The organism is Moorella mulderi DSM 14980 (genome assembly GCF_001594015.1).
GTDB lineage: Bacteria > Bacillota > DSM-521 > Neomoorellales > Neomoorellaceae > Neomoorella > Neomoorella mulderi.
Genome location: NZ_LTBC01000003.1, coordinates 1 through 229,092, shown reverse-complemented (window position 1 = coordinate 229,092; position 229,092 = coordinate 1). Strand labels below are relative to the sequence as shown.

Annotated in this window: 235 protein-coding genes, 1 tRNA gene, 5 pseudogenes and 3 riboswitches; of the genes and pseudogenes, 211 read left to right on the top strand and 30 right to left on the bottom strand. The window is 56.8% G+C overall.

The window, feature by feature from the left end; all coding sequences use genetic code 11:
* The first annotated feature begins 323 nt into the window (after window positions 1-323).
* Complete coding sequence (locus MOMUL_RS06325) at window positions 324-1,541, top strand: flagellin N-terminal helical domain-containing protein (RefSeq protein WP_062282992.1); 1,218 nt, start codon at window positions 324-326, stop codon at window positions 1,539-1,541.
* A gap of 472 nt (window positions 1,542-2,013) precedes the next feature.
* On the opposite strand, the gene MOMUL_RS06320 is transcribed toward MOMUL_RS06325, so the two are convergent.
* Window positions 2,014-2,901 carry a hypothetical protein gene (locus MOMUL_RS06320; RefSeq protein WP_062282990.1) on the bottom strand — a complete coding sequence of 296 codons (888 nt, stop codon included), beginning with the start codon at window positions 2,899-2,901 and terminating at the stop codon, window positions 2,014-2,016.
* Between the two features lie 379 nt (window positions 2,902-3,280).
* On the opposite strand from MOMUL_RS06320, the gene MOMUL_RS06315 reads away from it, so the two are divergent.
* From MOMUL_RS06315 to MOMUL_RS06300, 4 genes and pseudogenes are all read left to right on the top strand, one after another.
* Window positions 3,281-5,815 (top strand): tetratricopeptide repeat-containing glycosyltransferase family 2 protein, encoded by a 2,535-nt coding sequence (locus MOMUL_RS06315; RefSeq protein ID WP_062282987.1) that lies wholly within the window; start codon window positions 3,281-3,283, stop codon window positions 5,813-5,815.
* A 4-nt stretch (window positions 5,816-5,819) separates the two neighbouring features.
* Window positions 5,820-6,110, top strand: a pseudogene (locus MOMUL_RS06310) (sugar phosphate nucleotidyltransferase); the annotation flags it as partial.
* Complete coding sequence (locus MOMUL_RS17825; protein WP_084785504.1) at window positions 6,049-6,450, top strand: GDP-mannose 4,6-dehydratase; 402 nt, start codon at window positions 6,049-6,051, stop codon at window positions 6,448-6,450. The pseudogene MOMUL_RS06310 and the gene MOMUL_RS17825, both read left to right, overlap by 62 nt.
* A 189-nt stretch (window positions 6,451-6,639) precedes the next feature.
* Complete coding sequence (locus MOMUL_RS06300; RefSeq protein WP_062282979.1) at window positions 6,640-11,796, top strand: glycosyltransferase; 5,157 nt, start codon at window positions 6,640-6,642, stop codon at window positions 11,794-11,796.
* A 167-nt stretch (window positions 11,797-11,963) separates the two neighbouring features.
* Here the strand turns inward: MOMUL_RS06300 and MOMUL_RS15685 are convergent.
* A pseudogene (locus MOMUL_RS15685) lies at window positions 11,964-12,452 on the bottom strand (ISNCY family transposase); the annotation flags it as partial.
* A 111-nt stretch (window positions 12,453-12,563) separates the two neighbouring features.
* Here MOMUL_RS15685 and MOMUL_RS16150 point away from each other — a divergent pair.
* The 3 genes from MOMUL_RS16150 to MOMUL_RS06275 all read left to right on the top strand — a co-directional run bounded on the left by MOMUL_RS16150 (window position 12,564) and on the right by MOMUL_RS06275 (window position 14,575).
* The gene (locus MOMUL_RS16150; RefSeq protein WP_062282972.1) at window positions 12,564-13,829 is read left to right on the top strand and encodes a ComEC/Rec2 family competence protein; all 1,266 of its coding nucleotides are present in this window, start codon (window positions 12,564-12,566) and stop codon (window positions 13,827-13,829) included.
* A gap of 114 nt (window positions 13,830-13,943) precedes the next feature.
* Window positions 13,944-14,168 (top strand): type II toxin-antitoxin system HicA family toxin, encoded by a 225-nt coding sequence (locus tag MOMUL_RS06280; RefSeq protein WP_062282970.1) that lies wholly within the window; start codon window positions 13,944-13,946, stop codon window positions 14,166-14,168.
* A 50-nt stretch (window positions 14,169-14,218) separates the two neighbouring features.
* Window positions 14,219-14,575 carry a type II toxin-antitoxin system HicB family antitoxin gene (locus tag MOMUL_RS06275; RefSeq protein ID WP_062283374.1) on the top strand — a complete coding sequence of 119 codons (357 nt, stop codon included), beginning with the start codon at window positions 14,219-14,221 and terminating at the stop codon, window positions 14,573-14,575.
* On the opposite strand, the gene MOMUL_RS06270 is transcribed toward MOMUL_RS06275, so the two are convergent.
* The 3 genes from MOMUL_RS06270 to MOMUL_RS15680 are packed head-to-tail and all read right to left on the bottom strand — an operon-like array spanning window position 14,557 to window position 15,307.
* Entirely contained in the window at window positions 14,557-14,790 is a 234-nt protein-coding gene (locus MOMUL_RS06270) for a hypothetical protein (protein WP_062282967.1), read from the bottom strand. The genes MOMUL_RS06275 and MOMUL_RS06270 overlap by 19 nt on opposite strands.
* Before the next feature lie 9 nt (window positions 14,791-14,799).
* Window positions 14,800-15,027, bottom strand: a complete 228-nt coding sequence (locus tag MOMUL_RS06265; RefSeq protein ID WP_201786474.1) for a hypothetical protein — start codon at window positions 15,025-15,027, stop codon at window positions 14,800-14,802.
* Window positions 15,008-15,307, bottom strand: a complete 300-nt coding sequence (locus MOMUL_RS15680) for a hypothetical protein (protein WP_084785503.1) — start codon at window positions 15,305-15,307, stop codon at window positions 15,008-15,010. Before MOMUL_RS15680 ends, MOMUL_RS06265 begins: the two co-directional genes overlap by 20 nt.
* Window positions 15,308-15,703: 396 nt before the next feature.
* On the opposite strand from MOMUL_RS15680, the gene MOMUL_RS06255 reads away from it, so the two are divergent.
* From MOMUL_RS06255 to MOMUL_RS06235, 5 genes are all read left to right on the top strand, one after another.
* Window positions 15,704-17,296: a flagellar hook-associated protein 2 gene (locus MOMUL_RS06255; RefSeq protein WP_201786473.1), complete on the top strand. Its 1,593-nt coding sequence runs from the start codon at window positions 15,704-15,706 to the stop codon at window positions 17,294-17,296.
* Window positions 17,297-17,414: 118 nt separating this feature from the next.
* Window positions 17,415-17,942 (top strand): flagellar export chaperone FlgN, encoded by a 528-nt coding sequence (gene flgN, locus MOMUL_RS06250; RefSeq protein WP_062282956.1) that lies wholly within the window; start codon window positions 17,415-17,417, stop codon window positions 17,940-17,942.
* A 143-nt stretch (window positions 17,943-18,085) separates the two neighbouring features.
* The gene (locus tag MOMUL_RS06245) at window positions 18,086-18,445 is read left to right on the top strand and encodes a flagellar protein FlaG (RefSeq protein WP_062282955.1); all 360 of its coding nucleotides are present in this window, start codon (window positions 18,086-18,088) and stop codon (window positions 18,443-18,445) included.
* A gap of 6 nt (window positions 18,446-18,451) precedes the next feature.
* Entirely contained in the window at window positions 18,452-18,877 is a 426-nt protein-coding gene (gene fliS / locus MOMUL_RS06240) for a flagellar export chaperone FliS (protein ID WP_236713012.1), read from the top strand.
* A 35-nt stretch (window positions 18,878-18,912) separates the two neighbouring features.
* Window positions 18,913-19,116 (top strand): AbrB/MazE/SpoVT family DNA-binding domain-containing protein, encoded by a 204-nt coding sequence (locus MOMUL_RS06235; protein WP_062282950.1) that lies wholly within the window; start codon window positions 18,913-18,915, stop codon window positions 19,114-19,116.
* Window positions 19,117-19,156: 40 nt separating this feature from the next.
* On the opposite strand, the gene MOMUL_RS06230 is transcribed toward MOMUL_RS06235, so the two are convergent.
* Entirely contained in the window at window positions 19,157-19,726 is a 570-nt protein-coding gene (locus tag MOMUL_RS06230) for a Uma2 family endonuclease (protein ID WP_062282948.1), read from the bottom strand.
* 285 nt (window positions 19,727-20,011) lie between these two features.
* Window positions 20,012-20,110: riboswitch (cyclic di-GMP riboswitch) on the top strand.
* Between the two features lie 160 nt (window positions 20,111-20,270).
* Here MOMUL_RS06230 and flgB point away from each other — a divergent pair.
* From flgB to flgG, 31 genes are all read left to right on the top strand, one after another.
* A complete protein-coding gene (gene flgB / locus MOMUL_RS06225; RefSeq protein ID WP_062282946.1) occupies window positions 20,271-20,669 on the top strand; it encodes a flagellar basal body rod protein FlgB in 399 nt (132 codons plus the stop codon).
* Between the two features lie 2 nt (window positions 20,670-20,671).
* Complete coding sequence (flgC, locus tag MOMUL_RS06220) at window positions 20,672-21,097, top strand: flagellar basal body rod protein FlgC (protein WP_062282944.1); 426 nt, start codon at window positions 20,672-20,674, stop codon at window positions 21,095-21,097.
* 63 nt (window positions 21,098-21,160) lie between these two features.
* The gene (gene fliE, locus MOMUL_RS06215) at window positions 21,161-21,472 is read left to right on the top strand and encodes a flagellar hook-basal body complex protein FliE (protein ID WP_062282942.1); all 312 of its coding nucleotides are present in this window, start codon (window positions 21,161-21,163) and stop codon (window positions 21,470-21,472) included.
* 171 nt (window positions 21,473-21,643) lie between these two features.
* Window positions 21,644-23,254, top strand: coding sequence for a flagellar basal-body MS-ring/collar protein FliF (fliF, locus tag MOMUL_RS06210; RefSeq protein WP_169802174.1), 1,611 nt, complete (start codon window positions 21,644-21,646; stop codon window positions 23,252-23,254).
* An 11-nt stretch (window positions 23,255-23,265) separates the two neighbouring features.
* Window positions 23,266-24,276, top strand: a complete 1,011-nt coding sequence (gene fliG / locus MOMUL_RS06205) for a flagellar motor switch protein FliG (protein WP_054937827.1) — start codon at window positions 23,266-23,268, stop codon at window positions 24,274-24,276.
* Complete coding sequence (locus MOMUL_RS06200) at window positions 24,266-25,147, top strand: FliH/SctL family protein (RefSeq protein WP_153018273.1); 882 nt, start codon at window positions 24,266-24,268, stop codon at window positions 25,145-25,147. The genes fliG and MOMUL_RS06200 overlap by 11 nt, the downstream gene beginning before the upstream one ends.
* Complete coding sequence (gene fliI / locus MOMUL_RS06195) at window positions 25,144-26,454, top strand: flagellar protein export ATPase FliI (protein ID WP_062282935.1); 1,311 nt, start codon at window positions 25,144-25,146, stop codon at window positions 26,452-26,454. The genes MOMUL_RS06200 and fliI overlap by 4 nt, the downstream gene beginning before the upstream one ends.
* A gap of 23 nt (window positions 26,455-26,477) precedes the next feature.
* On the top strand, window positions 26,478-26,912 hold the full coding sequence (gene fliJ, locus MOMUL_RS06190) for a flagellar export protein FliJ (protein WP_062282931.1): 435 nt from the start codon (window positions 26,478-26,480) through the stop codon (window positions 26,910-26,912).
* Between the two features lie 39 nt (window positions 26,913-26,951).
* Window positions 26,952-28,439 (top strand): flagellar hook-length control protein FliK, encoded by a 1,488-nt coding sequence (locus MOMUL_RS06185; RefSeq protein WP_062282928.1) that lies wholly within the window; start codon window positions 26,952-26,954, stop codon window positions 28,437-28,439.
* 62 nt (window positions 28,440-28,501) lie between these two features.
* Window positions 28,502-28,939 carry a flagellar hook capping FlgD N-terminal domain-containing protein gene (locus MOMUL_RS06180; RefSeq protein WP_062282925.1) on the top strand — a complete coding sequence of 146 codons (438 nt, stop codon included), beginning with the start codon at window positions 28,502-28,504 and terminating at the stop codon, window positions 28,937-28,939.
* A gap of 81 nt (window positions 28,940-29,020) precedes the next feature.
* Window positions 29,021-29,389, top strand: coding sequence for a TIGR02530 family flagellar biosynthesis protein (locus MOMUL_RS06175; protein ID WP_236713011.1), 369 nt, complete (start codon window positions 29,021-29,023; stop codon window positions 29,387-29,389).
* 72 nt (window positions 29,390-29,461) lie between these two features.
* The gene (locus MOMUL_RS06170) at window positions 29,462-30,325 is read left to right on the top strand and encodes a flagellar hook-basal body complex protein (protein ID WP_062282919.1); all 864 of its coding nucleotides are present in this window, start codon (window positions 29,462-29,464) and stop codon (window positions 30,323-30,325) included.
* A gap of 400 nt (window positions 30,326-30,725) precedes the next feature.
* Window positions 30,726-30,935: a flagellar FlbD family protein gene (locus MOMUL_RS06160; RefSeq protein WP_054937834.1), complete on the top strand. Its 210-nt coding sequence runs from the start codon at window positions 30,726-30,728 to the stop codon at window positions 30,933-30,935.
* Window positions 30,936-30,938: 3 nt separating this feature from the next.
* Window positions 30,939-31,754 carry a motility protein A gene (locus MOMUL_RS06155; protein ID WP_064774346.1) on the top strand — a complete coding sequence of 272 codons (816 nt, stop codon included), beginning with the start codon at window positions 30,939-30,941 and terminating at the stop codon, window positions 31,752-31,754.
* 111 nt (window positions 31,755-31,865) lie between these two features.
* Window positions 31,866-32,591 carry an OmpA family protein gene (locus tag MOMUL_RS06150; protein WP_084785502.1) on the top strand — a complete coding sequence of 242 codons (726 nt, stop codon included), beginning with the start codon at window positions 31,866-31,868 and terminating at the stop codon, window positions 32,589-32,591.
* 17 nt (window positions 32,592-32,608) lie between these two features.
* Window positions 32,609-33,112, top strand: coding sequence for a flagellar basal body-associated FliL family protein (locus MOMUL_RS06145; protein WP_084785501.1), 504 nt, complete (start codon window positions 32,609-32,611; stop codon window positions 33,110-33,112).
* A gap of 12 nt (window positions 33,113-33,124) precedes the next feature.
* Window positions 33,125-33,499: a flagellar motor switch protein FliN gene (fliN, locus tag MOMUL_RS06140; protein ID WP_062282910.1), complete on the top strand. Its 375-nt coding sequence runs from the start codon at window positions 33,125-33,127 to the stop codon at window positions 33,497-33,499.
* Window positions 33,500-33,501: 2 nt separating this feature from the next.
* Entirely contained in the window at window positions 33,502-33,912 is a 411-nt protein-coding gene (locus tag MOMUL_RS06135) for a flagellar biosynthetic protein FliO (protein WP_062282907.1), read from the top strand.
* Window positions 33,902-34,564, top strand: a complete 663-nt coding sequence (gene fliP, locus MOMUL_RS06130) for a flagellar type III secretion system pore protein FliP (protein WP_062282904.1) — start codon at window positions 33,902-33,904, stop codon at window positions 34,562-34,564. The genes MOMUL_RS06135 and fliP overlap by 11 nt, the downstream gene beginning before the upstream one ends.
* 61 nt (window positions 34,565-34,625) lie before the next feature.
* Window positions 34,626-34,895, top strand: a complete 270-nt coding sequence (gene fliQ / locus MOMUL_RS06125) for a flagellar biosynthesis protein FliQ (protein ID WP_062282901.1) — start codon at window positions 34,626-34,628, stop codon at window positions 34,893-34,895.
* Window position 34,896: 1 nt separating this feature from the next.
* Window positions 34,897-35,664: a flagellar biosynthetic protein FliR gene (gene fliR / locus MOMUL_RS06120; protein WP_062282898.1), complete on the top strand. Its 768-nt coding sequence runs from the start codon at window positions 34,897-34,899 to the stop codon at window positions 35,662-35,664.
* Window positions 35,664-36,740 carry a flagellar biosynthesis protein FlhB gene (gene flhB, locus MOMUL_RS06115; RefSeq protein ID WP_062282895.1) on the top strand — a complete coding sequence of 359 codons (1,077 nt, stop codon included), beginning with the start codon at window positions 35,664-35,666 and terminating at the stop codon, window positions 36,738-36,740. Before fliR ends, flhB begins: the two co-directional genes overlap by 1 nt.
* A gap of 295 nt (window positions 36,741-37,035) precedes the next feature.
* Window positions 37,036-39,108, top strand: coding sequence for a flagellar biosynthesis protein FlhA (gene flhA / locus MOMUL_RS06110; RefSeq protein ID WP_062282892.1), 2,073 nt, complete (start codon window positions 37,036-37,038; stop codon window positions 39,106-39,108).
* The gene (flhF, locus tag MOMUL_RS06105) at window positions 39,105-40,274 is read left to right on the top strand and encodes a flagellar biosynthesis GTPase FlhF (RefSeq protein ID WP_062282889.1); all 1,170 of its coding nucleotides are present in this window, start codon (window positions 39,105-39,107) and stop codon (window positions 40,272-40,274) included. Before flhA ends, flhF begins: the two co-directional genes overlap by 4 nt.
* 4 nt (window positions 40,275-40,278) lie before the next feature.
* Window positions 40,279-41,091 (top strand): MinD/ParA family protein, encoded by an 813-nt coding sequence (locus tag MOMUL_RS06100; protein ID WP_169802172.1) that lies wholly within the window; start codon window positions 40,279-40,281, stop codon window positions 41,089-41,091.
* A gap of 35 nt (window positions 41,092-41,126) precedes the next feature.
* Window positions 41,127-41,765 carry a flagellar brake protein gene (locus MOMUL_RS06095; RefSeq protein ID WP_169802171.1) on the top strand — a complete coding sequence of 213 codons (639 nt, stop codon included), beginning with the start codon at window positions 41,127-41,129 and terminating at the stop codon, window positions 41,763-41,765.
* Between the two features lie 5 nt (window positions 41,766-41,770).
* Entirely contained in the window at window positions 41,771-42,529 is a 759-nt protein-coding gene (locus MOMUL_RS06090; protein WP_062282879.1) for a sigma-70 family RNA polymerase sigma factor, read from the top strand.
* A 9-nt stretch (window positions 42,530-42,538) separates the two neighbouring features.
* Window positions 42,539-43,072 (top strand): hypothetical protein, encoded by a 534-nt coding sequence (locus MOMUL_RS06085; RefSeq protein ID WP_062282876.1) that lies wholly within the window; start codon window positions 42,539-42,541, stop codon window positions 43,070-43,072.
* A gap of 44 nt (window positions 43,073-43,116) precedes the next feature.
* Window positions 43,117-43,524 carry an MltG/YceG/YrrL family protein gene (locus MOMUL_RS06080; protein WP_062282873.1) on the top strand — a complete coding sequence of 136 codons (408 nt, stop codon included), beginning with the start codon at window positions 43,117-43,119 and terminating at the stop codon, window positions 43,522-43,524.
* Window positions 43,525-43,540: 16 nt separating this feature from the next.
* Entirely contained in the window at window positions 43,541-44,311 is a 771-nt protein-coding gene (locus MOMUL_RS06075) for a flagellar hook-basal body protein (RefSeq protein ID WP_062282871.1), read from the top strand.
* A 14-nt stretch (window positions 44,312-44,325) separates the two neighbouring features.
* Complete coding sequence (flgG, locus tag MOMUL_RS06070; protein ID WP_062282869.1) at window positions 44,326-45,108, top strand: flagellar basal-body rod protein FlgG; 783 nt, start codon at window positions 44,326-44,328, stop codon at window positions 45,106-45,108.
* Window positions 45,109-45,172: 64 nt separating this feature from the next.
* Here flgG and MOMUL_RS06065 read toward each other — a convergent pair whose 3' ends face one another.
* Window positions 45,173-45,736 carry a zinc ribbon domain-containing protein gene (locus MOMUL_RS06065; RefSeq protein WP_062282866.1) on the bottom strand — a complete coding sequence of 188 codons (564 nt, stop codon included), beginning with the start codon at window positions 45,734-45,736 and terminating at the stop codon, window positions 45,173-45,175.
* A gap of 101 nt (window positions 45,737-45,837) precedes the next feature.
* On the opposite strand from MOMUL_RS06065, the gene MOMUL_RS06060 reads away from it, so the two are divergent.
* The 6 genes from MOMUL_RS06060 to fliY all read left to right on the top strand — a co-directional run bounded on the left by MOMUL_RS06060 (window position 45,838) and on the right by fliY (window position 50,389).
* Entirely contained in the window at window positions 45,838-46,341 is a 504-nt protein-coding gene (locus MOMUL_RS06060; RefSeq protein ID WP_054938410.1) for a chemotaxis protein CheD, read from the top strand.
* A gap of 12 nt (window positions 46,342-46,353) precedes the next feature.
* Window positions 46,354-47,127, top strand: a complete 774-nt coding sequence (locus tag MOMUL_RS06055; RefSeq protein WP_062282863.1) for a CheR family methyltransferase — start codon at window positions 46,354-46,356, stop codon at window positions 47,125-47,127.
* A 52-nt stretch (window positions 47,128-47,179) separates the two neighbouring features.
* Window positions 47,180-47,800 carry a chemotaxis protein CheC gene (locus MOMUL_RS06050; protein WP_062282860.1) on the top strand — a complete coding sequence of 207 codons (621 nt, stop codon included), beginning with the start codon at window positions 47,180-47,182 and terminating at the stop codon, window positions 47,798-47,800.
* A gap of 105 nt (window positions 47,801-47,905) precedes the next feature.
* Complete coding sequence (locus MOMUL_RS06045) at window positions 47,906-48,268, top strand: response regulator (protein WP_062282857.1); 363 nt, start codon at window positions 47,906-47,908, stop codon at window positions 48,266-48,268.
* 12 nt (window positions 48,269-48,280) lie between these two features.
* The gene (fliM, locus tag MOMUL_RS06040; RefSeq protein WP_062282854.1) at window positions 48,281-49,252 is read left to right on the top strand and encodes a flagellar motor switch protein FliM; all 972 of its coding nucleotides are present in this window, start codon (window positions 48,281-48,283) and stop codon (window positions 49,250-49,252) included.
* Entirely contained in the window at window positions 49,253-50,389 is a 1,137-nt protein-coding gene (gene fliY, locus MOMUL_RS06035) for a flagellar motor switch phosphatase FliY (RefSeq protein ID WP_062282851.1), read from the top strand.
* Window positions 50,390-50,439: 50 nt separating this feature from the next.
* Here the strand turns inward: fliY and MOMUL_RS06030 are convergent, their stop codons facing one another.
* On the bottom strand, window positions 50,440-50,619 hold the full coding sequence (locus MOMUL_RS06030; protein WP_054938404.1) for a small, acid-soluble spore protein, alpha/beta type: 180 nt from the start codon (window positions 50,617-50,619) through the stop codon (window positions 50,440-50,442).
* A 155-nt stretch (window positions 50,620-50,774) separates the two neighbouring features.
* A complete protein-coding gene (locus tag MOMUL_RS06025) occupies window positions 50,775-51,269 on the bottom strand; it encodes a hypothetical protein (RefSeq protein WP_062282848.1) in 495 nt (164 codons plus the stop codon).
* Between the two features lie 125 nt (window positions 51,270-51,394).
* Between MOMUL_RS06025 and MOMUL_RS06020 the strand changes: the two genes are divergently transcribed.
* Window positions 51,395-52,531 carry a geranylgeranyl reductase family protein gene (locus MOMUL_RS06020; RefSeq protein WP_062282845.1) on the top strand — a complete coding sequence of 379 codons (1,137 nt, stop codon included), beginning with the start codon at window positions 51,395-51,397 and terminating at the stop codon, window positions 52,529-52,531.
* Between the two features lie 17 nt (window positions 52,532-52,548).
* On the opposite strand, the gene MOMUL_RS06015 is transcribed toward MOMUL_RS06020, so the two are convergent.
* Window positions 52,549-53,466, bottom strand: a complete 918-nt coding sequence (locus tag MOMUL_RS06015) for a Na/Pi cotransporter family protein (RefSeq protein ID WP_062282842.1) — start codon at window positions 53,464-53,466, stop codon at window positions 52,549-52,551.
* A gap of 156 nt (window positions 53,467-53,622) precedes the next feature.
* Between MOMUL_RS06015 and MOMUL_RS06010 the strand changes: the two genes are divergently transcribed.
* The 20 genes and pseudogenes from MOMUL_RS06010 (at window position 53,623) to MOMUL_RS05915 (ending at window position 72,154) form a co-directional block, all read left to right on the top strand.
* Window positions 53,623-54,195, top strand: a complete 573-nt coding sequence (locus MOMUL_RS06010; RefSeq protein ID WP_062282839.1) for a 4Fe-4S dicluster domain-containing protein — start codon at window positions 53,623-53,625, stop codon at window positions 54,193-54,195.
* Window positions 54,192-55,091, top strand: coding sequence for a CoB--CoM heterodisulfide reductase iron-sulfur subunit B family protein (locus MOMUL_RS06005; protein WP_062282837.1), 900 nt, complete (start codon window positions 54,192-54,194; stop codon window positions 55,089-55,091). The genes MOMUL_RS06010 and MOMUL_RS06005 overlap by 4 nt, the downstream gene beginning before the upstream one ends.
* Window positions 55,088-57,070 carry a CoB--CoM heterodisulfide reductase iron-sulfur subunit A family protein gene (locus MOMUL_RS06000; RefSeq protein WP_084785499.1) on the top strand — a complete coding sequence of 661 codons (1,983 nt, stop codon included), beginning with the start codon at window positions 55,088-55,090 and terminating at the stop codon, window positions 57,068-57,070. Before MOMUL_RS06005 ends, MOMUL_RS06000 begins: the two co-directional genes overlap by 4 nt.
* A complete protein-coding gene (locus MOMUL_RS05995) occupies window positions 57,061-57,498 on the top strand; it encodes a hydrogenase iron-sulfur subunit (protein ID WP_153018272.1) in 438 nt (145 codons plus the stop codon). Before MOMUL_RS06000 ends, MOMUL_RS05995 begins: the two co-directional genes overlap by 10 nt.
* A complete protein-coding gene (locus tag MOMUL_RS05990; RefSeq protein ID WP_062282834.1) occupies window positions 57,495-58,403 on the top strand; it encodes a ferredoxin family protein in 909 nt (302 codons plus the stop codon). Before MOMUL_RS05995 ends, MOMUL_RS05990 begins: the two co-directional genes overlap by 4 nt.
* Before the next feature lie 15 nt (window positions 58,404-58,418).
* On the top strand, window positions 58,419-59,420 hold the full coding sequence (locus MOMUL_RS05985) for a 4Fe-4S dicluster domain-containing protein (RefSeq protein WP_062282832.1): 1,002 nt from the start codon (window positions 58,419-58,421) through the stop codon (window positions 59,418-59,420).
* Window positions 59,420-60,250 (top strand): FAD/NAD(P)-binding protein, encoded by an 831-nt coding sequence (locus MOMUL_RS05980; RefSeq protein WP_062282829.1) that lies wholly within the window; start codon window positions 59,420-59,422, stop codon window positions 60,248-60,250. The genes MOMUL_RS05985 and MOMUL_RS05980 overlap by 1 nt, the downstream gene beginning before the upstream one ends.
* 12 nt (window positions 60,251-60,262) lie before the next feature.
* A complete protein-coding gene (locus MOMUL_RS05975; RefSeq protein WP_062282827.1) occupies window positions 60,263-61,018 on the top strand; it encodes a histidinol-phosphatase HisJ family protein in 756 nt (251 codons plus the stop codon).
* 234 nt (window positions 61,019-61,252) lie between these two features.
* Window positions 61,253-62,260 carry a sodium:calcium antiporter gene (locus tag MOMUL_RS05970; protein ID WP_062282825.1) on the top strand — a complete coding sequence of 336 codons (1,008 nt, stop codon included), beginning with the start codon at window positions 61,253-61,255 and terminating at the stop codon, window positions 62,258-62,260.
* A gap of 93 nt (window positions 62,261-62,353) precedes the next feature.
* Window positions 62,354-63,661 carry an FAD-dependent oxidoreductase gene (locus tag MOMUL_RS05965; RefSeq protein ID WP_062282822.1) on the top strand — a complete coding sequence of 436 codons (1,308 nt, stop codon included), beginning with the start codon at window positions 62,354-62,356 and terminating at the stop codon, window positions 63,659-63,661.
* A gap of 72 nt (window positions 63,662-63,733) precedes the next feature.
* A pseudogene (locus MOMUL_RS17265) lies at window positions 63,734-64,366 on the top strand (LysE family transporter).
* Window positions 64,367-64,388: 22 nt separating this feature from the next.
* The gene (locus tag MOMUL_RS05950) at window positions 64,389-64,751 is read left to right on the top strand and encodes a YlbF/YmcA family competence regulator (RefSeq protein WP_062282812.1); all 363 of its coding nucleotides are present in this window, start codon (window positions 64,389-64,391) and stop codon (window positions 64,749-64,751) included.
* 74 nt (window positions 64,752-64,825) lie between these two features.
* Window positions 64,826-65,221: a Fur family transcriptional regulator gene (locus MOMUL_RS05945; RefSeq protein WP_084785530.1), complete on the top strand. Its 396-nt coding sequence runs from the start codon at window positions 64,826-64,828 to the stop codon at window positions 65,219-65,221.
* Window positions 65,222-65,311: 90 nt separating this feature from the next.
* On the top strand, window positions 65,312-67,390 hold the full coding sequence (locus MOMUL_RS05940) for a flagellar assembly protein A (RefSeq protein ID WP_062282810.1): 2,079 nt from the start codon (window positions 65,312-65,314) through the stop codon (window positions 67,388-67,390).
* A 21-nt stretch (window positions 67,391-67,411) separates the two neighbouring features.
* On the top strand, window positions 67,412-68,092 hold the full coding sequence (locus MOMUL_RS05935; RefSeq protein ID WP_062282807.1) for a Crp/Fnr family transcriptional regulator: 681 nt from the start codon (window positions 67,412-67,414) through the stop codon (window positions 68,090-68,092).
* 128 nt (window positions 68,093-68,220) lie between these two features.
* Complete coding sequence (locus tag MOMUL_RS17515; RefSeq protein ID WP_269085190.1) at window positions 68,221-68,349, top strand: hypothetical protein; 129 nt, start codon at window positions 68,221-68,223, stop codon at window positions 68,347-68,349.
* 195 nt (window positions 68,350-68,544) lie between these two features.
* The gene (locus MOMUL_RS05930) at window positions 68,545-69,228 is read left to right on the top strand and encodes a response regulator transcription factor (RefSeq protein WP_062282804.1); all 684 of its coding nucleotides are present in this window, start codon (window positions 68,545-68,547) and stop codon (window positions 69,226-69,228) included.
* Window positions 69,225-71,042: a sensor histidine kinase gene (locus tag MOMUL_RS05925; protein WP_062282801.1), complete on the top strand. Its 1,818-nt coding sequence runs from the start codon at window positions 69,225-69,227 to the stop codon at window positions 71,040-71,042. Before MOMUL_RS05930 ends, MOMUL_RS05925 begins: the two co-directional genes overlap by 4 nt.
* Entirely contained in the window at window positions 71,023-71,280 is a 258-nt protein-coding gene (locus tag MOMUL_RS05920; RefSeq protein ID WP_236713010.1) for an FmdB family zinc ribbon protein, read from the top strand. The genes MOMUL_RS05925 and MOMUL_RS05920 overlap by 20 nt, the downstream gene beginning before the upstream one ends.
* A gap of 121 nt (window positions 71,281-71,401) precedes the next feature.
* Complete coding sequence (locus MOMUL_RS05915) at window positions 71,402-72,154, top strand: tetratricopeptide repeat protein (RefSeq protein ID WP_169802170.1); 753 nt, start codon at window positions 71,402-71,404, stop codon at window positions 72,152-72,154.
* Window positions 72,155-72,266: 112 nt separating this feature from the next.
* Here MOMUL_RS05915 and MOMUL_RS05910 read toward each other — a convergent pair whose 3' ends face one another.
* Window positions 72,267-73,598, bottom strand: a complete 1,332-nt coding sequence (locus tag MOMUL_RS05910) for a B12-binding domain-containing radical SAM protein (RefSeq protein ID WP_062282793.1) — start codon at window positions 73,596-73,598, stop codon at window positions 72,267-72,269.
* A gap of 118 nt (window positions 73,599-73,716) precedes the next feature.
* Between MOMUL_RS05910 and MOMUL_RS05905 the strand changes: the two genes are divergently transcribed.
* The 38 genes from MOMUL_RS05905 to MOMUL_RS05720 all read left to right on the top strand — a co-directional run bounded on the left by MOMUL_RS05905 (window position 73,717) and on the right by MOMUL_RS05720 (window position 112,546).
* Window positions 73,717-74,673 (top strand): ROK family protein, encoded by a 957-nt coding sequence (locus MOMUL_RS05905; protein ID WP_062282789.1) that lies wholly within the window; start codon window positions 73,717-73,719, stop codon window positions 74,671-74,673.
* 566 nt (window positions 74,674-75,239) lie between these two features.
* Complete coding sequence (locus MOMUL_RS05900) at window positions 75,240-76,640, top strand: tripartite tricarboxylate transporter permease (RefSeq protein WP_201786472.1); 1,401 nt, start codon at window positions 75,240-75,242, stop codon at window positions 76,638-76,640.
* Window positions 76,641-76,796: 156 nt separating this feature from the next.
* Entirely contained in the window at window positions 76,797-78,056 is a 1,260-nt protein-coding gene (gene larAH5 / locus MOMUL_RS05895) for a nickel-dependent malate racemase, LarAH5 family (protein ID WP_062282787.1), read from the top strand.
* A 75-nt stretch (window positions 78,057-78,131) separates the two neighbouring features.
* Entirely contained in the window at window positions 78,132-78,332 is a 201-nt protein-coding gene (thiS, locus tag MOMUL_RS05890) for a sulfur carrier protein ThiS (RefSeq protein ID WP_062282785.1), read from the top strand.
* Between the two features lie 65 nt (window positions 78,333-78,397).
* Window positions 78,398-79,462, top strand: coding sequence for a uroporphyrinogen decarboxylase/cobalamine-independent methonine synthase family protein (locus MOMUL_RS05885; RefSeq protein WP_062282782.1), 1,065 nt, complete (start codon window positions 78,398-78,400; stop codon window positions 79,460-79,462).
* Window positions 79,463-79,664: 202 nt separating this feature from the next.
* The gene (gene mraZ / locus MOMUL_RS05880) at window positions 79,665-80,096 is read left to right on the top strand and encodes a division/cell wall cluster transcriptional repressor MraZ (protein WP_054938371.1); all 432 of its coding nucleotides are present in this window, start codon (window positions 79,665-79,667) and stop codon (window positions 80,094-80,096) included.
* An 11-nt stretch (window positions 80,097-80,107) separates the two neighbouring features.
* On the top strand, window positions 80,108-81,064 hold the full coding sequence (gene rsmH / locus MOMUL_RS05875) for a 16S rRNA (cytosine(1402)-N(4))-methyltransferase RsmH (protein ID WP_062282780.1): 957 nt from the start codon (window positions 80,108-80,110) through the stop codon (window positions 81,062-81,064).
* Between the two features lie 3 nt (window positions 81,065-81,067).
* The gene (gene ftsL, locus MOMUL_RS05870) at window positions 81,068-81,589 is read left to right on the top strand and encodes a cell division protein FtsL (protein WP_062282778.1); all 522 of its coding nucleotides are present in this window, start codon (window positions 81,068-81,070) and stop codon (window positions 81,587-81,589) included.
* 84 nt (window positions 81,590-81,673) lie between these two features.
* Window positions 81,674-83,797: a stage V sporulation protein D gene (locus tag MOMUL_RS05865; protein ID WP_062283363.1), complete on the top strand. Its 2,124-nt coding sequence runs from the start codon at window positions 81,674-81,676 to the stop codon at window positions 83,795-83,797.
* A 202-nt stretch (window positions 83,798-83,999) separates the two neighbouring features.
* On the top strand, window positions 84,000-85,499 hold the full coding sequence (locus MOMUL_RS05860) for a UDP-N-acetylmuramoyl-L-alanyl-D-glutamate--2,6-diaminopimelate ligase (protein WP_084785496.1): 1,500 nt from the start codon (window positions 84,000-84,002) through the stop codon (window positions 85,497-85,499).
* Window positions 85,493-86,890: a UDP-N-acetylmuramoyl-tripeptide--D-alanyl-D-alanine ligase gene (locus MOMUL_RS05855; protein WP_201786471.1), complete on the top strand. Its 1,398-nt coding sequence runs from the start codon at window positions 85,493-85,495 to the stop codon at window positions 86,888-86,890. The genes MOMUL_RS05860 and MOMUL_RS05855 overlap by 7 nt, the downstream gene beginning before the upstream one ends.
* Window positions 86,883-87,839 (top strand): phospho-N-acetylmuramoyl-pentapeptide-transferase, encoded by a 957-nt coding sequence (gene mraY, locus MOMUL_RS05850; protein ID WP_062282772.1) that lies wholly within the window; start codon window positions 86,883-86,885, stop codon window positions 87,837-87,839. Before MOMUL_RS05855 ends, mraY begins: the two co-directional genes overlap by 8 nt.
* Before the next feature lie 25 nt (window positions 87,840-87,864).
* On the top strand, window positions 87,865-89,271 hold the full coding sequence (murD, locus tag MOMUL_RS05845; RefSeq protein ID WP_062282769.1) for a UDP-N-acetylmuramoyl-L-alanine--D-glutamate ligase: 1,407 nt from the start codon (window positions 87,865-87,867) through the stop codon (window positions 89,269-89,271).
* A complete protein-coding gene (gene ftsW / locus MOMUL_RS05840; RefSeq protein WP_062282766.1) occupies window positions 89,246-90,334 on the top strand; it encodes a putative lipid II flippase FtsW in 1,089 nt (362 codons plus the stop codon). The genes murD and ftsW overlap by 26 nt, the downstream gene beginning before the upstream one ends.
* A gap of 42 nt (window positions 90,335-90,376) precedes the next feature.
* On the top strand, window positions 90,377-91,498 hold the full coding sequence (gene murG / locus MOMUL_RS05835; protein WP_062282763.1) for an undecaprenyldiphospho-muramoylpentapeptide beta-N-acetylglucosaminyltransferase: 1,122 nt from the start codon (window positions 90,377-90,379) through the stop codon (window positions 91,496-91,498).
* Between the two features lie 168 nt (window positions 91,499-91,666).
* On the top strand, window positions 91,667-93,085 hold the full coding sequence (gene murC / locus MOMUL_RS05830; RefSeq protein ID WP_062282760.1) for a UDP-N-acetylmuramate--L-alanine ligase: 1,419 nt from the start codon (window positions 91,667-91,669) through the stop codon (window positions 93,083-93,085).
* Window positions 93,076-93,984, top strand: coding sequence for a UDP-N-acetylmuramate dehydrogenase (murB, locus tag MOMUL_RS05825; RefSeq protein ID WP_062282757.1), 909 nt, complete (start codon window positions 93,076-93,078; stop codon window positions 93,982-93,984). Before murC ends, murB begins: the two co-directional genes overlap by 10 nt.
* 58 nt (window positions 93,985-94,042) lie before the next feature.
* A complete protein-coding gene (gene murA / locus MOMUL_RS05820) occupies window positions 94,043-95,299 on the top strand; it encodes a UDP-N-acetylglucosamine 1-carboxyvinyltransferase (protein ID WP_062282754.1) in 1,257 nt (418 codons plus the stop codon).
* 74 nt (window positions 95,300-95,373) lie between these two features.
* Window positions 95,374-96,144 (top strand): cell division protein FtsQ/DivIB, encoded by a 771-nt coding sequence (locus MOMUL_RS05815; protein ID WP_062282751.1) that lies wholly within the window; start codon window positions 95,374-95,376, stop codon window positions 96,142-96,144.
* 8 nt (window positions 96,145-96,152) lie between these two features.
* Window positions 96,153-96,482 (top strand): small basic family protein, encoded by a 330-nt coding sequence (locus tag MOMUL_RS05810; protein WP_062283357.1) that lies wholly within the window; start codon window positions 96,153-96,155, stop codon window positions 96,480-96,482.
* A gap of 88 nt (window positions 96,483-96,570) precedes the next feature.
* Window positions 96,571-97,803 carry a cell division protein FtsA gene (gene ftsA, locus MOMUL_RS05805; protein ID WP_062282749.1) on the top strand — a complete coding sequence of 411 codons (1,233 nt, stop codon included), beginning with the start codon at window positions 96,571-96,573 and terminating at the stop codon, window positions 97,801-97,803.
* Between the two features lie 21 nt (window positions 97,804-97,824).
* A complete protein-coding gene (ftsZ, locus tag MOMUL_RS05800) occupies window positions 97,825-98,886 on the top strand; it encodes a cell division protein FtsZ (RefSeq protein ID WP_062282746.1) in 1,062 nt (353 codons plus the stop codon).
* A 300-nt stretch (window positions 98,887-99,186) separates the two neighbouring features.
* Window positions 99,187-100,101 carry a sigma-E processing peptidase SpoIIGA gene (gene spoIIGA / locus MOMUL_RS05795; protein WP_062282745.1) on the top strand — a complete coding sequence of 305 codons (915 nt, stop codon included), beginning with the start codon at window positions 99,187-99,189 and terminating at the stop codon, window positions 100,099-100,101.
* A 12-nt stretch (window positions 100,102-100,113) separates the two neighbouring features.
* A complete protein-coding gene (gene sigE, locus MOMUL_RS05790; RefSeq protein WP_054938355.1) occupies window positions 100,114-100,842 on the top strand; it encodes an RNA polymerase sporulation sigma factor SigE in 729 nt (242 codons plus the stop codon).
* Window positions 100,843-101,244: 402 nt separating this feature from the next.
* A complete protein-coding gene (gene sigG / locus MOMUL_RS05785) occupies window positions 101,245-102,015 on the top strand; it encodes an RNA polymerase sporulation sigma factor SigG (RefSeq protein ID WP_201786479.1) in 771 nt (256 codons plus the stop codon).
* 35 nt (window positions 102,016-102,050) lie between these two features.
* Window positions 102,051-102,668 carry a stage II sporulation protein R gene (gene spoIIR / locus MOMUL_RS05780; protein WP_062282740.1) on the top strand — a complete coding sequence of 206 codons (618 nt, stop codon included), beginning with the start codon at window positions 102,051-102,053 and terminating at the stop codon, window positions 102,666-102,668.
* 104 nt (window positions 102,669-102,772) lie between these two features.
* Window positions 102,773-103,042: a PRC-barrel domain-containing protein gene (locus MOMUL_RS05775; RefSeq protein WP_062282737.1), complete on the top strand. Its 270-nt coding sequence runs from the start codon at window positions 102,773-102,775 to the stop codon at window positions 103,040-103,042.
* Window positions 103,043-103,087: 45 nt separating this feature from the next.
* The gene (pgeF, locus tag MOMUL_RS05770; RefSeq protein WP_062282734.1) at window positions 103,088-103,909 is read left to right on the top strand and encodes a peptidoglycan editing factor PgeF; all 822 of its coding nucleotides are present in this window, start codon (window positions 103,088-103,090) and stop codon (window positions 103,907-103,909) included.
* Window positions 103,910-103,914: 5 nt separating this feature from the next.
* Entirely contained in the window at window positions 103,915-104,886 is a 972-nt protein-coding gene (locus MOMUL_RS05765; RefSeq protein ID WP_062282730.1) for a biotin/lipoyl attachment domain-containing protein, read from the top strand.
* A 91-nt stretch (window positions 104,887-104,977) separates the two neighbouring features.
* On the top strand, window positions 104,978-105,664 hold the full coding sequence (locus tag MOMUL_RS05760) for a YggS family pyridoxal phosphate-dependent enzyme (protein WP_062282727.1): 687 nt from the start codon (window positions 104,978-104,980) through the stop codon (window positions 105,662-105,664).
* Between the two features lie 27 nt (window positions 105,665-105,691).
* Entirely contained in the window at window positions 105,692-106,135 is a 444-nt protein-coding gene (locus MOMUL_RS05755) for a cell division protein SepF (protein ID WP_062282724.1), read from the top strand.
* 17 nt (window positions 106,136-106,152) lie between these two features.
* Complete coding sequence (gene proC, locus MOMUL_RS05750) at window positions 106,153-106,953, top strand: pyrroline-5-carboxylate reductase (protein ID WP_062282721.1); 801 nt, start codon at window positions 106,153-106,155, stop codon at window positions 106,951-106,953.
* 5 nt (window positions 106,954-106,958) lie between these two features.
* Window positions 106,959-107,225, top strand: a complete 267-nt coding sequence (locus MOMUL_RS05745) for a YggT family protein (protein ID WP_054938346.1) — start codon at window positions 106,959-106,961, stop codon at window positions 107,223-107,225.
* Between the two features lie 12 nt (window positions 107,226-107,237).
* Window positions 107,238-107,765, top strand: coding sequence for a DivIVA domain-containing protein (locus MOMUL_RS05740; RefSeq protein WP_064774344.1), 528 nt, complete (start codon window positions 107,238-107,240; stop codon window positions 107,763-107,765).
* 156 nt (window positions 107,766-107,921) lie between these two features.
* A complete protein-coding gene (gene ileS, locus MOMUL_RS05735; protein WP_062282719.1) occupies window positions 107,922-110,702 on the top strand; it encodes an isoleucine--tRNA ligase in 2,781 nt (926 codons plus the stop codon).
* 108 nt (window positions 110,703-110,810) lie between these two features.
* Entirely contained in the window at window positions 110,811-111,413 is a 603-nt protein-coding gene (pduL, locus tag MOMUL_RS05730) for a phosphate propanoyltransferase (RefSeq protein ID WP_062282716.1), read from the top strand.
* Window positions 111,414-111,480: 67 nt separating this feature from the next.
* Window positions 111,481-111,774, top strand: a complete 294-nt coding sequence (locus tag MOMUL_RS05725; RefSeq protein WP_062283354.1) for a DUF5665 domain-containing protein — start codon at window positions 111,481-111,483, stop codon at window positions 111,772-111,774.
* A gap of 16 nt (window positions 111,775-111,790) precedes the next feature.
* Window positions 111,791-112,546: a TraR/DksA C4-type zinc finger protein gene (locus tag MOMUL_RS05720; RefSeq protein ID WP_062282713.1), complete on the top strand. Its 756-nt coding sequence runs from the start codon at window positions 111,791-111,793 to the stop codon at window positions 112,544-112,546.
* On the opposite strand, the gene MOMUL_RS05715 is transcribed toward MOMUL_RS05720, so the two are convergent.
* The gene (locus tag MOMUL_RS05715; protein ID WP_062282710.1) at window positions 112,537-112,740 is read right to left on the bottom strand and encodes a DUF1540 domain-containing protein; all 204 of its coding nucleotides are present in this window, start codon (window positions 112,738-112,740) and stop codon (window positions 112,537-112,539) included. The two genes, MOMUL_RS05720 and MOMUL_RS05715, sit on opposite strands and share 10 nt — an antisense overlap.
* A gap of 176 nt (window positions 112,741-112,916) precedes the next feature.
* Between MOMUL_RS05715 and thiD the strand changes: the two genes are divergently transcribed.
* From thiD to MOMUL_RS05620, 19 genes are all read left to right on the top strand, one after another.
* Window positions 112,917-113,711, top strand: a complete 795-nt coding sequence (gene thiD / locus MOMUL_RS05710; RefSeq protein WP_062282708.1) for a bifunctional hydroxymethylpyrimidine kinase/phosphomethylpyrimidine kinase — start codon at window positions 112,917-112,919, stop codon at window positions 113,709-113,711.
* Between the two features lie 2 nt (window positions 113,712-113,713).
* Window positions 113,714-114,166 carry a signal peptidase II gene (lspA, locus tag MOMUL_RS05705; RefSeq protein ID WP_062282705.1) on the top strand — a complete coding sequence of 151 codons (453 nt, stop codon included), beginning with the start codon at window positions 113,714-113,716 and terminating at the stop codon, window positions 114,164-114,166.
* Window positions 114,163-115,098 (top strand): RluA family pseudouridine synthase, encoded by a 936-nt coding sequence (locus MOMUL_RS05700; protein ID WP_236713006.1) that lies wholly within the window; start codon window positions 114,163-114,165, stop codon window positions 115,096-115,098. Before lspA ends, MOMUL_RS05700 begins: the two co-directional genes overlap by 4 nt.
* 5 nt (window positions 115,099-115,103) lie before the next feature.
* Window positions 115,104-115,343, top strand: a complete 240-nt coding sequence (locus tag MOMUL_RS05695) for a putative signal transducing protein (protein ID WP_062282702.1) — start codon at window positions 115,104-115,106, stop codon at window positions 115,341-115,343.
* Complete coding sequence (locus tag MOMUL_RS05690) at window positions 115,333-116,178, top strand: TRM11 family SAM-dependent methyltransferase (RefSeq protein WP_062282699.1); 846 nt, start codon at window positions 115,333-115,335, stop codon at window positions 116,176-116,178. The genes MOMUL_RS05695 and MOMUL_RS05690 overlap by 11 nt, the downstream gene beginning before the upstream one ends.
* 7 nt (window positions 116,179-116,185) lie before the next feature.
* Window positions 116,186-117,127, top strand: a complete 942-nt coding sequence (locus MOMUL_RS05685) for an AEC family transporter (RefSeq protein WP_084785494.1) — start codon at window positions 116,186-116,188, stop codon at window positions 117,125-117,127.
* Window positions 117,128-117,221: 94 nt separating this feature from the next.
* Entirely contained in the window at window positions 117,222-118,718 is a 1,497-nt protein-coding gene (locus tag MOMUL_RS05680; RefSeq protein WP_062282693.1) for a hypothetical protein, read from the top strand.
* Between the two features lie 95 nt (window positions 118,719-118,813).
* Window positions 118,814-119,734 (top strand): ABC transporter ATP-binding protein, encoded by a 921-nt coding sequence (locus tag MOMUL_RS05675; protein WP_062282690.1) that lies wholly within the window; start codon window positions 118,814-118,816, stop codon window positions 119,732-119,734.
* Window position 119,735: 1 nt separating this feature from the next.
* Window positions 119,736-120,497 (top strand): ABC transporter permease, encoded by a 762-nt coding sequence (locus tag MOMUL_RS05670; protein WP_062282688.1) that lies wholly within the window; start codon window positions 119,736-119,738, stop codon window positions 120,495-120,497.
* A gap of 45 nt (window positions 120,498-120,542) precedes the next feature.
* Complete coding sequence (gene tatA / locus MOMUL_RS05665; protein ID WP_062282686.1) at window positions 120,543-120,734, top strand: twin-arginine translocase TatA/TatE family subunit; 192 nt, start codon at window positions 120,543-120,545, stop codon at window positions 120,732-120,734.
* Window positions 120,735-120,781: 47 nt separating this feature from the next.
* On the top strand, window positions 120,782-121,819 hold the full coding sequence (locus MOMUL_RS05660) for a DUF1786 domain-containing protein (RefSeq protein WP_062282683.1): 1,038 nt from the start codon (window positions 120,782-120,784) through the stop codon (window positions 121,817-121,819).
* A 167-nt stretch (window positions 121,820-121,986) separates the two neighbouring features.
* Window positions 121,987-122,553, top strand: coding sequence for a bifunctional pyr operon transcriptional regulator/uracil phosphoribosyltransferase PyrR (gene pyrR / locus MOMUL_RS05655; protein WP_062282680.1), 567 nt, complete (start codon window positions 121,987-121,989; stop codon window positions 122,551-122,553).
* Between the two features lie 104 nt (window positions 122,554-122,657).
* Window positions 122,658-123,581, top strand: coding sequence for an aspartate carbamoyltransferase catalytic subunit (locus MOMUL_RS05650; protein ID WP_062282678.1), 924 nt, complete (start codon window positions 122,658-122,660; stop codon window positions 123,579-123,581).
* Window positions 123,581-124,876, top strand: coding sequence for a dihydroorotase (locus tag MOMUL_RS05645; RefSeq protein ID WP_062282675.1), 1,296 nt, complete (start codon window positions 123,581-123,583; stop codon window positions 124,874-124,876). Before MOMUL_RS05650 ends, MOMUL_RS05645 begins: the two co-directional genes overlap by 1 nt.
* 106 nt (window positions 124,877-124,982) lie before the next feature.
* Window positions 124,983-126,071, top strand: coding sequence for a glutamine-hydrolyzing carbamoyl-phosphate synthase small subunit (gene carA, locus MOMUL_RS05640; RefSeq protein WP_062282672.1), 1,089 nt, complete (start codon window positions 124,983-124,985; stop codon window positions 126,069-126,071).
* Between the two features lies 1 nt (window position 126,072).
* Entirely contained in the window at window positions 126,073-129,288 is a 3,216-nt protein-coding gene (gene carB / locus MOMUL_RS05635; RefSeq protein WP_062282669.1) for a carbamoyl-phosphate synthase large subunit, read from the top strand.
* A gap of 137 nt (window positions 129,289-129,425) precedes the next feature.
* Window positions 129,426-130,148, top strand: a complete 723-nt coding sequence (pyrF, locus tag MOMUL_RS05630; protein WP_236713004.1) for an orotidine-5'-phosphate decarboxylase — start codon at window positions 129,426-129,428, stop codon at window positions 130,146-130,148.
* 183 nt (window positions 130,149-130,331) lie between these two features.
* The gene (locus tag MOMUL_RS05625; RefSeq protein WP_062282664.1) at window positions 130,332-130,562 is read left to right on the top strand and encodes a hypothetical protein; all 231 of its coding nucleotides are present in this window, start codon (window positions 130,332-130,334) and stop codon (window positions 130,560-130,562) included.
* Window positions 130,549-131,115 (top strand): hypothetical protein, encoded by a 567-nt coding sequence (locus tag MOMUL_RS05620; RefSeq protein WP_062282661.1) that lies wholly within the window; start codon window positions 130,549-130,551, stop codon window positions 131,113-131,115. The genes MOMUL_RS05625 and MOMUL_RS05620 overlap by 14 nt, the downstream gene beginning before the upstream one ends.
* A 41-nt stretch (window positions 131,116-131,156) precedes the next feature.
* On the opposite strand, the gene MOMUL_RS05615 is transcribed toward MOMUL_RS05620, so the two are convergent.
* A complete protein-coding gene (locus tag MOMUL_RS05615; protein WP_062282658.1) occupies window positions 131,157-132,920 on the bottom strand; it encodes an Rqc2 family fibronectin-binding protein in 1,764 nt (587 codons plus the stop codon).
* A gap of 233 nt (window positions 132,921-133,153) precedes the next feature.
* Here MOMUL_RS05615 and MOMUL_RS05610 point away from each other — a divergent pair, with 233 nt between their 5' ends.
* The 9 genes from MOMUL_RS05610 (at window position 133,154) to MOMUL_RS05570 (ending at window position 142,496) form a co-directional block, all read left to right on the top strand.
* On the top strand, window positions 133,154-135,952 hold the full coding sequence (locus tag MOMUL_RS05610) for a cation-translocating P-type ATPase (protein WP_062282655.1): 2,799 nt from the start codon (window positions 133,154-133,156) through the stop codon (window positions 135,950-135,952).
* 76 nt (window positions 135,953-136,028) lie between these two features.
* Window positions 136,029-136,874 carry a diaminopimelate epimerase gene (gene dapF, locus MOMUL_RS05605; RefSeq protein WP_062282653.1) on the top strand — a complete coding sequence of 282 codons (846 nt, stop codon included), beginning with the start codon at window positions 136,029-136,031 and terminating at the stop codon, window positions 136,872-136,874.
* A gap of 94 nt (window positions 136,875-136,968) precedes the next feature.
* A complete protein-coding gene (locus tag MOMUL_RS05600; RefSeq protein ID WP_062282650.1) occupies window positions 136,969-138,141 on the top strand; it encodes an LL-diaminopimelate aminotransferase in 1,173 nt (390 codons plus the stop codon).
* A gap of 55 nt (window positions 138,142-138,196) precedes the next feature.
* Window positions 138,197-139,075 carry a YicC/YloC family endoribonuclease gene (locus MOMUL_RS05595; protein WP_062282647.1) on the top strand — a complete coding sequence of 293 codons (879 nt, stop codon included), beginning with the start codon at window positions 138,197-138,199 and terminating at the stop codon, window positions 139,073-139,075.
* Window positions 139,076-139,091: 16 nt separating this feature from the next.
* Window positions 139,092-139,367: an extracellular matrix/biofilm regulator RemA gene (gene remA, locus MOMUL_RS05590; RefSeq protein ID WP_054938316.1), complete on the top strand. Its 276-nt coding sequence runs from the start codon at window positions 139,092-139,094 to the stop codon at window positions 139,365-139,367.
* Between the two features lie 151 nt (window positions 139,368-139,518).
* Entirely contained in the window at window positions 139,519-139,722 is a 204-nt protein-coding gene (rpoZ, locus tag MOMUL_RS05585) for a DNA-directed RNA polymerase subunit omega (protein ID WP_062282644.1), read from the top strand.
* Window positions 139,701-140,951, top strand: a complete 1,251-nt coding sequence (coaBC, locus tag MOMUL_RS05580; RefSeq protein WP_236713003.1) for a bifunctional phosphopantothenoylcysteine decarboxylase/phosphopantothenate--cysteine ligase CoaBC — start codon at window positions 139,701-139,703, stop codon at window positions 140,949-140,951. The genes rpoZ and coaBC overlap by 22 nt, the downstream gene beginning before the upstream one ends.
* A gap of 4 nt (window positions 140,952-140,955) precedes the next feature.
* The gene (metK, locus tag MOMUL_RS05575) at window positions 140,956-142,143 is read left to right on the top strand and encodes a methionine adenosyltransferase (RefSeq protein ID WP_062282639.1); all 1,188 of its coding nucleotides are present in this window, start codon (window positions 140,956-140,958) and stop codon (window positions 142,141-142,143) included.
* A 278-nt stretch (window positions 142,144-142,421) separates the two neighbouring features.
* Window positions 142,422-142,496 (top strand) — tRNA-Thr (locus tag MOMUL_RS05570).
* 8 nt (window positions 142,497-142,504) lie between these two features.
* Here MOMUL_RS05570 and MOMUL_RS17510 read toward each other — a convergent pair.
* Both MOMUL_RS17510 and MOMUL_RS05565 read right to left on the bottom strand, forming a co-directional pair.
* Window positions 142,505-142,627, bottom strand: a complete 123-nt coding sequence (locus tag MOMUL_RS17510) for a hypothetical protein (RefSeq protein WP_269085189.1) — start codon at window positions 142,625-142,627, stop codon at window positions 142,505-142,507.
* A 125-nt stretch (window positions 142,628-142,752) separates the two neighbouring features.
* Window positions 142,753-143,109, bottom strand: coding sequence for a hypothetical protein (locus tag MOMUL_RS05565; RefSeq protein WP_054938311.1), 357 nt, complete (start codon window positions 143,107-143,109; stop codon window positions 142,753-142,755).
* A 309-nt stretch (window positions 143,110-143,418) separates the two neighbouring features.
* Between MOMUL_RS05565 and MOMUL_RS05560 the strand changes: the two genes are divergently transcribed.
* The 26 genes from MOMUL_RS05560 (at window position 143,419) to yfcE (ending at window position 168,305) form a co-directional block, all read left to right on the top strand.
* On the top strand, window positions 143,419-143,676 hold the full coding sequence (locus MOMUL_RS05560) for an AbrB/MazE/SpoVT family DNA-binding domain-containing protein (RefSeq protein WP_062282637.1): 258 nt from the start codon (window positions 143,419-143,421) through the stop codon (window positions 143,674-143,676).
* Entirely contained in the window at window positions 143,657-144,094 is a 438-nt protein-coding gene (locus MOMUL_RS05555; RefSeq protein ID WP_062282634.1) for a type II toxin-antitoxin system VapC family toxin, read from the top strand. The genes MOMUL_RS05560 and MOMUL_RS05555 overlap by 20 nt, the downstream gene beginning before the upstream one ends.
* Before the next feature lie 143 nt (window positions 144,095-144,237).
* Window positions 144,238-145,614, top strand: coding sequence for an FAD-binding oxidoreductase (locus MOMUL_RS05550; RefSeq protein ID WP_062282632.1), 1,377 nt, complete (start codon window positions 144,238-144,240; stop codon window positions 145,612-145,614).
* Window positions 145,615-145,881: 267 nt separating this feature from the next.
* Window positions 145,882-148,317, top strand: a complete 2,436-nt coding sequence (gene priA / locus MOMUL_RS05545; protein WP_062282629.1) for a replication restart helicase PriA — start codon at window positions 145,882-145,884, stop codon at window positions 148,315-148,317.
* 19 nt (window positions 148,318-148,336) lie between these two features.
* Window positions 148,337-148,795, top strand: coding sequence for a peptide deformylase (gene def, locus MOMUL_RS05540; protein ID WP_062282627.1), 459 nt, complete (start codon window positions 148,337-148,339; stop codon window positions 148,793-148,795).
* A gap of 49 nt (window positions 148,796-148,844) precedes the next feature.
* A complete protein-coding gene (fmt, locus tag MOMUL_RS05535) occupies window positions 148,845-149,780 on the top strand; it encodes a methionyl-tRNA formyltransferase (RefSeq protein WP_062282624.1) in 936 nt (311 codons plus the stop codon).
* The gene (locus tag MOMUL_RS05530; RefSeq protein WP_062282621.1) at window positions 149,771-150,577 is read left to right on the top strand and encodes a DUF116 domain-containing protein; all 807 of its coding nucleotides are present in this window, start codon (window positions 149,771-149,773) and stop codon (window positions 150,575-150,577) included. The genes fmt and MOMUL_RS05530 overlap by 10 nt, the downstream gene beginning before the upstream one ends.
* A gap of 205 nt (window positions 150,578-150,782) precedes the next feature.
* Complete coding sequence (rsmB, locus tag MOMUL_RS05525; RefSeq protein WP_153018269.1) at window positions 150,783-152,162, top strand: 16S rRNA (cytosine(967)-C(5))-methyltransferase RsmB; 1,380 nt, start codon at window positions 150,783-150,785, stop codon at window positions 152,160-152,162.
* A gap of 54 nt (window positions 152,163-152,216) precedes the next feature.
* Window positions 152,217-152,726 carry a hypothetical protein gene (locus tag MOMUL_RS05520; RefSeq protein ID WP_062282619.1) on the top strand — a complete coding sequence of 170 codons (510 nt, stop codon included), beginning with the start codon at window positions 152,217-152,219 and terminating at the stop codon, window positions 152,724-152,726.
* Window positions 152,716-153,579, top strand: coding sequence for a sensor histidine kinase (locus MOMUL_RS05515; protein WP_062282616.1), 864 nt, complete (start codon window positions 152,716-152,718; stop codon window positions 153,577-153,579). Before MOMUL_RS05520 ends, MOMUL_RS05515 begins: the two co-directional genes overlap by 11 nt.
* 80 nt (window positions 153,580-153,659) lie before the next feature.
* Window positions 153,660-154,322: an accessory gene regulator ArgB-like protein gene (locus MOMUL_RS05510; RefSeq protein ID WP_062282613.1), complete on the top strand. Its 663-nt coding sequence runs from the start codon at window positions 153,660-153,662 to the stop codon at window positions 154,320-154,322.
* Window positions 154,323-154,328: 6 nt separating this feature from the next.
* A complete protein-coding gene (locus MOMUL_RS15670; protein ID WP_084785491.1) occupies window positions 154,329-154,463 on the top strand; it encodes a cyclic lactone autoinducer peptide in 135 nt (44 codons plus the stop codon).
* Window positions 154,464-154,588: 125 nt separating this feature from the next.
* Entirely contained in the window at window positions 154,589-155,656 is a 1,068-nt protein-coding gene (rlmN, locus tag MOMUL_RS05505) for a dual-specificity RNA methyltransferase RlmN (protein ID WP_062282611.1), read from the top strand.
* Window positions 155,656-156,405 (top strand): FHA domain-containing protein, encoded by a 750-nt coding sequence (locus MOMUL_RS05500; RefSeq protein ID WP_062282608.1) that lies wholly within the window; start codon window positions 155,656-155,658, stop codon window positions 156,403-156,405. Before rlmN ends, MOMUL_RS05500 begins: the two co-directional genes overlap by 1 nt.
* 19 nt (window positions 156,406-156,424) lie before the next feature.
* Window positions 156,425-156,907 carry an FHA domain-containing protein gene (locus MOMUL_RS05495; RefSeq protein ID WP_062282606.1) on the top strand — a complete coding sequence of 161 codons (483 nt, stop codon included), beginning with the start codon at window positions 156,425-156,427 and terminating at the stop codon, window positions 156,905-156,907.
* Window positions 156,861-157,571, top strand: coding sequence for a Stp1/IreP family PP2C-type Ser/Thr phosphatase (locus tag MOMUL_RS05490; protein WP_064774342.1), 711 nt, complete (start codon window positions 156,861-156,863; stop codon window positions 157,569-157,571). The genes MOMUL_RS05495 and MOMUL_RS05490 overlap by 47 nt, the downstream gene beginning before the upstream one ends.
* On the top strand, window positions 157,564-158,820 hold the full coding sequence (locus MOMUL_RS05485) for an FtsW/RodA/SpoVE family cell cycle protein (RefSeq protein WP_062282601.1): 1,257 nt from the start codon (window positions 157,564-157,566) through the stop codon (window positions 158,818-158,820). The genes MOMUL_RS05490 and MOMUL_RS05485 overlap by 8 nt, the downstream gene beginning before the upstream one ends.
* Window positions 158,817-160,202, top strand: a complete 1,386-nt coding sequence (locus tag MOMUL_RS05480) for a peptidoglycan D,D-transpeptidase FtsI family protein (RefSeq protein WP_062282600.1) — start codon at window positions 158,817-158,819, stop codon at window positions 160,200-160,202. Before MOMUL_RS05485 ends, MOMUL_RS05480 begins: the two co-directional genes overlap by 4 nt.
* Before the next feature lie 4 nt (window positions 160,203-160,206).
* Entirely contained in the window at window positions 160,207-162,054 is a 1,848-nt protein-coding gene (gene pknB / locus MOMUL_RS05475) for a Stk1 family PASTA domain-containing Ser/Thr kinase (protein WP_062282597.1), read from the top strand.
* Between the two features lie 10 nt (window positions 162,055-162,064).
* A complete protein-coding gene (gene rsgA / locus MOMUL_RS05470) occupies window positions 162,065-162,931 on the top strand; it encodes a ribosome small subunit-dependent GTPase A (RefSeq protein WP_062282596.1) in 867 nt (288 codons plus the stop codon).
* Window positions 162,932-162,933: 2 nt separating this feature from the next.
* Entirely contained in the window at window positions 162,934-163,602 is a 669-nt protein-coding gene (rpe, locus tag MOMUL_RS05465; protein ID WP_062282593.1) for a ribulose-phosphate 3-epimerase, read from the top strand.
* A 30-nt stretch (window positions 163,603-163,632) separates the two neighbouring features.
* Window positions 163,633-163,750, top strand: a riboswitch (FMN riboswitch).
* A 78-nt stretch (window positions 163,751-163,828) separates the two neighbouring features.
* Entirely contained in the window at window positions 163,829-164,962 is a 1,134-nt protein-coding gene (gene ribD / locus MOMUL_RS05460) for a bifunctional diaminohydroxyphosphoribosylaminopyrimidine deaminase/5-amino-6-(5-phosphoribosylamino)uracil reductase RibD (protein ID WP_062282588.1), read from the top strand.
* Entirely contained in the window at window positions 164,943-165,593 is a 651-nt protein-coding gene (locus tag MOMUL_RS05455; RefSeq protein ID WP_062282585.1) for a riboflavin synthase, read from the top strand. Before ribD ends, MOMUL_RS05455 begins: the two co-directional genes overlap by 20 nt.
* A gap of 25 nt (window positions 165,594-165,618) precedes the next feature.
* Complete coding sequence (locus MOMUL_RS05450; RefSeq protein WP_062282583.1) at window positions 165,619-166,833, top strand: bifunctional 3,4-dihydroxy-2-butanone-4-phosphate synthase/GTP cyclohydrolase II; 1,215 nt, start codon at window positions 165,619-165,621, stop codon at window positions 166,831-166,833.
* Between the two features lie 430 nt (window positions 166,834-167,263).
* On the top strand, window positions 167,264-167,740 hold the full coding sequence (gene ribH / locus MOMUL_RS05445) for a 6,7-dimethyl-8-ribityllumazine synthase (RefSeq protein ID WP_062282580.1): 477 nt from the start codon (window positions 167,264-167,266) through the stop codon (window positions 167,738-167,740).
* Between the two features lies 1 nt (window position 167,741).
* On the top strand, window positions 167,742-168,305 hold the full coding sequence (yfcE, locus tag MOMUL_RS05440; protein ID WP_062282577.1) for a phosphodiesterase: 564 nt from the start codon (window positions 167,742-167,744) through the stop codon (window positions 168,303-168,305).
* A gap of 48 nt (window positions 168,306-168,353) precedes the next feature.
* Here the strand turns inward: yfcE and rpmB are convergent, their stop codons facing one another.
* Window positions 168,354-168,542, bottom strand: a complete 189-nt coding sequence (gene rpmB / locus MOMUL_RS05435; RefSeq protein WP_062282574.1) for a 50S ribosomal protein L28 — start codon at window positions 168,540-168,542, stop codon at window positions 168,354-168,356.
* Window positions 168,543-168,679: 137 nt separating this feature from the next.
* Between rpmB and MOMUL_RS05430 the strand changes: the two genes are divergently transcribed.
* The 4 genes from MOMUL_RS05430 to MOMUL_RS15370 all read left to right on the top strand — a co-directional run bounded on the left by MOMUL_RS05430 (window position 168,680) and on the right by MOMUL_RS15370 (window position 171,945).
* Entirely contained in the window at window positions 168,680-168,916 is a 237-nt protein-coding gene (locus MOMUL_RS05430) for a DUF1858 domain-containing protein (RefSeq protein ID WP_062282571.1), read from the top strand.
* Window positions 168,917-168,922: 6 nt separating this feature from the next.
* Complete coding sequence (gene recG, locus MOMUL_RS05425) at window positions 168,923-170,965, top strand: ATP-dependent DNA helicase RecG (RefSeq protein ID WP_062282568.1); 2,043 nt, start codon at window positions 168,923-168,925, stop codon at window positions 170,963-170,965.
* Between the two features lie 84 nt (window positions 170,966-171,049).
* Window positions 171,050-171,445 (top strand): hypothetical protein, encoded by a 396-nt coding sequence (locus MOMUL_RS05420; RefSeq protein ID WP_062283347.1) that lies wholly within the window; start codon window positions 171,050-171,052, stop codon window positions 171,443-171,445.
* A 131-nt stretch (window positions 171,446-171,576) separates the two neighbouring features.
* Window positions 171,577-171,945 (top strand): alpha/beta-type small acid-soluble spore protein, encoded by a 369-nt coding sequence (locus MOMUL_RS15370; RefSeq protein ID WP_064774341.1) that lies wholly within the window; start codon window positions 171,577-171,579, stop codon window positions 171,943-171,945.
* Window positions 171,946-171,984: 39 nt separating this feature from the next.
* Here MOMUL_RS15370 and gpr read toward each other — a convergent pair whose 3' ends face one another.
* Complete coding sequence (gene gpr / locus MOMUL_RS05410; RefSeq protein ID WP_153018268.1) at window positions 171,985-172,962, bottom strand: GPR endopeptidase; 978 nt, start codon at window positions 172,960-172,962, stop codon at window positions 171,985-171,987.
* Window positions 172,963-173,084: 122 nt separating this feature from the next.
* On the opposite strand from gpr, the gene MOMUL_RS15665 reads away from it, so the two are divergent.
* The 5 genes from MOMUL_RS15665 to MOMUL_RS05395 all read left to right on the top strand — a co-directional run bounded on the left by MOMUL_RS15665 (window position 173,085) and on the right by MOMUL_RS05395 (window position 175,294).
* On the top strand, window positions 173,085-173,252 hold the full coding sequence (locus MOMUL_RS15665) for a DUF2197 domain-containing protein (protein WP_084785488.1): 168 nt from the start codon (window positions 173,085-173,087) through the stop codon (window positions 173,250-173,252).
* A gap of 61 nt (window positions 173,253-173,313) precedes the next feature.
* On the top strand, window positions 173,314-173,595 hold the full coding sequence (locus MOMUL_RS17505) for a CC/Se motif family (seleno)protein (RefSeq protein ID WP_269085188.1): 282 nt from the start codon (window positions 173,314-173,316) through the stop codon (window positions 173,593-173,595).
* Window positions 173,596-173,614: 19 nt separating this feature from the next.
* The gene (trxA, locus tag MOMUL_RS05405; protein ID WP_054938281.1) at window positions 173,615-173,941 is read left to right on the top strand and encodes a thioredoxin; all 327 of its coding nucleotides are present in this window, start codon (window positions 173,615-173,617) and stop codon (window positions 173,939-173,941) included.
* Between the two features lie 11 nt (window positions 173,942-173,952).
* On the top strand, window positions 173,953-174,141 hold the full coding sequence (locus tag MOMUL_RS05400; RefSeq protein WP_062282564.1) for a ferredoxin family protein: 189 nt from the start codon (window positions 173,953-173,955) through the stop codon (window positions 174,139-174,141).
* Between the two features lie 118 nt (window positions 174,142-174,259).
* Complete coding sequence (locus tag MOMUL_RS05395; RefSeq protein ID WP_062282561.1) at window positions 174,260-175,294, top strand: molybdopterin-binding protein; 1,035 nt, start codon at window positions 174,260-174,262, stop codon at window positions 175,292-175,294.
* Window positions 175,295-175,300: 6 nt separating this feature from the next.
* Here MOMUL_RS05395 and MOMUL_RS05390 read toward each other — a convergent pair whose 3' ends face one another.
* The 3 genes from MOMUL_RS05390 to iorA are packed head-to-tail and all read right to left on the bottom strand — an operon-like array spanning window position 175,301 to window position 178,923.
* The gene (locus tag MOMUL_RS05390) at window positions 175,301-176,560 is read right to left on the bottom strand and encodes a phenylacetate--CoA ligase (protein ID WP_062282558.1); all 1,260 of its coding nucleotides are present in this window, start codon (window positions 176,558-176,560) and stop codon (window positions 175,301-175,303) included.
* Window positions 176,561-176,562: 2 nt separating this feature from the next.
* Window positions 176,563-177,141: an indolepyruvate oxidoreductase subunit beta gene (locus MOMUL_RS05385; RefSeq protein WP_062282554.1), complete on the bottom strand. Its 579-nt coding sequence runs from the start codon at window positions 177,139-177,141 to the stop codon at window positions 176,563-176,565.
* A complete protein-coding gene (iorA, locus tag MOMUL_RS05380) occupies window positions 177,142-178,923 on the bottom strand; it encodes an indolepyruvate ferredoxin oxidoreductase subunit alpha (RefSeq protein WP_084785487.1) in 1,782 nt (593 codons plus the stop codon). It lies immediately after the preceding gene.
* A gap of 500 nt (window positions 178,924-179,423) precedes the next feature.
* Here iorA and rsmD point away from each other — a divergent pair, with 500 nt between their 5' ends.
* Both rsmD and MOMUL_RS05370 read left to right on the top strand, forming a co-directional pair.
* Window positions 179,424-180,002: a 16S rRNA (guanine(966)-N(2))-methyltransferase RsmD gene (gene rsmD / locus MOMUL_RS05375; protein ID WP_062283344.1), complete on the top strand. Its 579-nt coding sequence runs from the start codon at window positions 179,424-179,426 to the stop codon at window positions 180,000-180,002.
* Window positions 179,980-180,495, top strand: coding sequence for an SPFH domain-containing protein (locus tag MOMUL_RS05370; RefSeq protein WP_054937419.1), 516 nt, complete (start codon window positions 179,980-179,982; stop codon window positions 180,493-180,495). Before rsmD ends, MOMUL_RS05370 begins: the two co-directional genes overlap by 23 nt.
* Here MOMUL_RS05370 and ylbJ read toward each other — a convergent pair.
* Window positions 180,480-181,712, bottom strand: coding sequence for a sporulation integral membrane protein YlbJ (gene ylbJ, locus MOMUL_RS05365; RefSeq protein WP_169802169.1), 1,233 nt, complete (start codon window positions 181,710-181,712; stop codon window positions 180,480-180,482). The genes MOMUL_RS05370 and ylbJ overlap by 16 nt on opposite strands.
* Before the next feature lie 169 nt (window positions 181,713-181,881).
* On the opposite strand from ylbJ, the gene MOMUL_RS05360 reads away from it, so the two are divergent.
* The 14 genes from MOMUL_RS05360 (at window position 181,882) to smc (ending at window position 195,549) form a co-directional block, all read left to right on the top strand.
* Window positions 181,882-183,078 carry an acetate/propionate family kinase gene (locus MOMUL_RS05360; protein ID WP_062282549.1) on the top strand — a complete coding sequence of 399 codons (1,197 nt, stop codon included), beginning with the start codon at window positions 181,882-181,884 and terminating at the stop codon, window positions 183,076-183,078.
* A gap of 33 nt (window positions 183,079-183,111) precedes the next feature.
* Window positions 183,112-183,657: a YceD family protein gene (locus tag MOMUL_RS05355; protein ID WP_169802168.1), complete on the top strand. Its 546-nt coding sequence runs from the start codon at window positions 183,112-183,114 to the stop codon at window positions 183,655-183,657.
* A gap of 1 nt (window position 183,658) precedes the next feature.
* Window positions 183,659-183,844, top strand: a complete 186-nt coding sequence (rpmF, locus tag MOMUL_RS05350; RefSeq protein ID WP_054937416.1) for a 50S ribosomal protein L32 — start codon at window positions 183,659-183,661, stop codon at window positions 183,842-183,844.
* Between the two features lie 124 nt (window positions 183,845-183,968).
* On the top strand, window positions 183,969-184,559 hold the full coding sequence (fapR, locus tag MOMUL_RS05345; RefSeq protein WP_062282543.1) for a transcription factor FapR: 591 nt from the start codon (window positions 183,969-183,971) through the stop codon (window positions 184,557-184,559).
* Window positions 184,550-185,569: a phosphate acyltransferase PlsX gene (plsX, locus tag MOMUL_RS05340; RefSeq protein WP_062282541.1), complete on the top strand. Its 1,020-nt coding sequence runs from the start codon at window positions 184,550-184,552 to the stop codon at window positions 185,567-185,569. Before fapR ends, plsX begins: the two co-directional genes overlap by 10 nt.
* Complete coding sequence (locus tag MOMUL_RS05335; protein ID WP_062282538.1) at window positions 185,554-186,570, top strand: beta-ketoacyl-ACP synthase III; 1,017 nt, start codon at window positions 185,554-185,556, stop codon at window positions 186,568-186,570. The genes plsX and MOMUL_RS05335 overlap by 16 nt, the downstream gene beginning before the upstream one ends.
* Window positions 186,571-186,575: 5 nt before the next feature.
* On the top strand, window positions 186,576-187,517 hold the full coding sequence (gene fabK / locus MOMUL_RS05330) for an enoyl-[acyl-carrier-protein] reductase FabK (protein ID WP_062282536.1): 942 nt from the start codon (window positions 186,576-186,578) through the stop codon (window positions 187,515-187,517).
* Between the two features lie 23 nt (window positions 187,518-187,540).
* Complete coding sequence (fabD, locus tag MOMUL_RS05325; RefSeq protein WP_062282533.1) at window positions 187,541-188,479, top strand: ACP S-malonyltransferase; 939 nt, start codon at window positions 187,541-187,543, stop codon at window positions 188,477-188,479.
* 1 nt (window position 188,480) lies between these two features.
* Window positions 188,481-189,230 carry a 3-oxoacyl-[acyl-carrier-protein] reductase gene (gene fabG, locus MOMUL_RS05320; RefSeq protein WP_062282530.1) on the top strand — a complete coding sequence of 250 codons (750 nt, stop codon included), beginning with the start codon at window positions 188,481-188,483 and terminating at the stop codon, window positions 189,228-189,230.
* 31 nt (window positions 189,231-189,261) lie between these two features.
* Window positions 189,262-189,495, top strand: a complete 234-nt coding sequence (gene acpP, locus MOMUL_RS05315) for an acyl carrier protein (RefSeq protein WP_062282528.1) — start codon at window positions 189,262-189,264, stop codon at window positions 189,493-189,495.
* A 58-nt stretch (window positions 189,496-189,553) separates the two neighbouring features.
* Complete coding sequence (gene fabF / locus MOMUL_RS05310; RefSeq protein ID WP_062282525.1) at window positions 189,554-190,789, top strand: beta-ketoacyl-ACP synthase II; 1,236 nt, start codon at window positions 189,554-189,556, stop codon at window positions 190,787-190,789.
* Between the two features lie 70 nt (window positions 190,790-190,859).
* Complete coding sequence (rnc, locus tag MOMUL_RS05305; protein ID WP_062282521.1) at window positions 190,860-191,561, top strand: ribonuclease III; 702 nt, start codon at window positions 190,860-190,862, stop codon at window positions 191,559-191,561.
* A 106-nt stretch (window positions 191,562-191,667) separates the two neighbouring features.
* Window positions 191,668-191,928 (top strand): stage V sporulation protein S, encoded by a 261-nt coding sequence (locus tag MOMUL_RS05300; protein WP_054937431.1) that lies wholly within the window; start codon window positions 191,668-191,670, stop codon window positions 191,926-191,928.
* A 57-nt stretch (window positions 191,929-191,985) separates the two neighbouring features.
* Window positions 191,986-195,549: a chromosome segregation protein SMC gene (smc, locus tag MOMUL_RS05295; protein WP_062282518.1), complete on the top strand. Its 3,564-nt coding sequence runs from the start codon at window positions 191,986-191,988 to the stop codon at window positions 195,547-195,549.
* A 48-nt stretch (window positions 195,550-195,597) separates the two neighbouring features.
* Here the strand turns inward: smc and MOMUL_RS16545 are convergent, their stop codons facing one another.
* Window positions 195,598-195,765 (bottom strand): hypothetical protein, encoded by a 168-nt coding sequence (locus tag MOMUL_RS16545; RefSeq protein ID WP_161484966.1) that lies wholly within the window; start codon window positions 195,763-195,765, stop codon window positions 195,598-195,600.
* A 142-nt stretch (window positions 195,766-195,907) separates the two neighbouring features.
* On the opposite strand from MOMUL_RS16545, the gene MOMUL_RS15365 reads away from it, so the two are divergent.
* From MOMUL_RS15365 to MOMUL_RS15660, 12 genes are all read left to right on the top strand, one after another.
* Window positions 195,908-196,453 carry an RNA polymerase sigma factor gene (locus tag MOMUL_RS15365; protein WP_084785485.1) on the top strand — a complete coding sequence of 182 codons (546 nt, stop codon included), beginning with the start codon at window positions 195,908-195,910 and terminating at the stop codon, window positions 196,451-196,453.
* Between the two features lie 3 nt (window positions 196,454-196,456).
* Window positions 196,457-196,936 carry a hypothetical protein gene (locus tag MOMUL_RS05285; RefSeq protein WP_153018266.1) on the top strand — a complete coding sequence of 160 codons (480 nt, stop codon included), beginning with the start codon at window positions 196,457-196,459 and terminating at the stop codon, window positions 196,934-196,936.
* The gene (locus tag MOMUL_RS05280; RefSeq protein ID WP_062282508.1) at window positions 196,937-197,758 is read left to right on the top strand and encodes a hypothetical protein; all 822 of its coding nucleotides are present in this window, start codon (window positions 196,937-196,939) and stop codon (window positions 197,756-197,758) included.
* Window positions 197,734-198,732, top strand: coding sequence for a hypothetical protein (locus MOMUL_RS05275; protein ID WP_062282506.1), 999 nt, complete (start codon window positions 197,734-197,736; stop codon window positions 198,730-198,732). The genes MOMUL_RS05280 and MOMUL_RS05275 overlap by 25 nt, the downstream gene beginning before the upstream one ends.
* Window positions 198,733-198,812: 80 nt before the next feature.
* Window positions 198,813-199,349, top strand: coding sequence for an RNA polymerase sigma factor SigX (locus MOMUL_RS05270; protein WP_062282503.1), 537 nt, complete (start codon window positions 198,813-198,815; stop codon window positions 199,347-199,349).
* On the top strand, window positions 199,312-200,433 hold the full coding sequence (locus MOMUL_RS05265) for an anti-sigma factor family protein (RefSeq protein WP_062282501.1): 1,122 nt from the start codon (window positions 199,312-199,314) through the stop codon (window positions 200,431-200,433). The genes MOMUL_RS05270 and MOMUL_RS05265 overlap by 38 nt, the downstream gene beginning before the upstream one ends.
* The gene (locus MOMUL_RS05260; RefSeq protein ID WP_062282498.1) at window positions 200,433-201,350 is read left to right on the top strand and encodes an ABC transporter ATP-binding protein; all 918 of its coding nucleotides are present in this window, start codon (window positions 200,433-200,435) and stop codon (window positions 201,348-201,350) included. The genes MOMUL_RS05265 and MOMUL_RS05260 overlap by 1 nt, the downstream gene beginning before the upstream one ends.
* The gene (locus MOMUL_RS05255) at window positions 201,341-202,216 is read left to right on the top strand and encodes an ABC transporter permease (RefSeq protein WP_062282495.1); all 876 of its coding nucleotides are present in this window, start codon (window positions 201,341-201,343) and stop codon (window positions 202,214-202,216) included. The genes MOMUL_RS05260 and MOMUL_RS05255 overlap by 10 nt, the downstream gene beginning before the upstream one ends.
* 128 nt (window positions 202,217-202,344) lie before the next feature.
* Complete coding sequence (gene ftsY, locus MOMUL_RS05250) at window positions 202,345-203,280, top strand: signal recognition particle-docking protein FtsY (protein WP_062282492.1); 936 nt, start codon at window positions 202,345-202,347, stop codon at window positions 203,278-203,280.
* 5 nt (window positions 203,281-203,285) lie between these two features.
* A complete protein-coding gene (locus MOMUL_RS05245) occupies window positions 203,286-204,608 on the top strand; it encodes an amidohydrolase (protein WP_062282489.1) in 1,323 nt (440 codons plus the stop codon).
* A riboswitch (cyclic di-AMP (ydaO/yuaA leader) is annotated at window positions 204,579-204,713 on the bottom strand. It overlaps the preceding gene by 30 nt.
* A gap of 138 nt (window positions 204,714-204,851) precedes the next feature.
* Window positions 204,852-205,790: an aldo/keto reductase gene (locus MOMUL_RS05235; RefSeq protein WP_062282483.1), complete on the top strand. Its 939-nt coding sequence runs from the start codon at window positions 204,852-204,854 to the stop codon at window positions 205,788-205,790.
* Window positions 205,791-205,937: 147 nt separating this feature from the next.
* Window positions 205,938-206,087, top strand: coding sequence for a GntR family transcriptional regulator (locus MOMUL_RS15660; protein ID WP_084785483.1), 150 nt, complete (start codon window positions 205,938-205,940; stop codon window positions 206,085-206,087).
* Here the strand turns inward: MOMUL_RS15660 and MOMUL_RS16540 are convergent.
* From MOMUL_RS16540 to MOMUL_RS05225, 4 genes and pseudogenes are all read right to left on the bottom strand, one after another.
* The gene (locus tag MOMUL_RS16540; RefSeq protein ID WP_161484965.1) at window positions 206,065-206,229 is read right to left on the bottom strand and encodes a hypothetical protein; all 165 of its coding nucleotides are present in this window, start codon (window positions 206,227-206,229) and stop codon (window positions 206,065-206,067) included. The two genes, MOMUL_RS15660 and MOMUL_RS16540, sit on opposite strands and share 23 nt — an antisense overlap.
* Window position 206,230: 1 nt before the next feature.
* Window positions 206,231-206,572, bottom strand: coding sequence for a nucleotidyltransferase domain-containing protein (locus MOMUL_RS15360; protein ID WP_011392910.1), 342 nt, complete (start codon window positions 206,570-206,572; stop codon window positions 206,231-206,233).
* Complete coding sequence (locus MOMUL_RS15655) at window positions 206,536-206,931, bottom strand: HEPN domain-containing protein (protein ID WP_062282480.1); 396 nt, start codon at window positions 206,929-206,931, stop codon at window positions 206,536-206,538. The genes MOMUL_RS15360 and MOMUL_RS15655 overlap by 37 nt, the downstream gene beginning before the upstream one ends.
* A gap of 127 nt (window positions 206,932-207,058) precedes the next feature.
* Window positions 207,059-207,551, bottom strand: a pseudogene (locus tag MOMUL_RS05225) (manganese catalase family protein).
* A gap of 333 nt (window positions 207,552-207,884) precedes the next feature.
* Here MOMUL_RS05225 and MOMUL_RS05220 point away from each other — a divergent pair.
* The 5 genes from MOMUL_RS05220 to MOMUL_RS05205 all read left to right on the top strand — a co-directional run bounded on the left by MOMUL_RS05220 (window position 207,885) and on the right by MOMUL_RS05205 (window position 214,320).
* Window positions 207,885-209,282 carry a HEPN domain-containing protein gene (locus MOMUL_RS05220; RefSeq protein ID WP_062282477.1) on the top strand — a complete coding sequence of 466 codons (1,398 nt, stop codon included), beginning with the start codon at window positions 207,885-207,887 and terminating at the stop codon, window positions 209,280-209,282.
* Window positions 209,283-209,525: 243 nt separating this feature from the next.
* Window positions 209,526-209,768: a hypothetical protein gene (locus MOMUL_RS16145; protein WP_153018265.1), complete on the top strand. Its 243-nt coding sequence runs from the start codon at window positions 209,526-209,528 to the stop codon at window positions 209,766-209,768.
* Window positions 209,769-209,786: 18 nt separating this feature from the next.
* A complete protein-coding gene (locus MOMUL_RS16895) occupies window positions 209,787-211,196 on the top strand; it encodes an SIR2 family protein (RefSeq protein ID WP_062282476.1) in 1,410 nt (469 codons plus the stop codon).
* Window positions 211,166-213,358 (top strand): DUF4020 domain-containing protein, encoded by a 2,193-nt coding sequence (locus tag MOMUL_RS16890; protein ID WP_169802167.1) that lies wholly within the window; start codon window positions 211,166-211,168, stop codon window positions 213,356-213,358. The genes MOMUL_RS16895 and MOMUL_RS16890 overlap by 31 nt, the downstream gene beginning before the upstream one ends.
* 344 nt (window positions 213,359-213,702) lie before the next feature.
* The gene (locus MOMUL_RS05205; protein WP_062282471.1) at window positions 213,703-214,320 is read left to right on the top strand and encodes a hypothetical protein; all 618 of its coding nucleotides are present in this window, start codon (window positions 213,703-213,705) and stop codon (window positions 214,318-214,320) included.
* Between the two features lie 749 nt (window positions 214,321-215,069).
* Here the strand turns inward: MOMUL_RS05205 and MOMUL_RS05195 are convergent.
* Window positions 215,070-215,393: a hypothetical protein gene (locus MOMUL_RS05195; RefSeq protein ID WP_062282466.1), complete on the bottom strand. Its 324-nt coding sequence runs from the start codon at window positions 215,391-215,393 to the stop codon at window positions 215,070-215,072.
* A 703-nt stretch (window positions 215,394-216,096) separates the two neighbouring features.
* Between MOMUL_RS05195 and MOMUL_RS05190 the strand changes: the two genes are divergently transcribed.
* From MOMUL_RS05190 to MOMUL_RS05170, 5 genes are all read left to right on the top strand, one after another.
* A complete protein-coding gene (locus MOMUL_RS05190; RefSeq protein ID WP_161484964.1) occupies window positions 216,097-218,385 on the top strand; it encodes a DUF499 domain-containing protein in 2,289 nt (762 codons plus the stop codon).
* A gap of 385 nt (window positions 218,386-218,770) precedes the next feature.
* Window positions 218,771-219,319, top strand: a complete 549-nt coding sequence (locus MOMUL_RS16535; RefSeq protein ID WP_161484963.1) for a PglZ domain-containing protein — start codon at window positions 218,771-218,773, stop codon at window positions 219,317-219,319.
* An 18-nt stretch (window positions 219,320-219,337) separates the two neighbouring features.
* Window positions 219,338-222,925 (top strand): SAM-dependent methyltransferase, encoded by a 3,588-nt coding sequence (locus tag MOMUL_RS05180; protein ID WP_062282459.1) that lies wholly within the window; start codon window positions 219,338-219,340, stop codon window positions 222,923-222,925.
* Window positions 222,926-223,086: 161 nt separating this feature from the next.
* Entirely contained in the window at window positions 223,087-223,422 is a 336-nt protein-coding gene (locus MOMUL_RS05175) for a hypothetical protein (RefSeq protein ID WP_062282456.1), read from the top strand.
* Window positions 223,403-226,198, top strand: coding sequence for a DEAD/DEAH box helicase (locus MOMUL_RS05170; RefSeq protein WP_062282454.1), 2,796 nt, complete (start codon window positions 223,403-223,405; stop codon window positions 226,196-226,198). The genes MOMUL_RS05175 and MOMUL_RS05170 overlap by 20 nt, the downstream gene beginning before the upstream one ends.
* 221 nt (window positions 226,199-226,419) lie before the next feature.
* Here the strand turns inward: MOMUL_RS05170 and MOMUL_RS05165 are convergent.
* Window positions 226,420-226,926: pseudogene (locus MOMUL_RS05165) on the bottom strand (transposase); the annotation flags it as partial.
* A 239-nt stretch (window positions 226,927-227,165) separates the two neighbouring features.
* Here MOMUL_RS05165 and MOMUL_RS05160 point away from each other — a divergent pair.
* On the top strand, window positions 227,166-227,720 hold the full coding sequence (locus MOMUL_RS05160; RefSeq protein ID WP_236713000.1) for a group II intron maturase-specific domain-containing protein: 555 nt from the start codon (window positions 227,166-227,168) through the stop codon (window positions 227,718-227,720).
* A gap of 207 nt (window positions 227,721-227,927) precedes the next feature.
* Here MOMUL_RS05160 and MOMUL_RS15650 read toward each other — a convergent pair whose 3' ends face one another.
* Together MOMUL_RS15650 and tnpC are read right to left on the bottom strand one after the other, a co-directional pair.
* The gene (locus MOMUL_RS15650) at window positions 227,928-228,095 is read right to left on the bottom strand and encodes a transposase family protein (protein ID WP_269085185.1); all 168 of its coding nucleotides are present in this window, start codon (window positions 228,093-228,095) and stop codon (window positions 227,928-227,930) included.
* Window positions 228,096-228,414: 319 nt separating this feature from the next.
* The coding region (gene tnpC / locus MOMUL_RS05155; RefSeq protein ID WP_153018261.1) for an IS66 family transposase at window positions 228,415-229,092 on the bottom strand (678 nt) is incomplete at its 5' end.

Sequence of the window (229,092 nt, the reverse complement as noted above, 5' to 3'; positions counted from 1 at the left end):
CAGATACATTTAAGTTATAGCATGGTAGTTTTAACGAGTATAGCGAGCCTTAAAACAAAACAAATATAGGACTTTAATCCCGGGACCGTGGTCCCGGGTATTTTTTACGCGGAACTAAATATTTTTCCCTCAGTGACGATATAAAAAGATGAGGGAGCAGTAATTTCCACCTGAAAACCATACAGGAGGTGAGGTAAAAGGGTAGAAGAAAGGCATAAGGTTTCTCCGTTTACCGTCTCCAGTTTATAGGCTAGTTGTTATTGCTGACCTACAAATTTTAAGGCAGGGATGCCGAATACCACATTCAAGGAGGAAGCGTGTAGATGATTATCAACCACAACATCGCGGCGCTCAATACTTATCGCCAGTTGTCGAACGTCAACTTTGCCGCCAGCAAGTCCCTGGAGAAACTCTCCTCGGGCCTCAGGATCAACCGCGCCGGCGACGACGCAGCGGGTCTGGCCATCAGCGAGAAGATGCGGGGGCAGATCCGGGGGTTGGATCAGGCCCAGCGAAACGCCCAGGACGGTATTTCGTTAATCCAGACGGCTGAAGGTGCCTTGAACGAAGTCCACAGCATCCTGCAGCGGATGCGTGAACTAGCAGTCCAGGCGGCCAACGACACCAATACCAGTGTGGACCGCGGTGAGATTCAAAAAGAAATCAATGCTTTGACGTCGGAAATTAACCGGATCGGCAACACCACCGAGTTCAACACTCAAAAGCTGCTGAACGGTGAGAAGATGGGATATGCCGCTACAGGCGCCAGCAATTTTACTGGTGCCACGGCCACCGTTACGATAAGCGCCGGCCAAGGAAATGGAGCGCTGGCGAATGGTATTACAATTTCGTTTACAGAAAGCTCCACGGCGACTGTGGCGACCGCTAGCTGGAGCGGTGCAACATTAGCTATCACACTTGCTTCGACTGACCAATATAGTGCTGCTTCCCTCCAGGCCCTTATCCAGAGTGCGACAACCAATGCCCCGGCGGGGTTGGATATGTCGCTGTTTACAGTTACCGGCGGCACTGTTGATGCTTCAGCTACTACAGTTACAGTCAGTGGCAACATCACCCTGACCGGCGGTATTACAGGAGCAGGGGCGCAGCTTCAGATAGGCGCCAACGAGAGCCAGAGCATGACCGTAGAGATCGGCGACATGCGGTCCGTAGCCCTAGGAATTTCAACTACTATTGCTGCAACAACTGCTGGATTTACTGCTTCGACCACGGTCACCAACGGTACCGATAACATAACAGTGGAATATGCCCTAGATGTGTCCAATGCAACGAATGCCTCTGCTGCTATCACCAAAATTGAGGCAGCGATTGAAAAAGTCTCCAGCGAGCGCTCCAAACTCGGCGCCTTCCAGAACCGTTTGGAACACACCATCAATAACCTGGGTACCTCATCGGAAAATCTCCAGGCCGCCGAGTCCCGCATCAGGGATGTCGACATGGCCAAGGAAATGATGAACTTCACCAGAAACAACATTATCGCCCAAGCGGCAACAGCAATGCTTGAAGGATTGGCCGCGTAGCCAGTCCCACAGGCGTCCCGGAAAGCGATTTCCGGGAGTATTACCGGGTGAATTGCTGGAAAAGCCTTAGAGCCCCCCGCCCGACAACGTGGCCCGAAAGGGCGGGCGTGAACGGTGGAAAAGCCGGGGGGATTGGCCAATCAGCAGCCGAGCCCCTGTACCGAAAGGTTGGGGAAGGTTCAACGACTAGGACGTACCACCTAAACCCTTTGGGGCATGGTGATGAGGTCCGTAGGGTATAAAGCCCGAAGCGCCCGGCCCTCTGGTTAAGCAGAGGTGAAGATATAGTCTTTTCGGTTTCCGAAAGGAACCGGCCTGGAAGAGCACAGGCAAACCAGATGCCGCAGCAGGTACTGCAGCTTCTAAGATAGTAAGAAAGAACCGGGAGGGAAGAACCCTTCCGGTTCTTTAATTTACCATTCCCCTTTTCCGGAAACAAATATAGTTGGCCTGATATGCTGGCTTTTGATACTTATGCCAGGGCCGGCCATTTAACGATGATGTGGTCCCCTAATTCCCGGTAGAGCTGGGCTTCCTTTGCGGCAAGAAGATGCATCAAAGAAACTTTAACTTTCATTGAAGCTATTTCCAGCCCGAAAGGCTTGATCATTTCGATCATATGATAAACATCAGGTATCTTTCCAGTATCGAGGCACCATCCCTTGCCGTAGGGTACCTTTTTGAGATTGAAACGCAACTTAAATGTTTCTTCAATATGCCGGGCCAATAATAGATTTTCTTCCCTGGTAAAGCTCATCGTATAAAGGGTGATTCTTGGTATTAAATAAATTTTATTGCCGTTTCTACTATAATTAATTACCAGGGTACCATCATCAAAAAATAGGCAGGCCAGGGCCAGGGGGGAAGTGAAAAGTTTGAGGTTATGTGTAGTGATAATTTTTTGCCCATCCTTAAAAAAAGCCGTGTATAGCTGGGAGAAAACCGGGTGTGATGGCCCCCGGAGATGGTTATCGCGCGTAATTCTAAATCCTAACCGCTGGAGTTTCTTTTGTTTCCATTCCCTGTAGTCTCTCTGGGCCTCTCCAAAATGCTCCCGGTAATAGGCATTACGGCTCCTGGGGGCATAACTCAAGGTACCATCACCTAAAATACTTCCTACCAGGATCGCCTTTTCTTCTTCGGTGAGGCGAATGGCGGGTATAGCGGCAAGGTATTTTTCCTCTTTGGCCCGAAGTAGATCCTGGTGTTGCCTTTGCCAGTATTCCGGCGATTTACGTATTTTATGCTGCGAAGCAATCTTTTTTAAGGTTGATATTGATATGCCCAGTTCAACTGCTAGATATTTATTATCTGAATCCGGATAACGCTCCTTGATTATATTCAGTAATTCTGACTTCATATCCTGTCTCCTGACTTTATAGTATCAAGAACATATATTCGCTATACTTTTTGTATTTCCTGCAGTTATAATTTCGGTTTACAATTTTTATCTTTTCTTGGCTGGAATTTATCGGCCGGGTTTGGTATTCCCTCTAACGGGGCCGGGAGGACATGGTTGGTGGCTGGGAACTGTAAATATTTTTTGACAGAGAATTATGATTTCCCCACAACGAGCTTAAGTATCCTACTGTACTGCCGATATCACAAAATAAGATAATCTGAGCGTGCGTCCCGGACCTGCCCGGCGGCAGTGCCAGGGAGGAGAGGTCGATGTCTCTTTCCTAAACATCTGAGTGTACCCCCTTTTTTTATCGGCAAAAACCAAAGGAGATGGCGCTATGACAGATACCCGGGCGTTCCTGCTCATCCTCGACGGGGAAGAAAAGAAAGTTCTAAAAAAGTTGGACGGCGCGGGCTTTGAGGATGTCCAGCTCTACTTCCCCCTGCTGCCTCAGCCAGGGGGGACGAAGCGGACCGCCTGGTGGGCGGCAGCCGCCAGGTTATTTAACTCCCTGGGCGCGGGAACGGGCAACCGGGTCTTTTACTGGGGGCCTTCCCGTTTTTTATCCAACTTTTTGCATCACCTGGACGCCGGCAGGGGGGAGGCCTTTGTCTGGTCCCACTGGGAAAGGGTACCGATAGATGGCGTATCCCGTTTCTACGGCGCCCTGGGGGCCTACCTCCCGGAAGAAGCTGCTTCCGTAACTTTACCTACCCACCTGGGCAACCGGTTCTTTGCCAACCTACTGGAAGAAGAACTGGCTAAAGCAGGGAACACTTTGACCCATCGGGGCCGGCCCTGGCCCTCCCCGGAGGAAGAACTGGCGACTGCCAAGGGCAGCGCCCGGCTGACCCTGGCCCTCATCGCGAAGGACGAGGAGGAATTCCTGGCCGGCTGCCTGGAGCAGGCCCTTCCTTACGTGGATGATATCGTGGTCGTAGATACGGGTTCCCATGACCGGACGGTAGAGATCGCCAGGGCCTACGGCGCCAGGGTGATCGAGTATGAGTGGAGCAACGATTTTGCTGCCGCCAGGAACGTCTACCTTGAGGAGATTACCGACGGCTGGATAGTCACCCTGGACGCCGACGAGTACCTCACGCCCGAGGCGGGGATAGCCCTGCGCCGCCTGGCGGAAAAGGGCGAACCCAAGGTTTACTACCTCCGCACTTATAATTACCACAACGAAATCGTGCCCCACTTTTCCGATCAGGCCAATATAAGGATGATCTGGCGGGCTGAAGACCTGCGTTACACCGGTAAAATCCACGAGCAACTCCAGACCAGCCTGCCGCGGGAGCTCTTTGGCGGTCCCATTGTCCTGCACTATGGCTATCTCCCGTCTGTCAGCATGCGTAAAGGCAAGCTGGTACGCAACGCCGGCATCCTGGACGAAACCACCAAGGAAGGGACTGCCTTCGACTGGTACAATAAAGGCTTAAACCTGATGGCTATGAACAAACCGGCCGAGGCCCTGGAAGCTCTGGAGAAATATCTGGCTATGGAAGCGCCGGAATCGGCGCAGTACCGGCCCTCGGTCTACTGGCACGCGGCCCGGGCGGCCCTGGCATGCGGCAGGCGGGAGGTGGCCCTGGAGTATGCCGAAAAGGCATGCCAGGTGCCCATGCCGGAGTGCTATTTTACAAAAGGCCAGATCCTTGAGGCCCTGGGTCGCACTGACGAAGCCATTGCAGCCTACAGGGAGGCCGCCTCTTTGCCCGATCCGCCGGCAAGCATCTTCCAGCTTTTCAACCAGAGCGATTCTACCATCAAGCTGTGGCGGGCGGGCATTGCCGCAGCAGCCCTGCTGGAAAAGGAAAAACGATATACCGAGGCCGAACAGGAATACCGGAAGGTCCTGCAGGGCGATATGGCCAATCTCCCCGCTCTCGTCGGCTTGGCCCGGGTCAAGCGTCTGCAGGGCCGTTGCCGCGAAGGATTGAAATGGTCCAGGCGGGCGGTAGAGATCAGCCCCCAGGCGCCTGAGGCCCATGTTGAATATATTGAAGGCTTGCTGCAAGAGGGAGAGCTCGCCGCAGCATGGGATCATCTTAATGCGAGCGAACTCCCGGAAGGCCTCAGGTACGATTTGTACCTGGGCTTCGGCGATGTAGCCGTGGATAGGGAGAACTTCTCCCTGGCACTGGGAGCTGCGGAAGAAGCCCTGAAAGCAAACTCCAGCAGTGTACCCGCCCTGGTGCTAAAAGCCCGCTCACTCAAAGAGCTGGGGCGCCTGGAAGAAGCCGCGGAGATACTGGAAAACGCGCCTGTCCACCCGGAAATAGAAAATGAGCGCGGCTGCCTGGCCCTGGCCCGGGGCGCCCTGGATGAGGCAGAAGGTTATTTCCGGCAGGTACTGGCCCAGGATCCTGACCATGCCGCGGCCGCCACCAACCTAGCGCAGGTCCTCGTCTTGAAAGGAAAAGTCGAGGAAGCGCTGGCTGTCGTTTACCCCCTGGCCACCTTGAATCGTAAGCAGCCCTCAATCCGGGCCATGCTCCTGGCGGCGCGCTGTTTGAATTCCCTGCAGAGATACCTCGAGGCCCTGAATTTGCTTTCCTTTATAGAAACCGGGGGCATGAAATCTAAAGAGCTTGTCGAGTGGCACCTGGTTCGTGGTAACGCCTACTTCGGCCTGGAAGACTGGAACATGGCCGCGGACTGTTACTTCGAAGCTTATAGCCTTAATCCCAACGACCCGGAACTTCTCTACCGCATTGGCCTTTTGATGGTTAAGCTTGAACGCTGGGAAGACGCCGAAAATGCTTTTGCCGGGGTGTTGAGGTTTGAACCGGGTAATAAAGATGCTTGTACTTTGTTGGAAATAGCGAGAAATATGAGGGCTCTGGGTGTAAGGTGGAAAGAGTTGTAAAACGATGAAAGGCCTTATCCTCTCGGGCGGCAAGGACACCCGCCTGCGCCCCCTTACATACACCACCACCAAGCAGCTCATTCCCGTGGCCAACCGGCCTATTTTATTTTTCGTCATCGAGCAGGTCGTCCAGGCCGGGATAAGGGACATCGGCATCATCATCTCCCCAGTGACAGGGGAGAGCGTGCGCCAGGCGGTGGGCGACGGCAGCCGCTTCGGTGCGCAGGTAACATATATACTCCAGGAAAAGCCGCTGGGGCTGGCCCACGCGGTACTTATGGCCCGCGATTTTCTTCCACGGCTTTCACCGCCGAAGGGCCGGAGACGGCTTTAATCGTCAATTTCCCCACCGAGCTCTACAACTACCAGCAGCCGCACGAGTACCGCCGGCCTTACAACGACCCGGACCCATCCCCGTCTACGGCGACGGCCAGAACGTCCAGGACTGGGTCCACGTCGAGGACCACAGCTGCACCCTGGATCTGGTCTTGCAAAAAGGGCAGGCGGGAGAGGTTTATAACGTCGACGCCACTAACGAACACACCAACATGGACATCGTGAAAACTATTCTCCGGCTCATGAATAAACCCGAAACCCTCATTACCTTCGTTAAAAACCGGCCGGGGCACGATTGAAGGTATGCTATTAACTTTACTAAAATTAACTAAAACATAGGCTGGGAGAGTTCTTTAATTTTTACAGAAGGACTGGCGCGGCTAATCCAGTGGTATAGGGAGAATTATTCCCTGTTGGAGAGGATAAAAAGCGGCGAATAATGTTATTATGATTAATTCACATACAAAGCGGGGAGGAAAACTGAACCCATGGACAGCCGCTGGACTATAAAACATAGTGAAAAACTAAATGCTTATCAAGTTTATAGCGAAAAACTCAAGGGAGGAGCCTTTTTAAGCGTTTTCAATGCCTTCTCAATAGGGGATAAAGTTATCTTAAACCTTTTATTTGAAGATGATAATTACGTTTACCCCGTCTTATTTGCCGAGCTGAACCCCTTTGAAGGCAGGCTAACAGTACCGTCTAATGCCCTTGCTCTTATTACCGAAGATGTGGCGGATACCCTCCGGATACAATTATTACATAATGAAAGGAAACTCGGCCAGCATAGTACGCTTTTTTTTACTAAAGAAAATTCCTTTCTTGCCCGGCTTTTGCAGGGAATACGTAACCCACAGCGTACCCCTTACCTGGGATTAACCGATATCCGTACCCAAAAGAAATCTTATTTGCTTTATAAACAGATTGCTGAATCCTTAAAAACAAAGGCGCTAAACATTCTGGACCTCGGTTGCGGCAGTGGGTACGGCAGTGCTTTGCTCGCCAGGGCAGGTTTCAAGGTTACCGCCATCGATATGGACAATCTGCCCATTACCTATGCCAAACGTCTTTATACCGGCAACACGATTACCTTTGCCTGCCAACCTTTAGAGGAATTATTGCAGGTGGGGAAAAAGTTCGACGCCGTGGTAGCCTGCGAGGTTCTTGAACATAACGACGACTACGAGTCCTTTTTAAAAAAAATGGTTACTGTAACGCGTGCCGGGGGCCAGATTGCTATATCCGTTCCTTCCTGGTTTTACCATGGCATTGATCTCAATTCGGATCACCGGACTAACTGGACATTTTCTAGAGCCAACAAGGATTTAAAGAGATTTTTTAGGATTCATAGCAAGTATGTCATCAAGTGTGTTGAGGATCCGCAAAAATACTCTATCTGCCCGGTTTATTCAGAGCTACAGGGCGGTGAAAATTTCCTTTTTATCGGCGAAAACGGTCCTGCCCCGACAGGGTTTAATTCCCGCCCGTCTTCTGTGCTACTGGTATGCCATAACATCCCCCCCTATGAATATACGGGCACGCCCCTCGTCACCCGGAGGTACGCCCGTGAACTCCAGCGCCTGGGCTATCGTGTAGCGGTGCTGGTTCCTAATTTGCCGGTGGCTGATTCCAAAGGCAGGGTTGTTTTGGAGGAAAGTGATGGTGTACCCATTTATAGAGTACCCCCGGTGGATTTTATACGAACCTCTCTGGAAGCCCTTTCTAGTACCGACCGCCTTAAATTACAGCCCTTTGAGCAGATTTTTAACCACTTTTGCCCGGATATAGTCCATATAATCGACTATGTCTTCATGCCACCGCAAATCTTGCAACTGGCGGCGGATTACGGCACGGCGGTTATCCGGCATATCTGCAATACAGAAGAGATTTGTTTGCAGGGTTCCCCTGTAATCTCCCGTACCCGTAAGATATGCGCGGGCCCTGATAACCCGCGCGCCTGCGCGCGATGTATCCTCTCCCCCACCATAGCCGATAACGACATATTCACCGCCCGCCAGGTGAGCCAGCTGGCTGGCCAGATTAGCGGCTGGCAAGAGTATATGCACTATCTTTATAGCAAGATAGTGGATGCTGCAATTTTTACCAGCGTTTCTTTCGGCGATTATTTTTTAAAATACTTACCGGTGCCGGAAAAAAAGATATATCATGTCCCCCATGGCTTTCTTCCGTCTGCTTTTCCCAAAAGGAGACCAAGGGACAAGGAACGGGTGACATTTGGCTTTCTAGGGGAAATTGCTTTCCGTAAAGGAATCGATTTATTGATAAAGGCCTTTCAAGGCCTCCCGGAAAATAAAGTGGAACTCCTGGTTTATGGAAAAATTCGCGATCGGGTATTATTTAACGAACTGAAAGATGTGCCTTGCGCCAGGTATATGGGGGAATATACACCGGAAGATGTGGATAGTATTCTTCAGAATATCGATGTGGGTATTGTTCCCTCCCACTTTGAGACTTATTCCATGGTTTTAAGAGAATTCCTTTCCTACGGCATCCCTGTAATAGCTACCCGCTTTTTTGGTTCCGAAATAATACAGGATGGGGAAAACGGATTGCTTGTTGAAATCGGTAACGCAGAAGAGTTAAGGCAGAAGGTACTGGCTATCATTAACTATAAGGATCTTCTTGTTAAACTTCAAGCCGGGGCCTATGCTACGAAGATCCCCAGTATATATGAAGAAATCGATACTATCCATCATATCTATCAAGAGACTTATGAACGCAAATTTGGAGTAAGGGGAGGAGTGACCGGGGCATCCAGGAATAATGTCGAGCAGCTTGCCTCAATCATCATCCCCGTCTTCAATAATTGGGAGTATACCCGCCGCTGCCTGCTATCCCTGGAAGCCGCCGGTTACCGTGATAAGGCGGAAGTTATAGTGGTGGATAATGCTTCCTCTGATGAGACCCCGGCGGAGATCAAAACTCAATTCCCCTGGGTTAAGAGTATACGCCATGAGCAAAACCTGGGTTTCGCTAAAGCTTGTAACCGCGGCGCGGAAGCAGCGAGGGGCAAATATCTTGTTTTCCTGAACAATGATACTGAGGTAAAGAAAGGCTGGTTGGAGGCCCTAATCAACGCCCTGGAAAAGGAAACGAGCGCGGGTATTGTCGGCTCGAAACTGCTCTACCCTGACGGCCGCCTGCAGCACGCCGGTGTAGAGATTACCTATCCGGGGAGTTCATTCCCCATCTATGCGAGGCACCTTCGTTACGGCCAGCCCGACGTCCCGGATACCCGGCAGGAGGTGGACGCCGTTACCGGAGCCTCGATGCTAATTCGCCGGGACGTATTTTATGGGCTTTGTGGCTTTGAAGAAGCCTATCAAAACGGCTATGAAGATGTCGACCTTTGCCTTAAAGCCAGAGCCAGGGGGTACCGGATCATTTATGAGCCCACCAGCCAGGCAGTGCATTACGAAAGCAAGACCTCGGGCCGCTTTAACAACGAGCTAAAAAATTTCAATCTCTTCCACCGCCGGTGGCTGCCTTATGTGCTGCAGCACTACCGCAAAACTTCTCTCCCCAAGGAGTCCCGGCCCACGGAACGCCCGCCGGTCAGTATTATTATCGTTACCTATAACTCGCTGGCCGCTATAGCGAGTTGTCTGGAATCGGTTCTGGCCACAACGAGTGGTAGGGATGAAATCATTGTCGTTGACAACAACTCCCGGGACGAAACCCCTTACTATGTGGAGTGCCTGCAAAAAATTCTGCCGGAAGGCAGGATCAGGTTCCATTGTGAAACTGTCAATACCGGTTACGCCGGGGCTGCCGCCAGGGGGGCAGTGATAGCCAGTCGGGATTATCTTGTTTTTCTGAACCCGGATACTGTCGTTTATCCCGGCTGGCTGGAGGGCCTGCTGGGGCCCTTGACGGGGGACGATAGCCTAATTGCTGCCAGCGGCCCGGTATCCAATTATGCTGCCGGCCTGCAGAATGTGGTACATTACATTGGTCGCGAAGACCTGCAACAGAGAACTGCGGCTGACTTGGCTCAGGCCCTTGCTGAACAGCAGCGTGGGAAAATAGTCCCGACGAACCTGCTCATTGGCTTTTGCCTGGCGGTAAAAAGGCGGATTTACGAAGAGGTCGGGGGGATCGATACCAGTCTGTTCCTGGGCAACGATGACCTGGACTTCAGCTGGCGGCTGGCTCGGGCTGGATACCGTCAGATAGTCGTACCTTCGGTTTTTGTTTATCATTTGGGGCAAAAGAGCTTCCGGACGGAACCTGCCCCCAGGACTGCTTACCTGGTACAACAGAGCGCCAACCAGCTCTATGAGAAACTCTACGCCAGCTATGCCGGCAGCCCGCCGGACGGTAAATCCCTGTGGAATATCGAGTGGTTTACGCCCCAGAGGGAAAAGTTAAGTATCATCATGCCGGTTTATAAAGCGTCGGCAATTACCGCTAAGGCTCTGGCAGCTATCGGGAAGTGGACCGCCAGGCCCTTTGAGATAATAGTCGTCGACAACGGCAACGACCCTGCCCTGCGGGGGTTGATAAAAGAGTTACCGGAGGATTTACGGCGGCGGATTTTGTTGTTGACTAACGAAGAAAATGTCGGTTACCCAAATGCCTGCAACCAGGGCCTGGCGGCGGCGAGTGGCGAGTATCTGGTGGTCATGAATAACGACGTGCTGGTCACTCCGTACTGGGCTTCACGGCTGATGGCGGCCTTCAGTGTGGATAAGACCATCGGGATCGTCGGGCCTTATACCAATTTCGCCGCGGGGATCCAGGGGGTCCAGGGCTGCAATTATAGCGAGGATTCCCTGGAAACCTGGGCGCATAAATGGCACCAAAAGAATGCCGGCAACCTGAAGCTGATCAACCGCTTGATCGGCTTTCTCTGGATGATTAAAAGGAAGGTTGTCGATGATGTCGGCGGCCTGGACCCCTTATACGGTATAGGGAATTTCGAAGATGACGACTACTGCCTCAGGGCACAACTGGCGGGATATAAGCTGGTCCTGGCGGAAGATGTCTTTGTGCATCACTATGGCAGCCAGTCCTTCCGCCAACATTCTCGCGCCTATGCCGACATCTTGCAAACTAACGCCATGCTCTTTGCGGTTAAATGGGGAATACAGATGCATGGCAATAGCTATTCCCCGGTAGATGTGGTCAGCCGCGGTCCGAAGGGCTTTGATCCGGGTGATCTCTATATTCCCCTGCGATTTTCAGATATCTTTTCACCGCAGGTAGCTCCGCTGGATGTAGGTGCGGGCGGCCGTACAGGTATCCTTTGTATTCCCGACCCATCTGACAGGGAATGCCGCTGGCTGGAAGTGGTAAGGCAGTATGCCCACAATTATCACCCGGATGCTGAGTTCGCTCTGATCATCCGTGTCGAGCCTTCCAGGGTGGAGTGGCTGAACCAGGTGGTGTCGGCAATCCAGCAGATGGCCCTGAAGGAGAAAATCGACCTGGAACGGGAGGACATTGTCATCGAGGCGCGCCAGATTCCTTCCAGCCAGCGTGGCAGTGTTTATCGGGCGGCTCGCTACTTCATCCCCTTGCCCGGTGTGCGGCGGGAGGCGCTCTTGCGCGAAGCCCGGGCGTGCGGCCTAGAAGTGATTGACCCGGAGCAGGTGGGTAATGTTGTATTATCTTACCGGTAACCCACATCAAGCTTTCCGTTGTGGTGGCACATGTACAACGTGGACCCCAGGTTGCAGCCCGCGCCATGCGAGCGGATGTGATGGAATGATCCTGATAAAGCGCTGGCTTGAGTGCTACATTAAGCAATAACCAGCGCCTATCGGCAGGAAATCCTGCCAGCCACGTCGAAGGCTTTGCAAGCTTTACTGATTTTACCTTTCCGGGGTAAGCTGACTTGCTTTACCCCAAGTTGATGGCAACTATTTTTGTTCCCTGAACCGCCAAAGGCCCTGAAGTATTTTGCCGAACCTCTATCGGCAGCGAGGGCACGGGGTGGATGGTTGAAAGTCTCAGTATGGTCCTCCACTGAGCCAAGGAGCAAGGTATCATCCGCTGGGTTCCCCCTAACACCTCATAGCCGGTGATTATCATGTGTTCTGCTTCCTGGAGCAGCACCTTATAGCCAAACTCTACCGGGGCATGGGCCTTACTCTTTTTAATGGGCCGGGCTTCAGTATCAAAGATACTCACCACCCGGTCGGGAAGATGCAAACCTCTTGGACGGTTGCCGTTGGGGTTACAATCTTTTCCGTGCAGCTGATAGTTTCTTCTAACGTCTGAACCAGGGATGGATTTTCCTTTTAACTTGATCTCCTTGTTGATGGAGGGTGTCCTTGAGATAATAGAGGTTCTGACAGCCTCCCAGCGTTCTTTGTCTTTTAGTATGGTGAGTGAAATTACATCCTCTGTAGCTTACAGTTAAGAGGAGAGGGGGGTATCGCAAGCTATGTCAAATTTTCAGGCGATTTACCAGTTTCATTTTCATAATGTCGGCCAAGGGCTGTTCTATACAGGGCAGATCGAGGACTTTTTATTTGTGTATGATTGCGGTAGCAGGTCCCTAACCTCGGTGGTTAGGGCCATTGACCGCTGGTTTAGCATGTATTCGAGCTCAAAATCAACGATAGATGTCCTGGTAATTTCTCATCTTGATAATGATCATGTGTCCGGTCTTGATTATTTGCTTGGACGAATGTCAGCAAAACTTGTCATTATGCCTTACGTTTCTCACTTTGAAAGGATGCTGCTGGCTCTAAGGGCCACTAGAGTACCAGATTGGTATGTTTCGTTTATTAAAGACCCGGTAGATTATCTTTTGGGTACACAAAAAATAGCCCGAATTATTCTTGTTTTACCCGCAGGAGAAGAATACGAACGGGAGGGCTTGGCGGGGCCTTTTCGAGAAAATGATTTTGCGAATGAGCACTGGGAATTTAGAGATGAGCTATGGCGAGTGCTGGAACCAATGCTGGAAGAGGAAAAAGAGGAAACGAGACAAAGGTGGAGAACTCACCTCAGCGGCGGAAAACTCAGGTTTAGAACGCATCACGGGAGGGTTGTCCCAGTAGCAGAGTGGGAATTTCGTTTCTTCGTGCAAAAGGTGGAAGATTCATGTCTGCAAAAATTCAGGGATTGCCTACATAACTTATGTAATGCCTCTGAACTGCAAGAAATTTTACGTTGTAAAAGCAAAAGAAATCGAGTGAGAAAGTGTTACAAATACATAATTGGAACTAACAATAGGCTAAATGCAACTTCTCTAGTTTTGTATCATGGGCCCCTTAATAGAGCCAGATCGATTACCGTGGAATGCAGCAATAATATTGTTTTTTCTTATTATCCATTGCGTTATTGCAACGCACCGGAGCATTGTCCTGGTTGCTTGGCAACTTTATTATCAACGCTGGGTGCTGGGCAACTCCTTATGGGTGATCTTGATTTGACGAAGAATTATAATGACTTTAGTAACCATATGAGATCTGAGCTTCAGTCAACGGCCCTATGTCTCCTTCCACACCATGGCTCCGAAAATTCCTGGGAGCCTACCTTGATGAACGATGCGAGCAAATGTCACTTATGGGTGGCTTCAGCCGGCATCAATAATAAGCGGAATCGTCATCCAAGTCCATTGGTTATCCATGATATTCTGAAAAACGGTAACGCTTTCTTTTGGGTAAACGAGCTGACGGGTCTATCCTTGGTTTATTGTTGACCACTAGCGTTGCATTTACACAAAATGGTTACACTCCTGGATGCTTAATCTTATGTCCTTTGTCTTGAATAATAGTATCGAATATGATACTTTATAAGCAAGGAGGAGGTGCTAATGGCAGGAGTAGAAAAAATTATCCAGAAGATGCAAACGCAGCCTAACGGGATTCGTTTTAATGAAGCGGCTCAAGTGCTGGAAAGTTTCGGCTATATATTAGTGAGAAAGAAAGGCTCCCACCGTCATTTCCGAAATAGCCAGGGCGATGTCATTACAATCAAAGAGGAAAATCCGTTAAAGGCTGCTTACATTAGGGATATCCTTGAAAGGATCGGGAAATAAAAAGCCGGGTTCTATCCCTGGAAAAACAAATGAACTCCTGCCTTGAAACCATGACCGAAAGTAGAGACGTCAGCTACTATATGAATTTACCTTACACTTATTTAATTCAGCCGGTAACAGATGAAAGTGGCAACTACTTTTTCGGGCGAGTACTGGAATTCGATGGTTGCCAGAGCCATGGCAGCACTTTTGAGGAAGCATATCAAAATTTACGTGAGGCTATGGAAGGATGGTTGGAAGTAAAGCTGGAACATGGAGATCCCATTCCAGAACCTACCGGCAGCGAGAATTACAGTGGCAAATTTGTGCTACGGATTCCTAAAAGTCTTCATAGAAAACTGGCCATAGAAGCGCAAAAGGAAGGAGTTTCCTTAAACCAGTATGCCCTTTACAAGTTGAGCAGGTAATTAAAGACCGGAGGAGCCGCTGTATAAATCTTCCTCATAACCTGCTGTCCCTTTAAATGTCTTTGATAATTTTTTATTGAGCCAATAAAATCTTCCATTAGGTCTTCATTATTGGGGTCTTCTTCAATAAGCTCCGCCTCAAGAAAACGTAGTAGCCTGGCCTTATCATCACAGTCCAGTTGTTTTATTTCTTTAATGATTTGTTCCACGGCCATAAATCTTTATCACCTTTCCTTTACATCATATCCAAGCGACTGTAAAAAGTTTCTACAATCCTCCCAGCTCAAGCCAAAAGCGATGGTGTCACTTAAACCTAACCGTGCTACTATATCTCTTAGTAATGGCAAATCGCCTTCCTCAAATTCCCCTTCCATCATCACTTTTTCAGCCCAGTCTACCAATTCAGCAAGGGTAAGGCGGTGACCAAGGTAGCTAATTAGCTTGTTGGCCACATCCTGTTTGGTTATCACTTTCTTCCACCTCGCTAACCTTCTCATGACCTTGATCTACAGGGTATTTTCGATGCACTTCAACCAATTGCCTCCGGTTATCATAAATCTCCTGGTAGAAGTAAATAGTATTTTCGTTACTATCTACTTCCTTTACATACCTGGCACTCCAACCCCTGCGGCCAGGAACGTCATACCAATATCTTCTTCCCCCATTTGGCAACTCATCCCAATTACCAAACTTCTTTTCGTTCTGTCTTCTTTTTACCTGTATAGTATCCATGATTTATTTCTCGGCCTCTTTATCCCCGACTATAGCATAAGCATAAATAGTTCATTTTTAACCTCTTACCCAAAAGACTTTAACCGCGTTCAATATTACGTTCTTACCACTATTTTACCCCAGGCCTGCCAATTTATCAATATTGCATGGTAATATAGCACAAGCTTGAACGCTGGGAAGATGCGGGGAATGTCTTTGCCGGGGTCCTGCGGTTAGAGCCGGAAAACAAAAACGCCCGGATGTTTCTCGAGATGGTACAAAAGGCCAAGTGCCTGGTGCGGGGCTGAAGTTAAGCCTCAAGGTTTTTTCTTTTAACAACCACCTTACTAAACTTTCGCACCTAATAGACGAATTATATTTACTAAGAGTTAAGGACGAAAGGGCGATGATGGCCTGGTGATAACTACCAATACCTTAAACACCCTCAGGATCAGCGGGCTGGCTTCCGGTATAGATACGGAATCCATTATTAAGAGCCTGATGGCGGTCGAGAGGATACCGGTCGATAAATTAAAGCAGCAAAAGCAGATTCTCCAGTGGCAGCAGGAAGACTACCGGACGATTAACAACAGCCTGCGCACCTTCCGGGATAAAGTCTTTAATATGAAGCTGCAGGCGACCTATTTAGCTAAAAAGGCGACCAGCAGCAACGAGGGCGCAGTGGGAGTCACCGCTACTTCCGCTGCCGTCGAGGGCTTTTATACTATAGACATTCAGAATTTGGCTAAGGGTATCACCGTCATGAGCGCTAATAGGTTAAATGAGGAAACAGCATCAGACGGAACGACTAAAAAGCTTGCAGAGCAGTTTGGTCTTAGCGGGACCATTACTTTTACCCTGGAGGGTTCAGTTAAAAACGCGGACGGGAGTTATAAGCAGCAAACGTTTAGCTTTGCTACAGGCGAAAAGACAATCTATGATGTGGTAAAAGAAATCAACGCCGCTAACCTGGGGATTCAGGCTTCCTACGACAGTGTCAACAATCGTTTTATGCTTATAAGCCCTGGTACCGGGGAAACCCAGCATCTTAAGGTAGTAAAGGATGATAATAGTTTTCTAAGCGGTACAAACAGTACATTACAGCTTCAAATAACATCGGGCGTTATAGGTACATCTGAAATAACTTCACCTCAATCCCTTGTAGTAGGTACTGACTATACCGGTGTGAACGCCCAATTTACCCTTAACGGCGTTACATTTTCCGAGCCCACCAATACTTTCACCATCGCCGGCGTCACTTACGAGCTGCGGCAGGCGAACGTTACCGCCAATGTAACCGTCAGCTCCGATACTGATGCTATCATTAACTCCATCAAAGATTTTATAAATGCCTACAATGATGTTATAGGAAAAATTAACGCTAAGCTGGCCGAAACCCGCCACCGGGATTATCCTCCTTTGACCGACGACCAGAGGAAGGCCCTATCAGATGACGAGATCAAAAAATGGGAGGAGCTGGCCCGGAGCGGCCTGCTGCAAAACGACCCGCTCCTGGACGGGATAGTAAACACCATGCGCCAAACTATGGCCACCATAGTGCCGGGATTGACGGGTAGTCAGTATAATGATCTTTCGGATCTGGGGATAACCACCGGCCTTTATGAAGAAAAGGGCAAGCTCTATATCGATGAGGCTAAGCTCAGGGATGCCATCCAGAAGGACCCCACCGGCGTGATGAACCTCTTTACCAAAAGCGCCGATAAATACAGCGAAAAGGGCATCGCCATGAGGCTGTATGACGATGTCAATAACGCTATCTCGCAAATTTCCAAGAAGGCCGGCAGTGACAGTACCTTTACACTGGCCGATAACAGCTACATTGGCCAGCGCCTGCGGGAAATCGATGAGAGTATCAATGATATGGAAGACCGCCTCAAGCAGGTGGAGGACCGCTACTATCGCCAGTTCACGGCCATGGAACAGGCCATCAATCAGATGAATGCCCAGAGTGCCTGGCTGGCACAGCAGTTCAGCATGGGCAGCCGGTAGTAAAAAGCGGGCGCTCAACCACCAGCAAACAATATTGAAGGAAAAGGGAAAAGTCGGGAATAGCGGCACGGTCTGGTCCTGCCCTGAGGTATAAAACGGTCAACAGGAGACGGGGAAATTGGCAAACGAGCTTGTAGCCCTGCTGCGGGAAAAAAAGCGGCTCTGGCAAGAAATTTATAACCTGACCCTGGCCCAGGGAGAGCTTCTGACCCCGGACAGGGCCGGGGAGCTTTTACAGGTGCTTGAACGCCGGGAAGAATGTATTGCCGCCCTTAAGGTCCTGGAGGATAAGATAAGTGACCGGGAAGCGGAGCTGCCGGTCGCGGGCCGGGCCATGAAGACGGGGCACATTGCCGGCAAGGTACAGGAGAACAGGCAGGGGCGGGATGAATCAGCTATTCCGGTAGTGCCTGCAGGCGATGGAAGTGCCGGCGGTGAGGAACCGGAGACGGTGGATCTGCTCCTTGGGAAGATAACTGCCCTGATGGAAAAAGTAAAAGAGGCAGACGAAGAAAACCGCCGCAGGATAAGGGAGAATTTTACCCGGTTTAAAAAGGAGCTAGAAGATTTCCGTAAGGTTAAAAAAGCTGTGCTCGTCTACCACCGGGGTGGCGGCAGCGGTTTTTTTATCGATAAAAACTTGTAAGTGACCCAAGATTTTCCGGTTACAAAGTTTGAGCGAACAGCAGGTAAAGTTGAAACCGCTGCTGCCGATATTAGTTTATAGCAGCAGGCGCGGGCAAGCGGCGTTTTTAAAAGTATAACGTATAAGGGAAAGGAGGCGGCCTGATGCGTGTCGAAGGGGTTGACCCGCTGGTCTTAAACCAGGTGCAGAACCAGACGGCCGGTTTTCAGGTCCAGGAGAGCAAAGGAATTAAGATTAATACTGAAAGAAAGCAGCAGCAAGAAGAAAGGCAGCAGCCGGGAGAAAAGCAGCTGGAAAAGTCGGTCGAGCAGCTCAACAAGGCCGCCGAAGCTTTTAATATCGAACTGCGGTTCAAAGTCGACCGGGAGAACAATGAGTTATACGTTTATGTCGTAGATATCAACGAAGGAAAAATTATCCGCCGTATCCCACCGGAGAATGTTATGGAAGTTGCTTCCCGCATGCAGCAGATGGTGGGACTGATCCTGGATACCTTGATATAAGAGCAGGTGTTACCCGTGGCCGTGAATAACCCTTACCAGGCCTACCGGCAGCAGCAGGTCTTTACCCTTTCCCAGGAAAAACTGGTCCTGATGCTGTACGACGGCGCCCTGCGCTTCTGCCGGCTGGGAGTAAGCTGCCTGGAGAAAAAAGATTACGCGGGGGTAAATAATAACCTTCTCCGCGCCCAGGATATCATCAAGGAATTGATGATTACCCTGAACCATGATGCGGGAGAAATTGCCTCCAATCTCCATCGTCTTTATGATTTTATGCTTTGGCATCTTATCCAGGCAAATCTGAAAAAAGACGCTAAGATGATTAATGATGTGATTGATATTCTCCAGCATTTGCGCGATGCCTGGGAAGAGGCGGCCAGGATATACCGCACCCATGATTACCGGACGAGGACCGGCATGGACCGGCAGGGCTGATATTTGCAAAAAGGCAGGGGCGGGGGAAAAAACTCATGAGCAAGCAGGTTGAGATAACCAAACTATCAAGCCGGGGGCAGGTAGTTATCCCGAAAGAAATCCGGCAGGAGCTGGGTTGGGAAACGGGTGATCATGTAGCCGTAGAAGTACAGGGAGATATGGTCATCCTGCGGCGCCTGCAGCTGGAAAGCTGCCGGGAAGAAAGGCCCCGGCAGGCCAGGATGAGTTTAATCAAGTAGATGAAGAAACGGGTGCGGGGATGGCGGGAAAAGCCCGGGGCTAATCTCCCGGTATTATATCCTGGACTGGAATGTTTAGTCCCGGGAAAGCCAGCAGCGAAATATGGTCGCCGCGCCCGTATTCTTTAACCTCTCTATACCCGGACGGCGAAGGCAGGCGATAGGCAGTCACCTGCTGCGCCTGGAGGTTAACCAGCCATACTTCATTTACCCCGCCCTTCGCATACAGGTTTACCTTTACTTCGCGGTCATAGGCCACCGAAGTGTCAGCCACTTCAACTAACAATAGCACGTCCTCCGGCCGGGGGTGGAAAGAAGCATAATAATCATCGCGGGCCTTAAGCAACATCAAGTCAGGCTGGGGTTCCGAGTTTTGATCCAAGCGTAAAGGGTTCTGGGTGTCTACCAGGGCATTATCGCCTATTTTGGTGCTAAAGATGCGATTCATCCGTCTCACACATGCGGCGTGCCTGGTCCCTATTGGCACCATCTCTATAATCTCCCCATCAATCAGCTCTACCCGGTCATTTTCTCCTAGAATGCCTGCCCGGGCCATCTGGTAATATTCGTCAACAGTAAAACGCCGGCGGGCAACCTCGACTGCCGCCATTCTTTAGAACCCCCTTTCTTCTGTCCTTCCCTTAATGTTATATATTACAGCCCTATATCCTTTCCACGATGATTGTCGTATCTATACCGATTCCAGGCTGATTGTGATGGCTATATTATACCACAGTTGGAAGCGAAATCTTTAGAGGAAAGAAAAATAGGAGGCTGTTCTTGAAGGGGTGGAACGGTTCTTTTTTTTTTGGTTAAATTTCTCTCAACCTGCAGGAATTTGGCAAATCGTGTTGAATAAATATCGAAAGTGTCCAAGGTAAAATTTTCTTACTCCGGGCGTCAAGGGCAAGCTCTCCGAAAGGGGATGCGCGCAAAGCTATGGGTCTAAGGTCCGGGCAGAGTGGGACCGGACTATGATTGCCAGGCTGCCGTTTCCGGTTCTTTAAGCTGCCCGGTAAACGGGTTTTTCTTTTAGGACCAAAGTCCCAGACAAATTTAGGACTTAAGTCTGATACCCAAATTCCCATAGAAATGCTAAAGTGGTAAGTGCTGGAGAAAAATATCGTTTTTCCGGGAAAAAGGGGGAAAGATGGATGTTTATGACGCCGGCCATCTATATCCTGGAAAAGGCCCTGGACACGGCGACTTTGCGGCAGCGGGTCATCGCCCACAATATTGCCAATGTCAATACCCCCGGCTTCAAGCGCTACGAAGTTTCCTTTGAAGAGAAACTCAGCCAGGCCCTGGGATTAGAGCCGGGTCTGCCCCTGTACCGTACTAACCCTTATCACCTCCCGGCAGGAGGCTCAGATCTTACCCCGGAGGTTAACCAGGATAACAGTACCAGCATGCGCCAGGACGGCAATAACGTGGATATCGACCGGGAGATGGTCGATCTGGCCCAGAACAGCTTGAACTTTAATTTTGCCACGCAGCAGCTAAACGGCCGGCTGGCCATGCTGCGCTATGTGATCAACGAAGGGAGGCGTTAGGGGTGGAATTATTACCGGCCCTGGCCATCAGCGCTTCCGGTCTTACAGCCGAGCGCCTGCGCCTGGATCTCATTGCCAACAACCTGGCTAATATAAATACCACCAGGACGCCCCGGGGTGGCCCGTACCGGCGGCAGGTACCCGTTTTTGCGGAGAAGCTGCGGGAAGCCCTGGGACAATCACCGGGTCAGGCCCCTGGCAGGGGCGTGGAGGTGGCGGCCATTGTGGAGGATAATACGCCGCCCCGCCTGGTATATGACCCTTCTCACCCTGATGCTGACCCTAACGGCTATGTGGCTTTACCAAATATTAATATCGTTACCGAAATGGTAGATATGATAACCGCCACCAGGGCCTATGAGGCCAACGTCACCGTATTGAATGCGGCCAAGGCCATGACCCTGAAGGCCCTGGAGATCGGGCGTTAGGAGCAGGGTGCTTGGCTGCCGCTAAAGTGAGAGGCGGAGATTTAGGTAAAGGAAGTGATTCCCATGCTTCTTACACCAGTTTCCCTGTTAATGCCGGCTCCCCTCCAGGAGAGCCAGCAACCCCCGGCCGTGCCCGGGGGTACAGAAGCCGTAACCAGGTCTTTTGGTGAAGTCCTGCGGGAAAAACTGGGGGAAATCAACACCCTGCAGCAGCAGGCCGATGCCCTTACCCAGGAGTACCTGGCCGGTAAAATCGAGGACGTCCACCAGGTCATGCTGGCCCTGGAGCAGGCCAACCTTTCCCTCCAGCTGGCCGTGCAGGTGCGCAATAAGGCCGTGGAGGCTTACCAGGAAATCTCCCGCATGCAGGTTTAGCAGCAAGCCGGTTGTAGGCCATATTCATATGCCGCAGTTGAGCTGGACTAACAGCGGTACAGTACTTCCTGGTAAATCACTCGTTTTTGGGTGGCGCGGCGGGGTGTCCCTGGCTGAGAAAAGCTTTCTGGCAAGGGAGGCATTTTGTCCTGGCATTGATATTAATTATGGTTGTCAAGTAAATTTACCTTCAGGGAGCCCAAGATGAAGGTTAAAGATATACTGGAGAGGATAAAAAATTTCTGGCAGGGTTTAACCCCCGGGCGGCGTTCGGCCCTTATGGCTATAAGTATAGCCGCCCTGCTGGGGGGCGCCTTTCTGGTGCAGTGGCTGCTGAAGCCCCAGTATGCACCCCTGTTTACCAACCTGCAGCAGCGGGATGCGGCAGCGGTGGTGGAAAAGTTAAAGGAAATGAAGGTGCCCTACCAGCTGGCAGGTGAAGGGACGACCATCCTGGTTCCTAAAGACCAGCTTTACCAGCTGCGCCTGGACCTGGCCAGCGCCGGGGTTTTAAACAGCGGTCAAGGGTTTGAACTCTTTGACCAGAACAAGCTGGGCATGACCGATTTTGAGCGCAACCTGGATTACCAGCGCGCCCTGCAGGGAGAGCTGCAGCGCACGATTGTGGCCATGAATGAAGTGGAAGACGCCCGCGTGCACCTGGTCATCCCCCAGCCCAGTGTCTTTTTACAGGAACAGCAGCCGCCCTCGGCGGCGGTAATGCTGAAACTAAAACCCCTGGCGCGGCTGAAGCCGGAACAGGTCAAGGGCATCATGGAGCTGGTGGCTGCCAGTGTAGCGGGTCTCAAGCTCGAGAATATCCGCGTCATTGATATGTACGGCAACGTCTTGAGCGATGGCCTGGCCGGCAGCGATACGGCGCCTTTAACCCAGAAGCAGCAAACCCAGATGGAATTAAAAAGGCAGTATGAAAGGGACCTGGAACAGCGGTTACAGGCTATGTTGACCCAGATCCTGGGTCCGGGGAAAGCCGTGGCCATGGTCACTGCCGACCTGAACTTCGACCAGCAGGAAATTAAGCAGACGGTCTGGGGCAAGGAAGGCGCCTTGAGGAGCGAGCAAATTAAAACTGAGCAGGGCACTACCGGTGGCACCGGTGGGCCGGCCGGGACGCCGCCCAACACCCAGCCTCCGGTATACCAGGCGATTAACCCTGCCCCGGGGAATTATAATAAATCCGATACTGTTCATAACTATGAGCTGGACCAGACCCAGACCCATACCATCGTGGCTCCCGGCCAGGTAAGACGGCTTTCTACGGCGGTGGCTGTCAACGGTCCGGTGAGCCCGGCTATGGACAACCAGATCCAGCAGATTGTCAGTGCCGCCGTGGGTTACAACCCGGCCCGGGGCGACCAGATTACCGTTACCAGTATGGCCTTTGACAATTCCCTGCAGCAGCAGATGGCGGCTGAAATGGAGGCCCGGCAGCAGCGCCAGCAGTTGCTCCAGCAGTATCTTCTGTGGGGAGCGGCAGGGCTGGGGGCCTTGCTCTTAATGGGGGTGTTAATCATACTCCTGTTACGCCGCCGGCGGCAGAAAGCTTTACAAGCGCGGCTGCCCGGCGAGGCTTTACTGGCCGGTACGCAGGCTGGTGTCCCGGTAGAACCCCTGGCAGTTCAGCCGGTAGAACCGGTGGATGTGGAAAAAGAGCGCCAGGAAGCCGAACGCAAGGCCAAACTGGAGCGTTTAAGGGAAATCATCCGCCAGCGGCCGGAGGATGCGGCTTTGTTAATCAAGGCCTGGCTGGCTGAAGATTAGGGGTGGCTTGATTGGCAAAGCAGAAGGCCCTTACCGGCCTGGAAAAGGCAGCGATTTTTTTGATTACCGTCGGGCCGGAGTTATCATCTTTAATTTTAAAACAAATGGCCCAGGAAGATATCGAGCGCATTACTTACCAGATTGCCAACACTACCTCCATCGACCCGGCAATAATGCAGCAGATCGTCGATGAGTTCCTGCAGCTAAGCGATGCCCAGATGTTCATCCTCCAGGGAGGCATGAAGTATGCCCGGGAGGTGCTGGAGAAAACCCTGGGGCCGGCCCGGGCAGCGGAGATTGTTAAAAAGCTCCTGGCCAGCTCTAAAATCCGTCCCTTCAATATGATCCGCAAGGCCGACCCCAAGCAGCTGGTGAACTTTATTTATAACGAGCATCCCCAGACTATAGCCCTGATCCTGGCTTACCTGGAACCGGAGCAGGCAGCGGTAGTCCTGGGGGCCCTGCCGGACCAGTTACAGGCCGACGTGGCCAAAAGGATTGCCCTCATGGAGCGTACTTCCCCGGAGACACTGCGGGAGCTGGAGAGTATCCTGGAACAGCGTTTGTCTTCCCTTGTAGGCCAGGACTTTGCCGTTGCCGGTGGGTTAAAGAGCCTGGTGGATATCTTGAACCGGGCCGACCGCAGCACCGAGCGGACCATCCTGGAATCCCTGGAACAGGATGACCCTGAACTGGCCGACGAGATCCGTAAGCGCATGTTTGTCTTTGAAGATATCCTGACCCTGGATGATAACTCCATCCGCCGCGTCCTCAGGGAAGTCGACCTCAAAGACCTGGCCCTGGCCCTCAAGGCGGCCAGCGAGGAGGTGGCCAACCGCATTTACCGCAACCTCTCCAAGCGGGCCGGCGAGATGCTCAAAGAGGATATCGAGTATATGGGCCCGGCGCGCCTCCGGGATGTGGAAGAAGCCCAGCAGCGCATTGTCCAGATTATCCGCCGCCTGGACGAAGCTGGCGAGATTATCATCGCCCGGGGAGGCGAAGACGCCATTGTTGTCTAGGATACTAAAAAAAGCTGGAGCAGGTTGGGGCGAAAGGGTGATCCCCCTGCGCCCCGTGCAGGTGGCAGCGGCTATAGAGTATACCGGAGAGGAGGCCGGCAAGCCGGAAGCCCGGGACGAAATGGAAGCTAATGCCGCGCAGGAAGTGTCTGCCGCCCGGGAAGAGGCGGCCGCCATCCTGGAGCAGGCCCGCCGGGAGGCGGCGGCCATTAAGGAGGCAGCCATGGAGGAGCGGCAGGAAGTCCTAGAGGAGGCCCGGGCCGCCGGCGAGGCCCGGGGCTACCAGGAAGGACTGGCCCGGGCCGAGGAGGAAGCCGAGCGTATTCGCCGGGAGGCTGAAGCCGCCCGGGAAGAAGCCCGGCAGGTCCTGGCAGAGGCGCAGAAGGCTTATCAGGAGACGATTAGCGCCGCTGAAGGTGAAATTATCGAACTGGCCCTGGCCATTGCCAGCAAAATAATAGGCCAGGAAATAGAACTGCGGCCGGACCTGGTGTTAGAAATCGCCCGCCAGGCCATCCGCCAGGTGGCCGAGGGGCAGAATTACATAATTTACGCCTCCCCGGAGGCAGCCGAGACTATCCGCCAGCGCCGCGCCGAACTCCTGGCAGAAGCAGCACCGGGAGCGCGGCTCCAGGTGATTGCCGACCCGGGCTTTAAGGCCGGTGGCTGCCGGGTAGAGACGGAAAATGGCTTTGTCGACGCCAGCGTCGACAGCCAGCTGGAAGAACTGAAAAAGATCTTCAGGGTAGACGCCCGTGCTGCACATACAGCGCCGGACTTTCTATCTGGAACTGGCGCAGCCAGTTCCCACAGTTTTCCGACCTCCGACTTCCAGCCGCCAACTTCTGTTTTGGCAGGTGGCCGGCCGTGAGCCTGGCCCCCGACCTCACTACCTACCGGCAACGCCTGGCAACAGCCAGCCTGTGGCGCCGGGGGGGCAAAGTTACCCGGGTGACCGGCTTGACCATTGAAGCCCGGGGCCTCAAGGCTGCCGTGGGCGAACTCTGTTATATTTATAACAACGGCACGGCGCCCATTGTGGCCGAGGTAGTTGGCTTCCGGGAGGAAGTGACCCTCCTCATGCCCCTGGGGGAACTGGAGGGCATTGGACCCGGCTGCCGGGTGATGGCGGCCGGCCATGGGCACCTCATCCCGGTGGGCCGCGGTCTCATGGGCCGGGTGCTGGACGGCCTGGGCCGACCGCTGGATGGCAGGCCCCTTGTGGGTAGCGATCTCCAGCCGGTCAACAACCCCCCTCCCCATCCCCTGGCGCGGCGGCGGATTAAAGAAATCCTGGCCACCGGGATCAAGGCCATCGACGCCCTTCTCACCTGCGGCTGCGGCCAGCGGGTGGGCATCTTTGCCGGCAGCGGGGTGGGCAAGAGCACCCTCCTGGGGATGATTGCCCGCCACAGCACAGCCGATATCAATGTCATTGCCCTTATTGGCGAGCGGGGCCGGGAGGTGAGGGACTTTATCGAAGGCGACCTGGGGCCGGAAGGTCTGTCCCGTTCGGTGGTAGTGGTCGCTACTTCCGACCAGCCGGCCCTGGTACGCATTAAGGGAGCCTTTACAGCAACGGCTATTGCCGAGTATTTCCGCGATCAGGGGCAAAACGTCCTCTTGATGATGGACTCCCTCACCCGCTTTGCCATTGCCCAGCGGGAGGTAGGCCTGGCCATTGGCGAGCCGCCGGCTACCAGGGGCTATACCCCTTCGGTGTTTGCTTCCTTGCCCCGGCTGGTGGAAAGGGCCGGCAACGGGGCGAAGGGTTCTATTACCGGCCTGTACACGGTACTGGTCGAGGGCGATGATATGAACGAGCCGGTGGCCGATACCGTGCGCGGTCTCCTGGACGGCCATATTGTCCTGTCCCGGAAACTGGCGGCCCGCAATCATTACCCGGCCATTGACGTCCTGCAGAGCATCAGCCGCCTTATGCCGGAGATTACCTCACGGGAGCAACAGGCAAAGGCCGGATACTTACGCGACCTCATGGCTGCCTACCAGGAGGCAGCCGATTTAATCGAGATTGGCGCCTACCAGCAGGGGTCTAACCCCCAGGTAGACGCGGCCTTGAAATATTATGACGCCATCCAGGCTTTCCTGCGCCAGGGCATGGATGAATACTGCGATTTTGACGATACCCTGGCAGCCTTGACGGCCATTTTCAGTTAAGAAATTTTCGGAGGCGTTGCCCGGTGGGTGGTTTCCGCTTTTCCCTGGAAAAGGTACATTCCTACAAGGCATCCCTGGAGGAACAGCTTAAACTGCAGCTGGCCGCAGCCCGCCGCCACCAGGAAGAAGAAGAGATCCGCCTGCACCATTACCGGCAGCTCCGGGCCAGCTGTCCGGCCATTCAGGGGGCGTTAGCGGCAGACGATTTGCTCCGGGAAGCAACCTGGCTCGAGGCCCTGGACAGCCGCATTGCCGGCCAGCAGGAAAAGGTGGCCCGGGCCCGGCTGGTAGTCAGGGAAAAATGCGACCAGGTGCAGGTGGCCATGCAGGAGCGGAAAGTCCTGGACCGCCTGCGCGACCGCCAGCTGGCCATCTACCAGTACAACCTGGCCCGGCAGGAACAAAAGGAAATAGATGAGGCAGCAGGTAGTCGTTTCTATCGCCGCTCAGGTGAATAACCTTAGCAATGATACACTTCGGCGAAAGGGGGTGAAAAAATGACCGTACAGGCTGTAACAAGGACTGCCGGCTGGGAAGCCCCGGTCCGGGAACGGGATTGGGGTTCAGGAGAAAGAAGCGATTTTACCCTTTACCTGGCCGGCCTGCTGCAGCGGCCTGGCTTAACCCAATTTGCCGGCAGGCAGGAACTGTCCGGGAAAGGTGAGGGCCGGCGAGAAACGGCAGCCCGGGAAAAGGTAGATACTGTAAGGCCTGACGGCGCTGGCCGGGAAGCGGCCGCTACCGGGCCGGATGACCGGGCGGGCCAGCAGGTACGCGGAGCAGGCCGGGAGGCTGCCGGTGTAGACCGGACACCGCCCGGGGTGAACTCCCAGGAACAAGGGGAAAACCAGGCTGCTGCCGTTAAGCAGGATAAAGCCCCGGAGGGACAGCAAGGGACTAAAGACCCGGCTGGCAAACCTGGCGAAGCTGCTGGGAAAGAGGCTGTTTCCGCCACCAGGGCAAATAAATTTCACCGGGCCAACATCCCAGCGGATACCGGAGCAGCGGCAGAGGCTGCTAATCGATTAGGCCAGAAAACAGCCGGCCTTGATGCTGTCACAGGCAGGTTACCTGCAACAACTGTCACGGTGACCCGTGGTAAAGAAGTGGTTACTGCGGTTGCCGGGGAAGGACAGGCGGTCTTAACTACCGCGACTATCCCTGGGGCAGCGGGGAATGAGGTTAGCCTTACTCCGGAAGGTGTACTCTTAGAAAAGGGAGCCGGCCTGCCGGCCTATGGCCTTAGCCCGGGGACCACGTCTGGCTTAAGGGCCGCTGGCAGCAAGGGTAGTTTCCGGCAAGGGGTACCCGAAGTACAGGGCCAGGCTAAAAACGGCGGCAAGCTATTTTCCCAGGAAGCCGGGGACCAGGCCGGAGCTCCAGGGAATATCCTTAACCCGGCTAATCCCGGCCCGGACAGGAACCATACCGGAGGCCAAAGGGGATCCAGGACTGCCGGTGGGCCGGGGATAACCGGCAACGGCAGCATGGCGGCCGGACAGGTAAGCTTTAGTGCCCTCTTCCCGGGGATAGGCCAGCAGGCCGGCGGGGCGGCATTACCTGTAAGCAACACGCCTGAGGTTATGGCCGCCGTCCTGGCCGCAGCCAGGATGAGCCGGTCCGGCAGCCAGCAGGAACTGGAAATCCAGCTCCAGCCGGAAAGCCTGGGGAATATGAAGCTCAGGGCGTCCCTGGAAGGAAGCCGGCTGGTCCTGCACCTGCTGGTAGAAAACAGCGAAGCCGCCCGGGCCCTCCAGGCGGCAGTGCCGGAAATGCGCCAGGCCGTAGCCCAGCAGGGTTTACGCCTGGACCAGGTCCAGGTCCAGGTGGGCGGTGAAGGACCCGGCAGCGGTTCTCAGGCCGGGGATCGCGGCGAACAGAGCCGGGGATCACCGGGCTGGCACCGGGGAACGCCGGGCTGGGCAGGACACGAGGAAAAGGAAACAGTTCCTGCCTCCTGGTACCGCCTGGATTTTCTGGCATAGTAAATGCCAGGCGAACGCGAGAAAACGAGAGTACGTAGTATCTACAAAGGAGGGATTAGCCGGTGAACGCCAGCAGTGTGACAGCTACCGGGTCGGGGACAACCGCCACCGTAACCCCAAAGAGCCTGGGTAAGGATGATTTCCTGAAGCTCCTGGCAGCTCAGCTGCGCAGCCAGGATCCCTTGAACCCCATGAGCAACACTGAGTTTATCGCCCAGATGGCCCAGTTCAGTGCCCTGGAGCAGATGAATAATCTTAACGAGAGCTTCAACCTGGTCCGGCAAGAACTGCAGGAGACCATGATGCTTCAGGCGGTAAGCCTGATTGGCAAAGAAGTGACGGCCGTGGTTGACGACCAGACCTTAATGGGAACGGTGAGTAAAGTTAGCTGGACAGCAGAGGGGGTCATGCTCCTGGTCGGTGGGCAGCAGGTGCCTTTGCAGGCCATTGCGGAAGTAGCTATGCCGGCAACTCCAGCCCAGACGGAGCCTGCCAGTTAAGTACCTGCCCCTGGCCGGTCAAAAGGGTTCTACTGGAGTTTGTTAATAATTGGAACTGGCATAAAGGGTAGGTGATTGCTTTTGAACCGCATCGAGTGGCAGGCCTTGACACCGCCGGTTGCCCCGGCAGCTAAACCGCCGGCAGCCGGGGTGAAGCCAGGTCAGGATTTCCAGGCAATCTTTAATGAAAAACTGGCGGGCCTGAAGTTTTCCCGCCACGCCAGCGAGCGCCTGGAAAGCCGGAAGATAAATCTCTCACCGGAGCAAATGGTCCGCCTGGAGCAGGGTGTGAACAAGGCCGCCGGTAAAGGTGCCCGGGAGTCTCTGGTCCTACTGGACGACCTGGCCCTGGTGGTCAGCATTAAGAACCGCACGGTCATCACGGCGGCCAGCAGGCAGGAACTGCGGGAGAACGTTTTTACCAATATTGACAGCGCCGTTTTACTGTAGGGCCGGACCCCGGCGGGGAGGCCCGGGGCTGCCGACTGACAGAGGCGGCCCGTAAAAAAGGGGGAATTTACCATGATGCGTTCGCTTTTTTCCGGTGTTTCCGGACTACGTACCCACCAGCTGCGCATGGATGTCATCGCCGACAACATCGCCAACGTCAATACCGTGGGCTTCAAGCGGAGCACGGTGACTTTTAAGGACGTCTTCTACCAGACCTTGCGCGGCGGTTCCGCCGGCGGTACAGGAACTGGCGGAACCAATCCCCAACAAATAGGCTTAGGCGTTACTCTTAATAGTATTGATGTCGTCCACACCCAGGGCGCTGCTGCTTCAACAGGGAATGGGACGGACTTGATGATCCAGGGAGATGGTTTTTTTAGGGTTAGTGCTAACCCAGAAGACTCAAATACCCCAGTATATTATACCCGCGCAGGAGCTTTTCACTTCGATAATAATGGCGACCTGGTGACCGCCGATGGTTTATATGTAATTGGTTACGATGCTAACGTAGATACAACTACCGGAAAGGTAACTCCTGGGACAAATGAAAAGAAAATAAACGTCCCAGCTACCTCTCAAAGTTATAGTATTGATAAAACGGGTGTAGTACGGTATGTCGATAGTAATGGTGCTACCCAAGTAGCTGGGGTAATTACTATTTCCAAATTTAACAACCCGGCAGGCCTGGAAAAATTAGGCCAGAACCTTTACATGAAAACTAGTAGTGCTGGGACGGAAAATACGGGGACGCCGGAAGATAGTAGTAAGGGTTTGGCCAACACCTCCATCATCCCCTCGGCCCTGGAGATGTCCAACGTTGACCTGGCCCAGGAGTTTACCGACATGATCATCACCGAGCGCGGCTTCCAGGCCAACGCCCGGACCATTACCGTTTCCGACCAGATGCTCCAGGAACTGGTGAACCTGAAGCGCTAGTCTTTTCGCCTTAGAGACAGTAGTGACTGTAAAGCGTTATTTTCGAAGGAGCCACTCATGGCGGGGAGCTGCAACCATCGAGAGCATGAAAATTCCGGGCTGGCATTTGTCTGAAGCGAGCGACTTGGTCTGAGCGGCTAAGCGGCCCTGGCGAAGCCGAGGAGCGAGGGCGGGGCCGAGGACAGGAGGTCCGAGGCCGGCCTCTGAGGCAAGGATGCCGAATAGGCCGGGAACCCCGCCCGAGCCCGAGGCTGACCCAGCACTCAACTCGCAACGGTTTTGTTGCGAAGAGACACCTATTACAAACGAGTTGAGTGCTGGGCGCTCCGCGAGGACCACGGAGCGAGCCAGACAAAGCCAACCGGTGATAAGTTCTTTTCGAAGGAGGGCGGCAAGGCATATGATCAAGGTCACCACCCTGGACAGGCGGGAGATAATCCTCAATGCCGAACTCATCGAGCGCCTCGAGAGTGTTCCCGAAACAGTCATTACCCTTACCAGCGGTAAAAAGGTTTTAGTAACCCAGACGGTAGATGAAATTATAGCCCGGGTAATTGCCTACCGGCGCCAGATCCTCCAGCAGGCAAGTTCCCAGGATGAGGTGAAATAAAGGTTGCGGCGCATTGACTACATGACGGTGGCCGGAATTATCGCCGGCATTGGCCTTATGGGTGGGGCCCTGGTCATGGGTGGTAACCCCAAACTCTTCTTGAATATCCCTTCTCTGATGGTGACGCTAGGGGGGTCCTTTGCCGCTGTCCTGATTAATTTCAGCTTCCAGGACGTTAAAAACGTCTTTGGTACGGTAAAACAGGCCTTTACCACCGATCTTATGGACCCCGAAGAACTCATCGAACTCTTTGGCGAGCTGGCCCGCAAGGCCAGGCGGGAAGGGTTGCTCGCCCTGGAGGATGACGCCAACCGCCTGAATGATCCCTTTTTTAGCAAAGGCATCCAGATGATGGTTGACGCCATGGAGCCGGAGATGATCCGGGAGATCCTGGAGACAGACATGGCCTACATGGCCCGCCGCCATGAGATTGGCCAGGGCATCTTTAAAACCTGGGGCAACCTGGCTCCTTCTTTTGGCTTGATCGGCACCCTCATTGGCCTGGTGCAGATGCTGGCCAAGCTGGATAAACCGGAAACCCTGGGTCCCAGCATGGCCCTGGCCCTGATCACCACGTTTTACGGCGCTATCATGGCCTATATGATTTTCCTCCCCCTGGCGGGGAAACTCAGCCTGCGCAGCGAACAGGAAATGATGCTACACCAGATGATGCTGGAAGGCATCATCTCCATCCAGTCCGGCGTCAACCCGCGCATCCTGGAAGAGCGCCTGCGTTCCTTCCTGGCACCCAAACCCCGGCGCCAGCCAGCCGGTGAAGCGGAAATAGCTCAGGAAGAAGTATTCCGGCAGCGAACTTAAGAGGTATTTCAACCGGAGGAGTAAAGGAAACATTTAAGCAGGAGGAGAGATAATGCGGGGAAGGCAGGCTTTCGGGGATGGCAGAGATACCCGGAGGGGAAGGAGTTAGTCATGGCCATCAAAAAGGAGCGAAAGAAGGTAGAAGAAGGCGCGCCGGCGTGGATGACTACATACTCCGACCTCATGACCCAGCTGGTGGTCTTTTTCGTCCTCCTTTTTTCCTTTTCAGTATTGAACCAGCAAAAATTCCAGCAGTTTATTGCTTCCTACCAGGGAATGGGGATTCTGGACGGTGGTGTGTCGCCTATCGTGGAAACAGAGCCGGCGCCGGCGGACTACCCCGAGAAGCTGGAAACCCCGGAGGCAGCTGCCGCCCTGGCCCGGGCCCAGGAAATGATGGAGACCTACCAGACGGTCAAAAACTTCCTGACGGCCAACGGCCTGGAGTCCATGGTTGAGGTGCGCTACGAGGAACGGGGCATCGCCCTGGACATCAAAGAGCGTATCCTCTTTGATTCCGGGAGGGCGGATTTAAAACCCGAAGCCATCAAGTTGCTGGACAAACTATCAGGCCTTTTATCTCAGATACCCAATGAGGTGCGCGTTGAAGGCTATACGGATAACCGTCCCATCCATACCATCCAGTTTCCTACCAACTGGGAGTTATCCACGGCCCGGGCCGCCCGGGTGGTGCGTTATTTTATTGAGGAACACCACCTGAAACCGGAGCGTTTTGTGGCTATAGGTTATGGGGAATACCGTCCCCTTTACCCCAACGATACCCCGGAGCATATGGCGGAAAACCGGCGCGTAGTATTGCTGATAGGGACCACCTGATAAGCTCTGGCAAGAAGATGGACACAGCTGCAATAAAGAAAGAGGTGGAAGAAGTGCCCCCCAAAGAAGAAGCAGAAAAAAAAGAGAAGAAGAACCGGCCCAGGTTGATCCTTGCCTTACTCCTGGTGATACTCCTTTTAATTGGCGGTTACGTTTACTACTTTTTCTTTGGCGGCAGCAGCAAGAGCTTGACGGCGGCAGCAACGGCCGGCAATCAGGTACCAGTGAATATGCAGAAAATGAGCCTGGAGCCCATTGTTGTCAACCTGGCCGACCCGGGCCTGCGCCGCTACCTGCGTTCAAAGATTACCCTGGAGTACAGTGATCCAAGATTGACTACCGAACTCAATGACAAACTCTACCGCATCCGCGATACCATTATTTCGGTGCTGCGCAGCAAGAAGACCGATGACCTGCAAAATGAAGATGCCCTGAAACGAGAACTCTTGACGGCCATTAATTCGCAGCTGATTGCTGGCCAAGTGCGTGGCCTTTATTTTGAGGAATTTATCATCCAGTAGGAGAGTCTTTTTATGCCTTTGACGGACGAGGAGATCCAGAAGCTTTTAGAGGCCATGGCTGCCGGCGAGGACCAGCCGCGCATTGAAAAAGCCCGTTTTGCACCCCTGCAGCCGGCCCCGGTAGCCAGGGTGAAGGCCAGCTTTGACCGCATTGATGATGTTCCTTTACGCCTGGTTACGGAACTGGGCCGGACGCGCCTGAAGGTGAAGGAGATCCTAGAGCTGAAGGAAGGGTCCCTGATCACCCTTAACAAGCTGGCCGGCGAGGCGGTGGAGGTCAGGGTCAATGGCATCCTGCTGGCCACGGGAGAGGTGGTGGTGATTAACGATGCCTTTGGTGTCAGGATCAACAACCTGGCAGACGTAAAGAAAGAAGGGCAGGACTAGGTATGGATCGCGATTTTGTCCTGGCTTTACTGCGGCTGGCAATCTTTTTACCCCTGGTCCTGGGCCTGGCCTATGCTACGGTTCGCTTTGGCCTGGGCCGGGCTACGGGAAGAGCCGTGGGGCCGGGACAGCTGGAACTGGTGGAAAGACTACCTTTAAGCAGTAAAAGCGGCCTGGCAGTTATTCGCTGCGGTGACAGGCATTTCCTGGTCGGCCTGGGGGAAGGCGCTCCGGTTTTACTGGCGGAACTGCCTGATTATCCTGCGGTGGCAGCGACGGCGGGGGAAGTAACGGTGTACCCCCTCCAGTCCCTGGTGGAAAAGGAAAAGGAAGCTGTTAGGCCGCCGGGTCTAACGGGACTATTGACCGGGTGGTTGTCGACCTGGCAGAGGTTCAGGGGCCATGGAGATTAACAGTTTAATCCAGACCACCGATCCCCGGCAGGTGGTGGATACCGTCAGAATCCTGGTCCTGCTGACGGTACTGGCCCTGGTGCCGGCCATCCTGCTGCTCATGACCTCCTTTACCCGGATTATCATTGTCCTGTCTTTTGTGCGCAGCGCCCTGGCCACCCAGCAAACACCGCCCAACCAGGTGCTGATCGGCTTGGCCCTGTTCTTAACCTTCTTTATCATGGCGCCGGTATATAACCAGGTCAAGACCCAGGCCATTGACCCTTACCTGGCCGGGCAGATCACCCAGGAGCAGGCCCTGGCTGCCGGGGCAAAACCGGTGCGGGAGTTCATGTACCGCCAGACGCGGGAAAAAGACCTGGCCTTATTTGTCCGCATGTCGGGCATGGCCCAGCCCCGCACCCGTGACGACGTGCCCATGCACGTCCTCATCCCGGCCTTTATCATCAGCGAGCTGAAGACGGCCTTCCAGATGGGTTTTTTGATCTACATTCCTTTCCTGATTATCGACCTGGTAATTGCCAGCACCCTAATGGCCATGGGCATGTTTATGGTACCGCCGGTGATGATCTCCCTGCCCTTTAAACTCATGCTTTTTGTCCTCGTCGACGGCTGGTACCTGGTAGTCAAGTCCCTGCTGGAGAGTTTTTAGGCCGCTCCTGCCCGGCCGGCCTGCCGGGCGAGGATTGAAACAAACGAACGGGGGAAGAAACATGACCCAGGAGTTCGTCATTCACCTGGCGCGGGAGGCCCTGACCACCGCCCTGCTGCTGGCGGCACCTGCCCTGGGCCTGAGCCTGATCGTGGGGGTTGGGATCAGCATCCTCCAGGCCACCACCCAGATCCAGGAGCAGACCCTGACCTTTGTACCAAAGATTGTTGCCGTCATCCTGGGGATGCTGCTGCTGGGCTCCTGGATGCTCAATACTCTAATTCAGTTTACAACCGGGATCTTCGGCAACCTGGGGAGCCTGGTGAAATAACATGATCTATCTAGCCCAGGCAGAGCTTTTTTTCCTGGTCCTGGTCCGGACGACATCCTTTTTCGTGACTGCCCCCTTCTTCGGCATCCGTGGGGTTCCGCCCCTGGTGAAGGCCGGCCTGGGGTTGCTGGTATCTATGCTCCTGTTCCCTGTTTTACCGGCCGGGCAGCCAACCTTTACCGGTACCGGGGCCTATGCCCTGGCCGTCTTGAACGAATCCATGGCCGGCCTGGCTCTGGGCTACCTGGCCACCCTGATCTTCAGCGCCATCCAGGTAGCCGGACAGCTCCTGGACCTGCATATGGGCCTGGGGATGGCCAGCCTCTTTGACCCCCAGAATGCTACCTCAACTACCCTAATGGGCCAGTTCTTTGCCATCCTGGGTTTACTCCTGTTCTTCCAGCTGGACGGCCACCACACCCTGCTCCTGGCCCTGCAGGAGAGCTTCCGCCTCCTGCCCCTGGGAGGGGTGCATTTTGACGGTAATATCGCCTGGGCCGTGGTCAAGCTCTTTAGCGGTATGTTCAGCCTGGCGGTGCGCATCGCGGCGCCGGTAATAGTGGTTCTCCTTATTGCCGACCTGGCCTTAAGTTTAATTGCCCGGACGGTACCCCAGCTGAATGTCTTTATCCTGGGATTCCCTTTGAAAATAGGGCTGGGCCTCCTGGTCTTAATCGCCATTTTACCTATACTGGCAACAGTATTTCATAATCTTTTCAGCCAGATGGAACATGACCTGGCCCTGTTACTGCGGAGCTGGCCCCGTTGATGGAAGGCAAAATAGACCTGCAGCTCTTTGCTGAAGAAAAGACTGAGGAGGCTACGCCCCACCGCCTCCAGGAAGTACGCCGCAAAGGCCAGGTCGCCCGGAGCAATGACCTGAGCGCCGCCCTGGTCTTGCTGGTAAGTATTATTTATCTCTACTGGCGCCGGGAGGCCTTTTACCTGGAGATGGCTGACCTCATCAGCCGTGTTTTTCAGGACGGTTGGAGGCAGGACCTGGATGGGAAAGTCCTGATGGCTATCTTCAGCCACCTTGCTTTTAAGGCCGGCCTGCTCCTGGCACCCCTGCTGCTGCTGGCGGCAGCCGTGGGCCTGGCGGCCAATTTTGCCCAGACGGGTTTCATTTTTTCCCTGGACCCCATTATGCCGCGCCTGGAAAACCTGGACCCGGTGAAAGGGCTGCAGCGTTTCTTTTCCCGCCGCGCCCTCATGGAGCTCATTAAAAGCCTGAGCAAGGTAGTAGTGGTAAGCCTGGTGGTCTGGACCCTGGTCAAGGGGCAGTTTAACCGGTTATTAATGACCGTCGATATGGGCCTCCCGGCAGCCCTGGACCTGGTGGGCCAGCTCCTCTACCGGGTGGGGCTGGGAGCCCTGGCCGTATTCTTAAGCCTGGCGGCAGCCGACTACATCTTTCAGCGGCGCGAGTTTCAACGCAATTTAAGAATGACCAGGCAGGAAGTAAAGGAAGAAATGAAGCAGATGGAAGGCGATCCCCTGGTCCGCTCGCGCCTGAGGGAGAAACAGAGGAGGCTCGCCCGGCACCGTATGATGCACGCCGTGCCTGAAGCCACTGTGGTCATCACCAACCCTATCCACGTGGCCGTGGCCCTGCGTTACCGGGAAACAGAAGGGGCGCCGCGGGTGGTGGCCAAGGGGGCAGGCAGCATAGCCGAGCGGATCAAGGCCGTAGCCCGCCGGCATAACGTCCCAATAGTCGCCAACCCGCCGGTGGCCCGGGCCCTATATCGCCAGGTGGAACTGGGCCAGGAAATCCCGGTAGCCCTCTACCAGGCGGTGGCGGAGATCCTGGCCCAGATCTATCGTTTGCGGGGGAGGTTGTAGAGTCAATTGAAGGAGGAGGATATGTCCCGGAGCCGCGAATAGTGGAGCGCCGGCAACAGGACAGGCGAAGTGAGGTCACCGCTACCGCCGCTTAAGCACCCTGAACGTACCTTTGTGAGGGAATAACGTAATCTCATAGAGGGAGTAAAGTCGGCGGAACCAGGAGCCTGTTCATGGGCAATCCGCAGGCGGTGTGTAGCGGTCCGAACCGAGCCGTCGTCCTGGCGGCGCGTAACTTCTGAGCGGCGGAGGGACATATCCTCCTAATACAGGTATACGGAGGAAAAACTGCTCTATGGCGGCAAATACCGGCCTGATTGGCGCCCTGAGGCGTCTCAATCCATATAATGACATCCTGGTAGCGGCCCTGGTCCTGGGGGTAGTCATGCTCATCGTCATTCCCGTCAGTCCCCTGGTCATGGACTTCCTGCTCATCGTCAGCTTGGGCGTAAGCATGGTTATCCTCCTGACAACCATGTTTGTCTCCCGGAGCCTGGATTTTTCCGTCTTTCCTTCCCTGCTGCTGGTGGTGACCCTGTTTCGCCTGTCCCTCAACATCTCCTCCACCAGGTTGATTTTAAGCCGGGCCGATGCCGGTCATGTTATCGAAACCTTTGGCAGCTTTGTCGTCCGGGGGAATTATATCGTCGGCTTTGTCATATTCCTGATCATTACCATCATCCAGTTTATCGTCATTACCAGCGGCGCCCAGCGGGTGGCCGAAGTGGCGGCCCGCTTTACCCTGGACGCCATGCCCGGCAAGCAGATGAGCATCGATGCCGACCTCAATGCCGGCCTGCTGACGGAGGACGAAGCCCGGGCCAGGCGGCGGGAACTGCAGCGGGAAGCCGACTTTTACGGTGCCATGGACGGCGCCAGCAAGTTTGTCCGGGGAGATGCCATTGCCGGCCTGATCATTACGGCCATTAACATCCTGGGGGGGTTGGCCATCGGTGTCTGGCAGCTGAAGATGCCCTTTATGGAAGCCCTGCAGACTTACACCCGCCTGACCATTGGCGACGGCCTGGTGAGCCAGCTGCCGGCCCTCATGGTTTCCACCGGGACCGGCATTCTGGTGACCCGCTCCGGGGCCCTGGACAATTTTGGCAGAGAGGTAATCGGCCAGCTAACGGGCTTTCCCCGCATTGCCGGTCTGGTGGCTGCCATCCTTTTCCTGATGGGTCTTTTGCCGGGGATGCCCCACCTGACCTTTTTCATTATGGCCGGCGGGGTGGGCTATGCCGCTTATGCCCTGGCCAGGGAGGAAAGGATGCAGGGCCAGCGCCGGCAGGAAACGGCTGCGGCCCAAAAGGCTTCCCAGCGCCAGCCGGAGAATGTTTTGAGCTTTTTCCAGGTGGACCCCCTGGAGGTGGAAATCGGCTACGGCCTGATTCCCCTGGCCGATGAAACCGAAGGGGGCGACCTGCTGGACCGCCTGGCGGCCGTGCGGCGCCAGTGTGCCACCGAGATGGGCATATACGTCAGGCCCATTCGCATCCGCGATAACCTGCAGTTACCGCCCCACGGTTATATATTCAAGCTGCGGGGCGTGGAAGCGGCCCGGGGGGAAATCCAGCCCGGCCATCTTCTGGTCATGAACCCGGCCGGTAACGAGGGACCGCCGGGAGGTATAGCTACCCGGGAACCTACCTTTGGCCTGCCGGCCTGGTGGGTACCGGCGGCCAGGCGCCAGGAAGTGGAATTGGCCGGTTTCACCGTTGTCGATGCTACTACCGTCCTCATTACCCATTTGACGGAATTTATCAAGACCCATGCCGCTGAACTCATGGGCCGCCAGGAAACCAGGGAACTCCTGGATAAAATCAAGGAGAATAACCCGGCAGTGGTTGAGGAACTGGTGCCAGATCTCCTGACGGTAGGCGAGGTACAGAAGGTACTGGCCGGCCTCCTCCAGGAACAGGTGCCCATCCGTGACCTGGTAAGTATCCTGGAAGCCCTGGCCGACGCCGCCCGCACCAGCCGGGAGCCGGATTACCTTCTCGGGGCGGCGCGCCAGGCCCTGAGCCGCACCATCAGCCGGCAGTATGCCCGGGAGGGCAAGCTCACGGCCATTACCCTCCACCCCCAGCTGGAGCAGAAGCTGGTGGAGGCCATCCAGCCCACCTCCCAGGGTAATTTCCCGGCCCTGGCCCCGGAGATGGCCCGGGAACTCTTTAACAGGCTGGGACAGGCCGTGGAGAAAGCCGCCATTGGCGGCGTCCAGCCGGTAATCTTATGCTCGGCCAGGGTCCGCCTGCCTTTGCGGCGGTTGCTCCAGCGTTCTTTACCCTATGTCCCGGTCCTGGCCTATAACGAACTGGAACTAGGCCTGGAAGTTGAGGCCGTAGAGGCGGTGAATGTGGCGTGAAGATTAAACGCTATCTTGCCCGCGATATGCAAGAAGCATACCTGGCCATCCGCCGTGACCTGGGGCCGGAGGCAGTTATTGTGGCCACCCGCCAGGTACGCCAGCCAGGGCTGAAGGGTTTCTTTTTACCGCCCCGCCTGGAAGTGACGGCGGCCCTGGAGGAGGCGCCGGAAAGGCGTTTATCGCAGCCGGAGGCGCCGGCAGGTAAGGCGGCGTTACAGCCAGGGAACGGCAAGGGTGAGGTAACGCCTGCCGGGGCAGTGAGCCCTGCCGGAGGAAGAAATAGCGGCCGGTACGGCCTGGAGGGGCTGCAGCGGGAACTGGCCGAGATCAAAGCCGCTCTTAACCGCCTGGTCCGGCCCGGCAGCGCTCCGGTACCGGAACACCTGTTAGCCTTGCGGCAGCGCCTGCTGGCCCAGGAGCTAGAGGAGGAGCTGGTGGCTTTACTTTTAGATGGTATTGAGACCACCGGCGGGACAGAAATTATCGGCGATGTCATCCGTAGCCGCCTGGCCGACCACTTAAGCCACCAGGTAGCGTCCCAGTCCCGGCAGCGGGTCCAGGCCTTTATCGGCCCCACCGGCGTGGGCAAGACAACTACCCTGGCCAAGATAGCGGCCCGCTACAGCCTTTACCAGGAGCAAAAGGTTGGCCTGATTACCTTGGATACTTACCGCATAGGGGCCGTGGACCAGCTCAAGACCTATGCCGAAATTATGGGCCTGCCCCTGGAGGTGGCCATGACACCACGGGAATTGCGCGCATCCCTGGAAAACTTAAAGCACTGCGATGTAGTTTTAGTCGATACCGCCGGCCGGGCCCCGGAAAATAAAGCTATGCTGGCGGAAACACGGGGGTTCCTGGAGGTTGTTCCTGAGCGGGAGGTATACCTGGTCTTGAGCTGCGCCACCAGGCGCCAAGACCTGCTCCGGGCGGTGGAAAATTTCCGCAGCCTCAAATACAACCGGTTGATTTTCACCAAACTCGACGAGACAAGCTGCCCGGGGGTAATGCTCACCGTAGCCGCGGCGGCGGGAGTACCCCTGGCTTATATAACTACCGGCCAGGATGTACCTGATGACCTCGAACCGGCCGATCCCCACCTCCTGGCCAGGCGCATCTGGGAAGCGGTGGCAAAAGATGGACCAGGCGGGCAGGCTGCGTAAACTGGTGTACAAACGGCTGGAGGAGCGGTCCCGGGTCATTGCCATAGCCAGCGGTAAAGGCGGCGTGGGCAAGACCAATATTGCCGTTAACCTGGGCCTGATCCTGGCCCGCCAGGGCCGGCGGACCCTCCTCTTTGATGCCGATCTGGGCCTGGCCAATGTGGATATCCTCATGGGCCTGGTACCCCGTTACAGCCTGAGGGAAGTCATCGGTGGGCAGTGTAGTTTAGAGGAAGTGATTATCCGCGGCCCCCATGACCTGCTCCTGGTGCCGGGGGCCTCCGGTATCCAGGAACTGGCCGACCTGGACCCCCTGGCCCGCGACCGGCTTATTCATGACCTGGCGTTGCTAGCGACTGAGGTGGATATAATCCTGGTCGATTCTGGTGCCGGCATTTCCCGGACGGTTTTCAGCTTTGCGGCTGCCGCCGGGGAAGCCATTGTGGTAGCAACGCCGGAACCTACTTCCATAACCGATGCCTATGGCTTAATCAAAGGATTGCAGCGTTTAAAAGTAAGCATGCATCTTCTCGTTAACAGGGCTGCGAATAAGCTGGAGGGCCAGCAGGCCGCCGGGCGACTCCAGGGTGCCTGCCGCCGTTTTTTGCAGCTGGAACTGCCGTTGCTGGGGATTATTCCCGAGGACCCCCGGGTAGGCCAGGCGGTGCGATGCCAGCAGCCATTTAGCGAATTATATCCCCGCTGCCCGGCGGCCCAGGCCCTGGAAGAAGCCGCCGCCAGGCTCCAGGGCCAGGAACTGCCGGCAGGCCGGAGCCAGGGATTCTGGCAGCGCCTAGGCCGTTTGCTGGGAAGATAAGAAGGGGAGGCATCATGGCCAGGCCAAACTTTATTATGATAAATTTACCCATAATCATCAAAACTCCTGGCAGTAAAGATTTCCGCACCATTATCCAGGATACGGGGGAAGATGGCTTTGCCGTCCTTGCTCCGGGGAGTGATGAACTAGTCCTGGCACCGGGGAGAGTAGTCGAGGTTGCCTGCAACCGGCAGGATGCCCGTTATGAATTCACTACTAAAGTACAGCGTTACCTGCCGGGAGAGCCCCCCCTTTACTACCTGGCCTACCCGGATGATTACCGGCGCATCCAGGCGCGCTCCCACGTGCGGGCCAAGGCGGCCCTGGAATTTCGTTATGCCGTCTGGCTGAAGGACGACTGGCCCTACCGCCCGCCCCGGCCCCATAAAAGGGGGGTAACGGTAGATATAAGTGGCGGCGGTGCGCAACTGGTCCTCCGGGACCCCGTTGAGGTGGGCGACCTCCTTTACCTGGAACTTCACCTGCCTGGTCGCCGCCGCCATATGCCCATGCGCCTGGCGGGGCGAGTCAAGCGCGTGGCCCCGCGGGAAATAGACGGCGTGACGCGTTATGAAGTGGGTGTGGCCTTTGAGGGTATCAGCGAAAGGCAGGAAGACCAGATCATTGCCTTTGTTTTCCAGCGGCTGCTAGAAGAAAGGCGCCAGAGGAGCTAGGGAAAATGGCTGTTAAGGATAGCGCCCTGTGGGCAACGTACCTGGCCGGGAGCGGGGAGGCCGGGCGCCGGGAACTGGTCCTCAAGTACCTGCCCCTGGTGAAATACCATGTGGGCCGCCTGGCAGTCAAACCGCCGCGGCACCTGGACCAGGAAGACCTGGTTGGCTATGGTATAATCGGGCTGCTGGAGGCCATTGACCGCTTTGATCCCTCCCGGGGCGTTAACTTTGAAAACTTTGCCTCCCAGCGCATTCGCGGGGCTATCCTCGATGCCCTGCGCCAGGCCCACTGGGCCCCCCGCACCCTGGTGGAAAAGCTGCGCCGGGTGAGCCAGGTGTACCGCCGCCTGGAGCAGGAACAGGGGAGCGAGGTTAGTGATGCGGCGGTGGCGGCGGCGGCAGGGATAACGGTGGAAGAACTCAAGGAACTCATGGAACGGGGTTCCCAGATGGCCGTCCTTTCCCTGGAAGACTTTCTCTTTGACCGGGAAGGGGAAGAGGGAGCAACCAGGGGAGAACTGCTGGCCGATCCCCAGAGCCCGGATCCTGCCGGGCGTTATGAGCAGGAGGAACTCCGCCGCGCCCTGATCGAGGGTCTCAAGCATTTAAATGAGAAAGACCGCCTGGTTCTCACCCTGTATTATTACGAAGGCTTGACCTTGAAGGAGATCGGCAAAATACTGGGAGTCTCCGAATCCCGGGTCTGCCAGCTCCACGGCCGGGCCATCTTAAACCTGCGCCGCTATTTAGCCGATTTTATGTAGGTGGTAAAAATGGCTTATCTCTTTTTAGTTACAGGAGCGATATTGATTGTAATTACCTGCCTGCCCGCTTTTAAGATACTGCTGGCCGGGGAAGGGAACCCGGGGGAGCCGGCGGCATTGGGCTTTGCCCCCCGGGGCGGTCAGGGGCAAACAGGTGGTGACGAACAGCTGGCCGAACGCCTGGCAATACTCCAGGAAGAAGTGACCGCCCTTACGGCCAGGCTGGAGGAGTTGACTGCCGCCTCCGAAGCGGTGCCAGGAACTTTTCGTTCCTACCTGGCCACTGCCCTGGCGGGAGGGACGGCAGGAGCGGAAGCCACCGATCTTCAAGGGACGCCCGCCGGGCCGGCGGGTGAAAAAGCTGTACCCGAAAGGACAACGGCGGCCGGGCCGGCAGGAGGGACCACCCCCGGGCCGGAGACGTTAAGCATCCAGGAGCAAATCCGCCTGGCCCATGCCGCCGGCGAGAGTATCGACAGCCTGGCGCGGCGGTTTGGCCGGGGAAAGGGTGAAATCGCATTAATCCTCAACCTGAAGCGTTAAAGAAAAAAGGTATCTTCCTGGCTCCCTTCGGCCTGGGCCTGGGTGTGGGGTTTTTCCTGGCAGGGCTGCTGCTGCTTATTTTCCAGCACGATCCCACCAGGGAGGAAATTATTGCCCGGGCCCGCACCTACGGCATGGTCTTCCGGGAGGAAGTAGTCCCTTTCGCGCCTGCCTCCCGGGATAATGCCCCGCCGGCTCAAGAGATGAAACAGCAGCCCGCCGGGCCGCAGCAGGCCGCTCCCGCGGATACGCATGGAGAAATCCTGGTTACCATCCCGGCAGGGGCCGGCCTGGAGGATATTGCCGCCCTCCTGGAAAAAAAGGGCGTGGCGGCCGCCGCGGCCTTTGAAGCCGAGGTTCACCGCCAGGGTGTAGAACAGAAACTCAAGGCCGGCTCCTATTATCTTCCCGCCGGGGATATAAAGGAGATTATCAGGAGGTTAACCAGTTAGCAAGGAGGGAAAACAATTGTTAAGGGGTTTATACCTTTCCGCTACCGGCATGGTAGTCCAGGAACTGCGTCAGGATGTCATAACCAACAACCTGGCCAACGCCAGTACCGGCGGCTTTAAAAGCGAGACAGCAACTATCCAGTCCTTTCCAGAAATGCTCCTCCAGCGTCTCGAGAAGGGCCGGGCCACCCCGGTAGGTTACTTTAGCCCCGGCGTCATGGTCGACCGCATCCATACCAACTATGCCTCTGGCCCCCTGGAAGAAACCGGGCGACCCACGGATTTGGCTCTCCTGGATACTGCGGCGGGCACCCCGCCGGCTTTCTTCGCTGTCCAGACAGGGGGTAACGAGGCCTATACCCGCAGTGGCTCCTTCCAGGTAGACGCCGACGGCTTTTTAGTTACCCCGGAAGGCTATCAGGTCCAGGGGCAGTACGGCGCCGTCTATGTAGGCACGACAAACTTTAAGGTTGATAGCAGCGGCCAGGTGCTGGTTAACGGCCAGGTTATCGACCAGTTGCGGATTGTAACCTTTGATGCGCAAACCTTACCCCTGCTCCAGCGCCAGGGCAACAATCTTTTTACAGCCCCCCAGGGGGTACAGCCTGTACCGGCTGCCAATTTCCAGGTCAGGCAGGGCTGGCTGGAGAAGGCCAATGTCAACGTCGCCCGGGAAATGGTGGATATGCTGGCCGTCTTGAGGACCTATGAGGCCAACCAGAAGGCTATCCAGGCCGCCGACCAGACGCTAGGCAAGAGCGTCAACGAAGTAGGGAGTTTACGGTAGAGGAGGGCTAACAGATGATTGGCGCACTCTGGCGCGGGGCCAGCGGTATGCAGGCGCAGCAGCTTCACGTAGACAGCCTGGCCAATGATCTAGCCAATGTTAACACCACTGGCTACAAGCAGGGCCGGGCGGAGTTTGCCGACCTGGTCTACCGGCCGGTCCAGGAAGGCGGTATGCCCGTCGACCGGCCCCAGGCGCCGGCAGCAGCACCGGCCCTGGGGGCAGGAGTAAAAGTGGCTGCCATAGAAAAAGACTTTAGCCAGGGAGCCCTGGTGAGCACCGGCGACCCTTTAAGCCTTGCTATCCAGGGGGAAGGCTTTTTTGCCGTTTATGGACCGGGCGGGGAACGGTTCCTTACCCGGGACGGCAGCTTCCACCGCGACGGTGACGGCTATCTGGTCAACGCCGGCGGTTACTACCTGGATGTCCCCTTTACCCTGCCGCCCGGGGCGGAAAAGATCACTATTACCGGCGATGGCACGGTAACGGCGACAATTAACGGGGAAACGCAGGCTCTGGGAGAGATAAACCTCTATAACGTCCCCAATCCGGCCGGGCTGGAAGCCGTTGGCGACAACCTTTACCGGGAAACGGCCGCGAGCGGGACGGCAGCTGCCGGCAGGCCCGGGACGGCAGGCCTGGGTACTATCCGTTCCGGTTACCTGGAGGCGGCCAACGTCGACCTGGCAACAACCATGACCAGGATGATCCTGGCCCAGCGGGCCTACGAGTTAAATTCCCGTTCCGTACGGGTGGCCGATGAAATGTGGGGCCTGGCCAATAACCTGCGGCGTTAATCCAGCACTCAGCTTTAAAAAAGCACCACTCGACATGTAGCTGGGTGCTGGACCGCCGGTTTAACTAGCGCCTGGCAACAGCAACCTTATTAACCAGGGCCAGGCCGCGCCGGGCACCTTTATGATCTGGATCCCGCTCCAGGACAAAGGCATATTCCCGCCGGGATGCTTCGAAAAGGCCCAGGAGTAGGTAAACGGTAGCCAAGTTGATGCGGCCCGCCAGGTAACCTGGTTTAATCCGGCGTACCCGGGTGAGGTGGTAGCGGGCGGCACTTAAATTACGGTTGTAGAGGAAATAGGTACCCAGGTTAAAATGGGCCAGGTAATTATCAGGGTTTAATTTCAGAGACGCTTCCCAAAAGGCAAGGGCCCGGTCGACATCACCCTGCTGCCAGGCCTGGCACCCCAGGTTGAAACAGGCTTCCCAATTGGCCGGGTCTACCTCAAGGGCGGCGTGGTAAAAAAGGGCGGCCAGCTGGGGGCGCTGGTGCGCGAAAGAAAAATTGCCCAGGAGAAGATACAGGTGAGCCTCTCGCCGGGTATTCCCTGGAACCGGATCAGGTTGACACTCAGGACAGAAACGCCATCCCGGCGGCAAGGCTTGCCCGCACCGGGAACAGTAAAGCATAGCAGGACCTCCCACCAAGAATATATATTGTATTATGTCCACGCCGGTGCTAAAATATGTAAGTCAAGCTCAAAAATAAAGAAAACGGAAGAGGAAGGCCCATGGAGGCTGTAATCAAACCAGAAGAGGTTAAAGTTGGCATTGCTGAGTGGCAGGTAGCCCGTGGCCCGTGGCGCCTGGTCACCCTGGGGCTGGGCTCCTGCGTGGGCATTGCCCTTTATGACCCCACCAGCCAGATAGGGGGCCTGGCCCACATCATGCTACCCGACAGCAGCCAGTTCCAGGACCGGGGTAACCGGGCGAAATTTGCCGACCTGGCCCTTCCGGACATGCTGGCCGAGATGCTCCGCCGCGGCGCCCGGCGCAGTATGCTGGCAGCAAAAATAGCCGGTGGCGCCCAGATGTTTACTTCCGGTGACCGGCACCTTTCCTTGTTAAATATAGGCCAGCGCAATACGGCCATGGTCCGGCAGACGTTACAGGAGCTGGGTGTTCCCATTATTGGCGCCGATACAGGTGGTAATTATGGCCGCACCATGATCTTTGACCTGCTTAATGGCGATGTACATATTCGCACCATTGGCCGGCCGGTAAAGATAATATAAGTGGAGGCACTTATGGATTTTGCCGAATTCAAGCGCGAGGTGCACCGGCGCTTTGGCCTTTACCTCGACGGTTACAAAGAGCCCCAGCTCAAAAGGCGCATTGACAGCCTGATCTCCCTGCTCCAGGTACCGGATTACGCAGCTTACCTGCGCCTTTTGAGCCAGGACAGCCAGCAATGGCAGCGCTTTATCGATAAGATTACCATTAACGTCTCGGAGTTTTTCCGCAACCCGGAGATCTTTGCCCGGCTGGAAAAAGAGGTCCTGCCGTCCTTGCTGGCCCGCCACCGCAACTTGAAGGTGTGGAGTGCTGCCTGCGCCGACGGGCCGGAACCCTACTCAGTAGCCATTTTACTTAACGAGCTGGCTCCTGCCGGCCGGCACCAGATCGACGCCACCGATATTGATACCAGCGCCCTGGACGCCGCCCGCCGGGGGGTGTATCCCAGCCGGGCCGTCCAGGCAGTTACCCCGGAGCGCCTGGAACGTTATTTTCGCCGGGAAGGAGATCATTTTTACCTCCAGGAAAAAATTAAGCACATGGTTAATTTCCGCCGGCACGACCTTTTAAAAGATCCTTTTGACAGCGGTTATCACCTGATCCTGTGCCGCAATGTTGTCATCTATTTTACCACCGCTACCCAGAATGAGCTTTACCGCCGTTTTTACCAGGCCCTGGCCCCGGGAGGCGTCCTGTTTATCGGGGCTACCGAGAGCTTGTTTCAATACCGGGAACTGGGATTTATGAAAGTGGCACCCTGGTTCTACCGCCGCCCCGAGGTATAATCCTGTCGCGGAGATGATTATCGTCGCCAGCGAAGAAAAGGAGGGAGGACACATGGAACCCTGGGAGAAGCTCAATGCTCTCCACCTTGATGCCCTGAAGGAAATAGGGAACATCGGCGCCGGCAACGCGGCCACGGCCCTGGCCAGCATGCTGGGCAGCCGCATCCAGATGACTGTACCCCGGGCAGGGGTATTACCTTTGCAGGAAATAACGGCCCTGGTCGGTTATGAGGAAGACCCAGTTGCCTGCGTCGAATTTAGCGTTAGTGGCCCGGCGCCCAGCAAGATTTTTTTCCTCCTAAGTGAGCCCAGCGCTTACCTGTTAATCGATCTTTTACTGGGTAAGCCCCAGGGTACCACCAGGGAACTGGATGAGATGGGGAGTTCCGTCCTGACCGAACTTGGTAATATCCTGACAGGCTCTTTTTTAAATGCCTTTGCTGAATTTTGCCGGTTGGAGTTTAAACCTACGGTACCTGCCTTTGCCTTCGACATGCTGGGGGCCGTTTTAAGTTCGGCCTTCCTGGAAGGGGGTTATTTTTCCGACCGTGCCCTGGTCATCGAAACCAAGTTTTACAGTGAGGCAATAACCATCAGCGGCCATTTCTTCCTGATTCCTGAAAACGAGGCCCTGGGCAAGATCCTGCAGTCCTTGGGCCTGCAGCTGGACTGAACGCCTGGAGCAAACTGCTTTACTTTATGGGGGTACACCGGCTGGCGGCTGGCCGCCAGCCGGTGAGGAGGATAAAACTGTCTATTTATGGAGGGAGACTAGTTCATGGGTAAGCGAGTCTTAGTCGTAGACGATGCCGCCTTCATGCGCATGATGATTAAGGACATCCTTTTAAAAAATGGCTACGAAATAGCCGGAGAAGCAGAAAACGGGCAAAAGGCTGTAGCCATGTACCAGGGACTCCGTCCCGATGTAGTCACCATGGATATTACCATGCCGGAAATGGACGGCATCGCCGCCGTGAAGGCCATCAAGCAAATCGACCCCAATGCCAGGATTATCATGTGCAGCGCCATGGGCCAGCAGTTAATGGTCATGGAAGCCATTCAGGCCGGGGCCAGGGATTTTATCGTCAAACCCTTCCAGCAAGATCGCGTCCTCCAGGCCCTGGAAAAGGTCCTGGCGTAAGCGGGTGGTATAATGGCCGACGTCCTGTCCCAGGCGGAGATTGATGCCCTGCTGCAGGCCCTGACCAGCGGGGCGGTCCGGGCGGAAACCATCAAGGATGATGCGGCGCCGAAAGCCAAAAAATATGACTTCCGCCGGCCCAATAAATTTTCCAAAGAACAGCTGCGCACCCTGTACATGATACACGAGAATTACGGCCGCATGGTGGCCAACTTCCTGTCGGCATACCTCAGGGCCAATATCCAGGTAAAGATTGTTTCGGTAGAACAGATGACCTATGAAGATTTTATCCTGTCCCTGCCGACGCCGACCTTGATGAATGTCTTTACCCTGGAGCCCCTGAAGGGATCAGCCGTCCTGCAGGCCAACATGAATTTTATCTTTCCTATTATTGACCTCCTTTTTGGCGGCCGGGGAGAAATGCTGGCCTCCAAGAGGGACCTGACGGAGATTGAACTCCATGTCCTGCGGCGGTTAAATGGCCGTATCCTGGAACAGTTGAGCTATTCCTGGGCGGATATCCAGAATCTCACGCCGAAACTGGAATCCATGGAAACCAATCCCCAGTTTACCCAGGCCATTTCTCCCAACGAAACGGTGGCCGTCATTACCTTAAGCACAACGGTCAGCCAGCATGAAGGCCTGTTAAACCTGTGCTTGCCCTATATGCTCCTGGAACCGGTTATTTCCCGCCTGTCGGCCAGCCACTGGTTTGCTGCTCCCGGTGAAGGGGAAGCCAGGCTCGATTACCGGGCCGTGGTCGAACAAATCCTGGCCGGAGTACCGGTGGAGTTGATTGCCTACTGTGGCCGTACCCGGCTGCCGGTGCGGGATTTTATCCAGCTCCAGGTAGGGGATGTCATTACCCTGGAAAAAGTGGTGGGCGAAGACCTGGAACTTTACGTTGACGGTCACCTCAAGTTTAAGGTCCAGCCCGGGGTTGTGGGCCAGAAGATTGCCGTCCAGGTAACGGAGGTGGTGTAAATGGCCGACTTCTTGTCCCAGGAGGAAATTGACGCTCTGTTAAATGGCAGGCTGGAACCACCAGCAGGAGAAGCAACTTTGACGGACCTGGAAAAAGATACCCTGGGTGAAATTGGCAATATTTCTATGGGCAGCGCGGCCACGGCCCTGTCGCAGATCCTGAATAAGCGCGTCCTGATCACGACGCCGGCTGTTACAGTAATGACGCCGGCGGAACTTTTCGCTTCCTTCCAGGTGCCTTATATCCTGGTGGAAGTTAACTTCACCGAGGGCCTGCAGGGGTCCAACCTGCTGATCATGAAAGTCAGCGACGCTGCCATTATTGCCGACTTGATGATGGGCGGCAGTGGCCGGGATGTCCTGCCGGAGCTGGATGAGATTAAGAGCAGCGCCGTGGCGGAGGCCATGAACCAGATGATCGGTAGCGCGGCTACCTCCATGTCGACCATTTTCCAGCGCAGCGTCAAAATCAGCCCGCCCCGGTTGACGACCATTGGCTTAAGCAACGAAAGCTACACTTCTCCCTGGCCTCCGGACCAGGCGATAGCAGTAGTATATTTTAAAATGGAAATTGAAGACCTGATAGACAGCCAGATTATGCAGGTCATGCCGGTGGAAGTAGCTAAAGCTCAAGTGGAAATGCTCATGAATCCCATGGCACCGGAAGCAGGACCGGCGCAGGAGGATACTTCTGCGGCGCGGAATAACATGCCTGGTGACGGGGAAAGCGCCCGGACCGCGGCATCTGACCTGTTGACAGCTACACCGGCGGCAGAGAAACCCGGAACTGGAACAACCTCCGTACCACCGGCAGCACCGGTACCGCCAGCCCAGAGTCCAAATGAGCGCCGCGGGCAGGTATATGGTACGCCGGCGCGCAATATTGACTTGATCCTGGACGTACCCCTGGATGTGGAAGTCATCCTGGGTACAGCCATGAAGCGTATCCGGGATATTTTAAACCTGGCCCCGGGCGCCATAGTCGAACTGGACCGCCTGGTGGAAGAGCCGGTGCAAATTACCGTTAATGGCACACCCATTGCCCGGGGAGAAGTGGTTGTCGTCAACGAGAATTTTGGCGTCCGGATTACCCACATTATGGAGCCCTATGAACGTATTAACCATTTGCGGCAATAGGGGGATAAGAAAATAAGCCGGAAGCCTGCTGGCTTTCCGGCCGGGGGCAGTTACAACTGGTTTTGCCTCACCATTTGTTCAGCTTTTTCAATGGCTAGCCGGACCAGGTTGCCGCACTGCCGGGATGGCACGCCACCCCAGCCTTCCCTGGCCACGGTGTCGTAAACACCCAACTCCCGGGCCAGTTCATACTTCAGAGCATCGGACATAACCCCGCGCCTTCTGGCCATGATCAAGCCTCCTTTTTGTACTGCCCTCCTGTCAATTAGCTTCGACAGATATCCTCCTCACCATACAAGGCATTACTGGTACGGGCGCCAAAATAAAGGTGGGTACGATAAAAGTGACAGGCCGGGTTTTAGACCCCGGCCTGTTAATTTAAAGCCTAGTGGATGCGCACCCGGTCCGCACCGTGATCCTTCAAAATGCGGTTGGCCTGGTCGGCGCGCTGGTCGTCACAACGGACGGAAACCAGCAATTTCCCCTGGCGGATTTCATTTTCATATTCCCGGCCTTCGGCTTCCGGGATACCCCAGTCAATTAGCCCGCCGGCAACGCCGCCTGTGGCCGCTCCTGAAAGCAGGCCGGCAATGGGACCGGCCGCAATAAGGGGACCCAGTCCGGGAATGAACAGGGCCCCGGCCCCGGCTGCCAGGCCGGCCAGGCCGCCCAGGACACCGCCGGTGGTAACGCCATCGCTGATGCCACCGGCGTCAACGCCCATGTTGAGGCCACCTTCGCCTTCCCGGCCGTTTGCCTCACCGCCCTTATCGCGGGCCAGGATGGATATCTCCTTGTCGAAACCGGCCCGGCGAAGGTCTTCGACTGCTTCCCTGGCTACCTGTTCATTGCTAAAGATGGCAACTACTGTCTTGGCCATGTCTATATCCTCCTTATGGCAAATCCAAATTCAATCTTATTATGGCCTTTTCCCCGGGCTGTATACGGGTATAATTAAAAGAAAAAGTTACTAAAAAACTATTATTTCTAGAGGAGCAGGCTGGCGTGAATTACGATGTCATCATCTGTGGCGCCGGGCCGGCAGGCAGTACCTGCGGCCGCTTGCTGGCCCGCCGGGGACTTAAGGTTTTAATTTTAGATAAGGCCAGGTTTCCCCGCTACAAACCCTGTGGTGGCGGTTTAACGGGCAAAGCCCTGGGGGAACTGGAACCGGGCTGGGAAAAATTAAGCGAAGATAGCACCCGGGAAGTTATTTTTTACCATCGCCAGGAAAGGCCCATTAACATAGTTTACCAGCAGCCGGTCATCCGAATGGTCGGCAGGGAAAAGCTGGATGCCTGGTTGCTGGAACAGGCGGCCGCCGCCGGGGCCACAATCCGTGATGGCTACAGGGTAACGGCTGTGGCCGAAACGGCGACCGGTGTAACAATTTACGGGGAAGACGGTAGTATCTTCCAGGGCGATTTCCTGGTCGGGGCTGATGGGGCCAGGAGCCTGGTCCGCAAGAGCCTGCCCTTTAATACCGGGACGGCTGCCGGTGTGACCCTGGAATGTGAAATACCGGTTGACGAAGGGGTCTTGGCTGAATACCGGGGCCGGGTGCATTTGAGCTACGGCGGCATCCCGGCCGGGTATGGCTGGATATTTCCTAAGGGGGATCACCTGTCGGTGGGGATTGGTTCCTTTACCCGGCAGGTGAAGGGCCTGCAGCGCTACTTCCAGGATTTTTGCCGGGGTATGGGGCTGAAAATACCGGAGGGAATACGCTGCCGCGGCGCCGTTATTCCTGCCGCCAGCGGTAAGGCCGGTACTTTACATACTGGCAGGGCGGTGCTGGCCGGTGATGCCGCCGGGCTGGTTGATCCCTTTTCCGGGGAAGGCATCTACTATGCCTTGAGGAGCGGCCGCCTGGCGGCAGAGGCAATTTCAGCCGCCCTGGCCGGCCAGGGCGGGCTGGAAGATTATACAAAGAAAATACACGCCGAGGTATTGCCATCTTTGCATTATGCCTGGCGTATTGCCCGGGTAGTCTATGCCCTGACGCCGGTGGTGCACCGGCTGGTTGCGGCCAACCCGGAAGTGGCCCGGCGCCTGGTGGACGTCCTTTTCGGCGGGGACACTTATGAAGACCTCTGGCAGTACCTCACAGGGCGCTACGCCATCTTTCGCCTGGCCCGGTAAAAATGTGCTGGCCAAAATTAGTCCGGCAGCAATGTTTCCAATAGCCAGGCCAGGAGGCCGGCAAAGGGCAGGGCAGCCAGGGAAGAGACCAGGTTAAAAAGGGTGTGGAAATGGGCCACCTGGCGGGGCAGGTCCGGCGTGAGCCAGTTAAGGAAATAGAGCGCCGGGGGCAGGAAGGGTAGACAGAGGATGGCACCGGCGGCATTAATCACGAGATGGGCCAGGGCCGTCCTTTTGGCGGCCCGGGAGGAAAAGAGGGCGGCAATAAGGGCCGTCAGGCAGGTGCCGATATTGGCCCCCAGGACAATATGCAGGGCTGCCAGGGGTGGCAGGACGCCGTGGCCGGCCAGGACCATGGCCATACCCGCAACGACGCTGCTGGAGTGGAGAAAGCCAGTAAGCAGGGTGCCCGCCAGGATTCCCTGCCAGGGGCTGGTGGCGGCGGCGCTTAAAAGGCCGAGGAGGGCGGGGCTGTCCTTAAAGGGCAGGAGGGATGAAGCCATGAGGTCCAGGCTGGAGAAGATTAAACCTGAGCCCAGGCAGGCCGTCCCGGCAGCCCGGGTGGAGGGGGCCAGAATTAAAGGGATGCTGGTGACCAGGGCCGGCAGGGCAATTTTACTTAACTTTAGAGCCAGGAACTGGACGGTTACACAGGTGCCGACATTGGCCCCCAGGATTACCCCCAGGCTTTGATAGAAGGAAATAACGCCGCCGTCTACCAGGCCCACGGTGAGGACAGTGACGGCCGTGCTGGACTGGACCAGGGCCGTGGCCACAGTACCCCACAAGAAGCCCTGCCAGGGCGTAGCCGTAGCCCGGCGGATCATAATTTCCAGGTAAGAACGGCCCAGGGCCACCAGCCCCTGGCGCAACAACTGCACCCCCAGGAGGAGGAGACTTACCCCGGCGGCAAACTGCAGGAGAGGGAAGAGCATTATTTCACCCCTTAGCTTTTATGTGGGGGTTCGTTTTTTTATTCCTGGCTTTTTTTCTATCCAAAAGAGGAATCTGGCCGGTCAGCAAGAATATAAAAGAGGGTATTTTTTGTGGCCGTTTAAGTTCTGGCAGGAACAAGAGAGAGGGTGAGGAGAATGGAACGGGTGGAATTAGCCGGTGCCTTACGCCAGACCCAGGCCCTGAAAAGCCAGGTAGAAGCCGCCAGCGGCGTTACCTTAAGCGACTGCTACCAGTGCGGCAAGTGCTCGGCCGGTTGTCCGGTAGCTTTTGCCATGGATTATACGCCGCGGCAGGTTATCCGCCTGCTGCAGCTGGGCCTGGGGGAAGAAGCCTTAAAGAGCCATACCCCCTGGCTCTGCGCCAGTTGCCAGGCCTGTTACACCCGCTGCCCCCGGGAAGTTAACCTGCCGCGGCTGATGGAAGCCGTGCGCCAGGAAGCTCGCCGCCGGGGGATGATTAACGAGAAAAAGGTGGATATTTTTGACCAGGCTTTCTTAAGCAGCGTGGAACGCTACGGCCGCGCCCACGAGATGGGGCTCATGATCCAGTACAACCTGCAGTCAGGGCAACCCTTTAAGGATGCCCTGCTGGCGCCGCCCTTGCTGTTCAAGGGCAAGATCAGTCCTATACCGGCGAAGATCAAGAACGTTGCCGAGGTGAAGAACATCTTCGCCCGGGCGCGAGCTAAAGGAGGTGGCCGGCATTGAAGTACGCCTATTACCCCGGCTGTTCCCTGGAAGCTACTGCTAAAGAATACAACCAGTCGGCCAAAATGGTGGCCAGGCACCTGGGGGTGGAGCTGTGGGAGATCCCCGACTGGAGCTGCTGCGGTGCCACTGCCGCCCACAATAATGACCACCTCCTGTCCCTGGCCCTGCCGGCCCGGAATCTCGCCCTGGCCGAAGCAGAGGGCCTGGACGTTGCCGTGCCCTGCGCCGCCTGTTTTAACCGCCTGCGGGCTGCAGAGGCCGCCGTTCGGGGGTCGGAAAGCATGCGGGCGACCATCAGTGAAATCATCGGCCGGGATTACCGGGCCACCAATAAGGCCCGGGCCTTCCTGGATGTCATGGTCAATGGGGTCGGCCTGGAGAAGATCAAGGAACAGGTGGTCAAGCCCCTGGCGGGGCTGAAGCTGGCGGCCTATTACGGCTGCCTCCTGGTCCGGCCGCCAGAGCTTACGGCCTTTGACGACCCGGAAGACCCCATGACCATGGACCACCTTATTCAAGCCCTGGGCGGCGAGGCCGTCAGCTGGTCCTACAAGACCGAGTGCTGCGGCGGGAGTCTCGCCACTGCCCGGACGGATATTGGGGTGCGGATGATCTACCAGATCCTGCGCCATGCCCGGGACGCCGGGGCCGAGGGCATCGTAACGGCCTGCCCCCTGTGTTTCTTAAATCTGGACATGCGGCAGAATCAAGCCGCCGCATCCCATGGCGAGCAGCTCAATTTGCCCATCTTTTACTTCACCGAACTGATGGGTATAGCCCTTGGCTACGCGCCTAAAGACCTGGGACTCACCACCCACTTTGTTAACCCGGTCCCAATGCTTGAGGTCAGGGAGATCCTGCGGCATCCTGCCACAAGGAGGGAAACAGCATGAAGCGTGTCGGCGTCTTTATCTGCCACTGCGGTACAAATATTGCCTCGGTAGTTGATGTTAAAAAGGTGGCCGAGGCCGCCAGGAGTTTTCCCGATGTGGTCTATGCCACCGATTACCAGTATATGTGCTCCGATCCGGGGCAGGAACTCATTCGCAAGGCTATCAAAGAACAGCGCCTGGACCGGGTGGTGGTCGCCTCCTGCTCTCCCCGGCTCCACGAGCCGACCTTCAGGAAAACTTGTGAGAGCGCCGGGGTAAACCCTTACCTCTTCGAGATGGCCAACATCCGCGAGCAGTGCGCCTGGGTCCATGCTAAAGACAAGGAAGGAGCGACATTAAAAGCCATTGACCTGGTGCGGACGGCCGTGGCCAAAGTCCGCCGCAATGTCCCCCTTTTTGCCAGTACTATTCCCATTACCAAGAGGGCGCTGGTCATTGGCGCTGGTATCGCCGGCATGCAGGCGGCCCTGGATATTGCCGATGCCGGCTATGAAGTCATGCTCCTGGACCGCGAGCCGACCATTGGCGGCAACATGGTCAAGCTGGACAAGACCTTCCCGACCCTGGACTGTTCCGCTTGAATAAGCACGCCGAAAATGGTTGCTGCGGCGCAGCACCCTAACATTCAACTCATGACCTATGCGGAAGTAGAGAATATAGCCGGTTATGTGGGCAATTTTGAAGTAACGATTCGCAAGAAAGCCCGCTCGGTGGACCCCGTCAAGTGTACCGGCTGCGGTACCTGCTGGGAGAAGTGCCCCACGAAGGTGGACAGCGAGTTTGACCTGGGCTTGGGCAAGCGCAAGGCCATTTACCTGCCCTTCCCCCAGGCGGTGCCGGCGGTGCCGGTGATCGACCGCGAGCACTGCCGCCAGTTTACCAGGGGAAAGTGCGGCGTTTGCCAGAAGGTCTGCCCGGCCAAAGCCATAGATTACGAGCAGCAGGATGAAGTTATCACCGAAAAATTCGGCGCCATTGTCGTGGCCACCGGCTATGACCTCTTTAAATGGGAAGAGGTTTACGGTGAGTACGGCTACGGCAAATACCCCGATGTCATTACCGGCATGCACTTTGAACGCCTGAACAATGCCTCCGGGCCTACGGGCGGCAAGATTGTCCGGCCCTCGGATGGCAAAGAACCCAAAACTGTAGTTTTCATTAAATGTGTTGGTTCCCGGGATGAGGCCAAGGGTAAAAGTTACTGCTCCCGGGCCTGCTGCATGTACACGGCCAAGCACGCCCACCAGGTGCTGGAGAAGATCCCCGACTCCCAGGCTATCGTCTTCTATATGGATATCCGCACCCCCGGCAAGGCTTATGAGGAGTTTCTCCAGCGTACTGTCCATGAAGGGGCCGTCTATGTCCGGGGCCGGGTGAGCCGCGTCTTCCAGGAGGGGGACAAGCTCATCGTCCGCGGTGAGGATACTTTACTCGGCCGCCAGGTGGAGGTGGCGGCCGACATGGTCGTCCTGGCTACGGCCATGGTACCCAGCGAAGGATGGGAGCAGGTAGCCAAGATGCTGGGTCTGCAGGTAGATAAAGATGGCTTCTTCCAGGAGGCCCACCCGAAACTCAGACCGGTGGAAACCTTTACGGCCGGCGTCTTCCTGGCCGGGGCCTGCCAGGGACCCAAGGATATCCCCGATACGGTATCCCAGGCCAGCGCTGCGGCTGTTAAGGTCTGCCAGCTCTTCGCTAAAGATGAAATGGCCACCGACCCCATGATCGCGGCGGTGGATGAAAGCATCTGCGCCGGCTGTGCCATGTGCGAGAAGATCTGCCCCTACAAGGCTATTTCCATGAAGACCATTACCGAACGGGTAGCCGGCAAGCAGGTGAGCCGCCGGGTGGCAGCGGTCAACAGTGGTCTCTGCCAGGGTTGCGGCGCCTGCTCGGTGGCCTGCCCGTCGAGTGCCATGAATCTCCGTGGCTTCACCAATGAACAAATACTGGCGGAGGTGGATGCGGTATGTCTATAGCGGCCGGAGACAAAAGCTGGGAGCCCAAGATTGTCGCCTTTTGCTGCCACTGGTGCGCCTATGCCGGTGCCGACCTGGCGGGCCTCAACCGCCTGCAGTACCCGGCCAATGCCCGGATCGTGCGGGTGCCCTGTTCCGGCCGGGTCAATCCCCAGTTTGTCCTGCGGGCTTTCCAGCGCGGTGCCGACGGCGTGCTGGTAGCCGGCTGACACCCCGGCGACTGCCACTATGTTAGTGGCAATTACTTCACCCGCCGCCGTTTCCTCTTAATGCAGCGGGTCTTGCAGTTCATGGGCCTGGAGCCGGAGCGTTTCCAGGCACGCTGGGTGTCGGGTTCCGAGGGACCGCGCTTTGCTGAGATAATCACCCAGATGACGGAGGACATCCGGGCCCTGGGGCCCAACAGAAAGTTGAGGGATGGCGCATGAGCAGTATCCAAGAACAAATGCGTGCCCGGGCCCGGGAGTTGTTGACCAGGGGCGAGGTTAAAATGGTGATAGGATGGGAAAAGGGTACCTTCTGGTACCTGTCGCCGCCCGCCTTTATTACCGAACCGGAGGATTGCGACCGCCTGGTCTGGGATGAGTTCTGCACCAATAACCTGGCCAAGTACCTCCTGGACTACAAGTTCACAGAGGACAAAATAGCCCTTTTTGTGAAGGGATGCGATTCCCGCGGCATTATTCGCCTCCTCCAGGACAACCAGATTGACCGGGAAAAGGTCTACCTCATCGGTATTAAATGCCCCGGCGTCAGGGATGGCCGCCAGGCGGCCGCCCTGGGCGAAGAAAGACGCAGTGAGGCACCCCTGGCCGAAAAGTGCCGTTACTGCACCCATCCTGAACCGGTAATTTTTGACGAGCTCCTCCAGGATGAAGGCGGGGCCGCTATCAGGGAGGCACAAGCCACGCCGGAAGGCCGGTTTGCCGAAGTAGCCAGGCTAGAAGCCATGTCCCCCGATGAGCGCTATGCCTTCTGGACAGGTGAGTACGACCGCTGCCTGCGCTGCTACGCCTGCCGCAACATTTGCCCGGCCTGCAACTGCCGGGAGTGCATCTTTGACCGCAGCCAGTCCGGCTGGTGCGGCAAGCAGATGCAGCGCAGCGAAAATATGTTCTTTGCCATTACCCGGGCCATGCACGTGGCCGGTCGCTGCATCGAATGCGGTGAGTGCGAGCGGGTATGCCCGGAAGGGATTCCCATCATGGCCCTCAACAAGAAGATCATCAAAGACCTGAACGAGCTCTTTGGCGAATATGAAGCCGGGGTAGATCTTGAGGCCCGGCCACCCCTGGGCCAGTATAAACTCGATGATCCTGAGGAGTTTCACTAGGAGGGAGGTGGGGAGATGTTAAAGATTGCCAAGGATAAATTACCGGAACTCTTGCAGGCCTGGGCCGGAGGGGCAAAGGTTTTTGTCCCCCAGGATAAAGGGGGAGTAAGCGTTTTCCTGCCCTGGGAAGGCCAGGGGAATCTTACCCTGGGTGAGGGCAATACCCTGGAACCGCCCAAGGATCTTTTCTTCCCCCGGACGGAAACCATGTACCGTTACCAGGTGCAGGGCAAAGAGGCCAGCCTGATTGAGGTACCTTCCCTGGAGGAAAAGCGGGTGCTGGTGGGGGTCCGTTCCTGCGATGCCCGCAGCCTCTTGCTTATGGACGATGTTTTTCTAACCAGAGGGTATGTAGACGAATTTTACCGCCAGCGGCGGGAAAATACCCGCGTGGTAGCCCTGGCCTGTACCGCGGCCAGCCCTACCTGCTTCTGCACGGCCTTCGGGATTGATCCCGGGCGGGCCGAAGGAGTCGATGTCCAGATGTGGCCTGTGGCCGGTGGTTACCTCCTGGAAGGAGTAACGGAGGCCGGCCGGGAGTTGCTGGGCCAGGGTTCATCCCTCCTGGCGGAGGCCGGGGCCGAAAATATACCGGCAGCAGCCAAACCGGGCCTGGCAGTGGAGACAAGCGGGGTAACGGAAAAGCTGCAGAGAATGTTTGAGCATCCCTACTGGACGGCCGTCAGCCGCAAGTGCCTGGGCTGCGGCGCCTGCACCTACCTCTGCCCCACCTGCCACTGTTTTGACATCCAGGGCGAAAACCGGGGTAACAGCGGCTATAAGTTCCGCTGCTGGGATTCCTGCATGTTCTCGGAATATACCCGTATGGCAGGCGGCCATAACCCGCGGCCGTCGAAAAAGGAACGCCTGCGTAACCGCTTCCTGCACAAGCTCCAGTATTTCCCGGAGCGGTATGGCAAGTTTGCCTGTGTGGGCTGCGGCCGCTGCCTGGATCGCTGCCCGGTGAATGTCGACATTACCCGGGTAATCCGTGAGGTCAAGGAGGTGACCCTGTAATGGCTAACGAGGCGCGGGTCAACCCCCTGGTGCCCAGGACGGGGCGCATTATCAAGATTGTGGACGAGACGCCCGATGTCAAGACTTTCCACATCACCACCGACAGCGGCAAGCCCTTTACTCCCCTGCCGGGGCAACTGGCCATGCTCTCCCTGCTGGACGTCGGGGAGGCCATGTTCTCCATTACTTCCCAGGGGCCGGAGCACCTGGAGCTGGCCATTAAAAGGGTCGGCATGCTGACCGATGCCCTCCATGAAGCCGAAGAAGGGCAAACGGTAGGCATCCGGGGCCCCTATGGTAACGGCTTTCCCGTGGAGGAGCTTAAAGGTAAGGACCTGCTTTTCATCGGCGGCGGTATCGGCCTGGCGCCGGTACGCTCCTTGATTAATTACTGCATTGAGCACCGGCAGGATTACGGCCACCTGTGGATCATCTATGGTGCCCGCTCGCCGGCCGACCTGTGCTTTAAAGACGACCTCTTTAACAACTGGCCCAAGGTGGAGAACTGCCGGGTCGACGTGACGGTGGACCGGGGCGATGCCGGCTGGCAAGGCCATGAGGGTTTTGTACCGGCCTTTGTGGAAGAGCTGCACCCGGACCCGGCAGGGAAAGTAGCCATCACCTGCGGGCCGCCCATTATGATCAAGTTTGTCCTCCAGTCCATGGAGAAGCTGGGGTATAAAGACGACCAGATTATCACCACCCTGGAAATGCGCATGAAGTGCGGCATCGGCAAGTGCGGCCGCTGCAACCTGGGTAGCTGCTACGTCTGCCTGGACGGTCCCGTCTTCACCCTGGCCCAGCTGAAGCAGCTGCCGAACGAGTATTAAGGGAGTTATACCATGCCAGCTGACTACCATATTCACGGGCTGGCCCATGAGGGGCCGCCCCATACCGTAGAACGCCTTTTGCCCTACGTAGAAGCAGCCAGAGCTGCCGGCCTTACAGAAATAGGTTTTGCCGACCACGACCGCTACCTGGACGGCATCGATTTCAGCGTCTTTCCCGAACTGGAACGGGTAACCGGGATGCCTATCCGTGCCGGGCTGGAGGTAGATTTCCGGCCCGGCAAAGACCACTGCCGGGAACTGGCCGGCCGGCCCTGGGACTACCTCATTGGTTCGGTCCATGCCATCGGGGACTGGGATTTCGACCGCCCAGGCCAGGAAGCCGGCTTTAACGCCTGGGATATAGATGAGCTCTATACCACTTACTTCAGCCTGGTGGCCCAGGCGGCAGCTACGGGGATTTTTCATATCATTGGCCACCTGGACCTGATTAAAATTTACGGCCACCGGCCCCAGAGGCCGGTCCTGGAGCTGGCCGAGCCAGCGTTAAAGGTTATTGCCGGGAGCGGCGCGGCTATGGAAATAAATACAGCCGGTTTATGCAAACCGGTGGGGGAGATCTACCCGGCCCGGGAACTCCTGGAACGGGCCTTCAGCCTCAATATCCCCGTAACCATCGGGTCGGATGCCCACGCCCCCGGGGAGGTAGCCCGGGAACGGGAACAGGCGCGGGAGCTTTTGCGCCGGGTAGGTTATACCTGCCTGGCCACTTTCTGCCGGCAGGAGATGGCTACTGAACCTATAGACTAAATGGACCTTGAAAGAGGTCAAACCTGACTTTATGATAAAAATAAAAAATTGCGGTCCAAGGGGAGTAGCCCCGGAGTATTCCGGTACCAGGTTCGTCAACACGGCTGTCAAGCCCGGGCCTGGTAGGTAACGCGCGAGACCTTCACCGCCATGTAGGGCGATGAAGGTTTTTTATTACCCTCATTGGAACCGGATAATCAGGAGATATTTATTTATAGGAGAAGGGGAGAAATTATGCTGGATGTAGCCTTGCTTTTAATCAGCCTGGGAGTTATCCTTCTGGGGGCCGAGGGGTTTACCAACGGTATCGAATGGCTGGGGAAGAAACTAAAACTAACTGAAGGCGCCGTGGGGAGCATCCTGGCAGCCGTTGGTACCGCCCTACCGGAAACGATGATCCCAATTATTGCCATTCTCTTCGGCGGCGGCGGCCATGCCGGGGAAGAGATAGGCATTGGTGCCATCCTGGGGGCGCCCTTTATGCTTAGTACCCTGGCCTTCTTCATTACAGGTATTGCCGTGATTGCTTATCGCAGTCGCCGGCCCAATTTCCCCAAAATGAACCTGGATACCAGGACCATGGGCCGCGATTTAAGTTTCTTTCTCTGCGTTTATGCCGTGGCCGTCCTGGCCTCTTTCCTGGGGGCCCACATCTGGAAGCAAATAATTGCTATTGGGCTGGTGATAGCCTATGCTACCTATGCTTACCTGACGGTCACCAACGGCCATACACTGGAAGAGGGGGAGGAACTGAACCCCCTTTACCTGGCCCGGAAGGCGGCCGAGCCTGCTACACTGGTCATTTTAGCCCAGGTTATCCTGGCTCTGGGGATGATTGTTGGCGGCGCCCGCCTCTTCGTCAACGGGGTGGAAGACTTGGCACGGATTATGGGTATCCCGCCCTTCGTCCTGGCCCTCATTATTGCCCCCATAGCCACGGAGCTGCCGGAGAAATTTAACAGCATCATCTGGGTGGGCCGCGGCAAGGATACCCTGGCCCTGGGTAATATAACTGGAGCTATGGTCTTCCAGAGTTCGGTGATCCCGGCGTTGGGTATCACCATGACCAGCTGGGAGTTAACCCAGGGAGCGTTAATCAGCGCCATACTGGCTATTGTTTCCGCTGGCCTGGTCTTCCTCCAGATCAGCCGCAAGAAATACCTGACGCCCTACACCTTGGTGGGTGGCGGCGCTTTCTATGGCATCTTTGTCCTCCTAGTTTTTGGCGGATTTATCCGCTAAAAGAGTTGCTTTATCCTTACATGGCAGGAAAAACCCGGTGCACAGGCGCCGGGTTTTTTAATATACTGGAGCAGGAAGGATGGTGGCCTTAACATGCCCCGGGTAGTCGTGGCAGGTGGTGGTTGGGCGGGCTGTGCGGCAGCCCTGGCCGCCCGCCAGGCAGGCGCGGAGGTAACCCTCCTGGAGCGAACGGATATGCTCCTGGGTACCGGCCTGGTGGGGGGGATTATGCGCAATAACGGCCGTTTTACGGCGGCGGAGGAAATGATTGCCCTGGGCGGTGGGAGGTTGTTCCAGCTTACCGACAGTGTTACCCGGCACCGTAATATACATTTTGCCGGCCACCGCCATGCCTGGCTTTACGACGTGGCCCGCATTGAACCCCTGGTCCGGCAGGCTTTGCAGGAAGCCGGCGTTGAGGTACGCACTTTAAGCCGGGTGACTGCCGTCCAGGTGGCGGGCAACAGCCTCCAGGCTGTTCATACCGAAGGGGGCCAGATTTACCACGGTGAGGCCTTTATCGACGCTACCGGTACGGCGGGGCCGCCGGCCAACTGCCGCCGTTACGGCAATGGCTGTGCCATGTGCATCTACCGCTGCCCCACCTTTGGCGGCCGCCTGGGCCTGGCCGCCCTGGCAGGGGTGAAGGAATACGCGGCCTTGAGGCGGGGTGGCGGCCGCGGAGCCTTAAGCGGGTCCTGCAAGCTCCATAAAGGTTCCCTGGCGCCCTGGCTGGTGTCCGAACTGGAGGAAAAGGGAGTGGCCGTCTTGCCCGTGCCATCCGACCTGCCGGGTAAAGGCGAACTGCTCCAGCGCAAGGCCTGCCAGCAGTATGCCCTGCCCGAGTATGCGGCTAACGTTATCCTCCTGGATACCGGTCACGCCAAACTCATGGCCCCCTTTTTCCCCCTGGAAGCTTTGCGACGGGTAGCCGGCCTGGTAAACGCCCGCTTTGAAGACCCCTATGCCGGCGGCACCGGCAATTCGGTACGCTTCTTGGCCATGGTACCCCGGGACGATACTTTACAGGTACGGGGCCTGGTCAATGTTTTCTGTGCCGGGGAAAAGGCTGGTCCCTTTGTGGGCCATACCGAGGCGATTGTCACCGGCACCCTGGCCGGTCATAACGCTGTGCGCCTCCTGGCAGGGAGGGAACTCCTGGTTTTGCCTTCTACCCTGGCTGTAGGTGATATAATTGTCTATGCCAGCCGCCAGGTGGATAAGGGCGATGGGCTCTACCAGCGTTTTACCTTTTCCGGGTCCGTCTATTTTGAGCGCATGCAAAACCTAGAGCTCTACACCACCGACCGGGAGGTTATCAGGAAAAGGGTGGCCGACCTGGCCGGGATTTTTTCCGTACCATTGTTAGGGAGGAAAAAGGCGCCAGGTGCCGAATATTAACTCTAAATTATTATTTTCGGGGAGAGAAACCTTTTGACTGCAGAATTGCTGGCCCTGTTCACTACCGCCTTTATGGTAGGGCTTTCCGGCGCCCTGATGCCGGGACCGTTATTAACCCTGGCCATCGAAGAAAGTACCCGGCGGGGAGCCGGCGCCGGCCCTCTCCTGGTCCTGGGCCACGGCCTCCTGGAATTACTCATGCTGTTCCTGCTCCTCCTCGGCCTGGGCAGCTTCCTGGCCCATCCCACTGTGAGCCGGGTGGTAGCCGTCCTGGGAGGGGCGGTATTGCTATGGCTGGGAACAGACATGATCCGCAGCGCCATGGCCGGCTAGCTCCAGTTTACCTTGCCGGGAGATAAAGATAATCTCCCGGCCCTGCCGCCGCGACCGGCTTTACGTACAATAACTGCCGGCGGTTTAATCAGCCTGGCCAACCCTTACTGGTTGCTCTGGTGGGCAACCATCGGCGCCGCTTTTGTCGCCCAGGCGGCCCGCCTGGGCGCCGGCGGGGTGGCTTTCTTTTTTAGCGGCCATATTTTATCAGACCTCGGCTGGTACTCCCTAGTTACTGCAGGAGTAGCAGCCGGCCGCCGCGTTATCAGCCAGCGGGCCTACCGGTATTTAATCGTGGCCTGCGGCTTGTTCCTGCTGGTTTTAGGCGTCCTCTTTATTGCGGCCGGTTACCGCGGCCAGATTAGCTTGTAACATAGCGGGAGGTGATCCCCTCATGGAAGTTTATGATCGCGCCCATGAACTGGCCCGTGCTTTGAGCAGGAGTAATGAATATAGTGATTTTCGCCTGGCCCGGGCCAAACTGGAAAGCAATCCCGCCAACCTTAACATGCTGCGGGATTTCCGCCGGCGCCAGCTAGAGCTGGAGATGACCGTTTTAAGCGGGAAGGAACCGGACCCAGCTTTAAAGCAGGCCGTGGAGGAAAGTTACCGCATTATCAGCCTCAATCCCTCCATAACGGCCTATCTCGCCGCCGAAGAAAGGGTGGCCCGGCTGCTGGCCGATATCCAGAAAATACTACTTGATGCCATACCTGAATGGGGAAAAGATATGGGTGGGGAGTTTGACAAAAAGTAAAATATTAGTTTACAATAGAAGTGATAATTGTTACCAACAAGCTGGTGAGGATTATGGGGCCAACAGGCAAGCGCATGACCAAACAGAAAAAGGTCATCCTGGACATCCTGCGCAATACCAATACTCACCCCACAGCCGATTGGATCTATGCCCAGGCCCGCAAAATTTTACCCGATATCAGCCTGGGAACCGTTTACCGTAACCTTGGGGTTTTAAAAGAAGCCGGCGAGATTATGGAATTAAATTACGGCAGCACCTACAGCCGCTATGACGGTAACCCGCAAAATCATTACCACTGTGTCTGCCTGGAGTGTGGCCGGATTACCGACCTGGATATGCCGGTGCACCATGAACTGGAAAAAGAAGCTGAAGCCAGCGGTTGCGGTAAAATTCTTTATCACCGCTTGGAGTTTTACAGTATTTGCCCGGAATGCCAGCAGCAAAAAATGCAGCAGCAAAAGAATGACTAAAGCCAGGTGCATAAATCTGTTTTTTTTAAAGGATTCCCCCATTTAACCGAGAATTAATATAAAGTATTAATTTGGGTAGGGGTGGGGGTTGTGGCGGCCGGATGTATAAGGGTCGAAGGCAAGACGGTAGAAGAGGCCATCCGCAGGGCGGCAGATCTCCTGGAAGTTTTGCCTGAGGAATTAGCGGTGGAAATAATCGATGCCGGGAGCCAGGGCTTTTTAGGGATAGGCCGCCGGCCGGCGGTAATTGTGGCCCGGCCCGCCGGGGAAGCAACAACAGGAGAAACAAGGGACGACCCCGGGGTACCGGGAGCCGGGCAGGAAGATGAGACGGAATCTGATTTAGAGGCCGCTTTGGAAACGAAGCCGGTTTTAGAGACAGGTGCAGTAATGGAGCGGGCAGGAGAGGAACGTCCCGCTTATGCCTGGGTTGAGGCGGGTCAGGTTCGTATCGGAGGGGGGGAACCGCCGGCCACCATTATTCCCGGCGACCATTTCGAACTTTATGTTAACGGCCAGCTTATAGCCGGCGAGGTTGCCGTCCGGGCTGGCGATACCATTACCGTCAAGCCCAGGGTTGAGCAAAAAGATGGCGAGTGGAAATTGACGGTAGCCAGCGATGGCCTGACGGCAAAGTTAACAATTAAACCTGGTTATGAACGGACCTGGAAGCTAAAGGACCAATCCCCGGCCAGCCGCCTGGAATTAAAGGGTGAACCAGTAGATATTGCCCTGCCGGCCGTTACCCGGGAGGAACTCCTGGCCGAATTAAATCGCCAGCAGGTTGTTTATGGTGTTGACGAAGAAGCCATCCAGCAGGCCTGTACGGCGACCAGGGAGATGGAAATAGTCGTTGCCCGGGGCCAGTCACCCCAGCCCCCTGAGGATGCCCGGGTGGAATATCATTTTAGTACCAGTGAAATGGCGAGAAGAGAAGTAGGCGAGGAGGAACGGGTGGACTACCGGGAGATGGTGATACGGGTCTCAGCGGCAGTGGGTGACCTCCTGGCCATCAAGATACCGCCGCAGCCCGGCAAGCCAGGAATGACGGTTACCGGCAAAGCCATTCCTCCACCTGAACCAAAGGATATCGAGCTGGTGGCCGGGAAAGGGACGGAGGTTATCGATGGCCAGCGCTGTGTGGCCACGGCCGAGGGTCGTCCCCAGTTAAGCCAGCGGAAGGGGAAAGTAATAATTGATATTATCCCGGTCCTGGTACACCGGGGAGATGTTGACCTCGCTTCCGGTAACATAAAGTTTAAAGGCTGTATCAATATTACCGGCAATGTCACCGAAACCATGCAGGTGGTTGCCAGCCAGGATGTAGAAATCGGTGGTGACGTTACCCAGGCCACAGTTCGCGCGGGGGGAACCATTTTTATTCGCCATAACTGCATCGGCTCGCTCCTGGTTGCCGGAGGTATTAACAGCATCTACCAGAGCGCGGAGCCAGTCTTAGCCGACCTGGCCCAGCAATTATCCCTCCTCCAGGCAGCCGCCGGGCAGCTGGAGCAGGGCGCCAGGAGGCAGAAGGGACCAGTCTACCACTTGAACACCGGTTACCTGATTAGTGTCCTGGTGGAAAATAAGTTTAAAAAGTTGCCCTCCCTGGTAGCCAGGTTGGAGCAGCTCACCCGGGGCGTGGAAGGAGGACCGGAGGAACAGAAATTAGTCCAGCTGGGGCGTGAACTGGCCCAGGCCTTCGGGACTTCGGCTGCCCTCCAGGGCCTCGATACGGTAAAACTGGCCAAAATGACAACTGCCGTCGAGGAGATGGCCGCCTACTGCCGGGAAATACCTCCTGAGGGAGGCAATATTACTTTAAGCTATGCCCTCAACAGCAAACTCCAGGCCAGTGGGTGGGTTAAAGTTACCGGCCGCGGCTGTTTTAATACCGAGATTGTAACCGGGGGCAAGGTGGAGATCCAGGGCGTTTTCCGGGGCGGCAGCATCTATGCCGGTGATGATGTGTATATCAAGGAAATAGGCTCCAGCGGCGGTGCTAAAACCCTGGTACGGGTTGCCGAAGGCAGGGTAATCAAAGCCAGTAAGATCTGGCCGAACTGCACCCTGCAAATAGGCAAGCGTATCCGCCAGATTGATAATGAAGAAAATCAAGTTATGGCCTATTTAAATAGTGAGGGTGATATGATCCTGGGAATATTTTGATGTCAAAGAAGGTACGGGTAAATGGCCGAGAATTGGGAGTTTTTACGCCAGGTACCGGTATTTGCGGATCTAAGCCCGGAAGAGTTACAGCATATTGTTTCCCTGGCCCTCTTGCGCCGCTATCGTAAGAATATGTATATTTTTATGGAAGGCGAGCCCGGCGACGCCATCTATTTTGTCAAAAAGGGGGCCATCAAATTATTCCAGGTGCTGGAGGACGGCCGCGAAAAGATCCTGCACTTCGTCCAGGAAGGGGAAATCTTTGCTGAAGTCGTGTTATTCGAAGGCGGACCTTACCCGGCCACGGCCGAAACCCTGGAAGATACCGAAGTGGGTATCATTCGCAACGCCGATATGGAAAGGCTTCTCAGCCGGCACGGGGAAATGGCCGTTAAAATCATTAAAGTCATGAGCCGGCGCCTGCGCCAGGCCCAGGAGCATATCCGGGACCTGGCCCTTAAAGGGGCCTACGGTCGCCTGGCCAGCACCCTTCTCCAGCTGGCCAGGGATTACGGGACGCCCCGGGAAGATGGCGTTACCATCGACCTCAATTTGAGCCAGCAGGAACTGGCCAGCCTGATCGGTACTTCCCGGGAAACAGTGGCCCGGATTTTAAGCGACTTCAAACGCCTGGGGGCTGTGGGAGTAGAACGCCAGCGAATTACCATCCTGTCGCCCCAAAAGCTGGCCGGCTGGGATTAAGCCGCTAATGGGGGATTTTATACCTTCCAGCAGGTAAATAATACTGTTTAATCCTTAGCCCTTGCGAAAAGAAATAAAGGTATTATAAAATAATAACAAAAGCTAAAGGTTAAGGAGGGTTAAACAGAATGGATGGCCGGCAATCAGCACCCGGCAGGCCGGAATCCAACCAGGACTGGGTAGACCGCCTGCAATGGCTGGGTATTAAAGTGGAAGAACCACGGGAAAAGGGCGAGGATCACTCTGCTACCGTGTAAGGGATAATACATTTGCTTTAACCCTGCGGCGATCCCCAAACAAGGGCTTAAAACCCGCAGGGTTTTTCGTGTCTACCCCTTTCACTGCCGGGATGTTATCATGATATCCGGTAGGAGAGGGGTATTTTACTGGCGGTTGACAGGGTAGGGAAACAGGTTTTATCCTTAAGATATACACCAAGGGGGTATATAAAGATGGAAAAATTGCGCATCCTGGTAGCCGATGACGAAGCGGGCCTCCGGCAGCTGGTGCGCTTGTATTTAGAAAAGGAAGGTATGGTTGTTGCCGAGGCGGCTACCGGTCGCCAGGCCATGGAGAAACTCCAGCAGGACAAATACGATCTCCTTATCCTGGACTTGATGATGCCCGACGGCGATGGGTGGAGTGTCTGCCGGGCAGTACGCCAGAAGATGGACCTGCCCATTATCATGCTGACGGCCCGGGGAGAAGAAATGGATCGTTTACTGGGTTTTGAGCTGGGGGCAGACGACTATGTGATAAAGCCCTTCAGTCCCCGGGAACTGGTGGCCCGGGTGAAGGCCCTGTTGCGCCGGGCCGGGGCCGGCCTGCAGCGGGGAGAGGAGTTGCAATTTCCCGGCCTCAGCATTGATATTGCCGGCCGGGAGGTTAAGGTCGACGGGCGGGCGGTAAACAACCTGACGCCCAAGGAATTTGACCTCCTCCTTTTCCTGGCCCGGCATCCCGGCCAGGTCATGAGCCGGGAAAAGATCCTGGAAAAGGTCTGGGGTTATGATTTTTACGGCGACCTGCGGACGGTAGATACCCATATCAAAAATTTGCGGGAAAAACTGGGCCGGGAGCGCGGGTTTATCACCACGGTCTGGGGTGTAGGTTACAAGTTTGAGGTGGGGCCATGATCAACAAAAGTATTACTACCAAGCTGTGGTTGCTTCTGGTTTCTCTGGTGGTGGTCAGCCTGCTGGCCATTGGCCTATCCCTGCACCAGTTGCTGGGTAATTACTATTACCGGCAGCAGGTGGAAGATATGCTGGCTACAGGAGAGAAGCTGGCCCAGAGCCTGGCCGGTGCTGATGCCGGCAACCTGTCCGGCCAGGCGGAGGTCCTCAGCAAAGCAGCCGGCACCGGGGTGATGATCATTGACCGCCAGGGCCTGGTAATTTCCTGCAGCAGTGATGCCGGGACAGGCATGGGTATGGGTATGAGTATGAGGATGGGCCCTGGCTGGAGTCATGGCCTGCGCCAGCACGGCGACTGGCCGGCAGCCGGCATGCACCTGGACGGCGACGAAATCCGGCAGGTGCTGGCCGGGAATACGGTCATCAAGAGGGGTTACCAGGACATCTTTAATACCAGGATGCTGGTCGTGGCCGTGCCGATAAAGGACGCCGGGGGTGTTAACGGGGCGGTTATCCTGTTTGCCCCTGAGGCTTCTTTGAGTGCAGCCATAGCGGCAGTAGACCGCCTGATCCTTTATTCCGGCGTGGGGGCGGTACTGCTGGCCACCTTGCTGGCCTTTTTTGCCGCCCGCCGGGTAACCAGGTCCTTGAAGCAGATGAGCCTGGCGGCGCGGCAAATGGCGCGGGGTGACTTTAGCGTGCGGGTACCGGTAACTGCCGGGGATGAACTGGGCCAGCTGGCCGGCAGCTTTAATTTTCTGGCCGGGGAACTGGCCCGGACCGTAGCCGCCCTGTCCCGGGAAAAGGAAAAGCTCGACCGGGTGGTCAGGGGGATGACTGACGGCGTCCTGGCCTTTGCACCTGACGGGCGGGTTCTTTTTGCCAATCCCCAGGCGGAAAAGCTCCTGGGGCTGTCCCTGCCACCGGGGTCGGTTTTGCCGGTAGAACTGCTGGCACCCTTCCGGGCAGCCGCAGAGGGCGAAGGTGCTGCCGGAGAAATCAGGTGGCGGCAGCAAATCTTTGCCGTCCGGGCCGCGCCCCTGCAGGGGGAGGAGCCGGGTAGACAGGCGGCCGTGGCCATTATCCAGGATATAACCGCCCAAAAACAACTGGAGCAACTGCGCCGGGAATTCCTGGCTAGCGTGTCCCACGACCTGCGGACGCCCTTAAGCTTTATCCAGGGTTATGCCGAGGCCCTGGCGGACGGCCTGGCCGCCGGGGAAAAGGAGCGCCAGGAATATACCAATATTATCCTGGCCGAAGCCGGCCGCTTGCGGCGCCTGGTGGACGACCTTTTTGATTTGAATAAAATGGCGGCCGGCCAGTTATCCCTGGAAATAGCCGATGTCGATATCGGGGAATTGCTGGCCGGGGTGGCCCGGAAATACCGGCCCTTGCTGGCGGAGCACAAGCTAGAACTGGCAGTAGAAATACCGCCTTCTTTACCGGGGGTCCGGGCCGACGCCGGGCGCGTGGAGCAAATCATGGCCAATCTCCTGGACAACGCCCGGCACCATACGCCACCGGGGGGCAGGATCAGGATAACAGCCGGCCGGGCCGGCAATGAAATTAAGGTCAGCGTGGCTGACACAGGCAGCGGCATTCCTCCGGAAGACCTACCTTATATCTGGGAACGTTTTTACAAGGTGGACAAGTCCCGTTCCCGCCGGGATGGGGGCAGCGGCCTGGGCCTGGCCATAGTAAAAAGCCTGGTGGAAGCCCACGGCGGCCGGGTGGAGGTAGAAAGCCAGCTGGGTGAGGGGAGTACCTTCAGTTTCTATCTGCCCCTGCATATTGACAGCGAAAATAGCTGATAGTAAAATAGTTACGGTAAAAATAGTGGGGGTGAACGAAGTGCCAACCTATGATTTCCGCTGCCAGGAGTGCGGTGAACGTTTTACCGTTAAGATGTCCTGGAAAGAAAGAGATAAAGCTACCTGCCCCGCCTGCGGCAGCCAGAAGTTACAGCAGCTCTTTACCGGGATTACCATCCTGGGCGGCAGCAGCAGTGGCGGCAGCTGCGCGGCGCCGGCCGGTAGCCGCTTCAGCTGAGGGGGTTAAAGGTAACGGGCCGTCGGCCCTAAAAGAAAAGGTTAGCATGCCCTGGGAATCCAGGGCTTATATTTTTGATTGACACTCACCACGTAGTTAAGTTATGATGGGGCAGAGAGGGGTGGACAAGATGGGTATGATGACTTCCCTGCGCCGGCTGAGCAAAAAGCGGCCGGTCCTGGGAATTTTATTTGTGGTGGTCTTGAGTATCGGGTTAATCGGCAGTTATGCCATATTTGCTTCGCCGAAGGCGCCGGTGGTCCCACCGGAGGCCCAGGCGCCGGCAGCGGATGCGGCCCAGCAGCAGGCTGAGGCCATGCAGAAGATGGCGCAGGAGCAAATCGGCAAACTAGAAACGGAAATCAGCGATTTACAAAAAGAACTGCAGGCCAACCCCAACGATGTGGCCACAATTCTGAAACTCGGTGATAACCAGTATAACCTGGGGACACTCTATCTCTTTGCGAACGGCGACCAGGATAAGGCTATCGAAAGTTTCAAGGCGGCCGTAGCCAGTTACCAGCAGGTGCTTAAACTTAATCCCCAAGAGAAGGGTGTCAATTTGCGCCTGGCCGGAGCGGCCCTGTACGCTGGTGATGACAAGCTGGCAGAAGAGAACTTCCAGGCGGCCATTAAGGCCGACCCGGGGGATAATAATGCCCGTATGACCTACGGTATGTACCTGGCGTCCATGAAAGGCGACTTGCAGGGCGCTATTGACCAGTGGCAGGAAATTTTAAAGCATAACCCGGATAAGGACCTGGCCGACCAGGTCCAGGAAATGATCAAGCAGGCCGAGGAGGCCAAACAAAAGGCGAACGAGCCTGGTACGAGCCAGAACCAGGCCCCTGGTGAACAGGGCAGCGAAAAGTAAGGACAGGTTTCAGGTAAAACCGACATACAAAAACCAGCCGCAGGCTGGTTTTGTAACAATTGACCTGATGCAGGTATTTTAGCATAAAGCCGGTCTATCAACCGGCTTTTTACTACTTAGCCAGGGAAGGCCGCGGCACAGTAAAGCTACCGGAGCGGAGTCTTTCAAGAAAATGGTTAAAGCGCTTGCGAATATTTAAATTCAGGGCCCAGAGAATGGCGGCGTGCTTTTTGGCCAGTCCCAGGCGGCGGGAGATGGAACCCAGGGAGTAAAATTCCTGCCAGGCCCAGTTAAAGCCTTCCTGCAGGGTTTTAGCGCTCATGTTTTTAGGCTCAAAGACAACCTTGCTGATGGTGTACTCGCTCCAATCATTGCAGGTGATGCGCCCTTCCCGCTCCATAGCCTCCCTTAAGGGCGTTCCCGGGAAGGGGGTCAGGATGCCAAACTGAGCCGCTTCCAGGCGGTTTTCCTGGGCAAATTTAACGGTCCGTTCAAAGACGCTTTCATCGTCTTCATCCAGGCCAAAGACAAAGGCACCCTCAATGGCAATGCCGTGTTCGTGGATCTTTTTGATGGCCTCCCGGTATTCTTCTACCCGGTTGACGGCTTTACCTACGGCCTTCAGGTTACCAGGGGAGAGGGATTCAAAACCGATGAAGAGGCCGATGCAGCCGCTAGCTGCAGCCAGTTGCAGCAGTTCTTCGTCCCGGGCGATATTCAGGGAACCCTGGCTGAACCATTTTATTTTCTTAGGCAACCGGGCCAGTTCAGTGAAAAGGCGGCGGGCATAGCCGGGATGGCCGACGATATTATCATCGATAAAGGCGATTACTTCGCCTTCCAGCCCTGCGACTTCGTGGATTACCTCCTCCACCGGCCGGAAGCGGAAGCTTTTGCCGAAGAACTGGCTGACGGTGCAGAAAGAGCAGGCAAAGGGGCAGCCGCGGGTCGTCTGGACTGTTTCAGGTACCAGGTAGCGGTCGCGGAGTAAAAGGTCCCGCCGCGGGTGAACCATATGTTCCAGTGAAGGGCGTTCATGCTGCCGGTAAATGGGCTGTAGCTTGCCGTCTTCCAGGTCGGCGAGGAGCCGTTGCCAGGAGCCTTCGGCTTCGCCGATGACTACCGCGTCGGCATGGGCACCGGCTTCTTCCGGCAGGGCCGAAGGGTGCATGCCGCCCAGGACTACCCTGGCGCCATTTTTCCTGAAGCCGTCGGCAATTTCATAGGCCCGGGGAGCCAGGGCCGTCATGGCGGAAATACCGACCAGATCGTACTTTGCATCGAAGTCGAGATCGGTTAAACTTTCATCCAGGATAGTCAACTCGTGCTTGGGTGGCGTCAGGGCCGCCAGGGTGATTAAATTTAGGGGCGGGAAAATGGACTTTTCCTTTTCGCTTTCCCAGAGGGGGTCATGCCAGGCCGGGGCGATTAAAGCAATTTTCATTTTAATTTACCTCCAGCAAAGGTTTTTAGCAATAATATGGCCATCACGGGAAAGATTCATGTATATCGTTCTCTTTTTGGTGTCGAAATCCTGCATTTAATGGAAGGGAAGGGTAAAGTTGTGTCTTTTGGGTATTGATCTCGGTGGTACAACTATAAAGGCCGGGCTGGTGGATATAAAAGGACGGCTCCTGGTTAAGGGGCAGGTGCCAACCGGCGCTGCTGAGGGAGCAGGGGCAGTTCTGGAACGCATCGCAACCCTGGCCGGTGATCTTGCCCGCGGGCAGGGGCTGGCAATGCAGGATATAAAGGGGGCAGGTATCGGTATACCCGGCTCGGTGGAGGTGGAAAAAGGGCTGGTCCACCTGGCCCCCAACCTGTTCTGGCGCGATTATCCCCTCCGGGCCGAACTGGCTGCCCGGTTAAATTTACCGGTAGCCGTTGACAATGATGCCCACGTGGCTGCCCTAGGGGAGATGTGGCAGGGAGCCGGGCAGGGTTTTAATTCCTTGCTCATGGTGACCATCGGCACCGGCATCGGTTCGGGGTTGATTATTGACGGGCACATCCGGCGCGGCGTCTTTGGTTACGGCGCCGAGATGGGGCACGTTAAAATGGTGCGCGAAGGCCCCCAGTGTCACTGCGGTGGCCGGGGCTGCCTGGAAACCCTGGCCTCAGCGACGGCCATGGTGCGGCGGTTCCGGGAATACCTGGCTGCCGGTCAATCGTCCCGGCTGCAGGACGGCCCTGATCTAGGGGCCAGGGAAATCTTAACGGCTGCCGCCGCTGGCGACGAACTAGCCACCCGGGTTGTAGACTTTGCTGCCAGTTACCTGGGTATGGCCCTGGCCAATGCCGTCTTATTAGTGGGACCGGAAGCCATTATTATCGGCGGCGGGCCGGCCCAGGCTGGAGAAGTGATCTTAGCGCCCATTCGTAAATACCTGGCTGAAAGCTTAGGAGCCTGGCAGATTAAACCCTTACCGGTCCTGGCGGCCAGGCTGGGCAATGAGGCGGGGATCATTGGCGCCGCTCGCCTGGCCCTGGAGCTACTGGAACATCGAGAATCCTTCTAAATTTAAAGCTTGCCCTGGCTGTTTTTGGCTGGGGTATTTTGTATACAGCATTCTTGTTATCCTGGCTAAAAATTTAATATGGTCAGGGAGGATTTTGTTTCTCCGTGTAGAATTAAATAACAAATGGTAAGACCACAGACGTCAGAATAGAGGCGGGAGTATAGATTGAGGGAGTACGGTAAGGGTAAAGTACAGGTGGAAATAGGGACTAATGATTATACGTCTTTTTCTGGATTAAAAAGCATACAATTTTTTAGTAATTACAGGCAGGAGGTAATCTAGTATATGCAGGTTAGGGAATTCTTTCACATAGTTGCAGCTGATTAAAGTCCATCAGGGGGTGAGAGAAAGATTATGGGGCTATATGGTTGAAAGAAATTTTGGCAGTGCGTTTTCAGGTTCTCATTTAAAGAGTTGAACGCACATATGAAAGGGGGGACGGAGTTTTAGGGAAGGCCAAATTACAAAAATTTCAAGGGAGGAATGGGAATTATGCGCAGGAAAGTCTGTTACCTCGCAGCCTTGTTAACCTTATTATCTGCCAGCACCTTTTTACTGCTAAGCGGGTGCGGCATATCGGCCCTACTTTAGCCATCGCCATCCTTTTACCCTTGACGACGGTCTTACCGCCCATTCCGGCCATCATCATGATGGCGGCCATTTATTACGGGGCCATGTACGGGGGTTCAACGACGGCCATTGTCGTTAATATTCCCGGAGAAGCCTCTTCGGTGCCAACGGCCATGGACGGCTACCAGCTGGCCCGGCAGGGCCGGGGCGGGCCGGCCTTAGGTGTTGCGGCTATAGCTTCCTTTGTGGCCGGGACCTTAAGCCTGGTGGGACTGACCTTCTTTGCCCCTCTCCTGGCCAATGTGGCCCTGGCTTTTGGGCCACCGGAGTATTTCGCCTTGATGTTTATGGCCCTCAGCCTGGTAATCAGCCTTTCGGGGCGGGCTTTGCTAAAGGGGCTCATTGCTACGGCCCTGGGCCTGCTGGTGGCCATGATTGGCCTGGATCCCCTTACAGGGGAAGCCCGCCTGACCTTTGGCACGGTATCCCTTATGGCGGGAGTTAACTTCATCAGCGTCATCATCGGCCTCTTTGCCATAGGGGAGGTCCTGGTTAATGTGGAACGGGCGGTAGCCTCGATTTATGAAAATAAAATTCGTGACTGGCTGCCGACGAAGGAAGACTTAAAACAGAGCTGGGGCGCCATGCTGCGTTCTTCGGTAATCGGCTTTTTCCTGGGGCTCTTGCCGGGATGCAGCCCGGCGGTAACTACCTTTATAGCTTATGATGCCGAAAAAAAGGTTTCCAAACGACCTCACCTTTTCGGCCATGGCGCCATAGAAGGGGTGGCGGCGGCGGAAGGAGCCAATAATGCTACCTGCAGCGGCGGTTTTGTACCTTTATTCTCCTTTGGTATTCCTTCCGGGCCGGCCCTGGCCGTCCTCCTGGGCGGGTTTATGATGTACGGCTTACAACCAGGACCCATGCTCTTCAAAGAAAATCCGGACTTGGTGTGGGCGGTCATCGCCAGCATGTACCTGGGCAATGTTATCTTGCTGGTTTTAAACCTGCCCCTGGTGGGGTTGTGGGCGCGGATAGCCCTCATTCCCTTTCCCATTTTAGGACCCATGATTATCCTGTTCTCGATTATCGGTGCCTACAGCGTCCGTTTCCTGATGTTTGACGTTTGGGTGGCCCTTATTTTCGGTGTCCTGGGCTATTTAATGCGCAAACTGGGCTTTCCCCTGGCGCCCATGGTCTTGGCCACCGTCCTGGCCCAGATGCTGGAGACTTCCTTAAAACAGTCCCTGGTTCTTTCCAATGGTTCGCCCCTGATTTTCTTCACCAGGCCCATTGCTGCTGTCTTTATGCTCCTGGCCGTGGTCATGATTGCCTGGGGCCTGTGGCTGCAGTTCAGCGGACGGGGGGCGGAACTGGCGGCTGATGATAGCGATTAAAAAGGCAAGGGAAAACCACAAACTAAAGTTAAATCCCTCTTTATTAATTAGTCTTGTATCTAATTGATGAAGGGAAGCCTTACTACGGGCTTCCCTGATTGTTGATCGGGCTTAAGAAGACTGCGCCCATTATGGCCTGAAGTAGGGGGGTCGAAATTGACTAAAGTTAAAGTCCCTTATGGGGAAGGGTACCAGACCGGCGAACTGCCGGCGGGCTTGCGGGTACACGAAGTAGCTCCCCGGGAGGTGGCCGGGGTAGCCGATGCCACTGCCGAGGTCCGCCGAGCCTTAGAGAATCCTATAGGTAACCGGGGAGTAGAAGAGCTACGCGGCGCCCAAAAAGTAGTTATTGTCGTCAGCGACCTGACCCGGCCGGTACCCAATGCCGTCATTTTACCGGTCCTGGTGGAAAAACTGAACGCCACCGGTATCAGCGACGATCAGATTACCATCATGGTGGGCGCCGGCCTGCACCGGCCGGCGCCGCCGGAAGAATTCCCCCTGATTGTCGGTCCCGAAGTGGCGGCCAGGATCAAGGTGATCAGCCATGACGCCTATGCCCCGGGGATCCTGCAGCAGGTAGGTGTTTCCTCCCGGGGGACGCCCATCTGGCTCAACCGTCACTACCTGGAGGCCGACGGCCGCATCCTCACAGGTATGATTGACCCCCACCAGATCGTCGGGTACAGCGCCGGCGCCAAGTCCCTGGTCATCGGCTGCGGGGGGGAGGCTACCATCCGCGCCAACCATGCCCACCTGGTGGAACCGGAAGCTTCCCTGGGGCGGGTGGAGGGCAACCCGGCCCGGGAGGATATTGATGAAATCGGCGGCCTGGTTGGTATCGACCTGATCGTTAACGTGGTCTTGAACAACCATAAAGAAATTGTCCGCGCTGTGGCCGGCCATTACCTGGAAGCCCACCGGGCCGGGGTGGCCGTGGCCCGTGAAGTCAGCGAGGTGCCCGTGCCGGAAACGGCGGACCTGGCCATTGTTTCCCCCGGCGGCTATCCCAAGGATATCAACCTCTATCAGGCCCAGAAGGGCCTCTATCACGCCACACCGGTGGTAAAAAAGGGAGGGATAATTATCCTCTGCGCCGAGTGCCGGGAAGGAGCCGGGGAAGAACGCTTTATTGCCGGCATGCGGGCCGGTAACACGCCAGCAGAAGTAATGGAATCCTTCCGCAGCCGGGAATTCCAGATGGGGTTCCATAAAGCCTTTCTCTGGTGCCGCTCCCTGGTCCATGCCCAGGTAATTCTGGTAAGTAGCGGGGTAGACGGCGAGCTGGCCCGGGTAATGATGGTCCGCAAAGCGCCGGACCTCCAGGCGGCCATTGACCTGGCCCTGCAGGAGCTTCCAGGAGCCAGGGTAGCTACCGTACTGCCCAAGGCCAATTCGACGATACCAGTATTTTGAGAAGTGAGAGAGAGGAAACAATCCGTACTCCATGAAAGGGCGTAGTATAGTTGAAAATCCCATGGGGGGTGGCCCATGATACAGGTATACTTAAACGGCAAACAGCTACAGGTTGCCGGGGGTACTACCGTAGCCGATTTGCTGGCCCAGGAAGGCCTGCTGACTCCCATCGCTACCGTAGCGGTCAACGATAAGCTGTTACCGCGGCAGGATTGGGATTACCGCCTCCGGGAGGGTGACAGGGTGGAGGTTATCAATTCAATGGAGGGCGGTTAAGGAGGAAAAGGCCGTCCGGTGGCGAATTAACCTGGAAGTACCTTATGAGAAAAAGGAGAATCCACATGCCTTTACCTGGTAACTTCTGGGCGGCTGGCATAGGCAGCCTGCCCTATCGGGAGCCCGGGCCGGCCCTGGGCCTCATCTTTAAGCATATGCCCCTGGTACCCCACTGGCCCCAGTTACCCCGGCGGGGGCACCAGGAGCATTTCGTTTACCAGAGCTTATCCCCCCTGGTGCGCCTGGGATTGATTAAAGACCAGCCGGGGGAAATGCCGGTATTTACCGATGCCAGCCCGGAGTGGGCCGCTAAGCTTACGGCCTTTTACAGCCTTTACCTGGAGGCCGAGGCTGGTAGCGAAGAAGCCCTGGCGGCCTTTGCCATTCCCCGGGAAGCCGGAACCGGTTTTTATGCCCTGGTGGAATACCTGGAAAAGGATGGTCCCGGTAGAGCCAGGTTTCTCAAGGGCCAGGTAGCCGGCCCCCTTACCGCCGGCCTTTATTTATGCAGCAGCTCCGGGCGCAGCGCCTTTTATGACCCCCAGCTAAGGGATCTCATCGTAAAGACTACTGCCATGCAGGCCTGCTGGCAGGCGCGGGAGCTGGGACGTTTCGGGCTGCCGGTGCTGGTATTCGTCGATGACCCGGCCCTGGCCGCCTACGGTACTTCCACCCACGTAGCTCTGCAGCGGGATGACCTGGTAGAGGCCTTGGCCGGGGTGGTGGAGGGGATCAGGGCCGGGGGTGGCCTGCCCGGGGCCCACTCCTGCAGCGGAGTGGAATGGCCCCTCTTTTTTGAGGCCGGCTACCAGATTTTAAGCTTTGACGCCTATAATTACTTTACCTCCCTGCAGGTTTTTGCTCCCGACGTGGCCGCCTTCCTGGACCGGGACGGTGTGCTGGCCTGGGGGATTGTACCTACCTATGAGCAGGCCTGGCAGGAAACGGCAGCCAGCCTGGCTGCCAGGCTGAAGGGTGAAATCGAGGAGCTGGCCCGGAGGGGTGTGGACCGGGAGCGCCTTTACCGCCAGGCCCTGGTGACCCCGGCCTGCGGTACCGGCGTCCTGGATGCAGACCTGGCGGAACACATCTACAAGTTAACATCCGGGGTGGCAGAACTTATGGCCTGATGGTTCCCTGCGGGCTATGGAGCCACTAAAAGAAAGCTTTCTCCCGAAAAACGGCGAAAATATGTTCTATAGTAGAAAAAACTCTCCATTTTGGAGGGTTTTTCTTTTTCTGAAGCAGGAATTCTTATCCTGGCGGCGAATATTATGTGGTGTAAAGTGGGGCATAGTGGCATGAAGTGGTAGGAAAGTGGGATACAGGCCCATGTTCATGGGGGAGTACCAGCATACCATTGATGATAAAGGACGGCTGATTATCCCGGCCAGGTTTCGTGAGGAACTGGGAGAAAAGTTTGTTATCACCAAGGGCCTGGATAACTGTCTTTTTGTCTACCCCATGAGCGGCTGGGCGGAAATGGAACAGAAATTGCGCAGCCTGCCCTTTACGCGGGCCGATGCCCGGGCCTTTGTCCGTTTTTTCTTTTCCGGGGCCACAGAATGTGAGCTGGACCGCCAGGGGAGAATACTGCTGCCGGGGAATTTACGGGAATACGCCCGCCTGGAAAAAGAAGTGGTCATTGTGGGTGTTTCCACACGGGTAGAAATCTGGAGCCGCACCCTTTGGGAGCAGTACTGCCAGGAAACGGCGGCCCAGTACGAGTCCCTGGCCGAGAAAATTGTCGACTTTGATATTTAGAGGTGGCAGCCTTGCCCTATGCTCACCGGCCGGTGTTGCTGGCTGAAGTTTTACACTTCCTTGACCCGCAGCCTGGGGAGATCTTTGTCGATGCCACCGTTGGCGGCGGTGGTCATAGCGCCGCCATTTTACCCCGCCTGCTTCCCGGCGGGCGCTTAATCGGCCTGGACCGCGATGCCGAGGCCATTAACGCTGCCAGGGAGAGCCTGGCACCCTTTGGGGCAGCCGTAGAACTGATCCAGGCCAATTTCAAGGACCTGGTCCGGGTTTTACAAAGCAGGGGGTTCAGGGCCGTCGACGGCCTCCTCTTTGACCTGGGGGTATCCTCCTATCAACTGGACAACCCGGAGCGCGGTTTCAGCTATCAGGCTGAAGCCCCCCTGGATATGCGCATGGGCCGGGAGCAGGAATTAACGGCGGCGACAATCGTCAATACCTGGCCTGAAAGCAAGCTGGCCCAAATCATCTGGGAGTACGGTGAAGAGCGCTGGGCCAGGCGTATAGCCGCCTTTATCGCAGCCGCCCGGAAAAAAGCACCCATTACCACTACCACCCAGCTGGTAGACATTATCAAGGCAGCAATTCCGGCCGGGGCGAGGAGGTCCGGACATCATCCCGCCAAACGGACCTTCCAAGCCCTCCGGATTGCCATAAATGGCGAATTAGATGCCCTCCAGGCGGCCATGGAACAGCTGGAGCAGGTTTTAAATCCAGGCGGCCGGGTGGGGGTTATATCCTTTCATTCCCTGGAAGACAGGATTGTGAAAAGAACCTTCCAGCGTCTAAGCGGCCAGTGCACCTGCCTGCCGGGATTGCCGGTTTGTATCTGTGGCAGGAGGCGGGTTTTAGAACCGGTTACGCGCAAACCGGTAACCCCAGCGGCGACAGAAATCGCCGCCAATCCCAGGGCCCGCAGCGCGAAGCTCCGGGTAGCCCGGAGGGTTCTAAAGGAAAAGGATGGTGAATAAGCTATGTTAGCAGCACCACCACAGGAACTTGCCTATGAAACAAACCTGGTACATAAGCGGTTAGCGGGAAGAAAAACGCCCCGGCCGCGGGCCCAAAACAGGGCCAGGCAGAAAGTTGTTTTGCTGGGCCTGGTTTTGCTGGCCATTGGCATCGCTTTTGGTAAAACCTACCTGGCCGTACAGTTGGTAATAAAAGGATATGAACTGGACGCCCTAAAACAAGAAATAAATACTATGCAAAGGGAAAATGAAAGGCTACAATTAGAGGTGGCCCGCTTAAAGGCACCGGAGAGGATAGCTGCAGTGGCTACCACCCGCCTCGGGATGGTGGAACCCCGGGCCGAGCAGCTTTATTATGTGCCGGGGAAGGCCGGGCAGGGTCAGCAGTTGCAGGTGGCGGCAGGAGAACCGGCCGGGAAAGGGGTTGAAACAACAGCGCCTGTTCAGCATTCCTGGCTGGCATCCCTTTCCCGGGCTCTGCAAAACTGGTTGGACCCGGTACGTGTAGCCAGGGTCAACAGTTAGTTTGCCGGGGGCCAGCACTAACTTATGCCGTTGTTAGTACTGGCCGAGGCTACACCGGCGGGCCGCCGGCGAGGGGCGAAGGGCATGCAGACCAGTATCAACGTACGTAAGCGTTTAGCTTTTGTTTTTTTTATTTTGGCACTGGGCCTGATAACGGTTTTATTGCGATTGGCATGGTTGCAATTTGTCCGGGGTGGAGAGCTGCAGCAAAAGGCCCTGGAAAACCGTCTCAATGTCATGCCGGTAGCGGCCCAGCGGGGGGTTATTTACGACCGTAACCGGCATGAACTGGCCATTAGTATAGCCACCGACTATATTGGGGCCTTTCCCCCGGAAATAAAGGATTCGGGTAAGGCTGAGGAAATAGCGGTCAAATTAGGGGCCATCCTGAACATGCCTCCGGATAAAATTTTGGAAAAAATAACCCGCAACACGGGTTTTGAATTTGTTGATCGTCAGGTGGAATTTGATAAAGCCCAAAAAATTAAAGACTTGAAATTACCGGGGATTGAAGTGGTACCTGAGAACCGGCGCTATTACCCCAACGGGTTACTCGCGGCCCATGTGCTGGGTTTTGCCGGTATCGACAACCAGGGCCTGGAAGGCCTCGAGGCCATGTATGATAAGGAACTGGCCGGGAAACCGGGTAAAATTGTCCTGGAATTTGATGCCCTGGGCCATGAAATTCCCCGGGCCACCCACCGTTATATACCACCGCAGAATGGCCACAGCCTGGTTCTTACCATTGACCAGACCATCCAGTATATTGCCGAGCGCGAACTTGATAAAATCATGGCCAGCCCTACCAGCCCCCGCAAGGCCAATATTATTGTTATGGACCCTAAAACCGGGGAAATCCTGGCTATGGCCAGCCGGCCGGCCTTTGACCCGAATAATTTTAGTAAATACCCCAATACCCTCTGGGGCAACCCCCTGGTCCGGGATGCCTATGAGCCGGGGTCGGCCTTTAAGATTATCACCGCCGCGGCAGCCCTGGAGGAAGGGGTCGTCAAGCCGGGTGACCGCTTTTACGATCCTGGCTATATCAAAGTGGGGCCGGATACCATTAACTGCTGGCTGCCCGGGGGGCACGGCAGCGAGTCCTTTACAGAAGGGGTAAAAAACTCCTGCAACCCGGTCTTTGTCCAGGTGGCCCTGCGACTGGAAGAGAAGAAAGCCGGTCTTTTTTATGATTACATCAAGGCCTTTGGTTTCGGTGAACCAACAGGTATTGATTTAACCGGTGAGGGGACGGGGTTATTGATTCCCGAGAATGAACTGAAGCCCATTAACATTGCCACCATTGGTATCGGCCAGGGCATTGCCGTTACTCCCATCCAATTAATTACGGCCGTAGCGGCGGTGGCCAACGGCGGCCAGCTGATCCGGCCCCACCTGGTCAAGGAAATCCTGGACAATAAGGGTAATGTTATTAAAAAGTACGAGCCTGAAGTGGTACGCCGGGTCATCTCGCCGGCAACGGCCAGATTGCTCAGTGAAATGTTAGAAACCGTTGTCAGTGAAGGAACCGGGCGCAATGCCTATATCCCTGGCTACCGGGTGGGCGGTAAAACGGGTACGGCCCAGAAGGCCGGTCCCGGCGGCTACATGGAAGGAAAATACGTGGCTTCCTTTATCGGTTTTGCGCCGGTAAATGATCCCCGCCTGGTGGCCCTGGTAACCATTGATGAACCCAAAGGATATCCTTATTATGGTGGGACGGTGGCCGCCCCCATTTTCCAGCGGGTGGTGGCCGATGCCCTCCACTATCTCAAAGTACCGCCCCAGTATGACAGCAAGCAAAAGGACCTGGAAAAACCCCCGGCGCCGGTTACCGTACCCAATGTCGTCGGCCGTGACCTGGCTGCAGCCCGGGCTGAACTGGAGAAAGCTGGCCTGGCCGTCCGGGTGGAAGGCAGTGGGGGACAGGTAATTGCCCAGGTGCCCAAAGGAGGAGCCGTCGTCCCGGCGGGCACCCATGTGATCCTGTATCTCCAGGGCGATCCCGGGAAGCCCCGGGTGCCGGATGTTGCCGGCCTGCGGGTTAGCGAGGCGGCAGAAATCCTCGAGGCCTATGGCCTGGGCCTGGTACCGGAAGGGACTGGGCAGGCGGCCGGGCAGGACCCTGCCCCAGGAACGGTGGTCTCCCCGGGCACGAAAGTAAAGGTTAAGTTCTTTGAACCATCCCTGGAAGTACTGGGGCCGTAGTATAATGGGCGCGGCGCTTTAGGCGCCGGGCTAACCATTACAAGGTTAAATTGCCAGCAGATGGTAAGAATATAGCTAAACCACTCAAGGCAGGTAGCGCCACATCAGGTTTAAACTTGTGACCGCTCCGCGAGGACAAAGGTAGCGAGGCAGACTATGCCAGCCTGCGATAGAGTTATTTTCCGAGGAGGAACATTTTGCCGTGACCCTGGAGGAATTAGTAGCTGCGATAGATGTTATCGACCGCGGCGGCGACCAGCAGGTTTCCCTAGCCGGTCTCCATTATGATTCCCGGCAGGTGCAGCCCGGTTTTCTTTTTGTGGCCATCAAAGGCTTTAAGACTGACGGCCACTTATATATTAACGACGCCCTGGCTAGAGGCGCGGTAGCCGTCATCCTGGAAGAGAAAGTCTCCCTGCCAGCCGGGGTGGCCTGGGTACGGGTAGGCGACAGCCGCCGGGCCTTAGGAATGCTCGCGGCCCGTTTTTACGGTTATCCCAGCCACCGGTTGCGCCTCATCGGGGTAACCGGCACCAACGGCAAGACTACGACCACCCACCTCATCCAGGCGGTGCTGGAGGGCGCCGGCCGGCCTACAGGTTTGCTGGGCACCATTGGCAACCGCCTGGGTGATAAGGTCTTACCGGCCGCACACACCACCCCGGAAGCCCTGGACTTGCAAGCCCTCCTGCACCAGCTGGTTAACCTCGGGGCTCAAGGGGTAGTCATGGAAGTATCCTCCCATGCCCTGGCCCTGCACCGGGTGGAAGGGGCCGAGTTTGACGTCGCCGTCTTTACCAATTTGACCCAGGATCACCTGGACTTCCACCGGGACATGGAGGACTACTTTAAAGTCAAAGCCAGGCTCTTCCAGGCCTTGGGCAAGGGCGTTAAAGGAGGACCCAAATACGCTGTCATCAACGGCGATGACCCCTATAGCGCCCGCTTAATAACCTTGACCCCGGTACCGGTAGTTACTTATGGCTGCAGTCCTGAATGCCAGGTCCGGGCCCGGGATATAAATTTGACGGCGGGCGGTGCTACCTGCCGGGTGACCTGGGCGGGAGGAGAAGTGGAACTCAACCTTAAACTCACCGGTCGCTTTAATATTTATAATGCCCTGGCGGCCTTTACCGTAGCCTGGCGGGAAGGCCTTGACCCCGTGGCGATTGTGAAAACTTTAGGAGAAGTCAAGGGTGTGCCCGGCCGGCTGGAGCAGGTGCCCCAGGGCCAGCCTTTCACTGTGGTCGTTGATTATGCCCATACCCCCGACGGCCTGGAGAATGTCCTCCAGGCGGCCCGGCAGGTAACAACAGGGAACCTGATTGTTGTTTTCGGTTGCGGCGGTAACCGGGACAGGGGCAAGCGGCCCCAGATGGGCAAAGCAGCCGCCCGGTTAAGCGATTACTGCATTATTACTTCTGATAACCCGCGCGATGAAGATCCGGAGGCCATAATTGCTGATATTCTTCCCGGGGTAGAGGAAGTACCGGGCGCCCGCTACCAGGTGGTGGCGGACCGGCGCCGGGCCATTGCCGCGGCCCTGGCCCTGGCCCGGCCGGGGGATATGGTGGTTATTGCCGGCAAGGGGCATGAGACCTACCAGATCGTCAAAGGCCGGACCCTGCCCTTTGATGACCGCCAGGTGGCCAGGGAAGAACTGGCAGCACTGGGTTATACCGGGGAGGGATCTTCGTGTTAGCGGCCATGGCCGGGGAAATATGTGCCGCCGTTCAAGGCCGGCTGGTTGGCGGGGAAGGGACAACCCCGGTCAGGGGGGTCAGCACCGACAGCCGCTCCATCAAGCCGGGGATGCTTTTCATCGCCCTTAAAGGGGAGCGCTTTGACGGCCATGACTTTATAGGGATGGCCCTGGCCGGTGGCGCGGCGGCAGCCATAGGTGAACATTTCCCCCCGGAAATAGTAGCCGGCCGGCAGCCGGAACAGGCCCTGATCCAGGTGGATGACACCCTCCTGGCCCTGCAACGGCTGGCCGCTTACCACCGGCAGAAAAATTTTACCGGTCCCCTCATCGCCGTAACCGGCTCCAGCGGCAAGACCACGACCAAAAATCTGGTGGCCGCCGTGTTAAGTACGGGTATGAAGGTTTTAAAGACCCCGGGCAATTTTAACAACGAGATTGGCCTGCCCCTGACCCTTCTGGGCCTTTCACCTGAACACGAGGCCGCCGTGGTAGAAATGGCCATGCGGGGGCCGGGAGAAATAACTGCCCTTTGTGCCATCGCCCGTCCCACCATGGGCATCATAACCAATATCGGTACGGCCCACCTGGAACGCCTGGGTTCAGTGGCCAATATCGCTGCGGCCAAGGGGGAACTCCTGGCCTCCCTGCCCCCCGGAGGGGTGGCTATTTTAAACGGCGACGACGAATGGTGCCGCAAGCTGGCAGCTACCTGCCCCTGCCGGGTAATCTTTTACGGTATCAAGAGCGAGGCGGATGTCATGGCCCGGGACATTACCGCCCTGGGAGCGCAGGGCACGACCTTTACCGCCGTTTTTCCTGAAGCCGAGGTCCGGCTGCAAATACCGGTGCCGGGCCTGCATAATGTTTATGACACCCTGGCGGCCCTGGCCGCCGGTTACACCTTAAGCCTGGCTCCGGGCACCATGACCGCCGGGCTGAAAAACTGGCCGGCTGAGAACTTACGCCAGGAGTTGCGGCCGGGCCCGGGAGGCTGCCTGGTTTTTAACGACGCCTACAACGCCAACCCCGAGTCCATGCAGGCCGCCCTCCAGGTCCTGGCCACTTTGCCGGGCCGCAAGGTGGCCGTCCTGGGGGATATGCGCGAACTGGGACCCGCGGCGCCGGCCCTCCACCGTGAGATAGGCAGGTTTGCCGCCGGCACGGGTCTTTTCCGCCTGGTTACCGTGGGGGAACTGGCCCGGGAAATAGCTGCCGGGGCAATAGCCGCCGGCATGCCGCCGGGACAGGTTTTCAGTTGCGCCAGTCACCGGGAAGCAGCAGGACACCTGCGGGACCTGGGAGCCGGGGATGTTGTCCTTTTTAAAGGTTCCCGCCTGGCGGGCATGGAACAGGTCCTGGCCGCCTGGGAGGTGGAGGTCAATGGCTGAGGCTTTAAAAACCCTGGGCCTGGCGGCGGCGATTACCATCATCCTGGGGCCAGCGGTGATTGCTATCTTAAGGCGGTTGAAGGCCGGGCAGACAATCCGCAATGACGGTCCCCGCCGCCACCTGGCCAAAACCGGTACCCCGACCATGGGCGGCATTTTATTTTTAACCGGCTTGACCATGGCTTCCCTGATAATGGCCCCGGTTTCACCGTTAATGTTATCTGCCCTTATCCTGACCTGGGGTTATGCTTTGATTGGCCTTGCCGACGATGGTTTGAAGGTAGTTTTTCACCGCCCTTTAGGCCTTTACGCCCGCCAGAAGCTGGGCGGCCAGGTGCTTTTGGGCCTGGTGGCCGGGGTGGTAGCCATGCTCTGGCTGGGCCGGGGTAGCGCCCTCCAGGTACCCTTAACCGGCTTAACCCTGGACCTGGGCTGGTCATACCCGCTGCTGGCGGCCCTGCTCCTGGTGGCTACAACTAACGCGGTTAACCTGACGGACGGGCTGGACGGCCTGGCGGCGGGCATTACCCTCTGGGTGGCCCTGGCCTACGGTCTAATAGCCCTGGCCGGCGGGCAGCGGGAGCTGGTAATATTTGCTGCCGCCCTGGCGGGAGGATGTCTGGGTTTTTTAGCGTATAATTTTCATCCAGCGAAGGTTTTTATGGGTGATACCGGTTCCCTGGCCCTGGGGGCGGCCATCGGCTTCCTGGCCATCATGACCCGGACGGAACTGGTATTGCCGGTCCTGGGTGGGGTTTACGTTATCGAAGCCCTTTCAGTGATCCTGCAGGTAGCGTCCTTTCGCCTTACCGGCCGGCGCCTCTTTCGCATGAGCCCCCTGCACCATCACTTTGAACTGGCCGGCTGGCCGGAAACTAGGGTGGTGATCTTCTTCTGGGCCCTGGCCATAGTGCTGGCTATAGCCGGACTTTATGTTTTAACTATTTAAAAGTGGACAGGAAGAAGGTAGAAAAATGTCCTGGCAGGGTAAAAAAGTACTGGTAGTAGGCCTGGGAAAAAGCGGCCGGGCAGCAGCAGCCGAACTGGCCCGGCTGGGCGCCAGGGTTACTGCCTGTGACCACAAATTGCTAGACGGGGAAGAATTAGATGCTTTAAACCGGGCCGGGGTGGAGCTTATCTTAGGCCGCTACCCGGAGGTAGCTTTGCTGCAACCCTACCTGGTGGTAACTAGTCCTGGCGTGCCCTCCTGGGAACCGCCACTGGCCGAGGCGCGGCAACTGGGGATTCCCATCTGGAGTGAACTGGAGCTGGCCTATCGCCTGCTGCCGCCGGGGGTAAAGATAGCGGCCGTTACCGGGACCAACGGCAAGACAACTACTACGGCCCTGTGCGGCCAGATCCTCCAGGATGCTGGCCTGCCGGCGGTAGTGGGGGGCAATATCGGCATTCCCCTGGTAAAGGAAATAAGGGAGGTAATCCCGGGGGGCTATGTCGTCTGCGAGGTTAGCAGTTTCCAGCTGGAGGCCATAGCTGCTTTCCGCCCGCGGGTAGCGGTGATTTTGAATATTACCCCGGACCACATGGACCGCCATGGGGATCTGGCCAGCTACATAGCCGCCAAAGCTCGCATCATGGCCTTCCAGGAGCCGGGAGATTTTGCCGTTTTAAATTACGATGACCCCCTGACCAGGGAACTGGCTAACAACTCAAAAGCGCAGGTGTTATTTTTCAGCCGCCAGCAGCAGCTGGAGCGGGGAGCCTTTCTCAAAGACGGTGTAATTTACGCCAATCTTGGTGGCGGGGAAGTCAAGCTATGCCACCGGGAAGAGCTTTCTTTAAAAGGCAGCCATAACCTCGAAAACTGCCTGGCAGCTTCCCTGGTTGCCCTGGCTCTGGGGGTAAAGCCGGAACAGTTAATAGCCACTCTGAAAACCTTCCCCGGCGTTCCCCACCGCCTGGAACGGGTGGCCGAGGTGGACGGTGTCCTCTATATTAATGACTCTAAAGGGACTAACCCCGAGGCGACCATGAAGGCTATTGAGGCCTATCCCAACCCCCTGGTCCTTATTGCCGGGGGGAGAAACAAAGGTAGTGACTTTACCCTGCTGGCCCGGAAAATGGCCGGCCGGGTTAAGTACCTGGTCCTGGTGGGCGAAGCGGCTCCCGACCTGGAGGAGGCTGCCAGGAGGGCGGGGATTGAGCATATTTACCGGGCCTCCGGTTTTAAAGATGCCGTCCTGGAGGCAGCCCGGCAAGCCTCTCCGGGGGACATCGTCATGCTCTCGCCGGCCTGCGCCAGCTGGGATATGTTTAATAACTATGAAGAACGGGGCGATCTGTTTAAAAGTATAGTACGGGAACTGGCAGGAAACAGCTACGGGGGAGGTAATCATCATGCGCCGCAGGGCAGGGCCCATTGATTTCTGGATCTTACTGCCGGCTGTGCTCCTGCTCGGGATAGGGATTATCATGGTTTTCAGCGCCAGCGCCCTTACTTCTTCCTACAACTATGGCGATGCCTTCTACTTTTTAAAACGCCAGCTGGCCTGGGCGGCCATAGGCTTGAGCGGCCTTTTTTTTACAATGCAATTCGACTACACCCATTTACGCCGCCTGGCAACGCCTTTTCTGGGGCTGGCCATTATCCTCCTGGGGCTGGTCCTGATTATCGGCACCACTTCCCGGGGTTCGACTCGCTGGCTGGGAGTAGGATCCTTAAGTTTCCAGCCTTCGGAAACCATTAAACTGGCCATAGTCATCTTCCTGGCAGCCAGCCTGGCCCAGAACCGCCAGCGCCTTCATTACCTGGTGCAGGGGATAGGCCCCTATCTTGCCCTGATGGCCCTGGTTTGTCTCTTAATCCTGGCCCAGCCCGACCTTGGCACGGCTGTGGCCGTAGCCGGGACTACCTACCTCATGCTCACGGTAGCCGGGGCAGATAAACGTTACCTGGCCCTGCTGGCCGTCCTGGGTGTGGCGGCGGTGGCCCTGGCCATTATCATTGCCCCCTACCGCATGGCCCGCTTTACAGCTTTTCTGGACCCCTGGGCCGACCCCCGCATGTACGGTTGGCAGACTATCCAATCCCTGCTGGCCATTGGCTCCGGCGGTCTCTTTGGTACCGGCCTGGGCGAGGGACGGCAGAAGCTGTATTACCTCCCGGAAAACCATACAGACTTTATCTTCGCCATTATCAGCGAAGAGCTGGGGTTTATCGGCGCCGCCCTGGTGGTTATCCTGTTTTTAATCCTGGTCTGGCGGGGTTTCCATACGGCCTTTAAAGCTCCCGATGCCTTTGGCAGCCTCCTGGCCGCCGGCCTGACCATTATGCTGGCCCTCCAGGCCCTGATCAATATGGGGGTGGTCACCGGCATGCTGCCGGTAACGGGCATCACCCTGCCCCTGGTAAGCTACGGCGGCTCTTCCCTGATATTTTCCTTGCTGGGTATCGGCATCTTGCTCAATATATCCCGCTATGCCTAGCACTGACGCGTGCGCCAGTGCTGGATTAGAGGTGACCTTACTTTGCGCATTATTATTACCGGCGGGGGTACCGGGGGTCACGTCTACCCGGCCCTGGCCATTGCCCGGGGCCTGCAGCAGGCCCGGCCGGAGGCAGAATTATTGTATATTGGTACAGCCAGGGGGCTGGAAGCCGATGTTGTCCCCAGGGCCGGCCTGCCTTTCGCAACCATTACCGTCCAGGGACTGGAGCGGCGCCGGATCTGGAAAAACGTCCCTGCCCTGGCGAAAATAGCCTGGGGCCTGGGGGAAGCCTGGTTCCAGGTGCGGCGCTTCCGGCCTGAGCTGGTTGTAGGTACCGGCGGCTACGTCAGCGGCCCGGTGTGCCTGGCCGCGGCCCTGCAGGGCATACCGGTGGTTCTCCATGAACAGAATGCCTTTCCCGGCCTGACCAACCGCCTGCTGGCTACCATGGCCCGGGCCGTTTGCCTGACCTTCCCCGAGGCGGCCGGCCGTTTCCCCCGCCGCGCCCTCCTGGTAACCACCGGTTTACCGGTGCGACCGGAAATTCTCCGGGCCGACCGTAGCGTTAGCCGCCAGCAACTGGGCCTCCGGGAAAACCAGTTATTCATAGTGGTTGTCGGCGGCAGCCAGGGGGCCAAAAGCATTAATCAAGCCATGTTGCCGGTATTGAAAGAATTGGCCGGGCGGCCTGACGTGAGTATACTTCAGGTAACAGGGCGCCGTGACTACGAAGTTTACCTGCAGCAGGTCCGGGAACGGGGAATAGACCTGGACAAATATGGCAATATTACCATTAAACCCTATATTTATGATCTGGAGCATGCCCTGGCGGCAGCCGACCTGGTAATCGGACGGGCAGGGGCTTCTTTTTTGGCAGAGGTCCTGGCCAGGGGCTTGCCTTCCATCTTAATCCCTTACCCCCACGCTGCCGCCAACCACCAGGAGTATAACGCCCGCGCTGTGGCCAGGAAGGGGGCGGCCATCCTCATCCTGGACCGGGAACTTAAAGGAGGACGTCTCCACCAGGCCATCAACCATCTCCTGGCTAATCGCGGGCGACTGCAGGCCATGGCGGCAGCAGCGGTGAGACTGGGCCGGCCTGATGCCCTGGAGGCCATCGTAGAGGTAATTTTAGCTGAGCTGGAAAAATCTAAACGTTAAATTCAACACAGGACAAGCTCATGCCCTGCCTTGTTTTCCTCCCATGCCAGAAGCCGGCCTCACGGATGGCGAGCAAGGGAGGACAGCTCTGCCCAGGCACCTGTTATGCAGGCTATGCATATGATGCAGATGTAGAAGCCAGGGCGGGAGTAGCTCCGCGGGAAGGAGATGAAAGATTTGGGAGCAGGGGGTTGGACCCACTTCGTCGGTATTGGCGGGGTGGGTATGAGCGGCCTGGCCCAGCTGTTGCTGGTCCAGGGTTACCGGGTATCAGGCTCGGACCCCAAGGAAAATCAATTTACCCGGCAACTGGCAGCGCAGGGTGCTATAATCTACCATCGCCATGAAGCAGGGAATATAGCTCCCGGGGTACAGGAGGTTGTTATTTCCTCGGCAGTGCCGCCTGACAATCCGGAAGTTATTACCGCCCGCCACCGGGGTTTACCCGTTATCAAGCGCGGGGAACTGCTGGCCCGGTTATTTAACGCCCGGCGGGGTATTGCTGTGGCCGGTGCCCACGGTAAAACCACGACTTCAGCCCTGGTAGCCCTGGCCCTGAAGGAAGCCGGCCTGGACCCGGCAGCCGTCATTGGCGGTTATGTCCGCGAATTTGACAGCAATACCCTGCCGGGGAGGGGACCATATTTTGTAGCCGAGGCCGATGAAAGCGACGGTTCTTTTTTATGGTTAAAGCCGGAAATCGCTCTGGTAACCAATATTGAGAGTGATCACCTGGATCACTACGGTAGCCTGGAAAGAATCGTCGCCGCCTTTGCCGCATTTTTGGAACAGCTACGCCCGGGTGGCAAGGCCGTTTTATGTACCGAAGATCCCCGGGTGGCGGAGATTGCTGCCGGGAGCGGGCGGACGGTAATTACTTATGGCTTTAGTGGTGAGCCCGACTACCGGGCCAGCGAAGTAACCTTGAGTGGCCTGGGTGGTCGTGCTGCCATATATTACCGTGACCGGTACCTGGGAGAACTAGTTTTAAAGGTACCGGGGCGTCATAATATTTTGAATGCCCTGGGGGCTATTGCGGTAGCCCACCAGCTGGAGATTCCCTTTCCGGTCATCGCCCGGGCCCTGGAGGCGTTTCGTGGTGTAGGCCGGCGCTTTGAGGTCCTCTGGGATGATGGCGCTACCCGGGTGGTTGATGACTATGCCCACCACCCGACGGAAATCGAGGCTACCCTGGCGGCGGCCGGCCAGGTGGGAGCGCAACGGGTGGTGGCCGTCTTCCAACCCCACCGTTATACCCGGACCTACCACCTCTACCGGGAATTCGGGCGCGCCTTTAACCGGGCTGATGTCGTTATTATCAATGATATTTACGCGGCCGGGGAAGAGCCCCTGGATGGAGTAACTTCCCGGCTCATTCTGGACGAAATCAAGAGAAACGGGCACCCGCAAGTCTATTACCTGCCTACCCTGGAAGAAACCCTGGCCTTTCTAAAAAAATCCTGTACTGCCGGGGACCTGATTTTAACCATGGGCGCAGGGGATATCTGGCGGGTAGGGGTTGAGCTGGCCCGCTTCCTGGCGGCGAAACAGGCTTTATCTGAGGTGGGCGCTGGCAGATGCATTTAGCGACCCTGGCGCGAGAACTACAGCAGGGTTTACAGGGAGAAGTATTGATCAACGAACCCCTGGCCCGCCACACGACCTGGCGCATAGGCGGGCCGGCCGATTTGCTCGCCCGGCCCGAAACCGGAGAAGAAATTGATTTTTGCCTGGGTTTCGCGAGGCAAAAGGGTTTACCCCTGCATATTATGGGTAACGGCTCCAATCTTTTAGTTCGTGATGGTGGTGTCCGCGGCCTGGTGGTCCAGACTAGAGCCTGGCGCCGGGTTCTGGTCCAGGGCCGGGTCATAAGGGCTTGCGCTGGCGCCCTCATTGCCCGGGTGCTGGATGTAGCTGGCCGGGCCGGCCTGGGGGGCCTGGAGTTTGCTGCCGGCATCCCGGCTACCATTGGCGGGGCCGTGGTGATGAATGCCGGTACCCAGGAGGGTTGCCTGGGAGATATTGTCCGTGGTGTGGAGGTAATCACTCCTGACGGTAGCCGGTATTACCTGGAGCGCCGGGATATAACCTTTAGTTATCGTTTCAGTTCCTTACGCCAGGAGGGAACGGTGGTGGCTGTCGATTTAGCAATGACTGCCAGTGATCCCCGGGTAATCCAGGAGAGGGTGCGAAAAAATCTCGAGGGACGGCGGGCCAGGCAACCCCTTGAATGGCCCAATGCCGGCAGCGTCTTTAAAAACCCGGCGGGCTATTATGCGGGTCAACTGATTGAAGAGGTAGGGGCCAAGGGGTGGCGGGCCGGTCAGGCGCAGGTGTCGACCAAACACGCTAACTTTATCATTAACCTGGGCCGGGCTACGGCTGCCGATGTCCTGGAACTCATAGCCAGGATCCAGGAGGCAGTAGCCAGGGCTTTCGGGATCAACCTGGAACTGGAAGTGGAAGTTTGGGGTGATAGCCAGTAACTTGAATGGCTACCCTGGTGGCGAACCGCCGTGAGCCGTATTTTTGGGGGGATAGGCCTTGGAGTGTCTGGTCATCAACGGGGGGCGACGCCTGGAAGGGTCGGTGGCCGTCAACGGGGCCAAGAATGCGGCTTTACCCATTATGGCGGCCATGCTCCTGGCGACAGGGGAGTGCACTTTGAGGCGGGTACCCAGGCTGCAGGATGTTACCGTGATGGCGGCCGTCATCCGCTCCCTGGGATTAAAGATAGAACGTAGTAATACTACCCTGCACGTGAGCCCGGCAACGGTAACGTTGCCTGAAGTACCGGCAGACTTGATGCGGCAACTCAGGGCTTCCAACCTGGTCATGGGGCCCCTCCTGGGGCGCTACCACTACTTCCGGGTTCCCTATCCCGGCGGTTGTGCCATCGGCTCCCGGCCCATGGACCTGCACCTGAAAGGTTTTACGGCCATGGGCGCCGAAGTAACGGAAAAACAGGGCTATATTGAGGCCAGGACGACCGGCCTCCAGGGAACTACCATCTACCTGGACTTCCCCAGCGTCGGGGCGACGGAAAACCTGATGATGGCCGCCGTACTGGCTGGGGGGGTTACCATCCTCCACAATGCCGCCCGGGAGCCGGAAATCGTCGACCTGCAGAATTTCCTTAATAGCCTGGGAGCCCGGATTCAAGGCGCCGGCCAGGATACCATCCGCATTGAAGGGGTTAAAGAGCTTAAACAGGCAGACTACCAGATTATCCCGGACCGGATTGAAGCCGGCACCTTCCTGGCGGCAGCAGCCGGAACCAGCGGCGATGTATTTGTGCAGGGTTGCCAGGCGGAACACCTCCTGGCCGTCCTGGCCAAGTTAACGGAGATGGGGGCGAGGATTACGGTTAAAAGGGACGGCATTCGCCTCCAGGGGCCGGCACGTTTAAAGGCCATCGACTGCAAGACTTTACCCTACCCGGGTTTTCCCACTGATATGCAGCCCCAGCTCATGGCCCTGATGACGGTTGCCAATGGGACCAGCATTTTGGTGGAAAGCATCTTTGAAAATCGTTTCAAACATGCTGCTGAATTACGGCGCCTGGGAGCCGATATTAAAATTGAAGGGCGGGTAGCAGTAATCAACGGCGTCCCAGGTCTAAGCGGCTGCTTGGTGGAAGCTTCCGACCTGCGGGCCGGGGCGGCCCTGGTAATTGCCGGCCTCATGGCCGAAGGGCAAACCAGGGTGGAAGGCGTTTACCACCTGGACCGGGGCTATGAACAACTGGAAGCCCGCCTCAGGAGCCTGGGGGCGGATATCCGGCGGCTAAATGGGAGGTGAGAAGTGAGATGTTACCTCCCATTACTGGACAGGCCTGCATTTTCTGGTATAATGGCAGTAAATGAGGTGGGTAGATGGTTGTCCAGGCCCATTCACTTCGGGTTTACCGGCGGCGCCGGCAGCGGATGCGGCGATTATTGTTTTTCTTGTTAACGGTAGCGGCTTTATTTTATTTTATCCATTCTGGTTTCTTTAGCCTGGAAAACATAGAGATTACCGGGAACGAGCATATCCCAACGGATGAACTGGAAAATTTAATTGGCGTGGCCAGGGGCATTAACCTCTGGCAGGTGGATACTGCCGCGATAGCCAAACGCCTGGCCACCCATCCCCTGGTAGCTAAGGCCAGGGTAAGTCGTCGCTGGCCACGCACCCTGGCCATTCAGATCGAGGAAAGGACACCGGTGGCTATCCTGGTGCAGGATGGTAGTTTTTTACTGGTCGATGGCGGTGGTGTGGTCATGGAAAGGATACCGCGTATAGGCCACTTAAAGTTGCCCCTCATTTCTGGCCTGGGCAAGCTGGAGAACACCGGTCCCGGCAGGGAGATTAACCATGCCGGCCTGCAGGCTGCCCTGGCAGTGGTCCGGCAGGTGCCCCCTGGAGATTTAAACCAGCTCCAGGAAATAATAGCCTCTTCCCCTGTTAACCTGCAGCTAATCTGGGCGGGCAATATCCTGGTGAAGTTTGGCGACGGGCAACAGGTGGCGGAAAAGCTAAGCAGGTTGCATGAAGCCCTCCAGGGCCTTGCCGGCAGGGAGGCTATTGATTATATTGATGTTAGCTTTGCGGGACCGCCGGTAGTAAAATTTAACCAGCCTGAAAAACAGGGGAAGAAGGGATGAAGAAAAATATGTGGATACCCTTAATCGGCCTTATCTTAGGAGTATTGATTGGCCTCCTGCTGCCCGTAAAGATACCGGTTGTCTACAGCAAGTATATGTCGGTAGCCGTCCTGGCGGCCCTGGATTCCGTTTTTGGGGGCTTGAGGGCCAGCATGGAGGAGAACTTTGATAATGCCATTTTCCTGACGGGCTTTTTTTCCAATACTATGCTGGCAGCCTTTTTAGCCTATATAGGTGACCAGCTGGGGGTTGAGCTATATCTGGCGGCCGTCCTGGTCTTTGGCGTGCGTTTATTCCAGAACCTAGCTATCATCCGGCGCCATCTGCTAAAAAGGTAAGAAAATCTATTTGCAAAAAAAGGGAAAGCGAAAGTTATGTTGAATTCTCCTTCTTAAAGAAGGCCGGGGAGCCTGGAGGTGCCAGAGTTTGCCCAAGGATAACGTGGTGGTCGGTCTCGATATAGGCACCACCAAGGTGGTTGCAGTAGTGGCGGAAGTCACGCTACAGGGCCGCCTGAATATCATTGGCCTGGGGGAAACACCGTCCGGAGGCCTGCGTAAAGGTATAATTGTCGATATTGAAAATACAGCCCGGGCCATTGAAAAAGCGGTGGAACAGGCCGAGCGCATGAGCGGTTGCCGTATTTCTTCGGCCTTTGTTGGCCTGACAGGTCCCCATATCGGCTCCATTAACAACCGCGGGGTAGTAGCCGTTACCGGCGAAGACGGTGAAGTCGGGCCCGAGGATGTGGAGCGGGTCCTCCAGGCAGCCCGGGTAATACCCCTGCCGGCCGACAGGCGGATCATCCACGTCCTGCCGCGCCAGTATATTGTCGATGGCTATGACGGCATTATGGACCCTATCGGCATGAGTGGTTCGCGCCTGGAAGTGGAAACTCAGATTGTCACCGCTGCCGGGGCCGCCGTCCAGAATACCCTGAAAAGCGTGCAGCGGGCTGGCCTGGCAATCGAGGAACTGGTATTAAATCCCCTGGCTTCGGCCGAGGCGGTACTCCAGCAGGCAGAAAAGGAACTGGGTACCGTGGTGGTCGATATCGGCGGGGGCACAACGGAAATCGCCGTGATCTCCCAGGGGTGCCTGTGGTTTGCCGCCGTCCTGCCCATAGGCAGCGAGCATATAACCAGTGACCTGGCGGTAGGTTTACGTACCCCCCTCACCCAGGCCGAGGCCATTAAAAAGGAACACGGTTGTGTCCTGGCGGAGCTGGTAGCAGAAAATGAATTTATAGAGGTGCCGGCGGTAGGGGGCAAGGAGAAGAAGCAGGTACCCAAAAAGATGCTGGCGGCCATTATCGAGCCCCGGGTAGAGGAGATTTTTACCTTTGTCCGCCGGGAGATTAACGGCTCCCATTTCCAGGGCCTTTTACCGGGAGGGGTGGTCTTGACAGGTGGCGGCGCTTTACTCGAGGGGATAACCCAACTGGCAGGCGAGGCCCTGGCCATGCCGGTCCGCCTTGGCTGGCCTGAGAATAGCGGCGGGCTGGCCGATATGGTGGCTTCTCCGGCTTATGCCACCGCGGTGGGCCTGGTGAATTATGGCGCCGGTCGCCTTGCCCATACCCAGGCTGCCGCCAGCCGCGAGGCCATCTGGGAAAACTTCTGGGCGAAGATTAAAAACTGGTGGCGCGAGCTTTTTTAAATTACAAAGGAGGAGTTCCGGGTGCTGGAATTTGAGGATGGCGATCTCAATCAATTTGCTACCATTAAGGTGGTGGGAGTAGGTGGAGGCGGCAATAACGCCGTTAACCGGATGATTGCTGCCGGCCTGCGGGGAGTAGAATTTATCAGCGTTAATACGGATGCCCAGGCCCTGCGCCTTTGCCAGGCAGAACAAAAGATCCAGATTGGGGCCAAGTTGACCAAAGGCCTGGGGGCGGGGGCTAATCCGGAAATTGGTAAAAAGGCAGCGGAAGAAAGCCGGGAAGAGCTGGCCCAGCGCCTGCAGGGGGCCGATATGGTTTTTGTCACTGCCGGCATGGGGGGCGGTACGGGTACCGGTGCAGCGCCGGTGGTGGCCCAGATCGCCAAGGAGGCCGGGGCCCTGACTGTTGGTGTTGTCACCCGTCCCTTTAGCTTTGAAGGCCGGAAACGGGCCACCCAGGCCGAAGCTGGTATAGCCGAGTTAAAGACAAAGGTTGACACCCTGATTATTATCCCCAACGACCGGTTACTGCAGGTAGCCGACAAGCAGACTTCTATCCTGGAGGCCTTCCGCATTGCGGATGATGTTTTGCGCCAGGGAGTCCAGGGCATTTCCGACCTGATTGCTGTGCCTGGATTGATTAACCTGGATTTTGCCGATGTCAAGACCATTATGTCCGATGCAGGTTCGGCCCTGATGGGTATAGGCAGGGCTACCGGCGAAAAAAGGGCCGCGGAAGCAGCCCGGATGGCCATTTCCAGCCCCCTGCTGGAAACCTCCATCGAAGGGGCCCGCGGTGTGCTGCTAAACATTACCGGGGGCACCAACCTGGGCCTGCTGGAAGTTAATGAGGCGGCTGAAATCGTGGCCGCGGCGGCCGACCCGGAAGCGAACATAATTTTTGGCGCCGTCATTGATGAAAGCTTGAAGGATGAAATCCGCGTTACCGTCATTGCTACCGGTTTTGAAGCCGTGCCGGCAGCCCAGAAAGAGGCAGCAGCAGCCCGTGATGTGGATCTGAACATTAAGCCCTTTAATATTGACGACCTGGACATACCGGCCTTCCTGCGGCGAAGGTAATACTTTCGCTAAGGCCGCTTAACCCCCTGGTTGAAGTCGCTCGCTACAAATAAAGCCAGCCTTTTACCATTTTTCATTCTCCAGCAAACTACTCCTTCCGTTAGGACATAATTTTCCATCCCATGTGGCGTGGTACTGTTGCTTAAACCTGTTACCCGGGTAACAGGTTTTTTTCTGTCCACCATTTGACAAAATTTCCCATAACAGAGTTATATAATAAATATGGTTATGAAACTGCCATAATGCTCATATCATGGTAATAATTAGTGTAACCTCCGGGGAAGGGAGGCTGGTCTACCTGTGGTTTATTTAGATGTCCTGCTGGCCATTAACCTGTTTATGGATTACCTCATTCTCTGGACGACGGCCAGGCTGGGACAGCTGGCAACTACCGGCTGGCGGCTGCTGGCCGGGGCAGCGGTAGGAGCAGTTTATTCCCTGATCATCCTGTTTCCCGGTGGTGAATGGGAGCAGGTCTTGCTTGTCAAGATTTTATTTTCCGTAATTATGGTCCTGGTAGCCTTTTTCCCCTTAAACGGGCGGCGGTTTCTCCAGGCCCTGGTCTATTTTTACCTGGCGGCCTTTGCCATGGGTGGGGCGATGCTGGGGGCTGTTTACTTGGCCGGCGGGGAGGCGGCAACACCCGTCATGGGGGGATCGCTGGTCCTGGTCCATAATATCCGTTACACGTGGCTGCTGGTGGCCGTGGCGGCTGCCGGGACGCTGGCCGTTCTCGGGACAGGCTGGCTTAAAAAAAACTTCTGGCAGCAGGTGCTGCGTTTGCCGGTGATCATAACCTTTGCCGGCCGGCAGCGGGCCTTAAAGGCCCTGGTTGATACCGGCAACAGCCTGCGGGACCCCCTTACCCAGCGGCCGGTAATTATTGTAGAATACAGTGCCCTGAAGGGCCTCCTCCCGGAAGCTATTACTGAGCACTACGGCAGCCAGGAGGAAGCCGACCTGGAAAGCCTGGTAAAGTCCCTGGCCGGTTCACCCTGGGCGACAAGGCTACGCCTGTTACCATACCATTCCCTGGGCCGGAGCCATGGTATGTTGCTGGGCCTTAGACCCGATGAAGTAATCGTCATCACAAATGAACGCATGATCAAGATAAAAGATGTTATTGTGGGCCTATACAGGGAGCGGCTGTCGCCGGAGGGCAATTACCGCGCCTTATTACACCCGGATTTGCTGCAACTCAGTATGGGCCTCTAGGGGGAAGAGCTCATGCAGCAGCTATTTATATTAGCGAAATTAAAAATCCAGGAGTTTTATGGCCGCCTGGTAGTAAGGTTGAAATGGCTGGGCGAAGTTTTTTATGTCGGCAGCAGTGAAGCCCTGCCGCCCCCCCTTTCCAGCGATGAAGAGATGAGCCTTCTCCTGCGCCTGGAGGACGGCGACGCCGGTGTAAAAACCGTACTTATTGAGCGCAACCTGCGCCTGGTAGTCTACATTGCCCGCAAATTTGAAAATACCGGCGTGGGGATTGAAGACCTGGTCTCCATTGGTACCATCGGCCTCATTAAAGCCGTCAATACCTTTGACCCCAAGAAGCGCATCAAGCTGGCCACCTATGCTTCCCGCTGTATTGAAAATGAAATTTTAATGCACCTGCGGCGCAATAATAAGACACGGGCCGAGGTTTCCTTTGACGAGCCGTTAAACATTGACTGGGACGGCAATGAGCTTTTGCTTTCCGATGTCCTGGGTACTGATAATGATATTATTTATAAATCCATTGAAGAAGAGGTCGACCGCAAGCTCTTGCAGATGGCCATGCGGAAGCTCTCGGCCCGGGAGCGCAAGATCATGGAATTTCGTTTTGGCCTCCTGGACGGCGTGGAAAAAACCCAGAAGGAGGTAGCCGACATCCTGGGCATCTCCCAGTCCTACATTTCCCGCCTGGAAAAACGGATTATCAAACGCCTGCGTAAAGAAATCGCCCGGATGGAATAAGATGCTTGTTGGTGGTGCTGTGTCCCTCGCCGCTCAAAAGTTACGCGCCGACAGAACTACGGCTCGGTTCGGACCGCTGCTCGCCGCCTGTGGATTGCCAATGAAGAGGCTGCTGGTTCCGCAAGCTATGAGCCTTCTATGAGATTACGTTTGTTTCCTCTCAAAGGCACGCTCAGGCGTGCCTTAAGCGGCGGCAGCGGTAACCTCACCTCGCCTGTTCTTTTGACCTTCGCTCCACTATTCGCGGCTCCGGGACACAGCACCACCGCTTCAATAGCCACCGAGACTTCACGGGAGCTTAAATAGCTCCCTTTATTTTGCCCTTTTGCCGGGCCGGTATAAAAGCAGGGAGGCATGGTAATAATTATCCCAGAGCCACCGTCAGGAGGGTTCTCGCCAGTGATGCTCAATAAAGTAGAAATTTGCGGTGTGAATACCTCCAAGTTACCCTTGCTGACAAGCGAGGAGATGCGGCAGCTTTTTGAGGCCATGCAAAAGGGGGAACCGGAGGCCCGGGAAAAGCTCATTAAAGGCAATTTACGCCTGGTCCTGAGCGTCATCCAGCGCTTTACCAACCGGGGCGAGTATGTCGACGACCTTTTCCAGGTAGGCTGCATCGGCCTGATGAAGGCCATCGATAACTTTGACCTGAGCCAGAATGTCAAGTTCTCCACCTATGCCGTACCCATGATCATCGGGGAGATCAGGCGTTACCTGCGGGATAATAATCCCATCCGGGTCAGCCGCTCTTTGCGGGATATTGCCTACAAAGCCCTTCAGGTGAGGGACGTGCTGGTAAATAAACTGGCCCGGGAACCTTCGGTAACGGAAATTGCCAGGGAAATCAATCTCCCCCAGGAAGAAGTAATCTTTGCCCTGGATGCCATCCAGGAACCGGTATCCCTCTTTGAGCCCATCTACCATGACGGCGGCGATCCCATCTATGTCATGGACCAGATAGGTGATGAAAAAAACCAGGATGGCAGCTGGCTGGAAAGCATAGCCATCCGGGAAGCCATGAATAAATTAACCCCCAGGGAGCGCCTGATTTTATCCCTGCGCTTCTTTGAAGGTAAAACCCAGATGGAAGTAGCCGATGAAATCGGCATCTCCCAGGCCCAGGTTTCCCGGCTGGAAAAAGCCGCCCTCCAGCATATGCGCAAATATATTTGATTTCCAATTTACAGAGGTGTCAAGGAGTGTCTTTATTGAAGAGGTCTATATTAATTTTTGTCCTGGCCGGCTTATTATTCCTCGGCGGGGACGCGTCCTGGACGGGCAGGGAGGTAGCAGTACCGGCCTATAACTCCCATAACTTAATCCGGCTCCACGTCATTGCCAACAGCGATACTATTGCCGACCAGGAATTGAAACGTCATGTCCGCGACGCCGTCCTGGCCAGTATCGGCCGGAGCCTGGCCGCAGCCGGGGATATTGGTGCCGCCAGGCAGCTGGTCAGTCATAACCTGGCCGCCATTACAGCTGCGGCCGAGGCGCAAATCCGGCGGGAAGGGCAAAATTATACCGTGAGGACGGAATTTGGTGACTTTGCTTTCCCCACCCGGGCTTACGGGGATATAACTCTCCCGGCAGGAAAGTACGAAGCCGTCCGCCTGGTGATTGGCGCAGGTAAAGGGGAAAACTGGTGGTGCGTCCTGTTCCCGCCCCTGTGCCTGGTAGATGCCGCCGGTAAAGCAGATGACGATGCCCTTACCAGCCGGCCGGTAATGGCCGGGAAGGAAGGGCAGGCAAAAATCCGGGTAGGATGGAAGATCTTAGAGATATTTCAATCCTCACGCCACCGCCTGGCGGGATTATGGCCTTAAACCAGCAACGCTGGTTTTTTTCTTTTTTGGCCTTCAGGTCCTATCCAGGTCATATAATTTAATATAACAGGGAAAACCCCGGGCTACAGCCGGAGGTGGTGACCGTGATCCGGGTGACCGAACTGCGCCAGCGGGAGGTAATCAATGTCATTGACGGGCGGCGGCTGGGGACAATCAAAGATATTGACCTGGACCTGGAGGCCGGACGGGTAAAGGCTTTAATCGTACCTGGACAGGGAGGCAGGTTTTTTTTCTTTTTTGGCCGGGACGAAGATTTAATCATTCCCTGGGAAAACGTAGTTAAAGTAGGAATTGACGTTATCCTGGTAGAAAGTTATAGCTTTACGTCCCCTGTGCACCGGGAAAAGGCTTAAGACGGCGCCACCTTATGGTATAATAAAGGCCAGGGGTGGTTTTCTTTGGCGCCCTTTATCAGGGAGAACAGGGAAGGGATGAGCCTCTGGCGGGTTGCCTTTTTAGAAGAGCAGGCGCCGGTAAAGGCTTTTTATAGCACCCGTGCAGGGGGTGTCAGCCGGCCACCCTATACCGGCTTAAACCTGGGCTTACATGTGGGCGATGAACCGGCAGCAGTACTGGCTAACAGGCGCTTGCTGGCAACGGCCCTGGATCTGCCCCTGGAGGACTGGGTTATCGGCGAGCAAGTCCATGGTAACAGGGTGGCCCTGGTGGGACGGCAGGATACCGGCCGGGGTGCCGCGGAATTGGCTACGGCCCTACCGGGTGTTGATGCTCTGGTGACCGCTGCACCGGGGGTTACCCTGGTGGCCTTTTTTGCCGACTGCGTACCCCTTTACCTGGTGGACCCGGTAAGGGGTGTTATAGGCCTGGCCCACGCCGGCTGGAAGGGTACGGTCTTACAGGTGGGGACCCAGGTAGTGGCCAGGATGGCTGCAGAATTTAACAGCAACCCTAATGACCTCCTGGCAGCCATCGGGCCGGCCATCGGGCCCTGCTGCTACCAGGTAGATAACCGGGTGGCGGGGGCAGTCAAGGAGCATCTCCCCTGGGCCGGCGAAGTTTTAACGCCCGACGGGCCCGGCCACTACCGCCTGGACCTTCCCCGGGCCAACTACCTGGAACTCCTGGCCGCAGGACTAAAGCCGGAGCATATTACCAGTGCCGGTCTCTGTACCTGCTGCCGGGCCGGCACCTTTTTCTCTTACCGGGCGGCCGGTGGCCCTACCGGGCGCCAGGCAGCATTATTATCCCTCTTGAGGTAGATATTATGAGGCCAGCTTATAATCCAGCCCTCCCGGCCCGGCCACGGCAACGCCGGCGGCGGGGGCGTTTTATCTTGCCGGTCCTGGGCTTGATGCTTTTTGCCCTGGCGGCCTGGCTGGGTTTCCAGCAGGTCTTTAAGGCCATTGCCTGGCATTTTTTAAAGGTCGAACGGGTTGATTACGGCGTCCTGGAGGATATTCTCCCCCTGGAGGTTTTTATTGCCAGGGAAGAGGAGGTCCTGGTAGCCCCGGCCACTGGGGCCTTAGTCCCGGTAGTACCAGAAGGGGAGCGGGTACCGGTAGGAGCTACCATTGCCCGGGTATTACCCGTGGCAGCCGCACCGCCAGGGCAGGGTCCCCTGGAAATCAAAGCCTCCTTTCCCGGCCAGGTTTCCTACCACACCGACGGCCTGGAAAAGGCCCTGCAGCCGGCCAGCCTGGGCAATATCAATTACCAGGAACTAAAGCGCCTGGTGGAACTGGCCGGCCCGGTGACGGCTGAGGGCCAGATTAAAGCCGGTACGGCCATCGGCCGCCTGGTCAACAACCTGGCTCCCCTGGCCGTATATGCCCCCCTGGAAGATTTCCCCGCCGGCTGGCAGGCAGGCAAAAGGGTAAATCTTAAATTGCCGGGGTCCGGGGACGAGGTCCGGGCCAGCATTACCCGGTTGCAGGATGAAGGCCGGCAGAAGGCCGTCCTCATGACCATTGCCTCCTGGGACGAGCGCTGGCTTAAACCCCGCCGGCTGGAAGTAGCTGCGGTATTGAACCGTTACCGGGGGATAATATTACCGGCTGCTGCTTTGAGTAGCGGGCCAGGGGGAGCAAAGGGGGTCTACCTCCTGGGGGACCGGGGGATCAAATGGCAGCCGGTTAGCATTGAAGGCCAGGTAGGGGACAGGGTGGCCGTCCGGGGCCTGGAAGCCGGGACGGAAGTGGTTGTCACCCCTGGTCTGGTCCGGTGGCTGCGGGAATAGAGACCTCCACATCTTACTTCCCACTTCTCAAATTGTAGCAGGATTTAATATAAAGATGTAGAAATTATAGAGGATTGGCGGAGGAAAAAAGATGGTTAACCTGGCAGAAAATATCGCCCTGGTACGGGAAAGGATGGCCGCGGCCGCTCACCGCAGCGGGCGGCGGCCGGAAGAGATAACCCTGGTGGCGGTGACGAAAACCATTCCCCCGGAGCGCATCCAGGAGGCCGTAAGTTTAGGTCTCAAAAACCTGGGGGAAAACCGGGTCCAGGAACTCCTGGCCAAGCAGCCCTACATAACCGGTGTCAACTGGCACCTGATCGGTCATCTCCAGCGCAATAAAGCCCGCCAGGTATGGGATAAGGTGTGCCTGATCCATTCTGTTGACAGCCTGGAACTGGCCCGGGAACTGGACAGGCGGGCCACGGCTGCCGGGCGCCGGGTTAATATCCTCCTGGAGGTTAATGTGGCCGGGGAGGAGAGTAAATTTGGCCTGGCACCTGAAGCGGTAATCCCCTTCGTCCGGGAAATCACGGGGTTTACAGGCCTCCGCCTTCTGGGCCTGATGACAGTAGCTCCCCTGGTAAAGGATGCCGAAGAGGTGCGGCCTGTTTTCCGCCGGCTGGCAGAGTTACGACGGGAAGTGGAAGCCCTGCACCTGCCGGGGGTGGACATGCGTTACCTTTCCATGGGTATGACCAACGATTTTGAAGTAGCCATTGAAGAAGGTGCCAATCTGGTGAGAATTGGCACGGCCATCTTTGGTACCCGGGGATAATAAAGCTATGGCGGAGGTGCAACAAAAATGGCTTTCTGGGATGGTTTGCTCAACTGGCTGGGTTACGGCCATGAAGAGGATGCCCCGGTTACAGACAACCTGGTCAAGGAACCGGAATTGCGCCCAACCCCTCCTAACACCGGGAAAGCTAAGCTGGTAAGCTTACCGACAGCACGCCAGACCCTGCGCTTGGTAATCGCCCGGCCCCAGTCCTTTGACCAGGCGGCAAACTTAGCGGAGAACCTGAAAAACTACCGGCCGGTAATTGTCAACGTAGAAGCCCTGCCGGTTGATGAGGCCAGGCGGATTATCGACTTTTTAAGTGGTGCTACCTATGCCCTGGGCGGGCGGGTGCGCCGGGTGACGAGCGGCATCTTTTTATTTACCTCCAGCAATATTGATTTGAGCGGTGACCTGGAAGATCAGGTGGCAGGCGGTATCAACTGGCTGGAAGCAGCCGGCCGCAAGTAATCAGGGGGGGCTTATTTATGGAGGGTAATATTGGCTTTTTGGGCGCCGGGGCCATGGGCGAGGCGCTGATTCGTGGCCTGGTGCAGAGCCGGCAGGTACCTCCGGAGAGAATCCTAGTTTACGATATCCGGCGGGAAAGGCTACAGGAACTGGAGCAAACTTATGGCTTGCAGGCCATGACCGGCAGGGAAGAGCTGGTAAGAAAGGCGGATATCATCATCCTGGCCGTCAAACCCCAGAACGTGAAGGAGGCCCTGGGTGGCCTTCAAGTCGGGAAGGAAAAACTGGTAATCTCCATCATTGCCGGCGTTACCCTGGCCAGGCTGGCATCTTACCTTGGGGAAGTGCCAGTAGTGCGGGTGGTGCCCAATACTCCGGCCCTGGTAGGGGAGGGTATGACTGCCCTGGCGGCCAACAAATTTGTCCGGCCGGAAGCCCTGGAGAAGGCCATGGCTATTTTCTGCTCTGTCGGCCGGGTCATGGTTTTACCGGAGGAACAGCTCAATGCCGTCACCGGTTTGAGCGGCAGCGGGCCGGCCTATATTTATATGCTTATTGAAGCCCTGGCCGACGGCGGCGTGCGCCAGGGGCTTACCCGGCCGGTGGCTTTAGAACTGGCGGCCCAAACCGTCCTGGGAGCGGCGCGGATGGTGCTGGCCACCGGCGAGCACCCGGGGGTCCTGAAGGATAAAGTAACTTCGCCGGCGGGAACCACCATCGCCGGCCTGGCCGTCCTGGAAGACCGGGGTATGCGGGGAGCCATCATCCGTGCGGTGGAGGCAGCCACCCTCCGGGCCGAGAGTTTAAGTAAGGAGTAGAGTTCATGCCAACTTTAGCAATCTTAATTCGAGTCGCCTTTGAGGTGTTAAACTGGCTGATTATTGCCCGCATCCTCATATCCTGGTTTCCCCATGACCCCTATCACCCCGTTATGCGTTTTATTTACGAAGTTACAGAACCGGTCCTGGCCCCCTTTCGCCGCCTCATGCCGCGGACCAGTATCCCCATTGACTTTTCCCCCATTATCGCCGTCCTGGTTTTACAGCTGGTTGAACGCCTGCTCATCAGTTTTATTCTGCGCCTGGGATAGGAGAGGGACACAATGCTGACACCCCTGGATATCAACAAAAAAGAATTCCACCGGTCTTTTCGCGGCTACAGCTGCGAAGAGGTTGATGAATTCCTGGAGCAGGTCTTAAGGGACTACGGCCAGGTCTTCCGGGAAAACCAGGAGTTGCGGGAAAAAAACCTGCGCCTGACAGAGGAACTGGAACGCTATGCCCGCCTGGAACAAACCCTCAAGGATGCCCTGGTCATGGCCCAGCAAACGGCCGATGAGATGCGCCAGAACGCCCAGCGGGAAGCGAGCCTGATTGTCCAGGAGGCGGAGAATAAAGCCCGGGAGATTTTAAACCAGGCCCGGCTGCAGGTGGAAAAGGCCGAGCGCTACCAGAGCGACCTGGAAGCCAGGGCCGCAGCCTTTAAGATGCGCCTGCGTTCCTTCCTCCAGGCCCAGCTGGAACTCCTGGCCACGGAAGAAGCGGCAGCCACCGCCGTTTCCGAGGCGCAACCGGCTGGGGATACAGGAGAAACAGAAAAGACCGGGCCCGGCCTTGATCCTGGGCTCTAAATATGGATATAATTTGAGAAATGATAGGTAAGCCGCGAAAGTACCTTCTCATAAGGCAAAAGCAATGGCAAGTGCTACCTGAGCGGCGAAGTGGCTGCAGGTTTCGCCGCAGAGCGAGGCCGGATTTTAAAGGAATTCAAGGAGTGACGACGCTAAGTGGATTATAGCAAAACGCTGAATCTTCCCCGGACCGATTTCCCCATGCGGGCCAACCTGCCCCAGCGGGAGCCGGAGATCCTCAAATTCTGGGAAGAACACGATATTTACCGGCAGGTCCAGGAAGCCAACAAAGGTAAGCCCAAATTTATTCTCCATGACGGGCCGCCCTATGCCAACGGCCATATCCACCTGGGGCATACTTTAAATAAAATCCTCAAAGACATCATTGTTAAATATCACTCTATGAACGGCTACGATGCCCCCTATGTGCCGGGGTGGGATACCCACGGCCTGCCCATTGAGCAGCAGGCCATTAAGGACCTGGGGCTCAACCGCCGCGCCATCGATGTCGTCGAGTTCCGCAACCGCTGTCGCGATTACGCCTTAAAATACGTCAACATCCAGCGGGAGGAATTCAAGCGCCTGGGCGTCCGGGGCGACTGGGAACACCCCTATCTCACCCTGGAGCCGGAATACGAGGCCATCCAGATCGGCATCTTTGGCGAGATGGCCAAAAAGGGCTATATCTATAAGGGGCTCAAGCCGGTTTACTGGTGTACCGACTGCGAAACGGCCCTGGCCGAAGCTGAGGTGGAATACGGGGAAAGGCGCTCGCCTTCCATTTATGTCAAGTTCCCGGTGGTTGATGCTCGCGGTCTTTTTGAAGCGGAAGGAAGTTTTATCGTCATCTGGACGACAACGCCCTGGACCTTACCGGCCAATGTGGCCATTGCCCTGCACCCGGAGTTCAAGTATGTCCTGGTCCAGGTGGGGGATGAACGCTACCTCATGGCAGCGGAACTTTACCGCCAGGTCTTGGAACTGCTGGCAATTAAAGATTACCAGGTGGTGGCTGCCTTCACCGGCGCGGAACTGGAAGGGGTTCTCTGTCGCAACCCCCTTATGGACCGGGATTCTGTCGTTATCCTCGGCGAACACGTTACCCTGGAACAGGGTACAGGTTGCGTCCACACGGCCCCCGGCCATGGCCTGGAGGACTACGAAGTAGGTATGCGCTATAACCTGCCGGTACTCTCGCCCCTGGATGACCGGGGCCACTTTACCCCGGAAGCCGGCCAGTTTGCCGGCCTGTTCATTGAAGATGGCAATAAAGCTGTGGTCAAGGAGCTAGAAGCCAGGGGGGCTCTGCTGCATTTTAGTTTTATCAAGCACCAGTACCCCCACTGCTGGCGCTGCAAGCATCCTGTTATCTTCCGGGCTACGGAGCAGTGGTTTGCTTCTATTGACGGCTTCCGGCAGCAGGCCCTGGCAGCCATTAAAGAAGTAAAATGGATCCCGGCCTGGGGTGAGGACCGCATTTACAACATGGTGGCCGAACGCAGCGACTGGTGTATCTCCCGCCAGCGGACCTGGGGCGTGCCCATTCCCATCTTTTACTGCGTAGACTGCGGCAAAGAAATCATCAACGATGCCACCATCAGCCACTTGCAGGAACTTTTCCGGGAATTCGGTTCCAATGTGTGGTTTGCCCGGGAAGCGCAGGACCTGGTGCCGGAAGGGTTAAAATGCCCTGCCTGCGGTGGCCGGGAATTCCGCAAGGAAACGGATATCATGGACGTATGGTTTGATTCCGGTTCCAGCCACGCCGCCGTGCTCACCACCAGGCCGGAACTGGGCTGGCCCGCCGACCTGTACCTGGAAGGCAGTGACCAGCACCGGGGCTGGTTTAACTCCTCCCTGTCGACGGCAGTGGCCACCCGGGGTCGGGCTCCTTACCGCCAGGTGCTGACCCACGGCTTCCTGGTAGATGAGGAAGGACGCAAGATGTCCAAGTCCCTCGGTAACGGCATCGACCCGGCGGATGTCATCCGGGAAAAGGGGGCCGATGTCCTGCGCCTGTGGGTGGCTTCGGCCGACTACCGGCGGGATGTAGCTGCTTCACCCGGCATCATGCAGCAGCTTACGGAGGCGTACCGCAAAATCCGCAATACCTGCCGGTTCCTGCTGGCCAACCTTTACGATTATGATCCCGAAAAAGATAGAATAAGCCGGGAGGAAATGCTGGAAATAGACCGCTGGGCCATGGATAAACTCCAGCGCCTGGTGGGCAGGGTCACGCAAGCCTATGAAGATTATGAGTTCCACGTGGTCTACCATACCATCCACAATTTCTGCGCCGTCGATTTAAGTGCCGTCTACCTGGATATCATCAAGGACCGCCTCTATACCTGGCCGGCCGCTTCCCGAGGGCGGCGTTCGGCCCAGACGGTGCTTTATGAAACCATTAACGTCCTGGTGCGGTTGTTAACGCCGATACTCGCCTTTACCACGGAAGAAATCTGGCGTTACCTGCCGGCAACCCCCGGCAAGCCCGTCAGCGTCCAGCTGGCCGGCTGGCCGCAGGTGCAGGATGAATACCTGGATGACGAGTTGCAGGCCCGCTGGGATAAAATTTTACAGGTGCGTGATGTTGTTACCCGTGCCCTGGAACGAGCCCGCCAGGAGCAGGGCCTGGGCAATTCCTTAAACGCCGCCGTCCACCTTTACCCTGATAGCGGGCTGTACCGGTTCCTCCAGCCCCTGGAAGAGGAGCTGGCAACCATCTTTATTGTTTCCCTGGCAGTTTTACATTCCCCGGGGGAAGAGGCTCCGGCCACTGCCTTTGCCGCCGAGGACCTCCCGGGTCTCAAGGTTCTGGTCGAGATGGCTCCTGGTGAAAAATGTGAACGCTGCTGGATGGTCAGCCCCACCGTGGGCCGGGACACCGACCATCCCACCCTGTGCAAGCGCTGTGCTGCTGTTTTGCGCCAGGCTTAAAAGAACCAGCCATAAAAACGGAGGAGTTGGCCATACTAAAAAAGCCTGTAACTTGCTACTATATCATTCCAGGGGGAAGTAATAACCAGGAAAGGATGGGCAGGGACGGTGAGGCTATTCCAGGCAGAAGACTTTTTGCCCGTGGAAGTTCCGGTGGGGGTTTCTGGTCGCCATATCCATCTCTGCCGGGAGGATCTCGACGCCCTTTTTGGCCGCGGCTATGAACTGACAGTCTACCGGGAACTCAGCCAGCCCGGGGAATTTGCCGCCAGGGAGACGGTGACCATCGTCGGTCCCCGTGGCGTCCTGGAGGGGGTCCGGGTCCTGGGGCCGCTACGGCCCTACTCCCAGGTGGAAATAGCCATGACCGACGGCTTCCGCCTGGGACTAAAGCCGCCAGTAAGGGAATCCGGCGACCTGGCTGATACGCCTGGCATCGCGGTGGTCGGGCCGGCCGGAGCCATCAACCTGCCCCGGGGGGTTATCTTAGCGGCCCGCCACATCCATATGGAAGAAGACCGGGCTAAGGCCCTCCACCTCCATGACGACCAGCTGGTCCGGGTCTGGGTGCCCGGTATAAGGGGCATGATCTTAGATAACGTTATTATCCGGACCAGCCCCCACTACCGCCTGGAGCTGCACCTGGATACCGATGAAGCCAATGCCGCCCTGCTGTCCGGCGGCGATAAAGTCAAAATCCTGCGTCCCTGATGCAGGATTTTTTGTTTTGGAGACTGGGAAAGCTATAAAGGAGTTTTTTTCGGAGGAGCAAACCCTTTTGGTTGGTAATGAAAAGACAGCCGTTTTTCTGGCCGAAAAGGTGCAGCAATTAATAACCGCCATAGAAAAAGCCAGCATCGCCGAGTGGATAGAACTCTACCGCCGGCCCTGGCGGCTCCTGTACCTGAACTTTGCCGCCGGGGTAGCCAGGGGCCTAGGTATAGCCGTGGGTTTTGCCATCCTGGGCGCCATTGTGATCTACATCATCCGTGAACTGGCCCTGCTCAACCTGCCGGTCATCGGCAAACTCATTGCGGAAATTGTCCGCATGGTCCAGCAGGAGGTTTATTAAACTGGGAGGCTTTAATATGGATGCAAAATCCCTGGAGCATTTTCGCCGGAAATTGCTGGAGGAAAAGAAAAGGCTGGAAGAACAAATAGATACCTTTAATAGCGGGGGATTGCGGGAATCCCTGCTGGAGTCCACCCAGGAGCTTTCCCGCTATGATAACCACCCGGCAGATCTCGGTAGTGAAGAATTCGAGCGCAGCAAAGACCTGGCCTTGAGGGACAACGCCCGCATTCAGCTGCAAAAGATAGACGATGCTCTGGAAAGCATCCAGGATGGGACCTACGGCTACTGCCGGTTGTGCGGGCGGGAGATACCCCGGGAACGGCTGGAGGCCATCCCGGAAACTACCCTGTGCCTGGAGTGCCGCCAAAAAATGGAAGGGGCAGGAGACATTAACCGGCGCCCCATTGAAGAGCAGGTCATCTTGCCTCCCTTTGGCGGCCAGTTCTCTGACCCGTATCAAAAACACCCGGATGAGGAAGAAGCCATCATGTATGACGGTGAAGACACCTGGCAGGACCTGGCCCGGACTATTGAACACGCTTCGGAATCCCGCAGCGGCGCCTACTTTGGCCCCCTGGACCTGGATGAAGACCAGGGTTATGTTGAGCCGGTAGAAGGCATCCCTTATTTTAAAGGTGCCGACGGCATATTTTATGAAGATACCGGAGCCTACATTAATGATGAAGGGTCCCCGGCGGAAAAGGTAATTGGCGATGCCGGCTGGGACCGGGTGGTGCGGGATAGGGACGAAAAAGATAGTCAGTCATAGGGTATAGTTTCCCGGGTATCATTGGGCTTCCGGAAGGAGAATACGGTGGTGGTGTCTTCTTCCGGCAGCAACCGTTCAAAATCGCCGCAGTTGGTATCCAGGCCGTTCCTGGTGATGTGGATGGTTTCCAGCTTGCAGTAACCGGCACCATCATGGTGGACACAGATATCTACCTCACAGGGTATGCGGGGCAAATTAAATCACCTTCTTTCGCCAATAATTTTGTCCCAGGCCGGCATTGCCTGGCCCGCACCAAAGTCCTCGCGGACCGCCAGGCAGGGCCGGTAAAAGCTCCCTCGCTCCAAAAGTAGTTTACCCATATGAGTTGACGTGGTATGATAGAGAACGAGAAAGAAGGGGAGAGGAGTTTATGCACAAGGCTTTGACCATTGCCGGATCCGATTCCGGAGGCGGGGCCGGTATTCAGGCCGACTTGAAGACCTTTGCCGCCCTCAAAGTTTACGGTACCAGCGTGATTACTTCCGTGACGGCCCAGAATACCCTGGGGGTGCAGGGGACCTTCGACCTGCCGCCGGAGTTCGTCGGCCGGCAGCTGGATGCCGTTTTAAGCGATATCGGTGCCGGCGCCGCCAAAACCGGGATGCTGGCCAATGCCGGTATAATCGAAGTCGTAGCCGCCAAGGTGAAGGAGTACGGGGTAAAGAACCTGGTCATTGACCCGGTCATGGTGGCTAAGAGCGGCGATCTCCTGCTGGCCCGGGAAGCCCGCCAGGCTTTGAAGGAAAAACTGCTGCCCCTCGCCCTGGTCGTTACCCCCAACCTGGATGAGGCCAGCGTGCTGGCGGGGCGCGAGATTACCAGTGAAGATGAGATGGTAGCAGCGGCCCGGGAGTTACATGACCTGGGTGTACCCTATGTTTTAGTAAAGGGAGGGCACCTGGCCGGCGCGGCAACTGATATTCTCTTTGATGGCCGGGAAGTCCGGCGTTTTACCGCTCCCCGCCTGGATAACCGCCACACTCACGGGACGGGCTGTACCCTGTCGGCAGCCATCGCCGCTTTCCTGGCTCGGGGTTTGACGGTACCCGCAGCGATAGCGGAAGCCAAGGAGTATATCCACACGGCCATCAGCCAGGCCCGGGCCGTAGGTCAAGGCTACGGGCCGGTGCACCACCTGGCACCTTATTATTCCTGGGGGGATTGATCTTGCCCTTTTTATTGCTGGCAGCCCTGGTACTGGGCATTGACCAGTTGAGCAAGTATATTATCCGGGCCAATTTCCAGCCCAATGAGAGCCTGCCGGTAATCAATTCAGTTTTTCATTTAACTTACGTCAATAATCCCGGGGCGGCCTTTGGCCTCCTGGCCTATAAAACTCCGGTTTTTGTAAGCGTGACCCTGCTGGTGGCGGTTATTATTCTGGTAGCTTACCGCTTCCTGCCGCCGGGCCGCATACTCTTGCGCCTGGCCCTGGCCTTGATGCTGGGCGGCGCCCTGGGTAACCTCATTGACCGCCTGCGCTTTGGTTATGTAGTTGACTTCCTTGATTTCCGCATCTGGCCGGTTTTTAACCTGGCCGACATAGCAATTGTCAGCGGCGTTATTCTCCTCTGCTGGGAACTCCTGGGACCGGCAGGTGAACAGGGGAAGAGCCTGTGAGCCGTCGCATAGAGCTGGAAGTTCCTCCGCAAGACAGGGGGAAACGCCTGGATGCCTGGCTGGCCGGGGAGCTGGAAGGGGTATCCCGTTCCCGCGTCCAGCAACTGCTGGATGCCGGCGAGGTTACTTTCTGCGGAGGGGAACGGCCGAAAGCCAATTTCCGCCTGCGGGGCGGAGAAAAAATTCAGGTCAACCTGCCGGAGCCGGCGCGGCTGGAAGTAGGACCTGAACCTATCCCCCTGGACATCCTCTACGAAGATAAGGATATTATTGTCGTCAACAAGCCCCAGGGTATGGTTGTCCACCCGGCTCCCGGCAATGAGCACGGTACCCTGGTTAATGCCTTATTGTATCACTGTGGTGATCTATCAGGTATAAACGGCGTTCTGCGGCCGGGTATAGTGCACCGCCTGGATAAAGATACCTCCGGCATCCTGGTGGCAGCTAAAAATGATGTGGCCCACCAGGGGCTGGCGGCCCAGATCAAGGCCCACAGCATGAAAAGGGTTTACCTGGCCCTGGTCCACGGGGTAGTAACCGAGCCCCGCGGCCGTATTGAGGCGCCCATTGGCCGGCACCCTGTCGACCGGCAGCGCATGGCGGTTACTGAGAAAAATTCCCGGGAGGCCATCACCCATTACCGGGTTCTAGAGCAGTTTGACCGGTATACTCTGCTGGAGGCGCGGCTGGAGACGGGGCGCACCCACCAGATCCGGGTGCACATGGCCTTCCTGGGTCACCCGGTGGTAGGTGACCCCAAGTACGGCCCCCGCCACTGCCCCTTTGACCTGCCGGGCCAGCTCCTGCATGCCGGTTGCCTGGGTTTTAACCACCCCGTACGAGGCGATTACCTGGAGTTTACGGCACCGCCGCCGCCGGTCTTTTTACAGGTCTTGGGAACATTAAGGCGGGAGAAAAAGGGAGAGGGGTAGAGAAGATGCCTGATGGATGGGTTACTGTGGCCGTCAGGGAAAGGGTAGAAGCCCTGATGGTTCAAGGTTTACTGGCGGCCGCCGGCCTGCCGGTGCGTCTGGTCGGGGAGGCCCTGTGGAACATCTACGGCTTTCACAGCGGCCCTATGGGCCAGGTCCAGATCCAGGTGCCGGCAGAAGCCGCCGGGCAGGCGCGGGACATCCTGGCGGCAAGATTCCAGGGTGAAGCAGCCCATGACCGGTAAACTCCAGAACCCCCTCAACGATCTCGACGGCCGGGAATGGCTGTACTGGACCGACACCCTCTACATTACCACCTATCCCCCCGATGCTACCCATCCTTTACGCAAACAACACGGGGCTATGAAGCCACCGGAGGTCATGGCGGAAATTGTCCGTTTTTTTACCAAAAAAGGCGAGCTGGTCCTGGACCCCTTTGCCGGGGTGGGGGGAACCCTCCTTGGGGCGGCCCTGGCCGGGCGGCCGAGTCTTGGTTTTGAACTCGACCCCCGCTGGGTAGCTATCTACCGGGCCATCCAGCGAGATTTTGTTATTGAGAATGGGGTTATCTGTCGCCGGGAAGAGGCGGTTACCGGCGGGGAACCCCTGACCGGGGAAATGCGCGAGGGCGACTGCCTGTGCCTCCTGAAGGAGTTACCAGCCGAATCCATACCGGCGGTAATTACCGATCCTCCTTACGGCATTAACCATGGAGCTACAGGCTTCAGCAAGGAGACCAACTTTAATATGCTCTCTCCTTTGCTGGAAAATGACCTGGGCCAGGCCCCTGACCTGGCCAGTTTCCTGGGGCGCCTGCAGGAGATCGGGCAGGAGATCCGGCGGGTACTTATGCCCGGGCGCTACCTGGTCATGCTGGTGGGGGACCGTTACCAGCAGGGAGAATATGTTCCCCTGGGCTTTTTAGTAGCCCAGGCCATGCGCGAGATCGGCTTCAAATTTAAAGGAGTGAAGATCTGGTCCAACAAGGCCACCCGCCGCCACCTGAAGCCCTATGCCGTTAAATCAGTCTTTGTACCCAACATTACCCACCAGAACATCCTTATCCTGAGGAAGGAATGAAGCAAAGTTGACTCAACTATTGGCTGTCGGGGCCCAGGTAGGAGCCCTGTTTTTCTATGTCTTCCTGGGTTTTCTGGGGCGCCGGCGTAAGATTTTGACCGCCCAGGGCGAGCAAGTTATTTCCAACATCATCTTTTATTTTACTATGCCAGCCCTGACCGTCACCTCCATGAACCTCAAGGTGTCCGGCCAGGAATTAACAAACGCCTTCCTGGTCCTGGCTGCTTCGGTGGTGCTGGTCCTTGTATCCTACGCCCTGTGCGTCCTGGCAGGGGACTGGCTGCCCCTACCCTTAAAAACAAATTATGCCTTTCGCTTTACCACCGCCTTCGGTAATGTGGCCTACCTGGGCTTCCCGGTGGCCTACATCCTCTGGGGACAGCTGGGGGTCTTTTATGCCGCCATGTATGCCCTGGGCCACAATGTCCTCTTCTGGACTTTAGGTGTCTGGTTAATGCAGGATCACCAGGAACCCAAAGGCCTCGACTGGCGCCAGATTTTGAACATCAATATCCTGGCCATTATCCTGGGCCTGGTTCTGGCCCTCTGCCATTTCCAGCTACCGCCCCTTATTTTCCGTCCCCTGGATGGCCTGGGCCAGGCTACCATACCCCTGGCCCTCCTCCTGGTGGGTTCCATGCTGGCCGAATCTCCCATCCGCACCCTGGCCGGCAATAAGATAGTTTACCTTATAGTGGCAATCAGGTTAATAATCTTACCCCTCCTGGCCCTAGGGGCCATGTTCCTTGTTCCAGGTTGGGATAAGAATGTCCGCCTGCTGGTTATTATGGAGATGGCCATGCCGGCAGCGGCCATTGCCCCGGCTGTGGCGCGGAAGTATGACGGCGATTACAACCTGATCTCCGAAGGGGTGGTAGCCACCACCCTGGTTTCCCTGTTAACCATCCCCCTCTGGGCCTGGTTGTTAAATTACCATATATTGACATAAAGATCTATTTTTCTGGCAGGAAAATCCAGGCTGGGTGTCAAATAATACCAGGTAAATAATGGATAATCCTTAAAAACTGGAAGAGGTGACACCCATGGCCAAAAAGCCTAAAAATGCTACGGCTCCCAAGATAACTAAAGTTAAAGTAACGGGAAAACTGGATTCCCTCACTGACTTGCTCAAATTACGCTTATTCGAGTACTCGCCCCAATCGGTGGACGAGCTGGTGCAGGAAGCGCAGCAGCGCCTGCTGGCCAACCATAACCTGGCCAAGATCCAGAAAAACGTTAACCGCTGCCTGACCAAAAACCCCTGCTTTCGCAGTGAAGGCAAGGGACTCTGGTGTTTGCGCCTGGACGGCTTGAAGGAAAACGATGCCGCTCACCGCGTCCTCCAGGCTCATGGAGATGCCCTGCGCTTAAGTGAAATCAACGAGGAGTTAAAGGAAGCCGGCAAGCCGGAAGTACCGGGGGAACAAAAGCTGGTGGCCGATGGCCGTTTCTTGAGGCTCAAGGATGGTCGCTGGGGCCTCATCCACTGGGCCTATGTCGAACCGGAGCCGGCGGCCGAGGTGGATAAAGGGGTGCAGGAAGTGGCGGCTACGACGGTGGGAACTCCCCAGGCCATGGGGAGCCAGCTTAAGCCCCCTGCCCAGGCTGCAGCAACTGCTACTGCCTTTACGGGGGAAAAATTCCGGCCCCAGCCGGAAAATCCGGCCGGGACTACCGGTAATAGCCGGGAAACACAGCCTCCGGGATCTCCCGCCAGGACAGCGCCAGGGAAAGGTAGCAACGGTCCCCAGATAGTGGAACTGCCCCGGGCCGGCGAGCAGATTCTCCCCCTGGCCAAACCGGCGCCGGCGGCTAAAGAAAGCGATTTTTGGGATAAGTTATTCCCCCTTAAGCACACCGGCGAGAAGCCGGAACCGCCGGCGGCGTCGAAGTTTACCCCGGCGGCGACTGCACCCAAGGAACCGCCGGCCTGGGAGGAAATAGCCGCCGGGGCCGAAGCCGCCGCCCTTTCCCTGGAAACAGAAAAGTTATCTTTTGCCCCCAAAGAATTCAGCCTGATTAACGGCGGTAGGGCTGCTGCCGGCCGCCAGGTGGAGCAAAAGGATGAGGAAAAAGAAAAGCTGCGCCGGGAAATAGAAGACCTGCGCCAGGAGAATAAAAACCTGCTGGGCGACCTGGAAAAACTCCACCGGCGTAAGGAAGAGCTGCGCCAGGAACTGACCCAGGTAGAAGAGCAGCTGGTAAACTTGCGGGTTGAGCGGGATACCCTGAAGAAAAGGGTCAGCCACCTGGAGACCCGCCTCATGCAGCTCCAGGGAACCCTCAATAAAACCGTCAGCGATGCCCAGGCCGAACAGTCGCGCCTGAAGCAACAGCTGCGGGAGCAGGAATACCGCCTCCAGACGACCCTCATTGCCAATGAAGACCTGGAACGGACGGTGGCCGACCTGCAAAAGGAACGGCAGGAGTTAAAGCGCCAGCTCTCCTTCTGGCCGGTGCGCCTGGCCTTACGCCTGGCGGCCCTCTTCGGTTTTAGCCTGCCCCGGGAGAGGACCCGGGCCAGAGCCTATAGCCGCTAGGGCCTTGCTAAAAATGGCAACCATGGCTTATAATATTATTAAACCTTTACCCCGGTCAAAGCGGGGTATTTTTATTGAGGCAGGGTGGATTGGCTTTGACGGATGTTGTCCGGGCCCGGGGCCTGGTAAAAAAATATAACGGTTTTACGGCTGTAAAAGGGATAGATTTTGCGGTCCATCCCGGGGAATGTTTTGGCTTTTTGGGACCCAACGGCGCCGGGAAAACCACCACCATCAAGATGATTCACTGTTTTACTCCGGTTACTGCCGGTAGTTTAGAAGTGCTGGGCTATGACGTGCGCCGCCAGCCGCGGGAAATTAAGGCCCGGCTGGGGGTAGTACCCCAGGAAGATAATCTGGACCCGGAGTTAACAGTGCAGGAAAACCTGCTTCTCTATGCCGGCTATTTCGATATCCCCCGGGGGGAGGCCCGGCAGCGAGTCCAGGAACTCCTCGCCTTTGCCGGCCTGGAGGAAAAGGCCGGCGTTGAGGTGGAGCACCTTTCCGGGGGAATGAAACGGCGCCTGGCCATTGCCCGGGCCCTGGTCAATAAACCGCAGCTTTTAATTTTAGATGAACCCACCACCGGCCTGGACCCGGAAGCCCGCCACCTGGTCTGGGAAAAATTGCGCCAGCTCAAAGTGGCAGGAGTGACCCTGATTCTCACTACCCATTACCTGGAGGAGGCGGCCCAGCTGTGCGACCGGCTGGTCATTATGGACCGGGGGATAATACTGGAAGAGGGGTCTCCCGGAGAGCTGGTCGAGCGCCATGTCGGCCGGGAAGTCCTAGAATTGGCGCCGGTAGACGGCGAGGCCAGGGCCATTTTGTCCCTGGTGGCCGGTAGCATTCTTGCCCACCTGACCATCGGCCAGACCCTGTATTTATATACCAACAACGGTCGCGAGATCTGGCGGCAGGTCCAGGGCTTAAACAGTTACTTCAGCCACATGATGTTAAGGCCGGCCACCCTGGAGGACGTTTTTTTAAAGCTTACCGGGAGGGGCCTGGATTAAAATGGATATTTCCTACCGTGCCTGGAAGGTTTTCTGGCGTAATTTTGTCGTCTTTCGCAAGACCTGGCTGACCAATATCATGTTCAATTTCCTGGAACCTCTCCTTTACCTGGCGGCCATGGGTTATGGCATGGGCCACTATATCCCGGCCATCCAGGGTATGAGCTACCTCCAGTTCCTGGCTCCGGGGCTGATTGCCTCTTCGGCCATGTGGGCCACGGCCTCCGAGTGTACCTATGACAGCTTTGTCCGCATGAAGTTTCAAAAGACCTACCATGCCATCGTGGCGACCCCAGTGAGCCTGGATGAGGTAGTGGTGGGGGAGATGCTTTTCGGGACCTTTAAAAGTGTCCTCTATGGTACGGTCATTTTGCTGGTAATTTTGTTCCTTGGCCTGGTGCGGTCGCCGGCAGCCCTGCTGGTACCACTGGTCCTGGTGTTATGCGGCTTTGTCTTTGCCGAATTGGGGATGATCTGGACCGGCCTGGTACCCAAGATAGACACCTTTAGCTACTTTTTTACTCTCATCATTACCCCTATGTTTCTCTTTGCCGGGGTTTTCTTCCCCCTGGATGCCCTGCCATTAGTCGTCCAGCGCCTGGCCTGGCTGATCCCCCTTTACCATGTGGTGGAGCTAGTCCGGCCCCTGGTCCTGGGGCAGTTAAGCCCAGTTCTCTTGGTCCATGCAGCCTGGCTGGTAGTTTTTATTGCCATCTTTTTCTACCCGCCCCTTTACCTCCTGCGCCGGCGTTTAGCGGGCTAACAGGTTGTCCCGGCCAGGAGAATATGTTATCCTGGGTTTAAGGTTATGAATAAGGGGGCAGCGACCATTATTACCCTGGGTACTTTATTCAGTCCTTACGCCTGGGTACTCATTATCCTGGCAGCAATAGTTATCTTTGGTCCCAAAAGGTTGCCGGAAATCGGCCGCGGCCTGGGCCGGACGATAAAAGAGTTTAAAAAAGGCCTGGATGCTAGCGATAAGCCGGAAAAGAAATAGAATGGGGTAATTGACGGGTAAGTAAAAATATTTCTGGAGGCGTTAAAATGCTCAACCGGCCTTTACTGGCCATAGACATCGGCGGCGGCACCCAGGATATCCTACTGTACCGTCCGGACCAGCCGCTGGAAAACTGCGTCCAGCTCATTTTACCCTCGCCGACGGTAATCTGCGGCCGGCAGGTGGAGGCAGCCACAGCCGCTCGCCGGGACGTCTTCCTCACCGGCTACCTCATGGGCGGCGGTGCCCTGGTGGGTGCCCTGCGCCGCCACCTGGCTGCCGGTTTAAAAGTCTATGCTACGGCCACGGCAGCGCGGACGGTTTATGACGACCTGGATAGGGTGCGGCAACTGGGCATTGAAATAACTGAGGAACCGCCCGGAGATGCAGTAACCATAAAGACGGGCGATGTTGATCTTGATACCCTGGCCGGTAGCCTGGCTCCCTATGGCGTCAGCCTTCCGGCGGAAGTGGCTATAGCCGTCCTGGACCACGGCGAGGCGCCGAAAGGTACAAGCGACCGTCTCTTTCGTTTTCAGCACTGGCAGCGCTTTGTTGCCGGCGGCGGTAGACTGGCAGACCTGCTTTACCGGGAGCCGCCGCGTTATCTTACCCGCATGCAGGCCGTACGGGAGCAGGCGCCGGGGGCATGGCTTATGGACACTGGCGCGGCCGCCCTGTGGGGTGCCCTGTGCGATGCCAGGGTGGCGGCCCGCAGCGAGGAAGGGTTAATCGTTGTCAACTGCGGCAACCAGCACACCATTGGGGTTCTCCTCCAGGGGCAGCGGGTATGGGGCCTGTTTGAGCATCATACCAGCTGTTTAAGCGGCCACAAGCTGGCTCGTTTTGTCGAAAAGCTGAGGGCCGGGGAGCTAACCAATGAGGAAATCTTTAATGACGGCGGTCACGGATGTTATATTGATCCCGGTTACCGGCCGGGTGGGGGCTTCCGTTTCGTTGCCGTAACGGGTCCGCAGCGCCGGCTGACCATACACCAGGATTACTACTGGGCCGCCCCTTATGGTGACATGATGCTTAGCGGCTGTTTCGGCCTGGTGGCCGCGGTGGGCAGTAACACCAGGTAAAATTGCCCTTGACAGGGGTCGGACTTTGGGCTAAACTACCATCTTGAAGGTCCTTTTAAGTTAGTCCGGTGAGGCTAGCAAGGGAGTAGTATAGGTATACTAGTGGTATGCTATGCCTGCGCCAACCTTCATGCGCAGGTTTTTTAATGCCCGGAGGAGGGGTTAAGATGGAGCTGGCGGTCAAAGCCAGGATCATGGATGCCGATAAGCTGCGCCGGGCCCTGACACGCATAGCCCATGAGATCCTGGAGCGCAACCGCGGGACGGAAAACCTGGTCCTAATCGGCATCCGGCGGCGGGGCGTGCCCCTGGCCGAACGACTGCAGAAACTTATTGAGGAGATTGAAGGGGTGAAGGTACCCTTAGGTATTCTCGATATCACCCTCTATCGCGACGATCTCACCACCTTGAGTGTCCAGCCGGTCATTCACCGTACTGAGATCCCCTTTAATATCAGCGGTAAGAAGGTAGTCCTGGTGGATGATGTCCTCTTTACCGGCCGGACGGTCCGGGCGGCCCTGGATGCCTTGATTGACCTGGGCCGGCCGCAGAATATTCAACTGGCAGTAATCATTGACCGGGGCCACCGGGAATTACCCATTCGCGCCGATTATGTGGGGAAAAATGTTCCCACTTCCCGTAAAGAAGAGATTGCCGTTCAACTTGAGGAAATTGACGGCGTCGACCAGGTATTGATCACGGAATTGCCTCAAGAAGCCGGTATCAGTCCTTGAAATTAGTCCCGTGAGGCTAATAAGGACGGGCGGCAGCGTTCCTCCTTATTAGCCGGTAAGCTGATAAGGAGTTTTTTTATGCCCGGGAAACGGAGGGATTTGATTTGCGCTTAAAGCACAAGGACCTGCTGGGGTTAAAAGACCTCACGGCGGAAGAAATTGAACTCATCCTGGAGACGGCGGCCCCTATGAAGGAGATCCTCGGCCGCGATATTAAAAAAGTCCCTACCCTGCGGGGCAAGCTGGTAGTCACCCTTTTCTACGAACCCAGCACCAGGACGCGGACTTCCTTTGAACTGGCCGCCAAGTACATGGGCGCCGATACGGTGAGCATCGCCACCGCCACCAGCAGCATCCAGAAGGGCGAGTCCTTAAGGGATACGGCCCGCACCCTGGCGGCCATGGGTACCGACGCCGTCATCATCCGCCACAGCGCTGCCGGCAGCCCGGCGCTTTTAGCCCGTACTATTGAAGCACCGGTATTAAACGGCGGCGACGGCATGCACGAGCATCCTACCCAGGCCCTGCTGGACATGTTTACCATCAAAGAAAAGCTGGGCGGCTTCAAGGGCTTGAAGGTGGCCATCCTGGGGGACATCCTCCACAGCCGCGTGGCCCGTTCCAACATCTGGGGCCTGACCAAGATGGGCGCCGAAGTGCGGGTAGTCGGCCCGGCGACCCTGATGCCCCCCGAGGTGGAAAAGCTGGGCGTCAAGGTTTACTACAACGCCGAAGAAGCCCTCAAAGATGTGGATGTCATTAACGTCCTGCGCATCCAGAAGGAGCGGCAGAAGAAGGGCCTCTTCCCATCCCTGCGGGAATACGCCCGCCTGTACGAATTGACCCCCCAGCGCCTCAAACTCGCCCGGCCCGGCGCCCTGGTGCTGCACCCCGGTCCCATGAACCGCGGCGTGGAGATTGCCCCGGCGGTAGCCGACGGCCTGCAGGCAGCCATCAACGAACAGGTTACCAACGGCGTGGCCGTACGCATGGCCCTGCTTTACCTGCTGATTGGAGGTGCCAACTGATGGCCATTTTAATCAAAGGCGGGCGGGTAATTGACCCGGCCCAAAACCTGGACGCCCGGCACGACCTGTTAATTGAAGGCAATAAAATAGTTGCCCTGGAAGCCGACATCACAGCCCCGGCGGGAGCCAGGGTAATTCCTGCCGAGGGCAAGATTGTTACCCCCGGCCTGATCGATATGCATGTTCATTTGCGCGAACCGGGGTACGAGCAGAAGGAGACCATTGCCACCGGTACCCGGGCGGCGGCTGCCGGTGGATTTACGGCCGTGGCCTGCATGGCCAATACTAACCCTGTGGCTGACAGCGCCAGCGTCATTGCCTTTATCAAAGAAAAGGCCCGGCAGGAAGGGGTGGTCCGGGTTTACCCCGTGGGTGCCCTGTCCAAAGGGCTGGAGGGTAAGGAAATAGCGGAAATCGGGGACCTGGCGGCGGCCGGCGCGGTAGCCATTTCCGACGACGGCCACCCGGTAATGAACGCCCTGGTCATGCGCCATGCCCTGGAGTATGCCAAAATGTTCAACCTGCCGGTAATCAGCCACTGTGAAGACGCCGATCTAGCTAACGAAGGCCTCATGCATGAAGGCCTCATGTCCACCATCCTGGGCCTCCGGGGGATACCGGCGGCAGCCGAAGAGGTGATGGTCGCCCGGGATCTTATCCTGGCGGAACTCACCGGAGGACGGTTGCACCTGGCCCACGTCAGCACGGCCGGCTCCGTCCGCCTGCTCCAGGAAGCCCGGGCCCGGGGTGTTAAAGTGACGGCCGAAGTTACCCCTCATCACCTTTGCCTGACGGACGGGCTGGTCCAGAGCTACGACACCAGCACCAAGGTCAACCCGCCTTTGCGGCCGGCGGACCACGTGGCGGCCGTGGTGGCGGCCCTGGCGGCCGGGGAGATTGATGCCATCGCCTCTGACCACGCTCCCCACGCCGATGAGGATAAGGATGTAGAATACGATTACGCTCCCTTCGGCATGGTGGGCCTGGAGACAGCCGTCCCTCTGGTGGTGACGGAGCTGATTCTACCTGGAAAATTAAGCTGGCTACAGGCGGTGAAGGCCTGGACGGTGAACCCGGCCTGGATTTTAAATGTACCCGGGGGCAGCCTGGCGCCGGGAGGGGTAGCCGACGTGACCATTATTGACCCAGAGTTGGAGAAAGAAGTCAATGTCAACGAATTTTACTCCCTGGGTCATAACTCTCCCTTGCATGGCCGCAAGCTAAAGGGCTGGCCGGTAGCGACCATCGTCGGCGGCCGCATCGTTATGGAGCAGGGGAAGGTCATAGAGGATTGACTTATGAGGGCCAACAACCCCGCCACGAAGGCAAATAATTTGGCGAAGGAACTTAACCTCTCCTGCAAGAAGATATCGAAACGTTATTTTAGAGGAGTGAACGCCGGTGCAAGGGTTTTTGGTGCTGGCAGACGGTACGGTTTTTACCGGTGAGGCCTTAGGTTATCCCGGCCGCTGCCATGGGGAAGTGGTTTTCAATACCAGCATGACCGGTTACCAGGAGATCCTGACCGATCCCTCTTACTGCGGCCAGATTGTCGCTCTGACCTATCCCCTGATTGGCAACTACGGCATTAACGCCGAGGATTGGGAATCCCAACGCCCCCAGGTAGCCGGCTTTATCGTCCATGAAGCCTGCCCTCGGCCCAGCCACTGGCGGGCCACCGGGGACATTAACCATTATTTAAAGGAAAACCGCATCCCGGCCCTCCAGGGGGTGGATACCCGTGCCCTCACGCGGCACCTGCGCCGCCACGGTACCATGCGGGGTATCCTGGCCACCGGGGAGGTTGATATCGAGGCGCTAAAGGCCCTGGCCGCCACGGAGCCGCCTTTAAGCGGGCCCAAACTGGTGCCGGCCGTGACCAATAAGGAACCTTTTACGGTTGAAGGCGGCGAGCGCCGCATAGTCCTCTATAATTTCGGTGTCAAGGAGAATATCATCCGCTGGCTCCACCGCGTGGGCTGTACGGTCATGGTCATGCCGGCCCGGAGTACGGCGGCTGACATTTTAGCCGCCCGGCCCCACGGGGTGGCCATTTCCAACGGCCCGGGCGACCCCAAGGATGTTCCCTACGGGGTGGCAACCATCCGGGAACTCCTGGGCAAAGTACCCATGATGGGCATCTGCCTGGGCCACCAGCTCCTGGCCCTGGCCCTGGGGGGCGATACCTATAAGCTCCCCTTCGGTCACCGGGGCGGCAACCACCCGGTCAAGGATTTAAGTACCGGCCGGGTCTACATCACCTCCCAGAACCACGGCTACGCCGTCCGGGCCGAATCCCTACCGGGAGAAGTGGCCGTCTCCCACATCAACCTTAATGACGGCACCGTTGAGGGCCTGCGCCACCGGCAGCTGCCTATCTTTTCCGTCCAGTACCATCCCGAGTCTTCGCCGGGACCGACTGATTCAGAGTACCTTTTCCATGAATTTATCCAGATGGTAGATGGCAACCTGGGAAAGGAGGGCCACTGAGATGCCGGTTAAACCGGGGTTAAAAAAGATCATGGTCATAGGATCCGGGCCCATTATTATCGGCCAGGCGGCGGAATTTGATTACGCCGGCACCCAGGCCTGCCGGGCTTTAAAAGAAGAAGGGATGGAGGTTGTCCTGGTCAATTCCAACCCGGCTACCATCATGACCGACCGGGACATGGCCGATCGCGTTTACCTGGAACCCCTGACCCTGGATTTTGTAGCCAAGATTGTTCGCCAGGAGCGGCCCGACGGCCTGATCCCCACCCTGGGGGGGCAGATGGGGCTGAACCTGGCCCTGGAGCTGGCCGAAGCCGGCGTCCTGGAGGAAACCGGGGTAGAGCTGCTGGGGACGCCTTTAAAGGCCATCCAGCGGGCCGAGGACCGGGAGCAGTTCAAGGCCATGATGCTGGAACTGGGGGAACCGGTACCCGAGAGCCGGATTGTCAACACCGTCGAGGAAGCCCTGGCCTTTGCCGGGGAAATCGGTTACCCGGTCATTGTGCGGCCGGCCTATACCCTGGGCGGTACCGGCGGCGGGGTGGCCCGGAATGAGGCGGAGCTGGAGTCCATTGCCTTGAAGGGCCTGAAGCTTAGCCTCATCAAACAGGTCCTGGTGGAGCGCTCCGTCGCCGGCTGGAAGGAGATCGAGTACGAAGTCATCCGCGACGGGGCCGATAACTGCATTACCGTCTGCAATATGGAAAATATCGACCCGGTAGGTATCCATACCGGCGACAGCATCGTCGTCGCCCCTTCCCAGACCCTTTCGGACCGGGAGTACCACCTGCTGCGCCGCTCGGCCCTCAAGATCATCCGCGCCCTGGGCATCGAAGGGGGCTGCAATATCCAGTTCGCCCTGGATCCCGGCAGTATGCGCTATTACGTCATTGAGGTCAACCCCCGGGTCAGCCGCTCCAGCGCCCTGGCTTCCAAGGCTACCGGCTACCCCATTGCCCGGGTGGCCACCAAGATCGCCCTAGGTCTGACCCTTGACGAGATTCCCAATGCCGTCACCCGGGAAACCAAAGCCTGCTTTGAACCGGCCCTGGATTATGTCGTCGTGAAAATCCCGCGCTTTCCCTTCGATAAATTCTCCCTGGCCGAACGCCTCCTGGGTACCCAGATGAAGGCCACCGGGGAGGTAATGGCCATTGACCGCACCTTCAGCGGCGCCCTCTTAAAGGCCATTCGCTCCCTGGAATTAAAACTCGATGGTTTAAGGGTGCCGGCCTTCCAGCGTTTCAGCGACGGCGCCCTGCGCCGCAAAATGGCCGAGGCCGACGACGAGCGCCTGTTTGTCATTGCCGAAGCCCTGCGCCGGGGCTGGACCATTGCTGCCATCCATGAAATCACCGGCATTGACCCGTATTTTTTAGGCGAGATTGAAGCCATTGTCGCCATGGAAGAAAAACTTATAGCGGCAGGTCCTACCCTGGATGGGGTTACCTTAAGGCGCGCCAAGGCCATGGGCTTCAGCGATGGCGAGATTGCTAACTTTACCGGCCTGCCGCCGGCGGCCATTGCCCGGCAGCGGCAGGAAGAGGGGATCAGGCCCACCTTTAAGATGGTGGATACCTGCGCGGCCGAGTTTGAAGCCGTCACGCCCTATTACTATTCCAGCTACGATGTCGAAGACGAGGTGCGGCCCCTGGATGGCCGCAAGGTTGTGGTCCTAGGAGCGGGGCCCATTCGCATCGGCCAGGGGATCGAGTTTGACTACTGCTCGGTCCATGCCGCCTGGGCCCTGCGCCGCGCCGGGGTGCACCCCATAATGATCAATAACAACCCGGAAACGGTCAGCACCGATTTTGATACCTCAGACCGCCTTTACTTTGAGCCCCTGACACCGGAAAATGTGTTGAACGTCCTGGAACGGGAGCAGCCGGAAGGGGTGATTGTCCAGTTCGGCGGCCAGACGGCCATCAACTTAGCCAAGGTAGTGGCCGATGCGGGCTTTAAGGTCCTGGGTACTACGGTGGCCGATATTGACCGGGCCGAAGACCGGGAAAAGTTTGACGCCCTGCTGAATGAACTCCGGATCCCCCGGCCCCGGGGCGGGACGGCGACTTCCGTAGCCGGGGCGGCGAGGATTGCCAAAGAACTCGGTTTCCCGGTGCTGGTGCGGCCTTCCTACGTCCTGGGCGGCCGGGCCATGGAGATCGTCCACAGTGAGGGCGAACTCCTGGAGTATGCCACCACCGCCGTCAGGGTGGCCCCGGAACACCCCATCCTGGTGGATAAATACCTGCCGGGGACCGAGGTGGAAGTGGACGCCGTCAGTGACGGTGAGACCGTTCTTATCCCCGGCATTATGGAACACGTCGAGCGGGCCGGCGTCCACTCCGGCGACAGCATCGCCATTTACCCCGCCCACAGCTTACCACCGGGAGTGGCGGAAAAAATTGTTTCCTATACCGAACAGCTGGCCCGGGCCCTCCAGGTGCGCGGCCTCCTCAATATCCAGTTTGTCATTCACCAGGGGGAGGTCTATGTTCTGGAGGTTAATCCCCGCTCCAGCCGGACGGTACCGTATCTCTCCAAGATTACCGGCGTGCCCATGGTGGCCCTGGCCACCAACGTGATGCTGGGTAAAAGCCTTCCGGAGCAGGGCTACCGGGGAGGCTTAATGCCGCCGCCGGATTTTACCGCCGTGAAGGTCCCCGTCTTTTCCTTCGGCAAGCTCCTCCAGGTGGATACCTCCCTGGGACCGGAAATGAAGTCCACCGGCGAAGTAATGGGCATCGATCCCGTCTATGAGAGGGCCCTTTATAAAGGTCTGGTGGCTGCCGGCTGCGCCATCCCCGGCCGGGGCACCCTGCTGGCCACCATTGCCGATAAGGACAAGGCGGAAGCGGTACCCATCATCAAAGGTTTTGCCGGACTGGGCTTCAAGGTGGTGGCTACCGCCGGCACGGCCGGCGCCCTGGCCGCGGCCGGGCTCTTTGTGGAGAGGGTGGGGAAGATCCGCGAGGGTTCGCCCCATATCCTGGATTATATCCGCGAAGGGAAGATACACTTCGTCCTCAACACCCTGACTAAGGGCAAGATGCCCGGCCGGGACGGCTTTAAGATCCGCCGCGCCGCAGCCGAACTGGGTATCCCCTGCCTGACCTCCCTGGACACGGCCCGGGCCCTGCTGAAAGTGCTCCAGTCCCTGCAGGCCGGGGATGAATTTGAACTTAAACCTTTGCAGGAGTATGTATCCGGTGCATAGTATCTCTTGCTTCTAATTGCAAAACCGCACCATCTCTACACCCTCTCCACCTCTACTTCGCTTTTCGAACTATAGGCTCATAAAGTGAGATTTAAGAGCGCCTATTTTGTCCATGTAGAGTACAGGAGATGATCTATATGCCTTCCAGAGATAAAATAATCGTTGCTTTAGATGTACCCGACCTGGCGGCCGGGGAAAAGTTGGTAGACCAGCTTTTCCCCTACGTCGGCATGTTTAAAGTAGGCCTGGAGTTTTACACGGCCGCTGGACCGGCGGCCATCCGTATGATCAAGGAACGAGGCGGCAAAGTCTTTGCCGACCTGAAGCTCCACGACATCCCCAACACCGTGGCCGGGGCGACCCGGGCCCTGGTGCGCCTGGGGGTGGACATGCTCAACGTCCATGCTGCCGGCGGCAGGAGCATGATGGAGGCCGCGGCAGCGGCTGCCAGGGAAGAAGCTGCCGCAGTTGGACGCCCGGCACCGGTCCTCATTGCCGTTACCGTCTTGACGAGCCTGGATGGGGAAGCTCTGCGCCACGAGGTGGGAATTGAGCGGGAGGTAGAGGAGCAGGTGGTGCGCTGGGCGCGACTGGCCCGGGACTCCGGCCTGGACGGGGTGGTGGCCTCACCCCGGGAGATCCGGGCTATCCGGGAAGCATGCGGGCCGGAATTCGTCATTGTAACGCCGGGGGTGCGCCCGGCGGGAGCCGACCTGGGCGACCAGCGCCGGGTCATGACCCCGGCCGCGGCCCTGCAGGAGGGGGCTTCTTACCTGGTAATCGGCCGCCCCATTACGGCTGCCCCCGACCCGGCTGCCGCCGCCAGGGCTATTGAGAGGGAGATGGAGGGCATTATATAACCAGTTAACGAAAGCCATCAGAGTAGACTTAGGCTCTCGCCACGACGTAGGCTGCAAAACATCGGGTTCATTTGTCAATACTATGATAGCCTCTCGGCTGACCATAAAAAGCTTGATAGGTCGTCTTGTAGGCGTTACAATAATCATAAATCGTTCTGTCTATAAAAAATGGAGTGAAACACGATGCGTGAGTGGAAGGCAATAGAGATTGAAAAGCAAATTGCTTCCCAAATGCCGGAAATCAACCGTAGAATTATTCGCTCTCGCAGCGAACGCGTAACCAGGAGAAGGCCGCGGGACCCGGAAGAGCAAGAAATACTGGACCACCTTTGTATTTATAAATGGCAAAGGTCCGTTGCGGATGGTAAGGTAAAAATTTTAAGTAAACGAGAGTGGTATTATGAATTCGATTGAAGAAGCCAGACAGGCCATAGCTCGTCTAGTTTCTAAAAATCGCTATGAAGCAATGATAGAAACGACCGCTATCTTCACAGAATTAATGGAACCTTACGGCATAAAACCCGTAATTGTCGGAGGACTGGCGGTGGAAATTTACACCCGCGGTCAATATACTACACAGGATATCGATTTGATTTTAGGGCGCAGGGACTTAGCCAATGAAATCTTTTTACAATTAGGGTTTATAAAAGAAGGTAGGCACTGGTTTCATCCGGAAATAGATATTGGTATAGAAATTCCCAATGATGTTCTAGAAGATGCTGATGAAGAAAAAATTATTAAACTTCACCTGCCGAGTGGTAGACATGTATACGTGATCGGGATAGAAGATATTATTTTAGATCGTCTACGGGCCTGCATTTACTGGCAGTCAACCTCCGATTGTGAATGGGGTCTTAGGATGTTGAAGGTACATCGTGATAGATTAGATATAGATTATATGCTTTCAGCAGCGGGCCAGGATTATCCAGCTACCCTACAGAAACTAAAGGAATGGTTGAATGAATAAACAAAAATGAATGTCCTGCCATGGGCATTACTTTAGGCATCCTACTCCGCCGGCGTTACGTAAACCGTGCGCTGGTGGTCGTAAATGACCATTCCGGGCCTGGCGCCGGCGGGTTTGCGGACGTTTTTCACCAGGGTGTAGTCGACCGGTACCCGGCTGGATTGGCCGGCGCGGCTGTAGCGAGCGGCCAGCCGGGCCGCCATTTCCAGGGTAGGGGCGGGTACTTCCCGGCCCCCGGTACGGATGATCACATGGGAGCCGGGGATGTCTTTGGCATGGAGCCAGAGGTCGCCTGGAGCAGCATATTTTAAGGTCAACCAGTCGTTCTGGCGGTTATTTTTGCCCACCAGGATTTTAAGACCGTCTGGTGAAGTGAATTCCAGGGGCTGGGAGGGCCGGGGGGCCTCTTTTTTGCCGCCCTTTTTGCTGGGTTTGCCCGGCTTTTCTTTTTCCTTTTCTTCCGGCAGGTAGCCAGCCTGGCGCAGTTCCCGGCGGATTTCCGCCAGGTCGTCGTAACTTGCGGCCATGCTCAAGGCCTGGGCGATGCTTTCCAGGTAGGCTATTTCGGCCCGGGTTTGTTCCAGCTGCTCAGCGGCCAGGCGGGCGGCATTTTTGGCCTTGTTATAGCGATGGAAATACCGCTGGGCGTTTTCGGCCGGGGTCAGGGCCGGATCCAGCTCGATGGTTACCGGTTCGCCTGCCGGGTCATAGAAGTTGGGGGCCGTTAAAGCAGCTTCCCCTTTTTTCAGGCGGTAGATATTGGCGGTGATGAGCTCCCCGGCTAGGCGGAATTTTTCCGCATCAGCGGCTTCGGCCACCGTAGCGGCCTGGAGGCCTTCTTTTTTATAGCAGCGTTTTAATTCCCGCTCCAAGATATGCTCTAAGCTGCTCCTGGCCCCTTCAAGGAGCTGTTGCTCCCTGCGGGCCTGATAGTAACTGTCGCAGGCGGCCGAAGGGGTTGAAAAATATTCCCTCGGCAATCCCTGGTACTGGGAAAGTTCAAAGGCGGCAAAGGCCAGGGGCCGGCGTTCCTGCCCCAGGACGACAACCGGCTGCCAAGCGGCCGGGCTGGTAGCCGCCATGATTTCCCGGAGGGCCTGGTAAATGCGGGCCAGTTCGTATTCGCCGCAGCCTTCCAGGGTTGCTCCGGCCGGCAGGCCGGCCCGGCAGACGACTTCCCGGGCGGTTTCCGGCCCCAGGCCGGCGAGTTTTTCCACCAGCAGGCGCTCCAGGAGAGTATCCCAGGGGCCTTCCCACAGGAGGCGGGCAAAGGCTTCGTCATCGAGGCCGCGGGGATCGGCCTTGGCCTGGGCTGGCGGCGGGACATAGGGGCGCCCGGGCAGGACCTCCCGGTGGCGGCTGACGGCATGGGTGTAACGGCGGGCGGCGTCAATAATGCTGCCGTCGGGGTTGAGCAGGATGATATTGGAGTGCTTGCCCATGATTTCAATTAACAGCACCCGCGTTCCCGGCCGGCCCAGTTCATCGGTCGTCTGGAAATGTAATGCCAGGACCCGCTCCAGGCCCGGCTGCTCGACGGCCACTAGGGTCCCACCCTCCAGGTGTTTGCGCAGGACCATGCAGAAGAGGGGTGGTGTGACGGGATTGGTAAAGCTGGCCGCCGTTAGATGCACCCGGGCCTGGTCGGCCAGGCTGCAGAGGAGGAGTTTCCTGGTGTCACGGCCTTTACGCAGGTGGAGAATAATCGTTTCTTTTTCGGGTTGAAAGATGCGGTCAACACGGCTGCCGATCAATCCGGAGAGTTCTTCCTTGATGGCAGCCAGGAAGAGGCCGTCATAAGCCATGATATATGCTCCTTCAAAAGTTGAAGTACGAAGTTAGAGACCGTAAGGCATCCGGCACCCGGCCTCTGCATAAACGGTTGGTGAGCGTTGTGAGGCTCCTTTAAAATGAGCCATACACGACTTTAGTATATCATTACCTGAAGGTGACTGGAAACTCCCTGCCCGGCTGTTCTTTTCTTCCAGGGACAGGCATACACTGATGGTGATTCTGGAAAAAAGAAGGGGCGAGGGGAATGCAGTCACGACTGTGGTACCAGTTGAGTCCTGGAGAGGCCTTAGAGGCTTTACAGACCGATGCCGGGCGGGGCCTGGCGGAATTGGAAGCGCGCCGGCGCCTGGAGGAAGCTGGTCCCAACCAGCTCAAGGCCAAACCCAAGGTGCCGCCTTATAGAATTTTCCTGGCCCAGTTTCAGGATTTCATGGTCCTGGTCCTCCTGGCGGCTACGGCCGTTTCGGCCTTCCTCGGGGAAACGGCCGATGCCATTACCATTGTGGCTATAGTAGTCATCAATGCTATCCTGGGCTTTGTCCAGGAATACCGCGCCGAACGTTCCCTGGAAGCCTTGAAGGAAATGGCGGCGCCGGAGGCCCGGGTCAGGCGGGATAATGAGGTCCGGCGGGTACCGGCGCGGGATATCGTACCCGGCGATATTTTGCTCCTGGAAAGCGGTGACCGGGTGGCGGCCGACGCCCTGCTGCTGAAAGCCATTAACCTCCAGGCCGATGAGGCGGCCCTCACAGGGGAGTCGGTACCGGTCCATAAGGAGCCCGGTCCTTTGAGAGGGACGGTAGCCGTCGGCGACCGGCGCAACATGGTCCACCAGGGAACGGTGATCACCAGCGGCCGGGGCGAAGCCGTAGTGGTAGCTACGGGCATGAACACGGAAGTAGGCCAGATTGCTGGAATGCTCCAGGAAGTAGAAGATGAAGATACCCCTTTACAAAAACGCCTGGCCTCCTTAGGCCGCTGGCTGGTGCTGGCCTGCCTGGCCATCTGCGCTACAGTGGTTATTATCGGTACCATGCGGGGCGAAGAGCTCTATGGCATGTTCCTGGCCGGCGTAAGCCTGGCTGTGGCAGCCATCCCCGAGGGCCTGCCGGCCATTGTCACCGTCTGCCTGGCCCTGGGGGTGCAGAAGATGGTGCAGCGCAATGCCATCATTCGCAAGCTGCCGGCCGTGGAAACCCTGGGATGTGCGACGGTGATTTGCTCGGACAAGACCGGGACACTCACCCAGAACCAGATGACTGTGCGCCGGGTTTGGGCCGGCGGCAAGAGCCTTATGGTGAGCGGGACAGGATATATTCCCCAGGGTGAATACCAGGACCAGGGGCGGCGGGTGGCGGTGGATGGCGACCTCAAGATGCTGCTGACCATTGCCGCCCTGTGCAATAATGCCCTGCTGCAAAAGGCCGGGCTGACCATTGGCGGCTGGCTGCGCCGGGGCAACGGGCGGGAGAAGGCCGGTGTGGGACAAAAGACCGGTTTCTTCAGTAAAATGTTTGGCGGCCGCAACGGCGGCAACTGGAGTATCAGCGGCGACCCCACGGAAGGCGCCCTGCTGGTGGCGGCTGCCAAAGGGGGTCTCTGGCGGGAAAGGCTGGAGCGGGAAGAGCCCCGGGTAGCCGAGATTCCCTTTGATTCCGGCCGCAAGCGCATGAGTGTTATCTGCCGGGCGGGCCGGGGCTTACGGGCCTATGTCAAAGGGGCCCCGGATGTCATCCTCGACCTCTGCGACCGTATCCTCGTAGACGGCAGGGTCCTGCCCCTGGATGCCGCCCGGCGCGAACTCATGAGAGCCGAAAATGAGGCTATGGCCGGGCAAGCCCTGCGGGTCCTGGCCCTGGCCTACCGCGACCTGGAGGCAGGGGCGGAAATAAAAGGAGAAACGGTAGAAAAGAACCTCATCCTGGTGGGCTTAATGGGCATGCTGGACCCGCCGCGGCCGGAAGCGGCGGCGGCCATCCGCGTCTGCCACCAGGCCGGGATTAAAGTGGTCATGATTACCGGTGACCACCAGGTAACGGCCCGGGCCGTGGCCCGCGAACTGGGCCTGCCGGCAGGGGCAGGGCAGGTTTTAAACGGCCGGGAACTGGAAACGATGAACGATACCGAGCTGGCCAGGGTAGCCCCGGAAGTCAATGTCTACGCCCGGGTTTCGCCCCACCACAAGCTGCGTATTGTCCGGGCCCTAAAGGCCAACGGCCATATTGTGGCCATGACCGGGGACGGGGTCAACGATGCCCCGGCCATTAAAGAGGCCGATATTGGTATTGCCATGGGCCGCAGTGGTACTGACGTGGCCAGGGAAGCCGCCGCCATGGTCCTGGCCGACGACAATTTCGCCACCATTGTGGCCGCCGTGGAAGAGGGCCGCGGCATTTACGATAATATCCGCAAATTTATCCGTTACTTGTTGTCCTGTAATATCGGGGAAGTGTTTACCATGTTCGTAGCGGCCATCAGCGGCCTGCCCCTGCCCCTCTTACCCATCCAGATTCTCTGGATGAACCTGGTTACCGATGGGCTGCCGGCTATGGCCCTGGGGGTGGACAAAAAGGAGCCGGGCCTGATGCAGCGGCCGCCCCACCAGCCCGGGGAAAGTGTCTTCGCGCGCGGCCTGGGTAAGGGCATGGCTGTCCTGGGCCTCCAGATTGGCCTGGCCACCCTGGCCGTTTTTATCCTGGGCCTGTACCTGGGTGATGGCGATTTAATTACCGCCCGCACCCTGGCCTTTACCACCCTGGTCATGGCCCAGCTCTTCGCCGTCTTTGAATGTCGCTCGGAACACCTTTCGCCCTTTGCGGTAGGTTATTTTTCCAACCCCTACCTGGTGCTGGCCGTAGCCTGCTCAGTCACCATGCAACTGCTGGTACTTTACGTACCCTTTCTACAGGTTGTTTTTAAAACAGCACCCTTAAACTCCTTCCACTGGGGCATAGTTTTACTGGCAGCCGGGTGGCGCACCCTCCTCCAGGCCATCAGCTACTACCTGGTGGCCCCGGTCTGGCGCCTGGTCTGGCAAAAGTAAAATAAGGGTGGTAAAAATTAAAGGGTAATGTTAAAATAAAACAATGAAATGCCGCGAATGATAAGGGTGATTGCCTTTGCATTTTGTCAAGATGCATGGCCTGGGTAATGATTTTGTGCTGGTAAATGCCCTGGAAGAAAAAGAACTGGGCGATTTACCAGTCCTGGCACGGCGGGTCTGCCACCGCCGCTTTGGTATTGGCGCCGATGGGCTGATCCTGGTTTTGCCTTCAGCCCGGGCGGACTTAAGGATGCGGATTTTTAACCCCGACGGCAGCGAGCCGGAGATGTGCGGCAATGGCATTCGCTGCTTTGCCCGCTATGCCTATGAAGCGGGGCTGGTGCGGGGACCGGAAATCCAGGTGGAAACCCTGGCCGGAATTATAAAGCCCCGGCTGATCCTCAATGGTGATCAAGTAGCCGGTGTCCGGGTAGACATGGGCGAGCCTCGCCTGGAGCGGGGCCAGATTCCCATGGCCGGTGAAGGTTCCCCGGTGGTGAATGAGCCGGTGACGGTAGCTGGCACCACCTGGCGGGGAACCTGTGTTTCCATGGGAAATCCCCATTGCGTTTTTTTTGTTGAGGATGTAGCGGGGGCTCCCGTGAATACGGTAGGGCCGGCAGTAGAAAACCACCCCCTCTTTCCCCAGCGCACCAACGTCGAGTTCATCGAGGTCCTGAACCGCGGCGAGCTAAAAATGCGCGTCTGGGAGCGGGGAGCCGGGGAGACCATGGCCTGCGGTACCGGTGCCTGCGCTGCCGCCGTCGCCGGCGTCCTCACCGGCCGCAGCAACCGGGAAGTGACGGTCCACCTGGCCGCCGGTGACCTGCAGATCGAATGGTCGAGGGAGAATAACCATGTTTACATGACCGGACCAGCAGTAGAAGTCTTCCGGGGCCATTTCCCCCTCCATGAGGAGTAAAACCACCACCGCAGGTGGGATGTAATGTAGCTTTAAGGGGCGGGAGGACAACCCCTCGTTGAATAGCATGCTATTTTGGTAAGGAGGATAAATTATGCAAGAAGCCAGGCGTATCCGCGAGTTACCACCCTACTTATTTGCCCGCATTGAGAAAAAAATTGAAGAGGCCCGGGAACAGGGAGTTGATATCATCAGCCTGGGTATCGGCGATCCTGATCTCCCTACCCCGGCCCATGTCATAGATAAACTGGTGGAACAGGCCCATAACCCCGAAAACCACCGCTACCCCACCTCAGTAGGGATGCTCTCTTTTCGCCAGGCCGTGGCCGACTGGTACCGCAACCTTTACAATGTTGACCTTGATCCCCGCCGGGAAGTAGTAACCCTCATTGGGTCCAAAGAGGGTATCGCCCATATCTCCTTTTGCTATGTTGACCCCGGCGATATCAACCTGGTACCCGACCCCGGTTACCCCGTCTACCATATCGGCACCCTGCTGGCCGGCGGGGAATCCTACTTTATGCCCCTCACGGCGGCCAACGGCTTTTTGCCTGACCTTAAGGAGATTCCCAGCGATGTCGCCCGGCGGGCGAAGCTGATGTTTATCAATTACCCCAATAACCCTACCGGTGCTGTGGCCGACCTTAAATTTTTCCAGGAAGTTGTCGAGTTCGCCAAAAACTACGATCTCATTGTCTGCCACGATGCCGCTTACAGCGAAATTACCTACGACGGCTATCGCGCCCCTTCCTTCCTGCAAACTCCCGGGGCTAAAGACGTGGGTATTGAATTTAACTCCGTATCCAAACCCTATAATATGACCGGCTGGCGCCTGGGCTGGGCCTGCGGCCGCGCCGATGTCATCGAGGCCCTGGGCCGGCTCAAGTCCAACATTGACTCCGGGGCCTTCCAGGCCGTCCAGTATGCCGGCATTGCCGCCCTGACGGGGCCCCAGGACGGTCTTGCTGAAGTCCGGCGCATTTACCAGGAGCGGCGGGACATCATTGTTGAGGGACTTAACTCCCTGGGCTGGCAGCTGGAGAAGCCCAAAGCTACCTTTTACGTCTGGGCGCCGGTACCCAAAGGCTATACTTCGGCCGGGTTTGCCGAGATGGTCCTGGAGAAGGCCGGCGTGATTATAACTCCAGGTAACGGTTATGGTAATTATGGCGAAGGTTATTTCCGTATTGCTTTAACCATCAGCAAAGAACGCATGCAGGAGGCCATTGAACGCCTGCGGCGTGCCTTGGGAAAAGTAGAATTTTAATGGCAATCAGGGGCGCAAAACTTTTGCGTCTTTCCTTAAATGGAAGGGGCAGGCCATGCTGAACAGTATGACGGGTTATGGCCGGGGTGAAGCCAGCGGTACCGGCAGGACTGTTACTGTAGAGATTAAGGCCCTAAACCAGCGTTTCCTGGATGTGGTGATCCGGCTACCCCGCCTTTATACGGCCCTGGAAGAAAAGATACGCCAGGTCGTTAAAAATAGCCTCAGCAGGGGCCGCGTGGAAGTAATGGTGAGCATCAGCGAAGAAAATGTGGAAAAACGGCCGCTAACCGTTGACATGGGCCTGGCAATGGCGTATTATAATGCCTTGAAGGAATTGGCGCAAAATCTGGCTATTCCGGCGGATATTACCGCCGAGAAGCTATTAGCTATGCCAGAGGTCGTTAAAGTTGCCGAACCGGAATGGGACGAGGCCACCCTCTGGCCGGTAGTAGCCGGGGCTTTAGAAAAAGCCCTGGAGAATTTACTCGCTATGCGCCGGGCCGAAGGGCAACGCCTGCAGGCTGACCTGGAAGCCAGGGCCGCGTATGTCCGCCGGCAGGTGGAAGCTATCCGGGAACGGGCGCCAGAAGTACCCCGGGAATATGCTGAGCGTCTTAAAGAGCGGGTAGCCGAACTAACCGGGGGCCTTGCTCTGGATCCCGGGCGCCTGGAGATGGAAGTAGCCCTGCTGGCCGAACGGGCTGATATCACCGAGGAAATCATCCGCCTTTTAAGTCACCTGGAGCAAATGGCAACGGCCATGGCCGGGGCAGAACCGGCGGGGCGGCGGCTGGATTTTATCCTGCAGGAAATGTGGCGGGAGATTAATACCATCGGCTCCAAGGCCAGTGACCTGGCCATTAGTAATCTAGTAGTAGCGGTTAAGGGTGAACTGGAGAAGATGCGCGAACAGGTCCAGAACGTGGAGTAGGTAAAGGAGGGGGAGTATGGACCTCAAATTAATTAACATTGGCTTTGGCAACATTGTTTCCGCCCGGCGCATAGTAGCCATTGTCAGCCCCGAGTCCGCACCCATTAAACGAATTATCCAGGAAGCCCGCGACCGCGGCATGTTAATTGATGCCACCTATGGCCGCCGGACCAGGGCGGTGATTATTACCGACAGCGATCATATCATCCTGTCGGCCGTCCAGCCGGAAACGGTGGCTCACCGCCTGTCTTCCCGGGAACCTATTAATACAAGTGAGGAAGCGGAAGAATAAATTCCGGCTGGATAACAGCAAAGCACTACCGGGACGCGGGTGGCCACGATAAATGGCAGCGCGAATATATCTTTGTCCTTGATCCCCAGGGAAAAACGTATAAAAGAGCGTTTTCCTGCGGGTGTTTTTATCTTTTCGGGAGGAAGAAATATTGAAACAGCCATCCCTGGATCAACTGGAAAAGCGAGTTGGCAGCAAATACGCCCTGGCGGTCCTGGCCGCCAAGAGGGCGCGGACGCTGACGGAAGGGCAGTTTGCCAACCTGTACCCTAAGGGGACCAAGCCAGTAACGGTAGCCCTTATGGAGATTGCTGAGGGCAAGATAAATTACGAGTGGGGCAAGAAGAAAGCGTGAAGGTCTTAGAGGGCAAAACCATCCTTTTAGGGGTCTGCGGCGGCATTGCCGCCTACAAGGCGGCCGAGCTTTGCCGGCTTTTGGTCCAGGAAGGGGCTACCGTCCGGGTGATCATGACAGCAGGGGCAACGGAATTTATTACCCCCCTGACCTTCAGCACCCTAACGGGGCAACCGGCCCTGACGGCAATTTTCGGGGCCGGGAGCGGGGGACCCTTGACCCATATTGACCTGGCTAACAAAGCTGATCTTTTCCTCGTCGCCCCGGCGACGGCCAATATCCTGGCCAAGCTGGCCACCGGCCTGGCCGATGACCTCCTGAGTACCACAGCCCTGGCGGTAAACTGTCCCACCCTGGTGGCCCCGGCTATGAATGTGAATATGTATGCAAAAGCAGCCGTCCAGGAAAACCTGGCGACATTAAAACGGCGCGGCTGGGGCATTATTGAACCGGAAGAAGGCTTCCTGGCCTGCGGTACTACGGGCAAAGGCCGGCTGGCCAGTTTAGAGCGTATAGTCGCTGCCTGCCGGCGAGCCCTGGCACCCCAGGATTACAGGGATCTGGTGGTGCTGGTGACTGCCGGCGGCACCAGGGAACCACTGGACCCGGTAAGGTACATAGGTAATTACAGCTCCGGTAAAATGGGTTATGCCCTGGCCCGGGCAGCCTGGGAGCGTGGTGCCAGGGTGACGCTAATCACTGCCAGCCCGCTACCGCCGCCACCCGAGGTAGAAGTGGTGCGGGTCCAGACGGCAGCCGAAATGCTGGCCGCCCTGGAGGAGCGGTTTGCGGGAGCAGATATAGTCCTCAAGGCCGCCGCGGTAGCCGATTTCCGGCCTGTAGCTAAGGCAACGCAGAAGATCAAAAAGGGGCAACAGAGGGAATTATTTGTTCACCTCGAACCGACTGTGGATATCCTGGCTTGCTTAAGCAGGATGAAAGAAAGACAAATATTAGTCGGCTTTGCCGCCGAAACGGAAGACTTGCTGGCAAACGCCGGGCAAAAGTTACATGACAAACAGCTGGATTTAATCGTAGCCAATGATGTTACCAGGCCCGGGGCAGGATTTGGCAGCGAAACAAATATTGTCACTTTGCTTTTTCCTGGCGGCCGTAAGGAAGAATTACCGCAGTTACCAAAGCTAGAAGTGGCCCACCGTATCCTGGATGCCGTCACAACTTTGCCGCGCTTTCCGGGGAGGAGCGCAGGGCCGGAAAGGGAGGAATAAAGAAATGGCACGCAAGTTATTTACATCCGAATCTGTAACTGAAGGGCATCCTGATAAAATTGCCGACCGCATTGCCGACGCCGTCCTGGATGCCATTTATGAAAAGGATCCCCTGGCCAGGGTGGCCTGCGAGTGCCTGGTCAGTACCGGGCTGGTCCTGGTGGCCGGGCAGATAACCACCGATTGCTATGTGGATATACCGCGGGTGGCCCGGGAAACCATTCGCGAGATTGGCTACACCAGGGCCAAATTTGGCTTTGACTGCGATACCTGTGCTGTGGTCACATCCATTGATGAGCAGTCGCCGGATATTGCCATGGGCGTCAATGAAGCCTGGGAGAAAAAGCAGGGGGTAGCCAGGGATGAATTAGAGACTCTGGGCGCCGGCGACCAGGGAATGATGTTTGGCTATGCTACCCGGGAGACGCCGGAGTATATGCCCATGCCTATTGCCCTGGCCCATAATCTCACGCGCCGGTTGGCTGAGGTGCGGAAAGAAAGGATCCTGCCCTATTTACGGCCGGACGGTAAGTCCCAGGTGACGGTGGAATATGAAGACGGCCGGCCTGTAAGGGTGGATACTGTTGTTATTTCCACCCAGCACCGGCCCGACATCGAGATGGCCGCCTTAAGGGACGACATCCTGGAAACCGTCATCAAGCCTGTGATCCCGGCTGAGATGCTGGATAACCGGACGAGATATTTTATTAATCCCACCGGCCGCTTTGTCGTTGGCGGCCCCCAGGGCGATACCGGCCTCACCGGCCGCAAGATTATTGTCGATACCTATGGTGGTATGGCCCGCCACGGCGGCGGTGCCCTCTCCGGCAAGGATCCCACCAAGGTGGACCGCTCGGCTGCCTATGCTGCCCGCTATGTGGCCAAAAACGTGGTGGCAGCCGGCCTGGCTGACCGCTGCGAGGTGCAGGTGGCCTATGCCATCGGTGTGGCCCGGCCGGTATCCATCAGCGTGGAAACCTACGGGACCGGCAAAATCAGCGACGAGCGGCTGGTAGAATTGATCCAGGCCCACTTTGACCTGAGGCCGGGAGCCATTATCCGCGACCTGGATCTGCGCCGGCCCATATACAAGCAGGTGTCCGTCTATGGCCATTTCGGCCGGCCCGACCTGGACCTCCCCTGGGAACGGCTGGACAAGGTAGAAGCCCTGCGGGCGGATGCTGGTTTATAGTTATAGTCGAGGCCTTTGAGGGAAGGTATAAGCCAGAGTAATTTGTGGCCTTGATACGTAAGGGCCTCCGGTATAATTCCGGAGGCCTTGATTTTCTCCCGGAGAAAGAGTTTTGTGAGCTGAGTAGGACGGTAAGCCGATTGCGCCAGGCATTTTGTGGTGCCATTGCCAGAGTGGCCGCTAAAAATGAAGACGGTAACGGTGGGGGGCAAAACAGGCAAAACGAAATAGTGTTGATTCCCCGGCCGGGTGGTGTTATAATATCCCTTGTGATAAGTGCTGATGTGGCTCAGGGGTAGAGCAGCGCACTCGTAATGCGCAGGTCGAGGGTTCGAATCCCTCCATCAGCTCCAGAAAAAAGCTAGACGCCGCAAGAGTTTGCGGCGTTCGCTGTTTCTTCCGGCAGGGATAACTCCAGACGGGCCGGTTGGTTACGGCGGTTTTTAAACTTTAAGACCAGGTGTTTTTCAATCCTGGCGAACATAAATTTTATCTATGTAGTCCGGCATTGTAGGCTTTTTCCCTGCAAAGAAAAAGGCTGTTGACCTACTAACTTGTCAACAGCCTTTGGTGTCTTTGTAATGCTAAGGGATACCAATGGTGTTCAGATTAGGGGTCCACTTGCACGGGTTCAATTTCAATAGCACAAATACGGCCTACAGGAATTATGATTTTCCTCATGATCTGTTTATCAACGAGTTGACCACCACTAAAAACCTTCATGAAGAGGCAATCGCCCGGTGCCGGAAGCAGAACTGCAAAATTAAAGACGAAAAATAATTTGGATCCGTTTATAACTTTTTTGCAACAATCTCCACACTCGAATTCAATGCCAATTTTTTTGTCTCCGTCGAGTTGCATTTCGTTGAGGGCGGCCTCCAGCCCTTCCAATGCTGGATCTTTTTTTTCGGGTGAACCATCTTTAATCTTGTCAAAAATTGTGTTCAACTCAGCCTCTTGAGACATAGGAATCACTCCTCCTTTTATTCTTTGATAATATAATATGGCTTCATACGGAAAAGGTTCCATATTAAGCCAAATATATTAAGCTACACCAAATTTTTCCCCCTGCCCGCAGGAAAGACAGGGAGCATTGCCGGAGTTTCGGTGACTCATGGCTAATTCCATGCGGTACCATTACCGTCTGGTAACCAGTGCCTTCAGAGTCCTTGCCTACAAACCTTTGACACGCACCAATGTAGATCTAAGGTTGTATTTTTCATCATTAAGTTTTACAATAAATTTAGAGGTAAAGCAAAAGAGAGGTGAGGGTTAATGCCGACGGTGAAGATTTCCGCTAAGGGTCAAGTGGTTATCCCTGCTCATTTACGCCAAAAATATGGCCTCCAGGCGCGGGGAAGGGCCATAATTACAGAGAAGGAAGGTCAAATCATTATTACCCCTGCCCCGGCTGACCCGGTTAGAGGGGCGCGAGGCATGTTGAAAGCAAAACAATCATTGACAAAAACCCATGCCGCCTATAAGCGGGAAGAACGTAAATTAGAGGAAGACCATGAACGGCAGTTACCATAAAAATTTTGTCCTTGACGCTTATGCCGTCATTTGTTACCTGGAAGACGAAACCGGAGCTGATGAAGTAGCTCTGCTACTAAAAAAGGCCGGGGATAACACCGTGCGGCTATTCATGACGTGGATAAATTTAGGTGAAGTATATTACCGGGTACACCGGAAATATGGGGAAATAGAAGCTGAAAGGGTCCTGGAAACGGTAAAAAACTGGCCGGTAGAGTTTTTGGTAGGTGACGAAGATTTAACGCTGGTAGCCGCCAGAGTAAAGGCTTCCTATGCCCTGTCTTACGCCGACGCCTATGCCATTGCTGCGGCGTTAAAAAATAATGCTGCTGTAGTGACGGGTGATCCGGAAATTAAGAATGCCAGTGTTAAAATGGGTTTTCCTTTAACCTGGCTGGGACAAGGTAATCCAGAGTAATCCCTTACCCTTGTTAGGGTTTTCGCTTATAAGGTCATACCGAATTCGTAATGCACAGGTAAAGGCGTGTGAGCATGAAAAACATGGCTCGGTGCCGAACTAACCTTAAACAGGAAGGAAACCGGCTTTAAGAGGCGATTGATTTGCAGGCTTCCCTACAGCAAGAGCTGGCAAGGATTGTCGGGAAGGACCGGGTACTGGCGTCACCCGAAGATCTCCTTTGCTATTCTTACGATGGTACTTTTGTGGCCTACAAGCCGGATGTGGTAGTTAAGCCGGCCAGTACCGAACAGGTGGCCAGGGTACTGGAACTGGCTTGCCGGGAGGGCATACCGGTCCACCCCCGCGGCGCCGGCACGGGCTTAAGCGGCGGATCGGTACCCAGGGGCGGGGGTATAGCCCTGGTAATGACGGCCATGAACACCATTTATGAGATTAACCCCGAGGACATGCTGGCCGTAGCAGGTCCGGGGGTAATTACCGCCGGCCTGCACCGGGCGGTAGAAGAAAGGGGGCTTTTCTATCCCCCGGACCCCGGCAGTGCCGAGTTTTGCACCCTGGGTGGCAACGTTGCCGAGTGTGCCGGAGGGCCCCGGGCCCTCAAGTATGGCGTCACCAGGGACTACATCCTGGGCCTGGAAGTGGTGCTGGCCGACGGCCGGGTAATCCACCCGGGGGGCCGGACCGTCAAAAACGTCACCGGCTATGACCTTTGCCGGCTGTTTACCGGGTCTGAAGGGACCCTGGGGGTCATCACCAAAATTACCCTGCGCCTTATTCCTAAACCCCAGGCCGTCAAAACCATCCTGGCAGCCTTTAAAGACCTGGTGCAGACAGGTGAAGCAGTCAATGCCATCCTCAGTGCCGGGATAATACCCAGAACCCTGGAGATTATGGACAGTGTCTCCATTACCATCGTAGAACAGTTCAGCCCCTGCGGGTTACCTCGGGAAGCGGCAGCCGTGCTCCTTATCGAGACTGATGGGGACAGGGAGCAGGCCCAAAGGGAAGCAGAGAGAGTAGTAGCGGTTCTGAAGGAAGTGGGAGCTGCCGAAATCAGGTTCGCTGCTGATGCCCGGGAAGCAGGAGACTTATGGCGGGCACGGCGGGCTGTCTCCCCGGCCATAACCCGGATTAAACCCACCAAAATTTCCGAAGATGCCACTGTCCCCCGCAGCCGGGTACCGGCCATGATCCGGAGGCTGGGGCAAATACGGGAAAAATACCAGATTGACCTGGTCATCTTTGGCCATGCCGGTGACGGCAACCTTCACCCCAACATAGCCTGTGACCGCAGGGATGCGGGAGAAATGCAGCGGGTGGAAAAGGCCATTGCCGAAATCTTTCAGGCTGCTTTAGAGCTGGGGGGGACACTTTCGGGGGAACACGGCATCGGCCTCCTCAAGGCACCTTTCCTTATGGCAGAACTGGGAGAGGCTGGCTACCAGGCCATGCAGGATATTAAAAGATCCCTGGACCCGAAAAACATTCTCAACCCCCACAAGATTTTCTCTGAGTGACAGGGTTATCGATATCCAGACGGCGAGTACGGGTCCATGTGGCCAGGAGGTTAAATTTTACTTTTATGATACAATAGTTTAAAAAGCGGAGTGGAAGCGGAGAGAAAGTGGAGAGGGTCCGGGCCGGCCAGTTAAATCACCTTTAACTGCAGGGAACCCCCGGCAGGCTTAAAACTGGGGATACCCAAATCTGAATCCCGCATTCACTACCAGGTTCAAATCTGTTATAATATTTCTGGTGGATATGTTAACCAGGAGGGGGTCGAGTTGGCGAATTTGCTGGTAGAAGTGGCCGTCAACTCGGCCCCTGGTTGCGCCCGGCTCCCATGCTGGGCGATTGAAACTATCGCTGGAACGTTAACCTACCAGGTACCCCTGGAGCTGGCTTCCCAGGTAAAAGAAGGCTCCCTGGTCCTGGTAACGGTGGGGAAGCAGCTGGCCACGGGACTGGTAGTTGCCCTGCCTGATAAAGCGGACCGGGCCGGGCTGAAGGCCATCAAGGCTGTCCTGGAAAGGGATTTCCTGCCGCCAGGGATGGTAGAACTTAGTCGCTACCTGGCGGAGCGTTACTTCTGTCCCCTGGCGGTAGCCCTAAATACCCTCCTGCCGCCGGCAACAGGCCGGCGCCTGGAACGCCGGTGGTGCTGGCTACCGGGCGGAGGAGGCGAAACGGAAGAGGCTTTAAACCTGGCTAACTGCCTGCCCCCGCCGGCCGGAGCTGTGGCCGCCTACCTGGCCAGCCGCCGGGTGGCCGGGGAAGGCCAGTTACAGCAGTTCGGCCGCCGCCAGGAACTTAGCGGGGCTTTAGCCTCTTTAAAATCCCACGGCCTGGTCCGGGAAGAGTGGTCCTGGCGGGAGGCGCCCCGGGAGAGGCGGCCCCGCTGGGTAGTACCAGGAGAAGGGGTGGCAGCGGCAATAGAAGCCCTGGTAAAAAAAGCCCCGCGCCAGGCGGCCATCCTGAAGGACCTCCTGGACGGCGGCCCCCGGCCGGTGACCAGCTTTGCTGCCGGCGGGGGATATGCCGCCCTGAAGCGCCTGGAAGAACATGGCTTAATTACGATTACCCCGCTACCTCCCGGAGATAATAAGGAAATATGTCCTGAAATCAAACTTAATGCGGCTCAGGAAGAAGCAGTGGGAATTATCAACGCCGCTCTGGGACGGGGAGGGACCTTTTTACTCCACGGTGTTACCGGCAGCGGCAAAACCGAGGTGTACTTGCGCTGCGCCGGCGAGGCCCTGGCAAAGGGCTACCAGGTCCTGTTCCTGGTTCCGGAACATGCCCTGATCCCGCAAATGGTAGCCCGGCTAAGGCAAAGGCTGGGAGACCGGGTGGCCGTTATCCACGGGGATTTGCCTGCCGGCGAAAGGGCGACCGTCTGGGAGCAGGCCCGCCGGGGGGAAATCCAGGTTATCACTGGCAGCCGGTCGGCCCTTTTTGCCCCTTTCCCGCGGCTGGGGCTCATCGTCGTTGATGAAGAACACGCCGGCAGCTACAAGCAGGATACCGCGCCACGCTATGACGCCCGGGAGGTCGCCATCAAGCGGGGGCAGCTGGAAGGAGCGGTGGTGGTTCTGGGAAGCGCCACCCCCAGCACTGAGAGTTTTTACCTGGCCCGGCGAGGGAAAATACAGTTATTACAGCTACCCCGGCGGGCGGGGAATGTAAGCCTGCCCCGGGTGGAGATAGTCGATTTGCGGGCCGAATTTCGGGCCGGTCACCACGGTATTTTAAGCCGGCGGCTGGAGCAGGGGATAACTGCCGCCCTGGCAGCGGGACAGCAGGCCATCCTCTTTTTAAACCGGCGGGGCTATGCCCCCCATGTCCTTTGCCGCCACTGCGGCCACGTTCCTTTATGCCGGCACTGTGCCGTAGCCCTGACCTATCACCAGGATGGCACCCTGCGCTGCCATTACTGCGGCTACGTGCAAAAGGCAGGAGCCAATTGCCCGGTGTGCGGGGGCACCCTGGTACGTCTGGGTTCCGGCACCCAGCGGGTGGAAGAAGAAGTGCGGGCTTTATGGCCTGGGGCCAGAATTTTACGGGCCGATGGGGATACTACAGCCAGGAAGGGCCAGTGGGAAAAGATCTACCGTACCTTTGCTGCCGGACAGGTTGATATCCTTATCGGTACGCAGACCATTACCAAAGGTATGGATTTTCCTGGCGTTACCCTGGTGGGTGTGGTTAACGCCGATTTAACCCTGTACCAGCCGGACTTTCGCGCCCGGGAACGTACCTTCCAGCTGTTAACCCAGGTAGCCGGCCGGGCCGGCCGCCGGACCGGCGAAGGGGAAGTTATTATTCAAACTTATAACCCCGAGGACCCGGCCATTACCCTGGCCGCGACCCAGGATTACCATAAGTTTTACGAGCAGGAGATAGCTATGCGGCGTAATTTGAGCTATCCTCCCTTTATAAAACTGGTGCGGCTGGGTTTTACCGGGCCGGACGAGGCCAGGGTTATTGAAACCGCCCATGAGGTGGCCGGACTAATCAACAGTAAAAGCAGCAAGATCCAGGTCCTGGGCCCGGCGCCAGGGTACCCTTCCCGGGTCAAGGATAATTACCGCTGGCAGTTGATTCTCAAGGTGCCCGGCTGGTCGCGGCATAAGGGCCACCTGGCTGCAAGCCTGGCAGCTTACCGCAACCGCCATGATGTCCGTATGATAGTCGATGTAGGGCCCATTAATCCCTGGTAGAAGGTAGGAGGCAAAGAGGTTGGCAATTCACCAGATTTTAATCCACCCGGACCCCATCTTACGGGAAAAGTCGCAGCCGGTAAAAAAGATTACTCCTAATATCTGGAAACTCCTGGATAACCTGGCCGATACCATGTACGATGCCCCCGGGGTGGGCCTGGCCGCCCCCCAGATCGGGGTCTTAAAGCGGGTCATTGTCGTTGACGTGGGGGAAGGGCTGATAGAACTGGTTAATCCGGAAATAATAGCAGCCAGAGGAAAGGATGTAGGCCCCGAAGGGTGTCTCAGCGTCCCCGGAGCCCAGGGGGAAGTACCCCGGGCCGCAGTCGTAACTGTGCGGGGCCTTGACCGCCACGGCCGGGAAAGGGAAATCAAAGCGGAAGGCCTTTTGGCCCGCGCCCTGCAGCACGAGATTGACCACCTGGACGGGGTCCTCTTTATCGATAAAGTAATCCGCTGGCTGGAAGATAAACCTTAATTCCGGCTTCGGACTTCCTGCCTCTGAATTCCGAAAAGGAGCGGTAGACATGCGCCTGGTATTTATGGGGACGCCGGATTTTGCCGTACCCTCTTTGAAGGCCCTGCTTGCTGCCGGCCATGAAATCGCCGGGGTGGTTACCCAGCCCGACCGGCCCCGGGGACGGGGGAAAAAACTCCATCCGCCCCCCGTTAAGGAGACGGCGCTGGCAGCGGGACTGCCGGTGAGCCAGCCGGCGGCCATGAAAGAGGAGGAATTCTTAACCAGGTTACAGCAATGGCAGCCGGAAGTCATTGTGGTCGTTGCCTTTGGCCGTATCCTCCCGCGGGAGATTTTGGATCTGCCGGAAAAGGGCTGTATCAATCTACACGCTTCCCTCTTACCCCGCTACCGGGGGGCAGCCCCCATCCACCGGGCGGTAATGAATGGTGAAAAAGAAACCGGCGTTACCACCATGTGGATGGTGCTGCAATTAGATGCCGGCGATATCATTCTCCAGGAGAAGCTGCCCATTGGCCCGGAGGCCACAACCGGGGAAATCCACGACCGGCTGGCCGTCCTGGGTGCAGGGCTCCTGGTACATACCCTGGACCTTGTGGCCACCGGCCGGGCTCCCCGCCAGCCCCAGGATGAAACCCTGGCCACCTACGCGCCCCCCCTGCAACCGGATGAAGAGAAAATTAACTGGGAGCGGCCGGCAGGAAAAATCTATAACCTTATCCGCGGCCTGAACCCCTGGCCGGGGGCCTACACCCTGCGGGCTGGCGAACGCCTGAAGGTATATGGCGCCAGAATTTTAGATGAAGCAACTACCGGGGTACCGGGCCAGGTGGTGGCGGTGACGGGTGAAGGCTTTGTCGTCCAGGCCGGAAGAGGCAGGCTGCTCATCACCACCGTCCAGCCCCAGGGGAAAAAGATCATGCCGGCGGACGCCTACCTGCGGGGTTACCCCCTGGCCAGCGGGGAGGTGCTGGGATGCGCATAAAAAAGCGCCTTTTCATTGGCCTCCTGGCCCTAAGCCTTTTGTTTATAACTGCCGTGCTGGCAGGCAGCTGGTATCTCCTGGTTAACCATACCAGTTTTCTCAATCGTCTCCTCCTGGTGCTGGGTTTTTTTACCATGGCCGTCCTCTTCCTCATCATTGCCCTGGGAATCGGCGGGCTGGTATTGATCCTCTGGCAGGAACGCAGCCGGCCCTTCCTCCAGCGCCTGGGCTTAATAGCCGTCAATACCCTTTTTCCTGTGGCCCTGGCCCTGGGCAGGCGCCTGGGAGTTAAGGCAGAAACCATTAAAGCCTCGTTTATTGAGATGAATAACCAGTTAGTCCGCCTCCAGGGCCTGCTGGTAGAACCCGGGAAGATCCTCCTCCTGGCTCCCCACTGCCTGCAGTGGAGCGGCTGTCCCCATAAAATCACTGTTGACGTCTATAACTGTCGCCGCTGTGGCCGCTGCCCCATTGATTCCCTTCATGCCCTGGCCGAAAGATACGGTGTCCGCCTGGCCGTGGCTACCGGAGGTACTCTGGCCCGGCACTTTGTCAAACAGTACCGGCCGCGGGCGGTAGTGGCCATTGCCTGCGAGCGTGATTTAACCAGTGGCATCCAGGACACCCAACCTATGCCTGTCCTGGGGGTTTTAAACTCAAGGCCCCACGGTCCCTGCCTCAATACCCAGGTTAATTTAAACCAGGTAGAGCAAGCCATCCAGTTTTTCCTGTACGGCAAAACAATCAACCAGCCCCATGTACGCAGTGAAGGCTGGGGAGTTGGTAGCAGTGTTTAGAAGTTCCCTATAACGCGCAATGAAAAGGAAGTATGTTTGGGTAAAGCCACCCCCGCCGCCTAGCAAGGCTGAGTGTAAAGTTTGCTAGCCGAGAACCACCGGAGCCTAAAGCCTGTACCCCCAGCCCCAAAGAAGCTGGAGTACAGATCAACCAGCTATCGCCGATTTTTGGTAGAAACTTATTGTCGTAAGGAGGTAACAGAGGGTGAAACTGAGGCCGGCTGCTTCGGCCCGGGAGGCGGCCCTGCAGGTCATTTACCGGGTGACGGAGGAAGGGGCCTTTGCCAGCCTGGCCCTGGATGAAGTCTTGCAGGCCTCCAACCTGGAGGGCCGTGACCGCACCCTGGCCACGGAGCTGGCCTACAGCGCCATCAAGGCCTGGCAAACCCTGGACTGGGCCCTGGGCCTCTTTTTAAAGCACCCCCTGGCGAAACTACCGCCCTGGATGCGTTGCCTTTTGCGCCTGGGTGGGGCGCAGCTCATGTATTTACCCCGGATACCGGCGCGGGCGGCCATCTACGAAACAGTGGAACTGGCCAAAAAATACGGCCACCGGGGCACTGTGGGCCTGGTAAACGGCGTCCTGCGCAACCTGGATCGCCGCAAAGAGAATTTACCCTACCCCGAACCGGGGAAGGATCCTGCCGGTTACCTCTCCCTGCGTTACTACCATCCTCGCTGGCTGGTGGAAAAATGGCTGGCGCAGTTTGGTTATGAAGAGACGGAAGCCCTCTGCCGTGCGGATAATGAACCGGCCCCCATGGCCATCCGCACCAATACCCTGAAGACGACAGTAGCCGGCCTGGCCGCGCGCCTCCAGGACGAGGGAGCTACCGTCAGGCCGGCCCGCTATGCCCCCGAGGGCCTAATAGTTGAAGGCCTGGGGGCGGTAAAGGCCAGCCCTTCCTTCCGGGAAGGGTTGTTCTATGTCCAGGATGAAGGTTCCCAGCTGGTCGGTCATGCCTTAAAACCCGAACCAGGGTCTATTGTTATCGATGCCAGTGCCGCCCCCGGCGGCAAGACCACCCACCTGGCCCAGCTCATGGTCAACCGGGGCACGATTCTGGCCTGCGATGTCCATCCTTCCCGCCTGGAGTTAATTAAAGAAAACTGCCGGCGCCTGGGGGTGACTTGTGTCCGGGCGGTTTTGGCGGATGCCAGGGAACTGGGGCAACGTTACCCGGAGGTCGCCGATTATTTGCTCATTGACGCCCCCTGTTCGGGGCTGGGGGTGCTACGCCGGCGGCCAGATGCCCGCTGGCGCAAAGAGCTGGCCGGGACCTGGGAAATGGCCCGGCTACAGCTGGAGATCCTCCTGGGAGCCAGGCGGGCTTTAAAGCCGGGCGGGGTTTTAGTCTACAGCACCTGCTCCCTGGCCCCGGAAGAAAACCAGGAAGTTATCCGGCAATTCCTGGACCGGGCGCGGGAATTTTCCCTTGTTTCCCTGGAACCATGGCTGCCGGTCCTGCCAGCCGACCTGGAGGTCCCGGCCCGGCAGGGCTGGGTGCAGTATCTACCCCAGCGCCACGGTACCGACGGCTTCTTCATAGCGCGCTTAAAAAGGGAGGAAAATAGAGGATTTTGACCTGCGATGCAGAATTTGGTTTAGGTGGATAGGCGGTAAACAGGGGGGAAATTTATGGACATCATGCCCTGGACGGCCCTGGTCTTCCAGTCTATACCGGAGGAAATAATTTTAGTTACTTTAGGTTTAGCCCTAGTTGGTGAGTACCCCCGGATGAAAGGGATTGTAGTGGTCGGGATAATCGGGGCGGTGTTTTCTTTTTACTTCCGGCGTTTATCCCTGGATTTTGGCGTTCATACTTTAGCTTTAATTATTGCACTAGCTCTTGCAATACGACTGATTTTACGGCTAAATTTTTTTAAAGGGCTTATAGCCTCTTCCCTTGGTATCCTTGCTTTAGGTATTGTTGAGGGTATATCTATTCCTATTGTATCCAATCTTACTGGTATCGGTGTTGCAACAGCCTTACATGATCCATGGTTAAGGGTTCTTTTTCCCTTACCGGATGAAATAGTCCTGGGCCTGGTTGCATACTTCTGCCGGCGCCGGCATTTCTCCTTAATATTTGGGGATGGACTGCTGCTGCGCAGTCATAAGAGAAAGGAAAAAGAGGATGAAAAGTAAAAATTTAACCTGGGTTATTATCACCTTGGTCCTACTACAGACCTTTTTGATTGTGCTTCTAAATTTAAGCTATTATGTCCGGCAAATTTTTCCCATTTTTACCCTGGAGCAGACACCAGCTGCCAATCTGATTCTCTCATTTTTACTTTTGCTGACTTCCATGGGTATGATTTATGTTTTATTTTCAGCAGCCGGCCGGGACATGCAGCTCCTGCGCCAGGAATTGTACATCGACAATTTAAAGGAGAGCCTGAAGAATTTACGCACCCAGCGCCACGACTTCATCAGCCACCTGCAGACGGTCTACGGCCTGCTGCAGCTGAACATGGCCGATGCCGCCCTGGAGTACATAACCTCGGTCTGCAACGAGGTGCGCCAGCCCACCCGCATCATTGAAGTCAACCAGCCGGTCCTGGCGGCCCTCTTCCAGGCCAAGGCCGCGGCGGCGGAAGCCCGGGGGATCAACTTTCAATACGAGATCAACAGCGATTTAAAGGGATTCTTGCTGTCCCAGACGGATGCCACCAGCATCTTTGGTAACCTCCTGGATAACGCCATCGAAGCCACCCTGGCCGCCCTGCCCGGCACGGAAAAGCGCATCTGGCTACGGATCTTTAATGCTGGCAATTACTACTGCTTTGAGGTGGGCAATACTGGCCCGGTCATTCCCCTGGAGCTGCAGAAAAAGATCTTTGAACGTGGTTTTACCACGAAGAAGGTCGATAAGGAGAACCACGGCCAGGGGCTTTACATCGTCCAGAAGCTGGTGGCAGCCCATAACGGCCGGATCGAGGTCCGCAGCAGCGACCAGGGCACGGTTTTTACTGTGAAATTTCCCATTTTATCGATATAATTTGCCAGGGCAGCAGGAATCTGGAGAATCATGTAGAATAATATGGTAGAATTAGCAAACCCTTATGGAGCAGGTAAGCCTTGCTAAGTATCCACCAGTTAGCCCATAGCGGCGCCGCTTACCTGGTAGCCAGGTTGCCTGAGGGTCAAAATAAACCACAGGTAGAAGTAGTGGCCTTTGGCCTGGAGGTGACCCTGGGGGCTAGCCTGCAGTTGATCACCTTTGTGGCCGTTGCCTGGTACCTGGGCTTGCTGCCGGAGATGATGGCGGCCCTCATAACTATGGCCACTTACCGCCTCCTGGCTGGCGGTGTGCACTGCAGCGCCTATTACCGTTGCTTGATTTTATCGTTGTTAACCTTAGTCCTCCTGGCCTGCCTGGGCCGCTGGCTGGCGGGTATCTTGGGAGGGAGTTTAATGGTTGGCGTGGTGCCGGTATTTGCGGCAAGCCTGGTAATTGCCTGGCGCCGGGCGCCGGCAGACACGGCGGCGGCCCCCATTATCAACCCGGTACGCCGGGCCAGGTTAAAGAAAGCCTGTTATTTGTGGTTAGTTCTATGGTTAGCAGTCGTTAGCCTGGGTTATTACCTGGGGTGGCCTGGCAGCACCCTGGCCAGCAGCCTCCTGGCCCTGGTTTTCCAGGGCTTTGCCCTGACACCTCCGGGTTTTGCCGTCGTGGGGCGGGCAGACGGCCTGTTAAAACGCCTCCTGCCCCTCGATAAAAAGCTAGAGGGAAGGAGGTGAAGTTTCATGTTGAAGAAGCTAGCGGCCACTGTAGTTTCCCTGGGCGTGGCTCTGGCCGTCCTGGTGGCCAACGGCAGTGTGCTGCCCACCAGCGCGTGGGTCTGGCACCAGCCGGAAGTCCCGGCCAGTTTAAGGAAGTAGCGTAAGGGGTATTACATAGTTAAGGGGAGGTTTCACTCCCCTTTTTTTCTTTATCTTGACCCCGGCCCGGCGCAATGTGGTATATTATGGTATGGCTTCATTCATAATAATGCCAGGGGATGGTTATGACTACCAGGATTGACCTGCGGGGCCTGCTGCCTGAGGAACTGGCGCAACTGGCGACCGGACTGGGTGAAGCGCCCTACCGCGGCCGGCAGCTCTTTCACTGGCTCCACCGCCGCCGGGCTACCAGCCTGGATGAGATGACCAACTTGCCAGGGGCTTTCCGGGCCCGGCTGGCCGGGCGGGCGTTATTACCGCCGGTAGAGATTAAAAACCGCCGGGTGGCGGCCGACGGCCTGACCCGGAAGTTATTGCTGCGCCTGGCGGACGGCGAATTGATTGAATGTGTCCTTATGACCTATGCAGATGGCCGCCGGCGGCAGACTGCCTGCCTGTCCAGCCAGGTGGGCTGCGCCATGGGCTGCAGCTTTTGTGCCACCGGCCAGGGTGGTTTCCGGCGCAACCTTACGCCGGGGGAAATTGTCCTCCAGGCCCTGGCCCTGGTAGGAGAAGGGCAGCAGCGGGACCCGGAGGGCCGCTTGAGCAATATCGTCTTTATGGGCATGGGCGAGCCCCTGCTTAATTACCAGGCCGTCCTGAAGGCCGTGCGGATATTTGAACACCCGGCAGGGTGGGGCATAAGTCACCGGCGGATCACCATTTCTACCTGTGGCCTGGTACCCCAGATTAGGCAGCTGGCCGGGGAGGAACCGCCCCTGGAACTGGCCGTTTCCCTCCATGCGGCCACCAATGAACTGCGGGAGCGGTTAATGCCCATTAACAGGCGTTATCCCCTGGAAGAGTTGATCCCGGCCTGCCGCCACTATAGCCAGGTGACGGGACGGCGGGTCACCTTTGAATATGCTCTCATTGCCGGGGTCAATGACCGCCGGGAAGACGCCCGCCGTTTGATTGAGTTACTCCAGGGAACGCTGGCCTTTGTCAACCTGATCCCCTTAAATCCGGTTCCCGGCAACCCTTTCCAGGGTGTAAGCGGGGAAAAGGCACGGCTTTTTGCTACCTGGCTGCAACAGGCCGGCCTGGCAGCTGCCGTGAGGGAAAGCCGGGGGCAGGATATCGCCGCCGCCTGCGGCCAGCTCCGCTATAACGCCAGCAGGGAGGTGCTTTAATGGATTGGCTGGAAAAAAACGAGCGTTTCTGGCAACGCCTTTTTGATGGACTTTTCCGCCGCGGGGCCGATGTTTCCCTGCAACCCGTGGAGATTGCCAAAAAACTGGTTAAAACCATGGCGGCCCGGCGGACGGTAAGCGTCAGCCGTGTTTATGTTCCCAATGTTTACCTGGTTAATCTAAATCCAAAGGATTTTGAACGCCTGGCGGCCTTTGAAAATTCCCTGGCCAGGGAACTGGCCGGCTACTTAAAGAAGAAGGCGGCCGAGCAAAATTTTACCATGGTCGGCGAGCCCCGGGTAGAGCTGGAGGTAGAAGATGAACTGGCCCCAGGTGAGGTGCGTATCCACGCCCGGATGGAAGAAGGGCGGCCGGAGGAAGATGGGGAAACCAATCATGTTGAAGGCGATACTTTAATTTACAAAGCGATCGACGAGGAGGTTGACCGGCCAGGCCGGCCCTCCTTTAAATTAACCGTCATTGCCGGGCCGGATGCGGGGCGTACTTTCCTCTTGCGGCCCGGGAAGCAGGTCCTGGGGCGCCATCCAGCCTGCGACTTTATCCTTACCGACGAGCAGGTTTCCCGGCGCCACTGCCAGCTGGAAGAAAGCCATGACCGGGTCTTGGTGACGGACCTGGGCAGCCGCAACGGTACCCTGGTTAACGGGAAGAAGGTGGAACGGGCCTTTTTGAACCCCGGCGACCGTATGCAGGTGGGCCGGACTGTGTTAGAATTACAGGTAAGCTAGGCCGGAACGGGTGGTTACTTTGGCGGAAATTTTACTGGCCGGGTTGAGATTTGTCTTTGTAGTTTTAATGTATCTTTTCCTGTGGCATGCCTTAAGGCTCATGTACCTGGAGCTGGGGCCGGGACATACCCTTAAGCGTTCCCCTGCCGCCGGGGGCCGGCCCGTTTTAACCGTCCTGGAAGCAAAAAACGGGAACATAAAAAGAGGAGAAAGATACTTCCTCGGCGAAAATATTACCATTGGCCGCGATAAACATAACGATATTGTCATCAATGACATTCACGTTTCGGCCCGCCACGCTGTAATTACCCGTAGCGGAGAAGAATGGCAATTGCTTGACCTGGATAGCACCAACGGGACTTACGTTAACGGCCAGTTAATAACCGGTCCGCAGAGTTTACGGCCCGGCGATCAAGTACGGATTGGCGGCGTGACCTTTAAAGTGGGGTGGGAAGATGCGAGCCGACGCCCTTTCCCATACCGGACTGGTGCGGCCCGGTAATGAAGATTATTTTATTAGCGACGTTGAACGGGGGCTTTTTGCCGTAGCCGATGGTATGGGCGGGCACCAGGCCGGGGAAGTTGCCAGCCACCTGGCTCTACGGGCCCTGCAAGACAGGCTTTTTAACGGGACAACGGGGGAACCATTGCCCCGGTTGCTGGCAGCGGCAGCCTTTGCCAACGAAATAGTTTACCGGTCTTCCCTGTCCAGCCGGGAACGGGCGGGGATGGGCACGACCATGACGGCCGTCTGGATAGTGGGGCCAAAGGGTTTCCTGGTCCACATCGGTGACAGCCGTGCTTACCTTTTCCGGGACGGACAGTTACAGGTATTAACTAACGATCATTCTTATGTCGGCGAACTAGTCCGCTGCGGCGGCCTGACGGCGGAAGAGGCCCGCCAGCACCCCCAGCGCAATATCCTTACCCGGGCCCTGGGTACCGGGGCTACGGTGAATATTGACAGCCGGGAAATTGAGCTTAAGCCAGGGGACCGGTTGCTATTATGTACTGACGGCCTCTATGAGGTCATTTCCGATCAGGAGCTGGCGGCTATCATGAACCGCCACCAGGAACTGGCTGGAGCTACCCGGGAATTGCTGCGGTTGGCCCTGGAACGGGGCGGGCCGGATAATGTTACGGTGGTGTTGGCCCTTTATGAGTAGCAGCGGCACCAGCACGAACCGGGGGCAGGAGATGGCCCTGCTCATCTGGCCGTCTTTAATCCTGGCCGCCGGGTACGGTTATATGGTAACCTTTGTCCCCCACCAACCAGGCTGGCAGCCGGCCTATGCCCTGGCCCTGCTGCTGGGGGGCTTCTGGGGGGTGCACTTGATTTTAAGGGTTACCCGCCATGGCGGCGATCAATTTCTCCTTCCCCTGGCGGCCTGCCTGACGGCCCTGGGCCTTATCTTCTTGTTTCGATTGGACCCCGGTCTTGCTTACCGCCAGATTATCTGGACCATACTGGGGCTTTTGGTCCTGATAGTCGTAGCCACTGGTTTCCGGGATTACCAGCGCCTGGAGCAGTACCCCTATTTCTTTTTATCCCTGGGGCTTTTTTTCCTCTTCATTACCGTCCTGGCAGGGACGCGCATCGGTGGGGCCAAGAGCTGGCTGACCCTTGGTTCCTTCCGCATGCAACCGGTAGAAGCTGTCAAGGTCCTCATGGTCATGTACCTGGCCGGCTATTTAAGTGACAAAAGGGAACTGCTGGTCCAGGGAGCCGGGCGGATATCCTGGGGACCCCTCCTGGTGGCTGTAGCCCTGGCCGTTTTATTGCTGGTCCTGCAGCGGGACCTGGGTTCAGCCCTGATTCTCCTCGTTACTTTCCTGGCCATGCTTTACCTGGCCACTGGCAAATTACGCTTTTGTGTGGCGGGAGGAGCCTTGTTTAGCCTGGGGGCGGTAATGGCCTACCTGGCTTTTCCCTATCTCCGGGCGCGCATTGCCGTCTGGATCAACCCCTGGGCTGATTATACCGGGGCAGGTTACCAGGTTGTCCAGTCCCTGATCACCCTCGGCAGCGGCGGTATCTTTGGTACTGGCCTGGGCCTGGGTTATTCCCAGGTGATCCCGGCCGTAGCCACGGACTTTATCTTCGCTACCATGGGCGAGGAAATGGGATTAATGGGCAGCCTGGGGATTATCCTTCTCTACCTGCTGTTCGCCCTGCGGGGTTTCCGGGCCGCCCTCCGGGCCCCCGAGGAGCAGGGCGTGTTGCTGGCTGGCGGGCTGACCGTCCTCTGTACTTTCCAGGCCCTGGTCATTATGGCCGGGGTCAGCAAGCTCCTGCCCCTGACGGGGGTGACCCTGCCCTTTGTCAGTTATGGCGGTAGTTCCCTGGTGATCAGCTACCTGCTGCTGGCTCTACTCCTCAATGTCAGCGCTGCCGGCCGGGAGGCCAAACCATGAAAACCGGGGTGCGCCGCCTTGCCCTGGCGACAGGCGTAATTTTCGTCATTCTTATTGTTCACCTGACCTACATCCAGGCCATAGCCGGCGAGAGGTTATATTTAAACCCGCTAAATCCGCGCTTGAACCTGGTGGAGCAGCAAACCCAGCGCGGGGCGATTTATGATCGCGCCGGCAGGGTCCTGGCCCGGACAGTGGGGAACCCGGGCCAGTTCCAGCGCCAGTACCCCTACGGCCCGGCAACAGCCCTGGTGGTGGGGTATGTTTCCGGGCGCTTTGGCAGCAGTGGCCTGGAAGCCAGCCGGGATGGGGACCTCCTGGGTCTTACCGGTTGGCAGCACCTCCTTAATCAAGGGCGGCGTTTAATGGGCCAGGTGGCCAGGGGTAATGACTTGACCCTGACCCTGGATGCAGAATTACAACGCCTGGCAACCAGCTTGCTGGCCGGCCGGCGGGGAGCGGCTGTGGCCCTGGACCCGCGCACCGGTGCCGTCCTGGCCCTGGCCAGCAGCCCGACCTTTGACCCCAACCGGCTGGAGGAGGAATGGCAGCGGATTAATAGCCCCGGCGCCGGCAGTCCCCTCTTGAACCGGGCCATCCAGGGTCTCTATCCACCAGGTTCGATTATGAAGCTGGTAACGGCCACCGCGGCCCTGGAAGTCGACCCTGGTATTTTGCAGCGTGATTTTTACTGCCCGGGTTACCTGGAGGTCCAGGGTTGGAAGCTTACCTGTCCCCGGCCCCATGGCCACCTGAATTTCCAGCAGGCCATGATGTATTCCTGCAATGTTACCTTTGCCACCCTGGCCCTGGAAGCCGGGGCGGATAAATTTAAAGAAACGGCAGCCCTGTATGGCTTTGATAAACCTTTAAAATTCGACCTGCCAGTCGAGGAATCCCGGGTGCCGGGCCGCCTGAATGCCAGCGCCCTGGCAGAGGGCGCCATTGGCCAGGGGGCCGTCCTGGCAACGCCCCTGCAAATGGCCATGGTCACGGCGGCAATTGCCAATAAGGGTATCTTAATGCAACCTTACCTGGTCGAGAAGGTAACGGCAGCAGGTGGCCGGCTCCTCTGGCAGGCTGTGCCGCGGCCGCTCCAGGTGGTAACCGGGGCTAAAGTAGCGACGGATATTAAAGAAGCCATGGTGGCTACAGTTAACGGTGGGACAGCTACGGCCGCAAGCTTACCGGGGATCCAGGTGGCGGCCAAAACAGGCTCAGCCCAGAACCCCGGGGGGGAAGCCCACGCCTGGCTGGTGGCCTTTGCCCCGGCGGATGAACCCCGGATCGCTGTAGCCGTAGTAGTGGAAAATGCCGGTGCGGGCGGCGTTGTAGCAGCTCCCCTGGCCCGGGAAATTCTGGCGGCAGCCTTGAGGCGGTGATCAAATGGATAAAATGATTGGTAAAATCCTGGAAGGTCGTTATGAGATAATTGATGAACTGGGGGGCGGGGGTATGGCCCGGGTCTACCGGGGCCAGGACCGCCTGCTGCACCGCTATGTGACCATCAAAATTTTGCGGGAACAGTATGCCAGCGATAAGGATTTTTTAACCCGGTTCCAGAGGGAAGCCCAGGCGGTGGCCAGCTTGTCCCATCCCAATGTGGTCAGTATCTATGACGTCGGCCAGGAAGACGGCATCCATTACCTGATTATGGAGTATGTTGAGGGGCGGTCATTAAAGGATCTTATCACCGAACGGGCGCTCCTGCCGCCCCTGGAGGCTATAGATATAGCCCTGCAGATTTGTGACGCCCTGGAGCATGCCCATGAAAATGGTGTTATCCACCGGGATATTAAACCCCATAACATTCTCATTACCCGCAACGGCCGGGTCAAGGTAACTGATTTTGGTATCGCCCAGGCCGTCAACGAAGCGACTATGTCTTACAGCGGCACCATGGTCGGTTCTGTTCATTACCTGGCGCCAGAACAGGCCAGGGGCGAGGTTACCGGCGCGGCGGCCGATATTTATTCCTTTGGTATTGTCCTGTATGAAATGCTGACCGGGGATCTTCCCTTCCACGGTGAGACCCCGGTAGCCGTGGCCATCAAGCATATCCAGGAATCCCCCCGGCCCTTGCGGGAAATAAACCCCGGTGTCCCGCCGGCCCTGGAGCGTATTGTCATGCGTACCCTGGAAAAGGAGCCGGAACGACGCTACCCGTCGGCGGCCGCCTTACGTTCCGACCTGCTGGCCGTAAGAAATGCCTTGACGGAAGATACCTTTGCCACCCAGGTCCTGCCAGCGCTGGAGGCTCCCGACCCGCCGGCCAGTCCCGCCCGGCCGCGCCGGCGGCCGCGAGTGTGGGCCTGGGTTTTAATGGTCCTCCTCTTTTTAGGCCTGGCCGCCGCCGGCCTGTGGGCTGGATTTCGTTATTACCTGCTCGTCGGGGAGACGGTGGTGCCGCCTGTAACTGGCCTTACTGAAGGCCAGGCCATGGACCGGCTGGCGGCAGCCGGTTTGCGGGGCCAGGTTGGCAGCAGGCAGTATAATGCCGGGATACCGGCGGGACAGGTTATGGCCCAGGAGCCCGCAGCCGGGGAACGGGTCCGCCGCGGCCGGGTTGTAACCCTGACCGTCAGCCAGGGTAGCCGGATGGTTACGGTGCCCCCCGTCGTTGGTTTTACGGAACGGGAGGCCCGCCTGCAGCTGGAAAATGCCGGTTTACGGGTCGCCGCCGATACGCTGAAGGTATATCATCCAAATATTCCCGCCGGATCGGTAGTAGAGCAAAATCCTCCCGGTAACAGCAAGCAGCCTGAGGGTACCGAGGTCAGGTTGATTGTCAGCAAAGGCCCGGAGCCCCAGCTGATTCCTGCCCCACCTCTGGTTGGCAAATCCCTGGCTGAGGCCCAGCAGCAACTGGCGGCGGCGAAGTTGCAGCAGGGGACCCTGACTTACCAGCGCAGCGAGGAGCAATTCCCGGGGGTAGTTATTGACCAGGACCCGCGACCGGGGTCCAGTGTCCTGCAGGGCAGTGCCATTAATTTAGTTGTCAGCCAGGGGCCGGGACCGGCTCAGAAACAACTGGGCGTCACTGTTCCCCCGGCGCCAGATGATAAAGAACACGAAGTGCGCATCGTTGTTACCGATGCGAAAGGGACCAGCGAGGTATTGAAAAAGAAGCAGGAACAAGGCCAGCAAATCCAGACCGTGATCACGTATTTTGGTAAGGGTAAGCTCCAGGTCTTCCGCGATGGCAATCTAATATACGTGCGGGATTTACCGTAGGGAGGATGGCATGGAAGGCATCCTTTTACGGCGTTACGGCGGTTTTTACTATGTGGAAAGCGGGGGCCAGGTCTGGACCTGTCGCCTGCGCGGCCGCTTCCGGCGCGAGGCCGACCTCCTGCCGGGCGACCGGGTGGAAATGGTGCCCCTGGGTCCCGGGGAAGGGGTGATTGAAGCTTTAAAACCCCGGCGTACCCTCCTGGAGCGTCCGGCCGTGGCCAATGTGGAGCAGGCTATTATCGTTTTCTCCTTAAGCACGCCGCCACCAGATCTGGAACTGCTGGATCGCCTGCTTTTTTTGAGTGGCGTTAAGGATATCCAGGCCATTATTGTCTGGAATAAAGTCGATGTCGCCCGGGAGGAGTACCGGGATTTACCCGGTATTTACCGGCAAATCGGCTACTCGAATTTAATCGCCAGTGCCCGCACCGGCCAGGGTGTAGAGAAGCTCAGGGAGGTCCTGGCAGGGCGGCTCAGTACCTTTGCCGGCCCCTCCGGCGTGGGCAAGTCCTCCCTCCTCAATGCCCTCCAGCCGGAACTCAACTTACGGACGGGCGAAGTGAGCGCCAAAGGGGGCCGTGGCCGCCATACCACCCGTCATGCCGAATTAATCCGTCTTCCGGGCGGGGGCTGGGTAGCCGACACTCCTGGCTTCAGCCGCCTGGATTTACCATCCCTGGACAGGTTAGAGGTAGCCGGCTATTTTCGTGAGATGGAACCATTAATAGGCCGTTGCCGTTTTAATTCCTGCCTGCACCGGGGCGAACCCGGCTGTGCCGTAGCAGCAGCCGTAGAGGCCGGGGAAATTGCCAGGCACCGTTATGAGCATTACCTGAATTTTTTAGCTGAGGTTATTGCCAGGGAAAGGAGTTATTAATAATGCCCTTTATTGCTCCCTCACTGCTGGCTGCCGACTTCGGTAACCTCCAGGCTGAAATAGAAGACGTAGCTGCCGGGGGTGCTGACTGGTTGCACCTGGATATCATGGATGGCCATTTTGTCCCCAATATTACCTTCGGGCCGGACCTGGTGGCCGCCTTACGGCCAAAAAGCCGGCTGATTTTTGATGTGCACCTGATGCTTTCCCGGCCGGAAGACTTTATCGCTCCCTTTGCGGCAGCCGGCGCCGACTATATCAGCGTCCATGCCGAAGCCTGTACCCATCTCCACCGGGTGCTGCAGCAAATCCGCGCTGCCGGCTGCCGGCCGGCAGTAGCTTTAAACCCGGCCACACCGCTCTCGGTGCTGGATCATATCTTAGGTGAGGTGGATATGATTTTATTAATGACCGTAAACCCGGGTTTTGGGGGCCAGGAGTTTATCCCGGCCATGTTGCCGAAAATAGCCTCCCTGTCCGCCAGGCTGCGGCAGAATAAACAGAACATCTTGCTGGAGGTAGACGGAGGCATTACCCCGGTCACAGCTCCGGCCGCCTGCCAGGCCGGAGCCACCGTCCTGGTAGCCGGTTCGGCCATCTTTGGCAGCCCGGACCGGGCAGCAGCCATCAGCGCTTTACGCCAGGCCGGGAGGCTGACACCTGCTCCTTGACGCCGGCAGGCTACAGGTCTATAATTACAGTAACGTCCTTCGGGGTTAGGTGCAATTCCTTACCGGCGGTAAAAGCCCGCGAGCCGCAAAGGCAGACCCGGTGCAATTCCGGGGCCGACAGTGACAGTCTGGAAGGGAGAAGGCGTTGTGTATCCCTTGCCCTGTCTAACCCCGGAGTACAACCCCGGGGTTTTTTGATGCTCCTGGGGAGGAGGCACGGGATGAAATGCATCCAGAGGATACCGAATACATGCGCCGGGCCCTTAAACTCGCCCGGCAGGGCCTGGGCCGTACCAGCCCCAACCCGGCCGTGGGCGCCGTTATTGTCCGGGACGGCCGGGTGGTAGGTGAAGGCTACCACCAGCAGGCCGGTACCCCCCATGCCGAGGTCCATGCCCTGCGGGCCGCCGGTGAAGCAGCTAGGGGCGCCACCCTCTATGTTACCCTGGAGCCCTGCTGTCACTATGGCCGCACACCGCCCTGCACGGAAGCCATCATTACCGCCGGTATCCGGCGGGTGGTGGCAGCCATGGCCGACCCCAATCCAAAGGTGGCCGGTGGCGGCTTCCAGGCCCTCCGCCGGGCCGGGATTGAAGTGGAGACGGGCCTCTTAGAAGATGAAGCCCGGCGGCTGAATGAAGCCTTTATCAAGTATATTACCACCGGGCAGCCCTGGGTGACCCTCAAGATGGCCCTGACCCTGGACGGTAAAATCGCCACCCGTACCGGGGCTTCCCGCTGGATTACCGGCCCGGCAGCCAGGCAAAAGGCCCATGAGTTACGGGATACCCATGATGCCATCCTGGTGGGAATCGGCACCGTCCTGGCCGATGACCCCGAGCTCACCACTCGCCTGCCGGAGGGTAAGGGCCGGGATGCCATCAGGATAATCCTGGACAGCCATTTAAGGATACCTTTAACGGCCAGGGTGTTGAACCAGACTTCCCAGGCGCCGACCCTGGTGGCCACCACCGCGGCAGCGCCGGTGGAAGCCCGGCAGCAGCTAGCTGCCAGGGGTATCGAGGTTTTAGTCTTACCGGCAGAAGACGGCCGGGTGGCCTGGCAGTCCCTGCTGGCTGAACTGGCCCGGCGCCAGATTACCAGTATTCTTGTAGAAGGCGGGGCCGGGGTAAATGCTACCGCCCTGGCCGCCGGGGTAGTAGATAAAGTGGTGGCCTTTATTGCTCCCAAGATCTTTGGCGGCATTGCCGCCCCGGGACCGGTAGGGGGCCTGGGGGTAGCCAGCCCGGAAGAAGCCTGGCAGGTGGAAAGAATCCAGGTGGAACCCTGTGGCGTGGATATTATGTTAAGTGGATACTTGGCTAAAGAGGGGAAAGAGCTTGTTCACCGGCTTGATTGAAGAAATAGGCACCATCCAGCGGGTAGAACCCAGGACCCAGGGAGCGCGTTTAACCATTGCCGCCGCGAAAGTCCTGGCCGGGACCAGGTGTGGCGACAGTATTGCCGTTAACGGCGCCTGCCTGACGGTAGTTGAGTTAAAGGCAGGAGCCCTGGTAGCCGAAGTTATGGCTGAAACCTTGAGGGTTACCACCCTGGGCTATTTAAAAGCTGGAGATAAGGTCAACCTGGAACGGGCCCTGCAGCTGGGCGAGCGGCTGGGCGGCCACCTGGTCAGCGGTCACGTGGACGGCGTAGGGGAAATTAAAACGAAGCGGCAGGCAGGCATCGCCTGGGAACTGGTGGTGGCGGTACCTCCCGGCCTGGAACGCTACATTGCTCCCAAAGGATCCCTGGCCCTGGATGGTACCAGCCTGACGGTCATTGCCGTAGATGGGAACATGGTAACAGTCGGCATCATTCCCCATACGGCCCGGCATACCATCCTGGGGACCAAGGGGCCGGGAGACAAGGTGAATATTGAAGTCGACCTGCTGGCCCGTTACCTGGAAAGGCTCCTCACCGGGCCGCAAGAGGAGCCGAACCGGAGGGGTTTGACCGTGGAGTTTCTGGCCGCCAATGGCTTTATTTAATATTTGGAGAAGAAGGTGGTTCGCCATGGGCGAAGGAGAAATTAAATTTAATACCATTGAAGAAGCCCTTGCCGATATACGGGCCGGGCGCATGGTGGTGGTGGTGGATGACGAGGACCGGGAAAACGAAGGCGATTTGATTATCGCTGCGGAGAAGGTTACCCCGGAAGCCATTAATTTCATGGCCACCCATGCCCGGGGCCTGATCTGTGTCCCCGTGGAGGGCAAGCGCTTGGATGAACTGGAGCTGGGCCCCATGGTCACCCAGAATAACGAGTCCATGGGGACGGCCTTTACCGTTTCCGTGGATGCAGCCGAGGTGACTACCGGCATTTCCGCCTTTGAAAGGGCCCTGACGGTGAAGAAGATTATTGACCCCCGTACCCGGCCTGAAGACCTGCGCCGGCCGGGACACATTTTTCCCCTGCGGGCCAGGGAAGACGGGGTGTTGAGGCGGGCCGGCCATACGGAAGCCGCCGTTGATCTCGCCCGCCTGGCCGGCCTCTACCCGGCCGGGGTCATCTGCGAAATCATGAATCCCGACGGCACCATGGCCCGGGTACCCCAGCTCTATGCCTTCTGCCGGGAACACGGTTTAAAGCTCATTACCATCGCCGATTTAATTAAATACCGCCGCCGGACGGAGAAACTGGTCCGCCGGGTGGCTGAGGCCGACCTGCCCACCAGTTACGGCCATTTTAAAGCCATTGCCTATGAAGAAATAATGAACGGCAAGGGGCACCTGGCCCTGGTCAAAGGGGATATTGCCGGCGGCCAGCCGGTCCTGGTCCGGGTCCACTCTGAGTGCCTGACGGGGGATGTTTTTGGATCCTTACGCTGCGACTGTGGCGAGCAGCTCCAGCAGGCCATGGCCATGATTGAAGCGGAAGGCCGCGGCGTCATCCTCTATATGCGCCAGGAAGGGCGGGGGATAGGCCTCCTCAACAAAATCAAGGCCTACAAGCTCCAGGAAGAGGGTAAGGATACGGTGGAAGCCAATGAAGCCCTGGGTTTCCCGGCCGACTTGCGCGATTACGGCATCGGCGCCCAGATCCTGGCCGACCTGGGAATCCGCCAGATCCGCCTCCTCACCAATAATCCCAAAAAGATTGCCGGCCTGGAAGGATATGGCCTTAAGGTTGTCGAAAGGGTTCCCATTGAAATGTGCCCCAACCGGGTTAACAGGCGTTACCTGAAAACGAAGAAGGAAAAAATGGGCCACCTGCTGCAGATTAGCTAAAAGGCTTAGGGGTTATCTTAGCGATGCTTATTTCTTGTGGACCGTGATAGTGATTAGGTTGGCTTTTGTTTGGAGCGAGCGACTTGACCCGAGTGGCGAAGCGGACTTGGTGAAGCTGCAGAGCGAGGGCGGGGCCGAGGACAGGATGTCCGAGGCCGGCCTCTGAGGCAAGGATGCCGAATAGGCCGCCCAGCACTCACAGTAACCAAGTTACAGTAACCAGTTCTTCGGTTTATGCAGTCGTACTACCTTTGGAAGTACCTGAGTTTAGTGAGTGCTGGGCGCCCGAGCCCGAAGCTGAGCCATAGGCCGCTTCGCGAGGACCACGGAGCGAGCCAAACAATGCCAGCCCATGAGAGAGTTATTTTTACGGTATTAGCCTGTTCATTGGCAAGCAGATTAGATATTTCGAGAAGGAGGCCTTTTTCCCATGCCCAACATCTTAGCGGGCCAGCTGCAGGCCCGGGGATTGAAATTCGGCATTGTTGTCAGCCGCTTCAACGAGTTTATCACCTCCAAACTGCTGGAAGGGGCCCTGGATGCCCTAAACCGCCACGGCGCCGACCCGGCGGCCATTGATGTGGCCTGGGTGCCGGGGGCCTTTGAAATCCCCCTGGCGGCGCAAAAAATGACGGCCCGCGGTTACGACGCCATCATTTGCCTGGGGGCAGTCATCCGCGGGGCCACCCCCCACTTTGAATATGTAGCCGCCGAGGTGACCAAGGGCATTGCCCAGGTAAGCCTGAACAGCGGCGTACCGGTGATCTACGGGCTGATAACTGCCGACAATATTGAGCAGGCTATAGAGCGGGCCGGTACCAAGGCCGGCAATAAAGGCTTTGATGCCGCCATGGCCGCCATGGAAATGGCCAATCTCTTTAAAACAATGGCAGGGGCAGGGAGTTAAGATGCGGGTAGGTATCATCAGCGATACCCATGGCGACGGCGCCGCCTGGGAACAGGCCCTGGCCAACTGCTTTCAGGGTGTAGACCTGATCATCCATGCCGGCGATGTCCTTTACCACGGCCCCAGGAATCCCATTGTGGCCGCCTATGCTCCTAAGGACCTGGCCGGGCTCTTGCAGCAGTCTCCGGTACCCCTCTTGATTGCCCGGGGCAATTGCGACGCGGAAGTAGATGCCATGGTCTTAAATTTACCAATGCCGGAGCAGGTAGTTGTCCAGATGGGTAAGTACCGCCTCATCGCCCAGCACGGCCACCGTTTAGGTGAAGGCGAAGCAGAAACCCTGGCCGCCTATTACCGGGCCGACCTGTGGATAACCGGTCATACCCATGTAGCCATGCTGGCTGCCAGGGAGGGGCGCCTCTTTGTCAACCCGGGCAGTCCCAGCCTGCCCCATAGCGGCCCCCTGGGCAAGTTCAAAACAGTAGCCGTCGCCGACGACGCTGGCGTGAAAATCCTGGCCCTGGCAACCGGAGAAATCCTGAAGGAGTTGCCCTGGCCGGTATAAACAGGACAAAACCCGGGGTTAGTGACCCCGGGTTAATTTAAATGCTTTTTAGACAGCCCGTTGCACTTTGCCTGAACGCAGGCAGCGCGTACAGACGTAAACCTTTTTGGGAGTACCATTTAAAATAATCTTGACCCGCTGGAGATTAGGAGACCAGGTGCGTTTGGTCTTAATATTGGAGTGGCTGACCTGATTGCCGGTAGTCGTCCTTTTGCCACAGATACTGCAGACGGCCATTTATTTCACCTCGCTTTTTCAACCCTACGGGCGATATTTTACCAGAGAAAGGGTTAGAAAGCAAGGAAATAAATTTCTCCTGGCAGGCAGGGACTTGCCCGGAACCTGTTGAAAATAATAGTCAGGGGGTGGAGGGAATGACCAGGGAAGGGAAAAAAAACGTCGTTCCTTTACAAATAACTAAAGATCTCTCCATTATGGAAGTATTGCAGGCCTATCCCCAGGTGCGGCAGGTATTTCACCGCTATGGCATGGGCTGCCTAGAATGTATGGGTGCCATGAATGAAACCATTGCCAGCGGCGCCCGCAGCCACGGGGTTGACCTGGAAGACCTGCTCAATGAGCTAAATGAAGCCATCAGGAACCGGGGATGAGAGTGGATGTGCGACCGGCCGGTGGCATCTTTAAAATATGTAGGTCCCCAGAAGGCCGCCCGCCTGAACCGGCTCGGCATCCAGACGGTGGGCGATCTCCTCTGGCATTTTCCCAGGCGTTATGAAGACCGGCGCCAGTTAAAGGAGCTGGCGGCGGCAACGCCCGGGGAAATAATTACCGTCCAGGTAACCATCAAAGCCTGGGAAGAAAAGGAAATACGTCCTCGCCTGCGCCTCTTCCGGGCCCTGGTCCAGGGCCGGCGGGGGAGTGGCTATGCCCTCTGGTTTAACCAACCCTTCATTAAGCGCCAGCTACCGGCTGGCAGCGAGGTTATCCTAACCGGGAAGGTAAATTACCGGGGTTATGTTCCCGAAATCCAGGTGAGTGACTATGAAGCCCTGGGGCAGGGGGATAGCGGCCTCCATACGGGGCGCATTGTACCTTTTTACCCCTTGACGGCGGGCTTAAGCCAGCGCTGGCTGAGGCTGATTGTCTACCTGGCCCTGGAGGAAGTCCAGGGAGAATTGCCGGAGATTTTACCCCCTTCCTTATGCCAGCGTTACCGCCTTTTACCCCGCTACCAGGCCATAAAATATATGCATTTTCCTCCCGACGCCGCCGCCCTGCACCAGGCCCGGCGGCGCCTTAAGTATGAAGAACTGCTGGTCTGGGAACTTGGTTTAAGCTTAAGCCGCTGGCAGCGTGAAGCCGGGCTCAGGGGAGTTGCCCACACTCTTGACAACGGGCTGGTGCGGCAGTTAATCGCCAGCCTGCCCTTTAAACTGACCCGGGCCCAGGAAAGGGTGCTGGCCGAGATCCTGGCCGATATGGAAGACCCGCGGCCCATGGCCCGCCTGCTCCAGGGGGATGTGGGTTCAGGTAAAACGGTAGTAGCGGCAGCAGCCATGGTCAAGGCCGTAGCCGGCGGCTGGCAGGCTGCCCTCATGGCCCCTACGGAGGTCCTGGCCGAGCAGCACGGGCAAACTTTGCAGAAGATCCTCGCGCCTTTAAAAATCCCGGTGGCCGTCCTGACGGGCAGTACTTCCCGGGCCGGGCGAGAAGTTATCCTGGCCGGCCTGGCCACCGGCCGGTTACCCCTGGTAGCAGGTACTCACGCCCTGATCCAGGAAGATGTAACCTTTAAGGCTTTAGGACTGGTGGTTATCGATGAGCAGCACCGCTTTGGCGTTGACCAGCGGGCCGCCCTCCAGGCCAAAGGGCAGGCTCCCGACCTGCTGGTCATGACAGCCACGCCTATTCCCCGGACCCTGGCCCTGGCAATCTACGGCGACCTGGACGTGTCCCTTTTGGACGAACTACCACCGGGCCGGCAACCGGTAACTACCCGCATTTTAACGGAAAAGCAGCGCGCCAAAGCTTACCAGCTAATCCGCCGGGAGATTGAGAAGGGCCACCAGGCCTACGTTATCTGTCCCTTAATTGATGAAAGCGACAGCGTAGCTGCAGAAGCCGCCATAGCCATGGCGAAAAAGCTCCAGGAAGAAGTCTTTCCTGAATACGCGGTGGGACTGGTCCACGGGCGCCTTAAGCCCGCTGAAAAGGAGGAGGTAATGAATGCTTTCCGGGAGGGCAAAATCGCCGTCCTGGTAGCGACGACGGTAGTTGAGGTAGGAGTCGACGTACCCAACGCTACGGTAATGTTAATCGAAGGGGCGGAGAGGCTGGGCCTGGCCCAGCTCCACCAGCTGCGGGGCCGGGTGGGGCGCGGTACAGCACCGTCCTACTGTTTGCTCATCACCGGCAACAGCCAGGCGGCCCGGGAGCGGCTGGCCGTTCTGGCCTCCAGCCAGGACGGCTTTGCCATTGCCGAAGCCGACCTGCGCCTCAGGGGGCCGGGGGAATTCTTTGGTACCCGCCAGCATGGCCTGCCGGAATTCCGCCTGGCCAGGCTACCCGAGGATGGCCGCATCCTGGAACAGGCCCGCCAGGATGCCCGCCTGATTTGCCGGGAAAACCTCTGGCAGCAACCGGAATACCGCCAGCTTTACCTGGCAGCAAAGGAAAAACTGGCCAGCCTGCAATTATAAAAGTAAAATTTACCAGCAAAAAAGGGCATGTTTAATTTAGTTTTCAGCCACACTAAGCTTAAAATTAGCGACGAAGGTGAGCCTATGCAATTAGAAAAGGATGAGCGTTCGCTACTGGCTTATTTTTCCAGCAGTACCAGAACCCAGGAAGCCATCAATGCCCTGAAAGCGGCTGGTATAACTGAGGTCCAGTTTGACCGGGTAGGACGTTTTGGTACCCGTTATAATGACCAGTACAATAATCCCCTGGCCAACCAGGCCAATACCATTACCGGCTTAACCCTCTATTCAGCTGACATTAACCCCCTGGTAAAAACCGATACCCGGGCCCTGCTGGCCGCCGACCCTTCGGTCAGCGGTGTGGGTTTAAAGGATTACGGGGTGGCCGGCAATGAGGGCTTTTTAGTTACCGTAGTAACAACGCCGTCCCGGGTGAAGGAAGCCCGGGAGATCATTGAGGCCCATGGCGGCCGGCTTTAAAAAACACCCTGGTGGGTGTTTTCCTTTTTTGTAGTATAAATGTAAAGTTACGCTAGCCAAATAATACTAAGCATAAAAAAAGGCCGCCGGCTCATACTAAGACTGCACAACAAAAAAGGAGGTGAAACTGAATGCCGCGTGGAGGAAGGACCAACCGTCTCCTGATCCCCCAGGCCCGCGGCCAGATGGAAAGGTTCAAGCAGGAAGTGGCCAGCGAACTGGGGATTTCCAATTATGACGGTTACCTGGGTGACCTGCCCTCCAAGGTTAACGGTTCTGTAGGGGGGCTCATGGTCAAGAAGATGATCGCTGCTTATGAGCAGACCCTGAGCAATCAGGCAGCCGGCGGCCTTGGTGGTACTGACGTTGAACTGGGTGCCGCCCAGAACGTTACCGGCCGCATCAGCGGGCCCAACCCCGCTTATAATGCCGGTGGCCAGAAGTTAAACATCAATGCCCAGCAGTACAATCCCGGTGGGCTGGGTGGATTGACCCAGTAACGGCAATTCCGGATGGCGGGTTTTAACCGCCATCCTTTTTTAATGTAACGGTATGGCAGCCTTAGCCTGCAGGAGAGCGGTATGCAGGGTCCTGTTCAGGGCATTACCAATGACCCAGGCCAGGTTATGCACCAGGTCGTCAACCTCTTTGGGAGTTACCGTCAGGTTACCGCCAAAGGGTGCCAGGACATTGCGGGTAAGGTTCTGGGCCACGGCCTGGTCGAGCTGCAGGTTGACATTAGGAAAAGACTGCTGAATCTGGCTAAGGACTTCATAAATAATCACCCCGGCATGAACCACAGTGGGAATACCAATGGCAATCACGGGAATCCCCATGGTTTGTTGATTGATACCGGCACGCTGATTTCCCACCCCTGAGCCGGGGCTAATGCCGGTATCGGTAATTTGAATGCTGCTGCCTATGCGTTGCAGATCGCCGGCAGCCAGGGCATCAATGGCAATCAGTACCCTGGGCCGGGTTTTTTCTACCACACCTTTGAGGATTTCCGCTGTTTCAATTCCGGTAGTACCCAGGACACCGGGGGCCAGGGCACTGACGGGTCTTGTTCCCGGGGGCATATTTTGCGGCACGTATTTTAATAAATGCCGGGTAACCGTAAACTGGTTGATTACTTTTGGGCCCAGGGAGTCCGGCGTGGCTTCCCAGTTACCCAGGCCCACCACCAGCACCGGGTCGGCAGGACCGACATTCCATTTTTGTAACAACAGGTTGAGCTTCTGGGCCAGGAGACCCGCTATTTCTTCGTGAACGGGCGGGTTTTCAAAGCGGAGGGCCGGTGCATCAATGGTTATGTAAGTACCCTGGGGCTTGCCCATGGCCTGTTCTCCAAGGGCATTCATTATGGTAATAGTTGTAACGGCGGCGTTGGGATATTTTTCCTTATCTTCCCTTACCCCGGGCACTTCCTGCTGGGTAGCCCCGCGTAATAAAGCATGGGCTTCTACCGCTAGGTCCAGGATAACTCCCGCCAGCTGGTAAAATTCGGCGCGCTGCAAGGTGGTTCCCTCCAAACTTTTAAGGGCCTGCATTCAGGTTATCCATAATGAAAAAAAATATACGTCGAAAAGGAAAAGTTTCCTGGCGTGTTGAATAATTGCCCTCAGGGAAGGTGAGACTGATGGAAGTAAAATGTACCCTCTGCGGTCGTAAAGAAGAAATTACCAAGGTACATAAGGATTATCGCAAACTGGCGCGAGATAAAAATGCCGTCTACACCTGCGAAACCTGCCGCGCCCGGCTGCGTTACCAGGCCCTGCAGGCCCAAAAAGAAGAGAAACCATTATAAATACCTTATTGACAGCGTAAAATAATTATAGTATAATCGCAGCGAGAGAGGGGGATGAAAGATGGAAATCCGTATCAGCCCTAAAGCGGAACAATATATCAAAGAGAAATCCGATACCATTACCATTAAACTGGAGATGTGCGGCGGTTGAGCTGGACTATCAATTCGTCCTGCCGTGTATGCAGGCGCGCCGGCTGACGTGAAAAACTTTATTGTTCAGCAGCTAAATGGCTTAAAGGTTTACCTGCAAAAGGGGATTAAAGCTTCACGCGGCCTGGATGTGGACCTGGTGGGCTTTGGACCCTTTAAACAGCTGGTTGTCGATGGAGTGCAAAATTATTAAATTTAGGAGGCACCAAAACATGAGCAAGCCCGTTAATGTTGACAGCAGCGCCTTTGAAGCTGAAGTATTGTCAGCACCGCTACCGGTGGTAGTTGATTTTTGGGCCGTCTGGTGCGGTCCTTGCCGGATGATGGCCCCGGTGCTGGATCAGCTGGCCGAAGACTACGATGGTAACGTTAAATTTGCCAAGGTAAATGTTGACGAAAACCAGGAACTGGCCGCCCGCTATGGTATTATGAGTATACCTACCCTGGTTATCTTTAAAGACGGCCAGGAAGTGGGACGGGTCATTGGCTATATGCCCAAGGAAAAGCTAAAGGAACAGCTGGAAGCTGCCATACATTAAGGGGAGATTACATGGCCCGCCATGCCTTTATTGATGCCAGCATTTGTGACGGCCGGGCCGATTGCCAGGCCATGAGCGCCTGCCCTACTAAATCCTTCCTGCGCGAAGAGGAGAGCGAACCCTGGTTTATTGGCCCTACCTGCCTGGGCTGCGGTCGCTGCCTGCTGGCCTGTGACCGGCAGGCCATCAGCCTGATCTAGTAACTAAGGGTCACCGGTTAATTACCGGTGGCCCTTAATGTTTTATTATCAAATTTCACTTTAAGCGGCAGGCTTTTTTTCAGACACGTCGAATTATAAGCTCAAGGAGGTAGGGCAGATGCTCCAGAAAGTCCGGGTGGAAGACAGCGTGGGCACGGTGCTGGCCCACGACCTGACCAAAATCGTCCCCGGCGAGTTCAAGGGAAGTCGATTTAAGAAAGGACATATTATTCAGCCGGAAGATATACCCGAACTGCTGCAAATGGGTAAGGAACACCTGTATGTCCTGGCCCTGGGACCGGATGAGGTACATGAAGACGAAGCCGCCGTTCGCCTGGCTAGGGCGGCAGCCGGCAACGGCGATCACGGCCTCAAATTTAGTGAGCCCCAGGAAGGCAAGGTAAACCTTATCGCCGCCAGGGACGGCTTGTTGAAGGTAAACCTCCCGGCCCTGCAGCAAATTAATGAAGGGGCGGACATCATCCTGGCCACCCTGCATAACAATTACCCGGTTACGGCAGGCCAGGTGGTGGCCGGCACCAGGTTGATCCCCCTGCTGGCACCGCGGGCGGTGATTGAAAGGGTGGAAGCCATTTGCCACCAGGCGGGTGGTATTGTGCGCATAGCCCCCTACCGCCGGTTGCGGGTGGGCTTGATTACCACCGGCAGTGAGGTTTACAAAGGGCGGGTAAAAGACGCCTTTAGCCCGGTGGTCCGGGCCAAGATTGCCAGTTATGGCTCAGAAGTAGAGCGGGAAGAGATTGTACCTGATGATGCTGGGGCAATCCGGCAGGCCATAGCAGCGATGCTGGCGGCCGGCATGGAAATGGTGGTGCTGACGGGGGGCATGTCGGTTGATCCCGATGACGTGACGCCGGAAGGGATCCGTCGCAGCGGCGCGGAAGTCGTCACCTACGGCGCCCCGGTGTTGCCGGGGGCCATGTTCATGCTGGCCTACCTGGGGGAGGTGCCCATTATGGGCCTGCCGGGGTGTGTGATGTATTACCGGGCCACCATTTTTGACCTGGTCCTGCCCCGGGTTTTAACGGGGGAAAGGCTGCAGCGCAAAGATATAGCCGGGCTGGCAGCCGGTGGCCTCTGCCAGGGCTGCCCCGACTGCCGCTACCCGGCCTGTTCCTTCGGTAAAGTGTAGGGTGTTTCACTTCTCCCGGTAGTCGTAGACGCGCCGGGTTTTCTTTTCGCTGCGGGGCAAAGTCCCCAGGGGTACCGCCTCCACGTCAGCCAGGATGCCGATGCGGTTTTTAATCTGGCGCCGGCACTCGGCGGCAACGGCATCGCCCTCATGGCCGGGGAGGTACTCGATCTTTACCAGCAGCCGGTCCTTGCCCTGCTCACGGGTCAAGATGAGCTGGTATTCGCTGCCGGCCCCCGGCGTGAGGTGCAGGACATGGTCGACCTGGCCCGGGTAAATATTGACGCCCTTAATTTTAACCATGTCATCGGTCCGCCCCAGAACGCGCTCGATCATGGGGTAGGGCGAGCCGCAGGAACAGGCTGCAACCTTCAAACAGGTAAGGTCGTGGGTGCGGTAGCGCAGTAAAGGCATGCCTTCCTTGGTCAGGGTGGTGATGACCAGTTCCCCGGTTTCACCCGGCGGCAGCTGCCTGCCAGTTGCCGGGTCAATTATCTCCAGCAGCAGGTGGTCTGTCCAGATGTGGATCCCTTCATGGGCCGGGCAGTCAAGGCCGATGCCGGGACCGTAAATTTCCGTGAGCCCGTAAATATCAAAGGTTTCAATCCCCAGGAGTTCTTCGATGCGCTTGCGCATTTTTTCGCCCCAGCGTTCGGAACCCAGGAGGCCAACCCGCAGGGCCAGCCGGTCCCTCAGGCCCCGGCGCTCGATTTCTTCGCCCAGGAAAAGGGCATAGGAAGCGGTAGCCGCCAGGACGGTGGCCTGGAGGTCGACCAGCATTTCCAGCTGTTTTTCCGTATTGCCGGCACCGGTGGGAATGGCCATGGCGCCCAGGTACTCGACCCCGGCCTGGAAACCGATGCCCGCCGTCCAGAGGCCATAGCCGGGGGTGATTTGCACCCGGTCGCGGTTGGTAACCCCGGCCAGGGCGAAACAGCGGGCCATCATTTCAGCCCAGGCAGCCACGTCACCGGCCGTGTAGGGGATAATAATGGGCTTACCGGTGGTACCTGAGGAGGAATGAATCCGGACGACTTTTTCTTCCGGGACGGCCATCAGTTCCAGGGGCTTGCCGTTGCGCAGCTCCCATTTATCGGTCAGGGGGACCGCCGCCAGGTCGGCTACGGTCCTGATATCCCCCGGCCTGATACCGGCTGCCGTCAGCTTTTCCCGGTAATAGGGTGAGCTGTCAAAGAGGCGCTGCACTAGGGCTTGCAGGGCCGGAGCCTGCTGCCGGTAGAGTTTTTCGTAATCAAATTGCCCCATTTTTACACCTCCAGGGCTCGCCGGCCCAGTTCAAAGGCGCGGCGGTTCATTTCATGGACACTGGCCGGCAGGAGTTTTAAAGCTTCGGCCAGGAGGACATCGGCAGGGAAGGGTAAACCGAAGTTCACCAGGGCACCCAGCATGACCAGGTTTAAAGTCCGGGGGCTGCCAGCTTCCCTGGCCAGGGCCAGGGCGTCCAGGCAACGGCAGCCGGACAGGTTGCTTTGCAGGTAGGCCAGGATATCCTCCAAAGGATAGGGACTGCTCCCCAGGGCGGCCAAAACCGGTATTACCGGTGCCGTAGAGACCAGGGCCTTACCGCCGGGGCGTAAATACTTTAAGTTGCGGCAGGCCTCGGCCGGCTCCAGGGCCAGGAGGATGTCGGCGGCGCCATAGGGGATGAGGGGGCCGGCCTCCTGCACTCCCAGGCGGACATGGCTGACGACACTGCCCTCCCGCTGGGCCATACCGATGGTTTCGGCCGTACGTACCGCCAGGCCCGCTGTTACGGCTGCCGACGCAAGGGCCCGGGAGGCGAGGATTATTCCCTGGCCGCCCACACCGGCAATGAGAATATCCATCTAGACCACCTCCTCCATGGCTGCCGCCGGACAAATTTTAGCGCAGAGCCCGCAGCCGGTACAGGTAGAATTAATCATTACTGAGCCGTCAGCCGGCACCAGGGCCGGGCAGCCCAGTTCGTCAATACAGGTACGGCAGCCGGTGCAGGCGTCTGCATTGACCCGGTAGCGGGTAGCAGGTTTGGTTATCTGGGGGCAGGGGTGACGGAGGATTACCAGGGCCGGTCCCGGGGCAGCTAGGGCCTGGCGGGCAACCGCCATGGTGGCCTCCAGGTCCAGGGGATCGGCGGTGAGGACTGTTTCTACACCGCAGGCCCGGGCCACCCGGGCGATATCAACGGCCCTCTGCCCGGTGCCGGTGGCTAGTCCCGGGTGTGACTGGTGCCCGGTCATGGCGGTAGTCTCATTATCGAGAACGACGACTACCAGGGGTGTCTGCTGGTGGACGGCATTGACCAGTGGCGGCAGGCCGGCGTGGAAAAAGGTCGAGTCGCCGATAAAGGCTACCAGCCGGGTGCCGGGCTGGACCCTGGCCAGGCCCTGGGCCAAGCCTAAACTTGCTCCCATGCACAGGCAGGTATCCATGGCGGCCAGGGGTGGCGCTGCCCCCAGGGTATAGCAGCCGATGTCACCGGTAAAGATTACTTCCTGATCCCGGGCCGCCTGTTTAAAGGCATAGAAGGAGCCCCGGTGGGGGCAACCGGCGCAGAAAAGGGGTGGCCGGGCCGGTAAAGGCGGCAGCGCCGGGAGGCCGGGTGCCGGGTTTTCCTGCTCCAGCTTTAAGAAGCGGGCCAGGGCTGCGGCTACCCTGTCGACGTTAAATTCGCCTTCCCGGGGCAGGTAGCCATCATGTTTGCCAGACAGTTCTACCGGGAGGCGGTTGCGCCAGGCCAGGCGGATGACCTGGTCTTCGACAACCGGCTCCTGTTCTTCGACGATAAGGACCCTTTCCATACGGGTGAGAAATTCCCTTACGAGCTCTTCCGGCAGGGGGTAGGGGGTACCGATTTTAAGCAGGGATAATTTTACGTCCAGGCGTTCCAGGGCTTCGGTGACGTAAAAGTAAGAAGGGCCGCCGGCAATGACCCCCACAGGGCCTTCCAGTTGAACGGCATTAAAGGGGCTGGCCGCAAACTCAGCCCGCGCCCGTTCCTGCTGTTTATTCAACCAGACATGCTGGCGGGCCGCCAGGGAGGGCATGATGACCCAGCGGGGGTCTTTAACAAACCCCGGCACCGGCGGCCGCGGCGGGATGGTACCCACTTCCACCTCCTGGCAGGCGTGGCTGACGCGGGTAGTGGGGCGGACGATAACAGGGAGGTTTAAAGTTTCCGAAAGCTTAAAGGCATATTTTGTCATTTCATAAGCTTCCCGGGGACAGGAAGGATCCAGGACTGGCAATTTGGCAAAGCGGGCAAAAAGGCGCGTGTCCTGCTCCGTCTGGGAACTGTGGGGGCCGGGGTCGTCGGCTACCACCAGGACCAGGCCGCCCTTGACGCCGATGTAGGCCAGGCTCATGACGGCATCGGCAGCGACATTTAAGCCCATCTGCTTCATGCTCACCAGGGCCCGGGCGCCGGCATAGGCAGCCCCGGCGGCAATTTCTACGGCCACCTTTTCATTAACCGACCATTCGGTGTACACACCTGCTTCTGGTCCAAAATGCATCAGGGCCGTCATTATTTCGGAAGCCGGGGTACCGGGGTAAGAGGTAGCTACGCGGATGCCGGCCTCTATGGCTCCCCGGGCGATGGCTTCATTACCCATGAGCAATACTGGCACGGTTTTCTCTCTCCCCTTGAGACTTAAAGGCACAAAAAAACGGGCCGCAGCCCGGTTATAGCTTACCTGCTATCCTCGGCTCTGCTAACACTGATCAGGCTGAACTAGGCTCACAATATAAAAAATTGCTTGTAAGAAAGTATAGCATATCCCCTGGCAGCGGTCCAGCAAAAATTTCAGCCTGGTGCCTTATTCGGACAAACCGGAGATGGCGGGCAGGAGGATAAAAAAATGCCGTTCCCGGAGGAACGGCCAGAGTTTAGCCGCCGGCGGGTAACCGGCGGCTTGGGAGAGGAGAAACCGGAGGAAGAGCTCATGGGGGAGGGTTAATAAAATAACCCTAAGCTCTTCATGGTAAATCTGGAAATCAGATTTACCGGTTACTATTATGGACGCCAATGGAGAAGCTTATACATATCCGGAAAAAATTTTTTCAAAGTAACCCTGCAAGTGGAAGGTAAAGTGGCATTTCATGCTATAATAGCTTAGTGAGGGATTTTATGTTAAGAATAATTGCCGGCCAGGCCCGCGGCCGCCGTTTACGTACCCCGAAGGGCCGGGCTACCCGCCCCACCAGTGACCGGGTGCGGGAGGCCTTATTTAACATCCTGGGAGCGCGGGTCATTGACAGCCTGTTCCTGGATCTTTTTGCCGGTTCAGGAGCCGTGGGGTTGGAAGCTTTGAGCCGCGGGGCCAGGAAGGCCGTTTTTGTGGAAAATGACCGCCAGGCCCTGGCGTGCCTGGCCGCCAACCTGGCCGCAACTGGCTTCAAAGATAAGGCGCAAATCATCGCCGCCGATGCCCGCCGGGCCCTGGCTCATTTAGCCGGGCGCGGCCTGGTCTTTGACCTGGTTTTTAGCGATCCACCTTACTACCAGGGGTGGGGCGATGTTATCTTGCCGGCAGTTGTACCTCTGTTATCACCGGGTGGCCTAGTCGTCCTGGAAACAGCAAAATCTGAAGCAGCGCCGGAAACAGCCGATATGGTATTGATGGCCAGGAGGGTTTATGGTGATACAGCTTTAAATTTCTATCAAAGGGCAGGAGGGCTTGCTGATGGAGTTCATGACCCTGATTGAGGAAATGGAAAAAATAATCGAGAAGAGTCCCCATATTCCCCTGACAGGCAGGGTTTTCCTTGACGGTGACCTGTTCCTTGATTACCTGGACCGGTTGCGGACGGCATTGCCCGAGGAAGTGCGCCAGGCCCAGTGGATACGCCAGGAGAAGGAGCGTTTGCTGGAAGAAGCCCGCCTGAAGGCCCAGAGCCTCCTGGCCGAAGCGGAGAAGCGGGCAGAAATGATGGCCCAGGAAAACGAACTGGTCCGTAAAGCCAGGGCCCAGGCCAGCGAAATTATGGCCCGTGCCCAGCGCCTGGCGGAAGAAATGAAGGCTGGAGCTTTAAGTTATGCTGACGGTTTGCTGGGCCAGCTGGAGGCGAGCCTCAACCAGGCCCTGACCCAGGTGCGCCAGGGCCGCCAGGAACTCCAGGCCTATCCGGCCGGAGGAAGTGCGGGCAGGGAAGTGGCGGCAACAACGCCAGACAAGACAGAGGCTCAGGACCGCCGGTAAAGGAAGTAGCGGGCGCTCAGCGCCAGCCCGGCCAGGAGAAAAAGGACGGTCATCAGGGTGAGGGCAAACCCTGTATAATATAACCACAACGTAAACCAGGGAGCCCTTGGGACCAGGGTTATTTCCGGGGCCAGTAAGAGCAGGACCGGCCGGGCCGGCCCCTGGCAGAGCCGGACCAGCGCGGCAGCCAGGAAGCCGTGGAGGAGGCGGGCAACGATAAATGGACACAGGCGTAAATCAGTATGGCTGACCATAGCCGCCACCTGGCCCAGGATCGATAGCCCGGCCCAGCCCATAATGAGACTAATGGCCACCAGGCGCTCTGTTAGAGGGACGGCCGCTTCGCTGGCAAATTTAGCGCCCATGGTCATTTCAAAGAGGCCGGCGGCCAGGGCCGGGGACGTATCCCGGCTTAAATCGAAGGGGCTGCCGGCATAAAGAAGGATTCTAGCCAGGGGTTCCAGCAGGCCCAGGATGGTTGCCACCTGGATGATGACGCTAAATAAGATAATAAAGCCGCCAATGGTAATCAGGGTCTGGAAGGAACGGCTGACGGCATCTCCCAGGAGCTGTCCCAGGGGGCGGCCGTCCCTCTGCTGGGCCTGGAGCATGGCCTGCCAGGCCCGCCGGGGTAAAGCCAGGAGGGTGTAGCTTGCCGGCGGGGAGGCCGGTTGCCGGCGACCGTAAAAGCGAAACAGGATACCCAGGCAAAAATTAGCCCCGTAATGGGCGCCGGCCAGGACTGGCCCCAGGGCCGGGTTGTGGAGCATGCCTACAGCTACGGCTCCCAGCATAAAAAGGGGGCTGGCGTTGTTGGTAAAGCAAATTAGCCGTTCCCCCTCAACCCTGGTGACCAGGCCCTGCTGGCGCAACTGGGCTGTAAGCATGGCACTGATGGGGGAACCGGAAGTGTACCCCATGGCCATGACGAAGGCGCCGCTCCCGGGGACATTAAAGAGAGGCCGCATAACCGGTTCCAGGAGTACCCCAAGGAAATGAACTATGCCAAGGCCCATAAAAAGCTGGGATATTATAAAGAAAGGAAGCAGAGCCGGAACGACAATTTCCCACCAGGCCTTAAGACCCCGCAGGGCCGCCTGGAAAACCGGCTGGGGGAATAAGATAATGGCCAGGGCCAGGACCATGACGGCGACGACGGTCAGGAGGGGTCCCAGGCCCCGGGTAATGATAAGTACCTGGTGGCGCACGGGGGTCACCTCGAAGGGACATCCTGTTATGCAATATACGCGGCGCTTGGTAATTTAGAAGTAAACTTGTTGGCAAGAATTGAAACCATTGTGCGAACTTTAACAAGGGGATTGACTTTTGCCAGCTTAAAAGTACCATTATAGGTAGTGGGTAATATTTGCAGGAGGTACTTAATATATGAAGATTTTAGTTTTAAACTGTGGTAGTTCCTCAGTTAAATACCAGCTTTTTGATATGGCCGGTGAGACGGTCCTGGCCCGGGGGCTGGTGGAAAGGATTGGTATTTCTGGTTCAGTCCTGACCCACCGCCCGGCCGGCAAAGATAAACTGGTGCGCGAGGCCGAAATTCCTGATCACAAGGTGGCCATTCGCCTTTGCCTGGAAGCTCTAACTGATTCTCATTATGGCGTCATTAAGGATTATAACGAATTAGGGGCCGTGGGTCACCGGATTGTTCATGGCGGCACTTTTCCCCATTCCGTCCTGGTTGATGCTTCAACGAAAAAAGCCATTGGCGAATTAGAAGCGCTGGCTCCATTACATAATGGTCCAGCCCTCCGGGGTATTGAAGCCTGTGAAGCTATTTTGCCTCATACTCCGCAGGTAACAGTTTTTGATACCGCTTTTCACCAGGGCATGCCTGATTATGCCTATACCTACAGTTTACCGTACGAGCTTTGCCAGAAATACTTAATTCGTCGTTACGGTGCCCATGGAACATCCCACCAGTACGTTGCCCTGAGGGCTGCTGCCCTGGTTGGCAGACCCCTGGCAGAGTTAAAAATGATTACCTGCCATCTGGGTAACGGCTCAAGCATTACGGCAATCAAAAACGCCAAATCATATGACACCAGCATGGGCTTTACCCCCTTGGCCGGCTTAACCATGGGTACCCGCTGCGGCGATATTGACCCGGCTATTGTTACCTTCCTCATGGAAAAGGAAGGTTACACCCCGGCTGATATGGACCGCCTCATGAACCGCCAATCAGGAGTGCTGGGAGTTTCCGGGGTGAGCAGCGATTTCCGGGATATTGAAGCCGCCATGGCCGCCGGCAATGAGCGTGCCCGCCTGGCCTGGGATATCTTTGTCCATACCGCGAAAAAATACATTGGCGCCTATGTGGCTGTTTTAAACGGCCTTGATGTCCTGGTGTTTACGGCCGGCCTGGGAGAAAATTCTCCTGAGGCCCGGGAAGCCATCTGCCGGGATATGGATTACCTGGGGATCAAGATCGATCCCGAAGAAAACCGGGTCCGGGGCCAGGAAAAGGAAATCACGGCTCCCGGGGCCAGGGTGCGCACCTTTGTCATTCCTACAAACGAAGAATTAATGATCGCCCGGGAAACCATGGCCCTTGTCCAGGCCGGTTGACACCCGGCCGGCCTTTCCGGTATAATCTACACGGTGAATGTGGTGAAAATTGGCGTTAGCGATTTAAAGGCCAGGCCGGGCGGCGAACTCGAATTTAAGGCCCAGGAAAAGTGGTCCTATTTAGCTACAGCTACCGGCAACATACCTATCGTAGCACCGGTACGTGTGGGCGGTACGGTTACCAATACCGGGAAGATCCTGCTTGTTAAAGGACAGGTAGCCACCACCCTGGAATTAACCTGTGATCGCTGCCTGGAAAAGTTCAGGTATTCCGTAGTGGCGTCTCTGGAAGAGGAATATGCCGGGGCGGCCGTAGGTCAAGCCGCTGTAGGGGAAAATGAGGAAGGCGGTGAAGTGCGGCCCCTGGAAGGAGATTTTATCGACTTGAAGCCAGCGGTAGAAGAAGCCCTGATTCTGGCCCTGCCCATGAAATGGCTCTGCCGGGAAAGCTGCCGGGGGCTGTGTGCTAGTTGCGGCCAGAATTTAAATGAGGGGCAATGCCAGTGCGATACCCGGCCAGTTGACCCGCGCCTGGCTGCATTGGAAGAATTGCTACGCAAAAGGGAAGGAGAGAACTAGCTTGGGAGTACCGAAAAGAAGAGTTTCCAAGGCCCGGAAAAATAAACGCCGTTCCATCTGGAGCCAGATGGCACCTCCCTCCCTGGTGGAATGTCCCCAGTGCCACCAGTTAAAGCTCAACCACCGGGTCTGCCCCAAGTGCGGTTACTACAAGGGGCGGGAAGTAATCAAAGTAGCAGAGTCATAAATATGCTTTAACGGCAACCGGCAATTATTGCCGGTTATTTTTTACTTGCATAAATCTACCATGGCCATTATACTATAACTATGGCCTGGTAATATTATTTGGTACCAGGTATGAGGTGAGATTTTTGGTACGCCGGAAAGGCAACAAGGAAGAGCGCCAGGAGGCCCTGCGCCGCTACCTGCGCAACAACCCCTTCGCCACCGATGAAGAGCTGGCGGAAAAATTTAAAGTCAGCGTACCCACCATACGCCTGGACCGCCTGGCCCTAGGGATCCCTGAGGTAAGGGAGCGCATCATGGCCATGGCCCGGGAAGCCAGGTCGCGGATGCGGGGGGTAACGGCGGAAGAACTGATGGGCGAACTGGTCGAGCTGCAGCCAGGAGTGATGGGCATTTCCATCCTGGAGGTCACTCCCCAGATGCTGGTCCAGCCGGCCGGCGTTGCCCGTGGCCATTATCTTTTTGCCCAGGCCCATTCCCTGGCCCTGGCAACTGTTGGCGCCGAGGTCGTCCTAACCAGCAGCGCCCGGGTCCGCTACCGGCGGCCGGTTTATGCCGGCGAGCGGGTTATTGCCAGGGCCATGGTTAAGGTTAACAAGGATTCAACCTGCCTGGTATCAGTTCATTCCCGGGTTAACGGGGAGATCGTCTTTAAAGGCCAGTTTATAATCATAACTCCGGAGAATATAAGTGGAGGCGTGACTGATTGCAAATAGCTATTGATGCCATGGGGGGCGATCACGCTCCCGGGGAAATTGTCCGGGGAGCGGTGGCCGCCGCCAGGGAAAAGATAGCGGGTATTATCCTGGTAGGTGATAAAAGGCGGCTGGAAGCAGAACTTAAGCCCTTACATCCCCCCGCCAGTTTAGAAATTGTCCATACCGAACAGGTTGTGGAGATGGATGAACAGCCGGCCCTGGCATTGAGGCGCAAGCGGGAAGCGTCAATAATCGTTGCCACCCGCCTGGTCAAGGAAGGGCGAGCGGCAGCCGTTGTTTCGGCTGGTAGTACCGGGGCCCAGATGGCAGCAGCCCTCCTGATTTTAGGCCGCAGCGGCAAAATCCAGCGACCAGCCATTGCCACCATTATCCCTACCCTTAAAGGGCCAAAGCTTTTACTTGATGCCGGGGCCAATGTCGATTGCCGGCCCGAACACCTCTATGAATTTGCTTTAATGGGCAATCTTTATGCCGCCAGGGTAATGGGTATCCGTGAGCCCCGGGTGGGATTACTCAATATCGGTACCGAGGCCTGCAAGGGAAATGAACAGACTTTGGGGGCCTATAACCTGTTAAAGGGATCGCCCTTAAACTTTACCGGCAATATCGAAGGCCGGGATATTTTAGCCGGCGATACGGATGTCATCGTCTGTGACGGGTTTGTGGGCAACGTCCTGTTGAAATTTGGTGAGGGTATGGCCCAGGCCCTCTTTACCATGATCGGGCGGGAAATTAAAAACAGCTTCCGGGCCAGGCTCGGTGCCGCCCTGGTGTTACCTGCTTTACGGGGCTTGAAGAAACAGGTGGATTATACCGAATACGGCGGCGCCCCCCTCCTGGGCGTCCAGGGCATCAGCATCATCTGCCACGGCAGTTCCAACGCCCGGGCCATAAAAAATGCCATCAAGGTGGCCGTCCGTTGTGTCGAGCAGGGACTGGTGGCAGGTTTGGGGCAGTTGCCGGGAGCCAACGGTGAAGGGGAGGTAGTCAAATGCCAGCCCTCTTAAGGCCTGTAGGGATTGTCGGGACGGGATCCTGCCTGCCGGAACGTGTCCTGACCAATGCCGAGCTGGAGCAAATGGTAGATACCAGCGATGAATGGATTCGCAGCCGCACCGGTATTCGGGAACGCCGGATAGCAAGTCAAGATACGGCTGCCTCCGACCTGGCCGTCCCGGCCGCAGTAAAGGCCTTGAAAATGGCCGGGCTCACAGCAGAGGCCGTGGATTTAATCATTGTAGCTACCGTAACCCCGGATACCCTTTTCCCGGCTACGGCCTGCCTGGTCCAGGAGCGCCTGGGAGCCAGGGGCGCCGCCGCCTTTGACCTTTCAGCCGGCTGCAGCGGTTTTATCTATGCCCTGGCAGCCGCCAGCCAGTTTATCGCTGCCGGGGTTTACCAGACGGCCCTGGTGATCGGTGTCGAGATCCTGAGTAAGATTATCAACTGGCAGGACCGCAATACCTGCGTCCTCTTTGGGGACGGGGCCGGGGCCGTCGTTCTCCAAGCCGTGCCGGCGGGGGAAGGGCTCCTGGGCCTGCACCTGGGGGCCGACGGCAGCGGCGGTTCCCTTCTCAGCATGCCTGCCGGGGGATCGCGCCTGCCGGCCAGTTCCAGTACCGTCGAGAAGCATCTGCATACCATCCATATGAACGGCCCGGAGGTTTTTAAATTTGCCGTGCGGGTCATGGGAGAGGCTTCCCTGAAGGCCCTGGAGCAGGCGGGTTTAAGGAAAGAAGAGGTGGACTTTTTAATCCCCCACCAGGCCAACATACGCATTATCGAAGCGGCCACCAAACGCCTGGGACTGGCGCCGGAGAAGGTGTACGTTAATCTAGACCGCTATGGTAATATGTCCAGCGCTTCCATCCCGGTGGCCCTGGATGAAGCTTACCGGGAAGGCAGGCTGAAGCGCGGCGATAAAGTAGTCCTGGTGGCCTTTGGCGCCGGTCTAACTTGGGGGGCCGCCGTCTTAAGCTGGAGCCTGGCAAGCCCGGAAAGGAGTTGAGTTTTATGCTGCGGACAGTCCTTTGCGATCTCCTGGGGATTACCTATCCCATTATCCAGGGTGGCATGGCCTGGGTGGCTACCGGCGAACTGGCGGCAGCAGTTTCAGCGGCCGGGGGTCTGGGGATTATTGGGGCCGGCAATGCGCCGCCGGAAACAGTGCGCCGGGAGATCCACAAGGTACGGGAACAGACAGACCGCCCCTTTGGCGTTAATATATACTATATGTCACCCTATGTGGAAGAACTCATTGATCTGGTCTGCGCCGAAAAGGTGCCGGTGGTTACAACCGGTGCCGGCAATCCCGGCAAACACCTGCCCAGATTAAAGGCCGCCGGCGTCAAGGTAATCCCGGTAGTAGCTTCAGTGGCCCTGGCTAAAAGGCTGGAACGGCTGGGGGTGGATGCCCTGGTAGCCGAAGGCATGGAGTGCGGCGGCCATATCGGGGAAATCGCCACCATACCCCTGGTGCCCCAGATTGTTGATGCCGTACATATTCCCGTGATTGCCGCCGGCGGGATTGCCGACGGCCGCGGCCTGGCGGCAGCCCTGGCCCTGGGGGCGGCCGGCGTGCAGATGGGGACCCGCTTTATCTGCGCCGAGGAGTGTACCGTCCATCCTAATTATAAAGAGGCCGTCTTGAAGGCCGGGGACCGGGACGCCGTCGTTACCGGCATGCCGGGGCACTATGTCCGGGTGCTGAAAAATAAATTAACCCGGCAGTTTGAAGAGCTGGCCGCCCGGGGTGCCTCCTGGGAGGAGATGGATCGCCTGGGCACCGGCAAGCTCCGGGCCGCAGTAGTAGAAGGGGACGTGGAGTATGGGTCCCTCATGGCCGGCCAGAGCGCGGCCCTGGTGCGAGAAATCAAACCGGCGGCTGCGATTATCGAAGAAATAATGGCTGAAGCAGAAGCGATCATCTCCCGCCTGGGCACGCTGGTGAGGTAAAAATATCTTCGGAGGAGTTCTTTATGTCAGGCATAGTCTTTGTCTTCCCCGGCCAGGGGTCCCAGTATGTAGGTATGGGCCAGGAGCTGGCCGGCCGGTATCCTGAGGCAGCTGCCGTCTTTCAAGAAGCTGAAGCCGCTCTGGGGTGGCCGGTGGATAAGCTCTGCTTTACAGGGCCGGCGGAAGAACTCACCCGGACGGAAAACACCCAGCCGGCAGTGCTGACGGTAAGCATTGCCTGCTTCCGCGTCCTGGCGGCCCACGGGGTCAGGCCCGGGGCAGTAGCCGGCCACAGCCTGGGGGAGTACAGCGCCCTGGTGGCTGCCGGCAGCCTTACCTTTAGCGAGGCAGTCAAACTGGTGGCCAAACGCGCGCAGCTCATGGCCACGGCTGTACCGGCAGGCCAGGGCGGCATGGTGGCCGTGCTGGGCCTGGAGGCAGAAAAAGTGGCCGCCCTCTGCCGGCAGGTAAAGGAAGGTATAGCTGAGGCGGCGAACTTCAACGCCCCGGGCCAGGTGGTAGTTGCCGGTGACCGGGAGGGGCTGGCGGCCCTATCTTCCCTGGCTAAAGCAGCAGGAGCTAAAAGGGTAGTGCCCCTCCAGGTGAGCGGTCCCTTCCATTCCAGCCTGATGGCGCCGGCGGCACGGGAACTGGCCCGGGTTTTAGAAGAGGTTCCCGTGGCCGATCCCCAGGTGCCACTGGTAACCAATGTCACAGCCGGCTATGTCTACACGGCGGCGCAGGTCAAGGAGAATCTGATTAAGCAGGTAGCCAGCCCGGTGCGCTGGGAGGAGAGTATGCGCCGCCTGCTGGCGGACGGTTACCGTACGTTCATCGAAGTAGGACCGGGCGATGTTTTAAGCGGGCTCATCAAGCGCATTGACCGCCAGGCAACCATCAGCCAGGTAGAAAATATCCAGACACTGGAAAAAACCCTTGCTTTACTTCAGGAGGCTAAATAAAATGGAATTGCAAGGCCAGGTAGCAGTTGTCACCGGGGCTTCCCGGGGGATAGGCCGGGCCACGGCCCTGGAACTCGCCCGGGCCGGTGCCAGGGTAGTGGTCAATTATGCCCGCCAGGCGGAGGCGGCGGCGGAGGTAGTGGCCGCCATCCAGGACGGCGGGGGCCAGGCCGTAGCCGTTGCTGCCGATGTGGGCGATTACGAAGCGGCCAGGAATTTAATCCAGGCAGCCCTGGATCATTTCGGCCGGCTGGATATCCTGGTCAACAATGCCGGTATAGCCCGGGATAACCTGGCGGCTCGCTTGAAACCGGAAGACTGGGCTGCCGTTCTCCAGACCAACCTGACCGGCGTTTTCAATTGCTGCCAGGCTGCCTTAAAGCCCATGCTCCGCCAGCGCCAGGGACGGATAATTAACTTGACTTCTGTGGTTGGCCTGCGCGGTAATGCCGGCCAGGTAAATTATGCCGCAGCCAAGGCCGGGGTTATCGGTTTTACCAAAGCCCTGGCTAAAGAGGTGGCCTCGCGGGGTATCCTGGTCAATGCCGTCGCCCCGGGTTTTATCACTACGGAAATGACGGCGGCTTTAAACGAGGCGGCCCGGGAAGAATTTTACCGCCATATCCCCCTGGGACGCCCCGGCGAGCCGGAGGAAGTAGCCGAAGTTATTCTTTTCCTGGCTTCGCCAGCGGCCAGGTATATTACCGGTCAGGTGCTAACTGTTGATGGGGGCCTGACCCTGGCCCTGTAAGCCGGTTTAACAAGGGAAGGAGGTGAGGTCAGTGGAGGTTTTCGAAAAGATCAGGGCAATTGTGGCCGAACAACTAGGGGTCGAGGAAGACGAAATTACCATGGAAACTTCCTTTGAAGATCTAAATGCCGATTCCCTGGATATCGTGGAACTTATCATGGCCCTGGAAGAGGAATTTGACCTGGAAATTCCCGATGAGGATGCAGAAAAGCTGACGACAGTAGGGGCCGCGGTAGCCTATATTAAAGAACATACCAGCAAATAAAACCTGGAAGGGAAGTCCCGTGCTTTAACGGGACTTCCCCTTAGAATGGGGGATAGCTTTGCAAAAGCGTGTCGTTATCACCGGCCTGGGAGCCATCTCCCCCGTGGGTACCGGAAAAGATAAATTCTGGCAGGCCTTAGTTGCGGGGCAGCCGGGCATTGGCCCCATTACCCGCTTTGATGCCGGGGAAATGGCTGTCCGCTTTGCCGGTGAGGTAAAGGACTTTGATCCGGGAGCCTTCTTTGATCGCAAAGAAGCCCGGCGCATGGATCGTTTTACCCAGTATGCGGTAGCCGCAGCCCGCATGGCGGTAGAAGACGCAAAGCTCGATCTGGAAAAGGAGGACCGGGACCGGGTAGGGGTTATTTTTGCTACGGGTATCGGCGGCATGGAAACCTTTGAAGAACAAACCCGGGTTCTTCTGGAAAAAGGTCCCAACCGGGTCAGCCCCTTTTTTGTCCCCATGATGATTGCCAATATGGCCGCCGGGCAAATCTCTATTAATTTAGGCGCCCGCGGGGTAAACTTTACGGTAGTCAATGCCTGCGCCTCCGGGGCCAACGCCATCGGCGAGGCCTTCCGCACCCTGCAGCGGGGTGACGCCGATGTAATTATCACCGGTGGCAGCGAGGCCAGTGTAACCCCCCTGACGGTGGCCGGCTTTGCTGCCATGAAGGCGCTCTCCACCCGCAATGAAGAGCCGGCAAAGGCCAGCCGCCCCTTTGACCGGGGCCGGGACGGCTTTGTCCTGGGCGAGGGCGCGGGGGTAATGGTCCTGGAAACCCTGGAACATGCTGCGGCCCGGGGTGCCCGCATCTATGCGGAAGTGGCCGGCTATGGTTGCACGGCCGATGCCTATCATATTACGGCCCCGGCCCCCGATGGGGCGGCGGCCAGCCGGGCCATGGCCCTGGCCCTCCAGGATGCAGGCCTGCAGCCGGGAGATATTGATTACATCAATGCACACGGTACGTCTACTGAACTCAACGACCGCCAGGAAACCCTGGCCATTAAAAAGGTTTTCGGCGATCATGCCTACCGGCTGGCCGTCAGTTCGACCAAGTCCATGACCGGCCATCTCCTGGGAGCTGCCGGGGCCATTGAGCTGGTGGCAACGGCCCTGGCCGTGCACGCCGGTGTCCTCCCGCCGACCATTAATTACGAAGAACCCGATCCCGATTGCGACCTGGACTATGTGCCCAATGTGGCCCGGGAGCGGCAGGTCAGGGCGGCCATCTCCAATTCCTTTGGCTTCGGTGGCCATAACGTCGCCGTCGTGCTGCGCAAAATATAGCTATGGCTGCCCGAGACCATGGTATATCGCCGTAAGCAGCGAAGATATTTAAAGGCAGGCTAAAAAAGCATTGGATAACAAAAGACGGGAGCTGCTGCAACAGTTTTTACGCCGTTTTCACCTGGATATTGACAACCTGGAAGGTCTAAATACGGCCCTGACCCATCCTACCTACGCCTATGAGCACCAGCTGCCCCGCGACAACCAGCGGCTGGAGTTCCTGGGCGATGCTGTCCTGGGGCTGGTAATTGCTACCTATCTTTACCGGGAATATCCCCACCTGCCGGAGGGGGATATGACCCGGATGCGGGCGGCCATTGTCTGTGAGGCGAGCCTTGCTAAAGTCGCCCGGCAGATCAACCTGGGGGAACTGCTTCTCCTGGGGCAGGGAGAAGAGAACAGCGGGGGTCGCCGGCGCTCTTCCAACCTGGCCGATGCCCTGGAGGCAGTGATTGGCAGCCTCTACCTGGCCGGCGGGTTAAAAACAGCTCAGGATTTTATCCTGCAAATCTTTACCCCTGCCCTGGAGATACTTAAGGATACCGGCGTTATTGACAGCAAGTCGGCCCTGCAGGAATTTATCCAGCAAAGGGGGCCGGACAATGTGACCTATAAAATTCTGGAGGAATGGGGGCCGGACCACGCCAAGCACTATAAGGCCGGCGTATTTTACCGGAACCGCCTCCTGGCTACCGGCGAAGGGCACAGCAAGAAAGAGGCCGAACAGGAAGCCGCCCGGGCCGCCCTGGCATTAATAAAGATCCAGGGTTAATTTGCAATTTAATTTTTTCAGTCCATTCTTTCAGGAAGGAATTGGTGGCTCTCATGTCGAATAACATATGGGTTTAAAGGGCGGTAAAGATAGGGAGGAGGAAGCAATGGAGGTCCTAAAGGTTTCGGCCCAGTCCAATCCCAAAGCCGTAGCTGGAGCACTGGCAGCCGTCTTCCGTCAATACGGTAAGGCCGAAGTCCAGGCCGTGGGGGCAGGAGCAGTTAACCAGGCCGTCAAGGCCATAGCCATTGCCCGGGGTTTTATTGCCCCCAATGGCATCGACCTGGTAATGATTCCTGCTTTTGCGGAAATTAACATCAATGGTGAAGAAAGAACCGCAATTAAATTTATTGTCGAACCCCGCTAAGGGTAACGGCAAACTGCTCTCCGAGCAGTTTTCTTTATTTATTTCTTGGAGGCAAAAATGTATCTTAAGGGTGTTGAGATCCAGGGTTTCAAGACCTTTGTCGACCGGGTGAGACTGGAGTTTGGCCCCGGGGTGACGGCCATCGTCGGGCCCAACGGCAGCGGCAAGAGCAACATTGCCGATGCCATCCTCTGGGTCCTGGGCGAACAGAGCGCCAGGACTTTACGCGGGGCGCGCATGGACGACGTGATCTTCGCCGGCAGTGAGAAACGGCGGCCGGTGAGTATGGCGGAAGTAACTTTACACCTCGATAACAGCGACGGCAGCCTGCCCCTGGAGTTTGAGGAAATAGCCGTTACGCGGCGTTTTTTTCGCTCCGGCGAGGGCGAGTATTATATCAACAAGGTTCCCTGCCGGTTGCGGGATATCCAGGAGCTCTTCTTAGATACCGGTTCCGGCCGGGGGAGCCTGGCCATTGTCGGCCAGGGCCGCCTGGAAGAGATCCTCTCCGCCCGGCCGGAGGAGCGGCGGGCGGTGCTCGAGGAGGCGGCCGGCATTGCCCGCTACCGGTGGCGCAAAAAAGAAGCGGAGCAGCGCCTGGAAGGTGTCGAGCAAGATTTATTACGCTTAAATGATTTAATCAGCGAGCTAAAGGAACAGCTGGGACCGGCGGCTGCGGAAGCAGCCCGGGCCCGGCGTTACCATAAATTAAGCCGGCTTTTAAATCTCGTGGAACTGCTCCTCAAGGCCGGGGAAATGGAAGAAACCAGGCGCCGCCACCGGCGCAGCCAGGAACGTTTACAGGCCCTGGCGGCCGCCCTGGAGGAGATAAAGGCTTCAGAACAGCAACTCCAGGCAAAAGCCAGGGAACTGCAGGAAGAGCAGCAGAGGCACCAGGCCGAGAGGCAACGTTACCAGGCGGAACTGCAAAGTTTAAGGGAACAGCTGGTCAGAACCCGGGGGGAAATAAACCTGGTCCGGGAAAAGCTGGCCGAGCTGGCCCGGCAACAGGAGGAAGACTCTACCCGGCAGCGGCACCTGGAAGAGGAAAAAGCCAGTTTAGCAGCCGCCCTGGCCGCGCTAACCCGGGAAAGGGAAGAGAAGATTCAGGAGCAGGCCCGGCTGGAGCAGGAGATAATAAAAGGCCGGGAGGAGCAGGAAAAACTCCAGGCGGAAGCCCGGGAGCTGGCCGCAGAGATTGAAAAAGTAAGGAGCAACCTCTTTCAAGTAGCCCATGAACGGGCCGGCTTTCATAATGAACTGGTGCGCCTGGAGGAAAAGCAGGCGGCTGTAGAGCGGCTTTTAGAGCAAAAACGGCGCCAGCTCCAGGAATGGCAAAAGGAAAGGGAGCATTTACTGGACCACCTGCAGGCCGGTCAGGAACAACTGCAGCAGCTGGAAGAGGAACTAAAAAGGCTGGAAGAGAAAAAGGCCGGCCTGGAAATAGAGCTGCAGCTAAAGGAGGAAGAACTCGCCGCCTGCGAAAAGGAACTGACCGGCTGGAAAGAACGTCAACGTGCCTTGGCCGTACAATTAAAGGTTTTACGTCAATCCCAGGCCGGCTATGAAGGTTTCGCCGAAGGCGTGAAGTTTATCCTGCAAGCCAGGAGCAGGGGCGAGGCTGCCTGTACCGGTGTTCTCGGAGTAGTGGTGGAAAAGCTGGCGGTACCGGCCGAACTCACCCGGGCCGTGGAAGTGGCCCTGGGCGGGGCGGCCCAACAAATCCTGGTAAGGACGGCAGCCGAGGCGGAAGCAGTTATCCAGTTCCTTAAAGCCCGGGGCCGGGGGCGGGCCACTATCTTACCCCTGGCCTGGCTGGAGCCGCGCCGCTGGCCGGCCTGGGCCAGCTGGGTCTTAAAGGAGCCCGGCGTCCTGGGGATAGCGGCCGGCCTAGTCCAATGCGAGGCTGAAGTACGGCCGGCGGTGGAGTATCTCCTGGGGCAGGTCCTGATTGTAGCCGACATCCGCCGCGCCCTGGCCCTAGGGGAGCGCCTGCGGCCGCCCGTGCGCCTGGTCACCCTGGAAGGGGAAGTAATCCAGCCCCGGGGACCGGTGACGGGCGGGGTGGCCAGGCAGCAGGGCGGTTATCTTCAGCGGCGCCTGGCTATCCAGCAAGGTGAGGCCGAACTGGCCAACCTGGCAAACAGAATAAAGCAGGCCCGGGAGCAGCACGAACAGCTGCAAAAGATGCTGGCAGGGAGCCGGCAGGAGCACCACCAGGTAACGGAAGGGATTCTTACCTGCCGGGGCCAGATTCACAATTTACTGCAACGCCTGAGCGAGCGTAAAGAAGACCTGGCCCGCCTGGAAGAAAAGATTGCCGTCCTTGAGGAAGAACTGGTCCAGGGCGCTGGCGGTTCCCTGGACCTGGGCAAAGAGCGGGCGGAAAAGCAAGAACTCCTGGCCCGGCTGGAGGAACGGGAAGGGGAGTTAAACATCCAGTTGAGCGGCCTCCAGGAGCGAGGGGCGGCCGGCCAGCAGCATCTCGCTGCCTGCCGGCAGGAACTGGCAGTCAATGAAGCCCGCCTCCAGGCCCTGGTCAACGCCCGGGAACAGTTAAATCTCCGGGAAAGGGAACTGGCCCGGCAGCAGGAAAACTGGCAGCGGCAACAGGAAGAACTGGCTGCCCGGAGGGCGGCGGCAGCTGCCCTGGAAAATGAGCTTAAAGCTAACCTGGAAAAGCTGGCCGGGGAAGAGGACTGGCTCCAGGGGGCCTGCCAGCAGGCCATGGCAGGCTTGACGCGCCTGGAAGACGAGACCTCTGCCCGGGTTGATAAGCAGGAAGAACTGGCCCGGGAACAGGATAGAGTACAGGCGCAAAAAGATAAACTGCTTGCCCGCCGGCAGCAGGAAGAGATCAATTTAGCCCGTCTGGAAACGGCCCTGGCCGCCGGTCTCGCCGAACTGGAGGAACGCTTTGGTCCACAGTGGGAAGCGGAATTGCAAAAACCCCGGCCTCACCTGCAAAAAAGAGCAGCGGCTGTACGGGAACTCGTAAAGGAAAGGCTGGTAAGCTTAGGGGAAGTTAACCCGGGGGCCATTGCGGCTTACGAACGCTTAAAGGCCCGTGTTGATGAACTGGAGCAGCAGAAAAAGGACCTGGAGGAAGGCCGGGCGGCCTTGCACCAGGTAATTAACGAGATGGAACGGTTAATGGCCCGGCAACTCAAAGCTACCCTGGCCGCGGTGCAGGAACACTTTGCCGCCATCTTCCAGGAACTTTTCGATGGCGGTGAAGCCCGCCTGGAGCTGACCGGCAGCGAGGATATCCTGGCCGCCGGTCTGGAGATTGTTGCCCGGCCGCCGGGTAAGAAACCCCAGCACCTGGCCCTTCTCTCCGGCGGGGAAAAGGCCCTGACGGCGGTAGCCTTTATCTTCGCCCTGTTAAAGGTCAAGCCCAGCGCTTTTTGTATCTTTGACGAGGTGGATACGGCCCTGGATGAAGCCAATGTGGAGCGCTTTGCCCGGCTGTTGCGCCAGTTTGCCGCCCGGACCCAGTTTATCGTCATCTCCCACCGCCAGGGCACTATGGCTGCTGCCGACGTCCTTTACGGTGTGACCATGATGGAACAGGGCGTCTCCCGCCTGGTCTCGGTACGGCTGGAGCAACTGCCGGCTTAAACACAGAGAAGCCCCGCCCGTTCTGGCCGGGGCTTCTTGTGTCCACGGCTATTCTTTATCCCTTTTCGTAGTCAAATTATTAGGCGGCGTCTTGTACGGGTTTTCGCGTAAAACCTCTCCCTTTGCCTCCAAGTTCCACAACTCTTCCGGGGATTCCTCGCGTATGAGTTCGTGCCGGAAAGTTTTCTGACGGTCGCTGATTTCTTTATCCGTCATAACGGCACCTCCAGGAAAAGTTTCCAAGCAAGGATTAGTTTTCCCTTTGTTGGCCGAGAAATACCCTATAAACTAATGGCAGGGTATTTTTATTTTTTTACGTCTTAATAAATAGAGAAGCCAGTAAACAGGAGGGGAGGGTATATACCTGGAAAAAGATTTAATCAGACGGGCTGCAGCTGGAGATGAACTGGCCTTCACGCGGGTAGTAGAACTTTTTAGTCCCTTCCTTCTGGCGGTAATCTTACCAATCGTAGGTAGCAAGGAAACAGCGGAGGATATCTTACAGGAGACTTTTATTCAGGTTTACCGTTCCCTTCACACCTTTCGCGGCGGTAGTTTGAAACGCTGGCTGGCCCGTATTGCTATCAATAAAGCGATTGATTGGAAACGCAAAGGAAAAAGCGATTTAGAGATGATAGTAGAATACCCCGGGCAGTTGGAGGTATTCAAGGTTGCCCCGCTGACTTCTGTGGAAAATGAAGTAATTTACAGGGAAACAGTAGCCAACTTACAGTCTTTATGCCGGGAATTACCCGAAAGTTATCGCCATGCTTTTACGGGCTATTATTTTGACGGCAAAAGTTATCGAGAATTGGCAGCTGAAGCCGGCGTTACAGTAAAAACGGTGGAATCGCGTTTATATCGCGCTCGCAGAATACTAAGAGAGAAGTTAAAGGGGGGTTAAGTGGTGCCGCATTACAGTCGCCGGGAATGGCGGTTATACAAGGACGAACTGTTACCGGAAGGGGTACGGAGGGCCATGGAGGATCACCTGCGGCACTGTGAAGCTTGCCTTGAAAATTACCTGGCTGCCTTCGGGTCCCAGGATGAAACGGCGGCTGCCGGAATCCTTTCCCCTGATTTTTCCGCCAGAGTTGCCCGCAGGGTTGCCAGAATGGGCGCCCGGCAAAAGTATAAGACGGGTCCGGGCGGTAACTGGCTTGCCAGGGCCATCCAGTATTATACCATAGCGGCTGCCGTTACCCTTCTGCTTTTGGCCGGAGGATGGTTCGACTTTATGGTTTCAGAAGCCATGCATAGCCAGGTGCGGGTAGCAAGAATCGCGCAGACCCTCGAGGAGAAAATTTCCTTCGGATGGTCCGAGCGCCTGTTTGAAAACGCTACTGATAAACTTACGGAAATTATCGATAAGGAGGTTGCCAATTAGATGGGTAAAAGCAAATTAATAAGTTTTATATTATCCTTTTTTCCCGGCCTTGGCCATTTCTACCTGGGTCTGATGAACCGTGGTATAGCCTTCATGGCAACGTTCTTCGGCTGGATGGCGCTGGTAATATTGGCCAGCGTCATCACCGGGTTCAACGGTTTTATTGCGCTGTTAATATTACTCCCCCTTATCTGGCTCTACAGTTTATTTGACGCCGTCCAACTGTGCGGTCGCCTCCAATCCGGGGAAACGGTTTCCGATAGTTCCCCCCTGGCGGAGCTGAGTGAGAGTTTAGCCAACGGTTATAAGAGCAGGTTATGGGCGTTGCTGTTTAGCATTATCCCGGGCGCCGGGCATATGTACCTTGGCTGGCAGCAGCGGGGGCTGGGGTTTATGTCTACATTTTTCCTGGCCATGTTTCTTATGGAATGGTTGCGCTTAAGCCTTTTCTTTTTCATGCTACCGGTGATCTGGCTGTATAGTTTCTTTGATGTTATGCAACTGGTTTCGAACGACATATCGGTTCCGGCCAGCGAAGGAGGTTTTTTTACCTGGCTGTTAGAAAGACAACGTTGGGTGGGTCTTGTTTTAATTGGTCTGGGCATTCTTATTATATTTGACCGCATGGTTGTTCCTTACCTTAGCTATGAATTAATAAACCTCATCAAAACGGGATTTATAGCGGCAATATTTATCGGCGGGGGCTTAAGGCTGGCTCTGGGAAGTAAGATTGACCTGCCGGCGACAGAAGAAAAGACGGGAGTATCCTCAGATAATGAATTGATGGAGGGTGAAAGATGCAATCACAGGGAAAATCCATAAGGCAATGGCGGGTAGGTTCCTTTTCCACGGCACTGGCGCTGATTTTGTTTGGCGTGGCTACCATGGTGTACCGGCACGAGCCGGGCTATGTTCCCCAATTAATAAATAACTGGTGGCCGGTGGTGCTCATATTGCTGGGTTTGGAAATTTTTCTGGCGGGTTATTTTTGCCGCGACGATGTACCCCGGCTAAAATATGATTTTTTGGCTTTAATTCTTGTCCTCGTGATAGTAATTATCAGTCTGGTAATTTATGTTTTCAACAGCAGCGGTTTGGCTGCCAGGTTGACCCAGGCCCTTGGCGCGGCAAGCTATACGGTTGATCTGCCGGAAAAAAGGCTGGCTGTGGCGGAAGGAGTGAAGAAAATTGCAGTCCAGGGGCCGGGACGCGAGTGGCATAACCTGCAGCTACGTTCGGGTAGTTCTGACGATCAAATAGTATTTTTTGGCCAGGCGATGGTTACAGCTACATCTGAAGCGGAAGCAAGGGAGATGGCTCGCAATGCTGGCTTATTTACCCGCCAGGTTGGCGATACCCTCTTTTTGGAATTGAGGGAGGTACCTTTATACCAGGGATTTGGGCCTTCTGCCAGGATATCAGGCAGCACCTTGATTCTCCCTGCTGGTTTGGCAGTAGAGGTAGCTGGCGATAAGATTGGGGCAGGACTGGAGATGGTTTTGGATTACCTGGAAGCAGACTGGTCTATTACTAACTCGGGGCCTATCCGGGTGACGTTAAATCGGGGTATAAACGTTCAAATTGAAGCTTACTCCCGGGCTGCCGAAATGTTTCAGGGAAATATTAACTGGAAGATTCAAAACAGGTTAACTTCTACGGCCCCCTCGGATCAGAAATTACCAGTGCCTCCGTACAATCAACCGGAACCAGAAGTGATGGCCAGGGCTACTGTTGGCGAAGGCGGGCCGCTTTTGAAATTGTTTTCCCGGGATGCGATTATGATAAATACCCGGTAAAAAGGGTTCGAGCGCTGTCACAAAATCCTCTTTGCCGGTGTTATAGTTACAGCAGGGGTTTTAAAGGGAGGGAGGTTCCCATCAAATCCGCGGAATTTGAAGCCCTGTTTCAAAGCTTCTATCCCCTGGTGTACCGGCGGCTGTATTATCTCCTGGGGGAGCGGGCGGCGGCCGAGGACCTGACCCAGGAAGTCTTCCTCAAGCTGTACTACCAGCCGCCCCGGGAAAAAAGCAACCTGGGCGGCTGGCTGTTGCGGGTGGCCGCCAACCTGGCCTACAATTACCTGCGCGGCGAAGAGCGGCGCCGCCGCCGCGAGGAGAACCAAGCCAGGGAGGAGGGCGGCGTTATCCCCCTGGAGGAAGCGGTCATCCGCAGCCAGGAGGCGCGGCTGGTCCATCAATGCCTGGCCAAGCTCCCGCCCCGGGACCGCATCTGCCTGCTGTTAAAGAACGCAGGTCATACTTACGCCGAGATCGCCGCGGTCATCCAGGTGGATAAAAACTCGGTGGGTACCATCCTGGCCCGGGCGCGGCGGCACTTCATAGCTTTATACAGCGAATTGGAAGGGAGGGACGACCATGTGTCCGGAGGAGGGCATTCTTCAGGCCTATCTTGATGGCGAACTGGATTTGGATATGGCAAGCCGGGTAGCGGGCCATTTGGCTGCATGTACCGCCTGCCGGGAAAGGTTGCACGGCCTGGAGAAACTGGCAGCGGGCACCGGTGCCGTCTTGGCGCCTTACCGGCTGGAAACCGAGGCCGTGGGTCGTCCTGTACGGGTTCCCCCCATGAGCTTCCCGTCCGGTGGCAAACGACCCCTGACTAAAACAAGGAGGATCGGCGACATGATCCGGCAGCACAAGTGGTTTTCCGGTGCAGCGGCGGCCGCCTTGGCTTTGGCCGTCTTCTTAAGCTGGGCCCCGGGCCGCAGCCTGGCCGCCCAGTTCCTCAACGTTTTCCGCATGGAGAAAATCCAGGTGGTGAAGATCACCCCCGAAGATATGGCCCAACTGGATAAACTTTTAAGCGGCCAGGGGGGAGAAGTGGACATCAAGAACTTTGGCCGGGTAGAGGTGCAAAAGCCAGATAGGGCGGAGTTAAGGGTGAAACAGGTGGAGCCGGACCAGGTGGCAGCCCTCAGCGGTTTACAACTGGACCTGCCCGCCACCCTGGCCGGGCGGACAAGGGCGGCCGTATACATTGAGCAGGCCCCGACCATCACCTTCACCCCTGATGTGGAGAACCTGAACAGCTATCTCCGGAAACACGGCGGCGTCCTGCTGCCGGCCGAACTGGCGGGCAAGTCTTTCACCCTGAACATCCCGCCCCTGGTCATAGCCGACTATGGCCAGCCGGGCAAAGGTTTTACCCTCTACGCCGCCCGCGACCTGACAATCGACGCGCCCCAGGGGGTCGACCTGGTAGCCCTGCGCGAGGCCCTGCTCAACCTGCCCTTCCTGCCCGAAAACTTGCGCCGGCAACTGGCGGCCATCAACGACTGGCAGCACACCCTGCCCATCCCGCAGACCCAGGGTATGGCGGCGCGGGAGATCACGGTCAACGGCAACCAGGGGGTATACTTTAGCGACGGCGCTACTAACGGCAAGATTATCCTGGCCTGGCGCCAGGGTAATAGCTGGCGGGCTATCACCGGCCTATCCCTGGATGAAGCCCTGCGGGTGGCGGCGGAGGTCAAATAATGGCCGTAATTGAAGCATGGAATTTGACCAAAATCTATGGCCGGCAAGTAGCCTGCCGGGAGATCTGCCTTTCCGTAGAGGAAGGGCAGATCTTTGGCCTCTTAGGCCCCAACGGCGCCGGCAAGAGTACCCTGGTAAAGATGCTGGTGGGCCTGGTCTACCCCACGGCCGGGGAGGCAAAGGTTGCCGGCTACGCGCCCCAGGACATCAGGGGCCGGCGCCAGGTGGGTTTTTTACCGGAGAACTTCCGCCTCCACGGCTGGATGAAGGGAGAAGAGCTGTTGACCTTTCACGCCCGGCTGGCGGGCCTGGACAACAGGGCCGCCAGCCGGCGGGCTCATGAAGTCCTGGAACTGGTGGGCCTGGCCGGGGAGGGCCGGAAGCTGGTGGCCAATTACAGCAAGGGGATGCAGCAGCGCCTGGGCCTGGCCGCCGCCCTGGTGGGCGACCCGCGGGTGGTCTTCCTGGACGAGCCCACCTCGGCCCTCGATCCCCTGGGCCGGCGCCAGGTGCGGGAGATCCTCCTGGCCCTGAAGGAAGCCGGCAAGACCGTCTTTTTAAACAGCCACCTGTTGAGCGAGGTGGAGCAGGTATGCGACCGGGTGGCCATCATCAACCGGGGTACGGTGGTGGCCGCCGGCCGCCTGGATGAACTTCAAGCCGGCCCGGCGACGGTCGCCATCAGGTTGGCTGGCCTGACAGGAGAACTGGTGGCGGAACTACGCCGGCGTTACCCCGAACTACAACTGGAAGGTGACCGGCTCACCCTGGCCCTGGGCGGCCGGGAGGAAATCGCCGATCTGGTGGCCCGGCTGGTGGCCGGGGGTTGCCGCATCTATGAAGTGAGGCCCGGCCATAGTTCCCTGGAAGACGTCTTTGTCCACCTGGTGCGGGAGGGGGAGCAGGTATGTGGTTGATGGCCCTCTTTACCTTCCGGGAGGCCTGGCGGAAAAAGGTGGCCCTCATAGCCGGCGCCCTCACCCTGGCCTTCCTCATCCTGTACGGCACCGGCCTGCACTTTATTACTAGGGACATGGTGAATACCGCCAATCCCACCGCCACCGCCGCCAGTTACTATGCCATGATGCAGGCGGTTACCCTTTTTGTCCTGGGGATCTACCTGGCCAGTTTCCTGGCGGCCGGCCTGGCCGTCCTGGCCGCCGTGGGCAGCGTCGCCGGGGAAATCGAAAACGGCACCCTTTACACCCTGGCAGTACGGCCCCTGTCCCGCCGCGACCTGCTCCTGGGCAAATTCCTGGGCCTGGCGGCCATGCTGGTCACCTACGCCGCCCTCTTTTTCCTGGCCCTGGCCGGCCTGGTGTACTGGCAAACGGGCCTGGTCATTCCCGGGCTGGTGCCGGCCCTGGGCCTCTTTATCCTGGAGCCCCTGGTCCTCCTGGCCGTCACCATGCTGGGGACCACCAGGCTAAGTACCCTGGGTAACGGCGTCCTGGCCTTCGCCCTCTACGCCCTGGCCGTAGTCGGGGGTATGATAGAACAGATCGGCGCCCTGGTGGAGAGCACCGCTGCCATTTATACAGGTGTGGTCACCAGCCTCATCCTGCCGGCGGACGCCGTCTACCGCCGGCTGGTGGCGACGGTGGTCGACCGGCTCCCCGCCGGCAACGGCCAGGATATTCCCCGCTTTATCAATCCCCAGTCGATGCTGGGTCCCTTCGGCAGCCAGTCCACCCCCAGCAACTGGATGCTCGTTTACACCCTGGTATATATAGGCATCCTGCTGGCGGCGGCAGTTTACATCTTTAACCGGCGGGATGTTTAAACTCACGGTAGCGCTAAACTTTTTTGAGTTCTAGACTACAGCAGCGTTAAATCAACCTTGGACAAAAGGCCTCGCCTCTGGTAAATTAGAGGGGAGGCCTTTTGACGTTTGCGCAAGGGGGATTACCATTGAGCCTTTTCAGCAAGCTTAAAGAAGGTTTAAATAAGACGCGGCAGAATTTGACCCAGCGGCTGGGTACTTTGCTGGCCGCCAGCAGCCGCCTGGATGACGATTTCTTTGACGAGCTGGAGGAAATATTGCTGACGGCCGATGTCGGCGCCAAAACCAGCCTGGAACTGGTGGAGAGGCTGCGCCAGGAGGTCAAGGCCCGCAAGATAACCGACCCGGCCGCAGTAGGTACTTTTTTGCAAGAGGAAGTTACCCGGCTGCTGGGAGAAGAGGTGCCCCGTTTAAGCTGGGCGCCGTCACCGCCGACGGTGATCCTGGTGGTGGGGGTCAACGGCGCCGGCAAGACGACGACCATCGGCAAGCTGGCCTACCAGTTGGGCCGGGAAGGGAAAAAAGTGATCCTGGCGGCAGCCGATACCTTCCGGGCTGCGGCCGGCGAACAGCTGGCCATCTGGGCCGGGCGGGCGGGAGCCAGCTTAATCCGTCACCAGGCCGGGGCCGACCCGGCGGCAGTAGTTTACGATGCTTTACAGTCGGCCCGCAACCGCCGCGCGGACGTGGTGCTGGTGGATACGGCCGGTCGCCTGCAGACCAAAGTTAATCTGATGGAAGAACTGAAGAAAATCCGCCGGGTTATTGAACGGGAACTGCCGGGGGCGCCCCATGAGGTGCTCCTGGTCCTGGACGCCACTACCGGCCAGAACGCCCTTTCCCAGGCCAGGCTCTTCAGCGAGGCGGCGGGCGTCACCGGTATCGTCCTGACCAAGCTCGACGGTACGGCAAAGGGCGGCGTGGTCCTGGCCATTGCTGCTGAAATGGGGATCCCGGTCAAGCTGGTGGGCCTGGGCGAAGGCCTGGACGATCTAAAGGAATTTCAACCCCGGGACTTTGCCGCCGCTTTATTCAGCGGCCTGGCAGGGGACAAGGAGGAATAAATTTCATGGGCAAAATTTTAATCAAGGATTGTACCATTGTCCCAATTAGCGGTCCGGTAATTGAGGAGGGGGTCATCGCCATCAATGACGACCGCCTCCATTATGTCGGCCCGGCAGGGGGGGTGCCGGCCGGCTGGCAGGCGGATACCGTCATCGAGGCCGGGGACATGGTCGCCCTGCCGGGGCTGGTCAACAGCCACACCCATGCGGCCATGACACTGCTCAGGAGTTTCGCCGACGATCTCCCCCTGAAACAGTGGCTGGAAGAAAAGATCTGGCCCCGGGAAGCAAAGCTCGAGCGGGAGGATATTTACTGGGGCACCAAACTGGCCCTGCTGGAAATGATCCGCTCCGGCACCACCACCTTTGCCGATATGTATTTCCACATGGATGCCGTGGCCGAAGCAGTAGTGGAAGCCGGCCTGCGGGCCTGCCTCAGCCAGGGGCTCATTGGCTTCCAGGACCGCGGCGGCCAGCGCCTGGCCACCGGCGTCAGCCTGGTGAAAGAGTGGCATGGTGCCGGTGACGGCCGGGTTACCACCATGCTGGGCCCCCATGCCCCCTATACCTGCCCGCCGGAATACCTTACTAAAGTAGCCGAGACGGCAGCCGGGCTCGGTGTAGGGCTACATATCCACCTGGCGGAAACTAAGGAAGAAGTGGAGAATGTCCGCGCCCAGTACGGCTACACCCCGGTAGCCCTGGCCGCTAAACTGGGCCTGTTTGAACTACCAACCCTGGCGGCCCACTGTGTCCATTTGACCACAGAAGAAATTGCCCTCCTGGCAGAAAAAAAAGTGGGGGTGGCCCATTGCCCCGAAAGCAACCTGAAGCTGGCCAGCGGGGTGGCCCCGGTGGCAGCGATGCTGGCCGCCGGCGTCAACGTGGCCATCGGCACCGACGGCGCCGCCAGCAACAATAACCTGGATATGGTGGCCGAAATGCGTACTTGCGCCTTGCTGGCCAAAGGGATCACCGGTGACCCCACGGTAGTTCCCGCCCACCAGGCCCTAGTTATGGCCACCCTGAACGGCGCCAGGGCCTTAGGCCTGGAAAAGGAAATTGGCACCCTGGAGGCCGGGAAAAAAGCCGACCTGATCCTGGTAAACAAGCACCAGCCCCACTTAATGCCGCCCCATGATGTGGAAGCCAACCTGGTTTATGCCGCCCGGGGGAGCGATGTGGATACGGTAATTGTTAACGGGAAAATTCTCATGGCCGCCGGGGAAGTAAAGACCATGGACGCCGGGGAAATTTACGCCCAGGTAATGAAGCGGGCTGGTAGAGGGCAAAAAAAATTCCACCTCCTTCCACGCCTACGAGGTTAGCTGCCGGGTGCGGACCAAGGATGGCCCTACCGCGGTGACCCGCGGATTAACCCCCTGGAAATGGTTCCCCCGTTTCCCACCGAGGAAATTCGGCGATCTGGTGGAAGAAAGGATGGAATTGATGGCATTTTTATTGTAGCATGAAGGTCCTATTTTGTTAACATAAAACTTAATGGTAAAACCAAATGTTTTTTCCAGGACCAATTTCAGGTTTCCTTGATTTCAATCCGGGGGGAGTAACCTGTGGAATATCGCCAGCTAGGTAATACGGGGATGAAGGTTTCCGAGCTATGTTTCGGCGCTCTGCCCATGGGGCCGCGCCAGAAAAATTTAGATGTAGATACCTGCACCGGGATTATCAAAAGGGCCCTGGAGGGCGGGGTTAATTTCATCGATACGGCTCAAGTTTATGAAACTTATGAGCCTATCCGGAGGGCCATTCACGCCTATGGCGGTGAAGTAATTATTGCCACCAAGTCCAGTGCTGCCACCTATGATGATATGGAGCGGGCTATCCAGGAGGCCCGGGAGAAGCTCCAGCTGGATTATATCCATATTTTCCACCTGCATGCCGCCCGGGCAACGGAGCGAATTTTTGAGGAAAGGGCAGGCGCTTTGCGCTGCCTCCTCGATGCCCGGGAGAAAGGGCTGATCGGGGCTGTGGGTATTTCCACCCACGGCGTGGCGGCTGTGCGGAAAGCGGCCTCCGAAAAAGAAATAGATGTTATCTTTCCCCTGGTAAATATCAAGGGCATGGGCATCATTGACGGCAGCCGCGAAGACATGCTGGCCGCCATCTCGGAAGCTGTGGCTGCCGGCAAGGGGGTTTACCTGATGAAGGCCCTGGCCGGGGGGAACCTCTTGGATAACTACCAGGAAGCCATGGCCTTTGCCCGCCGGGTACCGGGTATTGCTGCTGTAGCCGTAGGCATGGTCAGCGAGGCGGAGGTGGATTACAACCTGCGCTACTTTAATGGCGAAGACCCCGGAACAATACAAACTACCGCCAAGGAGTTTACCGTGGTGGAGACTGTCTGCATCGGCGACGGCGCCTGTCTGAAGGCCTGCACCAACGACGCCATAACTATGGTTAACGGTAAGGCCAGGATCAACCGCGCCAAATGCCTCCTCTGCGGTTACTGCACCGAGGTGTGCCCGCAGTTTGCTATCAGGATGATATAACCCGGAAGCACCTTGGCAAACAGGCCGGCATACCTGCTTCAAGTAAGCAGGTATATTTTTTTAATAGCTTTGCAGGAGAAACTCAAGCGTGTCGAATAAGAAAAACATTCGATATGTACGCACAACCAGACAAGCAGGTGAAGCTAAATGTTAGACCCCAATAATCCATTGCCCAAGTACTATCAGCTAAAAGAATACCTGAAAGAAATGAACCGGCGCGGCGATATCGCTCCCCGCGAGCAGCTTCCTTCAGAAAACGCCCTGGTACAGCAGTTTAGTTTGAGCCATGTAATTTAACATCGGAATTGGCATGACAGCCATCCAAGGAGATGGAGATGGGCGGTGACCGGTCTAGCCCTGCGTCAAGAGAGAAGTCGCCCCTGGCACGGGCGGCGACAATCTCCTTATGTCCCAGCTCTTCCGTGCTGATGTCCGTCAATTTAAAGCCGGTATTCCACGGTTTTTTGCCGGGCCAGGACGTCGTAAAGGAAGCTGGCCTTGCTCAATTTTTCCACCTGCACTTCTTCAGGAGTGCAGGCTAGAGGTTCAATCGGCTGCATTACCCTGGCCAGGGCTTTGCCCAGCACTTCATAGCGGCGATACAGGGGCATTTGAGCAAAATCGGATGATACTACCAGTAAATCTATATCGCTATCTTCTCTAGCATCGCCTCTGGCCTGGGAGCCAAACAGAATGATCTTGTCGATCTGGATACCTTGATTTTTTAGAGCATCAGCAAACTGCTCTATAATTGCTTGAATATCTGGTCTTTCTTTATCCATTCCAGTATCTCCTTTGTTTTAACAAGATAATCTTGAGCAACGTTACGGGAATAAGTTTTTCGTGCGGCAGCAAGGTCTTTAGGGTAACGGGCCCCCGAACCTATGGCATCCAACGTTCCTAAAAATTCAAGGTGTTCTTCTACTAAATTAACCTGCCCTAACTTCACAAGGAGTAATAACTTATGCGTTTTAGGAGGGGTTTTATCTGTTCGCAGAGCAACGACAGCTTTCAGGACTTTTTCTAGAGCTAACTGGCACATATAAATCATGTAAAGGTATTTTCTAGCGTGGAACATAGCCTTAGCGGTGGAAAAATCGTATTCGGCCTGCTCCATCCATTCCTTGACTTCTGGCGACACCCACAACACCTCACCCATATGATACCACATTCTGTAAGAAAGGCCAACACTAATTTTTTAAACTCATCTTAGTAATCTAATCCGATAAGTGACTTACTTAAAAAAGCCCCTTTACCGGGGCTCTGCTTTAATAATACTTTTTACGCTCCAAGTAATCATACACAAGGTTTAACGTTTCACCGAATCGCTGGAAGTGAACGACTTCCCTTTCGCGCAAAAACTTTAAGGTATCGCTCACATCGGGGTCATCGGAGAGCTGGATAAGGTATTCATAGGTGGAGCGAGCCTTTTGCTCGGCGGTCATATTTTCATAGAGGTCGGTGACGGGGTCACCCTTGGACTGGATGTAGGTGGTCGTCCAGGGGGCGCCACTGGCGTTGACGAAATAGAGGGCACGGTCGTGATCGGCATAATAGCCATCCAGGCCGGCACGTTTTATTTCTTCCAGGGGAGCGTCTTTTATTAGGTTATAGCAGGGCGGTGACAATCTCCATGTGGGCCAGCTCTTCCGTGCCGATGTCCGCCAAAACTGCCTTGGCCTGGGGGATGGGTATGGTGTAGCGCTGGGTGAGATAACGTAGAGATGCAGCAAGCTCGCTGTCCGGCCCACCAGACTTCAACTTTTAATAAACTCCAAACCTAACGACGTAACTTAGTAGTCTTAGGGATACCTGAGGAATAGGCGAGCCTGATAGGAGGTTCCCGTAAGGGATACTGGCGACTAGCTAACACTCCCTAACTACAAAGCCCTCGGACTCACCTGTTGGCGAGACCAAAGGCTTAGGAGCTTAGTCGAGCGGTACTGGAACTTCGTAATGCATTATGAACCACCGAATACCGAACTACATACGGTTGTGGGGGGACACCGCCCCCTCATACCCGATTTATAAGGGTATTCAGCAGGAACTTTCCACCAGGTGCAGAAAATATTAACAAATGCCAGGGAGCGTCCTGTGAAACTGGTGGGCCACAGGACGTTCCCGGCGCAAATAAATACGTGGATTGTCCCCGCACGAGAGACGGCGTGTACGAAAACAGACATAGCTGAGGAGGCTGAAACGGTGCCCGAAGATATCAAGAACTTGGTCAAGGAGGTAATAGAGTATACCTGCAGGGGCTTCGAGGGTCGTCCACTTCCCTTGCGTCCTTGGTATCGCGTACTAAGAACGGGAGACGGTGGAGCGACATTCCCCTTGGAAATGCGCCCGGATTCAGAGTTGGTAGCGATTGAGCTTATGGAAGCCATTAACGCGTTGCCAGCTGTTAAATATCTCCATAAAGTTGCACGGGCGCGACCGGAAATCTCCGCCTCTCTCCTTACCGACGCCGCCGGGAAGTCGATACATGACGAGCGCGATGCCGAACGATGGTTGACAAGCCGGTTTCTCGTCCCAGTGATAGGTGTCTATCTTAGGCAGGCTGGCGCCTTTGTCTACGATGACAACCTCGCCGAGCGGGTTGCCTTGCAGGCTGCGCGTGAGGCGGCCTTACCCGTAGTGGACTTTACGCTCGTGGCCCCACTGCTTAACGCCTCAATGAAAAGTGTCCAGCAGGTGGAGTTCACCAGCGATTTGATACTCCGCCCCGTCAGTGAGGAGGAACTCGAGAGCTGGTTGAACGATAACCAGGCTTTCCTCCCCGGCGACCTTCCCGTCCCCTTCTATCAATTAATTGCCATCGAATGCTGTGTTGAGGCCCGGTATTCACAGCAAAAGTCAGAACCTATCGGCCAGACAGATGCCCAGGCGCGGACGGATGGAGTTATAACCGCCCTTAGACTGACTAGCGGCCGCAACGTATGTGCGCCGTTCTTCCAAACAACGGTGCACAGGATATCCTACCCACTCAGGAGCTATCGAAGCCAGAGGGCAGGTGTTTGCTTGCCCGACCAGCCAGCGGTAATCGATGAAGCCCTCACTGAACGGCTTCGAGGCCTGTGGCAACGCATGACAGGTAGCCCAAACGCAGGGAAGGTCAGGCTGGCTTTAAGCCGGTGGAACAACTCCTTCGAGAGACGTTCTCCCGCGGATAGATTAATCGACTACTGGATCGCCCTGGAATCGCTACTCACTGCTGATTCCAGCCAGGAAGTCACTTTCCGCGCTGCCCTCCGAACGGCCGCCCTGCTTGGCGGCTCCGGCACTGAGAAGCTGGAGATTTATAAACAGATGAAAAAGTCCTATAAGGTGAGATCGGATATCGTGCACGGGCGCCCAATTGAAGAAAAGAAAATTTGGGAACAGGCTGCGCAGACCCAGGAGCACCTCAGGCAAATCCTGTTAAAGCTGCTGGAATCGGATCAACCCATTGACCCCACCGCGGCGGAGGAGTGGCTCCTTGCGGAGGCGTAAAATAACGGCTACCGGGTCTTGCTTGAGGTTGCAGAAGCGCGACGGTTCAACACTATGAAGAGAGTGCTGTTCTATCCGGGGAATAGCGGTACCGTCAGTAAGCTTGGAGAAAGACGGCGGTGCTTCCCGAACAGTACCAGGGAGAGTGTAGAGATAATGACGACCTGCGTCAGGCAACTGTTGCCACACCGGGCCTGCCAGTTCTCGTAGCGCCGTGTTGCGGCTGGAGGAGGCGAGTAGGCAATGGAGTTAGTCCCGAAGCGCTTATGGGCCGCAACTTTATTTGCCCTCCCGCTCATCTCCCTACTCGTAGCCAGTTGTGGTGACTTAAGCCGGTTAATCAGCTCAACAACCAGAGTTTTCCCGCCCTTCCTTCGCCGTCTGGTAGTCGACCTCATGGCCGTAACACCGGCCGTCGGGCCTTGGAGGCGCACGCCGGGCGGCCGCCAGCTGCGCCACTGCCGCGGGAAGAGCCTGAATCGATAGTGGAGGTGCTCAGCCGCCATGTGGATCAAGAGCGTCGACCTTCCGGAAGAGCTTATTAAAGCGCAAGAAGATGGCAAGTTGGTGATCTTCGCCGGTGCCGGCGTGTCGCGGGGCAGCCCTTCCGGGCTGCCGGATTTTGAGGGGTTGGTTCGCGGGGTAATAGAGCGGACGGGGAGCATGCTGAGCCGGGAAGAGGGGGAGCCGGCGGATCGCTTCCTCGGCAGGCTGGAAAAGATGGGGCCGAAAGTGCACAAGATAGTGCAGGAAATACTCAATCCTCCGGGCTCCAGGCCCAACAGGCTGCATTACGGGCTCTTGTCCATCTTCCGTACCCCCGAAATGGTCAGGCTGGTCACCACCAACTTAGACACGCATTTTTCCACAGCGGCCGCAGAACTTTTTGACAAGAAGCTCCCGATATATCGAGCCCCGGCGCTGCCCGTAGGCCACCGTTTTCACGGCATAGTCTACCTGCACGGCTGCGTAGACCAAGAGCCCGGGGAGCTTGTTCTTACAGACGGTGACTTTGGCTGCGCGTACCTCACCGAGGGGTGGGCCACGAACTTTCTAAAAGGTTTATTTACGCAATACGTAGTCCTCTTCGTAGGCTACAGCCATAATGACTTGATCATGGAATACCTCGCTCGGGGGTTATTCCCCGGTTCGCCGCGCTTTGCCCTGGTGTCCCAGGAGCGGGAGAAACAAACCGGAGGAATTATCCTTTATCCATACGCGAAATGGTTCTACCGTGGAATTACCCCCGTCCCCTATCTACCCACGGAGGGAGACACCAACCACGAGGCCCTCGTTGAAGTTGTAAACGCCTGGGCAGAGCGGGCCAAGATGGGCCTGCTCGACCACGAAGAGCGGAACCGAAGAATTGTGGCAGAATCCAGACCGCCTCACGACCCGGAAAAAGCTAACTACCTTGAGGAGGCCCTGAGAGATCCGGCTACAGCCGGGATCTTCATCAGGTATGCGGACACTCCGGAATGGCTGCACTGGTTAGAAGAAGGGGGCTTTCTTAAACCGCTGTTCCAGCAGAATAGCATAGGAGACGACCACGTTAGCCCAATTCTTGCCTGCTGGTTTACGGACAAGTTCGTGCTCCGGCACCCCGAAGACGCGCTTGCCGTGATACAGCGGCAAGGTCCCGTCCTAAACCCCTTGCTCTGGCAGCACATAGCCCGTGCTTTGGCTTTCAGCCAGCAGCCGTCTGACCCCGCAGCGCTTGTCAAATGGGTTACAGTCTTGCTCTCATCCCCTCCCCCTGTGGCTGAACAGAGGTGGTTTCTGGAGGATCTCCTGGAAAAATGCCGCTACCCGGAAGATCGGGACGTTGCGCTCTTGCTGTTCAAAGAACTGACCGCCCCGCACCTCTCAAGCCTCATCTTGTTATGTTTAACGTTCAACTCGGTAGAAAAGTGAGCTTTGAGGTGACGGTGCAGGGGGAGCATCACCGGCTGGAAAGGGCATGGACCAGGTTTTTCAAGCCCAATCTTGGGGCCTTGGTCGCCGAGCTGGAAACAATCGTCGTTGGCCAGCTCAAGGAAGCTCACCTCTTGCTGCGCAGCGTGGGGACCGCCGACGATAAGTGGGACCCGGTAAGCTTTAGGCGCTCGGCTATTGAGCCACACGAGCAGGACGACGCCCGGGGCGGGCAGGATGTTCTTATTGACGCCGCTAGGGATCTGCTAGAATGGCTGGTCCAAAACAACCCCGAGCGGGCCCAGGGCGTCATCGAGGAATGGGCGTCATCAGGCGTCCCTCTCCTGAAGAGACTGGTCGTTCACGGGGTTGCAGTAAGCCCTTACCTGTCGCCGGAGGAAAAGCTGGACTGGCTTCTGGCCAAAGGATGGCTTTTTGCGTACGACCTCAAGCATGAAGTGTTCCAGGTGATCAAGGTGGCCTACCCTCAGGCTGGCGAGTCTAACCGGCTACCCATCCTGCAAGCGGCCGAACGCTACCCGGCGACCGGCGAGGAAGACGATCACAAGACGCGGGCCTATGAGATGTACAATCTCCTCTGCTGGCTAACCCGGGTGGCCCCGGACTGCGCACTGGCCGCCCGCAAATTCCGGGTGGTTCAGGATAGATGCCCGGAATTTGAGCCCAGGAGCTATCCAGACCTGGACGCATGGACGGAGACTTCCGTAAGCCCAGAAAGCCCGGTCACAGCCGACCAGTTGCTGTCAAGGGCGCCGCGGGAGGCTGCCGAGCATTTGTTGGCGCGCCGGGCAGGCGGCCGCAGAGGACCGGGGTTGAACGACTTTTTACCAGCTACATGGGAGGCTGCGGCCAGGTCCTTTGACTGGAGCTGGAGGCTAGCCCTGGAATTTGCGGCCAGGGGAGAATGGAACCCCGATATCTGGGAAGCTATCTTCGGCGGCTGGGCACAATCAGGTCTCAACACGGCCCAGTGGGAGAGATTGCTGAAGCTATCCAAGAACCACCCGGAGGTCCTGCAGTTCACCCGTGCCCTGGCGGAACTACTGCTGAAGGCGGTCAAAAACTGGGAGGAGGGGCTGAGACCTTTTCTGTCCAGCCTTGAGGCCCTTGCCGACCAGCTCTGGAAAGTCGCAGAAACCACAAGCGAGATGATCAGGGCAAGCGGAGATTGGCTGCTGAGCGCATTCAGTCATGCAGGGGGCAGGCTTGCCGAGTTCTGGGTCTATGCCCTTTACAGACGCCAGGCCGGGAAAGGGAAAGAACGGGTTGGCCTCCCGGGACCCTACAAGGAAAGGTTAGCCCGTATCATTTCATGCACCTCCGCCGCGGCCGTGATGGGCAGGGTCATACTAGCGAACCAATTGCATTTCCTGTTCACCTTAGACCGCGGCTGGACGCGGGAAAATGTCATTCCCTTGCTGGACTGGGCGGCGGACAGGGAGCACGCCGAGCAGGCGTGGCATGGCTATCTGTGGTATGGAAGGTTGAGCGAACCCCCGCTACCAGACCTGCTCCCTTTATACGAGCAGGCTTGCTGTGAACTTCAGAGGGGGCCCGATGAGATACGGCGGCATCTCCATGAGCACCTTGCTGCCATTGCTGTTTACGGCATCGCCGATCCGTTGCAGGGTGGCTGGCTCAACAAGTGCCTCTTGGCTCTCGGTGAGTTGGGCAGGGTGGGGTGGGCGCAAGCTGTCTGGCGCGAGCTGGCCTCTATGCCTGAAGAAGGAACAGCCTTATTATGGGACAAATGGATGGCGCGTTATTGGGTAAACCGCATCAACGGCATTCCGGCGCCGTTAACGCCTGAAGAAATGAAGGTTATGCTGGACTGGTCGGTGCATTTAAGAGCAGTTTTTCCCCAAGTAGTAGATATGATCGTTTCCAGCCCGGCGCCAAAGCTCGAAAGGGGCAGCTTCTACTTTCGATTGGTCGATGAAGGTCTGGCCACAAAATATCCCAAGGATACCGCGAGGTTGATGATTCATCTTCTTTCAGAAGCGCCCTCTCCGTTTCCCCATTGCCATGAAGTGCAAAAAATCTACCAACAACTAATACAAACGGGAGGCCTGGCGGTCGAAGAGAGGCTTCAACTGAGGGAGCAGTTTCTTCGTGTGGGGTGCTGGGTAGAAGACGGGTAGAGGGGAACGTGCCAAAGGTCCTACTCGGTCTAAGGCTTGGCCAGAACCTCATTAATTCGGGGTATTTAGCTCCGATATTGGGTGACAGGATGGCTGGCGGATGCTTTACCGCGGGAAACAAGGAGTACGGTACGGCGCGCAATCAGGCAGCGATCTATCTCTTAAAGCGACATCTGCTTTCACCCAACTGGAGGTCGGAGCCTGAGTGCTATTCGCCGGATTTCCGGTCCCGTTCCCCTGGGGCGGCCTCCACGCGAAGCGGGTAGCTGCTGGTAGTCAGAGTGTGCTCAGGTAGCCAGCCGCAAAGGATTTAATAACATCGAAGATGGTCAGGAGGGTGAATCATGAGTAATGATGTAACCATTACTAAGGTCTTTGAACAATTTAGTAAGTTATTGGAAGAAAGGTTCTCCAAGCAGGTGTATACCACCGAGGATTCCGTACGATATACGTTATTCTATTGCCTAACCAACTACGTCGGTATTCGTCCTCCGGACATAATCCTTGAATATCCTCATCCTGAGATTCGCGGAGCCGAAATAGATACATATATTCCACCAAAGAATGAACGCTCAGGGTTAGCATTCGAATGCAAATTTGATAGAGAGAGCCCGAGTGGTAAGAATCCCCCAAAAACTCAAAAGGCAGGGAAAGTCTTTGCGGACATTTTCCGACTAGCTCGGTTCAAACCGGCCAATGAAAGCATTCGACGTTACTTCGTATATGTTACAGATAAGGAAATGGCAACCTACTTCCAGAATCCAGATAATCGGCTCAATGATTTCTTCAACCTTGCGCCCGGGGATACTTGTAGAATAAATAAGGGATACATAGAAAAGCACCCAGGGACATTTGTTAACTCTGTCGGGGAAATCGTTGATTGTGAAGTTATAGGCCATCTGAGGGAGAAATTGGTCATGTCAGAAATGTGGATACGTATTTATGAAGTTAGACCGAATTGAATCGATCATCATCCTCAGAGTGCGTCGGCTACGGTTTATGCGCCTTCGCCCAGACCAGTAACCACGTCCGAGACATAGCGAATTTTGGTAGTACCCTTCTTCACCAGACTAGGCTATTTTCAGCCTTTTCGCTGGACATTATCAAGCGGGACAAGTATGGCTGGTTCCTGGCGTATGTCTGGCTTTCCCCGCCAGGAACCGGGCAGGAGCCTGAAGTCCGGGCCTAGATATTCAACGCCGGGCTGCCTAACGGCATAGCCCAGGTGATGACCGTCGCGCCCAACGTAAAGTGTGCGGACTTGTTTGTAAAGCTCCAGCGGGAGGCTCGGGAGGCAGAAAATACCTACAACCGTCTCTGCCTGGCAGGTGCAACCAATAATAAAAAATAAGTAAAAGGCTATTTTCGGACTAATACAAATCCTACCGCCGGTCATATTACAAAAACTCATGAAGTAATTGGTTGGGGTTGTCACGCTCTTCGCAGATTTTTGGGACAGCCATTTTCATGATTTTTAAGTGTTTTGCATGGTGGTGGATGATTCTGGGAACAACTTCTTGCGCATCGCCCCTTCAGTATGGGCAGTTCACGATAACCGTTAATCCAGTGGAAACCTTTTTCGGCCTCGAGATAAGAGACTGCCAGCCAGCGAAGTATCTGCTCGCTGCTCTGCCACCTTTTAACGTTGCGGCAGTAGGTACGTACACGGTCATTGGCCGATTCGATGATATTGGTCGAGTTCAGACTTTGGTTAGTTTTTCAGGTAATCCCAGAGGGCTAACAGTGAAGGTTTCTTCCATCCCTTCGCGGAGGCTGGCGGCGGCGCCGGTGTGGGCTTTTTCTTATTGAGTAGCAAGGGCTTGAGGCTTTTTAAGGCTTGCTCAGGGTCTTCCTCCTGCCAGGCGGCATCCATCTTGCGCGCCACCCAGGGTTGCTCCACTGCGGGCAGGTGGTCGAGGACGTGTGCTGCCCCTATTACCTCGGCTAATAAAATCTGGACAGGTTCGGGGCAATGGGCTAAAAATTTGGTTGCTCTATTCTGGCGTTTAGGGTCAATTGTGTGATATAATGGCATGGGTGGCGGTACCTCCTTAAGTTATTTCTTCCACCCCTGTTATACCATACAGGGGCAGGTGGCCGCCACCTTCAAATTCTACGAAATCTAGGACAACCCCAATTGGTTATCGCGGTAGTGGCCCGCAAGTCAAGGAATTAACTAATTTGGGAAACAGAATGACCAAATAACCATAGAAGGCAGGGTCATCCTAATGTTAGGCCTTAGGCTCAGAGACGAATTCCTTGGCCCGCAAATGCCTGGTACAACTATTATGCTGCGCAGACCGGATAACACCGGTTCCACTCAGCAAAGCCCTGACCGTATTCTTTCCATCACCTATCCTACTGCAGATGTCCAGGTAGCATTGCGGGCGATAAGCGCGGAGCGTGCCGGACACCCGATCGTACTTCTGGGTGAGCGGGGCCGTGGCAAGTCGCACATCATGTCGGTAATGCATCACGCCATTGAATCGCCAGATCGCGTAGAGACCTGGGCCAAAGAATGGGGAGAAAGATTGAGCATAGGCGCTCTGCAGAACCTGGTTTTACAAAGAGGATTTCGCGCTATTTCCGAACCGGTGCACAATCAAGAGTATCCGTTGCTTTGGGAACTCTTGTTCGATAGGCATCCCAAGGGAGAACTATTCCGAGGTAGGTTTCAGCAGATTGGGTATCCTTATCCACCGCGCTCGCTCATCGAGGAAATGCTTACAGTCCAGCCAGTGGCCCTGATCTTGGACGAGTTCCAGAAATGGTTCGATGGACTGCGCGACGAACCTGGCCCGGAGGGGATAAAGTACAGAACATGGGCGGAAAATTTCATTCAAAACCTTTCGGAAATCTCTAAAGAGCGGCCTGATCTCTTGATTCTGGTGATCTCAGTTTTGAACAACAACACGGAGGCGTTTCGCCAGGTTCACCGGGTTGGACCGGTTCTTATTGACTTCCGGGGGCCGACAGCTAAGCAGGATCGGCAGAAATTGGTAATCTACCGTCTTTTTGAAAACAGGGAGAACATACCGACCTCTGATATCAGGCATCTGACTGCCCCTTATGCAGCCGAGCGCTACCGCCTGCTGTTCTCCCACCTGCCGGAATCCGAGCGCGGGCGAGTCGCTGAGGAAGTGGTAGCCTGTTGGCCCTTCTCTCCAGAGCTACTGGAGCTCTTGGAGGACCAGATATTGATGGCTGAGGCGGCCCAGCAAAACAGGGACCTTATCCGCATTCTGGCCCAGGTGTACCGGGCTAGGGGCGAAGAAGTTCCGATTATTACCCCGGCAGATTTCCTCGTTGACGATGACTCTTGTGGCGTCCAATCCCTGCTTGATTCCATATCTGCCAGCGCACATCACGAGCGGCTACGGGAAATTGCCAGACGGAACCTGGAGACCATCGAGGCCGCAGGTACGGTGATACCTCATGCCAGAGAACTGGTAAGCGCGCTGTGGGTGCGGTCTATGTCTCCCTGGTCAAATGCGGGTGGCACGCGCCAGGAACTTCACCTTGACATCACCCGCCGAGAGTTTATTGACGATAACGCCTTTCAGAGCGAGATCGTACAGTTAATAGAGAACAGTATCAACATCCACGGGGAGGAAAGCCCGGAGGGCCGGCTGCGGTTTGGTATTGAAGAAAACCCGCGTTCCAGGGTAAGGGCAACGGCAAGGAATGACAGGTTTTGGCAGCCTGGCCCGGCCTCGGTAGCAGGGCAGGTGCGTTATCCGGGCAAGGATATCGAACATATTCGTAATACGCTCCGCCACATTCTTGTCCCGGCTGACCGCGAACCTCCTTCTAGGGTAATTGTTCTGGGCCCCGACTGGGTTAACAATCCCTGGTCAGACATTGATGAGACAGATAGGCCCGGCCATTGGGAGCGTCCGGTACTTATCCTCGTGCCCGATCCACTCCAGATAAGCGAGGGGAGAATTCAAGAACTGGGTGTGTGGTTGGCACGGCACGTTTCCAGCCGGCGTAACACTGTACGCTTTCTTCTCCCCGAGCTGGGAAGTAAGGGCCTCTATAGGGATGCCGAGCTCTTATTCTGCGCCCGGTGTTCCTATCTAACGTCCATCGCCTGGAAAAATGATCCGAAATACAGGGCACTAAAAGATGAATTTGATAAACCGCTCAGGGAGGCCCTTAAGAAGCGCTTTGACCGTTTCGCGATCCTGAAGAGCTGGGACTACCGCAATCCCGAGCAGTGTATTTTTGAGGTGGAACGGATCAACGCCCAGGGTGAACAGATACCGTCTGCAGTTGAAAAGAGGATTACGGAGGACCTTTTCGATCCCGAGGCATTTCAAGAGCTACTCATGCAGCGAGCCGGAGAGTCGTTTCTGGTGGGTAAGCTCCTGGATGAGCTGGTTGAGCCTCCACCAGCCGAGACTCGCGAAGCTATTCCCTATCTGGGCGATACCAGGATTTACGAGGAGATTCTCAAGGCAGTTGCTAGGGGCAAGCTGGTGGTCAACGTCGGTGGCACCTGGGTAGGGCGTCTGCCGGAACATGTCGACGACGGAGAGGCACTCCGCTATGTCCGCTCAAAAGCGTTTCGCTCCGGGCTGGAAATGCGCGAGGTGCAATTAGGCCTCCCTTCCTCTGTTGGCGGGGTGACAGTAACGGCGCCACCAGCCGGGACCGCGACTATACCATCGGCTCAAGAAACGTCGGTACTCAGGGAGACAGCCCCCGTATCTTTTGGCCGGGCCATCCAGCTGCCAGTTGGTGGGCCTGCTGTTGAAACGGAACCCTCAGGTGTGCAGAAGAAAACGTGTTTGGCTGAGGAGCCGAATACTGGGATCAATCTTTGCGGGTATTTTGAGAAATGGCGTCTCTCGGCTGAACACACCCTGGATAAGGTAAAGCTCGAGTTCCAAGGCCTTACGGTGCAGCAGGTGAAGCAAATCCTCCAGCGATTACCATCGTTTGTCCGGGCTTCACTGGAGGTTACATATAGGGAAGAAGGGAAGGACGATGACCGCTTGTCCCTGGGTGGAGATAATTTTTGATTCCCCATCAGCTTCAGAAGCATGGAAGGCGATCTTTAGGCAGCTTAGAAACCTGACCCTGGCCGGCATGACGCCGACGGAGCTTCATAACCAAACCGTGGCCGCAGACCGGCTACTTGCGGAAAGTGCGTGGGAGCTTTGGATGGCCTATCAAAGGGAGGCCCCACGAACTTCAAAAGCGCTACGCCAATGGTGGTCCGAGCCTACGCCATTCGGCCGGGCTGTCCTTATCCTGGATGCCTTTTCTCTACGGCAGCTTGTCCCGCTACTGAAGGGAGCCCAGGCTCGAGGCCTCTTGCCAACAGCCGTAAGGGTAACGGGATCAGAAGTACCTTCGGATACCGACCAGTTTGCCGGGGCTCTAGGAGTACTAGCCCGTCACAAGTTGGTCAACAATGGCGCTCCCGCTACCTTCGCGTTCCGTGACGAATTGGTCTTTACTGATGTTCTTAGAATGCCCTTTGAAGATAGCATGGCGAGCGTTCCGGCCGTGCGAAACGTCTTCATCTGGCATACCTGGTTGGACGATCTTATTCATGTTCACAAAAAGTCCCCCGAGCAGATTGTCAAAGCCGCTTCGGACGTTTTGCAGGACGACGGTTTCTGGGGATTCGTGGATCGTTTACGGCAAGGAAGAAAATTGGTTATTACGGCCGACCACGGGTATGCCGAAAGCCGGCTATTTTCAAGCGAGGAAACCGAGCCGGACGTAGTTGAAGCGTTGCGCGAAACTTTTGGTGCCTCCCGATACAGGGTGGCATCCGAGCCGTGGCTGGCCAGATTTATGCCACCTATAGTGCTGACCGAAAACGATTTTCATGTAGTCATGGGGCAGCGCAAATGGAAGGTTCAGGGCGGCTTTCCCCACCTGATCCACGGAGGGCTCAGTCTACTCGAAGTGGCAGTGCCGTTTGTAGAATTTCCCCCGCTTTGATGAGAAGGTGAACTGAAAATGCGTAGAGCAAACGAGCCACCCAACCTCGGCAAGGCCGTGCGACTGCCCGTACCCGACTTTAACGATCCCCAGCGATCGCCGGTCTGCCTGGAGGTAGACTTTCCTATTACGCCTATCAACGCCCTCTCTAAACTCGAGGGTAACGCCGGAAAACCCATTTACCAGATGTCGAAATGGTGGGCGCGGCGCCGTTCCAGCGTGTTTCGGAGCCTTTTGATCGCGGCTGCCACCCAGGCTCCCCAGGATCCGGCTCAGGCGGCGAAGCTGGTCTGGGAGCACTACTACACCAACCATCAGAAGGCCGGGTCCTTTAAGAAGTTACGTGTATTGGACATCTTCATGGGTGGTGGCACTACCCTGGTCGAGGGAGAGCGGCTTGGCTTCCAGGTGGTGGGCTTAGACCTTAACCCTGTGGCTTGGTTTGTCAGCAAAAATGAGCTCGCATGTAGCGACCCTGAACAGGTCAAGGCCTTCTTTGATCACATTGAAGCGGAGGTTAAGCCCCTCGTCCAGCCTTTTTATGTTACTACTTGCCCACGCGGGCACCGTGGCCGTTGGATTGATACGGTAACCGGCAAGAGTGCCGACGTGGACCCCCTTAACCTTTCCTCGGAAGATCGGAAGCGCTACCGCTGGGAGGGCCCCGAGGTTATTTACACTTTCTGGGGCAAGCACGGGACGTGCCAGAGCCGGGATTGCGGCCACCGCACCCCGATTTTCAAAAACCCGGTTATAGCCGAGAAGAAACTGACCACTGCTTATATCGAAACGACCTGCCCTTCCTGCGGCCACACTTTTAACGTGGAACTGGGCGAGACCCGCCTAGCTCCCGGTGCCGAGCGGGTGGTGCTTGATACCGAGCCAAGCTTTACCGAGACCACCCAGGCCTTTGCCCGTTTGCTAAACGATTATTCTAAAGGTAACGCCGAGGAGCGGTTCGGCCGGGTAGGGGAACTCCTTGCCCTCGTGGATCACGAGCCGGGCCTGCAGTGCCCGAAGTGCGGTGCCTTTGCGGGCAACAAGGTCAAGGAGGTCCTTTCCAGCCATGCCAGGGCACGGCGGGTCAGGGACTTGAAGAAACAGGATTTCGGTATCCAGAGCCGCTCCGTATACATGTTCCTTCTCATTCACCCGGACTGGTTTCAGGGCTCCGGCGCTTGGGACCACGGGACGGAAATGGGGGGTTACGCCGGGGCCGACCCTGAGTCCAGCATTGCCTGGTTCGAGAAGCGGCTGGAAGGCCTGAGACTTATTGAGGTGCGGGGCCGGATAAAGCTGGCGGAAGAGGAGATTCTTGCCCAAGAGGAAGGTGAAGAGGAAAACCCAGAGGACACCGGGGACGAAACAGAAGAAGAAACTGCCGACCGCAAGAAATACGGCCTGCCGCGCGAAATCACCCTTGCCGACGGCACCAGGATCCAGACACGAGTTGGCACAGTGCCGTCAAAGGCTACCTTTAGGTGCTATCACTGCGGACGGCAGCAGTCGATATTCGATAGCACAGCGGAATTCGGTAAAACACAGCCCGTCGCTGTTTACGCTCTGCAGTGCTACTGCCCGCAGTGCGAGGCGGAGGGGTATAACTATGGCGGGCGGTACTTCAAGGCTCCCGACGCTGAAGATCTGAGGCGCCTAGCCTGGGCGGAATGGGAATGGACGGCGCGCCGGGATGCCGATTTGGCGGCCTACTGGCCGCGGCAAGAAATAGCTTATGGTGAGAGAACACATAAGAGGGACGCGCTGGACCGGTGGGGCTATACCCACTGGTGGAAGATGTTCAATCCCCGCCAGCTCCTGGTGCACGCCCAGCTCCTCCGGGCCATCACCGAAGCCCCGGAGGAACGGTGGCCCCTGGACGTGCGCGAGCAGGCGCTTGGCGCGTTCCAGCAATACCTGCGGAACCAGAATATGTTTGCATTTTGGAATCCACAGCGTGATACGCCTGAACCTATGTTCTCGAATCCCAACTACCATCCCAAGCAGCAAGTAATTGAGAACTGTGTCTTCAATATACTTGGTCGCGGCAACTGGATCTCATCTGCCCAGAAAGTGGTCGAGGCCGTCCAATGGTCATCAGACCCCTGGGAGTTATTTGTTGTTGGCGCGGCGGCAGGAGACGGCGGGAAAAAATCTGGGAAGGTCAAGCCTGGCGACCCGCTAAAGGGTATTACCGCAGCCTATTGCGGGTCAGCTACCGACCTGTCCATGATCGGCCATGAGCCCTTCGATCTCGTCATTACCGATCCGCCCTTTGGAGACAACGTGTTCTATGCCGACCTGGCTGACTTCTTCTATGTCTGGCTCCGCATACCGCTCTTGAGGTGGTATACGGATCTGCCCGAGCGGGCTTACTTCGAGCCGGAGCGCACGCCCCACGCCCTGGAGGCGGTGGATAACCCCGTAGAGCACCCCGACGACCGGGAGAAATGGGAAAGGGAACCTACCATTACCCGTAGGGTTCTTGCCCGGGTACGGGAGCTCACTGGGAATCCGGACTTAAAAGAGAAGGAACGCAACCCCCTGTACCGTCCCGAACCATCCTCCGAATTCTACCAACAAACCCTTATGGCCTGTTGGGCTGAGGCCAACCGCCTCCTTAAGCCCGGGGGCCTCATGGCTTTTACCTTTCACCACAACGAGGATGAGACCTGGGTAAACGTCCTGGAGGCCCTGTTCGGCGCGGGGTTCATCTTGGTTGCCACATACCCGATACGTAGCGACGAGACCAAGGGCGAGCGGGCGCAGTTCGGTAGCCAGAAAATCGAGTACGACATCATCCACGTCTGCCGCAAGCGCCTCGAACCACCGCAACCGGTAAGCTGGGCCAGGATGCGGCGCTGGGTGAAAGAGGAAACCGCGCGACTCAAAGAGCTGCTTGAGCACTCCCACGGCAAGGGGCTATCGGAAGCAGATCTACGCGTAGTCTTGCGCGGCAAGGCGCTGGAGTTTTACAGCCGTCACTACAGCCAGGTCTATACCGGCGAAGGCGAAGTGCTTACCGTCCAGGAGGCCCTCCTGGGCATCAACCAACTACTCGATGACTTACTCCACGGCGAAGGCGATAACGGTAGGCGCCGCCCGTCCGACGTGGCCGAGCCCGCCACACGGCTCTTTCTGTACATCTTCCAGGGGCGCACGTCCCTTGCGCGGGACGACCTGCACAAAATGTTGCGCGGCACCGGCGTGTCCCAGGATGACCTTGAGGCGCGGGGGTGGATAAGGTCTGCGGGAACTACGGTGTATGGGGTGCCCATTGCCGAGCGCTTCCGCTATTTTACCGCACCGGGCCGCAACCGTAAGGTGATTAAGACAGACCTCGATCAGGCCCATTTCCTTATTGGGGCGGCGCAGCCCGGTAGCGGGGTCAATGTCATGGATGAACTCGACCGACATACCTTTCAGCTCAAGAGGGCCGTAGATGCCATTCTGGAGTGGTACGCCGAGACCGACCCGGATGCCAACATCCGAGAGGCGGCGCGTCTGGCCCTTGACCTGGTTCGTCACTGGCGGGCCAGGCCAACCAGAAATGAGGGGGTCAGCCAAATGACGCTGTTCGACCGTTTGGAAGCGGAGGAAGCGCCATGAGGGAGATGTTCAGCAGCGCATGGCTGCGGCGCGGATCTAGCGTGGTCTTTGACAAATATGTTCTTGGTCATCTGATCGAGTCCGCCAGTCTGGTTTCGCTTCGGCAGGCGCTAGCATGGTTGAAGGCATGGCCGGTCGAGCCACCGGCTGGGAGGAACACCGTGCTCGTCAGCGGCCTGGAAACCCTTCTGGAGGTGCTGGACCCGGTAGAAGCGGAGGCCTTCTTGCGTAAGAGGGTCAAGCCCTTGATCATGGAGTTCCAGTACCGGTGGGACCAGTGCGGCCTGGTGTTTGGGTTTGCCGCCCCGGAGCGTTCCTTCGAGGTCACGGTTGCTGACGAAGAAGTCCTGTTCTTGAGACGGGACGGCAAGCGGGTTCACCTCTCCTTTGCCCTCTGGGATGGCAGTACTACCCTGGATGTTACCCGGCTGGTACGCGACGAGCCTCAAACCGGCAGACGGATTACGGTGGGATACCATGTTGCCAGGATCTCCTGATCAATTGCAACCGGGGAAGAAGGTAATGCACCCGGAACTGGGCGAAGGTGTCATCATTGGCGTCGGACCTACTGGGTTCGCCCGCGTATTTTTCCGCTCCCTCGGAGAGCGCCAGGTACCGACAGATGCCCTTCAGCAAGTGGAAAGCTGGCCCGACCGGGTGATATCCGGGCTGCGACCGGTTACACCCGACGCCTTGGAGCGGTTATGGTTAGCGGTTGAGGCCGTGGAGTTGCCGCTTCTGGAGAGTGTTGCCACCTTGACCGCAGCCAAGGTGGACCTACTGCCGCACCAGGTTGTCCTGGTCCACCGCGTTGCCAATGCTCAACCCCGGCGGTTTCTCATTGCCGACGAGGTGGGGCTCGGGAAGACTATCGAAACCGCCCTGATCTTGCGAGAACTGGCTTTTCGCGGCGAACTCAGGCGGGCGCTGGTGATCGTACCAGCCGGCCTCGTAGATAACTGGCAGCAAGAACTTAACCAAGTCTTTGATCTGAATTTTGAGGTGTTTGGCTCCGAGGGGGATGTTACGGACCGGAAATCAAATGCCTTTGTCAGGCATAACCGCCTTATCGTTTCGATCGACACTCTGAAAAAACGTAACCGCGTCAGGCGCCTGCTGGAAGCTCCCCCGTGGGATTTGGTGGTTTTCGATGAGGCACACCACCTCAGCGCTTACAGGAATGGCAGGAAGGTCAGGAAAACTGAGAACTTTAAGCTGGCCGAAGCCCTCCGGAATCGCTGTCGCGACCTTCTACTGCTGTCCGCCACCCCCCACCAGGGAGATCATTTCCGATTCTGGATGCTTATCCGGCTGCTTAACCCTACCTTGTTTGAAGATGAAAAAGATATGGTTGAGAACCGCCACCGCTTGAACGCAGTGGTAATCCGCCGCACCAAGGCCGAGGCCTGTGCGGCTGACGGGAGCCCACTTTTCGCCCGGCGGGTAGTATATACTCAAGGTTTCACCCTTTCCGCGCCCGAGCGGGCTTTCTATGAGGCACTGCTGGACTACCTGTACGAAGGGTACAAACTGGCAGCCAAGCAAGGGAAAAAGGGGCGGGCGCTGGGCTTTGTGATGACGGTTTTCCAAAAGATAGCAGCGAGTAGTTTTGCCGCCGTCAAAGCTACCCTCAAGAGGCGCCTGTTGATGCTTACGATCCAGGAGGCCATTGAACGAGATGAACTTCTGGACGTGGAAGGCCGCGATCGGGTCTTGCAGGAGGCTCGCGCACTTATCCAGGACATGCACGGGCTTCCCGACGATGCGGTAGGACGGGCTCAGGTGGATCAATTCCTCGCGGAGGCCAGGGTCCAACTGCTAAAGAAGCGCGGGGAGGTGATGGCCTTTACGTCGGCCACCGAATCCTATGATACTACCGAAACTGTGGCCGCAGCCGGCGAAGAATCGGTTGCGACAATGGTCGCTGTGGCCCTGCCATGGGAAAGGCAAAGAATCCGGGACCTCCTGCAAAAAATTCCGTGTGAGACGGAAACCAAGACTGCCGTGCTCCTCAATGCTCTAAAGCAACTGTGGCACATCAACCCGAGCGAAAAGGTCATCGTCTTTGCCACCTACCTAGGCAGTATAGAGGCCTTGAAAGACGCCATTGAGAGGGCGTTCCCCGACAAAGGAGTAGAAGTGCTCAAAGGCGGCGACCACGGGGCGAAGCTGGCGGCCCAGCGCCGTTTCCGTCGCCAGGACGGACCACAGTTGCTCCTATGCACGGCAGCGGGTCGCGAAGGTATTAACCTGCAGTTTGCCAGCATACTTTTCAACTACGATTTGCCCTGGAATCCGATGGATCTCGAGCAACGCATCGGCCGCATTCACCGTTACGGTCAGGTCCATACAGCCCAGGTATACAATCTAGTAGCTACTGACACCATCGAAGGCCGTATTTTCTTGCTATTAGAAGAGAAACTACAGGGTATCGCTAAAACCCTTGGGAAAATTGATGAACAGGGCCAGGTCGCCGAGGACTTTCGAGCACAGGTTCTAGGGCAGCTAGGCAGCCACCTCAGTTACGATCGGCTTTACCAGGAAGCTATCCTTGATCCTTCGCTCGAGCGTAGCCGGCAGGAACTCGAAGTCGCTCTGGCTAATGCTAATCTGGCCCGGGAAGTAGTCTTCGAGCTTTTCCAGGATCTCGAGAAATTTAACCTCGGCCAGTATAAGAGCATTGATGACGAAGGCTACGGTATGCGCCGGCTGGTGGCATTTGCACAGCGGGCGGCCCATGTGGACGGCGGCGAATTTCGCCAGCTTGAAGAAGGGAATTATGAGCTCCTCCAACCGGGCAGAGAGAAACTCCTGTTCACGACGGATCGCGGGAAGGCTTTGCAGCGCGACGACCTTAACCTTATTGGTCTTGAACACCCTGTCATCAAGGCTTGGCTTGACAAATATTCCTCCCTATCACCCAAGCAGCGGGCTCTAATCGGAAACGTGGACGGGAACAGCGAGGCGATCGGTTTAATCACTGTGTGGCAGGTAACAGCTCAAGGAAAGGATGGCCAAATAATTCAAAGGATAGTTCGGCTTGGCATCAGGGCGGACGGCAAGCGGTCTCCCTACCTGGAGCGGCTCGCTGAAGATATTTCAAGGTTCCATCCGTCCCGTTTGGAAACTCGTCTAGCTCTGGATATGGTCGCCAATCTCATTAATGGACGGGCGGCGGAGTTACTGCACCGGGAGCTTGTTTATTCGGGATTGCTGTCTGAAAGAAGTTCCTATTCGTCTCGCCTGCTCGCCTGTTTGGTGGTGGAACCTTGAACCTGAATCCGTGACAACAACAAACTGTTGAGCCCAATTTTACAGTAAATGGTTTCTGAGGACCTTGCGTATAGGTTAAAAGTTAACTATGAGCTACACGATTATCTGGAAAAGTAATCCTTAACCTCAGTCTCCTTTGTATGGGTATAGCAAAGCAGGCCTCCTGTCTTAGATGTTTGAAGCCTGTACCTAAATAACTGCCGGGAGCCGGAAGTTCTGTATTAAGCCAACGCTTTATACAGGTACCGGAAAGCTGGATACCAGGGACTGTGCCGGCCAAACCACAGCTTGATTTGCCTAACGTGGCGAACCAGCCGGGACGCTATGGTAATAAGGTTTTGAATAACGGTACGCAGCCGGCGGCGTTGTGCTTTCTTGCGCAGAGGAACCTCCTTTAGCGGGAGGCTAAACTGCCCCAGAAGCCTTAGAATGTTGTAGGCGAAAACACCCAAGTGCAACACCAGGTCATTGGTGGCAAATTTGCCGCTGGGCAACCGCTCCAGGTCTAAATCGTTTTTGATTTCGCTATGAAATTGCTCGCTGGTGCCGTGGTCGTGGTAGAGGGCAATAATGTCATCCACAGGGTCGGGTAATGTGGTCCAATAGCTTTCCACCTCGACCTCAGGGACCAGGAGAAGCTGGCCGTTGCCCAATATCGTGCGCTCCGTGACCTTATACACCAGGCGGACAGGGGTGTCCAGAGCCCTCGATTTTAACCACCTGGTACCCTCTATAGACGGAACTTTACTCGGTACTCGTGTATATAAACCGAGCCTTGGTCCGCTGGTGCGGCGAAAGTACAAGAAATTCGAACGACATCACCGTCGGGCGATTTATTGGCTTGGTAGGATTGCCAGACGCGACTCTAAACTATTCGTCCACTGGCAAATGGGGATACGTCCTGCGGCTGGATGATGGGAGCCGGATGAGCTGAGAGGTTCAAGTCTGGTTCTGAGAGGGCCTCGGGGTGAAATTCCCCGGGGCTACTCACCTCATCTACTGTTTTCAATACAAACATGAGGCCGAGGCATTCTACAGGGTACTGAGAGCAAGGCTGGCCAAATTCTCCCTTTCCGTAGCCGAAGAAAAGACCAAAATAATTCCCTTTGGCCGCTTTGCTACCCAATGGTGCAAACGGATGGGTAGGACCAAGCCAGACACCTTTGATTTCCTGGGCTTTACCCATTACTGCAGCACCAGCCATCAGGGCAAATTCAGGGTCAAGAGACGCACAAGCCGGAAGAAGTTCCGGCAGAGCGTGCAGAGGATGAAGGAATGGATAAAAGAGAACCGTATGCTGCCAGCAAAGGTGCTAATGGTCCTTCTCAAGAGGAAACTCGAGGGCTATTATCACTATTATGGGATAACTGATAATAGGAAGCGCATCCTGGCATTCCACTACATTGTATGGTGTACACTCTTCAAGTGGCTAAATCGTAGGAGCCAAAGGAAGAGCTTTGACGGGGAGAAGTTCAGGAGTTCCTGGAAAAGTTCCCACTACCAAGTCCAAGGATATATGTGAATATCATGGACATTCGGTTGCCGTCGGCATACATTGCGTGAAGGATTCCTTGAGGAGCCGTGTGCGTTAATTGCGCCAGCACGGTTCTGTGAGGGTGGTATGCCGCAAGGCATACTTCTACTCGACCATTATAATCCGTCATCGTCGCTATCAAGGCTTTCCCCGGGCGGAGGTTTCAGCGATGCCGATGCGGTTTCGGTACTAAAGTCAGCCCTGGCCCTGCTTGCGCACATAATGCTTTAACACCCGCCACAATAGGGTATTATGTTCGTTTAACAATTTGGCTACGGCAGCCACAGGCATATCTTTGGCTAAGCGCATGAGACGGGCTTCAAACAAGAGGGTAAACCTATGATCCTGACAAGCCCGAGGCACCTCGACCTGCCTGACCCCACAGCCGTGTTTACATTCTAATTTTACCCCTCAGGTAGCCTCTAAGAGCTCCAGAAAGGGATTGTAGTGACAATTATCCCTATAGACCCCTTGATTTTAAAGAAGCGGTGTCAAAGTTGGGTTATAAGTATGTTTTTATCCTGCTTTATGGTAAAATACATTTAAGGATGATGTTTATTTAGGATCCAACAAGTCATGACTGTGGCCACAAGGAAAGGAGCCGACCATAGGGTAAGTATGTAGCTTCAGTGTAAGCGTAAAATAGCCCCCACCTATCACCGAGGTGGGGGCTAAAACAAGCTTAATTATTCATCCGGCAGACAGGAGGCAGAGTTTCCGACCACGGCAGGAGTTGATCCAGGGCGTTTTTATCCTTGAGGTCCAAGTTGGGAAGTTTTTCAAAGAGGTAAATGAGATAGTGGAAGGGATTTAACCCGTTTTCTTTTGCCGTTTCTATGATACTGTAGGTAATGGCGCTGGCTTTAGCACCCCGCGGGGTGTTGGCAAACAACCAGTTCTTGCGGCCAATGACGAAGGGCTTGATGGAGCGCTCGCTGCGGTTGTTGTCGAGTTCCAGACGCCCGTCTTGCAAAAAGGCTACGAGTTTATCCCACTGGCCCAGGCAATAGTAAATCGCCTGCCCAAAAGTGCTTTTGGGCAGTACCCGGGATTTCTGGGTTTTTAGCCACGCCAAAAAGGCGTCCAGCACGGGTTTGCTGCGCACCTGGCGGATTTGATAGCGTTCTTCCGGCGTTTTATCTTTCAACTCGCCCTCGATGGCAAAGAGCCGGTTGCAGTACTCCAGCCCCTCCCGAGCGGCTACTGCTTTGTTGCGTTTATCTTCCGGCAGGGCCTTTAAGGCTTCGTCGAACTTGCGCCGGGCATGGGCCCAGCAGCCGACCAGGGTGACATCCGGAAGCTCATTGTAGCCAGCATAGCCGTCAACGTGCAAATAACCCTTAAAACCCGCCAGGAAGCG

Bases quoted from the DNA above. Each gene is read 5' to 3' on its own strand.
- MOMUL_RS06320 (WP_062282990.1), bottom strand. From the start codon at position 2,901: ATGAAGTCAGAATTACTGAATATAATCAAGGAGCGTTATCCGGATTCA.
- MOMUL_RS05265 (WP_062282501.1), top strand. From the start codon at position 199,312: ATGTGTCCGGAGGAGGGCATTCTTCAGGCCTATCTTGATGGCGAACTG.
- thiD (WP_062282708.1), top strand. From the start codon at position 112,917: ATGCACAAGGCTTTGACCATTGCCGGATCCGATTCCGGAGGCGGGGCC.
- MOMUL_RS06185 (WP_062282928.1), top strand. From the start codon at position 26,952: ATGACCGTACAGGCTGTAACAAGGACTGCCGGCTGGGAAGCCCCGGTC.
- pyrF (WP_236713004.1), top strand. From the start codon at position 129,426: ATGCCTTCCAGAGATAAAATAATCGTTGCTTTAGATGTACCCGACCTG.
- MOMUL_RS06245 (WP_062282955.1), top strand. From the start codon at position 18,086: ATGCGTGTCGAAGGGGTTGACCCGCTGGTCTTAAACCAGGTGCAGAAC.
- MOMUL_RS06045 (WP_062282857.1), top strand. From the start codon at position 47,906: ATGGGTAAGCGAGTCTTAGTCGTAGACGATGCCGCCTTCATGCGCATG.
- fabG (WP_062282530.1), top strand. From the start codon at position 188,481: ATGGAATTGCAAGGCCAGGTAGCAGTTGTCACCGGGGCTTCCCGGGGG.
- MOMUL_RS05195 (WP_062282466.1), bottom strand. From the start codon at position 215,393: ATGCCATTATATCACACAATTGACCCTAAACGCCAGAATAGAGCAACC.
- MOMUL_RS06095 (WP_169802171.1), top strand. From the start codon at position 41,127: ATGATAAATTTACCCATAATCATCAAAACTCCTGGCAGTAAAGATTTC.
- MOMUL_RS06010 (WP_062282839.1), top strand. From the start codon at position 53,623: ATGGAACGGGTGGAATTAGCCGGTGCCTTACGCCAGACCCAGGCCCTG.
- fliE (WP_062282942.1), top strand. From the start codon at position 21,161: ATGCTTCTTACACCAGTTTCCCTGTTAATGCCGGCTCCCCTCCAGGAG.
- MOMUL_RS05925 (WP_062282801.1), top strand. From the start codon at position 69,225: ATGATCAACAAAAGTATTACTACCAAGCTGTGGTTGCTTCTGGTTTCT.
- MOMUL_RS06135 (WP_062282907.1), top strand. From the start codon at position 33,502: ATGGATCGCGATTTTGTCCTGGCTTTACTGCGGCTGGCAATCTTTTTA.
- MOMUL_RS05600 (WP_062282650.1), top strand. From the start codon at position 136,969: ATGCAAGAAGCCAGGCGTATCCGCGAGTTACCACCCTACTTATTTGCC.
- MOMUL_RS05530 (WP_062282621.1), top strand. From the start codon at position 149,771: ATGCGCATAAAAAAGCGCCTTTTCATTGGCCTCCTGGCCCTAAGCCTT.
- MOMUL_RS05275 (WP_062282506.1), top strand. From the start codon at position 197,734: ATGCAATCACAGGGAAAATCCATAAGGCAATGGCGGGTAGGTTCCTTT.
- MOMUL_RS05430 (WP_062282571.1), top strand. From the start codon at position 168,680: ATGACCAGGGAAGGGAAAAAAAACGTCGTTCCTTTACAAATAACTAAA.
- MOMUL_RS05980 (WP_062282829.1), top strand. From the start codon at position 59,420: ATGGCTAACGAGGCGCGGGTCAACCCCCTGGTGCCCAGGACGGGGCGC.
- fmt (WP_062282624.1), top strand. From the start codon at position 148,845: ATGCGCCTGGTATTTATGGGGACGCCGGATTTTGCCGTACCCTCTTTG.
- MOMUL_RS06280 (WP_062282970.1), top strand. From the start codon at position 13,944: ATGGCAGGAGTAGAAAAAATTATCCAGAAGATGCAAACGCAGCCTAAC.
- MOMUL_RS05755 (WP_062282724.1), top strand. From the start codon at position 105,692: ATGGCTTTCTGGGATGGTTTGCTCAACTGGCTGGGTTACGGCCATGAA.
- tatA (WP_062282686.1), top strand. From the start codon at position 120,543: ATGAATAAGGGGGCAGCGACCATTATTACCCTGGGTACTTTATTCAGT.
- rpmB (WP_062282574.1), bottom strand. From the start codon at position 168,542: ATGGCCGTCTGCAGTATCTGTGGCAAAAGGACGACTACCGGCAATCAG.
- MOMUL_RS15660 (WP_084785483.1), top strand. From the start codon at position 205,938: ATGTTAGACCCCAATAATCCATTGCCCAAGTACTATCAGCTAAAAGAA.
- MOMUL_RS05720 (WP_062282713.1), top strand. From the start codon at position 111,791: ATGGATGCAAAATCCCTGGAGCATTTTCGCCGGAAATTGCTGGAGGAA.
- MOMUL_RS05625 (WP_062282664.1), top strand. From the start codon at position 130,332: ATGCGTGAGTGGAAGGCAATAGAGATTGAAAAGCAAATTGCTTCCCAA.
- MOMUL_RS05810 (WP_062283357.1), top strand. From the start codon at position 96,153: ATGTGGATACCCTTAATCGGCCTTATCTTAGGAGTATTGATTGGCCTC.
- MOMUL_RS05935 (WP_062282807.1), top strand. From the start codon at position 67,412: ATGGCCGAGAATTGGGAGTTTTTACGCCAGGTACCGGTATTTGCGGAT.
- MOMUL_RS15670 (WP_084785491.1), top strand. From the start codon at position 154,329: ATGTTGAAGAAGCTAGCGGCCACTGTAGTTTCCCTGGGCGTGGCTCTG.
- MOMUL_RS05690 (WP_062282699.1), top strand. From the start codon at position 115,333: ATGACCGGTAAACTCCAGAACCCCCTCAACGATCTCGACGGCCGGGAA.
- ftsW (WP_062282766.1), top strand. From the start codon at position 89,246: ATGCGCCGCAGGGCAGGGCCCATTGATTTCTGGATCTTACTGCCGGCT.
- MOMUL_RS05985 (WP_062282832.1), top strand. From the start codon at position 58,419: ATGTTAAAGATTGCCAAGGATAAATTACCGGAACTCTTGCAGGCCTGG.
- MOMUL_RS06030 (WP_054938404.1), bottom strand. From the start codon at position 50,619: ATGGCCAGAAGGCGCGGGGTTATGTCCGATGCTCTGAAGTATGAACTG.
- yfcE (WP_062282577.1), top strand. From the start codon at position 167,742: ATGCGGGTAGGTATCATCAGCGATACCCATGGCGACGGCGCCGCCTGG.
- MOMUL_RS05695 (WP_062282702.1), top strand. From the start codon at position 115,104: ATGCCTGATGGATGGGTTACTGTGGCCGTCAGGGAAAGGGTAGAAGCC.
- thiS (WP_062282785.1), top strand. From the start codon at position 78,132: ATGATACAGGTATACTTAAACGGCAAACAGCTACAGGTTGCCGGGGGT.
- MOMUL_RS05990 (WP_062282834.1), top strand. From the start codon at position 57,495: ATGAGCAGTATCCAAGAACAAATGCGTGCCCGGGCCCGGGAGTTGTTG.
- MOMUL_RS05360 (WP_062282549.1), top strand. From the start codon at position 181,882: ATGAAGATTTTAGTTTTAAACTGTGGTAGTTCCTCAGTTAAATACCAG.
- MOMUL_RS05515 (WP_062282616.1), top strand. From the start codon at position 152,716: ATGAAAAGTAAAAATTTAACCTGGGTTATTATCACCTTGGTCCTACTA.
- MOMUL_RS05885 (WP_062282782.1), top strand. From the start codon at position 78,398: ATGCCTTTACCTGGTAACTTCTGGGCGGCTGGCATAGGCAGCCTGCCC.
- MOMUL_RS05595 (WP_062282647.1), top strand. From the start codon at position 138,197: ATGCTGAACAGTATGACGGGTTATGGCCGGGGTGAAGCCAGCGGTACC.
- MOMUL_RS05385 (WP_062282554.1), bottom strand. From the start codon at position 177,141: ATGGATATTCTCATTGCCGGTGTGGGCGGCCAGGGAATAATCCTCGCC.
- MOMUL_RS06315 (WP_062282987.1), top strand. From the start codon at position 3,281: ATGACAGATACCCGGGCGTTCCTGCTCATCCTCGACGGGGAAGAAAAG.
- MOMUL_RS05645 (WP_062282675.1), top strand. From the start codon at position 123,581: ATGGCCATTTTAATCAAAGGCGGGCGGGTAATTGACCCGGCCCAAAAC.
- MOMUL_RS06170 (WP_062282919.1), top strand. From the start codon at position 29,462: ATGATGCGTTCGCTTTTTTCCGGTGTTTCCGGACTACGTACCCACCAG.
- MOMUL_RS05975 (WP_062282827.1), top strand. From the start codon at position 60,263: ATGCCAGCTGACTACCATATTCACGGGCTGGCCCATGAGGGGCCGCCC.
- MOMUL_RS06275 (WP_062283374.1), top strand. From the start codon at position 14,219: ATGACCGAAAGTAGAGACGTCAGCTACTATATGAATTTACCTTACACT.
- flhB (WP_062282895.1), top strand. From the start codon at position 35,664: ATGGAAGGCAAAATAGACCTGCAGCTCTTTGCTGAAGAAAAGACTGAG.
- MOMUL_RS05560 (WP_062282637.1), top strand. From the start codon at position 143,419: ATGCCGACGGTGAAGATTTCCGCTAAGGGTCAAGTGGTTATCCCTGCT.
- MOMUL_RS05205 (WP_062282471.1), top strand. From the start codon at position 213,703: ATGAGTAATGATGTAACCATTACTAAGGTCTTTGAACAATTTAGTAAG.
- proC (WP_062282721.1), top strand. From the start codon at position 106,153: ATGGAGGGTAATATTGGCTTTTTGGGCGCCGGGGCCATGGGCGAGGCG.
- flgG (WP_062282869.1), top strand. From the start codon at position 44,326: ATGATTGGCGCACTCTGGCGCGGGGCCAGCGGTATGCAGGCGCAGCAG.
- mraZ (WP_054938371.1), top strand. From the start codon at position 79,665: ATGTTCATGGGGGAGTACCAGCATACCATTGATGATAAAGGACGGCTG.
- MOMUL_RS06090 (WP_062282879.1), top strand. From the start codon at position 41,771: ATGGCTGTTAAGGATAGCGCCCTGTGGGCAACGTACCTGGCCGGGAGC.
- MOMUL_RS15360 (WP_011392910.1), bottom strand. From the start codon at position 206,572: ATGGATAAAGAAAGACCAGATATTCAAGCAATTATAGAGCAGTTTGCT.
- MOMUL_RS06065 (WP_062282866.1), bottom strand. From the start codon at position 45,736: ATGCTTTACTGTTCCCGGTGCGGGCAAGCCTTGCCGCCGGGATGGCGT.
- flgB (WP_062282946.1), top strand. From the start codon at position 20,271: ATGTTTATGACGCCGGCCATCTATATCCTGGAAAAGGCCCTGGACACG.
- rsmD (WP_062283344.1), top strand. From the start codon at position 179,424: ATGTTAAGAATAATTGCCGGCCAGGCCCGCGGCCGCCGTTTACGTACC.
- MOMUL_RS05910 (WP_062282793.1), bottom strand. From the start codon at position 73,598: ATGAAAATTGCTTTAATCGCCCCGGCCTGGCATGACCCCCTCTGGGAA.
- MOMUL_RS05335 (WP_062282538.1), top strand. From the start codon at position 185,554: ATGCCAGCCCTCTTAAGGCCTGTAGGGATTGTCGGGACGGGATCCTGC.
- MOMUL_RS05300 (WP_054937431.1), top strand. From the start codon at position 191,668: ATGGAGGTCCTAAAGGTTTCGGCCCAGTCCAATCCCAAAGCCGTAGCT.
- MOMUL_RS05970 (WP_062282825.1), top strand. From the start codon at position 61,253: ATGCTGGATGTAGCCTTGCTTTTAATCAGCCTGGGAGTTATCCTTCTG.
- MOMUL_RS05865 (WP_062283363.1), top strand. From the start codon at position 81,674: ATGCAGACCAGTATCAACGTACGTAAGCGTTTAGCTTTTGTTTTTTTT.
- MOMUL_RS05945 (WP_084785530.1), top strand. From the start codon at position 64,826: ATGACCAAACAGAAAAAGGTCATCCTGGACATCCTGCGCAATACCAAT.
- MOMUL_RS05620 (WP_062282661.1), top strand. From the start codon at position 130,549: ATGAATTCGATTGAAGAAGCCAGACAGGCCATAGCTCGTCTAGTTTCT.
- MOMUL_RS15665 (WP_084785488.1), top strand. From the start codon at position 173,085: ATGGAAGTAAAATGTACCCTCTGCGGTCGTAAAGAAGAAATTACCAAG.
- remA (WP_054938316.1), top strand. From the start codon at position 139,092: ATGGACCTCAAATTAATTAACATTGGCTTTGGCAACATTGTTTCCGCC.
- fliN (WP_062282910.1), top strand. From the start codon at position 33,125: ATGCCTTTGACGGACGAGGAGATCCAGAAGCTTTTAGAGGCCATGGCT.
- ribH (WP_062282580.1), top strand. From the start codon at position 167,264: ATGCCCAACATCTTAGCGGGCCAGCTGCAGGCCCGGGGATTGAAATTC.
- MOMUL_RS05565 (WP_054938311.1), bottom strand. From the start codon at position 143,109: ATGTCTCAAGAGGCTGAGTTGAACACAATTTTTGACAAGATTAAAGAT.
- fabD (WP_062282533.1), top strand. From the start codon at position 187,541: ATGTCAGGCATAGTCTTTGTCTTCCCCGGCCAGGGGTCCCAGTATGTA.
- mraY (WP_062282772.1), top strand. From the start codon at position 86,883: ATGGCTGAGGCTTTAAAAACCCTGGGCCTGGCGGCGGCGATTACCATC.
- MOMUL_RS06325 (WP_062282992.1), top strand. From the start codon at position 324: ATGATTATCAACCACAACATCGCGGCGCTCAATACTTATCGCCAGTTG.
- MOMUL_RS06085 (WP_062282876.1), top strand. From the start codon at position 42,539: ATGGCTTATCTCTTTTTAGTTACAGGAGCGATATTGATTGTAATTACC.
- MOMUL_RS16145 (WP_153018265.1), top strand. From the start codon at position 209,526: ATGGAGTTAGTCCCGAAGCGCTTATGGGCCGCAACTTTATTTGCCCTC.
- MOMUL_RS06300 (WP_062282979.1), top strand. From the start codon at position 6,640: ATGGACAGCCGCTGGACTATAAAACATAGTGAAAAACTAAATGCTTAT.
- MOMUL_RS06160 (WP_054937834.1), top strand. From the start codon at position 30,726: ATGATCAAGGTCACCACCCTGGACAGGCGGGAGATAATCCTCAATGCC.
- MOMUL_RS05680 (WP_062282693.1), top strand. From the start codon at position 117,222: ATGGCCAAAAAGCCTAAAAATGCTACGGCTCCCAAGATAACTAAAGTT.
- sigG (WP_201786479.1), top strand. From the start codon at position 101,245: ATGCTCAATAAAGTAGAAATTTGCGGTGTGAATACCTCCAAGTTACCC.
- MOMUL_RS05280 (WP_062282508.1), top strand. From the start codon at position 196,937: ATGGGTAAAAGCAAATTAATAAGTTTTATATTATCCTTTTTTCCCGGC.
- MOMUL_RS05400 (WP_062282564.1), top strand. From the start codon at position 173,953: ATGGCCCGCCATGCCTTTATTGATGCCAGCATTTGTGACGGCCGGGCC.
- MOMUL_RS17510 (WP_269085189.1), bottom strand. From the start codon at position 142,627: ATGTTCGCCAGGATTGAAAAACACCTGGTCTTAAAGTTTAAAAACCGC.
- fabK (WP_062282536.1), top strand. From the start codon at position 186,576: ATGCTGCGGACAGTCCTTTGCGATCTCCTGGGGATTACCTATCCCATT.
- MOMUL_RS05660 (WP_062282683.1), top strand. From the start codon at position 120,782: ATGCTCAACCGGCCTTTACTGGCCATAGACATCGGCGGCGGCACCCAG.
- MOMUL_RS06055 (WP_062282863.1), top strand. From the start codon at position 46,354: ATGGATTTTGCCGAATTCAAGCGCGAGGTGCACCGGCGCTTTGGCCTT.
- MOMUL_RS05615 (WP_062282658.1), bottom strand. From the start codon at position 132,920: ATGGCTTATGACGGCCTCTTCCTGGCTGCCATCAAGGAAGAACTCTCC.
- MOMUL_RS05930 (WP_062282804.1), top strand. From the start codon at position 68,545: ATGGAAAAATTGCGCATCCTGGTAGCCGATGACGAAGCGGGCCTCCGG.
- MOMUL_RS05245 (WP_062282489.1), top strand. From the start codon at position 203,286: ATGGGCAAAATTTTAATCAAGGATTGTACCATTGTCCCAATTAGCGGT.
- MOMUL_RS15370 (WP_064774341.1), top strand. From the start codon at position 171,577: ATGCCGCGTGGAGGAAGGACCAACCGTCTCCTGATCCCCCAGGCCCGC.
- carB (WP_062282669.1), top strand. From the start codon at position 126,073: ATGCCGGTTAAACCGGGGTTAAAAAAGATCATGGTCATAGGATCCGGG.
- MOMUL_RS05965 (WP_062282822.1), top strand. From the start codon at position 62,354: ATGCCCCGGGTAGTCGTGGCAGGTGGTGGTTGGGCGGGCTGTGCGGCA.
- MOMUL_RS05520 (WP_062282619.1), top strand. From the start codon at position 152,217: ATGGACATCATGCCCTGGACGGCCCTGGTCTTCCAGTCTATACCGGAG.
- MOMUL_RS05180 (WP_062282459.1), top strand. From the start codon at position 219,338: ATGCGTAGAGCAAACGAGCCACCCAACCTCGGCAAGGCCGTGCGACTG.
- MOMUL_RS06150 (WP_084785502.1), top strand. From the start codon at position 31,866: ATGGCCATCAAAAAGGAGCGAAAGAAGGTAGAAGAAGGCGCGCCGGCG.
- MOMUL_RS05670 (WP_062282688.1), top strand. From the start codon at position 119,736: ATGGATATTTCCTACCGTGCCTGGAAGGTTTTCTGGCGTAATTTTGTC.
- MOMUL_RS05390 (WP_062282558.1), bottom strand. From the start codon at position 176,560: ATGGGGCAATTTGATTACGAAAAACTCTACCGGCAGCAGGCTCCGGCC.
- flhA (WP_062282892.1), top strand. From the start codon at position 37,036: ATGGCGGCAAATACCGGCCTGATTGGCGCCCTGAGGCGTCTCAATCCA.
- MOMUL_RS06015 (WP_062282842.1), bottom strand. From the start codon at position 53,466: ATGCTCTTCCCTCTCCTGCAGTTTGCCGCCGGGGTAAGTCTCCTCCTC.
- fliM (WP_062282854.1), top strand. From the start codon at position 48,281: ATGGCCGACGTCCTGTCCCAGGCGGAGATTGATGCCCTGCTGCAGGCC.
- MOMUL_RS05610 (WP_062282655.1), top strand. From the start codon at position 133,154: ATGCAGTCACGACTGTGGTACCAGTTGAGTCCTGGAGAGGCCTTAGAG.
- metK (WP_062282639.1), top strand. From the start codon at position 140,956: ATGGCACGCAAGTTATTTACATCCGAATCTGTAACTGAAGGGCATCCT.
- MOMUL_RS05260 (WP_062282498.1), top strand. From the start codon at position 200,433: ATGGCCGTAATTGAAGCATGGAATTTGACCAAAATCTATGGCCGGCAA.
- ftsL (WP_062282778.1), top strand. From the start codon at position 81,068: ATGTTAGCAGCACCACCACAGGAACTTGCCTATGAAACAAACCTGGTA.
- MOMUL_RS16890 (WP_169802167.1), top strand. From the start codon at position 211,166: ATGTTTAACGTTCAACTCGGTAGAAAAGTGAGCTTTGAGGTGACGGTG.
- MOMUL_RS05500 (WP_062282608.1), top strand. From the start codon at position 155,656: ATGGATTGGCTGGAAAAAAACGAGCGTTTCTGGCAACGCCTTTTTGAT.
- trxA (WP_054938281.1), top strand. From the start codon at position 173,615: ATGAGCAAGCCCGTTAATGTTGACAGCAGCGCCTTTGAAGCTGAAGTA.
- MOMUL_RS06235 (WP_062282950.1), top strand. From the start codon at position 18,913: ATGAGCAAGCAGGTTGAGATAACCAAACTATCAAGCCGGGGGCAGGTA.
- MOMUL_RS05555 (WP_062282634.1), top strand. From the start codon at position 143,657: ATGAACGGCAGTTACCATAAAAATTTTGTCCTTGACGCTTATGCCGTC.
- recG (WP_062282568.1), top strand. From the start codon at position 168,923: ATGTGCGACCGGCCGGTGGCATCTTTAAAATATGTAGGTCCCCAGAAG.
- smc (WP_062282518.1), top strand. From the start codon at position 191,986: ATGTATCTTAAGGGTGTTGAGATCCAGGGTTTCAAGACCTTTGTCGAC.
- MOMUL_RS05815 (WP_062282751.1), top strand. From the start codon at position 95,374: ATGGTTGTCCAGGCCCATTCACTTCGGGTTTACCGGCGGCGCCGGCAG.
- MOMUL_RS06230 (WP_062282948.1), bottom strand. From the start codon at position 19,726: ATGGCGGCAGTCGAGGTTGCCCGCCGGCGTTTTACTGTTGACGAATAT.
- MOMUL_RS05395 (WP_062282561.1), top strand. From the start codon at position 174,260: ATGCTCCAGAAAGTCCGGGTGGAAGACAGCGTGGGCACGGTGCTGGCC.
- MOMUL_RS05765 (WP_062282730.1), top strand. From the start codon at position 103,915: ATGAGGCCAGCTTATAATCCAGCCCTCCCGGCCCGGCCACGGCAACGC.
- fliQ (WP_062282901.1), top strand. From the start codon at position 34,626: ATGACCCAGGAGTTCGTCATTCACCTGGCGCGGGAGGCCCTGACCACC.
- ribD (WP_062282588.1), top strand. From the start codon at position 163,829: ATGCATCCAGAGGATACCGAATACATGCGCCGGGCCCTTAAACTCGCC.
- MOMUL_RS05420 (WP_062283347.1), top strand. From the start codon at position 171,050: ATGCAATTAGAAAAGGATGAGCGTTCGCTACTGGCTTATTTTTCCAGC.
- MOMUL_RS06025 (WP_062282848.1), bottom strand. From the start codon at position 51,269: ATGGCCAAGACAGTAGTTGCCATCTTTAGCAATGAACAGGTAGCCAGG.
- MOMUL_RS05450 (WP_062282583.1), top strand. From the start codon at position 165,619: ATGGGCGAAGGAGAAATTAAATTTAATACCATTGAAGAAGCCCTTGCC.
- rpe (WP_062282593.1), top strand. From the start codon at position 162,934: ATGCCCTTTATTGCTCCCTCACTGCTGGCTGCCGACTTCGGTAACCTC.
- MOMUL_RS16895 (WP_062282476.1), top strand. From the start codon at position 209,787: ATGTGGATCAAGAGCGTCGACCTTCCGGAAGAGCTTATTAAAGCGCAA.
- MOMUL_RS05255 (WP_062282495.1), top strand. From the start codon at position 201,341: ATGTGGTTGATGGCCCTCTTTACCTTCCGGGAGGCCTGGCGGAAAAAG.
- MOMUL_RS05485 (WP_062282601.1), top strand. From the start codon at position 157,564: ATGAGTAGCAGCGGCACCAGCACGAACCGGGGGCAGGAGATGGCCCTG.
- MOMUL_RS17515 (WP_269085190.1), top strand. From the start codon at position 68,221: ATGGATGGCCGGCAATCAGCACCCGGCAGGCCGGAATCCAACCAGGAC.
- MOMUL_RS06270 (WP_062282967.1), bottom strand. From the start codon at position 14,790: ATGGCCGTGGAACAAATCATTAAAGAAATAAAACAACTGGACTGTGAT.
- pknB (WP_062282597.1), top strand. From the start codon at position 160,207: ATGGATAAAATGATTGGTAAAATCCTGGAAGGTCGTTATGAGATAATT.
- MOMUL_RS06145 (WP_084785501.1), top strand. From the start codon at position 32,609: ATGGACACAGCTGCAATAAAGAAAGAGGTGGAAGAAGTGCCCCCCAAA.
- murC (WP_062282760.1), top strand. From the start codon at position 91,667: ATGAAAGATTTGGGAGCAGGGGGTTGGACCCACTTCGTCGGTATTGGC.
- MOMUL_RS15680 (WP_084785503.1), bottom strand. From the start codon at position 15,307: ATGGATACTATACAGGTAAAAAGAAGACAGAACGAAAAGAAGTTTGGT.
- MOMUL_RS16150 (WP_062282972.1), top strand. From the start codon at position 12,564: ATGTCAAATTTTCAGGCGATTTACCAGTTTCATTTTCATAATGTCGGC.
- MOMUL_RS06050 (WP_062282860.1), top strand. From the start codon at position 47,180: ATGGAACCCTGGGAGAAGCTCAATGCTCTCCACCTTGATGCCCTGAAG.
- MOMUL_RS05490 (WP_064774342.1), top strand. From the start codon at position 156,861: ATGCGAGCCGACGCCCTTTCCCATACCGGACTGGTGCGGCCCGGTAAT.
- pyrR (WP_062282680.1), top strand. From the start codon at position 121,987: ATGGAGCTGGCGGTCAAAGCCAGGATCATGGATGCCGATAAGCTGCGC.
- MOMUL_RS05950 (WP_062282812.1), top strand. From the start codon at position 64,389: ATGGAAGTTTATGATCGCGCCCATGAACTGGCCCGTGCTTTGAGCAGG.
- rlmN (WP_062282611.1), top strand. From the start codon at position 154,589: ATGACTACCAGGATTGACCTGCGGGGCCTGCTGCCTGAGGAACTGGCG.
- fliR (WP_062282898.1), top strand. From the start codon at position 34,897: ATGATCTATCTAGCCCAGGCAGAGCTTTTTTTCCTGGTCCTGGTCCGG.
- MOMUL_RS05480 (WP_062282600.1), top strand. From the start codon at position 158,817: ATGAAAACCGGGGTGCGCCGCCTTGCCCTGGCGACAGGCGTAATTTTC.
- MOMUL_RS05760 (WP_062282727.1), top strand. From the start codon at position 104,978: ATGGTTAACCTGGCAGAAAATATCGCCCTGGTACGGGAAAGGATGGCC.
- MOMUL_RS05740 (WP_064774344.1), top strand. From the start codon at position 107,238: ATGCTGACACCCCTGGATATCAACAAAAAAGAATTCCACCGGTCTTTT.
- fliY (WP_062282851.1), top strand. From the start codon at position 49,253: ATGGCCGACTTCTTGTCCCAGGAGGAAATTGACGCTCTGTTAAATGGC.
- sigE (WP_054938355.1), top strand. From the start codon at position 100,114: ATGCAGCAGCTATTTATATTAGCGAAATTAAAAATCCAGGAGTTTTAT.
- murB (WP_062282757.1), top strand. From the start codon at position 93,076: ATGCATTTAGCGACCCTGGCGCGAGAACTACAGCAGGGTTTACAGGGA.
- MOMUL_RS16545 (WP_161484966.1), bottom strand. From the start codon at position 195,765: ATGACGGATAAAGAAATCAGCGACCGTCAGAAAACTTTCCGGCACGAA.
- fliP (WP_062282904.1), top strand. From the start codon at position 33,902: ATGGAGATTAACAGTTTAATCCAGACCACCGATCCCCGGCAGGTGGTG.
- rsgA (WP_062282596.1), top strand. From the start codon at position 162,065: ATGGAAGGCATCCTTTTACGGCGTTACGGCGGTTTTTACTATGTGGAA.
- MOMUL_RS05745 (WP_054938346.1), top strand. From the start codon at position 106,959: ATGCCAACTTTAGCAATCTTAATTCGAGTCGCCTTTGAGGTGTTAAAC.
- murD (WP_062282769.1), top strand. From the start codon at position 87,865: ATGTCCTGGCAGGGTAAAAAAGTACTGGTAGTAGGCCTGGGAAAAAGC.
- MOMUL_RS06060 (WP_054938410.1), top strand. From the start codon at position 45,838: ATGGAGGCTGTAATCAAACCAGAAGAGGTTAAAGTTGGCATTGCTGAG.
- MOMUL_RS05370 (WP_054937419.1), top strand. From the start codon at position 179,980: ATGGAGTTCATGACCCTGATTGAGGAAATGGAAAAAATAATCGAGAAG.
- MOMUL_RS05170 (WP_062282454.1), top strand. From the start codon at position 223,403: ATGTTGCCAGGATCTCCTGATCAATTGCAACCGGGGAAGAAGGTAATG.